General features: G+C 73.7%; 205 protein-coding genes, 7 tRNA genes, 1 pseudogene and 1 riboswitch (1 of these 214 only partly in view). Of the genes and pseudogenes, 62 read left to right on the top strand and 151 right to left on the bottom strand.

Going from position 1 to position 226,787, the window contains the following annotated elements; genetic code table 11:
- Positions 1-91 precede the first annotated feature (91 nt).
- On the top strand, positions 92-1,762 hold the full coding sequence (gene ptsP / locus E4U92_RS23205; RefSeq protein WP_137302357.1) for a phosphoenolpyruvate--protein phosphotransferase: 1,671 nt from the start codon (positions 92-94) through the stop codon (positions 1,760-1,762).
- A gap of 87 nt (positions 1,763-1,849) precedes the next feature.
- On the opposite strand, the gene E4U92_RS23200 is transcribed toward ptsP, so the two are convergent.
- On the bottom strand, positions 1,850-2,743 hold the full coding sequence (locus tag E4U92_RS23200) for a hypothetical protein (RefSeq protein WP_137302356.1): 894 nt from the start codon (positions 2,741-2,743) through the stop codon (positions 1,850-1,852).
- Positions 2,744-2,881: 138 nt separating this feature from the next.
- Positions 2,882-4,849, bottom strand: a complete 1,968-nt coding sequence (locus tag E4U92_RS23195) for an acetoacetate--CoA ligase (RefSeq protein WP_137302355.1) — start codon at positions 4,847-4,849, stop codon at positions 2,882-2,884.
- A gap of 213 nt (positions 4,850-5,062) precedes the next feature.
- On the opposite strand from E4U92_RS23195, the gene E4U92_RS23190 reads away from it, so the two are divergent.
- On the top strand, positions 5,063-7,459 hold the full coding sequence (locus tag E4U92_RS23190) for a glycoside hydrolase family 31 protein (RefSeq protein ID WP_137302354.1): 2,397 nt from the start codon (positions 5,063-5,065) through the stop codon (positions 7,457-7,459).
- Here the strand turns inward: E4U92_RS23190 and E4U92_RS23185 are convergent.
- Both E4U92_RS23185 and E4U92_RS23180 read right to left on the bottom strand, forming a co-directional pair.
- Positions 7,450-7,986 (bottom strand): NUDIX domain-containing protein, encoded by a 537-nt coding sequence (locus tag E4U92_RS23185; protein ID WP_137302353.1) that lies wholly within the window; start codon positions 7,984-7,986, stop codon positions 7,450-7,452. The genes E4U92_RS23190 and E4U92_RS23185 overlap by 10 nt on opposite strands.
- A 38-nt stretch (positions 7,987-8,024) precedes the next feature.
- Entirely contained in the window at positions 8,025-8,822 is a 798-nt protein-coding gene (locus tag E4U92_RS23180) for a M15 family metallopeptidase (protein ID WP_229862724.1), read from the bottom strand.
- A 204-nt stretch (positions 8,823-9,026) separates the two neighbouring features.
- On the opposite strand from E4U92_RS23180, the gene E4U92_RS23175 reads away from it, so the two are divergent.
- The gene (locus E4U92_RS23175; protein ID WP_137302351.1) at positions 9,027-10,694 is read left to right on the top strand and encodes a GGDEF domain-containing protein; all 1,668 of its coding nucleotides are present in this window, start codon (positions 9,027-9,029) and stop codon (positions 10,692-10,694) included.
- A 351-nt stretch (positions 10,695-11,045) separates the two neighbouring features.
- Positions 11,046-12,566 (top strand): annotated as a pseudogene (gene glpK / locus E4U92_RS23170) (glycerol kinase GlpK).
- 118 nt (positions 12,567-12,684) lie between these two features.
- Here the strand turns inward: glpK and E4U92_RS23165 are convergent.
- Genes E4U92_RS23165 through E4U92_RS23150 form a run of 4 tightly spaced genes read right to left on the bottom strand, consistent with a single transcriptional unit; the run spans position 12,685 to position 17,124 of the window.
- On the bottom strand, positions 12,685-13,290 hold the full coding sequence (locus E4U92_RS23165; RefSeq protein ID WP_137302350.1) for a GTP-binding protein: 606 nt from the start codon (positions 13,288-13,290) through the stop codon (positions 12,685-12,687).
- A 37-nt stretch (positions 13,291-13,327) separates the two neighbouring features.
- Entirely contained in the window at positions 13,328-13,723 is a 396-nt protein-coding gene (locus tag E4U92_RS23160) for a DUF742 domain-containing protein (protein WP_137302349.1), read from the bottom strand.
- Positions 13,724-13,732: 9 nt separating this feature from the next.
- Positions 13,733-14,167, bottom strand: coding sequence for a roadblock/LC7 domain-containing protein (locus E4U92_RS23155; RefSeq protein WP_137302348.1), 435 nt, complete (start codon positions 14,165-14,167; stop codon positions 13,733-13,735).
- Positions 14,164-17,124: a sensor histidine kinase gene (locus E4U92_RS23150; RefSeq protein WP_137302347.1), complete on the bottom strand. Its 2,961-nt coding sequence runs from the start codon at positions 17,122-17,124 to the stop codon at positions 14,164-14,166. The genes E4U92_RS23155 and E4U92_RS23150 overlap by 4 nt, the downstream gene beginning before the upstream one ends.
- A 398-nt stretch (positions 17,125-17,522) precedes the next feature.
- Between E4U92_RS23150 and E4U92_RS23145 the strand changes: the two genes are divergently transcribed.
- Positions 17,523-18,188 carry a hypothetical protein gene (locus tag E4U92_RS23145; RefSeq protein ID WP_373311536.1) on the top strand — a complete coding sequence of 222 codons (666 nt, stop codon included), beginning with the start codon at positions 17,523-17,525 and terminating at the stop codon, positions 18,186-18,188.
- A gap of 100 nt (positions 18,189-18,288) precedes the next feature.
- Here the strand turns inward: E4U92_RS23145 and E4U92_RS23140 are convergent, their stop codons facing one another.
- The 4 genes from E4U92_RS23140 to E4U92_RS23125 form a co-directional block, all read right to left on the bottom strand.
- On the bottom strand, positions 18,289-22,923 hold the full coding sequence (locus E4U92_RS23140; RefSeq protein ID WP_137302346.1) for a coiled-coil domain-containing protein: 4,635 nt from the start codon (positions 22,921-22,923) through the stop codon (positions 18,289-18,291).
- 89 nt (positions 22,924-23,012) lie between these two features.
- A complete protein-coding gene (locus tag E4U92_RS23135) occupies positions 23,013-23,903 on the bottom strand; it encodes a hypothetical protein (RefSeq protein WP_137302345.1) in 891 nt (296 codons plus the stop codon).
- Between the two features lie 127 nt (positions 23,904-24,030).
- The gene (locus tag E4U92_RS23130) at positions 24,031-25,557 is read right to left on the bottom strand and encodes a hypothetical protein (protein WP_137302344.1); all 1,527 of its coding nucleotides are present in this window, start codon (positions 25,555-25,557) and stop codon (positions 24,031-24,033) included.
- Positions 25,558-25,671: 114 nt separating this feature from the next.
- The gene (locus tag E4U92_RS23125; RefSeq protein WP_137302343.1) at positions 25,672-26,379 is read right to left on the bottom strand and encodes a GntR family transcriptional regulator; all 708 of its coding nucleotides are present in this window, start codon (positions 26,377-26,379) and stop codon (positions 25,672-25,674) included.
- Between the two features lie 194 nt (positions 26,380-26,573).
- Between E4U92_RS23125 and E4U92_RS23120 the strand changes: the two genes are divergently transcribed.
- From E4U92_RS23120 to E4U92_RS23100, 5 genes are read left to right on the top strand one after another with little or no spacing between them, the layout of a single operon-like run.
- Positions 26,574-27,869 (top strand): MFS transporter, encoded by a 1,296-nt coding sequence (locus E4U92_RS23120; protein WP_137302342.1) that lies wholly within the window; start codon positions 26,574-26,576, stop codon positions 27,867-27,869.
- On the top strand, positions 27,866-28,687 hold the full coding sequence (locus E4U92_RS23115; protein WP_137302341.1) for a putative hydro-lyase: 822 nt from the start codon (positions 27,866-27,868) through the stop codon (positions 28,685-28,687). The genes E4U92_RS23120 and E4U92_RS23115 overlap by 4 nt, the downstream gene beginning before the upstream one ends.
- Positions 28,688-28,707: 20 nt before the next feature.
- A complete protein-coding gene (locus E4U92_RS23110; protein WP_137302340.1) occupies positions 28,708-29,466 on the top strand; it encodes a LamB/YcsF family protein in 759 nt (252 codons plus the stop codon).
- A 2-nt stretch (positions 29,467-29,468) separates the two neighbouring features.
- Positions 29,469-30,113, top strand: a complete 645-nt coding sequence (locus E4U92_RS23105) for a 5-oxoprolinase subunit B family protein (protein WP_137302395.1) — start codon at positions 29,469-29,471, stop codon at positions 30,111-30,113.
- The gene (locus E4U92_RS23100) at positions 30,110-30,979 is read left to right on the top strand and encodes a 5-oxoprolinase subunit C family protein (RefSeq protein WP_137302339.1); all 870 of its coding nucleotides are present in this window, start codon (positions 30,110-30,112) and stop codon (positions 30,977-30,979) included. Before E4U92_RS23105 ends, E4U92_RS23100 begins: the two co-directional genes overlap by 4 nt.
- Positions 30,980-31,077: 98 nt before the next feature.
- On the opposite strand, the gene E4U92_RS23095 is transcribed toward E4U92_RS23100, so the two are convergent.
- The 4 genes from E4U92_RS23095 to E4U92_RS23080 form a co-directional block, all read right to left on the bottom strand.
- Positions 31,078-32,250, bottom strand: a complete 1,173-nt coding sequence (locus tag E4U92_RS23095; RefSeq protein WP_137302338.1) for a glycosyltransferase — start codon at positions 32,248-32,250, stop codon at positions 31,078-31,080.
- Positions 32,247-33,374, bottom strand: a complete 1,128-nt coding sequence (locus E4U92_RS23090) for a glycosyltransferase family 4 protein (RefSeq protein WP_137302337.1) — start codon at positions 33,372-33,374, stop codon at positions 32,247-32,249. Before E4U92_RS23090 ends, E4U92_RS23095 begins: the two co-directional genes overlap by 4 nt.
- 176 nt (positions 33,375-33,550) lie before the next feature.
- Positions 33,551-34,969, bottom strand: coding sequence for a HEAT repeat domain-containing protein (locus E4U92_RS23085; protein ID WP_137302336.1), 1,419 nt, complete (start codon positions 34,967-34,969; stop codon positions 33,551-33,553).
- Positions 34,970-35,272: 303 nt separating this feature from the next.
- A complete protein-coding gene (locus tag E4U92_RS23080; protein WP_137302335.1) occupies positions 35,273-35,665 on the bottom strand; it encodes an ankyrin repeat domain-containing protein in 393 nt (130 codons plus the stop codon).
- 265 nt (positions 35,666-35,930) lie between these two features.
- On the opposite strand from E4U92_RS23080, the gene E4U92_RS23075 reads away from it, so the two are divergent.
- On the top strand, positions 35,931-36,125 hold the full coding sequence (locus E4U92_RS23075; protein ID WP_007380617.1) for a hypothetical protein: 195 nt from the start codon (positions 35,931-35,933) through the stop codon (positions 36,123-36,125).
- Positions 36,126-36,189: 64 nt separating this feature from the next.
- Entirely contained in the window at positions 36,190-37,851 is a 1,662-nt protein-coding gene (locus tag E4U92_RS23070; RefSeq protein WP_137302334.1) for an FtsK/SpoIIIE domain-containing protein, read from the top strand.
- A 188-nt stretch (positions 37,852-38,039) separates the two neighbouring features.
- Here the strand turns inward: E4U92_RS23070 and E4U92_RS23065 are convergent, their stop codons facing one another.
- Positions 38,040-39,542 (bottom strand): SCO1417 family PLP biosynthesis transcription factor, encoded by a 1,503-nt coding sequence (locus E4U92_RS23065; protein WP_137302333.1) that lies wholly within the window; start codon positions 39,540-39,542, stop codon positions 38,040-38,042.
- Positions 39,543-39,641: 99 nt separating this feature from the next.
- Here E4U92_RS23065 and yczE point away from each other — a divergent pair, with 99 nt between their 5' ends.
- The 4 genes from yczE (at position 39,642) to E4U92_RS23045 (ending at position 43,161) form a co-directional block, all read left to right on the top strand.
- A complete protein-coding gene (yczE, locus tag E4U92_RS23060) occupies positions 39,642-40,307 on the top strand; it encodes a membrane protein YczE (protein WP_137302332.1) in 666 nt (221 codons plus the stop codon).
- Entirely contained in the window at positions 40,304-41,071 is a 768-nt protein-coding gene (locus E4U92_RS23055; RefSeq protein ID WP_137302331.1) for a glycerophosphodiester phosphodiesterase family protein, read from the top strand. Before yczE ends, E4U92_RS23055 begins: the two co-directional genes overlap by 4 nt.
- A 72-nt stretch (positions 41,072-41,143) precedes the next feature.
- Positions 41,144-42,508 (top strand): MFS transporter, encoded by a 1,365-nt coding sequence (locus tag E4U92_RS23050; protein WP_137302330.1) that lies wholly within the window; start codon positions 41,144-41,146, stop codon positions 42,506-42,508.
- 278 nt (positions 42,509-42,786) lie between these two features.
- Positions 42,787-43,161, top strand: a complete 375-nt coding sequence (locus tag E4U92_RS23045) for an RNA polymerase-binding protein RbpA (RefSeq protein WP_020128921.1) — start codon at positions 42,787-42,789, stop codon at positions 43,159-43,161.
- 129 nt (positions 43,162-43,290) lie between these two features.
- Here the strand turns inward: E4U92_RS23045 and fxsA are convergent, their stop codons facing one another.
- The 4 genes from fxsA to E4U92_RS23025 all read right to left on the bottom strand — a co-directional run bounded on the left by fxsA (position 43,291) and on the right by E4U92_RS23025 (position 47,455).
- Positions 43,291-43,863 carry an FxsA family membrane protein gene (fxsA, locus tag E4U92_RS23040; RefSeq protein ID WP_137302329.1) on the bottom strand — a complete coding sequence of 191 codons (573 nt, stop codon included), beginning with the start codon at positions 43,861-43,863 and terminating at the stop codon, positions 43,291-43,293.
- A 104-nt stretch (positions 43,864-43,967) separates the two neighbouring features.
- Positions 43,968-44,771 (bottom strand): polyprenol monophosphomannose synthase, encoded by an 804-nt coding sequence (locus E4U92_RS23035; protein WP_137302328.1) that lies wholly within the window; start codon positions 44,769-44,771, stop codon positions 43,968-43,970.
- A 592-nt stretch (positions 44,772-45,363) separates the two neighbouring features.
- Positions 45,364-46,965, bottom strand: coding sequence for an amidohydrolase (locus E4U92_RS23030; RefSeq protein WP_137302327.1), 1,602 nt, complete (start codon positions 46,963-46,965; stop codon positions 45,364-45,366).
- A gap of 49 nt (positions 46,966-47,014) precedes the next feature.
- On the bottom strand, positions 47,015-47,455 hold the full coding sequence (locus E4U92_RS23025) for an Lrp/AsnC family transcriptional regulator (protein WP_067235638.1): 441 nt from the start codon (positions 47,453-47,455) through the stop codon (positions 47,015-47,017).
- 264 nt (positions 47,456-47,719) lie between these two features.
- Here E4U92_RS23025 and E4U92_RS23020 point away from each other — a divergent pair, with 264 nt between their 5' ends.
- The 3 genes from E4U92_RS23020 to E4U92_RS23010 all read left to right on the top strand — a co-directional run bounded on the left by E4U92_RS23020 (position 47,720) and on the right by E4U92_RS23010 (position 50,057).
- A complete protein-coding gene (locus E4U92_RS23020; RefSeq protein ID WP_137302326.1) occupies positions 47,720-48,175 on the top strand; it encodes a uroporphyrinogen-III synthase in 456 nt (151 codons plus the stop codon).
- A gap of 219 nt (positions 48,176-48,394) precedes the next feature.
- Complete coding sequence (locus E4U92_RS23015) at positions 48,395-48,658, top strand: hypothetical protein (protein WP_168725177.1); 264 nt, start codon at positions 48,395-48,397, stop codon at positions 48,656-48,658.
- Positions 48,659-48,818: 160 nt separating this feature from the next.
- Complete coding sequence (locus E4U92_RS23010; protein WP_137302325.1) at positions 48,819-50,057, top strand: glycoside hydrolase family 18 protein; 1,239 nt, start codon at positions 48,819-48,821, stop codon at positions 50,055-50,057.
- Positions 50,058-50,172: 115 nt separating this feature from the next.
- On the opposite strand, the gene E4U92_RS23005 is transcribed toward E4U92_RS23010, so the two are convergent.
- The 3 genes from E4U92_RS23005 to E4U92_RS22995 form a co-directional block, all read right to left on the bottom strand.
- On the bottom strand, positions 50,173-50,832 hold the full coding sequence (locus tag E4U92_RS23005; protein WP_137302324.1) for a TetR/AcrR family transcriptional regulator: 660 nt from the start codon (positions 50,830-50,832) through the stop codon (positions 50,173-50,175).
- Between the two features lie 61 nt (positions 50,833-50,893).
- The gene (locus tag E4U92_RS23000; RefSeq protein WP_137302323.1) at positions 50,894-51,037 is read right to left on the bottom strand and encodes an SCO1431 family membrane protein; all 144 of its coding nucleotides are present in this window, start codon (positions 51,035-51,037) and stop codon (positions 50,894-50,896) included.
- Between the two features lie 157 nt (positions 51,038-51,194).
- The gene (locus E4U92_RS22995) at positions 51,195-52,598 is read right to left on the bottom strand and encodes a peptidase C39 family protein (RefSeq protein WP_137302322.1); all 1,404 of its coding nucleotides are present in this window, start codon (positions 52,596-52,598) and stop codon (positions 51,195-51,197) included.
- 250 nt (positions 52,599-52,848) lie between these two features.
- Between E4U92_RS22995 and E4U92_RS22990 the strand changes: the two genes are divergently transcribed.
- Positions 52,849-53,442 (top strand): uridine kinase family protein, encoded by a 594-nt coding sequence (locus tag E4U92_RS22990; RefSeq protein ID WP_137302321.1) that lies wholly within the window; start codon positions 52,849-52,851, stop codon positions 53,440-53,442.
- 446 nt (positions 53,443-53,888) lie between these two features.
- Positions 53,889-55,760: an AAA family ATPase gene (locus tag E4U92_RS22985; RefSeq protein ID WP_137302320.1), complete on the top strand. Its 1,872-nt coding sequence runs from the start codon at positions 53,889-53,891 to the stop codon at positions 55,758-55,760.
- Between the two features lie 94 nt (positions 55,761-55,854).
- Here the strand turns inward: E4U92_RS22985 and E4U92_RS22980 are convergent, their stop codons facing one another.
- The 9 genes from E4U92_RS22980 to E4U92_RS22940 all read right to left on the bottom strand — a co-directional run bounded on the left by E4U92_RS22980 (position 55,855) and on the right by E4U92_RS22940 (position 63,338).
- A complete protein-coding gene (locus E4U92_RS22980) occupies positions 55,855-56,946 on the bottom strand; it encodes a hemolysin family protein (RefSeq protein ID WP_137302319.1) in 1,092 nt (363 codons plus the stop codon).
- Complete coding sequence (locus tag E4U92_RS22975; protein WP_137302318.1) at positions 56,943-58,268, bottom strand: hemolysin family protein; 1,326 nt, start codon at positions 58,266-58,268, stop codon at positions 56,943-56,945. The genes E4U92_RS22980 and E4U92_RS22975 overlap by 4 nt, the downstream gene beginning before the upstream one ends.
- A gap of 220 nt (positions 58,269-58,488) precedes the next feature.
- A complete protein-coding gene (locus E4U92_RS22970) occupies positions 58,489-58,953 on the bottom strand; it encodes a PH domain-containing protein (protein ID WP_137302317.1) in 465 nt (154 codons plus the stop codon).
- Positions 58,954-59,029: 76 nt separating this feature from the next.
- Positions 59,030-59,878, bottom strand: coding sequence for an ATP phosphoribosyltransferase (gene hisG / locus E4U92_RS22965; RefSeq protein WP_137302316.1), 849 nt, complete (start codon positions 59,876-59,878; stop codon positions 59,030-59,032).
- A 60-nt stretch (positions 59,879-59,938) separates the two neighbouring features.
- Positions 59,939-60,211 (bottom strand): phosphoribosyl-ATP diphosphatase, encoded by a 273-nt coding sequence (locus tag E4U92_RS22960; protein WP_019983911.1) that lies wholly within the window; start codon positions 60,209-60,211, stop codon positions 59,939-59,941.
- A gap of 34 nt (positions 60,212-60,245) precedes the next feature.
- Positions 60,246-60,731, bottom strand: a complete 486-nt coding sequence (gene ribH / locus E4U92_RS22955; RefSeq protein WP_137302315.1) for a 6,7-dimethyl-8-ribityllumazine synthase — start codon at positions 60,729-60,731, stop codon at positions 60,246-60,248.
- A 59-nt stretch (positions 60,732-60,790) separates the two neighbouring features.
- Complete coding sequence (locus E4U92_RS22950; protein WP_137302314.1) at positions 60,791-62,080, bottom strand: bifunctional 3,4-dihydroxy-2-butanone-4-phosphate synthase/GTP cyclohydrolase II; 1,290 nt, start codon at positions 62,078-62,080, stop codon at positions 60,791-60,793.
- A complete protein-coding gene (pnuC, locus tag E4U92_RS22945; RefSeq protein WP_137302313.1) occupies positions 62,077-62,718 on the bottom strand; it encodes a nicotinamide riboside transporter PnuC in 642 nt (213 codons plus the stop codon). Before pnuC ends, E4U92_RS22950 begins: the two co-directional genes overlap by 4 nt.
- Entirely contained in the window at positions 62,715-63,338 is a 624-nt protein-coding gene (locus E4U92_RS22940; protein ID WP_137302312.1) for a riboflavin synthase, read from the bottom strand. Before E4U92_RS22940 ends, pnuC begins: the two co-directional genes overlap by 4 nt.
- Positions 63,339-63,483: 145 nt before the next feature.
- Positions 63,484-63,614: riboswitch (FMN riboswitch) on the bottom strand.
- A gap of 230 nt (positions 63,615-63,844) precedes the next feature.
- Between E4U92_RS22940 and E4U92_RS22935 the strand changes: the two genes are divergently transcribed.
- A complete protein-coding gene (locus tag E4U92_RS22935; protein ID WP_137302311.1) occupies positions 63,845-66,256 on the top strand; it encodes a chitinase C-terminal domain-containing protein in 2,412 nt (803 codons plus the stop codon).
- A gap of 109 nt (positions 66,257-66,365) precedes the next feature.
- On the opposite strand, the gene E4U92_RS22930 is transcribed toward E4U92_RS22935, so the two are convergent.
- Positions 66,366-67,610, bottom strand: a complete 1,245-nt coding sequence (locus E4U92_RS22930) for an ROK family transcriptional regulator (protein WP_137302310.1) — start codon at positions 67,608-67,610, stop codon at positions 66,366-66,368.
- Positions 67,611-67,748: 138 nt separating this feature from the next.
- On the opposite strand from E4U92_RS22930, the gene E4U92_RS22925 reads away from it, so the two are divergent.
- Positions 67,749-68,960: an MFS transporter gene (locus E4U92_RS22925; RefSeq protein WP_137302309.1), complete on the top strand. Its 1,212-nt coding sequence runs from the start codon at positions 67,749-67,751 to the stop codon at positions 68,958-68,960.
- Here the strand turns inward: E4U92_RS22925 and E4U92_RS22920 are convergent.
- The gene (locus E4U92_RS22920; RefSeq protein ID WP_137302308.1) at positions 68,920-69,378 is read right to left on the bottom strand and encodes an acyl-CoA thioesterase; all 459 of its coding nucleotides are present in this window, start codon (positions 69,376-69,378) and stop codon (positions 68,920-68,922) included. The two genes, E4U92_RS22925 and E4U92_RS22920, sit on opposite strands and share 41 nt — an antisense overlap.
- A gap of 125 nt (positions 69,379-69,503) precedes the next feature.
- On the opposite strand from E4U92_RS22920, the gene E4U92_RS22915 reads away from it, so the two are divergent.
- Both E4U92_RS22915 and E4U92_RS22910 read left to right on the top strand, forming a co-directional pair.
- The gene (locus E4U92_RS22915) at positions 69,504-70,916 is read left to right on the top strand and encodes a uracil-xanthine permease family protein (RefSeq protein ID WP_137302307.1); all 1,413 of its coding nucleotides are present in this window, start codon (positions 69,504-69,506) and stop codon (positions 70,914-70,916) included.
- A 92-nt stretch (positions 70,917-71,008) separates the two neighbouring features.
- Complete coding sequence (locus tag E4U92_RS22910) at positions 71,009-71,695, top strand: DUF5995 family protein (protein ID WP_137302306.1); 687 nt, start codon at positions 71,009-71,011, stop codon at positions 71,693-71,695.
- A gap of 38 nt (positions 71,696-71,733) precedes the next feature.
- Here E4U92_RS22910 and E4U92_RS22905 read toward each other — a convergent pair whose 3' ends face one another.
- From E4U92_RS22905 to fmt, 10 genes are all read right to left on the bottom strand, one after another.
- The gene (locus E4U92_RS22905; RefSeq protein ID WP_137302305.1) at positions 71,734-73,431 is read right to left on the bottom strand and encodes a flavin monoamine oxidase family protein; all 1,698 of its coding nucleotides are present in this window, start codon (positions 73,429-73,431) and stop codon (positions 71,734-71,736) included.
- A 53-nt stretch (positions 73,432-73,484) separates the two neighbouring features.
- The gene (locus E4U92_RS22900) at positions 73,485-74,273 is read right to left on the bottom strand and encodes a carbon-nitrogen hydrolase family protein (protein WP_137302304.1); all 789 of its coding nucleotides are present in this window, start codon (positions 74,271-74,273) and stop codon (positions 73,485-73,487) included.
- Positions 74,274-74,387: 114 nt separating this feature from the next.
- Complete coding sequence (locus tag E4U92_RS22895) at positions 74,388-75,569, bottom strand: MFS transporter (RefSeq protein ID WP_137302303.1); 1,182 nt, start codon at positions 75,567-75,569, stop codon at positions 74,388-74,390.
- 115 nt (positions 75,570-75,684) lie between these two features.
- Positions 75,685-76,137: an Lrp/AsnC family transcriptional regulator gene (locus E4U92_RS22890; protein WP_067235577.1), complete on the bottom strand. Its 453-nt coding sequence runs from the start codon at positions 76,135-76,137 to the stop codon at positions 75,685-75,687.
- Positions 76,138-76,147: 10 nt separating this feature from the next.
- Positions 76,148-77,617 carry an amino acid permease gene (locus E4U92_RS22885; RefSeq protein ID WP_137302302.1) on the bottom strand — a complete coding sequence of 490 codons (1,470 nt, stop codon included), beginning with the start codon at positions 77,615-77,617 and terminating at the stop codon, positions 76,148-76,150.
- Positions 77,618-77,869: 252 nt separating this feature from the next.
- The gene (locus E4U92_RS22880) at positions 77,870-79,321 is read right to left on the bottom strand and encodes a GuaB1 family IMP dehydrogenase-related protein (RefSeq protein WP_137302301.1); all 1,452 of its coding nucleotides are present in this window, start codon (positions 79,319-79,321) and stop codon (positions 77,870-77,872) included.
- Between the two features lie 224 nt (positions 79,322-79,545).
- Complete coding sequence (locus E4U92_RS22875) at positions 79,546-80,589, bottom strand: sugar-binding transcriptional regulator (RefSeq protein ID WP_137302300.1); 1,044 nt, start codon at positions 80,587-80,589, stop codon at positions 79,546-79,548.
- A gap of 92 nt (positions 80,590-80,681) precedes the next feature.
- Positions 80,682-81,368: a ribulose-phosphate 3-epimerase gene (gene rpe, locus E4U92_RS22870; protein WP_137302299.1), complete on the bottom strand. Its 687-nt coding sequence runs from the start codon at positions 81,366-81,368 to the stop codon at positions 80,682-80,684.
- A gap of 197 nt (positions 81,369-81,565) precedes the next feature.
- Complete coding sequence (locus tag E4U92_RS22865; protein ID WP_137302298.1) at positions 81,566-82,984, bottom strand: RsmB/NOP family class I SAM-dependent RNA methyltransferase; 1,419 nt, start codon at positions 82,982-82,984, stop codon at positions 81,566-81,568.
- Between the two features lie 56 nt (positions 82,985-83,040).
- Complete coding sequence (gene fmt, locus E4U92_RS22860) at positions 83,041-83,973, bottom strand: methionyl-tRNA formyltransferase (protein ID WP_137302297.1); 933 nt, start codon at positions 83,971-83,973, stop codon at positions 83,041-83,043.
- Positions 83,974-84,166: 193 nt separating this feature from the next.
- On the opposite strand from fmt, the gene E4U92_RS22855 reads away from it, so the two are divergent.
- Complete coding sequence (locus E4U92_RS22855) at positions 84,167-84,709, top strand: hypothetical protein (RefSeq protein ID WP_137302296.1); 543 nt, start codon at positions 84,167-84,169, stop codon at positions 84,707-84,709.
- 98 nt (positions 84,710-84,807) lie between these two features.
- On the opposite strand, the gene E4U92_RS22850 is transcribed toward E4U92_RS22855, so the two are convergent.
- From E4U92_RS22850 to pyrR, 14 genes are all read right to left on the bottom strand, one after another.
- Positions 84,808-86,973 carry a primosomal protein N' gene (locus E4U92_RS22850; protein ID WP_137302295.1) on the bottom strand — a complete coding sequence of 722 codons (2,166 nt, stop codon included), beginning with the start codon at positions 86,971-86,973 and terminating at the stop codon, positions 84,808-84,810.
- Positions 86,974-87,089: 116 nt separating this feature from the next.
- Complete coding sequence (gene metK / locus E4U92_RS22845) at positions 87,090-88,298, bottom strand: methionine adenosyltransferase (protein ID WP_137302294.1); 1,209 nt, start codon at positions 88,296-88,298, stop codon at positions 87,090-87,092.
- Positions 88,299-88,536: 238 nt separating this feature from the next.
- The gene (coaBC, locus tag E4U92_RS22840; protein WP_137302293.1) at positions 88,537-89,739 is read right to left on the bottom strand and encodes a bifunctional phosphopantothenoylcysteine decarboxylase/phosphopantothenate--cysteine ligase CoaBC; all 1,203 of its coding nucleotides are present in this window, start codon (positions 89,737-89,739) and stop codon (positions 88,537-88,539) included.
- Positions 89,740-89,881: 142 nt separating this feature from the next.
- Entirely contained in the window at positions 89,882-90,154 is a 273-nt protein-coding gene (gene rpoZ, locus E4U92_RS22835) for a DNA-directed RNA polymerase subunit omega (RefSeq protein ID WP_003977348.1), read from the bottom strand.
- 95 nt (positions 90,155-90,249) lie between these two features.
- Positions 90,250-90,843: a guanylate kinase gene (gene gmk / locus E4U92_RS22830; protein WP_137302292.1), complete on the bottom strand. Its 594-nt coding sequence runs from the start codon at positions 90,841-90,843 to the stop codon at positions 90,250-90,252.
- Positions 90,844-90,903: 60 nt separating this feature from the next.
- Positions 90,904-91,227: an integration host factor gene (locus E4U92_RS22825; RefSeq protein ID WP_003977346.1), complete on the bottom strand. Its 324-nt coding sequence runs from the start codon at positions 91,225-91,227 to the stop codon at positions 90,904-90,906.
- A 323-nt stretch (positions 91,228-91,550) separates the two neighbouring features.
- A complete protein-coding gene (pyrF, locus tag E4U92_RS22820) occupies positions 91,551-92,396 on the bottom strand; it encodes an orotidine-5'-phosphate decarboxylase (protein WP_168725176.1) in 846 nt (281 codons plus the stop codon).
- A complete protein-coding gene (locus E4U92_RS22815) occupies positions 92,393-93,553 on the bottom strand; it encodes a quinone-dependent dihydroorotate dehydrogenase (protein ID WP_137302291.1) in 1,161 nt (386 codons plus the stop codon). Before E4U92_RS22815 ends, pyrF begins: the two co-directional genes overlap by 4 nt.
- 65 nt (positions 93,554-93,618) lie before the next feature.
- Positions 93,619-96,927 (bottom strand): carbamoyl-phosphate synthase large subunit, encoded by a 3,309-nt coding sequence (carB, locus tag E4U92_RS22810; protein ID WP_137302290.1) that lies wholly within the window; start codon positions 96,925-96,927, stop codon positions 93,619-93,621.
- Positions 96,920-98,077, bottom strand: coding sequence for a glutamine-hydrolyzing carbamoyl-phosphate synthase small subunit (gene carA, locus E4U92_RS22805; RefSeq protein ID WP_137302289.1), 1,158 nt, complete (start codon positions 98,075-98,077; stop codon positions 96,920-96,922). The genes carB and carA overlap by 8 nt, the downstream gene beginning before the upstream one ends.
- Positions 98,074-98,640, bottom strand: a complete 567-nt coding sequence (locus tag E4U92_RS22800; RefSeq protein WP_137302288.1) for a PH-like domain-containing protein — start codon at positions 98,638-98,640, stop codon at positions 98,074-98,076. Before E4U92_RS22800 ends, carA begins: the two co-directional genes overlap by 4 nt.
- On the bottom strand, positions 98,637-99,923 hold the full coding sequence (locus E4U92_RS22795; RefSeq protein WP_137302287.1) for a dihydroorotase: 1,287 nt from the start codon (positions 99,921-99,923) through the stop codon (positions 98,637-98,639). The genes E4U92_RS22800 and E4U92_RS22795 overlap by 4 nt, the downstream gene beginning before the upstream one ends.
- A 5-nt stretch (positions 99,924-99,928) precedes the next feature.
- Entirely contained in the window at positions 99,929-100,909 is a 981-nt protein-coding gene (locus E4U92_RS22790) for an aspartate carbamoyltransferase catalytic subunit (RefSeq protein ID WP_137302286.1), read from the bottom strand.
- A 92-nt stretch (positions 100,910-101,001) separates the two neighbouring features.
- Positions 101,002-101,598, bottom strand: a complete 597-nt coding sequence (gene pyrR, locus E4U92_RS22785) for a bifunctional pyr operon transcriptional regulator/uracil phosphoribosyltransferase PyrR (protein WP_137302285.1) — start codon at positions 101,596-101,598, stop codon at positions 101,002-101,004.
- Between the two features lie 299 nt (positions 101,599-101,897).
- On the opposite strand from pyrR, the gene bldD reads away from it, so the two are divergent.
- On the top strand, positions 101,898-102,401 hold the full coding sequence (gene bldD, locus E4U92_RS22780) for a transcriptional regulator BldD (RefSeq protein WP_137302284.1): 504 nt from the start codon (positions 101,898-101,900) through the stop codon (positions 102,399-102,401).
- Between the two features lie 140 nt (positions 102,402-102,541).
- On the opposite strand, the gene nusB is transcribed toward bldD, so the two are convergent.
- From nusB to E4U92_RS22685, 19 genes are all read right to left on the bottom strand, one after another.
- The gene (nusB, locus tag E4U92_RS22775) at positions 102,542-102,970 is read right to left on the bottom strand and encodes a transcription antitermination factor NusB (RefSeq protein ID WP_067235528.1); all 429 of its coding nucleotides are present in this window, start codon (positions 102,968-102,970) and stop codon (positions 102,542-102,544) included.
- A 2-nt stretch (positions 102,971-102,972) separates the two neighbouring features.
- Complete coding sequence (gene efp, locus E4U92_RS22770; protein WP_137302283.1) at positions 102,973-103,539, bottom strand: elongation factor P; 567 nt, start codon at positions 103,537-103,539, stop codon at positions 102,973-102,975.
- Positions 103,540-103,599: 60 nt separating this feature from the next.
- Positions 103,600-104,706 (bottom strand): aminopeptidase P family protein, encoded by a 1,107-nt coding sequence (locus E4U92_RS22765; protein WP_137302282.1) that lies wholly within the window; start codon positions 104,704-104,706, stop codon positions 103,600-103,602.
- A gap of 117 nt (positions 104,707-104,823) precedes the next feature.
- Positions 104,824-105,801, bottom strand: coding sequence for a Pro-rich N-terminal domain-containing protein (locus E4U92_RS22760; RefSeq protein WP_137302281.1), 978 nt, complete (start codon positions 105,799-105,801; stop codon positions 104,824-104,826).
- Between the two features lie 162 nt (positions 105,802-105,963).
- Positions 105,964-107,055, bottom strand: a complete 1,092-nt coding sequence (aroB, locus tag E4U92_RS22755; protein WP_137302280.1) for a 3-dehydroquinate synthase — start codon at positions 107,053-107,055, stop codon at positions 105,964-105,966.
- On the bottom strand, positions 107,052-107,567 hold the full coding sequence (locus tag E4U92_RS22750; protein WP_137302279.1) for a shikimate kinase: 516 nt from the start codon (positions 107,565-107,567) through the stop codon (positions 107,052-107,054). Before E4U92_RS22750 ends, aroB begins: the two co-directional genes overlap by 4 nt.
- Positions 107,564-108,748 (bottom strand): chorismate synthase, encoded by a 1,185-nt coding sequence (aroC, locus tag E4U92_RS22745; RefSeq protein WP_137302278.1) that lies wholly within the window; start codon positions 108,746-108,748, stop codon positions 107,564-107,566. Before aroC ends, E4U92_RS22750 begins: the two co-directional genes overlap by 4 nt.
- Positions 108,749-108,993: 245 nt before the next feature.
- On the bottom strand, positions 108,994-109,422 hold the full coding sequence (locus tag E4U92_RS22740; RefSeq protein ID WP_229862697.1) for a hypothetical protein: 429 nt from the start codon (positions 109,420-109,422) through the stop codon (positions 108,994-108,996).
- Positions 109,423-109,484: 62 nt separating this feature from the next.
- Positions 109,485-110,324, bottom strand: coding sequence for a shikimate dehydrogenase (locus E4U92_RS22735; RefSeq protein WP_137302277.1), 840 nt, complete (start codon positions 110,322-110,324; stop codon positions 109,485-109,487).
- A complete protein-coding gene (gene mltG / locus E4U92_RS22730) occupies positions 110,305-112,035 on the bottom strand; it encodes an endolytic transglycosylase MltG (protein ID WP_373311533.1) in 1,731 nt (576 codons plus the stop codon). The genes E4U92_RS22735 and mltG overlap by 20 nt, the downstream gene beginning before the upstream one ends.
- A gap of 176 nt (positions 112,036-112,211) precedes the next feature.
- On the bottom strand, positions 112,212-112,700 hold the full coding sequence (ruvX, locus tag E4U92_RS22725) for a Holliday junction resolvase RuvX (protein WP_137302275.1): 489 nt from the start codon (positions 112,698-112,700) through the stop codon (positions 112,212-112,214).
- Between the two features lie 29 nt (positions 112,701-112,729).
- On the bottom strand, positions 112,730-115,402 hold the full coding sequence (gene alaS, locus E4U92_RS22720; protein WP_137302274.1) for an alanine--tRNA ligase: 2,673 nt from the start codon (positions 115,400-115,402) through the stop codon (positions 112,730-112,732).
- Positions 115,402-115,746 carry a hypothetical protein gene (locus E4U92_RS22715; RefSeq protein ID WP_137302273.1) on the bottom strand — a complete coding sequence of 115 codons (345 nt, stop codon included), beginning with the start codon at positions 115,744-115,746 and terminating at the stop codon, positions 115,402-115,404. The genes alaS and E4U92_RS22715 overlap by 1 nt, the downstream gene beginning before the upstream one ends.
- A gap of 12 nt (positions 115,747-115,758) precedes the next feature.
- A complete protein-coding gene (locus tag E4U92_RS22710; RefSeq protein WP_067235500.1) occupies positions 115,759-116,190 on the bottom strand; it encodes a DUF948 domain-containing protein in 432 nt (143 codons plus the stop codon).
- Between the two features lie 181 nt (positions 116,191-116,371).
- Positions 116,372-116,986 carry a 30S ribosomal protein S4 gene (gene rpsD, locus E4U92_RS22705; RefSeq protein ID WP_067235497.1) on the bottom strand — a complete coding sequence of 205 codons (615 nt, stop codon included), beginning with the start codon at positions 116,984-116,986 and terminating at the stop codon, positions 116,372-116,374.
- A 297-nt stretch (positions 116,987-117,283) separates the two neighbouring features.
- Positions 117,284-118,639 (bottom strand): replication-associated recombination protein A, encoded by a 1,356-nt coding sequence (locus E4U92_RS22700; RefSeq protein ID WP_137302272.1) that lies wholly within the window; start codon positions 118,637-118,639, stop codon positions 117,284-117,286.
- Between the two features lie 43 nt (positions 118,640-118,682).
- The gene (locus E4U92_RS22695; protein ID WP_137302271.1) at positions 118,683-119,342 is read right to left on the bottom strand and encodes a vitamin K epoxide reductase family protein; all 660 of its coding nucleotides are present in this window, start codon (positions 119,340-119,342) and stop codon (positions 118,683-118,685) included.
- Between the two features lie 227 nt (positions 119,343-119,569).
- Positions 119,570-120,832, bottom strand: a complete 1,263-nt coding sequence (gene hisS, locus E4U92_RS22690) for a histidine--tRNA ligase (protein ID WP_137302270.1) — start codon at positions 120,830-120,832, stop codon at positions 119,570-119,572.
- 13 nt (positions 120,833-120,845) lie between these two features.
- A complete protein-coding gene (locus E4U92_RS22685) occupies positions 120,846-121,568 on the bottom strand; it encodes an MBL fold metallo-hydrolase (RefSeq protein WP_137302269.1) in 723 nt (240 codons plus the stop codon).
- Positions 121,569-121,697: 129 nt separating this feature from the next.
- Between E4U92_RS22685 and E4U92_RS22680 the strand changes: the two genes are divergently transcribed.
- Positions 121,698-122,513, top strand: coding sequence for a peptidylprolyl isomerase (locus E4U92_RS22680; RefSeq protein WP_137302268.1), 816 nt, complete (start codon positions 121,698-121,700; stop codon positions 122,511-122,513).
- Between the two features lie 144 nt (positions 122,514-122,657).
- Positions 122,658-123,887, top strand: coding sequence for a DUF349 domain-containing protein (locus E4U92_RS22675; RefSeq protein ID WP_137302267.1), 1,230 nt, complete (start codon positions 122,658-122,660; stop codon positions 123,885-123,887).
- Between the two features lie 91 nt (positions 123,888-123,978).
- Here the strand turns inward: E4U92_RS22675 and E4U92_RS22670 are convergent, their stop codons facing one another.
- The 15 genes from E4U92_RS22670 to pgsA all read right to left on the bottom strand — a co-directional run bounded on the left by E4U92_RS22670 (position 123,979) and on the right by pgsA (position 139,379).
- Positions 123,979-126,597, bottom strand: coding sequence for a RelA/SpoT family protein (locus E4U92_RS22670; protein WP_137302266.1), 2,619 nt, complete (start codon positions 126,595-126,597; stop codon positions 123,979-123,981).
- 190 nt (positions 126,598-126,787) lie between these two features.
- On the bottom strand, positions 126,788-127,327 hold the full coding sequence (locus tag E4U92_RS22660) for an adenine phosphoribosyltransferase (RefSeq protein ID WP_137302264.1): 540 nt from the start codon (positions 127,325-127,327) through the stop codon (positions 126,788-126,790).
- A complete protein-coding gene (gene secF, locus E4U92_RS22655; RefSeq protein WP_137302263.1) occupies positions 127,324-128,430 on the bottom strand; it encodes a protein translocase subunit SecF in 1,107 nt (368 codons plus the stop codon). The genes E4U92_RS22660 and secF overlap by 4 nt, the downstream gene beginning before the upstream one ends.
- Before the next feature lie 3 nt (positions 128,431-128,433).
- Positions 128,434-130,203: a protein translocase subunit SecD gene (gene secD / locus E4U92_RS22650; RefSeq protein WP_174863984.1), complete on the bottom strand. Its 1,770-nt coding sequence runs from the start codon at positions 130,201-130,203 to the stop codon at positions 128,434-128,436.
- A gap of 134 nt (positions 130,204-130,337) precedes the next feature.
- The gene (gene yajC, locus E4U92_RS22645; protein WP_137302262.1) at positions 130,338-130,835 is read right to left on the bottom strand and encodes a preprotein translocase subunit YajC; all 498 of its coding nucleotides are present in this window, start codon (positions 130,833-130,835) and stop codon (positions 130,338-130,340) included.
- A 188-nt stretch (positions 130,836-131,023) separates the two neighbouring features.
- A complete protein-coding gene (gene ruvB, locus E4U92_RS22640) occupies positions 131,024-132,103 on the bottom strand; it encodes a Holliday junction branch migration DNA helicase RuvB (protein ID WP_137302261.1) in 1,080 nt (359 codons plus the stop codon).
- Between the two features lie 116 nt (positions 132,104-132,219).
- Positions 132,220-132,825, bottom strand: coding sequence for a Holliday junction branch migration protein RuvA (ruvA, locus tag E4U92_RS22635; protein ID WP_137302260.1), 606 nt, complete (start codon positions 132,823-132,825; stop codon positions 132,220-132,222).
- On the bottom strand, positions 132,822-133,361 hold the full coding sequence (gene ruvC, locus E4U92_RS22630; protein WP_137302259.1) for a crossover junction endodeoxyribonuclease RuvC: 540 nt from the start codon (positions 133,359-133,361) through the stop codon (positions 132,822-132,824). The genes ruvA and ruvC overlap by 4 nt, the downstream gene beginning before the upstream one ends.
- A 146-nt stretch (positions 133,362-133,507) precedes the next feature.
- Positions 133,508-134,260, bottom strand: coding sequence for a YebC/PmpR family DNA-binding transcriptional regulator (locus E4U92_RS22625; RefSeq protein WP_137302258.1), 753 nt, complete (start codon positions 134,258-134,260; stop codon positions 133,508-133,510).
- Positions 134,261-134,308: 48 nt separating this feature from the next.
- Positions 134,309-134,917 (bottom strand): pyridoxal 5'-phosphate synthase glutaminase subunit PdxT, encoded by a 609-nt coding sequence (pdxT, locus tag E4U92_RS22620; protein ID WP_137302257.1) that lies wholly within the window; start codon positions 134,915-134,917, stop codon positions 134,309-134,311.
- 6 nt (positions 134,918-134,923) lie between these two features.
- Positions 134,924-135,829: a pyridoxal 5'-phosphate synthase lyase subunit PdxS gene (gene pdxS, locus E4U92_RS22615; protein WP_067235801.1), complete on the bottom strand. Its 906-nt coding sequence runs from the start codon at positions 135,827-135,829 to the stop codon at positions 134,924-134,926.
- 162 nt (positions 135,830-135,991) lie between these two features.
- Positions 135,992-136,534, bottom strand: a complete 543-nt coding sequence (locus E4U92_RS22610; protein WP_137302256.1) for a LemA family protein — start codon at positions 136,532-136,534, stop codon at positions 135,992-135,994.
- A 30-nt stretch (positions 136,535-136,564) separates the two neighbouring features.
- Positions 136,565-137,734 carry a glycosyltransferase family 4 protein gene (locus E4U92_RS22605; protein WP_137302255.1) on the bottom strand — a complete coding sequence of 390 codons (1,170 nt, stop codon included), beginning with the start codon at positions 137,732-137,734 and terminating at the stop codon, positions 136,565-136,567.
- Positions 137,731-138,648, bottom strand: coding sequence for a phosphatidylinositol mannoside acyltransferase (locus E4U92_RS22600; RefSeq protein ID WP_137302254.1), 918 nt, complete (start codon positions 138,646-138,648; stop codon positions 137,731-137,733). The genes E4U92_RS22605 and E4U92_RS22600 overlap by 4 nt, the downstream gene beginning before the upstream one ends.
- Positions 138,645-139,379, bottom strand: coding sequence for a phosphatidylinositol phosphate synthase (pgsA, locus tag E4U92_RS22595; protein WP_137302253.1), 735 nt, complete (start codon positions 139,377-139,379; stop codon positions 138,645-138,647). The genes E4U92_RS22600 and pgsA overlap by 4 nt, the downstream gene beginning before the upstream one ends.
- Before the next feature lie 246 nt (positions 139,380-139,625).
- Between pgsA and E4U92_RS22590 the strand changes: the two genes are divergently transcribed.
- Positions 139,626-141,821, top strand: coding sequence for an elongation factor G-like protein EF-G2 (locus tag E4U92_RS22590; RefSeq protein WP_137302252.1), 2,196 nt, complete (start codon positions 139,626-139,628; stop codon positions 141,819-141,821).
- A 237-nt stretch (positions 141,822-142,058) separates the two neighbouring features.
- Complete coding sequence (locus tag E4U92_RS22585; RefSeq protein WP_229862694.1) at positions 142,059-143,714, top strand: hypothetical protein; 1,656 nt, start codon at positions 142,059-142,061, stop codon at positions 143,712-143,714.
- Positions 143,715-143,748: 34 nt separating this feature from the next.
- Here E4U92_RS22585 and E4U92_RS22580 read toward each other — a convergent pair whose 3' ends face one another.
- Entirely contained in the window at positions 143,749-144,297 is a 549-nt protein-coding gene (locus tag E4U92_RS22580; RefSeq protein WP_137302250.1) for an HIT family protein, read from the bottom strand.
- Positions 144,298-144,376: 79 nt separating this feature from the next.
- On the opposite strand from E4U92_RS22580, the gene E4U92_RS22575 reads away from it, so the two are divergent.
- Positions 144,377-145,033: a potassium channel family protein gene (locus E4U92_RS22575; protein ID WP_137302249.1), complete on the top strand. Its 657-nt coding sequence runs from the start codon at positions 144,377-144,379 to the stop codon at positions 145,031-145,033.
- 54 nt (positions 145,034-145,087) lie between these two features.
- Here E4U92_RS22575 and thrS read toward each other — a convergent pair whose 3' ends face one another.
- The 3 genes from thrS to E4U92_RS22560 form a co-directional block, all read right to left on the bottom strand.
- Positions 145,088-147,064 (bottom strand): threonine--tRNA ligase, encoded by a 1,977-nt coding sequence (gene thrS / locus E4U92_RS22570; protein ID WP_137302248.1) that lies wholly within the window; start codon positions 147,062-147,064, stop codon positions 145,088-145,090.
- A 127-nt stretch (positions 147,065-147,191) separates the two neighbouring features.
- On the bottom strand, positions 147,192-148,418 hold the full coding sequence (locus E4U92_RS22565; RefSeq protein WP_137302247.1) for a hypothetical protein: 1,227 nt from the start codon (positions 148,416-148,418) through the stop codon (positions 147,192-147,194).
- Positions 148,415-148,981, bottom strand: coding sequence for a DUF4365 domain-containing protein (locus E4U92_RS22560; RefSeq protein WP_137302246.1), 567 nt, complete (start codon positions 148,979-148,981; stop codon positions 148,415-148,417). Before E4U92_RS22560 ends, E4U92_RS22565 begins: the two co-directional genes overlap by 4 nt.
- A 168-nt stretch (positions 148,982-149,149) precedes the next feature.
- Between E4U92_RS22560 and E4U92_RS22555 the strand changes: the two genes are divergently transcribed.
- A complete protein-coding gene (locus tag E4U92_RS22555) occupies positions 149,150-149,875 on the top strand; it encodes a 3'-5' exonuclease (RefSeq protein ID WP_137302245.1) in 726 nt (241 codons plus the stop codon).
- Positions 149,876-149,955: 80 nt separating this feature from the next.
- On the opposite strand, the gene E4U92_RS22550 is transcribed toward E4U92_RS22555, so the two are convergent.
- A tRNA-Val gene (locus E4U92_RS22550) sits at positions 149,956-150,027 on the bottom strand.
- Between the two features lie 39 nt (positions 150,028-150,066).
- Positions 150,067-150,513 (bottom strand): SRPBCC family protein, encoded by a 447-nt coding sequence (locus tag E4U92_RS22545; protein ID WP_137302244.1) that lies wholly within the window; start codon positions 150,511-150,513, stop codon positions 150,067-150,069.
- 138 nt (positions 150,514-150,651) lie between these two features.
- On the opposite strand from E4U92_RS22545, the gene E4U92_RS22540 reads away from it, so the two are divergent.
- Entirely contained in the window at positions 150,652-153,180 is a 2,529-nt protein-coding gene (locus E4U92_RS22540; protein WP_229862691.1) for an SCO7613 C-terminal domain-containing membrane protein, read from the top strand.
- A 212-nt stretch (positions 153,181-153,392) separates the two neighbouring features.
- Here E4U92_RS22540 and E4U92_RS22535 read toward each other — a convergent pair.
- Positions 153,393-153,467, bottom strand: a tRNA-Val gene (locus E4U92_RS22535).
- Between the two features lie 75 nt (positions 153,468-153,542).
- Positions 153,543-154,007, bottom strand: coding sequence for a TIGR02611 family protein (locus tag E4U92_RS22530; RefSeq protein ID WP_137302242.1), 465 nt, complete (start codon positions 154,005-154,007; stop codon positions 153,543-153,545).
- 190 nt (positions 154,008-154,197) lie between these two features.
- Here E4U92_RS22530 and E4U92_RS22525 point away from each other — a divergent pair, with 190 nt between their 5' ends.
- Positions 154,198-154,611 (top strand): SsgA family sporulation/cell division regulator, encoded by a 414-nt coding sequence (locus E4U92_RS22525; RefSeq protein WP_004002642.1) that lies wholly within the window; start codon positions 154,198-154,200, stop codon positions 154,609-154,611.
- A 238-nt stretch (positions 154,612-154,849) separates the two neighbouring features.
- Positions 154,850-155,410, top strand: a complete 561-nt coding sequence (locus tag E4U92_RS22520) for a CGNR zinc finger domain-containing protein (protein ID WP_137302241.1) — start codon at positions 154,850-154,852, stop codon at positions 155,408-155,410.
- 92 nt (positions 155,411-155,502) lie between these two features.
- On the opposite strand, the gene E4U92_RS35970 is transcribed toward E4U92_RS22520, so the two are convergent.
- Entirely contained in the window at positions 155,503-155,667 is a 165-nt protein-coding gene (locus E4U92_RS35970) for a hypothetical protein (protein ID WP_168725175.1), read from the bottom strand.
- A gap of 177 nt (positions 155,668-155,844) precedes the next feature.
- Positions 155,845-156,303 (bottom strand): hypothetical protein, encoded by a 459-nt coding sequence (locus tag E4U92_RS22515; protein ID WP_137302240.1) that lies wholly within the window; start codon positions 156,301-156,303, stop codon positions 155,845-155,847.
- A gap of 195 nt (positions 156,304-156,498) precedes the next feature.
- Here E4U92_RS22515 and E4U92_RS22510 point away from each other — a divergent pair, with 195 nt between their 5' ends.
- Positions 156,499-157,074, top strand: a complete 576-nt coding sequence (locus tag E4U92_RS22510) for a DsbA family protein (RefSeq protein WP_174863980.1) — start codon at positions 156,499-156,501, stop codon at positions 157,072-157,074.
- A gap of 7 nt (positions 157,075-157,081) precedes the next feature.
- On the opposite strand, the gene E4U92_RS22505 is transcribed toward E4U92_RS22510, so the two are convergent.
- Genes E4U92_RS22505 through E4U92_RS22495 form a run of 3 tightly spaced genes read right to left on the bottom strand, consistent with a single transcriptional unit; the run spans position 157,082 to position 159,833 of the window.
- Positions 157,082-157,906, bottom strand: a complete 825-nt coding sequence (locus tag E4U92_RS22505) for a GNAT family N-acetyltransferase (protein WP_174863978.1) — start codon at positions 157,904-157,906, stop codon at positions 157,082-157,084.
- Positions 157,907-157,959: 53 nt separating this feature from the next.
- Complete coding sequence (locus tag E4U92_RS22500; protein WP_137302237.1) at positions 157,960-158,781, bottom strand: aminotransferase class IV; 822 nt, start codon at positions 158,779-158,781, stop codon at positions 157,960-157,962.
- Entirely contained in the window at positions 158,778-159,833 is a 1,056-nt protein-coding gene (locus tag E4U92_RS22495) for a chorismate-binding protein (protein WP_137302236.1), read from the bottom strand. The genes E4U92_RS22500 and E4U92_RS22495 overlap by 4 nt, the downstream gene beginning before the upstream one ends.
- A 197-nt stretch (positions 159,834-160,030) precedes the next feature.
- Between E4U92_RS22495 and E4U92_RS22490 the strand changes: the two genes are divergently transcribed.
- The 5 genes from E4U92_RS22490 to E4U92_RS22470 all read left to right on the top strand — a co-directional run bounded on the left by E4U92_RS22490 (position 160,031) and on the right by E4U92_RS22470 (position 160,488).
- Positions 160,031-160,103 (top strand) — tRNA-Gly (locus E4U92_RS22490).
- Positions 160,104-160,140: 37 nt separating this feature from the next.
- Positions 160,141-160,214, top strand: a tRNA-Cys gene (locus E4U92_RS22485).
- A gap of 1 nt (position 160,215) precedes the next feature.
- Positions 160,216-160,287 (top strand) — tRNA-Val (locus tag E4U92_RS22480).
- A 23-nt stretch (positions 160,288-160,310) separates the two neighbouring features.
- A tRNA-Val gene (locus tag E4U92_RS22475) sits at positions 160,311-160,382 on the top strand.
- A 34-nt stretch (positions 160,383-160,416) separates the two neighbouring features.
- Positions 160,417-160,488: transfer RNA gene (locus E4U92_RS22470), tRNA-Val, on the top strand.
- A gap of 50 nt (positions 160,489-160,538) precedes the next feature.
- Here the strand turns inward: E4U92_RS22470 and E4U92_RS22465 are convergent.
- The 4 genes from E4U92_RS22465 to E4U92_RS22450 all read right to left on the bottom strand — a co-directional run bounded on the left by E4U92_RS22465 (position 160,539) and on the right by E4U92_RS22450 (position 162,695).
- Entirely contained in the window at positions 160,539-160,832 is a 294-nt protein-coding gene (locus tag E4U92_RS22465; protein ID WP_137302235.1) for a TFIIB-type zinc ribbon-containing protein, read from the bottom strand.
- 80 nt (positions 160,833-160,912) lie between these two features.
- Positions 160,913-161,845 carry a phosphotransferase enzyme family protein gene (locus tag E4U92_RS22460; RefSeq protein ID WP_137302234.1) on the bottom strand — a complete coding sequence of 311 codons (933 nt, stop codon included), beginning with the start codon at positions 161,843-161,845 and terminating at the stop codon, positions 160,913-160,915.
- Positions 161,846-162,015: 170 nt separating this feature from the next.
- On the bottom strand, positions 162,016-162,222 hold the full coding sequence (locus tag E4U92_RS22455; protein ID WP_137302233.1) for a hypothetical protein: 207 nt from the start codon (positions 162,220-162,222) through the stop codon (positions 162,016-162,018).
- A 197-nt stretch (positions 162,223-162,419) separates the two neighbouring features.
- Positions 162,420-162,695 carry a hypothetical protein gene (locus E4U92_RS22450; RefSeq protein ID WP_137302232.1) on the bottom strand — a complete coding sequence of 92 codons (276 nt, stop codon included), beginning with the start codon at positions 162,693-162,695 and terminating at the stop codon, positions 162,420-162,422.
- Positions 162,696-162,891: 196 nt separating this feature from the next.
- Between E4U92_RS22450 and E4U92_RS22445 the strand changes: the two genes are divergently transcribed.
- A complete protein-coding gene (locus E4U92_RS22445) occupies positions 162,892-164,406 on the top strand; it encodes a serine/threonine-protein kinase (protein WP_229862717.1) in 1,515 nt (504 codons plus the stop codon).
- Here the strand turns inward: E4U92_RS22445 and E4U92_RS22440 are convergent.
- The 9 genes from E4U92_RS22440 to E4U92_RS22400 form a co-directional block, all read right to left on the bottom strand.
- Positions 164,373-165,191, bottom strand: a complete 819-nt coding sequence (locus tag E4U92_RS22440; protein ID WP_137302231.1) for a TrmH family RNA methyltransferase — start codon at positions 165,189-165,191, stop codon at positions 164,373-164,375. The genes E4U92_RS22445 and E4U92_RS22440 overlap by 34 nt on opposite strands.
- 64 nt (positions 165,192-165,255) lie before the next feature.
- Positions 165,256-166,497, bottom strand: coding sequence for a uroporphyrinogen-III C-methyltransferase (cobA, locus tag E4U92_RS22435; RefSeq protein WP_137302230.1), 1,242 nt, complete (start codon positions 166,495-166,497; stop codon positions 165,256-165,258).
- 237 nt (positions 166,498-166,734) lie between these two features.
- Complete coding sequence (cobT, locus tag E4U92_RS22430; protein WP_137302229.1) at positions 166,735-170,781, bottom strand: nicotinate-nucleotide--dimethylbenzimidazole phosphoribosyltransferase; 4,047 nt, start codon at positions 170,779-170,781, stop codon at positions 166,735-166,737.
- Positions 170,782-171,127: 346 nt separating this feature from the next.
- On the bottom strand, positions 171,128-172,339 hold the full coding sequence (gene cbiE / locus E4U92_RS22425; RefSeq protein WP_137302228.1) for a precorrin-6y C5,15-methyltransferase (decarboxylating) subunit CbiE: 1,212 nt from the start codon (positions 172,337-172,339) through the stop codon (positions 171,128-171,130).
- A gap of 142 nt (positions 172,340-172,481) precedes the next feature.
- Entirely contained in the window at positions 172,482-173,120 is a 639-nt protein-coding gene (locus E4U92_RS22420; RefSeq protein WP_137302227.1) for a GNAT family N-acetyltransferase, read from the bottom strand.
- 128 nt (positions 173,121-173,248) lie between these two features.
- A complete protein-coding gene (locus E4U92_RS22415; RefSeq protein ID WP_137302226.1) occupies positions 173,249-174,082 on the bottom strand; it encodes a MetQ/NlpA family ABC transporter substrate-binding protein in 834 nt (277 codons plus the stop codon).
- A gap of 67 nt (positions 174,083-174,149) precedes the next feature.
- Positions 174,150-174,875 (bottom strand): methionine ABC transporter permease, encoded by a 726-nt coding sequence (locus tag E4U92_RS22410; protein ID WP_137302225.1) that lies wholly within the window; start codon positions 174,873-174,875, stop codon positions 174,150-174,152.
- On the bottom strand, positions 174,872-175,915 hold the full coding sequence (locus E4U92_RS22405) for a methionine ABC transporter ATP-binding protein (RefSeq protein WP_137302224.1): 1,044 nt from the start codon (positions 175,913-175,915) through the stop codon (positions 174,872-174,874). Before E4U92_RS22405 ends, E4U92_RS22410 begins: the two co-directional genes overlap by 4 nt.
- A 411-nt stretch (positions 175,916-176,326) precedes the next feature.
- Positions 176,327-176,977, bottom strand: coding sequence for an HAD-IA family hydrolase (locus E4U92_RS22400; protein WP_137302223.1), 651 nt, complete (start codon positions 176,975-176,977; stop codon positions 176,327-176,329).
- A 91-nt stretch (positions 176,978-177,068) separates the two neighbouring features.
- Here E4U92_RS22400 and E4U92_RS22395 point away from each other — a divergent pair, with 91 nt between their 5' ends.
- Together E4U92_RS22395 and E4U92_RS22390 are read left to right on the top strand one after the other, a co-directional pair.
- Entirely contained in the window at positions 177,069-177,428 is a 360-nt protein-coding gene (locus E4U92_RS22395; protein WP_137302222.1) for a hypothetical protein, read from the top strand.
- Positions 177,409-177,867, top strand: coding sequence for a hypothetical protein (locus E4U92_RS22390; protein WP_137302221.1), 459 nt, complete (start codon positions 177,409-177,411; stop codon positions 177,865-177,867). The genes E4U92_RS22395 and E4U92_RS22390 overlap by 20 nt, the downstream gene beginning before the upstream one ends.
- 38 nt (positions 177,868-177,905) lie before the next feature.
- Here the strand turns inward: E4U92_RS22390 and E4U92_RS22385 are convergent, their stop codons facing one another.
- The 3 genes from E4U92_RS22385 to E4U92_RS22375 form a co-directional block, all read right to left on the bottom strand.
- The gene (locus tag E4U92_RS22385; RefSeq protein ID WP_137302390.1) at positions 177,906-178,403 is read right to left on the bottom strand and encodes a GNAT family N-acetyltransferase; all 498 of its coding nucleotides are present in this window, start codon (positions 178,401-178,403) and stop codon (positions 177,906-177,908) included.
- 45 nt (positions 178,404-178,448) lie between these two features.
- Positions 178,449-178,955: a sigma-70 family RNA polymerase sigma factor gene (locus E4U92_RS22380; RefSeq protein ID WP_137302389.1), complete on the bottom strand. Its 507-nt coding sequence runs from the start codon at positions 178,953-178,955 to the stop codon at positions 178,449-178,451.
- 97 nt (positions 178,956-179,052) lie between these two features.
- On the bottom strand, positions 179,053-180,219 hold the full coding sequence (locus E4U92_RS22375) for a glycerophosphodiester phosphodiesterase (protein ID WP_137302220.1): 1,167 nt from the start codon (positions 180,217-180,219) through the stop codon (positions 179,053-179,055).
- Between the two features lie 356 nt (positions 180,220-180,575).
- Here E4U92_RS22375 and E4U92_RS22370 point away from each other — a divergent pair, with 356 nt between their 5' ends.
- Positions 180,576-181,247, top strand: a complete 672-nt coding sequence (locus tag E4U92_RS22370; RefSeq protein ID WP_137302388.1) for a lysophospholipid acyltransferase family protein — start codon at positions 180,576-180,578, stop codon at positions 181,245-181,247.
- Between the two features lie 157 nt (positions 181,248-181,404).
- Here E4U92_RS22370 and E4U92_RS22365 read toward each other — a convergent pair whose 3' ends face one another.
- The 4 genes from E4U92_RS22365 to argH all read right to left on the bottom strand — a co-directional run bounded on the left by E4U92_RS22365 (position 181,405) and on the right by argH (position 186,011).
- A complete protein-coding gene (locus E4U92_RS22365) occupies positions 181,405-182,928 on the bottom strand; it encodes an MFS transporter (protein WP_137302219.1) in 1,524 nt (507 codons plus the stop codon).
- Positions 182,925-183,473 (bottom strand): TetR/AcrR family transcriptional regulator, encoded by a 549-nt coding sequence (locus tag E4U92_RS22360; RefSeq protein WP_137302218.1) that lies wholly within the window; start codon positions 183,471-183,473, stop codon positions 182,925-182,927. Before E4U92_RS22360 ends, E4U92_RS22365 begins: the two co-directional genes overlap by 4 nt.
- Positions 183,474-183,553: 80 nt before the next feature.
- Positions 183,554-184,525, bottom strand: coding sequence for an aldo/keto reductase (locus E4U92_RS22355; RefSeq protein WP_137302217.1), 972 nt, complete (start codon positions 184,523-184,525; stop codon positions 183,554-183,556).
- Between the two features lie 58 nt (positions 184,526-184,583).
- Complete coding sequence (gene argH, locus E4U92_RS22350) at positions 184,584-186,011, bottom strand: argininosuccinate lyase (RefSeq protein ID WP_137302216.1); 1,428 nt, start codon at positions 186,009-186,011, stop codon at positions 184,584-184,586.
- A gap of 231 nt (positions 186,012-186,242) precedes the next feature.
- Here argH and E4U92_RS22345 point away from each other — a divergent pair, with 231 nt between their 5' ends.
- The 3 genes from E4U92_RS22345 to E4U92_RS22335 all read left to right on the top strand — a co-directional run bounded on the left by E4U92_RS22345 (position 186,243) and on the right by E4U92_RS22335 (position 188,502).
- The gene (locus E4U92_RS22345; RefSeq protein ID WP_174863977.1) at positions 186,243-187,085 is read left to right on the top strand and encodes a hypothetical protein; all 843 of its coding nucleotides are present in this window, start codon (positions 186,243-186,245) and stop codon (positions 187,083-187,085) included.
- A gap of 118 nt (positions 187,086-187,203) precedes the next feature.
- Entirely contained in the window at positions 187,204-187,791 is a 588-nt protein-coding gene (locus E4U92_RS22340; RefSeq protein ID WP_137302215.1) for a pyridoxamine 5'-phosphate oxidase family protein, read from the top strand.
- Positions 187,792-187,794: 3 nt separating this feature from the next.
- The gene (locus E4U92_RS22335) at positions 187,795-188,502 is read left to right on the top strand and encodes a L,D-transpeptidase family protein (protein ID WP_137302214.1); all 708 of its coding nucleotides are present in this window, start codon (positions 187,795-187,797) and stop codon (positions 188,500-188,502) included.
- 29 nt (positions 188,503-188,531) lie between these two features.
- On the opposite strand, the gene E4U92_RS22330 is transcribed toward E4U92_RS22335, so the two are convergent.
- Entirely contained in the window at positions 188,532-190,019 is a 1,488-nt protein-coding gene (locus E4U92_RS22330) for a sensor histidine kinase (protein ID WP_137302213.1), read from the bottom strand.
- Between the two features lie 24 nt (positions 190,020-190,043).
- Positions 190,044-190,784, bottom strand: coding sequence for a response regulator transcription factor (locus E4U92_RS22325; protein ID WP_137302212.1), 741 nt, complete (start codon positions 190,782-190,784; stop codon positions 190,044-190,046).
- A gap of 150 nt (positions 190,785-190,934) precedes the next feature.
- On the opposite strand from E4U92_RS22325, the gene E4U92_RS22320 reads away from it, so the two are divergent.
- The 5 genes from E4U92_RS22320 (at position 190,935) to E4U92_RS22300 (ending at position 195,884) form a co-directional block, all read left to right on the top strand.
- Positions 190,935-192,290: a ferredoxin reductase family protein gene (locus E4U92_RS22320; RefSeq protein ID WP_137302211.1), complete on the top strand. Its 1,356-nt coding sequence runs from the start codon at positions 190,935-190,937 to the stop codon at positions 192,288-192,290.
- 6 nt (positions 192,291-192,296) lie between these two features.
- Positions 192,297-192,770: an FMN-binding protein gene (locus E4U92_RS22315; RefSeq protein WP_137302210.1), complete on the top strand. Its 474-nt coding sequence runs from the start codon at positions 192,297-192,299 to the stop codon at positions 192,768-192,770.
- 76 nt (positions 192,771-192,846) lie between these two features.
- Positions 192,847-194,229, top strand: coding sequence for a ferredoxin reductase family protein (locus E4U92_RS22310; RefSeq protein ID WP_168725174.1), 1,383 nt, complete (start codon positions 192,847-192,849; stop codon positions 194,227-194,229).
- Between the two features lie 79 nt (positions 194,230-194,308).
- Positions 194,309-195,088 carry an FMN-binding protein gene (locus E4U92_RS22305; protein ID WP_174863975.1) on the top strand — a complete coding sequence of 260 codons (780 nt, stop codon included), beginning with the start codon at positions 194,309-194,311 and terminating at the stop codon, positions 195,086-195,088.
- Positions 195,081-195,884: an FAD:protein FMN transferase gene (locus tag E4U92_RS22300; RefSeq protein ID WP_229862681.1), complete on the top strand. Its 804-nt coding sequence runs from the start codon at positions 195,081-195,083 to the stop codon at positions 195,882-195,884. The genes E4U92_RS22305 and E4U92_RS22300 overlap by 8 nt, the downstream gene beginning before the upstream one ends.
- A gap of 229 nt (positions 195,885-196,113) precedes the next feature.
- Here the strand turns inward: E4U92_RS22300 and E4U92_RS22295 are convergent, their stop codons facing one another.
- The 5 genes from E4U92_RS22295 to argC all read right to left on the bottom strand — a co-directional run bounded on the left by E4U92_RS22295 (position 196,114) and on the right by argC (position 201,036).
- On the bottom strand, positions 196,114-196,662 hold the full coding sequence (locus E4U92_RS22295; RefSeq protein ID WP_067235329.1) for an arginine repressor: 549 nt from the start codon (positions 196,660-196,662) through the stop codon (positions 196,114-196,116).
- Between the two features lie 7 nt (positions 196,663-196,669).
- Positions 196,670-197,869 (bottom strand): acetylornithine transaminase, encoded by a 1,200-nt coding sequence (locus E4U92_RS22290; RefSeq protein ID WP_137302209.1) that lies wholly within the window; start codon positions 197,867-197,869, stop codon positions 196,670-196,672.
- A complete protein-coding gene (argB, locus tag E4U92_RS22285; RefSeq protein ID WP_137302208.1) occupies positions 197,866-198,771 on the bottom strand; it encodes an acetylglutamate kinase in 906 nt (301 codons plus the stop codon). The genes E4U92_RS22290 and argB overlap by 4 nt, the downstream gene beginning before the upstream one ends.
- Positions 198,768-199,919: a bifunctional glutamate N-acetyltransferase/amino-acid acetyltransferase ArgJ gene (argJ, locus tag E4U92_RS22280; RefSeq protein WP_137302207.1), complete on the bottom strand. Its 1,152-nt coding sequence runs from the start codon at positions 199,917-199,919 to the stop codon at positions 198,768-198,770. The genes argB and argJ overlap by 4 nt, the downstream gene beginning before the upstream one ends.
- Before the next feature lie 88 nt (positions 199,920-200,007).
- Positions 200,008-201,036, bottom strand: a complete 1,029-nt coding sequence (argC, locus tag E4U92_RS22275) for an N-acetyl-gamma-glutamyl-phosphate reductase (protein WP_137302206.1) — start codon at positions 201,034-201,036, stop codon at positions 200,008-200,010.
- Between the two features lie 112 nt (positions 201,037-201,148).
- On the opposite strand from argC, the gene E4U92_RS22270 reads away from it, so the two are divergent.
- Positions 201,149-201,652 (top strand): hypothetical protein, encoded by a 504-nt coding sequence (locus E4U92_RS22270; RefSeq protein WP_137302205.1) that lies wholly within the window; start codon positions 201,149-201,151, stop codon positions 201,650-201,652.
- A gap of 2 nt (positions 201,653-201,654) precedes the next feature.
- Positions 201,655-202,119 carry a DUF6314 family protein gene (locus tag E4U92_RS22265; RefSeq protein WP_137302383.1) on the top strand — a complete coding sequence of 155 codons (465 nt, stop codon included), beginning with the start codon at positions 201,655-201,657 and terminating at the stop codon, positions 202,117-202,119.
- 4 nt (positions 202,120-202,123) lie between these two features.
- On the opposite strand, the gene E4U92_RS22260 is transcribed toward E4U92_RS22265, so the two are convergent.
- The 3 genes from E4U92_RS22260 to E4U92_RS22250 all read right to left on the bottom strand — a co-directional run bounded on the left by E4U92_RS22260 (position 202,124) and on the right by E4U92_RS22250 (position 204,750).
- Positions 202,124-202,717, bottom strand: a complete 594-nt coding sequence (locus E4U92_RS22260) for a histidine phosphatase family protein (RefSeq protein WP_137302204.1) — start codon at positions 202,715-202,717, stop codon at positions 202,124-202,126.
- 84 nt (positions 202,718-202,801) lie between these two features.
- Positions 202,802-203,272, bottom strand: coding sequence for a GNAT family N-acetyltransferase (locus E4U92_RS22255; protein ID WP_137302203.1), 471 nt, complete (start codon positions 203,270-203,272; stop codon positions 202,802-202,804).
- Complete coding sequence (locus tag E4U92_RS22250; protein ID WP_137302202.1) at positions 203,269-204,750, bottom strand: aminotransferase-like domain-containing protein; 1,482 nt, start codon at positions 204,748-204,750, stop codon at positions 203,269-203,271. The genes E4U92_RS22255 and E4U92_RS22250 overlap by 4 nt, the downstream gene beginning before the upstream one ends.
- Between E4U92_RS22250 and E4U92_RS22245 the strand changes: the two genes are divergently transcribed.
- Both E4U92_RS22245 and E4U92_RS22240 read left to right on the top strand, forming a co-directional pair.
- On the top strand, positions 204,749-205,666 hold the full coding sequence (locus E4U92_RS22245) for a DMT family transporter (protein ID WP_137302201.1): 918 nt from the start codon (positions 204,749-204,751) through the stop codon (positions 205,664-205,666). The genes E4U92_RS22250 and E4U92_RS22245 overlap by 2 nt on opposite strands.
- 68 nt (positions 205,667-205,734) lie before the next feature.
- A complete protein-coding gene (locus E4U92_RS22240) occupies positions 205,735-205,938 on the top strand; it encodes a DUF1918 domain-containing protein (protein ID WP_137302200.1) in 204 nt (67 codons plus the stop codon).
- Here E4U92_RS22240 and E4U92_RS22235 read toward each other — a convergent pair.
- Complete coding sequence (locus E4U92_RS22235) at positions 205,877-207,175, bottom strand: glycoside hydrolase family 10-like protein (RefSeq protein ID WP_137302199.1); 1,299 nt, start codon at positions 207,173-207,175, stop codon at positions 205,877-205,879. The two genes, E4U92_RS22240 and E4U92_RS22235, sit on opposite strands and share 62 nt — an antisense overlap.
- A 192-nt stretch (positions 207,176-207,367) precedes the next feature.
- Between E4U92_RS22235 and E4U92_RS22230 the strand changes: the two genes are divergently transcribed.
- Positions 207,368-208,225 carry a 3-hydroxybutyryl-CoA dehydrogenase gene (locus E4U92_RS22230; protein ID WP_137302198.1) on the top strand — a complete coding sequence of 286 codons (858 nt, stop codon included), beginning with the start codon at positions 207,368-207,370 and terminating at the stop codon, positions 208,223-208,225.
- A 76-nt stretch (positions 208,226-208,301) separates the two neighbouring features.
- On the opposite strand, the gene E4U92_RS22225 is transcribed toward E4U92_RS22230, so the two are convergent.
- From E4U92_RS22225 to infC, 9 genes are all read right to left on the bottom strand, one after another.
- Positions 208,302-208,832, bottom strand: a complete 531-nt coding sequence (locus tag E4U92_RS22225; protein WP_137302197.1) for an NUDIX hydrolase — start codon at positions 208,830-208,832, stop codon at positions 208,302-208,304.
- 111 nt (positions 208,833-208,943) lie between these two features.
- A complete protein-coding gene (locus E4U92_RS22220) occupies positions 208,944-210,284 on the bottom strand; it encodes an NsdA family TPR-like regulatory protein (protein ID WP_137302196.1) in 1,341 nt (446 codons plus the stop codon).
- 240 nt (positions 210,285-210,524) lie between these two features.
- A complete protein-coding gene (pheT, locus tag E4U92_RS22215; RefSeq protein ID WP_137302195.1) occupies positions 210,525-213,038 on the bottom strand; it encodes a phenylalanine--tRNA ligase subunit beta in 2,514 nt (837 codons plus the stop codon).
- Positions 213,038-214,159 carry a phenylalanine--tRNA ligase subunit alpha gene (gene pheS, locus E4U92_RS22210; RefSeq protein ID WP_137302194.1) on the bottom strand — a complete coding sequence of 374 codons (1,122 nt, stop codon included), beginning with the start codon at positions 214,157-214,159 and terminating at the stop codon, positions 213,038-213,040. Before pheS ends, pheT begins: the two co-directional genes overlap by 1 nt.
- Positions 214,160-214,307: 148 nt before the next feature.
- Complete coding sequence (locus E4U92_RS22205) at positions 214,308-215,450, bottom strand: sensor histidine kinase (RefSeq protein WP_137302193.1); 1,143 nt, start codon at positions 215,448-215,450, stop codon at positions 214,308-214,310.
- 47 nt (positions 215,451-215,497) lie between these two features.
- Positions 215,498-216,349, bottom strand: coding sequence for a TrmH family RNA methyltransferase (locus E4U92_RS22200; RefSeq protein ID WP_137302192.1), 852 nt, complete (start codon positions 216,347-216,349; stop codon positions 215,498-215,500).
- Positions 216,350-216,481: 132 nt separating this feature from the next.
- Positions 216,482-216,865, bottom strand: coding sequence for a 50S ribosomal protein L20 (gene rplT / locus E4U92_RS22195; RefSeq protein WP_004002577.1), 384 nt, complete (start codon positions 216,863-216,865; stop codon positions 216,482-216,484).
- Positions 216,866-216,979: 114 nt separating this feature from the next.
- A complete protein-coding gene (rpmI, locus tag E4U92_RS22190) occupies positions 216,980-217,174 on the bottom strand; it encodes a 50S ribosomal protein L35 (RefSeq protein ID WP_003977225.1) in 195 nt (64 codons plus the stop codon).
- Positions 217,175-217,285: 111 nt separating this feature from the next.
- Positions 217,286-217,951: a translation initiation factor IF-3 gene (gene infC / locus E4U92_RS22185; protein ID WP_137302382.1), complete on the bottom strand. Its 666-nt coding sequence runs from the start codon at positions 217,949-217,951 to the stop codon at positions 217,286-217,288.
- Between the two features lie 361 nt (positions 217,952-218,312).
- Here infC and E4U92_RS22175 point away from each other — a divergent pair, with 361 nt between their 5' ends.
- Positions 218,313-218,675 carry a DUF1844 domain-containing protein gene (locus E4U92_RS22175; protein WP_137302191.1) on the top strand — a complete coding sequence of 121 codons (363 nt, stop codon included), beginning with the start codon at positions 218,313-218,315 and terminating at the stop codon, positions 218,673-218,675.
- A 30-nt stretch (positions 218,676-218,705) separates the two neighbouring features.
- Here the strand turns inward: E4U92_RS22175 and E4U92_RS22170 are convergent, their stop codons facing one another.
- Complete coding sequence (locus E4U92_RS22170) at positions 218,706-219,449, bottom strand: SseB family protein (RefSeq protein ID WP_137302190.1); 744 nt, start codon at positions 219,447-219,449, stop codon at positions 218,706-218,708.
- 149 nt (positions 219,450-219,598) lie between these two features.
- Here E4U92_RS22170 and E4U92_RS22165 point away from each other — a divergent pair, with 149 nt between their 5' ends.
- Positions 219,599-220,603, top strand: a complete 1,005-nt coding sequence (locus tag E4U92_RS22165; RefSeq protein ID WP_137302189.1) for a serine hydrolase — start codon at positions 219,599-219,601, stop codon at positions 220,601-220,603.
- On the opposite strand, the gene mycP is transcribed toward E4U92_RS22165, so the two are convergent.
- Both mycP and E4U92_RS36710 read right to left on the bottom strand, forming a co-directional pair.
- Positions 220,600-221,799: a type VII secretion-associated serine protease mycosin gene (gene mycP / locus E4U92_RS22160; protein ID WP_137302188.1), complete on the bottom strand. Its 1,200-nt coding sequence runs from the start codon at positions 221,797-221,799 to the stop codon at positions 220,600-220,602. The genes E4U92_RS22165 and mycP overlap by 4 nt on opposite strands.
- A complete protein-coding gene (locus tag E4U92_RS36710) occupies positions 221,796-223,625 on the bottom strand; it encodes a hypothetical protein (RefSeq protein ID WP_229862678.1) in 1,830 nt (609 codons plus the stop codon). Before E4U92_RS36710 ends, mycP begins: the two co-directional genes overlap by 4 nt.
- 286 nt (positions 223,626-223,911) lie before the next feature.
- Between E4U92_RS36710 and E4U92_RS22150 the strand changes: the two genes are divergently transcribed.
- Positions 223,912-225,114 carry an amino acid deaminase/aldolase gene (locus E4U92_RS22150; RefSeq protein WP_137302187.1) on the top strand — a complete coding sequence of 401 codons (1,203 nt, stop codon included), beginning with the start codon at positions 223,912-223,914 and terminating at the stop codon, positions 225,112-225,114.
- Between the two features lie 56 nt (positions 225,115-225,170).
- Here E4U92_RS22150 and E4U92_RS22145 read toward each other — a convergent pair whose 3' ends face one another.
- Both E4U92_RS22145 and E4U92_RS22140 read right to left on the bottom strand, forming a co-directional pair.
- Entirely contained in the window at positions 225,171-225,953 is a 783-nt protein-coding gene (locus E4U92_RS22145) for a 3-oxoacyl-ACP reductase (RefSeq protein WP_067235268.1), read from the bottom strand.
- A 5-nt stretch (positions 225,954-225,958) separates the two neighbouring features.
- Positions 225,959-226,787, bottom strand: partial view of an aldehyde dehydrogenase family protein gene (locus E4U92_RS22140; RefSeq protein ID WP_137302186.1) — the 3' portion only. Its footprint extends 542 nt past the window's final position; the window shows 829 of its 1,371 coding nt (coding positions 543-1,371); the start codon falls outside the window, past its right edge; its stop codon occupies positions 225,959-225,961.

Genomic DNA, 226,787 nt, shown 5'->3' with positions numbered 1-226,787 from the left:
TTCCGGCAGTGATGCCGTCGCCGTCGCCATGACGGCAGGTAGGACCACCACAGCGGCGGCGGGACCCGCCGCACTATCGGAGACGGGTGAGATGGAGACAACGCTGCGAGGCGTCGGCGTGAGCCACGGTGTGGCCATCGGCGAGGTTCGGCACATGGGAACGGCGGTCCTCGAGCCGCCGGCGAAGCAGATACCGGCTCAGGACGCGGAGCGTGAGCAGGGCCGCGCCCGCCAGGCCGTGGACGCCGTGGCCGCCGATCTGACCGCGCGCGGCAACCTGGCGGGTGGCGAGGCGCAGGCGGTGCTCGAGGCGCAGGCCATGATGGCGCAGGACCCCGAGCTGATGGCGGACGTCGAGCGCCGGATCGCGGTCGGCAGCACGGCCGAGCGCGCGGTGTACGACGCGTTCGCCGCGTACCGGGAGCTGCTCGCCGGGGCCGGCGAGTACCTGGCCGGCCGGGTGGCCGACCTGGACGACGTGCGCAACCGCATCGTCGCCCGGCTGCTGGGCGTGCCGATGCCGGGCGTGCCGGACAGCGACGAGCCGTACGTGCTGGTGGCGCGCGACCTGGCGCCGGCCGACACGGCGCTGCTGGACCCGACCCTGGTACTGGGCTTCGTCACCGAGGAGGGCGGGCCGACCAGCCACAGCGCGATCCTGGCGCGGGCGCTCGGGGTGCCCGCCGTGGTCGCGCTGCCGGGTGCCGGTGAGCTGGCCGAGGGCACGCTGATCGCGGTCGACGGCAGCAGCGGTGAGATCTTCGTGAACCCGAGCGAGGAGAAGAAGGCCCAGCTGGAGACCGCGGCCGCAGAGCGCAGGGCCGCGCTGGCCGCCTCGACGGGGCCGGGTGTCACGGCGGACGGGCACAAGGTGCCGCTGCTGGCCAACGTCGGTGGTCCGGCCGACGTCCCCGCCGCCGTGGAGGCGGGCGCGGAGGGTGTCGGTCTGTTCCGTACGGAGTTCCTGTTCCTGGACGACAGCAAGAACGCGCCGTCGGAGGAGAAGCAGGTCCAGGCCTACCGGCAGGTGCTCGAGGCGTTCCCGGAGGGGCGCGTCGTCGTGCGGGTGCTGGACGCGGGCGCGGACAAGCCGCTGGACTTCCTCACCCCGGGCGACGAGCCCAACCCGGCGCTGGGCGTGCGGGGTCTGCGGACGCTCCTGGACCACCCGGAGGTCCTGCGCACCCAGCTCACCGCGCTGGCGAAGGCCGCGGAGGGGCTGCCCGTCCACCTCGAGGTGATGGCCCCGATGGTGGCGGACCGTGCCGACGCGAAGGCGTTCGCGGACGCGTGTCGGGACGCGGGGCTGCGGGCGAAGTTCGGCGCGATGGTGGAGATCCCGTCGGCGGCGCTGCGGGCGCGGTCGATCCTGCGGGAGGTGGAGTTCCTGTCGCTGGGCACGAACGACCTCGCGCAGTACACCTTCGCGGCGGACCGTCAGGTGGGTGCGGTCTCCCGTCTGCAGGATCCGTGGCAGCCGGCCCTGCTGGACCTGGTGGCGCTGTCCGCGGAGGCGGCCAGGGCCGAGGGCAAGAGCTGCGGTGTGTGCGGTGAGGCGGCGTCCGACCCGCTTCTCGCGTGTGTGCTGACCGGTCTGGGGGTCACCTCCCTGTCCATGGGTGCGGCGTCGATCCCGTACGTGCGGGCGACGCTGGCGAAGTACACGCTCGCCCAGTGCGAGCGGGCCGCCGTGGCCGCGCGGGCGACGGACAGCGCCGAGGAGGCGCGCGCCGCCGCGCAGGCGGTGCTGTCCGGCGAGTAGCGGGACCGTGCCAGCGGTGAAGGGTCCGGGGCGTCCCCCCTTTCGCGGGGTGGGGCGCCCCTTCCGTGTGTCCGGGGCGATGGTGGGTCAGTGCCGGTGGCCCGGTGCCGACCCCTCCTCTCCGAGGTCGGGCGGCACGCAGTAGTCGACGTCTGACTCGGGTGGGACGGGGTCGCCGGACTGGGCGTCGGTGCAGTAGGCGTCGAAGACCTCTGCTGCGGTGAGCGGTTCGAGGGCTCCGGCGCGGATGCGCCAGCCGCAGACGCGGTCGGGGGTGTCGGGGGCGCTGGTGCGCATGACGAGGCCGCCGGGGCTCCGGGTGGCGAGGCCGAGGGCGAGGACGGTGGTGAACTCCAGGGCTTCGGCCTCGTCGAGGCGGGTGGTGCCGTCGGCTGCCCGGTCGGCGCTGAGGACGGCCACCAGCGCCTCGGGGGTGCCGGTGACGCTGCACACGAGGTGGCGGTCTCCCGGTGGCGCGGCGTCGAGGATCCGCAGGAGGAGGGCGGAGGCCCGGGTGAAGGCGGCGTGGCCGATGTCCTCGCCGCACAGGGCGCAGGAGCCCAGGCGGGCGAGCAGGGTGGAGGCGTACTCCCAGGTGGCCTGGCGGACGGCTTCGTCGACGAGGGCGGGGACCAGGTCGGCCAGTGGCTGGCCCTCGTAGGGCAGGGCGGGGCCGGTGGTGGCGAGTTCGGCGGTGAAGCGGGAGCGGGTGGCGGGCAGGTCCGGGTCGAGGCCGCGTTCGGCGCAGAAGTCGGCGTACTCCACGGGGTCGAAGAGGGCGACGGTGGTGTGGTTGCCCTGGCGGGCCCGGGCCTTCAGCAGTGACTCGACCTGCCGCAGGTAGACGGCGTGGTCGTGGAAGGTGAAGCTGCGGTAGCGCCGCATGGCGCGGAAGTCGTGCTCGTCCGTGAGCAGGCCGATGGTGCCGGCGATCTCTCGACGCAGAGAGCGCCGCATGCTGTGGTCGTCGCTGTACGCCATGTCTCCCCCTGAGCGCAGTCGTCAATGCTCACTCACGGTAACCGGAGGCACTGACAACGCGGCGGTCCGCAGGGAACACTGCAGGTCACCATGGTCAGCGGCGGACCATGGTGACCGTGCGTGCCGTGCGGGGGGGCGTCAGGAGCGCTTGCGGGCGAGGTCCTCGTAGAAGTGCAGCAGTTCCAGGTTGTCGACGGAGCCGGGGTTGACGGCCTTGTCCAGCGGGGTGCCCTGCAGGAGGCGCTTGACCGGGACCTCGATGCGCTTTCCGGTGAGCGTGTGCGGGACGCCGGGGACCTCGATGACCTCGTCGGGGACGTGGCGCGGGGACAGTTGCTCGCGGATGGTCCGCTTGATGCGGTCGAGCAGCGCCTCGTCGAGGGCGGCGCCGGGGGCGAGGTGGACGAAGAGCGGCATCCAGTAGCCGCCGTCGGGCTGTTCGATGCCGATGACCAGGGATTCCTTGATCTCCGGCAGGCGTTCGACCACCTCGTAGATGTCGGCGGAGCCCATGCGTACGCCCTGGCGGTTGAGCGTGGAGTCGGAGCGGCCGTGGATCACGACGGAGCCGCGTGAGGTGATGGTGATCCAGTCGCCGTGGCGCCAGACGCCGGGGTAGGTGGCGAAGTAGCTGTCGTGGTAGCGGGCGCCGTCGGGGTCGTTCCAGAAGTGGACCGGCATCGACGGCATCGGGTTGGTGACGACGAGTTCGCCGACCTCGTCGACGACGGGGTTGCCGTCGGGGTCCCAGGACTGCAGGTCGGTGCCCAGGCCGGGCGCCTGGAGCTCACCGGTGTGGACGGGCAGGGTGGGCACGGCCCCGGCGAAGCAGGAGCACACGTCCGTGCCGCCGCTGACGGAGGCGATCCACAGGTCGTCGCGGACTTCGTCGTGCAGCCAGCGGAAGCCGTCGGGGGGCAGGGGGGAGCCGGTGGTGGCCACGCACTGCACGGCGGAGAGGTCGTGGTCGCGCGCGGGGTGCACGCCGGCCTTGCGGCAGGCCATGACGTAGGCGGCGGAGGTGCCGTACAGGGTGGCGCCGGTGCGTTCGGCGACGCGCCACTGGGCGCCGGTGTCGGGGTAGCCGGGGCTGCCGTCGTACAGGACGATCGTGGTGCCCGTGAGGAGGCCCGAGACGAGGAAGTTCCACATCATCCAGCCGGTGGAGGTGTACCAGAAGAAGCGGTCCTCGGGGCCGAGGTCGCAGTGCAGGCCGAGTTGCTTGAGGTGCTCGACGAGGATGCCGCCCTGGGACTGGACGATGGCCTTGGGCAGTCCTGTGGTGCCCGAGGAGTAGAGCACCCACAGGGGATGCGCGAAGGGGACCTGCTCGTAGACGGGTTCGGCGTCGCCCGCGGTCAGGGCCGACCAGTCCAGGGCGCCCTCGGGGGCGTCGGTGCCGAGCAGGGGGATGTGCACCACGGCGCGCAGGGTGGGCAGCTCGCGGCGCAGCTCGGCGACGACCTCGCGGCGGTCGTGCTCCTTGCCACCGTAGCGGTAGCCGTCGACGGTGAACAGCACGACGGGTTCGACCTGCTGGAAGCGGTCCAGGACGCTGCGTGCGCCGAAGTCGGGCGCGCAGGAGGTCCAGACGCCGCCCACGGCCGCGGTGGCCAGGAGCGCGACGACGGCCTGCGGGACGTTGGGCAGGTAGCCGCTGACGCGGTCTCCGGGGCGTACGCCGAGGGCGCGCAGCTCGGCGGCGAGGGAGCCGACCTGGCGGCGCAGCTCGGCCCAGCTCACCGGGCGGGGTTCGTGGGACTCGTCGACGTGCAGCAGGGCCGGTTCGTCCGCGCGGGTGTCGGCGGCGCGCAGGGCGTGCTCGGCGTAGTTGAGGCCGGCGCCGGGGAACCACTCGGCGCCGGGCATGGAGCGGTCGCCGAGCACGCGCGTGGGGGGCGACGAGAACCGGACGTCGAACCAGTCCGTGACGGCCGTCCAGAACGTCTCCAGTTCGTCGACGGACCAGCGGTGCAGGGCGGGGTAGCCGCCTTCCGCGGGGGCTCCGTACCGCTGCGCGGCCCAGGCCTGAAACCTGGTCACCTGCGCGCGGGCGATGCGCTGCGGATCGGGCTGCCAGAGCGGCTGGGGGTTCTCGGTCGACATGGGGCGGCTCCCGGGCTGTGCGCGTCGTGTGCGTCACCCGCGCACGTGCAGGGGTGTGCGCGTGACGCGGCTGACAGGGACGATGCCATGTGATCGACTTCTGCACCAGGGCGCGCCCCACATAGTCCGTGTCATCGAGATGTGGCCCTGGCACGGGTGAACGGAAGTTGAACGCCGCCCGCGCGTGGGGCGGCGAATGGCAGGGTGAGCAGCATGGACGGTCGTGGCCTGGTGCGTGCGGTGATGTCGGTCGGTTCCGCGGGCGCGGTCCAGGGGGTGCGGACCGTGCGGGCCGCGTGGCGCAGGCGGCGTGCGGACGCTTCGGGGCTGCCGCCGCGGGGCGCCGAGCGCGCGCGGGTGCCCGGGGCCGTGCGGGAGGCCGAGCCGGGCCCCGGCGGCGGTGTCGTGCACTTCGGCCGCTCGCGGCTGCGGGTGCTGGTCACGGTGAACGGCGCGGTGTTCCTGGGCTGGGACGGGGCCGCTCCGGAGCCGTCGTACGCGCTGGCCGGCCGCTGTCCCGAGCCCGATCCGCGGGCGGTGCTGGAGCCCGACACGGACGGCGGATGGCGGGTGGTGGCCGAGCGGGTGACGGTCACCGTCTCACGTCACGGCGCGGTCGACGTGTGTACGCCGGGCGGGGTGCGGTTGCGGCGTGACCTGCCGCCGCGCTGGTGGGAGCCGTCGGCCGGTGGTCCGGGGCGCTGGATGCAGCGGTCCGAGGTGGCGGCGGACGCGCGGTTCTTCGGGCTGGGCGGGCGGGCCTCGGGGCCGCGGCTGCGGGGTGGGACGTACCGGCTGTGGAACACCGATCCCGGGCGTCCGTTCGGGCCGGGTGACGATCCGCTGCACCTGACCATGCCGGTGCAGTTGGTGGTGGCCGACGCGGGCACGCACCTGGTGTTCCACGACAACTCCTGGGACGGGACGGTCGTGCTGCGCGAGGGCGAGGAGGGGGCCGGGTCCGGGCACGACCGGCCCGGGGGCAGCGAGCTGCGCATGGCGGGTGGTCCGTTGCGCTCCTGGGTCGTGGTGGGCACTCCCGCGCGCGTGCTGCTGGTGTGGGCTTCGCTGACGGGGGCGCCGGCGGTGCCGCCGGCGTGGGCGCTGGGACACCACCACGCACGCCGGGGGTTCGGCAGCGAGCAGGAGGTGCGGCGGACCGTCACCGGGTACCAGGAGCGCGGGCTGCCGCTGGACGCCGTCCACCTCGACGTCGACCACTTCGACGAGCACCAGGTGTTCACCGTCGACCGGGACCGCTTCCCGAAGCTGCCGGTGCTGGCGGACGAACTGCGGCGGGACGGGATCCACCTGGTGTCGGTGGTGGACCCGGCGGTCGGGGCGGCGCCCGGCAACGCGGTGTACGACAGCGGGCTCGCCGAGGACGCGTTCGTGCGGGACGCCACCGGGCGGCTGGTGGAGGGTGTGGTGGGGCCGGGCGAGTCGGTGTATCCCGACTTCACGCACGCGCGGGTGCGCGCGTGGTGGGGCGGGCTGTACGCCGAGCGCCTCGCGCAGGGCTTCGCGGGTTTCTGGCACGACCTGGACGAGCCGACGTCGTCCACGGCGTTCGGCGAGCCGACGCTGCCGCGCTCGGCCCGCCACGCGCTGGACGGGCGGGGCGGTGACCATCGTGAGGCGCACAACGTGTACGGGCTGTGCATGGCGCGGGCCGCGTACGAGGGGGTGCGCGAGCTGGTTCCGGAGCAGCGGCCCTTCGTGTTCTCGCGGTCCGGGTGGGCCGGCCTGCAGCGCTACGGCGGCACCTGGTCGGGGGGCGTGGCCTCCGGCTGGCCGGGGCTGCGGGCCTCCCTGGCCCTGGTGATGGGCCTGGGGCTGTGCGGGGTGCCCTACTCGGGTCCTGACGTCGGCGGGTCCGACGGGAGCCCGTCGCCGGAGCTGTTCCTGCGCTGGTTCCAGCTCGGTGCCTATCTGCCGCTGTTCCGTACGCACGCGGACCCGCGCGCGGGGCGCGGGGAGCCGTGGGAGTTCGGCGACGAGGTGCTCGCGCACGCGCGTGCGGCGCTGCTGGAGCGGCGGCGGCTGCTGCCGTACTTCGTGACGCTGGCGCACCTGGCGCGGCGCACCGGGGCGCCGTATGTGCGTCCGCTGTGGTGGGGGTCGCCCGAGGACCGGGGTCTACGTGACTGCGGGGACGCCTTCCTGCTGGGCGACGCCCTGCTGGTGGCGCCGGTGCTCGATCCCGGTACCGACCGGCGTGCGGTGCGCCTGCCGCGCGGGGTCTGGTACGACACCGTGACGCAGCGGGCGTACGAGGGGCCGGGGCAGGTGCTGGTGGACGCGCCGCTGTCCCGGATCCCGGTGCTGGCACGCGCGGGTGCCGTGCTGCCCGTCCGCGGGGAGGACGGCGGTCCGGAGCTGGAGGTGTGGGCGCCCGCCCGGGGACGGGCGGGCGGGGGCCTGGTGGTGCGGGACGCGGGCGACGGCTGGGGCGAGCCGGAGACGGAGCGGTACGTCGCCCGGTGGGAGGGCCGTGAGGTCGTCGTCGAGCGGGAGGGTGAGGACGGCGTGCGGGAGCCGTCCCACCCCGTGCGCATACGGGGGCTCGCCCAGGGGGTGTCGCTGCCCCCCGGCCGGGCTCAGATGTAACGGCCCTCGAAGAACGCCCGTACCGCGTGCGTGTGCAGGGGGAAGGCGAGGTCCTCCGGTCGGCGCAGCAGGTGCCAGCCCTCGGTCTCGTCGGTCGGGGCCGGGGCCGGCAGCCGGTCGGCGGGGCGCTCGGGCAGCAGCCCGAACAGCAGCAGGTGTCCGTCCGGGGAGCTCATCGCGTCGACGAGCCGTACGTCACGGCTCGCGGCGTCGATGCCGGTCTCCTCCTTCAGTTCGCGGACGACGGCCTGCCGCCAGTCCTCCCGGTCGTCGATGTACCCGCCGGGCAGGGCGGTGCCCCCGCGCGCGGGGTCGACGGTGCGGGTGATGACCACCAGGGCGGTGCCCTGGGTGTCGTACACGGGCTGGAGCGCCACCGCGACCGGCAGCGGGTTGCGGTAGGCGACGGTGCCGCAGGCGGAGCAGGTGCGGGGCCAGCCGGTGACGCCCTCCCCGTAGGGTGCTCCGCAGCTCGAACAATGCGAGTTCTGTGCGGAGTTCGAAGTGGTGTGCTGAGTTTCGGACACGCGGCGGACTGTATCCGATCCCGGGGAGGGCGTCTTCTTCACCCGGCTCGGTGTGCGCAGGTGAGGGACGCGGTGGAGACGGGGAAGTCGAAGTAGGTGTCCGGGTAGGGCTCCGGCTTGAAGGTGTAGTGCCACCATTCCTCGGCGAGGTTCACGAAGCCGAGGCTCTCCAGGGTGCTCTTGAGCAGCAGGCGGTGGGCGCGCTGCTCACCCTGGATGCGGGGGTCGAGGGTGTGGGAGCGGGTGTCGAAGCAGTCGAACCCGGTGCCCATGTCCACGGAGTTGTCCGGGAACCGCTCGTCCTGGGGCGCGTAGCACGGCACGAGCGGTTGGCCGGGGTGGTAGGGCCGGGTCGGCCTCGCGGGCAGCTCGACGACGGTGAGGTCCAGGGTGGAGCCGCGGCTGTGGCCGGACTTCTCGGCGATGTAGCCGTCGGTGAACAGCCGGGTCTTGTCGACGTCCGGGTAGAACTCCCGCTTCATCGCCTGGTCGTCGAGGTCCTCGGCCCAGCGCACGAAGTGGTCGACGGCGCGCTGCGGCCGGTAGCAGTCGTAGACCTTGAGGGTGTAGCCCTGGCGCAGCAGGCGCCGTTGGGCCTGGTGGAGCGCTTCGGCGGCGGGCCGGGTGAGGAGGCACAGGGGCCGGCGGTAGCCGTCGATGCGCTCGCCGACGAAGTTGTGGACGGTGAAGTAGCGCATGTCCTGGAGGATCGTCGGGTCGACGGCCCTGAGGGACACGAAGTCCGCGGGCGCCTTCGGTTCCTGGTGGGCCCGGGCGGTCGCGGGGGCGGCGACGACGCTCAGCAGGGCGGTCAGCGCGGTGAGCACGGCGCGGATCGGGCGGGTGGTCCTCCGCTGCCGGCTGGTGGGCCGTGGGGAGCCGGTGGGCCGCGTTCTGGGGGTTCCGGTCACTTTTCCTTCCATGGTTTCTGTCATGTCCCCCACGACGGACTGTCACACGCTGTGTGATCGGCCGGGAATGCTGCGTGAACGTCTCATGAACTGGCCCTGGGCGCCTCCCGGCGGCGCCATCATGCTCCCGTGCGCTCCTGGACGGACACTCTCCGCTTCGCTTTCCAACCGGTGGTCAACCTGACCACCGGCGCCGTGGCCGGTCTGGAGATACTCGCCCGCCCGGAGAGCGGGGACGTCCTCGCCGAGGCCCGCCGCAATCCCGAACTCGACGGCGCGCTCGCCGTGCTGGCGGTACGGGCGGCCGCCCGCAAGGAGACCCTGCTGCCGCTGCACGTCAACGTGTTCGCGGGCACGCTGGCCGACCTCGGCGGGCTCACCCCGCTGCACGACGCCGTGCGCGCCTCGGGGCGGCTGCCGTGGGAGGTGACGCTGGACGTCGTACCGCCGTTCACGCACGTCCCGCAGCAGGCGCTGCTGGAGGCGCTGGGCGGGCTCCGCGAGCAGGGGTTCCGGCTCAGCGCGGACGGCGCCGGGGACGGTGACGTGCCCCTGCGGCTGCTCGTGGACATGGCGCCGGACCTGGTCAAGCTCGACCGGTCGCTGCTGCGGCGGCCGGCGGCGGTGCGGGCGATGCGGACGCTGTGCGACGAACTGGGCGCGCTGCTGGCCGTGGAGGGCGTGGAGACCGAGCGCCAGTGCGCGGTCGCGGTGTCGGCGGGCGCGCAACTGGCCCAGGGCGAGCTGTTCGCCCCGCCGGCGCGGCTGCCGGCCGCGGACGTGTACGTGCCGCCGCGCTTCCCCGGTGCGACGGCGGCACCCCGCTCGGGGCCGTCGGTACGGGAGTTCGTCCGGCCCGCCGCGCTCCTGCCCGTGACCGCCTCCGCCGGACAGGTGCGGGCGCTGCTGACCGGCTCGCCGGACGTGTCCGGTGTGCTGCTCGTGGACCGGACGGGGGTGCCGGTGCGGTCGGTGCACCGGTCGCGGTTCCTGCTGTCCATGTCGGGCCGCTACGGGCACGCCCTGTACGCCGACCGGCCGGCGGTCAAGCTGGGCGATCCGCCGCGCACGGTCGGCGTCGACGCCACCGCCTGGGAGGTGCTCGACGTGGTGGCGGTCGGTGACCGCGACCGCACCTCCGACGACGTGGCCGTCGTCGACCGCCACGGCCGGTGCGTGGGCGTCGTACGGCTCGCGGACCTGGTGCGGGCGCTGGCGGAGACCCGGGTGGAGGAGGCGGCGCGGCTCAATCCGCTGACGCGGCTGCCCGGTTCGGACGCGGTCACCGGCGAGGTGGACCGGAGGATCGCGGACGGGCGGGCGTTCGCGCTGAGCTGGCTGGATGTCGACCACTTCAAACAGGTCAACGACACGGCCGGATTCGCGGCCGGTGACGAGCTGATCCGGTCGGTGGGGCGCACCCTCCACCTCGCGGCGGCGGCCGACCGGTTCGGCACCGCGCGCGTGGGGCACATCGGCGGGGACGACTTCCTGGTCCTCGCGGATCCCGAGGGGCTCGACCCGGTGGCCGCCGCGGTGCTGGACGCGCCGTGGTCGGCGGGCGGCCGCCCGGTGACCCTGTCGCTGGCCACCGTGGTCTGCCCGCCGGGCAGCGTGGCCGGCCACCAGGAGGCCGCGGCCCGTCTGGCGCCGCTGAAGAAGGCCGCCAAAACCCTCCGCGGGGCGAGTTGGGTGCTCGGCCGCGCGGGAGTGCCCGGGCACGAGATCCGGCGCGGTTCCCTGCCGGTGCGGGCGGCCGGGACGGCGCCGGTGGGGGCGGAGCCGGGGCCGGGCTGACGCACGGCTCCGCGCCGGCCGGGAGGGTCGGATCGTCAGGGCGACGACCGATCGGCCGGGAGCCGACGGGCCGACCGCGGCAGGCCGCTTTCGGCCTTCGAGTGCGGCCCGGCGGGACGCAACAACCGTTGCTGCCGGGCTCCTTGACGCCCCCTGGCCGCCGGTGAACACTTCCGGGTGTCGGCCGACATCGCCGTACATTCTCGGCGGATCCCGGCATGCGTCACGTGTGCCGTGCGGTCCACGGCCCCCTCCCCCACGGGCGATCCGGCCACGAGGCACGCTCGTCACGGAGGCCGGGCGGGGACCCCCTGCGCGGCACCCTTCTGCACCCGGCACAAGGGGGTAGCCATGACGGACCACGTCGACCAGTACGTCGCAGTGATCGACCAGGGCACCACCTCCAGCCGCTGCATCGTCTTCACCCGCGACGGCGCCATCGTCGCGGGCGACCGGCGCGAGCACCGCCAGATCCTCCCCAAGCCCGGCTGGGTGGAGCACGACGCCGCCGAGATCTGGGCCAAGGTGCAGGCCGTGGTCGCCGGGGCCATCGCCAGGGCCGGTCTGCGGGCCGAGCAGATCAGCGCGCTCGGCGTCACCAACCAGCGCGGCACGACCGTGCTGTGGGACCGGGTCACCGGGAAGCCCGTGCACAACGCGGTCGTCCGGCAGGACACCCGGACCGCCGCGCTGTGCGCCGAACTCGGCGGTCCGCAGGGGCCGGACCGCTTCCGCGCGCAGACGGGACTGCCCCTGGCGAGCTGCTTCTCCGGCCCCAAGGCCGCCTGGCTGCTCGACCGGGTCCCGGGGCCTGCGGGCGCGCGCCGAGCGGGGGGAGATCGCCTTCGGCACCCTCGACTCCTGGCTGGTGTGGAACCTCACCGGGGGCACGGACGGCGGCCGCCACGTCATCGACGTGACCAACGCCGGCCGCACCCTGCTGATGAACCTGGAGACCCTCCGGTGGGACCCCTCCCTGCTGTCCGCGATGAACGTGCCCGAGGCGGTCCTGCCGGAGATCCGGTCCTCCGCCGAGGTGTACGGGACGGCGGTGGGCGTGCTCGGCGGCGTCCCGGTCGCCTCGGCGCTGGGCGACCGGCACGCCGCCCTGTTCGGGCAGGTCTGCTACGGCGTGGGCACGGCCCAGAGCACGTACGGCGCGGGGAGTTCCGTGCTGTTCAACACCGGCGGCCGGCCGGTGCCGTCGAAGAGCGGTCTGCTGACGACGCCGGGCTACCGGATCGGCGGCGAGGCGCCCGTCTACTGCCTGGAGGGGTCGATCGCGACAACGGGCGCGCTGGTGCAGTGGTTCCGCGACCGGCTCGGCGTCATCCGGAGGCCGACGAGATCGAGACGCTGGCGGCGAGCGTCGACGACAACGGCGGCGCGTACGTCGTCCCCGCGTTCTCGGGACTGTCCGTGCCGTACGGGCGCTCCGACGCGCGCGGGGTCGTCACCGGTCTCACCCGCCATGTCACGAAGGCGCACCTCGCGCGCGCGGTGCTGGAGGCCACCAGCTGGCAGACGCGTGAGGTCGTGGACGCCATGTACCTGGACTCCGGGGTGCCGATCACCACGCTGAAGGTGGACGGCGGCATGACCCGCAACGCCCTGCTGATGCAGCACCAGGCGGACGTGCTCGGTGTGCCCGTGGTCCGGCCCAGGATCTCCGAGACGGCCTGTCTGGGCGCGGCGTACGCGGCCGGTCTGGCCACGGGCGTGTGGAGCGACCTCGACGAGCTGACGGCGCACTGGCAGCAGGACGCCCGGTGGACTCCGGCGATGGAGGCGTCGGTGCGGGACCGGGAGTACCGCCGCTGGTGCCGGGCCGTGGAGAGGAGCTTCGGCTGGAACGAGGACGGCGACACCTGAGGCGAGGTGCGCGACCTCGCGCACGCACGCGTGCGGGTCGCCCGGTGAGCCGCGGCCCGTACCCCTGTCGGCGGGGGTACGGGCCGTGCCAGCGGTCGGCCGAGCGCCGCCGGGCGGGTCAGGTCGTGACGGTCTGGCGGCGCTCGGCGCCGAACCGCATGGCGTGCTGGACCACACCGACCAGGACGTCCTTGACCGACTCGCGGTCACGGGCGTCGCACAGCAGGACGGGGACGTCGTCGTCCAGGTCGAGCGCCCGCCGGACGTCCTGGACCGGGTACCGGGGGGCTCCCTCGAAGCAGTTGACGCCCACGACGAACGGGATGGCGCGCCGTTCGAAGTAGTCGACGGCGGCGAAGCAGTCCTCCAGGCGGCGGGTGTCGGCGAGCACCACCGCGCCGAGCGCGCCCTCGGACAGCTCGTCCCACATGAACCAGAACCGCTCCTGCCCGGGGGTGCCGAACAGGTACAGCACCAGGTCCTCGCGCAGGGTGATGCGCCCGAAGTCCATCGCGACGGTGGTGGTGTGCTTGCCCTCCACGCCCGTGGTGTCGTCGACGGGCCGCCCGGCCTCGGTGAGGAACTCCTCGGTGCGCAGCGGTCGGATCTCGCTGACGGCGCCGACGAGGGTGGTCTTGCCGACGCCGAATCCGCCGGCCACCAGGATCTTGAGTGTGACGGGCTCGACCGGGGGCTTGCCGCGCTCAGAACGCCCGAAGATCATCGGTCACTTCTCCTGCTCAGTGGGGGGTCGGTGCTGCTCACAGCGCCCGCAGGCCGTTGATGACGTCGCGCAGGATGCTCTCGTCCGGCAGTTCGGCCGGCGGGACGGGCCGGTTCACGTGCACGAACGCGGCGTCCACGAGGTCGCCGACGAGGACCCGGACGACGCCGACCGGCAGGTCCAGTCCGGCGGCGAGCTCCGCGACCGACTGGGGGGCGTCGCGGCACAGTGCGACGATGTCCACGTGCTCCGGGGACAGCGCGGGGTCGGTCTCCGGGTGGTCCGCGTCGGGTTCGGCGACGACCACCGCGATCAGGTCGAGGCGGTGCTGGGCCGCGTGGCTGGTGCGGCCCCGCGTCATGGCGTACGGACGGACGACCGGTCCGGCCTCGTCGTCGAACCAGTGGCTCCGTCCCTGACCCTCTGTGCTCATGCCATCCCACTACCCACCGGCGGGCAGGTCGGTGCGCGGAGCGGTGCCCAGATGCACGCCGACCCGCTTCACGAGCAGCGTCATCTCGTACGCCACCTGGCCGACGTCGGAGTCGGCGTCCGACAGCACGGCGAGACAGCTGCCGTCGCCGGCGGCCGTGACGAACAGGAACGCGTCGTCGAGCTCGACCACGGTCTGCCGGACGCTGCCCGCGTCGAAGTGGCGGCCCACGCCCTTGGCGAGGCTGTGGAAGCCGGAGGCCACGGCGGCCAGGTGCTCGCTGTCCTCGCGCGTGAGGTCCTTCGACGCGCCCGTCGCCAGGCCGTCGCCGGAGAGCACGACGGCCTTGCGGATGCTGGCCACGCGGTCGACGAGTTCGTCGAGGAGCCAGTTCAGCTCGCGGCCCTCGATCGCGGTGTGGCCGGTCGCCTTCGGTGCGGTCATCGACCGTCCCCCTTCGTTCCTTGTGGTGCTGTGCCGTCGCGGGCGTCGTCGCCCTCGGCGTTCTCTGCGCGGCCGCGCTGCCAGCCGCGCTGGAGCGAGGCCATACGGCTGCGTACTTCGTCGGCGTCCCGGTCGGCGAGCTCGGGGCGGTCGGCGGTGCGCCGCGCGGGTCCCTCTCGTAGCTGGGGCGCCAGGTTGGCCTGCCGCACGCGTCGGGGCAGGCCGCCGCCCGGGGCGGGGCCGGTTCCCTCGGCCGGGGGTCCCGCCGTGGTGTCGTCGGGGCCGCCCGGCTGTCCCCCGGGCACGGCGCCCGCGGGCCGTGGGGCGGGGGGCCCGGTCCGCCGGGTGCGCTCGTCGCGGCGGTCGGGCGTGGCCGGCTCCTGCGCGGAGCGCGGGGACGGCGCGGACGGCCGGGCCGCGTCGTCGGGGGCACGCTCCGGGCGGGGTGTGGGGCGCGGGCGGCCGGTGGGCTGCTCGTCCGGGGCGCCGGAGCGGGACACGGGTGCCGTGGCTCCACGGGTGGGCTGCTCGTCCGGGGCGCCGGACCGCGGTATCTGGGCCGTGACCCCGCGTCGGCGCGTGGGCAGGGGGGCCAGGGAGCCGGTGTCCGCGCGGCGGGCGGGGTCCTCGTCGGGTCCGGTGCGCCGGGAGCGGCGGTCGCCGACGGGACGCCCGTGCGAGCTGACCAGCTTCGGGGTGGTCCGGCGCGGCAGGGCGAGCGGGCCGTCGGGGTCGCCGCCCGCGCCGTCGAGCGGGTCGAGCAGGCCGCGGGGCTGGTCGTCGGCGGGGGCCGGCCGGTCGTCGTGGGCGCGGGCGAGGGGGTGGCGCGGCAGGAAGAGCCCGCCGTGCTCGCCGTCGTCCTCGTCCAGGGCGTCCGGGAAGCCGGCCAGGGCGTCCAGGGCGTCCAGGTCGACGGGTGCCTCCAGCTCGACCGGGCCGTCCAGCACGGGGACGGGCAGCCCGGGGAGCTGGACCGCGGCGGCGGTGCGGCCGTCGGCGCCGTCCTTCTCCTTGGGCGGCCTCGGGCGGTCCAGGCGGAAGCCGATGCCGTTGGTGTCGGGCACGTCGTCGGTGAGCAGGGCGTCCGGGATGAACACCACGGCCGTGGTGCCGCCGTAGGGGGACGGCTGCAGGGAGACGCGGACGTTCTGCCGCTGGGCGAGCCGGCTGACCACGAACAGGCCGAGCCGGTCGGTGTCGGACAGTTCGAACTCGGGTGTCTCGGCGAGGCGCAGGTTGGCGTCGAGCAGGGCCTCGGGCGCCATGCCGAGGCCGCGGTCGTGGATCTCCAGGGTGAAGCCGTTGGCGACGCGTTCGCCGAGGACCTGCACGGCGGTGTGCGGCGGGGAGAACACGGTGGCGTTCTCCAGGAGTTCGGCCACGAGGTGGGTGAGGTCGGCGACCGCGGGGCCGGTGACCGCGACGCGGGGCAGGCGGCGGACCTCGATGCGCTCGTAGTCCTCGACCTCGGCGACGGCGGCGCGGACGATGTCCATGAGCTGGACGGGCTTGCGCCACTGCCGTGAGGCCGCGGCGCCGGAGAGGATCACCAGGCCCTCGGCGTGGCGCCGCATGCGCGTGGTGAGGTGGTCGAGGCGGAACAGGTCGGCGAGCTCGTCGGTGTCCTCGGTGCGGCGCTCCATGGTGTCGAGGAGGGTGAGCTGCTTGTGCAGCAGCACCTGGCTGCGGCGGGCGAGGTTGACGAAGACCTCGGAGACGCCGGCGCGCAGTTCGGCCTGTTTCACGGCGGCCTCGACGGCGGCCCGCTGCAGGGTGTTGAGGGCCTGGCCGACCTCGCCGATCTCGTTCTTCTCGTACTCCAGGCGCGGCACCTCGGTCTCCACGTCGACCTGTTCGCCGGCGGAGAGGCGGCGCATCACGCTGGGCAGCCGGACGCCGGACGCCTCGTGGGCGTCCAGCCGCAACTGGCGCAGGTCGCGGATGAGGCCGCGGCCGATGCGCACGGACAGGAAGAGGGACACCAGCACGGCGACCAGTCCGAGCACGCCGCCGAGGGCGACCTTGAGGATGACCTCCATCGCGACCGGGCGGACGCGGTCCTGGTAGCGGTCGTTGGCCTGCTCGTCGAGGGTGCCGAGTTCGTCGAGGACGCTGCCGGCGGCCGTGTCCCAGCCGCGGGCGGTCACCCCGCGGGGCATGTCACCGGGCTCGGTGGTGACGACGGCCCGTTCGGCGGCGCGCAGCGGCGCGGTGGTGGCGTTGGCCCAGAAGCGCTCGAAGCGTTCGCTCTCCCCGTCGGGCAGTTGCGGGAGGCTGATGTCGTACACCGCCTCGCGCTGCGCCTCGAGGTCGGACACCGCGCGGATCTCGGCGCGGGTGAGCCGGCCCGCCACGAGGGCGGAGCCGAGCAGGGCGTCCTCGCGGGAGACCAGTTCGCGGGCGCGGGCGGTGTTGACGAGCGCACGGTACTGCTTGTCCATCTCCACGCTGTCGACGGCGTCCAGCTTCGCGAGCAGTTCGTAGCCGGGGTCGACGAGGTGGTTGTAGAGGTCGAGGGCCTGGGCCCGGCTGACCGTGCGCTGGTCGACGCTCGTGCGCAGGGCCTCGACGCCGCCGAGGGCGTCCAGGACGGCGGTCAGTCCGTCGTTGTCGTCCTGGTCGAGGGAGTCGCGCAGGTCGGAGTCCCTGGCGTTGCGCCGGAGTTCGGAGGCGGCCTTGTCGGTCGCGGTGCGCGTGCGGCGCAGGGCGTCGAGGGCGCCGGCGGCGCGCGGGTCGGCGAGGTAGACGAGGCTCTGCCGGCGTTCCTGCTGGATGCCGCGGATGGCGTCCTCGACGGGGTAGCCGACCTTCTCCGTCGTCGTGGACACCGCGAAGAGCCTGCTCGCCTCGCGGCCCGTGAGCACCGTGGCGAAGACCCAGATGGCGGTCAGGGACACCAGCGGCACGAGGAGCAGCGCCACGATCTTCCGGCGGATGGACTTCCCGCGAAAGCGCATGGCCTCCCCCAGCTCGGACCCCCGGCGGAGGGGGGTACGCGTGTGCGTCAACAAACGCGGGCGAGCCTACTACCGCCGCACAGTTAACTCGAAGAGCCGTCCGGAACCAGAACTTCCGCACAGGGCCTCGGACATGGGGAGGTGTCCGGTCATTGCGGGAGATGCCGCCCCGCCTGGCGTACGGGCACGGGGATCGGGTGGGAGCGGCCGGTACGGCGATTTGGCCAGAATTTGTCGTCGCCGGGGAATCTTTGGGGCGTCTTGTTCGTCCTTCTCATCGGGACGTGGGGCGGAATCGGCCAGTTGAGCCGGATGCGGTCCCACGGCGGCGTAAATCAGCGCAAGCCGGGCAGCCACTGGGGAGCCGGGTCGTGATCCGGGCGAGCGGTCTGCCGGCGGTGGGGAGTGACACGGTGATGGGCACGGCGGAGCGGCGCGGAGCGCCCGAGGACGACGCGGTGGCGTACAAGGCGCCGCCGCGGGAACTCGAGGCACCGGATCGCGGTATTCCGGCAAGCGGACGCGACACGGCCGACCGACGCGACGCCCCGGTGGACGCGGGGGCGGGGACGGGGGACCGAGACATGACGGCAGTGGGGATCGAGGGGACGGCCCGGCACGGCGGCAGAGCCGCGCGGGCCGGGATACGGGACAGTGCGCGGGAGGAGCCCGAGTACCGGCCGTTGTGGGTGGAGGAGCCGGCCGAGCGGCGGCGCCTGCCCGACCCGGTGCGGACGGCGGCGGTGCGTGCGGTGCTCTTCGCCGCCGTGACGCTGCTGCAGGCGATGGTGGCCTTCCTGTGCGCCATGGCCGGATCGTGGCTGGCCTTCCCGATGGTGATCAGCAGTGTGGTGAGCACGATCGTCGCCACCTGGGGCGTGCTGGACGTCTGGGTGACGCGCCAGGTGTGGAACCAGCGCCATGGCGTCGTCTCCAGCCCGAGCAGCACCGCCCGCGCCCTGCGCCGGGAGCGGCGCCGGGCCCGCCGTCAGGAGCGCGCCGCCGAGCGCGCCCAGGGGCGCATACGCCGGCGCGGCGGCGCCGGGCAACTGTCGCACTCCTGAACCAGGTCGGGGTCCGGTGGGGACACACCCTCGGGTGTGTCCCCACCGGACCCCGCACCGCTTGAGGGCCTCGCCCCCGGCGTGAATCCGTCCGCCGGCTCTACGACCCCGTCGTCGCCGGGCGCTTGAACATCCGGGTCGCCGTGATCTCGCTGTGCACCGTCTCGCCGGTGGGGGCCTGCTGCGGCAGCCCCGGACGCAGGTGTTCCTCCACCCGGATGTACTTCAGGCCGGCCCGCAGGTCGGCGTCGTTGCGCAGCCGGATGACGAGCGGGAACTCCGCCAGAGCGGTCGTGTCGAACAGGCCCGTGGTGTAGAGGAGCTGCACGCCCAGGGCGTCGGACACCGCCCGCTGGAGCTCCAGCAGGTACGTGGCGTTGGCCCGGCCGATGGGGTTGTCCAGGAACAGCGTGCCCGCGTGCCGGTGCCGGTCGCGGCCCCGGTCGTTGGAGCGCAGGGCGGCCATCGTGCAGTACAGGGCGATGGCGGCCGTCAGGAGCTGGCCGCCGGAGAACACGTCCCCCATCTGCCCGACCGGCACCCGCTCGGCGCGCAGCACCGCGTCCGGCTTGAGGATCTCGACGGCCACGCCCCTGGGCTGCAGGGCCGCCGCCACGCCGCGCAGCAGCAGGGACATGCCGTCGCGCCGCAGGTCGGAGTTCTTCTTCACGGCCGCGCGGGTGGCCTCGTCGACGACCTCGCCCAGCCGCTCGGTGAGGGTGGCCTGGTCGGGCTCCTCGAAGCGGATGCGCAGGAACTCCTGTCCGGACCACTCGCCGAGTCCCTCGGGCAGCCGGGAGAGCCGCTGGGCGGAGCGCAGGGTGGCCAGGGCGGACTCCACCAGGCCGCGCAGCCGGTCCACGATCGAGTCGCGGTTGCGCTCCAGTTGTGCCAGCTCGTCGGTCAGCACCCGAAGCCGGGGGGCGAACGCGTCGGCCCACTTCTGCGCGTGCTCGGGCAGCGCGGACGCGGGCAGTTCACGGATCTGCTGGCGCGCGGGGGTGCGGACCTGCTCGTAGCGCGTGGAGTTGGCGTGCCGTACGAGCACGTCGCTCGCCTCGCGCACGGCGGCCTCGGCGGCGGACAGGTCGGCGGAGCAGCCGCGCAGCGAGCGGCGGGTCTCGGCGGCCGACTGCCGGGCGTCCTCCAGGCTGCCGGGATACGGCTCCGGCTCGTCCTGCTCCTCGTCGGCGGCGTGCTCGCGCAGCAGGTCGCGCAGCATGGCGGCGATCTCGTCGAAGCCGCCGGCCGCGTCCTCGGCGGCGCGGTGGGCGTCCAGCAGCTCGGCGTGCGCCTCGCGGGCCTGGCTCAGCGCCTCGGTGCGGGAGGCGAGTTCGCCGGTCGCGGTGCGCAGCAGGGCCTGGGCGTGCTCGGCGTCGCGCGGCTGGAGCTCCTCGGGCAGCTCGGTGTGCGCCCCGCCGTCCTCGGGTGCGTGCCGCTCGGCCTCGCCGCGCAGCCGCCCGAGCTGTTCGCTCGCGCTGGACATGCGGGTCTCCAGGAGCTGCACCAGCTCCTCCGCGCGGGCGGCGGCGGCCTGCCGGGACGGTCCGTCGGAACCGTCGGGCGACTGCAGGAGCTGCTCCGCGCGGGTGCGCACCTTGTTGCTCAGCCGGTCCAGTTCGGCCCGGGCCGCGCTTTCGTCGCTCTCCGCGCGGGCCTGTTCGGCGCGCAGGTCGGCGCCGACACCCACCTTCTCGTACAGCTGGGAGGCGGCCCGGTACGCCTCGCGCAGGGCGGGCAGGGACGCGTCGGGTGCCTCGTCGCCCTCCCCCCGGGGCACGTCGTCAGGGGCGCCGGCGACCTCGGCGCGTTCGGCGCGCAGGGCACGCGCGGTGCGGCGGGCGTCGTCGGCGGCGCGCTGGGCGGCGCGCCGGTCCTCGTCTGCGGCGCGGGCCCGCTCCAGGCAGGCCTGGGCGCGGGCCTCGGACTCGGCGGCCTCGTCGGCGAGTTCGCGGAGCCTGGCCTGCCAGCCGGCCCGCTCGCGGAGCCGGAAGGCGAGGCCGGCGAGGGCGTCGGCGGCGCGCCGGGCCTTCTGGGCGGCCTCCTGCTTCTCGTCGCGCACCCGGGCGGCCTCGGCGGCGGCCTCCTCGGTCTCCGCACGCACGGTGCGCGCCTCGGTGAGCTCGGCCTCGGCCTCCTCGGCGAAGACGCCGGCCTCCTCGGCGGCCCGGGCGAGTTCGGCCAGCCGGCCGGCGGGGCAGCCGGTGCGCCAGGAGGTGAGCCGCGCGGACAGTTCGCGGTCCTTGCCGAGCCGGGCCGCGAGCCGGCGGATCTCCTCGTCCCGCTCGGTGGCGCGGGCGCGCAGCGCCTGCCGTTCCTCGTCGGCGGCGTGCTCGTCGTGCATGGCGGGGTTCGGCGGGACGAGGAACACGTCACCGCCGAGGGAGTCCTCGGCCGGGGTCGGGGCGAGCAGGGCGGCGGCCGTGCCGACGGCGACGGCGGAGCGCGGCAGCAGGGCGGCCTCGCCCAGCGCCTCACGCGCGCGTGCGTGCGAGTCGGGGTCGGTGATGATCACGCCGTCGACCAGCTCGGGACGGGCCGCGAGCACCCGCGCGTGGTCCGCCGGGTCGACGGCCTGGGCGAGGTAACGCCAGCCGGGCAGGGCGGGGATGCCGTGCTCACCGAGGAACTCGACGGTGGCCAGGACGTCCGGGCCGGGCGGCAGCAGGCCGCCGTCGCCGAGGGCGCCGAGGATGCGGGCGTCGTCGGCGGCGGCCGTCCGCAGGTCGAAGAGCTGGCGCTCGGCGGAGGCGACGGCGTCGTCGAGCAACTGGCGCAGCTCGTCGGCGCAGCGGTCGAGGTCCTCGGGCGTGAGCGCGCCGTCGCCCGGGGTCCCGCCGTCCTCGGGGGCCGCGCTCTCGTGGCGGGGGCGGGGGATGCTCGTGCGGCCGTCGGTGAGCCCGAGCAGCTCCGCCAGCCGGTCCTCGCCGGCCAGCGCCTCGGCGAGGCGGCGCTCCGCCTCGTACGACCGCTGCGCCGCCGTCGCCGCGTCGGCCGCGCGGGCCGCGGTCAGTTCGGCGCGGGACTCGGCGGAGGCGGCCTCGCGCGCGTGCTCGCCCGCCCGGCGGGAGGCCTCGCGGGCGCTGTCCCAGGCGGCGACGGCGCTCTTCTCGGCGTCGCTCGCGGCGAGGGCCGCCCGGGCGGGGTCGGCGTCGGGTGCGCTGTCGTCGAGCCAGCCGGCCCGTACGGCCTCGGCGGTCTCCTGCTCGACCTCGGCGAGCCGCTGGCGCAGGTGCCCGGCCTCGCTGCGGGCGCGCTGCGCCTCGGTGGCGGCGGCGGTGGCGTCGCGGTGGGCCGCCTCGCCGACCTCCTGGAGGGAGGCCGAGCGCTCCTCCTCCTCGTTGGCGAGGTGCTCGGCCCGGTCGGCGGCCGCGTGCAGGGCCCGGACGAGGTCGACGGCGGCCTTGGCGCGGGCGGCGAGCGCGGGCGCCGCGTCCCGCTCGGCCTCCTGGATGGCGGCGGACACGCGCGCGGCGCGGTCGGCGGCGGCGCGGTGACGCAGCACGGCCTCGGCGGCCTGCCAGGCGGCGTGCAGGGTGCGCGCGTCGGCGAGTTCACGCTTCTGCGCGGCGGCGGACTTCTCGGCCGCGGCGAGCGCCAGCGAGGCGTGGCGGTAGGCCAGTTCGGCGGCGACGAGCGCGCTGCGCCCGCGGGCCGCCTCGGCGTGGGTGACGGCGTGGGCGGCGCCGGTGACCCGCTGGGCGAGGTCGGCGGCGCGGGTGCGCTCCTGCGCGGCGCGCGCGGACAGCCGTCGTGCCAGGGTGCGGGTGCGGCGCTCGGCGGCGGTGTGGATCTCGCGGGCCCGCGCGCGGGTGTCGGCGGCCTCGACGATCCGGCCGAGCAGGTCGACGGAGCCGGCCGTGAAGTCCCGTTCGGCGATCAGTTCGGCGCGCCGTCCGAGCTTGTTGCCGAAGCCGCCGACCAGGTCGGCGAGGCCGTCGGTGTCGCGGGTGTCGGTGACGGCGCGCAGCAGCAGGTCGGTGAAGTCGGAGTCCTTCTTCACCGCGAACAGGCCGGCGGCCTCGCCCTCGTCGGCGTTCATCTCGCGCTGGTAGCGGAAGAGTTCGGGGTCCAGGCCGAGGTCGCCGAGGTGCTCGGTCCAGCGTTCGTGGATCTCCTCCCAGTGCACCTCCAGGTGCGGGTACGCCTTGCCGGCCTCGGTGAGGGCGTCACGGAAGCCCTTCATGGTGCGCCGGCGTCCCTGCGCGCCGGACTGGCCCTCGACGGGCGGCCGGACGGCGGTGGCCTCGGCGACGGGCAGGTTGTCCAGGGTGAGCCCGGGGCCGGGGCGGAAGGAGTACCACGCCTCGGCGAACTTGCGCGGATCGTTGGACACCTGGCGGCCGCGCCACTCGCTGACCTTGCCGACGACGACGCACTCGCCGGTCTGCACGTGCTGCCACTCCAGGGCCACGTGGCCGCAGTCGTCGGCGAGCAGGAACTTGCGCAGCACGCCGGAGCTGGCGCCGCCGAGGGTGTTGCGGTGGCCCGGCAGCATCACCGAGAAGATCAGCTTCAGCAGGACGGACTTGCCGCCGCCGTTCTCCAGGAAGAGCACGCCGGCGGGCGCGGGACGGCGCGGCGGGCCGACCGGCTCCTCCTCGAAGAACTCCGCCTGCGCGGGGGCGGGGTCGGGCACGACGTCGCCCACCCCGCGCAGGTCGAGCACGGTGTCGGCGTAGCGCGCACCGGCCGGCCCGATGGAGTAGAGGCGGACCCGGGACAGCTCGTACATGGCGGACTCTCGTCAGTCTTCTGGCGGTTCGGGAGGGTCGGTGGGCGGGGCCGCGAAGACCCGGTCGGGAGGGGTCGGCAGGGGGCGGGTCAGGGGGACGGGGCGTGGAAGGGCAGTCCGGCGTCGGCCACCATGTGCAGGTCGTCGGACTCCTCGGGGGGCAGCAGGCTCGGTGTGCCGTCGGTGACCGGGACGACGCCCAGCTCCAGCAGCTCGCCCATGGCGGCGCTGCCGGCCAGGTCGCGCACCTGGAGCTGGTAGCGGGCCGTGGTGCGGTACGTGCCGCCGTTGTCGTCGCCGGTGCGCTGGAGGAAGCCGGAGTCGGTGAGGAACGCGACGGCCTTGCCGACGATGCCGGTGGTGGACCCGGCGAGGCGGCGGGCGTCCTTGGTGGCACCGGCGGCGCTGCGGCGGGCCCAGATCCGCCAGGCGGCCTCCAGGCCGGGCGCGTCGGTGGCCGGGTCGGTGTTCTCGCCCTGTTCCTCGGCGCGTTCCTCCAGGCGGCGGCAGGCCTGGCGCACGAACGCGTCGACGCCGTTGACGGTGACCCGCCCGATGTACCCGTCGTCGGCGAGGTCCTCGGGGCGGGGGAACGCCATGGCGGCGACCGCGAGGTGGGCGAGGCCGTGCAGGAAGCGGTCGCCGGAGTCGGTGGCGGTGCGGCGCGCGTAGTCGCCCATGCGCACGGCGAACACCGAGTCCTCGGCCGCGGTCACGGCCATCCCCGCGCGCGGGGAGACCTCCAGCACGATCAGGCCGAGCCCGGCGGCGACGGCGTCGGCGAGCCGCGCGAAGGGCGGGTCCTCGCGGTAGCGGCGCAGCAGGTCGGCGTACTCCTGGTCGCGGGCGGGCTGCAGCTTGGGCTGGAGCCCGAAGGCGACGAGCCGCGCCGCGTCGGCGGCGTCGGCGGGGGTGACGGGGGCGGCACCGGCCGCCGGGGCGGGGGCCTCCGCGTCGCTCCGGTCGACGTGCTCGGTCACGACGGCAACTCCTTGTTCCGGGGGCGAGGGGCAGGGGGGCGGGTCCGGGCCCGGCTGGGCGGGCGGAGGCCGCCGGCGGCCGTCCCGTACCGGGCGGTGGCCCGGGCGGCACGGTGGGCGTCGGGCATCACGCCGCCTCCGTCCGGTCCGCCGCCATGCCCGCCGCGTCCAGCAGGGCGGTCCCCACGATCAGGTCCGCGCCGCCGAACTCCTCGTCGTCCAGCTCGGTGCCGTCGTCCACGGCGAACAGCAGCTTCTGCTCGCCCTGCCGGTAGGCCGTGCCGACGGGCGGACTCGCGGCGTGCACGGCGAGCAGCGCGACGAGGTACGGCAGGTCGGGATCCTTGCGGCGGGCGTCGGCGAGCAGCCCGGAGAGCCTGCGCGGGGCGTCCGCCGGGAGGTCGAGGAGTTCCATGGCGGCGGCCAGTTGCTCCTCGCTGAAGCGGCTGTCGTCCGGCGTGGCGATGAGGTCGGGCTCCGGCATCTCCGCGCCGAGGTGCTCGCGCTCCACCGGCGGGGTCAGCAGGATGTCGACCAGGTCGGTCACCCGCACGGACACCGGGGTGCGCAGTCCCGTCCCGCGGGCGAAGAACGCGTCCGTGACCCGGATCGCCTGCTCCAGCGGCAACGGCAGCACGGGCGCGACGAGCTGGCCGTAGAGGTCTATCCCGGAGGTCGTCAGGGGGGCGGCGAACGCCTGCCGGTCCTGCTCGGCGCGGAAGAGGGGGCCGGCCTCCAGCAGGCGGGACTGGAGCTGGGTGTGGCGGCGGATGCAGTCCTTGACGATGTCGACGAGTTCCGCGGCGCGGCGCTTGTTCTCCGGGTCCTCGGACTCGTCGCGTGCCTTGCGGATGTTGGTGAGGATCGCGTTCTCGTGGCGGTAGCGGTCGGCGACGTGGTCGAGCGCCTCGGCGATCATGTCGGGCACGGCGTTGAGCCAGTCCACCGCGCGCACGTTGCGCCGGGTGGCCTCCAGCGCCCTGCGCAGGGTCTCCGAGTACTGCACGGTGCGGTAGCGGGCCTGCTCGGCGGCGAGCTGGGCGTCGGCGAGGCGGCCGCGCCGGATCAGCACCTCCAGCTTGACCTCGGCGGCGATCTGGGCGCTGGTGACGTCGGTGTCGAGGGCGCCCACCAGGACGTTGACGGCCTCGTCGGTGGTGCGGAGGTAGACGGCGCCGCCGTAGCCCGGGACCTCCTCGATCAGCTTGAAGTCGTAGTCCCGACGGACATAGGTGCCGTCGGGCGCGAAGGTGCCGTACACGGCGCGGAAGCCGCGGTCGACGCTGCCGACGTTGATCAGGTTCTCCAGGACCCAGCGGGCCACGCGCTCGTGCTCGGCGGCGGGCCGCTGCGGGGCCTGGGCGGCGATGCGCGGGACGAGGCGGGCCACGATCTCGTCGTGGTCGGCGCCGGTGTCGAAGTCCATGGTGAGTGTGACGAGGTCGATCGCGGCGAGGGCGATCTCCGCCATGCCGTACACCGAGTACTCACCGGCGAGGTTTGCCTTGCGCGCGTCGAGGTCGTGGATCGGCGCGGTGCAGGCGAGCGCGCGCAGCCGCCGCGCCAGGCCCTCGTCGGCGGCCGGCCCCGGCGCGGGACGCGGCCCCGCGCTGAGCTGGGGCGGAACACGGTCCGTCGATGCAGGCGAAGTCACGGTGCACAGACTAGGTCCTCGGTCTGACATCGACCCAAACGACGCAGATGCCACGGCCGTCACGGCGCCGCGAGACGCAGGCGGCGACCGGACCGGGCCGCACCCGCGTCCCGGTCAGCCGACCCCCGCCCCGTCCTCCCCCACCCGGCGCCGGTACACCTCGACCACCCGTTCCAGCGAGTCGCCCAGGTACACCCCGAGGAGGTCCTCGGCGCGGTCCCGCTCGCCGGCCCGGAGGGCCTGGAGGATCTGCTCGTTGCGGGCCAGGTACGGTTCGTGCAGCCGCCGCGGGTCGTCCACGACGTGGAAGGCCAGGCGCAGTTCGGCGAAGACGCTGCGCATCAGCTCGTCGGTGCGTTCACTGCCCGCCAGCGCGACCAGCTCCCGGTGGAAGTGGATGTTGGCGGTGCCCAGCGCTTTCCAGTCACCTTCGCGCACCGCCCGCTGCCCCTCGGCGACGGCGCCGGCGAGGCCGTCGAGCGCGTACGGCGGCTCGCCGAGCCCGCGGACCACCGCGCACTCGACCAGCGCGCGCGTGCGGTAGATGTCCTCGACGTCCTCCACGGTCAGGACGCGCACGAACACCCCCCGGTTCAGCTCGTGGACCAGCAGACGCTCATGGGTGAGCAGCCGGAACGCCTCGCGCAAGGTGTTGCGGGACACCCCGAGCGCGCCGCCGATGCTGTCCTCCGACAGACGCGTGCCCGGCGAGAAGTAGCCCTCGGCGATGCGGCTCCTGAGGATGTCGGCGACGCGCTCGGCCGTGCTGGTGCGCCCCAGGAGGGCTCGGTCGTCGGCCAGTCCCGCGAGCTGCTCTGCCATGCCCGGAATTCAACCGCAGACACAGGAACGAAACAACAGGGGTATTGAAGGATCGTTGAACGATCCTCTACGTTGCTGCACACGGCGCCCCGTCCCCACGGAAGGCCGGAAGGCCGGAAGGCCGGAAGACCACGGCGCCGCAGCACGGCACGGCTCACCCCCGCACCCTCCGTCATCCCTCTGCGAGGTGCCTCATGAGCACGACCCCTCCGCCCCGGACCGCCCCCACCCACCCACCGGCCGCCGGACCCGCCGACGCGGCAGGCGCGTTCGGCTGGCTGCGCGCCCTCGGCCCACGCGGCCGGCGCGCCTTCGCCGGCGCGTTCGGCGGCTACGCACTGGACTCGTACGACTACTTCACCCTGCCGTTGAGCATGGTCGCCCTGGCGGCCTACTTCGGCCTCGACAGCGGCCAGACCGGCCTGTTCACCACGGTGACCCTCGTCGTCTCGGCGGTCGGCGGCGCCCTCGCCGGCGTGGTGGCCGACCGGATCGGCCGGGTGCGGGCCCTGATGATCACGGTGGTGACCTACGCCGTCTTCACCGTCGCCTGCGGTTTCGCCCCCACCTACGAGACGCTGCTGGTCTTCCGCGCCCTGCAGGGCCTCGGCTTCGGCGGCGAGTGGGCGGTCGGCGCGATCCTGGTCGCCGAGTACGCGAGCGCGCGCCACCGCGGCCGTACCCTCGGCGCGATCCAGAGTTCCTGGGCCGTCGGCTGGGGGCTCGCGGCGATCGTGTACACGCTGGTCTTCTCGTTCTGCGGTGACGACCTGGCCTGGCGCGTGATGTTCTGGACGGGTGCGCTGCCCGCGCTGCTCGTCGTGTGGGTCCGGCGCCGTGTCGAGGACGCGCCGGTGGCCACCGCCGCCCGCGAACGCAGCGCCGGGAAGGGCTCGTTCACGGCGATCTTCCGTGGGCCGCTGTTGCGCACGACCGTGTTCGCGGGGCTGCTGTCGACCGGTGTCCAGGGCGGCTACTACACGCTCGCGACCTGGGTGCCGACGTACCTGAAGTCCGAGCGCGGCCTCTCCGTGCTGGGCACCGGCGGCTACCTCACGTTCCTGATCTCGGGGGCGTTCCTCGGCTACCTGACCGGCGGCTACCTCACCGACCGGCTGGGCCGGCGCCGCACCATCTGGCTGTTCGCGCTGCTGTCGGCGGTGTGCATCCTGGCGTACGCGAACATCCCGGGCGGCGCCGACTCACTGCTGCTCGTGCTCGGCTTCCCGCTCGGGTTCTGCATGTCGGCGATCTTCAGCGGGTTCGGGTCCTACCTGAGCGAGCTGTACCCGACCGCCGTGCGCGGCACGGGTCAGGGCTTCACCTACAACACCGGGCGCGCGGTCGGCGCCGTCTTCCCCACCACGGTCGGTTTCCTGGCCGACAGCTGGGGCGTGGGCGGCGCGCTGGTCTTCGGCGCCATCGGCTACGCGATCGCCGCACTGGCGCTGCTCGGGCTGCCCGAGACGCGCGGGAAGGAGCTGGTGTGAACCGCACGGACGACCGCCCGGTGACCCTCGTGGACGAGCACGCGCACGCGTGGAGCCCCCGGGCCGCCCGGGCCCGCTTCCGGGAGGGCCTGACCGGCCCCACGGCCGGGGTGGCGGCCGGCCACACCCAGGTCAACCTGATCTCGGTGCCGCAGGACTGGGCGTACGACATGCTGCTGTTCTGCCAGCGCAACCCCAAGCCCTGCCCCGTCCTGGACGTCACCGACGCCGGCTCCTGGACGACCGTGCTGGCCGACGACGCCGACCTGCGCACCGACCTGCCGCGCTACCGGGTGTGGCGGGACGGGCGCCTGGTGGACGAGCCGACGGACGTGCGCGGGTACTGGCGGGACGACCTGGTGACGTTCCTGCTCGGGTGCAGCTTCACCTTCGAGTGGGCGCTGAGCCGGGCGGGCGTGCCGATCCGGCACGTCGAGCAGGGCCGCAACGTGCCGATGTACGTGACGGACCGTCAGTGCCGGCCGGCGGGGCGGCTGCACGGCCCGATGGTGGTCTCGATGCGCCCGGTGCCGCCGGGGCACCTGGAGGCGGCGATCCGGGAGAGCAGCCTGCTCCCGGCGGTGCACGGCAGCCCCGTGCACTGCGGCGACCCGTCGGCGCTGGGCATCGAGGACCTCTCCCGGCCCGACTTCGGCGACCCGGTGGACGCCGAGCCGGACGACATCCCCGTGTTCTGGGCGTGCGGAATGACCCCGCAGGCGGCGGTCATGGCCTCCCGGCCGCCGTTCGCCCTGACGCACGCGCCGGGACAGATGTTCCTCACCGACGCCCGCGACGAGCAGTACCGCGTCGCCTGAGCAGGAGACACGATGACACCATGAGCGCGATCGATCTGAACGCCGACCTCGGTGAGGGCTTCGGCCGCTGGCGGCTCACCGACGACGAGGGGCTGCTGTCCGTCGTCACCAGTGCCAACGTGGCGTGCGGCTTCCACGCCGGGGACGCGGCCACCATGCGCCGGGTGTGCGCGCTGGCCGCCGAGCGGGGCGTGACGATCGGCGCGCAGGTCTCCTACCGGGACCTGGCCGGGTTCGGGCGGCGCGCCATGGACGTGCCGTCCGCCGAGCTGGCGGCCGAGGTGGCCTACCAGATCGGCGCCCTGGAGGTGTTCGCCCGGGCGGCCGGCGCGCGCGTGGCGTACGTCAAGCCGCACGGCGCGCTCTACAACCGGGTGGTGCGCGACGAGGAGCAGGCCGCCGCGGTGGTCGAGGGCGTGCTCCTCGCCGACGCGGCGCTGCCGGTGCTGGGCCTGCCCGGCTCGCGGCTGCTGGACCTGGCCGCGAAGGCGGGCCTGGGCGCCGTGCCGGAGGCGTTCGCGGACCGCGCGTACACCGACGCGGGCACGCTGGTGCCGCGGACTCAGGAGGGCGCCGTCATCGAGGACCCAGGTGACGTGGTGGAACGCTCGGTGGGCCTGGCGTGCGACGGCCGGGTCACCTCCCGCTCGGGCGCCCCGGTCGAGGTACGCGCGCGGTCCCTGTGCGTGCACGGCGACACGCCCGGCGCGGTGGACCTCGCGCGCCGGGTGCGGCGACGGCTGGAGGAATCGGGCGTGCGGGTCGAGGCGTTCGCATGAGCATGAGGGTGCTGCCCGTGGGCGACGACGCGCTCCTCGTGGAACTGGCCTCCGGCACCGAGGCGCAGGCCCTCCACGCGGAGCTGCTGCGACGCCGGGCGCAGGGCCTGCTGACGGCCGGGGAGATCGTCCCCGCCGCGCGCACGGTCCTGCTCGACGGCGTCGCCGACCCGGCACACCTGACCCGCGAGCTGCTCTCCTGGGAGGTGCCGCCCGCCCCCGCGCGCGAGGGCGACGTCGTGGAGATCCCCGTGCGCTACGACGGACCGGATCTGGCCGAGGTCGCCGCGCACTGGGGGGTCGCGGAGGGTGAGGTGGCGCGCATCCACGCCGGTCACGAGTTCCGGGTCGCGTTCTGCGGCTTCGCGCCCGGCTTCGGCTACCTCACCGGTCTGCCGCCGCGCTACGACGTGCCCCGCCGCTCCACCCCGCGCACCGCCGTGCCGGCCGGCGCGGTGGCGCTCGCCGGGCCGTACACGGGCGTCTACCCGCGGTCCTCCCCCGGCGGCTGGCAGCTCATCGGCACCACCGACGCGGTCCTGTGGGACACCGCGCGCGTACCGGCGGCGCTGCTGTCGCCCGGCACGCGCGTGCGGTTCGTCGACCGGTCGGCGGACACCGCCCCGGAGCAGGGGGCGGCCGGATGACCGACCGCGCGCTCGCCGTCGTCCGCGCGGGGGCCCTCACCACCGTCCAGGACCGGGGCCGGCCCGGCCACGCGCACCTGGGCGTGCCGCGCTCCGGAGCGCTGGACGCACCGGCGGCCGCGCTGGTCAACCGGCTGGTGGGCAACCGGCCCGGGGCGGCCGTCCTGGAGACGACGCTCACCGGCTGCGCCCTGCGCCCGCGGTGCGAGGTGACCGTCGCGGTGGGCGGCGCGCCCTGCCCGGTCACCGTGGACGGGCGCCCGGTGGCGTGGGGCGCGCCCGTGCGCGTGCCCGCCGGCTCGCTGCTGGACGTGGGCGCCGCGACGTCCGGGGTGCGCAGCTACGTCGCGGTCGGCGGGGGCCTGGCGGTCGAGCGCGTGCTCGGCAGCCGCTCCACCGACCTGCTGTCGGGGCTCGGGCCCCCGCCGCTGTCCGACGGCGCGGTGCTCCCGCTGGGGTGCCGGGTGCCGTCCCCCGCGCGCGTGGACGTCGCACCCCAGCCCGCTCCCCCGGCCGAACTCGTCCTGCGCGTCAGCCTCGGTCCCCGCGACGACTGGTTCACGCGGCGGGCGCTGCGCGACTTCACCACGCACGCGTACCGCGTGTCCTCCGCCAGCAACCGCATCGGGCTGCGCACCGAGGGACCCGCGCTGGAGCGGGCCCTGACGGGCGAGCTGGCCAGCGAGGGCATGGTCCTGGGCGCGGTCCAGGTCCCCCCGGACGGCCGCCCCGTGGTGTTCCTCGCCGACCACCCCACGACCGGCGGCTACCCGGTGATCGGCGTGGTCCGCGCCGCCGACCTGCCCGCGGCGGCCCAGGCGGCCCCGGGCACCCCGCTCCGCTTCGTGGCCGTACGGCACCGCTGAGCGGCCGTCGGGCACCGCCCAGTCGCGCCACCCGTCGCCGGTGGGGTCGCCCACTCCCTGCGTCAGCGAGTCCCCGAGCGCCACGAAGCGGACGGGGCTCATCCTCGGCTCCCGGACCCGACCTGGTGGGAGGGCCGGTCCGGTACGGCGGCGTCGTGCGCGGTGAGGAAGGCCGCGACCGCGGTGTCCCAGCCGAAGCACTCGGCACGCGCGCGTGCCGCCCCGCGCCGGGCCCGCTCCGGGGTGTCCAGCAGCGCCTCGACGGCGTCGGCGAACGCCTCGCCCCGGTCGGCGGCGGTGGCGCCCGCGGAGCCGATCACCTCGGGCAGCGCGGAGGAGGCGCTGACCACGACGGGCGTGCCGCACGCCATGGCCTCCAGTGCGGCGAGCCCGAACGTCTCCGCGGGCCCCGGGGCCAGGCAGACGTCGGCGTTCGCCTGGAGCGCGCCCAGGGCGTGCCGGTCGGAGAGGTGCCCGAGGAAGGTGACCGGCAGCCGCCGCTCCCGGGCCCGCTGCTCCAGGCGTGGGCGCAGCGGCCCGTCCCCGGCGACGACCAGCACGGCCCGCGTCCCCCGGGCCAGCAGCGCCTCCAGGGCGTCGAGGGCGGTGCCGGGCCGCTTCTCGACCGAGAGCCGGGTGCAGGTCACCAGCAGCACCTGGCCGGCACGCGCGTACCGCGCCCGCAGGCCGGGGTCGCGCAGCGAGGGGTGCCGCTCGACGAGGTCCACGCCGAGCGGGGCGCGCACCACGTTGCGGGCGCCGATGCGCACGAACTCCCGCTCGGCGAACTCGGTGGTGCACACCACGCGTGCGTACGTGTGCGCCGTACGGACGTTGAGCGCGTCGGCGGCGCGCCGGGCCGCGGCCTCCGGGACGCCCCAGGTGCGCAGGACGCCGTCGGCGGTCTCGTGGGAGACCATCACGGCGGGGACCCGGGCGCGCCGGGCCCACTTGCCCGTCCAGCGCAGGGTGGTGCGGTCGGAGACCTCCAGGCGGTCCGGGGCGAGGTCCGTGAGGAGCGCGGCGACGCGCCGTCGGTCGGTCAGCACGCGGTAGCCGCCGGTGCCGGGCAGCAGCGGTCCGGGCAGGGTGATGACCCTGCCCTGCTCGGTGTCGCGGTCGTCGTGGCGGGCGCCCGGCACGACGAGGACGGTTTCGTGGCCGGCGGCCCGGAAGCCCTTGCCGAGTTCGCGCAGGGCCGTGCGCAGGCCGCCGGAGGCGGGGGCGACGAAGTTGGCGAGGCGGACGATCCGCAGTCCCTCGGTCCTCATGCCGCCACCACCGGCCGGCGCGCGCCGAGGACGTCCGCGTAGTGCTCGATGAGCCGGTCGCCGATCGCGGCCCAGGTGCGGCCCTCGACGGTGTCCCGGGCGGCGGCCCCGAAGGCGGCGCGCCGGGCGGGGTCGGCGGCCAGGGTGCGGACCGCGTCGCGGACGGCGGACGCGTCGCGCGGCCGGACGAGCAGACCGGTGCGCCCGTGGGCGACCAGGTCCAGCGGACCGCCGGCGGCCGGCGCGACGACGGGCACACCGCTCGCCATGGCCTCCTGCACGGTCTGGCAGAACGTCTCGAAGGGGCCCGTGTGCACGAAGACGTCCAGCGAGGCGAAGATCCGGGCGAGGTCGTCGCCGGTGCGGCGCCCGAGGAAGGCGGCGCCCGGCAGGGCCTGGGTCAGGTGCGGTTCGCTGGGCCCGTCACCGACCACCACGACCTTCACGCCGGGCAGGCCGCAGACCTCGGCGAGCAGTTCGACGTGCTTCTCGGGGGCGAGCCGGCCCACGTAGCCGACGAGCAGTTCGCCGTTCGGCGCGAGGTCCCGGCGCAGGGCCTCGTCGCGGTGCCCGGGGCGGAAGCGGACTGTGTCCACCCCGCGCGGCCACAGCTTCACGCGCGGGACGCCGTGGGTCTCCAGGTCGCGCAGCGCGGCGCTGGACGGGGCGAGGGTGAGGTCGGCGGCGGCGTGGACGGAGCGGATCCGCCGCCAGGCCGCGGCCTCGCCGATGCCCATGTAGGTGCGGGCGTACCCGCCGAGGTCGGTCTGGTAGACGGCGACGGCGGGCAGGCCGAGCCGGGTCGCGGCGGCCATGCCGCGCACGCCGAGGATGAACGGGCTGGCCAGGTGCACCAGGTCGGCCCGGTGCTCGGCGACGGCCGTGGTGACGCGCCGGCTGGGCAGGGCGACGCGGACCTGGGGGTAGCCCGGCAGCGGCAGGGAGGGGACACGGACGACGGGGCAGGGCGCGAGGGCGTCCGGCCCGGGACCGGCCGGGGTGGCCGGCGCGACGACGAGCGGGGAGTGACCGCGGTCCACGAGGTGCCGGGCGGTCTGGAGCGCGCAGTGGGCCACGCCGTTCACATCGGGGGGAAAGGATTCGGTCACGATGACGACACGCATACGGATGTTGTCGCCGTACTGGACGTGCCCGCGTCAACGTGGATCTTTCCGGACGACAAACGTCCCATGAGCGTTGCGCTGCACACCCGGGCGGGCCGGACGGCGTCCATGCCGCCCCTGCCCGCGGGTCGCCCCGCGTTCACCCACCGGGCACGGGTGTACCCGGCGCCAGGGGGTCAGCGGGCGGTCGTGTCGGGTCCGATGCGGCTGCGGACGGCGCTCTGGACGTCGTCCTCCTCGGCGGGGTCGGCGGCGAGGCGGCGCAGCCGCTCCACGACCCGGGCGTCACCCGTCTCGGCGTGCCGGGCGGCGATCTCGCGGGTGGCCTCCTCGCAGTCCCACAGGCACTCGACGGCGAAGCCGGTGGGGAAGGTGGGGTCGGTCGCGGCGAGCGCCCGGGCGCAGCGGCCGCGCAGATGGGAGGAGGCGGTCTCCCGGTAGATGTGGCGCAGCACGGGTGCCGCGCAGACGATCCCGAGGCGTCCGGCGCCGTCGACGAGGGTCCACAGGGTCGGCGCGTCGCAGCCCTCGCCGCGGACGGCCTCGCGCAGGGCGCCGAGGACCAGGTCGCTGTCCTTGCGGGCGCCCCGGCAGGCGAGCATCCGCCCGGCGGCGGCGCCGAGGGCGTCGGGGCGCCGCGCCCAGCCGCGGGCGCGGTCGACGGCCGCGAAGGAGCGCATGCGTTCGAAGGCGTCGACGGCGGCCTCCACCACGGTGGTGGTGCCCGTGGCCACCGCCGTCTCGATCAGGTCGAGGGCGTCGGGGTCGTTGCTGTCGGCGAGGTAGCGCAGGGCGGTGCACCGGGCTCCCTCGGTGCCGTCCTGCGCGGCGCGGACGATCTCCGGCCGGTCCTCGGGGCCGGCCACGGCCACGAGGCAGCGGGCGGCGGGCACGTGCAGGGCGGAGCCGCGCTCCAGGCCCTGCTGGGCCCACTCGAACACGGCCCGCACGCTCCAGCCGGGACGGGGCCCGCCGGAGCGCATCTGCCGTTGCCACCGGTCGAAGCAGCCGGCCTCCTGGGCGGCCCGCACGCGTGCCGAGACGTACTCGCGCGGGTCCTCGGCCCACAGCCGCCAGGGCCGTGGTTCGAAGGCGTCGCGGACGGCGGCGGCCAGCTCGGCCTCGCCCTCGGCGTCGGTCGCGAAGCGGGCCAGCACCGGGGCGGCGAGGGCCCGCAGGCCCGCGTCGTCGTCGCGCAGCGCCAGCTCGTCGAGCGCCCACGCCCAGTTGGAGCCGGCGGAGGCGTAGCGGCGCAGCAGCTCCAGGGCGTCGCGCCGGCCGTAGGAGGCCAGGTGGCCGAGCACCGCGAGGGCGAGGCCGGTGCGGCTCTCCTCGGTGTCGAAGGCGTCCTCGACATCGAACAGGTGTGCCTCGATGTCCTCGAGTCCGCCGTCGAGGTCGAGGTAGAGACGGGCGTAGTAGAGGGAGCGGTTCTCGACCTGCCAGTCGCGGCGGGGGTCGCGCAGCACACAGTGGTTCAGGGCCGCGAGCGCCTCGGCCCGCGGGGCGGTCAGCGCGTGCAGTGTGCCGTCGCCACGGCCTCGCTGGAGCAGGCCGAGCAGCGTACCGCTGGGCGCTATGAACGGATCGAACATGGGAAACAGCCTCACATCAAGCGTCGACGCAACCGGGGACGTGCATTACCTGGCCGCGTGACAACACGTCGGGGCGCCCGCCGTTTCCTGCTTGCTGCAGACCATCTCTCCCTGCCTCTCGTCGGTGGCCCATGCGGGCCGCATCACGGCCCGCGCGGTGCGGCAACACCTGCCCAGCCATCGCGTCCGTGAATCACGACGTCATGATGACTCGGCGGTTCTCCCTGCCGCGACCGAAATTTCCGGCGGCCCCGTACCGCCCTCCCCCGTGGTCGTCGTTCTGTCGGTCGTGCACCGCGTCGCTCAGTGGACGCCGAACCGCTCCAGGAGGCCGGTCTTGGCGAACATCCGGGCGGTGTCGACGGCCGACGGCGTGCCGGCGGCGGGGTCCGCCCCGGCCTCCAGGAGCGCCTCGATGACGTCCGTCTCCCCCTTGAAGACGGCCCCGGCGAGCGGGGTCTGGCCCCGGTCGTTGATCCGGTCCGCCTCGGCGCCGCGCGCGAGGAGCGCACGCACCGCCTCGGCGTGCCCGTGGTAGGCGGCGAGCATCACGAGGGAGTCGCCGCGGTCGTTGGTGAGGTTCGCCGGCACGCCCGCGTCGACGTACGCCACCAGTTCCTCCGTCCGCCCCTGCCGGGCCAGATCGAAGATCTTGGTCGCCAGCTCCACGACCTCGGGGTCGGGGGCTTCAGTCATCGGCCGGACCACCTCTCCATGCAACCGTTCGGGTGAATCGTCAGGGTACTGGCTCGTCGGGCACATGCCGGACGGCGCTCGAGGCAAAGATCACCGACGAAGCCGTCCCACGCAACGCGTCGGAGCGACGGTGCCGCGCGACACTGCCCCACTGGGGTGAAATCTGGGGAATTTCACTCAGTTGCACCTTTTATCGTATGGATACATGCTGTGAGCCTGGAAGTACTCATGGTGACTGTCCCCACCGAACACCAGGAGATCCCCCATGATCCTGTCCATCTCAGGCGTCGTACTCCTCGGCATCGTCGTCTTCATCTTCTTCCGCAAGGACGGCCTGAAGGCCTCCCACGCGCTGATCTCAGCCCTGTTCGGCTTCTACCTCGCGAGCACGGCCATCGCCCCCAGCATCAAGGCCGGCGGCGAGAGCCTGGCGAGCCTCCTCGGCGGCATCAAGTTCTGACGCCGCCCACCCCGCCGTCCCACCCACCGACCGTCCCTTCCGTCCGCACCTCCAGGAGACAGCAGTGGCCCGGCGCCCCCTCCCCCGCATCCTGAGCACAGGCAGCGCGCAGATCGCCCGGAGCCGGGAGCTGGCCCGGACGGCGGCGGACAGCGCCACGGACGTCCTCCACCCGCTGATCACCATCAGCCGGGGGATGCGCCGGCTGGCCGCGGCCGGCCGGCGCCGGTGGGCGGAGACCGCCAAGGACCGGCGCGGGCCGCTGCTGTTCCTGCTGGCCTCGGCGGTCCTGGTGGTGGCCCTCATGCCGTACGGGCCGCTGCTCGCCGTCACCACCGTGATGGCGGCGGCGGCCTGGCACGGCCGCGACCGCACCCCGTCGGCGCCCGAGGGCCCCGACGCGTCGCAGCTCCAGCGGCTGCAGGCGCTCTACGAGGCCCTGGTGCCGCTCTTCTCCACGGCCGAGGACCCCGCTCCCCTCTACACCCACGGCGGGGAGTGGGAGAAGGCCATCCCGTCCTACGAGTTCGACGACTCCGGCCGCGTCGCGCGGCTGTCGATCCGCTACCCGGCGTACTTCCCGGACGGCGAGGCCGAGGCACGCGCACGCGTGCAGCACCTGCTCAGCGCCAAGGCGGGCCGGGGCCGCGAGTACCTCTTCCGCTGGGACGAGGAGGGCAACGAACTCGAGGTGAGCGTCCTCGCCCCGCTGCCCACCGACATCGCCGCCCAGCGCTTCGTCACCGCGCCCGGCGAGACCGTCCTCGGCTTCACCGACCCCAGCGGCGTCCCGCGCACGCTCCCGCTCACCCACGGCGAGGAGCGGCGCGACGTTCCCCCGGTCGTCTGGCGCACCGGCATCCGCTCCACCGAGCCGCACCTGCTGGTGGTCGGCCAGCCCGGCAGCGGCACCTCCACCCTGCTGCGCTCCCTCGCCCTCCAGGCCCTGCAGTACGGCGACGTCCTGATCGTCGAGGGCGGCAGCACCGGCGAGTACGCCTGTCTGACCGGCCGGGACGGCGTCCTGGGCGTCGAGGTGGGCCTGGCCGGGGCACTGGCCGCCCTGGAGTGGGCGTCCGGCGAGACGGAGCGGCGGCTCATCGCCGCCAACCGCGCCCGGCAGGCCGGACAGGCCCCGCCGGACGACACCAAGCGGCCCCTGTGGATCCTGCTGGACCGCCCGACCACGTTCACGCACATCGCGTCCGCCGACGGCCACCAGGACCCGCAGTCCCTGCTCCAGGCCCCGCTGCGGCACGGGCGCGCCGCGTTCGTCACGGTCGTCGTGGCCGAGCAGTTCGACGCGCTGGACGCGCTGAGCGATCCGGTACGTCAGCACACGCGCGCACGGGTCGTGCTGGGACCGGCGTCGGCGGAGCAGCTCGAGACGGTGCTCGGCGCTCCCCCGCACACCACGCCCGTCGACCACGTCCCGCCAGGGCGGGGGTACGCCCGGCTCGGGACGGGTCCGGTGCACCGGCTCCAGGTGCCCGCCACGCCCGACCCTTACGACGACGCGACGAGCGACGCGCACCGCCAGGCGGTCCTGGATCTGCTGCCGCCCAGGAGCACACCGGCCGACGAGGAGCCGCGACCCGATGCGGAGCCGGCGATGCCGGAACCGGCCGCGTCGGAGTCCGCGCATCCGGAGCTGATCAAGACGGAGTTGATCAAGGCCGAGCCCGCGGTGGCCGTCGAGGCGGTCCCGGCGGAGACGTCCTCCTGACTCGACTCCGTTCACGAGACCGACCCCAAGGGGCGCGGGGAACTGCGCGACCGGCCACCGCGCACCCGCACCCCGCAGACCGCACCGGCCGGCACCCACCGCCCCGGCCCACGCCACGAACGCGCGCCGCCCCTCCGCGCACCCCGGCCCGCGCCACGAACGTGTCCGGTCCCTCCGCGCACCCCGGCCTACGCCACGAAGGTGCGCGGTCCCTCCGCCGCCCCCACCGTGCCGCCCGTCTCCACGATCCGGGCCGCCGCCGACAGCCGGGCCGCCGCCTCGTCCGCCACCGCCCCTCCCACGGTGAACGGCAGCCGGACGTACCCCTCGAAAGCGCCATCGACCCCGAAGCGGGGACCCGACGGCACCCGCACGCCGACCCGCTCCCCCGCCTCGGCGAGCCGGGAGCCGGACAGGCCGCCGGCCCTCACCCAGAGGGTGAGGCCGCCGCGGGGCACGGAGAACTCCCAGTCGGGCAGCTCGCGGCGGAGCGCCCCCACCAGGGCGTCCCGGTTCTCCCGGGCCTGGGCACGGCGCAGGGCGACCGCCTGCTCCCAGCCGCCCGTGGTGAACAGCCAGTTCACGGCGAGCTGCTCCAGCACGGGCGTGCCGAGGTCGGCGTACGCGCGCGCGGCGACCAGGCTGCGGATGACGTCGGGGGCCGCCCGCACCCAGCCGATGCGCATCCCGGCCCAGAACGCCTTGCTGGCCGAGCCGACGGTGACGACGGTCGACCCGGCGGGGTCGAAGCCGCACACCGGCCGGGGCATCTCCACGTCGTCGTCGAGCCACAGCTCGCTCATCGTCTCGTCGGCCACCAGCACGGTGCCCGCCGAGCGGGCCGCCTCCACCAGCCGGCGCCGCTGGTCCTCGTCGGCGAGCGCGCCGGTCGGGTTGTGGAAGTCGGCGACGACGTAGGCGATGCGCGGTGCGGCCTCGCGCAGCACCTGGCGCCAGCGGTCGAGGTCCCAGCCCGCGAGCCCCTCGGCCATCGCGACGGGAACGAGCCGGGCGCCGGTCTCCCGCATGAGCTGGAGGATGTTGGCGTAGGACGGCGACTCGACGGCGATGCGCTCGCCGCGGCCGGCGAACAGGTGGCAGATCGCGTCGATGGCACCCATCGCGCCGGTCGTCACCATGATCTGCTCGGGCATGGTCGGTATCCCGCGCGCCGTGTACCGCTCGGCGATCATCGCGCGCAGCGCGGGCAGCCCCGCCGGGTAGTCCCCGTGCGTGTGGGCGTACGGCGGCAGCTCCTCCAGGGCGCCCTGCACCGCGCGCGTGAGCCACGGCTCGGGCGCGGGCAGCGAGGCGCAGCCCAGGTCGATCATCGAGCCGAGGGCGTCCGGCGGCAGGGGCTCCAGGCCGCGGGCCGGAAGCGGGTTGCCCGCCGGTACGGCCGTCCAGCTCCCGGCGCCGCGCCGGGACTCCAGGAACCCCTCGGTGCGCAGGGCCTCGTAGGCGGCGGCGACGGTCGTCCGGCTGACGGACAGGGCGAGGGCGAGTTCGCGTTCGGCGGGCAGGCGGGCCGCGACCGGGACGCGGCCCTCCAGGACGAGCAGGCGGATGCCGTCGGCCAGCGCGCGGTAGGCCGGTGGGCGCCGGGTGCCGGGCCCGGCCGGGCGATCCTGCTGGGAGGTGAGCAACCGGGCGAGCTGCGCGGCCCCCACCGCCGAGGTCCACTGCGCCATGATTACCAGTCCACCTTCCCCGAATTGGCCATGGATGGCGTGTACCGCCAAGCCACAGAGTGACATGAGCCAGTCCACGACGACCACCCAGGGGGTCCCTTGTCCACCACACACCGTCCCGCCCGCCGTCTCACGCGGCGGCTGGTGCAGCTGTACGCCGGGCTCGCGCTGTACGGGGCCAGCTCGGCGCTCCTCGTGGAGGCGGGCCTCGGTCTGGAGCCCTGGGGCGTCCTGCACCAGGGCCTGGCCGAGCGGACCGGGCTCTCGATCGGCGTGGTGTCGATCGTGGTCGGCGCGGTGGTGCTCCTGCTGTGGATCCCGCTGCGCCAGCGGCCTGGGCTGGGCACGGTCTCCAACGTGTTCGTGGTCGGCCTCGCCATGGACGCCACCCTCGCGCTGGTGCCCGGGGCGCACGCGCTGGCCGCCCGCATCCCGCTGATGGCGGCCGGCATCGTCCTCAACGGCGTGGCCACCGGCCTCTACATCGCCGCCTCCTTCGGGCCCGGCCCGCGCGACGGGCTGATGACGGGGCTGCACCGCCGTACCGGCCGGTCGATCCGGCTGATGCGCACGGCGGTCGAGGTGGCCGTCGTGGCGACGGGCTTCGCGCTGGGCGGCACCATCGGCGCGGGCACGCTGCTGTACGCGCTGTCGATCGGACCGCTCGCCCAGCTCTTCCTGCGGGTGTTCGCCGTCCGGCCGGCACCGGACGGCAGCCAGGCGGTTGCCACCGGGTCACCGCGCGGGGCGATACTGCGCGGGTGACCACCCTGATACGCCACCCGTACCTCGACCATCCGGGGCCGATCCCCTTCGCGCACCGCGGCGGTGCCGCCGACGGCCTGGAGAACACCGCGGCGCAGTTCCGGCGCGCGGTGGAGGCGGGCTACCGGTACCTGGAGACGGACGTGCACGCGACGAGGGACGGCAAGCTGGTGGCCTTCCACGACGCGACGCTGGACCGGGTGACGGACGGCGCCGGCCGCATCGCCGACCTGCTGTGGTCCGAGGTGCGGCACGCGCGCGTGGCGGGCCGGGAGCCGGTGCCGCTCTTCGAGGAGCTGCTGGAGGCCTTCCCCGAGGCGCGCTGGAACGTCGACGTCAAGGCCGAGCCGGCGCTGCATCCGCTGCTCAACCTGATCGGCCGGGCGAACGCCTGGGACCGGGTGTGCCTGGGGTCGTTCTCCGAGGACCGGGTGGTGCGCGCGCAGCGGCTGGCGGGCCCGCGCCTGGCGACCTCGTACGGCACCCGCGGCGTGCTCGGGCTGCGGCTGCGCTCCTGGGGCGTGCCCGCGGCGCTGCGCCGCTCGGCGGTGGCGGCGCAGGTGCCGGAGAGCCAGTCGGGCGTGCGGGTGGTCGACGCGCGCTTCGTGCGCGCCGCCCACGCGCGCGGACTGCAGGTCCACGTCTGGACGGTCAACGAGCCGGAGCGGATGCACCGGCTCCTGGACCTGGGCGTCGATGGCATCATGACCGATCACATCGACACGTTGCGCAAGGTCATGGAGGAGCGCGGCGCCTGGGCGTGAGCGCCCCGGCCGCCCCCGCCGGACCGGGCGCACGGCACTCTTCGGCACGGCAGCGGGGAAGCGAGGGCACGGGTGGGCACCGACACCGTGCGGACGGCGGCGTCCGAGGAGGCCGCCGGGCGGCGGCGCGAGCAGCGCGGCTGGTACTTCTACGACTGGGCGTGCTCGGTCTACTCGACGAGCGTGCTCACCGTGTTCCTGGGCCCCTACCTCACGTCGGTCGCCCGGCACGCGGCCGACGCCGACGGCTACGTCCACCCGCTGGGCGTGCCGGTGCGGGCCGGGTCGTTCTTCGCGTACTCGGTGTCGCTGTCGGTGGTCGTGGCCGTCCTGGTGATGCCGCTGGTGGGGGCCGCAGCCGACCGCAGCGGCCGCAAGAAGCCGCTGCTGGGCGCGGCCGCCTACCTGGGGGCCGCGGCCACCGCGGGCATGTTCTTCCTCCAGGGCGACCGCTACCTGCTGGGCGGGGCGCTGCTGGTCGTGGCGAACGCGGCCCAGTCCGTGGCGATGATGCTCTACAACTCCTACCTGCCGCAGATCGCGCCGCCCGAGGAGCGCGACGCGGTGTCCTCGCGGGGCTGGGCGTTCGGGTACGCGGCGGGCTCACTGGTGCTGGTCGTCAACCTGGCGCTCTACCTGGCCCACGACTCCTTCGGTGTCTCCGAGACGACGGCGGTGCGCATCTGCCTGGCCTCCGCGGGGCTGTGGTGGGGCGGCTTCACCCTGGTCCCGCTGCTGCGGCTGCGCGACCGGCCGGCGCCGGACCGCGTCCCGGGCGACGGCCGGGAGCCGACCGCACCGGGGTTCCGGCAGCTCGCGGCCACCGTCCGCGACATGCGCCGCCACCCGCTGACCCTCGGCTTCCTCCTCGCCTACCTCGTCTACAACGACGGCATCCAGACGGTGATCTCCCAGGCGTCGGTGTACGGCTCCGAGGAGCTGGGCCTCGGGCAGTCCACGCTGATCGCGGCCGTCCTGCTGGTGCAGGTGCTGGCGGTGGCGGGCGCCCTGGGGATGGGGCGGCTGGCCCGCCGCTACGGCGCCCAGCGCACCGTTCTCGGCTCCCTGCTGGCCTGGACGCTCGTCCTGGCCGTCGGCTACTTCCTGCCCGCCGGGGCGCCGGCCGGGTTCTTCGCGCTGGCCGCGGCGATCGGGCTGGTGCTGGGCGGCAGCCAGGCGCTGTCCCGCTCCCTGTTCTCCCACCTGGTCCCGCCGGGCAAGGAGGCCGAATACTTCTCCGCGTACGAGATGAGCGACCGCGGCATGAGCTGGCTGGGGCCGCTGCTGTTCGGGGTGACCTATCAGCTCACCGGCAGCTACCGGGACGCGATCGTCTCCCTGGTCGCGTTCTTCGTCATAGGGTTCGTCCTGCTGGCGCGGGTACCCGTACGGCGAGCGATCGGCGACGCGGGCAATCCCGTACCCGAGAGGATTTAGCGCTGGCGGCGAAAGGGCGGTAGTGTACGCGTTTGGCCTGCCAGGCGTACCGTTACTGCGCGTCAAAGATGCCGAAGCACTGGGTGACATCTCCTAACAGATGTGACAAACCGGGCGTCGGTGGGTACTGCACTGGTTGACAAGGCTGCGGCTACGACGGCGACGCATTGCCCGGAACGGGACTCGGAACGGGAATCTTTACCGCCGACCGGACGTTGACCGGATGACGACGACAGCGACACCTGTCCTGTGGGCGACAAGCCCGGGAGGCACGATTCATGAGTGAGCGAGCTCTTCGCGGCACGCGCCTCGTGGTGACCAGCTACGAGACGGACCGCGGCATCGACCTGGCCCCCCGCCAGGCCGTGGAGTACGCATGCGAGAAGGGGCACCGCTTCGAGATGCCCTTCTCGGTCGAGGCGGAGATCCCGCCGGAGTGGGAGTGCAAGGTCTGCGGTGCCCCAGCACTCCTCGTGGACGGCGACGGCCCTGAGGAGAAGAAGGCGAAGCCCGCGCGCACGCACTGGGACATGCTGATGGAGCGGCGCACCCGCGAGGAACTCGAAGAGGTCCTCGAGGAGCGGCTGGCCGTTCTGCGGTCCGGGGCGATGAACCTCGCGGTTCATCCCCGGGACAGCCGCAAGAGCGCGTAGCGGGCGTTCGGCAACCAGCGCACCGCGCGCAGCACGACGACCGCGGGCGCCGTACGTGAAGACGTACGGCGCCCGCGGTCGTTCTGCGTGTTCTTGTGGCGCTCCGCCCGGCCCCTCCGCCCGGCCCGCTCAGCGGGTGAGCGGCGGGCGGCGGTCCTGCGCGGACGGGTCCGTGCCGGTGTCGTGCCGGACGACCTCGCCCGGGACGACCTTGCCGTCCGGGTGGTGCATCCGGGCCTGCTGGAAGGCGTCGCCCAGGGAACCCGGGACCACCGCGCGCAGCTTGCGGTCGACCGTGCGCTCGGCGTAGCGGCCGACGGCCTTCTGCACCGGCGGGAGCAGCAGGAGCAGGCCGAGGACGTCCGAGACCAGGCCGGGGAGCATCAGCAGCAGGCCGCCGAGCATCATCCAGCCGTTGCCACCGCCCCGGCTCGGGGCCGTGCCGCGGTTCAGCGCCTCGTTCAGGTTCTGGAAGGCGCGGCGGCCCGCGCGCTTGATCACGACCGAGCCGAGGACGATCCCGGCGACGATCAGCAGCAGCACGACCAGCCCGCTCGACGCGCCCGCGACCACCGTCAGCAGCCAGATCTCCAGCACCAGCCAGGCCACGACCGCCGCCGGCAGTACGGTGCGCAGCCGCGACCGGCGGGGCCGGCCGGACGAGGAAGAGGAGGAGGAGGTGATCGGGGCGCCAGTCGTCATACGTCCAGTGTGCCTGCCCGGGGCTCAGCGCGGGATAAGCGCGATGGCCCAGGTCCGGGGCCGTCCGGCGCCGGCCGGGACGCGGCCGGCGCGGACGGCTGCCCTCACTCCTGCGGGCGGGTGCCGCCCTTGCCGGTGATCTTGCCGACCCGCTCGCCCACGCCCCAGGCGGTGACCCGCCACAGGGCCTCCACGACGATGTCCCGGCTCATCTTGGAGTCGCCGAGCGCGCGCTCGACGAAGGTGATGGGGACCTCGACCACGTGGTAGCCGGCCTTGACGGCGCGGCGGGCCAGGTCGACCTGGAAGCAGTAGCCCTGGGAGGCGACGTCGTCGAGGCCGAGCCCTTCGAGGGTCTCCCGGCGGAAGGCGCGGTAGCCGCCGGTGACGTCGCGCAGCGGCACGTCCAGCATGAGCCGCGAGTACGTGCTGCCGCCCCGGGAGAGGAATTCGCGGGACTTGGGCCAGTTCACCACGCGGCCGCCGGGCACCCAGCGGGAGCCGAGCACCAGGTCGGCGCCCTTCAGCGCGGTCAGCAGCCGGGGCAGCTCCTCCGGCTGGTGGGAGCCGTCGGCGTCCATCTCGATCAGCACGCCGTAGCCCTGGTCCAGGCCCCAGCGGAAGCCGGCGAGGTACGCGGCGCCCAGCCCCTCCTTGCCCTTGCGGTGCAGGACGTGGACGTGGTCGTCGTGGGCGGCCAGCTCGTCGGCGAGCTTGCCCGTGCCGTCGGGGCTGTTGTCGTCGGCCACGAGGACGTGGGCCTCGGGGACGGCCTTGCGCACCCGGCCGACGATGCCCTTGACGTTCTCCGCCTCGTTGTAGGTCGGAATGATCACCAAGGTCGTGCCGAGCGGGCCGAACTTCCTCCCTCGCTCCTGTGCCGCGGGGGTCCCGTCGCCGTCGTTCACTGCTGCCCCTTCATGTCCGTACGCAGGGGACCACCATAGTGGCCTTCGCCTGCGCCGACGTGACAGGAGGACCGCAAGGTGGTGCCGTTTCCCCCGGGGCGGTGCCGGAGATCACCTCTCGGGGCTCCGGCGCGGGGCGGCCCGCGGCCGCGCGCTGCTGCGGATGGGGGCCCGGCGCCCTTCGGGCCGACCTGGGACCCGCTGGCTGCGGATCGACCTGAAGCCGTTGTCTACTGAGCGCCCGGGCCCCACCCGGGTCACACCTCCCCGGCCGACGGAACGTTCCCTCGCCGTCGCGCTTGCGCTGAGCCTGGCTCCCAGTGGCGGTGCGCCGGTGCGGCACGCCGTCCCTGACCCAGTGGCGCGGTGGCCGAGTCGCGGAGGTTCCCCGGTGGGGCGTCCGGTGGTGGACTCCGCCGAACCTACCGGCCCGCGGCCGTCGGCTGTCAACCACCACGTGACCTGCGGATCTCCGGCCGAAGCGCAGGTCAGGCCCGATGCGGCGCGACCCGTCCCGGCACGGGCGGACGGGTGATCTTGCCGGCGCCGTGCGCGCGGATCACCCGCCCGGCCGTCGCCGTGCGGGCCCCGGTCACTCGCCCGGCCGTACGTACACGGTCCGGCCCGCGACGACCGTGCGCAGGCAGACGGGCAGGTCACGGCCGGGGGTGAGGTCGGGCAGGCCGGGCGTGCCGGAGCGGGGGTCGGTGGACCAGCGCGCGACCCGGTCGTCGGGGGCCTGGACGACCAGCTCGCCGGTGCGCCACACCGCGTAGTCGGCGGGTGCGCCGGGCACCAGCACGCCCGCGTCGTCCCGGCCGACCGCCCGCCAGCCGCCCCGGGTGTGGGCGGTGAAGGCGGCGCGCACGGAGACGCGGTGCTCGGGCGTGCGGTGGAAGGCGGCCGCCCGCACGGTGCCCCAGGGGTCGAGCGGGGTGACCGGGCTGTCCGAGCCGAAGGCGAGCGGGACGCCGGCCCGCAGCAGGGCGGCGAACGGGTTGAGCGTGCGGGCGCGCTCGGCACCCAGGCGCTGGGCGTACATGCCGTCCTCGCCGCCCCACAGCGCGTCGAAGGCGGGCTGCACGGAGGCGGTCAGGCCCAGCTCGGCGAAGGCCGCGACGGTCTCGGGCGTGAGCATCTCGGCGTGCTCGACGCGGTGCCGGGCCGCGCGGATCCGCGCGAGGCCGACCTTCTCGGCGGCCGCGCGGATGCCGTCGACGACGGCGGTGACGGCGGCGTCGCCGATGGCGTGGAAGCCCGCCTGGAGGCCGGCCTCGGTGCAGGCGACGACGTGCGCGGTGACCGCCTCGGCGTCCAGGTAGGCGGTCCCGGTGTGCTCCGCGTCGGTGTACGGGGTGTGCAGGCAGGCGGTGTGCGAGCCGAGGGCGCCGTCGACGAACAGGTCGCCCGCCGCGCCGGCCGCGCCCAGCGCGCGGGCCTTCTCCACGTCCTGCTCGGCCCAGTAGCCGACCACGCGCGGCCCCGGTTCCTCGGCGGCCAGCCGCAGCAGGCCGGTGAAGTCGTCCTCGGAGGAGATCTCCGGGCCCCCGCACTCGTGGACCGAGCCGATGCCGAGGGAGGCGGCGTGGACGAGGGCGGTGCGCTGGGCCTCGGCGCGCTGGGCGGGCGTCACGGCCGCGAACGCCGCCGCGCGCACGGCGTGGTGGGCGTCGGCGGTGAGCGGGCCGTCGCCCGCGCCGAGGCCGGGGGTCAGCTCGAGCATGGCCGTAGTGACGACCGCCGAGTGCACGTCGATGCGCGACAGGTACAGGGGACGGCCACCGGTCGCCTCGTCCAGCTCCGCGCGCGTGGGCGGGCGGCCCCCGGGCCAGCGAGCGGCGTCCCAGCCGTGGCCGAGCAGCACCCTGTCCTGCGGTCGGGCGGCGGCGAACTCCCGTACGCGCGCGAGGGCCGCCTCCAGGGACGGCGCGTCGGACAGGTCGAGGCCGGTCAGGGCGAGTCCGGTGGCGGTGGTGTGCACATGGGCGTCGGTGAACGCCGGGGTCACCAGGGCGCCGTCGAGGTCGACCACCTCGTCGACCCCGTCCGCGAAGGCGTCGGCCGCGCCTTCCGAGCCGACCCAGGCGACCTGTCCGCGCTCGACGACCATCGCGGTCGCGAACGGATCGGCGGGACTGTGGACCTCTCCGCGGCGGAGCAGGACGGTCTTCGGCTCGGGGGTGCGCTCACTCATGGGGACAGTCTCGCGCTTCTCCCCCGCCGCCCCCTACCGGGGCCCCTCGTCAGATGCGCGGCGGGCGCGCCTCGTAGGGGGTGGACAGGACGACCGTCGTCCGGGTGGAGACGCCGGCCAGGGCGCGGAGCCGGCTCAGCAGCTCCTCCAGCTCGTGCGGCGTGGCCACGCGGACCTTGAGGATGTAGTTCTCGTCGCCGGCCACGCTGTGGCAGGCCTCGATCTCGGGCACGCCCGCGAGCCGCTCGGCGATGTCGTCGGGGGCGCTCGGGTCGAACGGTTTCACCGAGATGAAGGCGGTCAGGGGCAGCCCGACGGCCTCGGGGTCGACGACGGCCGCGTAGCCGCGGATCACGCCCCGCTGTTCCAGCCGGCGCACCCGCTGGTGCACGGCGGACGTGGACAGGCCCGTGGCCTTGCCCAGGTCGGTGTAGCTCATCCGCCCGTCCTTGACGAGCAGCTGCACGATGTGGCGGTCCAGCTCCTCCATGGCGCTGAACCTACAGTGCCGCTGATCTCCGCGTATACCTGTGCAGCCCAGGTCATAGCAGGTTCGTGATGCGACCGGGGCGGGGTGCGCGGGTACGGGGCCGTGAAGACGGCCCGCAGCAGTCGTGCAGGGCGTGTGACGAACGCCACAAGCCGTGGCCGGGCTTCGTGATGGTCCCGTGATTACCACCGGGACACCGCGGGAAGTGCTTGCTGTGGTCGAGGCCGCAGTGCCTTCACGGCCCAGCCCGAGGGGGAGAATCCCATGCAGAGTGTCAAGCGCCCTGGTCGATCCGCGTCCAAGCGGCTCCAGTCGGTCGTCGTCGAGCCCGAGCCGGAGGGCGTCGAACCCGACGACTCCCTCGAACTCGACGGCTACGACGACGAGTTCGACGCCTACGACACGTTCGAGATGTACCGGGTGATCTGCCCGGACTGCGCCCAGCCCATCGCGCTGCTGGCGGACGAGGAGTCCCTGCCGGAGCACGCGCTGTGCGCCTCCCCGTGGAACCCGTTCGGGCTCACGGTGTGTGCCGGCACCGGCCGTGCGGCGTCCGACGCCCGCCCCGCCGACGAGAGCGTGGAGCCGCAGGAGCAGGACACCGCGCTGTTGTTGACGCTCCCTCAGGGACTCGACTGGCGCACGCAGCCCTTCTCCCACGTCGGCGGCCCGGGCTCGCGCCCGATGCGCGTGCCGACGATGCGCCGCCAGGCCGCCTGAGCCGGATCCGGCCCACCTCCCAGTCCCAGCCGCCCCGCGCCACGGCCCATCGGGGTCGTGGCGCGGGTTCGGCATGTCCTGATGCACCGTCAAGTGATGTGCTCCGGCGCTGCGATGACGGAACAACGGGTGAACCGGCCGCGCGCCGGGGCACTCCGCGAACGCACGCGCGACTCCGTGCGCCGGTGACCCGGGCGCGGCCGCGCGCGTTGGCCCGGTATGACCCCCACGTCCTCCGCTCCCGGGCGTCACCGCCAGTTGTTCGTCCCCGCCCCCCTCGGCGCGGAACCGGTCCTGCGCGCCGTTCCGCGTCCCGCGCCGCTCCAGGACCCGCCCATCTATCGCGATCTGATGCGCGCGTGGGCCGACCGCGGACGCACCCTGCCGGGCCGGCACGACCCCGAGTGGGTGCGGCTCTCGGCCCCGCCGGTGCGGCCGGGACAGTTCAGCGCCTCCCTGGACCCGCTGGGCGACGTGCGCTGACCGCCCCCCGGCCCCCGTGGGGGCGGAGCGGGGCGCCGTGAAGGCGACTTGGTACGCACCATTGACCGTAGTGGTCTAGTCCTCCTACGCTCACGGTCACCGCGTTACCGCGTTCATGCCAATCGGCGTGCGTTCCCCTCTCCCCCACGAGGAGCCACCGATGCAGCACACCCCCCGCCGCTCCCGACTCCGCGCGGTCGTCGCCGCCCTGTGTACCACCGCCCTGGGGGTCGGCCTGCTGGCCGGCGCCGGGGCGAGCACCGCGACCGCGAGCCCCGCCCCGCGCGCCGCGGCCGCCGGCTCCAAGGTCGTCGGCTACTTCACCGAATGGGGCACCTACGACCGCAAGTACCTGGTCAAGAACATCGAGACGTCCGGCTCCGCGGCGAAGCTGACGCACATCAACTACGCCTTCGGCAACGTCACCGGCGGCAAGTGCGCGATGGGCGACGCCTACGCGGCCACCGACCGCGCGTACACCGCCGCCGAGTCCGTCGACGGCGTCGCCGACACCTGGGACCAGGCGCTGCGCGGCAACTTCAACCAGCTCCGCAAGCTGAAGAAGAAGCACCCGGGCCTGAAGGTGCTGTGGTCCTTCGGCGGCTGGACCTGGTCGAGCGGCTTCGGCGAGGCCGCGAAGAACCCGGCCGCGTTCGCGCAGTCCTGCTACGACCTGGTCGAGAACTCCAAGTGGGCCGACGTCTTCGACGGCATCGACATCGACTGGGAGTACCCCAACGCCTGCGGCAACACCTGCGACACCAGCGGGCGGGCGGCCTTCAAGAACCTGCTGGCGGCGCTGCGCGCCAAGTTCGGCAGCGGCAACCTGGTCACGGCCGCCATCACGGCCGACGCCACCGCGGGCGGCAAGATCGACGCCGCGGACTACGCGGGCGCGGCCCCGTACGTGGACTGGTACAACCCGATGACCTACGACTACTTCGGCGCCTGGGACGCGACCGGGCCGACCGCCCCGCACTCGCCGCTCACCTCCTACGCGGGGATCCCCAAGGCGGACATGTACACCTCGGCGACCATCGCCAAGCTCCGGGGCCTCGGCATCCCGGCCGCCAAGCTGCTGCTCGGCATCGGCTTCTACGGCCGCGGCTGGACCGGCGTCACCCAGGCGGCACCCGGCGGCACCGCGACCGGCCCGGCGAAGGGCACCTACGAGAACGGCATCGAGGACTACAAGGTGCTGAAGGGCCGCTGCCCCGCGACCGGCACCGTCGGCGGCACGGCCTACGCCAAGTGCGGCAGCGAGTGGTGGAGTTACGACACCCCCGCGACCATCGCGAGCAAGACGGCGTACAAGAACCAGCAGGGGCTGGGCGGGACCTTCTTCTGGGAGCTCAGCGGCGACACCGCCAACGGTGAACTGATCAAGGCCATCGGCTAGTCCGGACGGCGGGGACCGGGAACCCCCACGGGGTGCGACGGGCGGAGTCCACGAGCCTCCGCCCTTCGCGCGTCCCCCGGGCCCCCACGGCGGCCGGGCCGTGCCGGTGCGCGGCTCAGGCGTCCCGGCGGGCCGGCCGCGGGGCCGGATGGGTCGGGTCCAGCTCCTCGATGGCGCGCAGGGCACCGCCGAGGGTCCTCACCAGGTACTCCCGCAGCGTGTCGCGAGACAGCTCGGGGCGGTCGATCCAGTCGAGCGTGGCGCCCTCCACGCCGCACACCCAGGCCAGCAGGCCCACGCGCGCGACCGGGGCGATCTCGCCGGAGCCGTACGCGCCCTCGGCGATGGTCGCGACGATCGCGTTCCGCACACCGTCGCGGACGGCGTGCACCTCGGCGTCGAACCCGACCCCGCCGCTGACGATCGTGCGGAAGGCGGCCTGGTGGCTCTCGGCGTAGCGCAGGTAACCGTCGATGGTGCGGTGGACGCGGTCCACCGGGGGCAGCCCGGCGCCGCCCGCCGCGAAGGAGACCAGGTCGGCGACGGAGTCCTGGATGATCGCCAGGTAGTAGCCGCGCTTGGACCGGAAGTAGTAGTAGATGAGCCCCTTGGCGACGTGCGCCTGTTTCGCGATGTCGTCCATGGAGAGCGCGTCGTAGGACCGGTCGGCGAACAACTTCCGCCCGATGGCGATGAGTTCGGCGCGACGCGCCACGGAGCGCTCGGTTCCGCGGACTCCGGGGAGGTCGGCGGCACGCTGCTGCGGGATGTTCAATTTCGACCCTGATTCCGACGGTCGGCGGTGACATCCGCAGTATGTCAGGTCAAGCAGACGCCTACAGCAGTCCCAGCTGCGTCACCAGCATCGCGACGACCAGGACGAGGGCCCAGCCCGCGACGTGTTCGAGGATGCGGGGGCCGTCGTCCTTCGGGCCCCCGGTGCGGGCGTGGGCGTGGGCGGTGGCGGAGTGTGCGGTCATGGCGTCTCACTGCGGTCGTGCGGTGGGGGCGGGACCGATCGGCCCGCCCCGGTCGAGCCCGACCGGGCGGGTACGCCCGGTCGGTCCGTCCACCTTGCCACCGTTCGCGCCGTTCGCGGCCGAGAGGTTGCTCACACGCGGACGCGGCCGCCCCCGCTCACCGCACGCCCACCGCGGCGAGCGCCTTGCGCTGGCGCGGGGTGGGGTGGGCCGGGAAGTACAGGTAGCAGACGCCGCCCGTGCCGCCGACGACCTTGCCGGAGGCGTTGTACCGCTTGGTCCGCAGCCAGATGTTCTCGAACTCCCGGCGCCGGTAGACCCTGCGCACCGCCTCGTCGCTCGGCGAGGCCGGGTCGTTGGCGATCACGTCGCCGTCGGCGGTGAAGCCGATCACCGTCATCAGGTGCCCGGAGGTGCCGTACCCCGCGCCGGTGAGCTCCTCCTTCAGGAACGACTGGGACGTTATGGCCGGGATGCCGGCCGCGACGAGCGTCTCCAGGTCGGTGAGGGAGACGAGGCGGGTCACGACGCCCTGGAGGCCCTCGAAGGTCGCCGCGTAGGCCGCGTTGAACGGCCAGTTGCCGCAGCCCTCGTACTGGTAGTCGTAGGTGGACCGGGCCGCGTGGCACACCTGCGGGTCGGCGTACGACGGGTCGACCCAGGCCAGTTGCTCCGGGGTGAGCCGGCCGCCCCAGTACTCGACGATCATCTGCGAGGAGGTGGGGCTGCACCAGGCCTCGCCGCCGTTGTCGTACTCGGGGTACTGGCCCTTGTGGATCTCCTGCGAGTAGCGCGGGACGGCCAGTTCCCGCGCGAGGCCCGGGGTGCTGGCCGGGACGGTGAAGCGGTCGGGGATGTCGGAGCCCATCGCCCCGAGCCGCCACACGGTCGGCGTGAGCTTCGTGCCGGGCCGGCGGTACAGGGTCAGGCGCAGCCGGTACGACGCCAGGCGCAGGCCCGTGGAGGCGTCGTCGATGGAGAAGGTGTCCGTCCAGATGGTGCTCCGGCCGTCGGTCTGGTCGTCGACGGAGGTGCGCCGGATGTCCTGGTCGCCGGCCGCCCAGCGGCCCATCACGTACCAGGGGGTCGCGGTGCCGTCGGAGTACGTCCCGGACAGCTCGACCTGGAGCCAGGTGCCCTCGGGGGTGTGCGCGTTCCAGGACGCGATGGCCTCCGTGGACGGCACCGGGAGGTGGTGCACCGGCGAGGTCCAGGTGGCGTACTCCCAGGCCGCGGTGGTGCCGGTGTGCGGGTCGGTGTAGTCGACGGTGCCGTGGGCGGCGGCGATCACCAGGCCCGGCCGGACGCCGGCCACCGGGCGGGTGCCCTGCGCGGTGCCCGAGCGCCAGTCGGCGTACGTGGTCCAGGAGCGGTAGTCGACGGGGCGGGCCGGGGCGTCCGGGCCGGCGGGACCGGCCGGGCCGTCGGGGACGGCGGCGGAGGCCGGGGCCAGGGCGCCGGCCGTCGCGGCGGACGTCACGGCGGCGACGACCGCGGCGGTCAGGACGGTCCTGCGGGAGGGCTGCGCGGCCCTGCGGGACGGCTGTTCGGCTCTGCTCATGGGCGGGAGACCCCCAGGTGTCGGAGTCGGGGCGGGTCCGGGTGCACGGTTGTGCGCCAACTATGGCCGTCCACGCCCGCTCCTGCCAGCACTTCGACCCACGCGCGTCACGAATCATTGGTCGAGTCCACTGGCATGACCTGCGGCGCCCGGCACCAGGGGGTGTCTCGCGAGCCCGGCCTGACCGACGAGACACCCCCTAGACTGCGGGCAGCACGCCCCCTCCCCCCGCACGCCCGAGGACCCCGTCATCCACGAGCTCGCCGCCCGGCTCCGCCGGCTCCCCCCGTCCTGCGGGCCGGTGCGCCTGGTCGGCGTGGACGGACACGCGGGCTCGGGGAAGTCGACGTTCGCCGGGCGGGTGGCCGCCGCGCTGGGCGGGGCGCCGGTGCTCCACCTCGACGACCTGGCCTCCCACCGCGACCCCTTCGGGTGGACCGGCCGCCTTCGGGCCCAGGTGATCGAGCCGCTCGGCCGGGGCGAGAGCGCGCACTACGCGCCGTACGACTGGCGGGCCCGCCGCTACGGCCCGCCCCGGCCGCTGCCCGCGGCACCCGTGGTGCTGGTGGAGGGCGTGGGGGTCGGGCGCCGTGCGGTGCGGCCGAGCCTGGCGTGCCTGCTGTGGATGGACCTGCCACCGGAGGAGTCGTGGGCGCGGGGCCGCGCACGGGACGGGGCGGAGCAGCGGGAGTTCTGGGACGGCTGGGTCGAGGCGGAGCGGGCGCACTTCGCGGCGGACCCCTCGCGACCCCACGCGCACGCGCTGGTACGGCAGTTGGAGCGGGGGTACGAGGTGCTGCCGGGGCCGTCCGCGCCCCCTGGTACGGGCCCTTCGTCACGCTGAGTGAAGGGTCGCACGCGATGTGGTGAACCTGTGAAGATCCGTGCGGGGGAACTTCTCCGAGTGCCTCAACTGCGCTTGACCGGCGGCCCGTACAGGACTTACGTTCTCAATGTGCGGCAGGGAAGCCGCCCGAAGACGCGAAGCCCCCGGTTGTTCCCCCGTGATCGGGGGCTTCGTTCTGCCCGCGAACGGCCCCCGCGGCCCCCGTTCCGGGCGCGTGACGGCGCCGGACGCTCACCCTCGGTCACCGCGCCCGACGCGCCCCCCGTGCTCCCACCTCGCCGAACGCCTCGTGCGGCACCCTACGGCGGGCCCCTCCCCCGCGGGTACGATGCCCTGGGTGCGACCTGCGGACGGCTGCTCCGCGCACTCAACTCCGTTCCGCGGCACAGCGGTTCGACCACGGCAGCCGACGGGCGACGGGGGCACGGTTTGTGGGGGACGTGATGGACTTCGGCACCCAGGGCCCGCAGGCCCCGGCCGACCTCGCCTGGCTGCGAGGCGTGGACGCCTACACCATGGGCGCCTATCCGCAGGCGGAGGAGGAGTTCCGCGCCGCGGTGCGGATCGATCCCGGGATGGCGGACGGCTGGCTCGGGCTGCACGCGCTGCGGGTGGACACCACGACCGCGCTGCTGCGGATGTTCCGGCACCGCGAACGCTTCGGCGAACAGCGCGCCCGGCACCGCCGCACGCTCAACTCCTGGTACTGGCTCGGCTGGTGGGTGCAGCCCGTGCTGGAGAGCCCGCGCGACCTGCTCCTCGCGCACGCCTCCCACTGGCTCGACGGCCGCCACGTGCCGGAGCTGGACCGGGCACTCGCCGGACTGCCCCCGGTCGACACCGACCACCAGGTGCGCTTCCTGCACGCCTGCCGCGCCTACCTGGTCAAGGACTGGGAGCAGCTCGTCCGGCACACCGACCCGCTGCTCGACGACCCCCTGCTCGGCATCGAGGCCGGGCTGTTCGGCGGCATGGCCCGGGTGCGGCTGGAGATGTACGGCCAGGCCGAGCCGCTGCTGTCGACGGCGCTGATGCGCTGCCGCAGCGAGCAGCCGCAGCGCAAGGAGCTGCGGTACTGGCTGGCGCGGGCCCACGAGGGGACGGGACGGTCGGCCGCCGCGCTCCCCCTGTACCGGGCCGTGCACCGGGTCGACCCCGCGTTCATGGACACCTCCGCGCGGCTCGCGGCGATCGCCGAGGGCGACGGGTTCGACGACGATCCGGCCGACCTCGCCGCGATCACGCTGAGCGGCTTCGGCCAGGACAGCGTGGACGGGCCGGACGTGCTGGACCCGCTGTTCGGCACGGAGGGCCGGGACCTCAGGCTGGGCGAGCCCGCCGACCTGCCCCCGGCGGGCGTTCCGCCGGTGGCGCCCGGCACGGCCGCGCGGCACAAGACCGCCGTCCCGACGCCGTCGCTGCCGGCCGGCCCCACCGACCCCGCCCTGCTCGAGGAGGCCCTGGCCGAGCTCGAGCGCATGGTGGGCCTGGAGCCCGTGAAGCGGCAGGTCAAGGCGTTGTCCGCGCAGCTCAACATGGCGCGGCTGCGCGCCGGGCAGGGCCTGCCGGTCCAGCCGCCCAAACGGCACTTCGTCTTCTCCGGGCCGTCCGGCACCGGCAAGACCACCGTGGCCCGCATCCTCGGCCGGGTCTTCTACGCCCTCGGACTGCTCGGCGGCGACCACCTCGTGGAGGCGCAGCGGGCCGACCTGGTGGGCGAGTACCTGGGCCAGACCGCAGTGAAGGCCAACGAGCTGATCGACTCCGCGCTCGGCGGTGTCCTGTTCGTGGACGAGGCGTACTCCCTGTCCAACTCCGGGTACGGCAAGGGCGACGCCTACGGCGACGAGGCCCTGCAGGTGCTGCTCAAGCGCGCCGAGGACAACCGGGACCACCTCGTGGTCATCCTGGCCGGCTATCCCGAGGGGATGGACCGGCTGCTCGCCGCCAACCCGGGTCTGTCCTCGCGGTTCACGACCCGGGTGGACTTCCCCTCCTACCGGCCGCTCGAACTCACCGAGATCGGCAAGGTCCTCGCCGCGGAGAACGGCGACCTCTGGGACGAGGAGGCCCTGGACGAGCTGCGCTCGATCGCCGGGCACGTGGTCGACCAGGGGTGGATCGACGAGCTGGGCAACGGGCGGTTCCTGCGGACGCTGTACGAGAAGAGCTGCGCCTACCGGGACCTCAGGCTGTCGACGTACCCCGGGGCGCTGACCCGCGCGGACCTGGCCACCCTGCGGCTGCCGGACCTGATGCAGGCGTACGGCGAGGTGCTGTCGGGGCGGGGACCACAGGACCCCTCGGCCCTGTAGCCCCCCGATCCGTCAGCGGTCTCCCCCGCACGTCCTGCTGGGTACGTCCCGGCGGGTCGGCACGTCCCTGCTGGGTACGTCCCGGTGGGCGCCGCTAGGCGAGCGCCTCCTCCGGCTCCCCGCTGACGCGGGGCGACGTCAGCCGGACGTTGCGCGTCTCGCGGTGCGCCGGGTCGCGCACCTCGCCGACCAGCAGTTCCAGGACGTCCTCCAGGGCGACGAGCCCCAGCACCCGTCCGCCGGCGTCGGCGACCTGCGCCAGGTGGGTCGCCGCCCGCCGCATCACGGTCAGGGCGTCGTCCAGCGGGAGTTCGGGGCGGAGCGTCGTCATGGGGCGCCACACCTGCTGCGGCACCGCGCGGTCGGACTCCTCCAGGTCGAGGACGTCCTTGACGTGCAGGTAGCCCATGAAGGTGCCCTTGGCGCTCTTCTCCGCGGCGATCGGGAAGCGCGAGTAGCCGGTGCGGGCGGTGAGCTCGACGATCTGCCCGGGGGTGACCGACGGCGGCACCGTGATCAGCGACTCCCGCTTCAGGAGCACGTCCGTCACCGGGCGGGAGCCCAGCTCCAGGGCGTCCTCCAGCCGCTCCTGCTCCTCGGGGTCGAGGAGGCCGGCCTGGCCGGAGTCCTCCAGGAGCCGGTTGAGCTGCTCGCTGGTGACGACGGCCTCCACCTCGTCCTTGGGCTCGACGCGGAAGAGCCGCAGGATGCCCTGGGCGCAGGCACCGAGGGCGACCGTGATCGGCCGGCACAGGCGGGCGAACCAGACCAGGCCGGGGCTGAGCCACAGCGCGGCCTTCTCGGGCGCGGCCATGGCGAGGTTCTTCGGGACCATCTCGCCGATGACGAGGTGGAAGAAGACCACCGCGGCCAGGGCGATGACGTAGCCCAGCGGGTGGATCACGCCGTGCGGCAGGTGGACCGCCTCGAACAGCGGCTCCAGCAGCCGGGCCACGGTCGGCTCGGCGACCGCGCCCAGGGTCAGCGAGCAGACCGTGATGCCGAACTGGGCCGCGGCCATCATCTGCGGCAGGTGCTCCAGGCCGTACAGGACCTGGCGGGCGCGGGCGGTGCCGAGCGGTTCGATCTGGCTGCGCCGCACGGAGACCAGCGCGAACTCGGCGCCGACGAAGAAGCCGTTGGCGAGGACGAGCAGCCCGGCGAACAGCAGTTGCAGCAGCGTCATCGGGCCGCCTCCACGACGGTCCCGGTGCGCACGAGGCGGATCCGCTCGGCGCGGTAGTGCCCGACCCGGCGCACGGACAGCCGCCAGCCGGGCAGCTCGGTCCGGTCGCCGACGGCCGGGATGCGCCCGAGCAGGTCGGCGACGAGACCGGCGACCGTCTCGTACGGACCCTCCGGCACCGCCAGGCCGATGCGCAGCAGGGCGTCGACGCGGCAACTGCCGTCGACGTCCCAGGCGGGCCGGCCGTCCTCCGGCGGGGCGGGGGCCAGCTCGGGCGTGTCCTGGCCGTCGTGCTCGTCGCGGACCTCGCCGACGATCTCCTCGACGATGTCCTCCAGGGTGACCACGCCCGCCGTGCCGCCGTACTCGTCGACGACGACGGCGATGGGCTGCTCGCTGCGCAGCCGGGCCAGCAGCGGCTGGACCGGGAGGGTCTCGGGGACCAGCAGGGCAGGGCGGGCGATGCGGCCCACGGGGGTGCGCAGCCGGTCGTGGACCGGGACGGCCAGGGCGTCCTTGAGGTGGACCATGCCGACGACCTCGTCGATCTTCTCTCGGTAGACGGGGAAACGGGACAGGCCGGTGGCGCGGGTCAGGTTGACCACGTCCTCGGCGGTGGCCGTCGACTGCAGGGCGCTGACCTTCACGCGCGGCGTCATCACGTGCTGCGCGGTCAGCTCGCCCAGGGACAGCGTGCGCACGAACAGGTCGGCCGTGTCCTGTTCGAGGGCACCCGCCTGGGCGGAGTGCCGGGCCAGCGACACCAGTTCGCCGGGGGTGCGGGCGGACGCCAGCTCGTCGGCGGGTTCCACGCCGAGGGCGCGCACCAGACGGTTGGCGACGGTGTTCAGGGCGGCGATGACCGGCCGGAACAGCCGCGCGAAGGCGTGCTGGGGGCCCGCGACGAAGCGGGCCACCTGCAGCGGCCGGGAGACGGCCCAGTTCTTGGGCACCAGCTCGCCGATCACCATCTGCACGGCGGAGGCCAGCAGCATGCCGACGACCACGGAGACGCCGGGGACGGCGCCGGCCGGGATGCCGAGCGCGGTGAACGGGCCGCGCAGCAGCTCCGCGAGCGCGGGCTCGGCGAGCATGCCGACGACGAGGGAGGTGATGGTGATGCCGAGCTGGGTGCCGGAGAGCTGGAAGGACAGCTGCCGCAGCGACTCGACGACCGTGCGGGCACGCGGGTCGCCCTCGGCGGCGGCCTTCTCGGCCTCCGGGCGCTCGACCGTGACGAGACCGAACTCGGCGGCGACGAAGAAGCCGTTGGCCAGGATGAGCAGGAAGGCCGCCGCGAGCAGGAGCAGGGGGATGGTCATGGGGCCGCCGCCTCGTGAGGTCGCACGGGGGCGGCGCAGGTACTACAGGACGATCCGTCCATCGCTGGAGGGAGTCACTCCTCGGGTAGTCGGGAACCTCTGGGTCCGGTCGGCACCTCAGTGGCAGAGGCATGACGACGCCTCCGTCACCAGGTTAATCGGGACGGGGCCGCTTCGGGCAGGGTGAACCATCCGGAGCCGTCCCGCATCCTGGGCGTGATCAGCCCTGGGGCCGCTCCGGGTGGTGGGCCGAGCGGACCTCGGCCAGCGCCCGCAGGGTGCGGGCGTGGGCGATGGCCTGCTGCTTGTCGACGCCGGGCTGGATGCCGAGCGCGGGCAGGCTGGTGCCGTCGCTCAGGTCGAGGAACACCCAGGGATCACCCGGACGCAGGTTCACCCGGAGGATCTGCGCCCACTCCAGGCGCCGCCGGCTCGCGATGTTCACCACGGTCACCCCGGCGTCCTCGGCGACGACCCGTACCCGGGCCAGCAGCGCGAGCACGCCGAAGAGCAGCGCGCCGGTGACGATGAAGCTGAGCCGCTCCCCCGGGCCGAGCTGCTCCAGGAGCAGCGCGATCGCCGTGATCACCACGAAGATCGCGAGGCCGGCGGTGAGCAGGATCACGCGGGTGCGGCCCGGCCGGAAGGTGACCGGCAGGTCGGGCAGCGGGGTCGGGTCGGACATCGTGGGGTGGTCCCTCACAGGCGACGGGTGGTGACGGCCTCGGTCGAGGACGGCCGGCGCGGCCGGCCGGCCGGGGTCAGAGGCGGCAGGCGTGGATGGCCGTGGTCAGGATGGCCCGGGCGCCGATGGCGTACAGGTCGTCCATGATCCGCTGGGCCTCCTTGGCGGGCACCATGGCGCGCACGGCGACCCAGCCTTCGTTGTGCAGCGGGGAGACGGTCGGCGACTCCAGGCCCGGGGTGAGCGCGACGGCCTTCTCGAGCTGCTCGACGCGGCAGTCGTAGTCCATCATCACGTAGGTCCGGGCGACCAGGACGCCCTGCAGGCGGCGCAGGAACTGCTGCACCTTGGGCTCCTCGGCGTCGGCGCCGGTGCGGCGGACGACGATGGCCTCGGACTTCATGATCGGCTCACCGAAGACCTCGAGGCCGGCGTTGCGCAGGCTGGTGCCGGTCTCGACGACGTCCGCGATGACCTCGGCCACGCCCAGCTCGATCGCCGTCTCCACGGCGCCGTCGAGGTGGACGACGGAGGCGTCGACCCCGCTGTCGGCGAGGTGCTTGGCGACGATGCCCTCGTAGGAGGTGGCGACCGTCTTGCCCGCCAGGTCGTCGATGCCCTCGGCCGTGCCCGGCTTGGCGGCGAAGCGGAAGGTGGAGCGGGCGAAGCCGAGCGGGAGGATCTCCTCGGCGTTGGCGCCGGAGTCGATCAGCAGGTCGCGGCCGGTGATGCCGATGTCGAGGCGGCCGGAGGAGACGTAGATCGCGATGTCGCGGGGGCGGAGGTAGAAGAACTCGACCTCGTTCTCCGGGTCGACGATGCGCAGTTCCTTGGACTCCCGGCGCTGCTGGTAGCCGGCCTCATGCAGCATGTCCGCCGCAGGGCCGGAGAGGGAACCCTTGTTGGGGACGGCGATGCGCAGCATGAGGTCGGCTTCCTTCGTTCGTTCGCTGGGGGTGCGCTGGAGTGGGGTTGGCGGTGCGGCTCAGAGGTGGGCGTAGACGTCGTCCAGGGAGATGCCGCGGGCGACCATCATCACCTGGACGTGGTACAGCAGCTGCGAGATCTCCTCGGCGGCCGCCTCCTTGCCCTCGTACTCGGCGGCCATCCAGACCTCGGCGGCCTCTTCGACGACCTTCTTGCCGATGGCATGGACCCCCTTGCCGACCAGCTCGGCGGTGCGGGAGGTGGCGGGGTCGCCCTGGGCGGCCTTGTGCTGGAGCTCGGTGAAGAGCTCCTCGAACGTCTTCTTGGACATGGTGGCGCCCACTTTACGCGCTGTGCCGCGGGACCTAGTGCCACGGTTCGGATACTGAGCGGAGCGTGGCCGCCGTGGCCACGGCGGCCGTCACCGCCTCGTGCCCCTTGTCCTCGTTCGAGCCCGGCAGGCCCGCGCGGTCCAGGGCCTGCTCCTCGGTGTCGCAGGTGAGCAGGCCGAAGCCGACGGGGACGCCGGTGTCCACGGAGACCTGGGTCAGGCCCTGGGTGACGCCCTGGCACACGTACTCGAAGTGCGGGGTGCCGCCGCGGATGACGACACCGAGGGCGACGATCGCGTCGTAGCCCCGGCCGGCCAGCACCTTCGCCACCACCGGCAGTTCCCAGCTCCCGGGCACGCGCAGCAGGGTCGGCTCGTCGATCCCCAGGTCGTGCAGGGCGCGCAGGGCGCCGTCCACCAGGCCGTCCATCACCTTCTCGTGCCACTGGGCCGCGATGACGGCGACCCGCAGGTCGCCCACATTGCGTACGGACAGCTCCGGTGCGCCCTTGCCGCTCACGTCTCTCCTTCAGTGCCTTGTACGGGTGTCGCCCGATGCGCTCGGGGTGGTGCCGGGTGTCACTGGGTGCCGCAGGGGGACACGGCGGCCGTGTCCAGCCAGGGCAGGTCGTGACCCATCCGGTCCCGCTTGGTGCGCAGGTAGCGGATGTTGTGCTCGTCGGCCTGCACGGGCATCGGCTCCCTCGCGGAGACGGTGATGCCGTGGTGGGCCAGCGCGTCGGACTTGTCGGGGTTGTTGGTCATCAGGCGCACGCTGTGCACGCCGAGGTCCTTCAGGATCTGCGCGCCGGCGCCGTAGTCGCGGGCGTCGGCGGGCAGGCCGAGTTCCAGGTTGGCGTCCAGGGTGTCGTGGCCGCGCTCCTGGAGTTCGTAGGCGCGCAGCTTGGACAGCAGGCCGATGCCGCGCCCCTCGTGTCCGCGCAGGTAGACGACGACCCCGCGGCCGGCGGCGCGGACCCGCTCCAGGGCCGCGTCGAGCTGGGGGCCGCAGTCGCAGCGCAGGGAGCCGAAGACGTCGCCGGTCAGGCACTCGGAGTGCATGCGGACCAGGACGTCCTCGCCGTCGCCGAGGTCGCCGTGGACCAGGGCGACGTGCTCGACGCCGTCGACGGTGGAGCGGTAGCCGTACGCCGTGAAGGTGCCGTGCGCGGTGGGCAGGTGGACCTCGGCCTCGCGGCGGACGGTGGGTTCGGCGCTGCGGCGGTAGGCGATCAGGTCCTCGATGGAGATGATCGTCAGACCGTGCTTGCGGGCGAAGGGGATCAGCTCGGGCAGGCGCAGCATGCGGCCGTCCTCGCCGGCGATCTCCACGATGGCGCCGGCCGGGCGCAGCCCCGCGAGGCGGGCGAGGTCCACGGCCGCCTCGGTGTGGCCGTTGCGCACCAGGACGCCGCCGGGGCGGGCGCGCAGCGGGAAGACGTGGCCGGGGCGGACGAAGTCGCCCGGTCCGGCCTCGCCGCCCGCGAGGAGCCGCAGGGTGGTGGCGCGGTCGGCGGCGGAGATGCCGGTGGTGACGCCGTGGGCGCCGGAGGCGTCGACGGAGACCGTGAAGGCGGTCTTCATCGACTCGGTGTTGTCCTGGACCATCTGCGGCAGTCGCAGCCGGTCCAGTTCGTCGCCCTCCATGGGGGCGCAGATCAGACCCCGGCACTCGCTCATCATGAAGGCTACGATCTCGGGCGTGGCCATCTCGGCGGCGATGACGAGGTCGCCCTCGTTCTCGCGGTCCTCGTCGTCGACGACCACGACCGGGCGGCCGGCCGCGATGTCGGCGACGGCCTGTTCGACCGGGTCGAGGGCGAAGTCCTCGATGCCGTCGGTGCTGTAGAGGATCGGTGCCGTGCTCATGCCGGTGCTCCCTCCAGAGTGGGCCGCGAGCCCCGGCGGGAGCGCAGCCACCAGTCGCGCATGCCCCACAGGACGAGCGCGCCGTAGATGACGTAGACGAAGCCGGAGAAGGCGTAGCCGTTGGCGAAGTTCAGCGGGACGCCGACGACGTCGACGAGCAGCCAGGCGATCCAGAACTCGACCATGCCCTTGGCCTGGGCGTACATGGCGACGACGGTGCCGACGAAGATGTAGGCGTCGGGCCAGGGGTCCCAGGAGAGGCTGGGGTACGCCTGGAACAGCAGGGCCACCGCGACGGTCCCGGCGGCGGCCGCGACCAGCATGGCGCCGCGCTCGCGCCAGCCGGCGAAGCGGACGGTGATCCGGCCGTCGTCGGCCTTGCCCCGGCCGCGCTGCCACTGCCACCAGCCGTAGAGCGCGACGACCATGACGACGACCTGCTTGCCGGCGCTGCCGGCGAGGTGGCCGTAGAAGGCGGTGAACAGCACCAGACCGGACAGGAACTGCACGGGCCAGGTCAGGAGGGACCGGCGCCAGCCGAGGCCGAGGGTGATCAGGCCCAGGATGTTGCCGATCATGTCGGACCAGATGATGTGCTGGTCGAAGAGGACGAACGCCTCGGAGTTCAGCCAGTTCACCGTGCCGCCCCCTGTCCCGCCTGTCCGGCCTGGCCCGCGGCGAGCAGGCGCTCGACGTACTTGGCGACGACGTCCACCTCGAGGTTGACCGGGTCGCCGGGCTGCTTGAGGCCGAGCGTGGTCAGGGCGAGCGTGGTGGGGATGAGGCTGACGGTGAAGCGGTCGGTGCCCGCCTCGACGACCGTGAGGCTGATGCCGTCGACGGTGATGGAGCCCTTCTCCACGACGTACCGGGACAGGTGCGCGGGCAGCGAGATCTCCACGATCTCCCAGTGCTCGGACGGCGTGCGGGCGACGATCTCGCCGGTGCCGTCGACGTGTCCCTGGACGATGTGCCCGCCGAGGCGCGCGCCCACGGCGGTGGGACGCTCGAGGTTGACGCGGGAGCCGACGGTGAGGGCGCCGAGGCTGGAGCGGTGGAGGGTCTCCGCCATGACGTCGGCGGTGAACTCGTCGCCCTCGTGCTCGACGACCGTGAGGCACACGCCGTTGACGGCGATGGAGTCTCCGTGCTTCGCGCCGCCGGTGACGACGGGGCCGCGCAGCCGGAAGCGACACGCGTCGTCGAGGGTCTCGACGGCCGTGACCTCGCCCAGCTCTTCGACGATTCCGGTGAACACTTCCCGGGTCCTCCTGCCTCTTCGGGCACGGACTCCGGGGCCTGTCGAGGACGACAGAAGGAACGCGCGAGAACGCCGGGAGCGACGCCGGACGGACTCGTCCCAGGGGACGAGCGGATCGGCGGCGCGCACGCATGCTCGCCCGCCGCGCACTGCCTCCCATCCGGACTTTAACCGTCGGTCCAGGAATTCCACCTGGTCAACCGGCCGCTGGAAGCGACCGGGTCGCGGACTGTAACCGCCGGTTCGGACTTTCACCGACCCCGGAGTGCGCTGCTGTTGGTACAGGGCCCAGTGTGCCACGGCCGCCCGGCGTCCACACGGGCCAGTCGTGTGGGCTGGCTCACAAGCGACGGGTGGGGACTTCTCCGGATCCTCCCGCGACGCCCCCTGCGTCCCACCCCCCAACTCCCGGTCCCCGCCGATCGGGATTGGTCCATACCTATTGACGCAGTGGTCTAGTCCTCTCTAGGGTCTGCGCAACTTCCGTGGAGAGGAACCGACCCGTGCCGTCCCCCTCACGTCATCCCCGCCGCCGCCCGGGACCCGCGCTGTACGCGGGCGTCGCGGCGATCGCCGGCCTGCTGCTCGCCGGGCTCCCGGCGAGCGTCTCGCAGGCCGCCGACCAGGAGGCCTGCCGTCCCGACGGGCTCTACGAGACCCCCGGCGTCCAGGTTCCGTACTGCTCGGTCTACGACACGGCCGGCCGGGAGAAGATGGGCCCCGACCACCAGCGCCGGGTGATCGGCTACTTCACCGGCTGGCGCACCGGCAAGGACGGCACGCCCGCCTACCTCGCCCCGGACATCCCGTGGGACAAGGTCACCCACGTCAACTACGCCTTCGCGCACGTCGACGGCGGCAACCGGATCTCCGTGGGCGCCGACGGCGCGGCCAACGCGGCGACCGGGACGACCTGGCCCGGCGTGGCCGGGGCCGAGATGGACCCGGCGCTGCCCTACCAGGGCCACTTCAACCTGCTGAACAAGTTCAAGAAGCAGCACCCGAACGTCAAGACGCTGATCTCGGTGGGCGGCTGGGCCGAGACCGGGGGCTACTTCGACGACAGCGGGGCCCGGGTGGACTCCGGCGGCTTCTACGCCCTGGCCACGAACGCGGACGGCTCGGTCAACCAGGCCGGCATCGACACGTTCGCGAACTCGGCGGTGGACTTCATCAGGAAGTACGGCTTCAACGGCGTCGACATCGACTACGAGTACCCGACGACCATGAAGGACTCGGGCAACCCGCTCGACTGGTCGCTGTCCAACGCCCGCCGGGCCGGCCTGGTCAAGGGCTACGCGGCCCTGATGAGGACGCTGCGCGAGAAGCTGGACCGCGCGGGCGCCTCGGACGGCCGGCACTACCTGCTGTCGGTCGCGGCCCCGTCCTCCGGCTACCTGCTGCGCGGCATGGAGACCTTCCAGGTCCAGAAGTACCTGGACTACGTCAACATCATGTCCTACGACCTGCACGGCGCCTGGAACGAGTACGTGGGGCCGAACGCCTCGCTCTTCGACGACGGCAAGGACGCCGAGCTCGCGGCGGCGGGCGTCTACTCCACCTCCCAGTACGGCGGCACCGGCTACCTGAACACCGACTGGGCCTACCACTACTTCCGCGGGTCGATGCCGGCCGGCCGGATCAACATCGGACTGCCCTACTACACCCGGGGCTTCAGGAACGTCACCGGCGGCACCGACGGCCTGTGGGGCAAGGCGGCCACCACCACCTGCCCGGCCGGGTCCGGCCTGACCAAGTGCGGCGACGGCGCCGTCGGCATCGACAACCTCTGGCACGACCTCGACACGGCCGGCCGCGAGGCACCCGCCGGGTCCAACCCGATGTGGCACGCCAAGAACCTCGAGAAGGGCGTCGTCGGCGACTACGTCACCCGCTACGGCTTCCCGGCCGGCACCAAGCTGACCGGGACCTACGCCCGCAAGTACGACGCCACGCTGGTGGCGCCCTGGCTGTGGAACGCCGAGAAGAAGGTGTTCCTGTCCACCGAGGACGAGCAGTCGGTGAACGCCAAGGCCGACTACGTGGTCTCCCACGGCATCGGCGGCACGATGGTGTGGGAGCTGGCCGGGGACTACGGCTGGAACGCGGCCAAGGGACAGTACGAGCCCGGCTCGACGCTGACCTCCGCGATGTACGAGAAGTTCAAGTCGGCCTCCCCGTACGGCGCGAAGCGGGCCACCACCGACCTGCCGACGCAGGCGCTGGACATCGGCGTGGACTTCGGGCAGTTCCCGCTCGGCGACTCCAACTACCCGATCAGCCCCAAGCTGAAGATCACCAACAACACCCAGGTGACGCTGCCGGGCGGCACGGAGTTCCAGTTCGACTACGGCACCTCCGCGCCCGGCAACGCCAAGGACCAGTCCGGCTGGGGCACCTCGGTGATCCGCAGCGACCACACCGGGAGCAACGTCGGCGGCCTCAAGGGCGACTACCACCGCGTGTCGCTGAAGCTGCCGGGCTGGCAGACGCTGGCGCCCGGGGCGTCGGTGGAACTGGACTTCGTGTACTACCTGCCGGTGTCGACGCCGTCCAACTGGACGGTGACGTTCGGCGGCCGGACGTACGCGCTCGCCGGCGACCTGGCGCGCGGGACCACGGTGGTGAACCCCGGCACGAGCACCAGCCCCTCCCCCTCGGCCAGCCCCTCCCCCTCCGCGACCCCCAGCCCGTCCGGCAGCCCTTCGCCGTCCGGCAGCCCCTCACCCTCCGGCAGCCCGTCCCCCTCCAACGGCGCCTGCACGGCGGCCGTGTGGAACGCCACGAGCGAGTACTCCGGGGGGACTGTCGTCTCCCACAAGGGGCACTCGTGGAAGGCCAAGTGGTGGACCAAGGGCGAGGAGCCCGGCACCACGGGTGAGTGGGGGGTCTGGCAGGACCTCGGAGCCTGCTGACCCGCGAAGCGGGCCCGGCGGCGGTGACGACGGCCCTTGCCCGCCGCCGGGCCTCCCAACGTGAAGCGACCGCGCCCCTGAGCCCGCGCAGGGCCCAGGGGCGCGGTGCTCAGCGGTCGGGGGGCGCGAACAGCTCCTCCTGGGCCGCCTCCCGGGCCGTCAGCAGCGCCCCGCGCAGCACCGCCGCGCCACCCAGGACGCCGGCGCGCACCTCGGTCGGCAGGGGCGCCATCCGCCGGATCCGCTCCTCCACCCGGCCGGCCAGCTCCGTCCCGCCGGCCCGGCCGACCTCGCCGCCGAGGACCACGCACCCCGGGTCCAGCACCGCGACCACGGAGGCCACCCCGAGGGCGACCCGGTCGGCGAGCGCGTCGAGGAAGGCCCCGGCACCGCCCGCGCCGCCGTCGCCCGCGCCGCCGCCCGCGCCCTGCGGACCCTCGGCACCGTCCGCCGACACGCTCCCCGCCGCCGCCCGCACCAGTCCCGCCCCCAGCGGCTCCTCCGCACTCGCCGGTGCCGTCAGACCGTGCCGTCCGGCCAGTTCGACGATCGCCGCCGAGCTGGCCAGGGAGTGAAAGCCGCCCGCGCAGTCCGTCGCCGAGGGCAGGCCCCGCGTCCACGGCACCGGCAGGAAGCCGATCTCGCCCGTGCCGCCGGAGGCGCCCCGGCGCAGATGGCCGTCGAGGACGACGGCGGCGCCGGTGCCGATGCCCAGCCACAGCAGCACGAAGGTGTCGCGGTCGCGGGCCGCGCCGTCGCGCTGCTCGGCCAGGGCGGCCAGGTTGGTCTCGTTCTCCACCGTGACGCGGGCCGCGGGCAGTCGCTCCTGGAGGGCGGCCACCAGCCGCCGGTGCCAGGCGGGGAGCCCACCGGAGTCGCGCAGTTCGCCGGTGGCCGGGTCGATGAGCCCGGGGGCACCGATCCCGACGGTGTGCAGGCGGTCGGCGCCCGCCTCCTTCGCCACCCGCTCCACGAGCGCCACCGCCTGTTCGACGGCGTGCCCGGTGCCCGTGTCGTGGCCGATCGGCACCGACGCCTCGCCCAGCACCCGTCCGACCAGGTCGGAGACCAGCACCGAGACGCCCTCGGTGCGCACGTCCAGGGCGGCCAGGTGGGCGCGGTCGGCGACGATGCCGTAGAGCTTGGCGTTGGGGCCGCGGCGCTGTGCGCCGGCCTCGCCGACGACCTCGATCAGCCCGGACGCGGCGAGCCGGTCTACGAGGTCGGCGACGGTCGGCCGGGACAGACCGGTGTGCTGCTTGAGCTGCGCCGCCGTGAGCGGGCCCTGCTGCTGGAGCAGGCGCAGCGCGAGCCGGTCGTTGATGGCCCGGGCGGTGCTCGGGGATGCGGGCATGCCGGGGATCCTCCCAGATCGGCGCGGCCGCCGGGGCCGCGGTCGGAGTAACCGCTCTCTGCCCGCTATCTATCAGGCAGGGTTCCTGATAGTTTACGTCGGCACGACACGGAGATGTACCTCGGGGAGGGTCCGGGCATGACGGAAGTGGTGGACGAGCAGCGCGCGCTACGGCACGCCCGGTACGCGGTGGCGGCCGTGTTCGCGGTGCACGGCGCCGTCACGGGCACCTTCGCGACCCGGGTGCCCTGGGTCCAGGACCACGCCTCGCTCAGCGCGGGCCAGCTGGGGTTCGCGCTGGCGTTCACGGCGTTCGGCGCCTCCTGCGCGATGCCGCTGGCCGGCGGGATCACCCACCGCTTCGGCAGCCGTACGTCCCTGCGCGCCCTGCTGGCGATGTGGACCGCGTCCCTGGTGCTGCCGGCCCTGGCGCCGAACCTGCTCACGCTGTGCCTGGCGATGTTCGTCTACGGCGCCAGCGCGGGCATGGCGGACGTGGCGATGAACGCGCTGGGCGTGGAGGTGGAGCACCGGCTCGGCAAGTCGATCATGTCCGGGCTGCACGGCATGTGGAGCGCGGGCGCGCTGGTCGGCTCGGCGGCGGGCACCCTCGCCGCCCACCTCGGCTCGGACGCGCGCGTGCACTTCGCGCTGGCGGCGGCCGTGCTGACCGTGCTCGGTGCGGTGGTCTGCCGGTGGGTGCCGGACCTGCGGGCGGCCGAGGAGGACGAGGCGCCGCCGCGGTTCGCGCTGCCGCCCCGGTCGGCGCTGCTCATCGGCGCGGTGGGGTTCTGCGCGGTGTTCGCGGAGGGCGCGAGCCTGGACTGGTCCGCGGTCTACCTGCGGGACCGGCTGGAGTCCTCGGCGGGCCTGGCCGCGGCGTGCACGACCGGCTTCATGCTCACCATGGCGGTGGCCCGCATCGCGGGGGACGCGGTGGTCAACCGGTTCGGCTCGGTGGGCACCGTGCGGGCCGGCGGGGTGCTCGCCGCGTTCGGCGGGCTGCTGATCGTGCTCGCCGGGCACCCGGCCGTGGCGATGACCGGCTTCGCCCTGATGGGCCTCGGGATCGCCGTGGTGGTCCCGCTGTGCTTCGCGGCGGCGGGCCACAGCGGCCCGAACCCGAGCCAGGCCATCGCGGGCGTCGCCACGATCACCTACACCTCGGGGCTGATCGCCCCGAGCCTGATCGGCGGGGTGGCGCAGGCGACGGACCTGACGGTGTCGTTCGTGGTCGTCACGGTGCTGGCGTGCGGGCTCGCCGCCTTCGCGGGCGTGCTGCGGTCCGGTGAGCGCAACCGGCCGAAGCTCAGCCGGCCGGCCGCAGCAGTTCCCGACCGGCACTCCTGAGGGTGTCGCTCCAGGGCGCCGGCCGCAGGGTGTGCGGGTCCAGCCGGACCAGGACGCGGGTGCCGCGGGCGTAGGTGGTGGCCCCGTCCGCCGAGCAGAAGCGGAAGCCGTACGTCAGCCCGGTGGTGCCCAGGCGGTCCAGCCACAGGTGCACGGCGTAGGTGCCGGGCCGGGTGACCGGGGCCTCGTAGGTGACGCGGAGTTCCTTCACCGCGTTGCAGGCGTCCCCGGCCGCCGCCCAGTCGCCCTCGAACCGCACCCCGTGCTGCTGCCACAGCTCCGTCCAGGCGCGCTCGACGAGCAGCGGGTAGCGCGCGTTGTGCAGCAGGCCGAGCGCGTCCAGGTCGTCGAAGTGGACGGTGACGGGGATCAGCCGGCCGTACGACAGGGCGGGGGCGGTCGGTGCTTCGGCGGTCACGGGGGACGCTCCTGGGTGAACTCGGTGCAAGGGACAGACATCCCATCCTAAGCGGACGCTCACCCTCTCGTTCCACGTGACAATGGTCCGGACAACCGCACGGTACGACGAAAGCGACCCGCACCATGGATCTTGGCGTCCGCTGGACACTGCACGGCGACGGACGCACCCCGGCGCCCGGGGCGGTGGTCCGCCCCGACGAGCGGCTCACCTGGCCCCGGACGGTCGGGCTGGGCGCGCAGCACGTGGTGGCCATGTTCGGGGCCTCCTTCGTGGCTCCCGTCCTGATGGGCCTGGACCCCAACCTCGCGATCATGATGTCGGGCGTCGCGACCGTGATCTTCCTGCTGGCGACCCGCGGCCGGGTGCCCAGCTACCTCGGCTGCTCGCTGTCCTTCGTCGGCGTCGCGGCGGTGATCCGCGCCCAGGGCGGCACCAGCGCCACGGTGACCGGCGCGGTGTTCGTGGTCGGTGTCGCGCTGTTCGCCGTCGGGCTCGCCGTGCAGCGTTTCGGGGCGCGGATCATCCACGCGGTGATGCCGCCGGTGGTGACGGGCGCGGTGGTCATGCTGATCGGCTTCAACCTGGCGCCGGTCACCGCCTCGACGTACTGGCCGCAGGACCAGTGGACCGCGCTGCTGGTGATGCTGTTCACCGGTCTGGCCGTGGTCTGCCTGCGCGGATTCTGGTCGCGCGTCGCGATCTTCCTGGGCCTGGTCTTCGGCTACGCCCTGTCCTGGGCCTGCGACCGGGTCTTCGGCCGCATCCACTCGGCCGACGCGAGCGGCAAGGTCACCGACCACTGGCGCCTGGACCTGTCGGGCGTGGCCCACGCCGACTGGATCGGCCTGCCGTCCTTCCACGGGCCCTCGTTCCAGTGGTCGGCGGTCCTGGTCGCGCTGCCCGTGGTGATCGCGCTGGTCGCGGAGAACGCCGGGCACGTCAAGGCGGTCGGCGAGATGACCGGCGACCCGCTGGACGACAAGCTGGGCACGGCCATCTCCGCCGACGGCCTCGGCTCGATGCTGTCCACCGCGCTGGGCGGCCCGCCCAACACCACCTACTCCGAGAACATCGGCGTGATGGCCGCGACCCGCGTCTACTCCACGGCCGCCTACTGGGCCGCCGCCGGCTTCGCGCTGCTGTTCGGCCTGTGCCCGAAGTTCGGCGCGGTGGTCGCCGCCGTCCCCGGCGGGGTGCTCGGCGGCATCACGGTGATCCTCTACGGCATGATCGGCCTGCTCGGCGCGCAGATCTGGCTCAACGCCGGGGTGGACCTGCGCAACCCGCTCAACCTGGTCCCGGCCGCCGCGGGCGTCGTCATCGGCGTCGGCAACGTCACCATGAAGATCAGCGACAACTTCTCGCTGAGCGGCATCGCGCTCGGCACGCTGGTCGTCATCACCGGTTACCACGCCCTGCGCGCCTTCGCCCCGGCCCACCTCAAGACCCAGCAGCCCCTGCTGGACGAGGGCACCAGCTCCTACGACGCGGCCACCGGCCGCGCCGACGGCGGGGCCGGGCACACCCGGCCGTAGTCGCGGGCCGCATCGGACGGGGTTCCCCCGTTCCGGCGAAGCCCCGGGCCGGTCGGCCACCGGCACGGCCCGGGGCTGCCACCCTTCGTCCCATGCCGCCTTCGGAACAGCTCACCACCGGGGTGGACGGCGTCCTCTCCCGCATGCACGCCCTGGCCGCGACGCTCCCCGCCCAGGACGGGGTCGCGGTGTTCAACCGCGTCTACCTGGCCGTGACCCAGGAGGTCGACCGGCAGCTCGACGCCGGCCGGTTCGCGGACCCCCGCGCGGCGAGCACGCTGGACGTGCGGTTCGCCGAGCGCTACCTGGCGGCGGTGGACGCGGTCCGCTCCGACCGCCGCCCGCCGGCCTGCTGGCGCCCGCTGTTCCAGTGGCGGCGCCATCCCGGCGTACGGCCGCTGCAGTTCGCCCTGGCGGGGATCAACGCCCACATCGGCCATGACCTGGCGCTCGCCGTGGTCGACGCCTGTCACGCGCTCGGCTGCGAACCGGGCGAGCTGGAGGACGAGTTCGACCGGGTGGGCGACCTCCTGACCGCCCTGGAGGAGCACATCCGCGAGGACCTGATGCCGGGCCCGGACCTGCTGCAGATCGCGGACCCGCTCACCCACCTGCTGGGCGCGTGGAGCCTGGAGCGGGCCCGCGAGGCCACCTGGGCGGCGGCCCGCGCCCTGTGGGCGCTGCGCGGACTGCCCGACGTGGCGCAGGGGTTCACCGACCGCCTGGACGCGGCGGTCGGCTTCGCGAGCCGGATGCTGCTCACCCCGCTGGCCGACTGACGCGGCCCCGCGGACCGCGTCCCGCGCGCCGCGACCGGTCAGTCCTCCGGCAGTTCGACCGGGGCGATGTCGTCGAAGACGTCGCCGGGGCCGGGGTTGGACGGGTCGGTGGCGCCGCCGAGGTGGCGCATCACGCCCCAGACCGCGTTCAGCGCGGTCTGCACCGCGCCCTCGGCCCAGCCGGCCGTCCAGGAGATGTCGTCGCCGGCGAGGAAGATGCCCCGCTTGTCCTCGGGCAGCCGGTCCTGCACGAAGTGGGTGAACAGGCGCCGCTGGTAGCGGTAGTGGCCGGGCAGGTTGGCCTTGAACGCGCCCATGAAGTAGGGCTCGTTCTCCCAGGAGACGGTCACCGGGCTGCCGATGATGTGCTTCCTGATGTCGACCTTGGGGTAGATCTTGCCGAGGGACTTCAGCATGACCTCCATCCGCTCGTTCGCGGACAGCGGCAGCCACTTCAGGCTGTCGTCGCACCAGGTGTAGGACAGGCAGATGACGGCGGGCCGGTCCGGGCCGTTGTCGAGCAGGTAGGTGCCGCGGGTCATGCGGTCGGTGAGCGTCATCGACATGACGTCCCGCCCGGTGTCCTCGTCCTTGTCGAGCCAGAACGGCCGGTCCACCGGCACGAACAGCTTGCTCGACTCCATGTAGTGCGTGCGCTCGATCGCCGTCCAGTGGTCGATCGGGAACAGCGAGTCGTCGCACTGGATCTTCGACAGCAGCATCCAGGACTGGGCGGTGAAGATCGCCGCCCGGTAGGTGCGGATGTCTCCGTGCGCGTCCGTCACGGTGATCCGGTTGCCCGCGGTGCGGTGCAGCCGGGTCACGGCCGGCCGGGGCTCGCCGGCCGCGTGCAGGGACTTCAGCGAGGTGCCGTACGGCCAGTGGACGATCTTCTCCGGCTCGCGCTCCCACAGACGCAGCGGCAACTGCTGGGAGCCGCCCACGATGCCGCGGTGGTGGTCGTCGGCCTCGGTGTAGACGACCCGCAGGATCTCCAGGATGGAGTTGGGGAAGTCGGTGTCCCAGCCGCCGGTGCCGAAGCCGACCTGGCCGAAGATCTCGCGGTGGCGGAAGGAGCGGAACGCCTCGGAGTCGCAGAGGAAGCCGTAGAAGGTCTGGTTGTCGAGCTTTTCGACGAGCCGGGACCAGATCTCGCGGATGCGCGGCACGTCGCGCTCGCGCATGGCCCGGTTCATGTCGGAGAAGTCGGCGCCCTCCTCCAGGCACTTGCCCCAGGCGGCGGCGACGTCCCGGTACACCTGCGGCAGGTCGTCGATCGTCTCGGCGTAGTGGGACTCGCCCTTGAGGTCGACGACCGTGGAGGGGGTCGCCTCGGCCAGCGGGTTGGGGAACGGCCGGGTCTCCAGGCCCACCAGGTCGATGTAGTGCTGCAGCGCCGTGGAGGACGGCGGGAAGCGCATCGCGCCCAGTTCGCAGTTGAGCGACTCGTCGCAGCCGTCGAAGCCCACCGTGCGCAGCCGGCCGCCGAGCTGGTCGGCCTCGTAGACGACCGGCTTCAGACCCATCTTCATCAGCTCGTACGCCGCCACGACACCGGACAGGCCGCCGCCGATGACGGCGACCTCGGTGCCGTGCTCGGTCGCCGGTATCTGCCCGAGACCCGCCGGGTGGGCGAGGAAGTCGTCATAGGCGTACGGGAAGTCCGGGCCGAACATGGTGATCGGCGGCTGCTGCTCGTCGGTGTGCTCGACGGCGTTGGGCACCGTGGACGTCATGGGGTACGGACTCCTTGCACAAGTGGGACTGCGTGGGGGGCGGACCGGTGGGGTCAGACCAGGGACCCGTACAGACCGGGGCGGCGGTCCTGCAGGTACGGGTTGGCCTCGCGGGAGGCGGCCAGGAAGACGGGGTCGGCGTCGGCGAACACCAGTTGCTCGGCGCGTCCGGCGCGGGCGCGGGCCACCCCGTCGGGGCCGGCCAGGGTGGACAGCCCGACGAACTCGAACGCGCCCTCGGGGCCGACCCGGTTGACGTAGGCGACGTACATCTGGCTCTCGAAGGCCCGCACCGGGATCATCGACTCGGCGACGAACTGGTACGGGTGCATCTGCGCGGTCGGCACGACCAGCAGGTCGGTGCCGGCGAGGGCGTGGGCCCGCACGTTCTCCGGGAACTCGACGTCGTAGCAGACCAGCAGGCCGACGGTGAGCCCGTTCAGCTCGGCCTGGACGACCTGCTGCTCGCCCGGCGTGAAGTGGTCGCGCTCGAAGCAGCCGAACAGGTGGGTCTTGCGGTAGCCGGCGAGCCGGACGCCGTCGGCGGAGATGAGCTGGACGGCGTTGTACACGCTCTCCCCCGCCCGCTCCGGGTAGCCGTAGGCGAGGGCCAGACCGTGCCGGCCGGCCACCTCGGCGACCGCGTCGGCCGAGTCTCCGTCGGCGGGCTCGGCGAGGCGGGCGATGTCGTCGCCGATCGCGTAGCCGGTCAGGAACATCTCCGGGGTGATCAGCAGCCCGGCTCCCGCGGCGGCGGCGCGGCCGGCGGCCTCGTCGAGGACCTTGAGGTTCTCGGCGACCGAGCCCGGGCGGCCGGAGCTCTGGAGCAGGGCTGTGCGCATGCGTGTTCCTCACCGGTGCGGAGGGGGTCGGGGGGCCACGTAGACCGTACGGTCGGCCGCGCGGACCGGACAAGGCGGAGCCGTTGCGCGCTGGTGGGCGGTTCGTTGCGCGCCTCAGCGGCCCGGCGGCGATTCGTTGCGCGGTCGCCGGACGATCTCGCGCGGCCCGCGGGCCAGAGCCAGGCACAGGGCCGTGACCAGGTACGGGACCGCGCAGAGCGCGAACACCGTGCCGTGCGCGGCCCTGGTGCCGAGGGCGGCGTACCCGGCGTACACGGCGAGGGTGACGGCCTCGGTGCCGAGGCCCGCGACGGACGTCAGGGTGGCCCGGCCGGTGCCCTCGATGCGCTCCTGGAGGCGGGCGTCGGCGACGACGGTGGCGAGCTGGAAACCGCCGAAGGCCACGGCGACCAGGGCGATGCCCGCCGGGACGCCGCTGAGCGCGCCGGCGGCCAGGGCGAGCGCCGAGAGCGCCAGCAGCGTAGCCAGGCCCCGGCGGCCGAGCCGTCCGCCCGGTCCGGCCAGCAGGCTGCCGGCCGTCACCCCGGACCAGACGAGCACCAGGCAGGGGGACACGGCGGCGTCCGGGACCCCGGTGCCGCGGACCAGCAGGGGCGTGTACTCGTCGAGCGCGCCCCACACCGCCGCCACCGCCGGGACCAGCAGCAGGGCTGCGCGCACGGACCGGTCGCGGCGGGCGTCGGCGAGCCCGGAGCGCAGGCTCGCGGCCCGGCGCTCGCCCGGGGCGGCGCCGGTGCGGTGCTCCGGGAGGCGGCCCGCCGCCAGCGCGGTCAGCAGACAGGCCGCGACGCTCGCCGCGCCGACGGCCGAGTAGCCGCCCCACGCCAGGACCGGCCCGGCCAGCGCCATGGCGGTCACCACGGCGACCTGTCCGGCGGCGTGCGCCCGGCCCATGGCGCGCGCGTAGCGGTCGGCGGCGCCGAGCCGGTCCAGCTCCTCGTAGACCAGCGCCTCCAGCGCGCCCGAGCCGAGCGCGCCGCGGGCGCCCCACAGCACGAAGCCGGCCGCGAAGGCCGCGTAGGAGGGCACGGCGACCCACAGGGCGAAGCCGACGGCGCCCAGCAGGGGGCCGAGCCGCAGCAGCGCCCGGCGGGAGAAGGCGTCGGCCCACGCGCCCGAGGGGACCTCCAGCGCCGCGCCCGTCAGCGACCAGAGCACGAACAGGGAGGAGATCTGCCACAGGGGCAGCCCGGTGTCGGCGAACAGCAGCGCGTACACCGGGTACAGCAGGACGAACTCGTCGAGGAAGGCGTACGCGTACAGGGTGCGCGTCAGCCGGGTCCCGGGTGATCTCGTGGAGGATCAATGTCGTCGGCTCATGCGCCGATCGTACGGCGGGGCCGAACCGGGGCACCAGCGGTGTGCGGGCCCCCGGCGGCCGCGTCCCGGCTCAGGTCGGCGAGCCCGCCGAGTGGCGCCGCAGCAGGGGGGAGAGCACCAGCACGGACTTGGTGCGCTCCACGAACGGCTCCCCGGCGATCCGCTCCAGCACGCGCTCGAAGTGGCGCATGTCGGCGGCGAAGACCTGCGCGACGGCGTCCGCGTCACCGGTGACGGTGGACGCGGACACCACCTCCTGGTAGCGCTCCAGGCCGCGCTGGATGGTCTCCGGGGAGGTGTGGCGCCGGCAGTAGATCTCGACGAACCCCTCGGTCTGCCAGCCGAGGGCCGCCGGGTCGACCCGTACGGTGAAGCCGGTGATGGCTCCGGTGGCCCGCAGCCGGTCCACGCGCCGCTTGACGGCGGGCGCGGACAGGCCGACCAGGGACCCGATGTCCGCGTAGGAGCGGCGGGCGTCCTCGGCGAGGGCGTGCACGATGCGTTCGTCGAGATCGTTCAGCACGGTCGGTCGATCACTTCTCGGATGGCGGGGCGAGGCGGGAGCGGCGGTGGCCGTACAGGAAGTAGACCACGAGCCCGACCGCCATCCAGACGCCGAAGACCACCCAGGTGACGGTGGACAGGCTGCCCATCATCCACACGCAGAAGGCGAAGCCCAGCGCGGGCAGCAGCGGCGAGAGCGGGACGCGGAACGTGCGGTTCATCTGCGGGCGGGTCCGGCGCAGCACCACGACGGCCACGTTGACCAGCGCGAAGGCGAACAGGGTGCCGATGCTGGTGGCGTCGGCGAGCTGGCCCAGCGGGACGGCCGCGGCGAGGACACCGCAGAACAGGGACACGATCACGGTGTTGGCGCGGGGGGCGCCGGTCTTCGGGTGCACCCGGGAGAACACCTTGGGCACCAGCCCGTCGCGGGACATCGCGAAGAGGATGCGGGTCTGGCCGTAGAGCACGGTCAGCACGACGCTGGCGATGGCGATGACCGCGCAGGCCGCGAGCAGCGTGGCCCAGAAGCCCTGGCCGGTGACGTCGCGCATGATCTGGGCGAGCGCGGCCTCGGAGTCGTTGAACTGCCGCCAGGGCTTGGCGCCCACGGCGACGGCGGCGACCAGGACGTACAGCGCGGTGACGATGACCAGCGACAGCATGATCGCGCGGGGCAGGTCGCGCTGGGCGTCCTTGGCCTCCTCACCGGCGGTGGAGGCGGCGTCGAAGCCGATGTACGAGAAGAACAGCGTGGCGCCGGCCGCGCTCACGCCGCTCATGCCGAGCGGCATGAAGTGCTCGTAGTTGCCGCTGCGCAGCCCCTGCACGCCGATCGCGCAGAACAGCACGAGCGCGGCGATCTTCACGGCCACCATGACGGTGTTGGCGCGGGCCGACTCGCGGGCCCCGCCGAGCAGGAACGCCATGGCGAGCAGGACGACGATCAGCGCGGGCAGGTTGAACACGCCGCCGTCGCCGGGCGGGGCGGACAGGGCGGCCGGCAGGGTCACCCCGATCGTGCCGTCGAGCAGCTCGTTGAGGTACTCGCCCCAGCCGACGGCCACGGCGGCGACCGAGACGCCGTACTCCAGCACCAGGCACCAGCCGCACACCCAGGCGATCAGCTCGCCCATCGTTGCGTATGCGTACGAGTACGACGAGCCGGCGACCGGGATGGTGCCCGCCAGCTCGGCGTAGGACAGGGCTGAGAACAGCGCGGTGAGACCGGCGATCACGAACGAGAGGGTGACCGCGGGACCGGCCTTGGGGACCGCCTCGCCGAGCACGACGAAGATGCCGGTGCCGAGGGTGGCACCGATGCTGATCATGGTGAGCTGCCACAGTCCCAGCGAGCGCCGCAGGGTCCCGCCCTCACCCTGGCCGCCCTCCGCGACCAGCACTTCCACGGGCTTGCGGCGCATGAGGCGCGCACCGAGCCCGGGGGCCTGGGGGACGGTCTGACCGCGCCCTTGCGGGGGTGCGCCTTGGTCGATCACGCATGACTCCTTCGTCGCTGCCGTCCGGGCGGCGGGAACCGGCAGCGGCCCTGCGTCAGCAGGGACCCACCGAGCGGGGTCCCCGCCGAGCTATGTACAGCCCAGAACCCTACGAGCCCGGGCGTTGCTGGTGAAATGCAGCAACCTTGCGCCTCGCCGCACGATCGTTGCGTTCCTCGACGCGGGGCGCGTGTTCGTTGCGCGGGGCCCCCGGCGGCGTTGCGCGCCACGGGCCCGCGCAGCGCGGCGGGATCAGCTCCAGCTGGCGTGCAGCGGCTTGCCCTCGGCGTAGCCGGCCGCGCTCTGGATGCCGACGACGGCCTTGTCGGCGAACTCCTCCAGGGAGGCGGCGCCGGCGTAGGTGCAGGAGGAGCGGACGCCCGCGATGATCGAGTCGATCAGGTCCTCGACGCCCGGGCGGGCCGGGTCGAGGAACATGCGCGAGGTGGAGATGCCCTCCTCGAACAGCGCCTTGCGGGCGCGGTCGTACGCCGACTCCTCCGAGGTCCGGTTGGCCACGGCGCGCGCGGAGGCCATGCCGAAGGACTCCTTGTAGGGGCGCCCGGAGGCGTCGTGCTGGAGGTCGCCCGGCGACTCGTAGGTGCCGGCGAACCAGGAGCCGATCATCACGTTGGACGCGCCCGCCGCGAGGGCCATGGCCACGTCGCGGGGGTGGCGCACGCCGCCGTCGGCCCACACGTGCTTGCCGTACTTGCGTGCCTCGGCGGCGCACTCCAGGACCGCCGAGAACTGCGGCCGGCCGACGCCGGTCATCATGCGGGTGGTGCACATGGCGCCGGGGCCCACACCGACCTTGATGATGTCGGCGCCCGCGTCGACCAGGTCCTTGACGCCCTCGGCGGAGACGATGTTGCCGGCGACGATCGGCACCTGCGGGTCGAGCGCGCGCACCAGCCGGACGGCGCTGATCATCGACTCCTGGTGGCCGTGCGCGGTGTCGATGACGAGGGTGTCCACGCCCGCGTCGAGGAGCTGCTTGGCCTTGCCGGCCACGTCGCCGTTGATGCCGACGGCCGCCGCGATGCGCAGCTTGCCGTGCGCGTCGACGGCCGGGGTGTACAGCGTGGCCCGCAGGGCGCCCTTGCGGGTGAGGATGCCGGCCAGCCGGCCGTCGGCGTCGACGGCCGGGGCGTAGCGCCGGTTGGCCGCGTCGAGCCGGTTGAACGCCTCGCGCGGGTCGATGTCCGCGTCGAGCAGCAGCAGGTCCTTGGACATGACCAGCTCGAGCTGGGTGAACCGGTCGACGCCGGTGAGGTCCCGGTCGGTGACGACACCGACGGGGCGGCCCTCGGCGTCGACGACGACGCCCGCGTTGTGCGCGCGCTTGGGCAGCAGGGACAGCGCGTCGGCGACCGTCTGGTGCGGGGCGAGCACGATGGGGGTGTCGAGGACCAGGTGACGGCTCTTGACCCAGCCGACGACCTCGGTGACGACGTCGATCGGGATGTCCTGCGGGATCACCACCAGGCCGCCGCGCCGGGCCACGGTCTCGGCCATGCGCCGGCCGGCGATGGCGGTCATGTTGGCGACGACCAGCGGGATCGTGGTGCCGGTGCCGTCCGGGGCGGAGAGGTCGACGCCCTGCCGCGATCCGACCGCGGAGCGGCTCGGCACCATGAAGACGTCGTCGTACGTCAGGTCGTACGCGGGCCGGATGTCGTTGAGGAAACGCACGTGCTGCACATCCCAGTCGATCAGAGGTGACCCCCGGACAGGTGTGCCAGGGGGAAAAGAGCACGTACTTCATTCTCCCATGACGTCCGCCCGGTCGTGCCCGGGCGAAACGTCCAGGCCGGTCAGCGGCGGTTGGGAGGATCCTCCAGGGCGGGCGCACACGCGGGAGCCGCGGCGGCGGGTCGTCCCGGCCACCGCGGCTCCTCGCCGGGTGTTCTGCTGTGCTGCGGTGGTCAGACCCCGTCGGGGTCGGCGCGGTTCAGCGCGGATCTGGGGGTCGGCCCGGCGGTCATCAGGTAGTCGGCCGCGGAGGTGTCCGTCACCAGGCTGGTGACGAGCCCCGACCGCAGCACCGCGTCGATCGCGGCCGCCTTGCGCTGCCCGCCCGCGATCGCCACCACCTCGGGGATACGGCGGAGCTGGTCGGCCTTGACCGTGATGCACCGCTCCCCCAGGTCCCGTCCGACGCGCCGCCCCTCGGTGTCGAACAGGTGCGCCGACATCTCCGCGGCGACGCCGAGCGAGGCGTAGTGCGCCCGCTCCTCGTCGCTGAGCATGTCGTGCACCGTGGAGATGCCCGGCTCCCAGGAGCCGATGGAGACACAGGCGACGGTGACCTTGTCGAAGTACTCGAAGGCCCGGGCGATCCCGGTCTGGTTGCGCAGCGCGGCCGCGGTGGCCGCGTCCGGCAGCAGCATCGGCGCGTAGATGGGGTGCGCGTCGCCGCCGGAGACCTGGGCGGCCCGGCGCACCGCCTCGACCGAGCCCCGCTCGGCGGTCCCGGCGTCGTACACACCCGTGAGCTGCACCACCGTGCACGGCGGCAGCCGGTCCAGCGCCGCCGCCATGTGGATGGTGGACCGGCCCCAGGCCAGTCCCAGTACGTCCCCCTCGTTCACCAGTTCGGCGAGCAGGTCGGCGGCCACTTCCCCCAGGTTCTCCGGGTCGGGCGTCTCCTCGGCATCGGCCGGGGACTCGACCACGACGGCGTGCCGCAGGCCGTAGCGGGCGCGGAGCGCGTCGGAGCGCTCGGCGTCCAGCTCGGCCGGCACACGGATCTCGATGCGCACGAGATCCCGTTCGAGGGCCGTCTCCAGAACGCGGGCCACCTTGAAGCGGCTGACGCCGAACTCCTCGGCGATCTGGATCTTGGACTTCCCCTCGAGGTAGAAGCGGCGGGCCATGGCCGCCGCCTGCACCAGCTCAGCGGGTCCCATCCGCATGGCTGACCGGCCCGCCGACATACCCGACACGGCGATCTCCTCACTGCTGTTCACACTCTGGTGTTCACACTCTGGACTCGCCGTTCATCCTTGCAGATCCGGCGCGGTCGATCAGCCCTGATGGGAGTCGTTCACGTACCTGTGGCTCAGTGGTCGCACGCCCAGGACGCTCCGGCGGTGGCGGTCTCGGCCCGGGCGCGCAGCGCCCGCACCGCCTCGGCCGGGTCGTCGGCGCCGTAGACCGCGGACCCGGCGACGAAGACGTCGGCGCCCGCCTCGGCGCAGCGCTCGATCGTCGAGGCCGACACCCCGCCGTCCACCTGGAGCCAGAGCTGCAGGCCGTGCTTGCTGATCAGCTCACGGGTGCGGCGGATCTTGGGGAGCATGATGTCGAGGAACGCCTGGCCGCCGAAGCCGGGTTCGACCGTCATGATCAGCAGCATGTCGAGCTCGGGCAGCAGGTCCTCGAACGGTTCGATGGGCGTCGCGGGCTTGAGCGCCATGGACGCGCGGGCGCCCTTGGCGCGGATCTCGCGGGCCAGGCGCACCGGGGCGGCGGCGGCCTCCACGTGGAAGGTGACCGAGGAGGCACCCGCCTCGACGTACTGGGGGGCCCACCGATCGGGGTCCTCGATCATCAGGTGGCAGTCCAGGGGGGTGTCCGTCGCCCGGGCCAGGGACTCTACGACCGGCACGCCGAGGGTGAGGTTGGGGACGAAGTGGTTGTCCATCACGTCGACGTGGAGCCAGTCGGCTCCGGCGACCGCCCTGGCCTCGTCCGCGAGGCGGGCGAAGTCGGCGGACAGGATGCTGGGGTTGATCTGCGCGGCCATGTCCCAAGCCTGCCATGTCGCTGCGCTCGGCCGGGGCGGTGGGGGTGCGTGGGGTGGGGGGTGTGTGGTCGGGTGCGGGTGGGCCGGGGTGGCGGTGGGTGCGCAGTTCCCCGCGCCCCTGGGGGGCGGGGGTGCGTGGTCGGGTGTCGGTGGGGCGGTGGCCGGGCGTGCGTTCCCCGCGCCCCTTCCTGCGTGGGTCAGCCGGTGCGGCGGATCAGGGCGAGGTACATCGCGTCCGTGCCGTGCAGGTGGGGCCAGAGCTGGATATCGGGGCCCTCGCCCAGGGCCGGGACGTCGGGGAGCAGGGGGCGGGCGTCGATCAGTTCCGTGTCGGGGAACTGCTTGAGGACGTCCGCCACGACGGCCCGGGTCTCGGCGAGGTGCGGGGAACACGTGGCGTAGCCGACGACGCCGCCGACCCGTACCGACTCCAGCGCCGTGCGCAGCAGGTCGCGCTGCAGCGGGGCGAAGCCGTCCAGGTCCTCCGGGCGGCGCCGCCACCGTGCCTCGGGGCGGCGGCGCAGCGCGCCCAGGCCGGTGCACGGGACGTCCATCAGGACGCGGTCGAAGGAGCCGGGCCGCCACGGCGGGCGGGTCCCGTCGGCGGCGATGACCTGGTAGGGCCCGGGGTTGCCGTCGAGCGCCCGCGCCACCAGACCGGCCCGGTGCGGCTGCTTCTCGGAGGCGAGCAGCACCGCGCCCCGCTCGGCGGCGAGCGCGCCGAGCAGCGCGGCCTTGCCGCCGGGGCCGGCGCACCCGTCGAGCCACAGCGCGTCACGGCCCTCCACGGGCGCGTGCGCGAGGGCGAGCGCGACCAGCTGGCTGCCCTCGTCCTGGACGCCGGCCCGCCCCTCGCGGACGGCCTCGACGGCCCCGGGCTCGCCGCCCTCGGTGAGCCGCACGGCGTAGGGCGACCAGCGCCCCTCCACCGCGGCCTCCTCGCGCAGCAGTTCCTCGGTCGTGGACCGGCCGGGACGGGCGACCAGGGTGACCTCGGGCCGCTCGTTGTCGGCCTCCAGCAGGTCCTCGATGCCGGCGCGCGGGCCGCCCAGGGAGTCCCACAGCGCGGAGACGACCCAGCGGGGATGCGAGTGGACGACGGCGAGGTGGTCCTCGGGGCCGTCGTCGTAGGGCGGCGCGACCTTCTCGAGCCAGCCGTCGAGGTCGTGCCGGGCCACCTTGCGCAGCACGGCGTTGACGAACTTGGCCCGTCCGTCGCCGAGCACGACCCGGGCCAGCTCGACGGTCGCGGACACCGCCGCGTGCGGCGGGATCCGGGTGCCGAGCAACTGGTGCACGCCGAGCCCGAGGACGTCCAGCACCGGCGGGTCGACCTCGCGCAACGGCCGGTCGACACAGGCGGCGACGATCGCGTCGTACGTCCCCTGCCGCCGCAGCGTGCCGTACACCAGCTCGGTGGCCAGCGCGGCGTCCCGCCCGTCGAAGCCGCCCTTCTCGCGGGCCTTGCGCAGCAGCGGCGGCAGCACGAGGTTGGCGTACGCGTCCCGCTCGTCCACCGCGCGCAGCGCCTCGAAGGCGAGGATGCGGACGGGGTCCTTCTGGGGGCGGCGGTGGGGCTTGCCGGGCTTGTGCGGACGGCGGGACTGATCGCTCACGAAAAAGGTGCTCCGGATCGCAGAACGGGCTGTCCGCCCAGCCTACGCGCTGGCCGTCAGGCCCCCAGCCGCTCGTCCTCGGTGATCCGCACGCCCCGCGCCCAGTCGGCGGCCCGCATCGGCTTCTTGCCCTGGGCCTGCACCCACAGCAGCTCCACCGCGTACGACCCGGTGCCCACGAACACGTCGTTCTTGCCGACGGCGAGCTGCCCGGGGGTGAGGTCGGTGCGCTCCGGCACGGGCCTGGCCTGGATGAGCTTGAGGCGCTCGCCGCGGAACGTGGTCCAGGCGCCGGGGGCGGGGGTGCAGCCGCGCACCACCCGGTCGACCCGCAGCGCGGGCGCGGCCCAGTCGACCCTCGCGTCCTCGACGGTGATCTTCGGGGCGAGGGTGACGCCGTCGGCCGGCTGCGGCACGGCCTTCAGGGTGCCGTCCTCGATGCCGTCCATGGTGGCGACGAGCAGCCCGGCGCCCGCGAAGGCGAGCCGGGTCAGCAGGTCGCCGCTCGTGTCCGTGGGGCGGACCTCCTCGGTGAGGGTGCCGTAGACGGGCCCGGAGTCCAGCCCCTCCTCGATGAGGAAGGTGGACGCGCCGGTGATCTCGTCGCCCGCCATCAGCGCGTGCTGCACGGGCGCGGCCCCGCGCCAGGCGGGCAGCAGCGAGAAGTGCAGGTTGACCCAGCCGTGCGCGGGGATGTCCAGCGCGACCTTGGGCAGCAGCGCGCCGTAGGCGACGACGGGGCAGCAGTCCGGGGCGATCTGCCGCAGCCGCTCCAGGAACTCCGGCTCGCGCGGCCGCGCCGGCCGCAGCACCTCGATCCCGGCCTCCTCGGCCCGCTGCGCCACGGGCGAGGCGACCAGCCGGCGGCCCCGCCCGGCCGGGGCGTCGGGCCGCGTGACCACGGCGGCCACCTCGTGCCGCCCGGAGGAGATCAGGGCGTCCAGCGCGGGGACGGCGACCTCGGGGGTACCGGCGAAGACGAGCTTCATGAAGGACACGGACCTCTCGGACGGGACGAACGCGGGCAGCGCACAAGTCTAAGGCGGGAGCCGGCCGCCGACGCGCCGCGCGAGGGGGCGTACGCATATGCCCATACGCCCCCAAGGCGTGACCAGCGGAGCTTGACCGCGTTGGTCACGTAGGAGTTGACCTTCTCTTCACGCCGGTTCGAGAGGCTTGTTCATGGCCGACCACGCAACCCACGACGCCCAGGCCCGGGCGAGCCTGCACTTGCTGGTGCGGGACATCGAGCGGGTCCGCCGGCAGGTGGACGCACTGCGCACCCTCACCGCCCAGTTGGGCAACGTCTACCGACCCCGCCGCTCCGGCCCCTCCACGGGCTTCGTCGTCTACGGACGCGCCCCCGCCCCGACGGTCCGCCTGGCCCAGGAGCTGCGGGACAGCGTCGAGACCCTGGTCACCGCGGCCGTCGACTTCGACCGTTCGCTCGGCTTCTCGTGGGACGCGGTGGGCTCGGCCCTCGGCGTGACCAAGCAGGCGGTGCACCGGCGCTACGGCGCCCGCCGCGCTGCGGACCGGGCGGCGGCGGACGCGGACCGGGCCGCCGAGCCCGCGGCGACCCGCACGGTCAACGTCGGCACCGGCATCGCCCCGGTCCCCACCGTCCCCGCGGCCCGTTCGATGCCGACGCAGCCGACGGCCGGCAGCGCCGCCCTGCGCGACGAGGTGAGACCGACGGCGTTCCCCGGCCCCCGCAACGGCTGACACCCGCCCCGCCTCTCCTCCCCTGCCCTCTCGGTCACCCCGGGAGGGCAGTCGCATGCCGGGCCCCCGTCGGAGCCGGCGGCCGGACGGCGCCCCCGTCACCCGATGTCCGGCGGGTCGATCCGTACCCGTACGGCTTCCGCGGTCCCCGCGCCGCCGCTCCCGCCCCGCGCCATCCGCGCGGCCTGCGCCGCCTTCAGGGCCGACGCGAGCGCGGCTCCCCGCCCCGGTGGCACCCGCACCAGGGCCCGGTCCCAGTGCTCCCCGGGCGGCGGCGCCCCGGTGCGCCGGGGGCTTCCGGCCGGGGTCACGGACAGCGGCACCGGTCCGAGCACCTCGGCCTCCGCCGGCAGCTCCACGGCGTCCAGGAACGTGATGACCGCGTCCCGGGGTCCCGAGACGGCCGCCATCCGCGACACGGGCGGGAAGCCCAGCTCGGCCCGCTCCGCCAGCTCCCGCACCGCGTGCCCGACCGGGTCCCAGCGCACCAGCGCCTGCACCGGCCGCAGCGTCGGCTCGGCCAGCGCCACCACGGTCCCGCCGGCCTCCTGCGGGCGCACCAGCGCGGCGGCGGCGATCCAGCGGCGCAGCGCGTCCTCCCCGGCCCGCAGGTCGGGCCGGGCGAGCATGGCCCAGCCGTCCAGCAGCAGGGCGGCCGCGTACCCGCCCTCGGCCACCGGCTCGGCCCCGGGGGTGCTGACGACCAGGGCGGGCGCCGCGGGCACCGTGTCCAGCACGTGCTCGCGCCCGGAGGTGCGCACCGGCACGGCCGGGAACGCCCGGCCCAGCTCCTCGGCGGTGCGGCGGGCGCCCACCACCTGGGCGCGCAGCCGGACGGAGCCGCACTCCGGGCAGCTCCAGCCGGTCTCCGCGCGTCCGCACCAGCCGCAGGCCAGCGCGCCCCCGTCGCGCGCCTCGAGCGGCCCGGAGCAGTGCCGGCAGCGCGCGGCGGCCCGGCACCGGGCGCAGGCGGTGCGCGGCACGTAGCCACGGCGGGGCACCTGCACCAGCACCGGTCCCTGGCGCAGCGCGTCCCGGACGACCTGCCAGGCGAGGGTGGGCAGCCGGGCGGCGCGGGCGGCCTCGTCGCGCGCGAGGTCGAGGTCCCCCACGGTCCGCACGAGCGGGGCCGCGCGCCGCACCTGCTCGCGGCCCGCGACCAGCGGCCGGGCCCAGCCGCTCTCCACGAGCTGGGCCGCCTCGACCGTGCAGCTCCACCCGCCGAGCAGGAATCCGCACCCGTCCTGGGCGGCCCGCAGCAGCAGGACGTCGCGGGCGTGCGGCTGGGGGGCGTGCGGCTCGCTGTGGCTGTCGTCGCCGTCGTCCCACAGCGCGACCAGCCCCAGGTCCTGGACCGGCGCGAACATGGCGGCGCGGGTCCCGACCACGGCCCGTACGGAGCCCCGGCGCACGGCGAGCCATTCGCGGTAGCGCTTCTCGGGCCCGGCGTCGGCGGTCAGCAGCGCGTGCCGTCCCTCGCCGAGCAGGGCGGTGAGGGCGGCGTCCACGCGCGCGGCGGACCGTCCGTCCGGCACGACGACGAGGGCGCCGCGCCCGGAGGCGAGGGTTGCGGCGACGGCCCGGGCCAGCTCGTCGCTCCACCCGGGTCCCGGCAGGGCGTTCCACACGGCCCGCGGCGACGCCCCGGAGGACAGGGCGTCCAGGAAGGCCCCACCGTGCTCGTAGCGGCTCCAGGAGCCGGGCTGGGGGCGCTCCGGCGGGGGCAGGGGCGCGGGCGAGGGGCGCTGCTCGGCGCGGGCGTTGCGCGGGGGCACGGCGAGCTGGAGGACGTCGGCGAGGCTCCCGGCGTAGCGGTCGGCGACGGCCCGGGCGAGGCCCAGCAGCTCCGGGCTCAGCACCCGCTCGGGCGACACGACCTGGGCCAGCGCGGCGAGCGGCCCGGAGTAGTCGGACTCGGGCAGCCGCTCGATCAGGAAGCCGTCGATCAGGCCGCCGCCCTCGCGCCGCCCCTCGCGCACCCGGCCGCGCCCGGCACCGAACCGCACCCGCACCCGCACCCCGGGCTGGGCGTCGGCGTCGAGGTCGGCGGGCACGGCGTAGTCGAAGTAGCGGTCGAGGTGGAGCACGCCCTTGTCGACGAGGACCCGGGCGACGGGCAGCCGCTCGGCGAGCGCCGCCCCGCGCCAGGTGCGCGGCTTGGCCCGGGGCTCCTTGGCCTTGCGGACGCTCTCCCGGATCAGCGCGAGCTGCTCGGGCGGCGCCCCCTCGGCACCGCCCTCACCGACCCCGTTCTCGCTGCTCACGCTTGCATTCTTACCAAACGCCACTGACACGACGACCGGCGTTCGCGCCGGGGAGGCCGAAGGCCCGGCCCTCCGAGGGAACGCCGGGCCTTCGCCGTCGTACGGGCGGGGCGGACCTACAGGCCCGCCGCCTTGCGCAGGGCGTCCACGCGGTCCGTCTTCTCCCAGGTGAAGTCGGGCAGCTCACGGCCGAAGTGGCCGTACGCGGCGGTCTGGGCGTAGATCGGGCGCAGCAGGTCCAGGTCGCGGATGATCGCGGCCGGGCGCAGGTCGAAGACCTGGTCGATGGCCTGCTCGATCCGGTCGATGTCGACCTTCTCGGTGCCGAAGGTCTCCACGAACAGGCCCACCGGCTCGGCCTTGCCGATCGCGTAGGCCACCTGGACCTCGCAGCGGGAGGCCAGGCCCGCGGCGACCACGTTCTTCGCCACCCAGCGCATCGCGTACGCGGCCGAGCGGTCCACCTTGGACGGGTCCTTGCCGGAGAAGGCGCCGCCGCCGTGGCGGGCCATGCCGCCGTAGGTGTCGATGATGATCTTCCGGCCGGTCAGGCCCGCGTCGCCCATCGGACCGCCGATCTCGAAGCGGCCGGTGGGGTTCACCAGCAGGCGGTAGCCCTCGGTGTCCAGCTTGATGCCGTCGTCCAGGAGAGCCTTCAGCTCCGGCTCCACGACGAACTCGCGGATGTCGGGGGCCAGCAGCGACTCCAGGTCGATGTCGGAGGCGTGCTGCGAGGAGACCACGACGGTGTCCAGGCGGACCGCCTTGTCGCCGTCGTACTCGATGGTGACCTGCGTCTTGCCGTCCGGGCGCAGGTAGGGGATGGTGCCGTTCTTGCGCACGTCCGACAGGCGCTTGGACAGCCGGTGGGCCAGGAAGATCGGCAGCGGCATCAGCGTCGGCGTCTCGTCGGAGGCGTAGCCGAACATCAGGCCCTGGTCGCCGGCGCCCTGGCGGTCCAGCTCGTCGTCGTCGCCCTCCACCCGGGCCTCGTACGCCGCGTCGACGCCCTGCGCGATGTCCGGGGACTGTGAGCCGATCGACACCGACACACCGCAGGAGGCGCCGTCGAAGCCCTTCTTCGAGGAGTCGTAGCCGATCTCGAGGATCCGCTCGCGCACGAGCTGCGGGATCGGCGCGTAGGCCTTCGTGGTGACCTCTCCGGCCACGTGCACCAGGCCGGTCGTGATCAGGGTCTCGACCGCCACCCGGGAGGTGGGGTCCTCGCGCAGCAACGCGTCGAGAATGGTGTCGCTGATCTGGTCAGCGATCTTGTCGGGGTGACCCTCGGTCACGGACTCCGAGGTGAACAGGCGACGGGACACAACGCTCCCTGGGGTTGCAGCGGCTGCTGGCTGATCATTGGTGGACGCGACGGAGGCTGCGCCCGGCGTCGTCCGGGGACAGTTTATCGGTCGAGCCCGGCCGCGGACCCACTGTCTCGCCTCTCGGGAGCGCTGTGACCTGCGGCACGGGGCATTCTGCCCAATGCCGTGCGGCCTGGCCAGGGGCGCCACGCCCGGATCGAGCCGGTCCCCGGCGTTGGTCCGGTCCGGTGAACCGTCATGCCAGGCGCTCGCGCACCAGGTCCCACACGGTGTCGGCGAGGGCCTCCTTGGGGCCGTGCGGCACGGGCGTCTCGCTGCCGTCGGCGCCCAGCACGACCGCCTCGTTCTCCTCGGCGCCGAAGGTCTTGCGCTCCCCCACCTCGTTGACCACGAGCAGGTCGCAGCCCTTGCGGCTGAGCTTGGCGCGGCCGTTGGCGAGGACCTCGTCGGTCTCGGCGGCGAAGCCGACGATCACCTGTCCGGTCCGGGCCCGTTCGGCGGAGATCTCGGCGAGCACGTCGGGGTTGCGCACCAGGACGACCGGCTCGGGCTCCTGGCCGTCCTTCTTCTTGATCTTCCCGGTCGCGTAGGAGGCAGGCCGGAAATCGGCGACGGCGGCGGCCATGACGACCGCGTCGGCGTCCGCGGCCGCCTTGAGGACCGCCTCACGGAGCTGGACGGCCGTGCCGACCGGCACGACGTCGACGCCCGCCGGGTCGGGCAGGCTCGTGTTGGCCGCGATCAGGGTGACCCGGGCGCCCCGGGCGGCGGCGGTGCGGGCGAGGGCGTAGCCCTGCTTGCCGGAGGAGCGGTTGCCGAGGAAGCGAACGGGGTCGAGCGGCTCGCGGGTGCCGCCGGCGCTCACGACGACGTGCCGTCCGGCGAGGTCGGGTCCGGTGGTGCCGCGGGCCAGCACGCGGCGGCAGACCTCGAAGATCTCGGCCGGGTCGGGCAGCCGGCCCTTTCCGGTGTCGACGCCGGTGAGGCGGCCGACGGCCGGTTCGATGACGACGCTGCCGCGGCGGCGCAGCGTCGCCACGTTCTCCCGGGTGGCCGGGTGCTCCCACATCTCGGTGTGCATGGCGGGGGCGAAGACCACCGGACAGCGGGCGGTGAGCAGGGTGTTGGTCAGCAGGTCGTTCGCCAGGCCGTGGGCCGCCCGGGCGAGGGTGTCGGCGGTGGCGGGGGCGACCACGACCAGGTCGGCGTGCTGGCCGATCCGCACGTGCGGGACCTCGTGGACGTCCTCCCAGACGTCGGTGGCCACGGGGTTGCCGGACAGGGCCGACCAGGTGGCGGCGCCGACGAAGTGCAGGGCGGAGGCGGTGGGGACGACCCGGACGTCGTGGCCGGACTCGGTGAACCTCCTCAGCAGCTCGCAGGCCTTGTAGGCGGCGATGCCACCGCTGACCCCCAGCACGACCTTGGGCTTGTCCACCGTCTCTCCCCTGACTCGGCATGACTCGGAATGGCTCGGAATGGCTCAGAAACGCTCGGAGACCGTACGTCCCCATGACACACCACAGGCCCGGCAGGAGTGCTGCCGGGCCTGTGGAGAAGGCGTTCGCACGATGCTGTCGCTACTGCGCCGGGCCCTCGATGGCCTCGGACGTCAGCAGACCCGCGTTGATCTCGCGCAGGGCGATCGAGAGCGGCTTCTCGTGCACGTGGGTGTCCACGAGCGGACCGACGTACTCGAGGAGGCCCTCGCCGAGCTGCGAGTAGTACGCGTTGATCTGGCGTGCCCGCTTGGCCGCGTAGATCACGAGGCTGTACTTCGAGTCGGTGGCCTCGAGGAGCTCGTCGATCGGCGGGTTGATGATGCCCTCGGGCGCGGAGATGGAAGAGGACACGCTCTACCTTCCGATGGATGGGAAAGAAACGAAAAACCGGAACACGGTGGTGATCGCCGGGCCGCTGTCACGGGTGCGTGATCACAGCACTCCGGTCACACCACATCCATCAAGGCTAGCAGCTCACGCGCCACGTCCTCGACGGAGGTGTTGACCAGCGTCTCGTCGAACTCCGGTTCGGCGGCCAGTTCCACCTTGGCCGCGTCCAGCCGGCGCTCGATCACCTCGGGCTGTTCGGTGCCGCGGCCGGTGAGCCTGCGCACCAGCTCGTCCCAGGAGGGCGGGGCCAGGAACACGAGCTGCGCCTCGGGCATGGAGGCGCGGACCTGCCGGGCGCCCTGGAGGTCGATCTCCAGCAGGACCGGCTCCCCGGCCTCCAGCCGCTCCAGCACGGCAGCGCGGGGCGTGCCGTAGCGGTTGCCGGCGAACTCGGCCCACTCCAGCAGCTCGCCGTTGGCGATGAGCTTGTCCATCTCGTCGTCGGAGACGAAGAAGTAGTGCACTCCGTGCTGCTCACCGGGGCGGGGCTTGCGGGTCGTCGCCGACACCGAGAGCCACACCTCGGGGTGTTCCTTGCGCATATGGGCGACGACCGTGCTCTTGCCGACCCCGGAGGGGCCGGAGAGCACGGTCAGCCGCGGACGTACGTCCGGGGGCTCGGGGGTCGTCCCCCGGGATGTTGCAGCCATGCAGCGATTATTCCAGCAATCCCGGTGTGCCCGGGACTCCCTTCCCGGCGACGGCCGGCGTCAGGAGCCGGTGCTGCCGAACTCACGCTCCAGGGACGCGATCTGGTTGGAACCGAGGCCGCGCACACGACGGCTCTCGGAGATGCCGAGTCGCTCCATGATCTGCTTGGCGCGGACCTTGCCCACGCCGGGCAGGGACTCCAGCAGGGCGGAGACCTTCATCTTGCCGATGACGTCGTTCTCCTGACCCTGCTTGATGACCTCGTGCAGGGAGGCGCCGGAGTGCTTGAGTCGATTCTTGACCTCGGCCCGCTCCCGGCGAGCCGCGGCGGCCTTTTCGAGCGCGGCTGCGCGCTGTTCGGGGGTAAGGGGCGGAAGAGCCACGCCTACGTCACCTCGGATGTCGAACTGTCGGATACGGACCGGTGAGGAACCTAGTACGCCCCACACCTGGGGAGCCACGAGCAACACGCCTGCCCGCCCTCACCCACTTGTACGGAGGGCTCCACCAGCCGGGGGAGGCGCCCTCACACGTCGGAGACTAGCGGTCAAGTCCGCCGGAGTCAGCGAGAACAGCGGAAAAGTCCTGGTCAGCCTCAGCCGGGGCGGACAATTGCGGACATACTGCCCCCGATTCGGAGGTCTGTCCGCACTGCGGCCGTGACGGAACCCCTCGTCAGAGCGTCCGAACGCACGCGCGAGCGGATTCAGGCATCCGCCACCACGTCCCGGATCTCGTCGGCGAACCTCCGGGCGGCGTCACGCAGCGCGACCGGGTCGGGACCCTGGCGCAACACCCCGCGGCTCACGTTCGGCACGACGTTGCGCAGCGCCGGCCCGAACACCCGCGGGAGGTCGGCCGCGGTGGCCCCCTGCGCGCCGACACCCGGGGCGAGGAGCGGACCGTTGACGTCCAGGTCGTACGAGGCGAGGTCACCCACGGTCGCGCCGACCACCGCGCCGAAGGAGCCCAGCGGCTGCTCCCCCGCGTTCTCGGCGGCCAGGTGGGCCAGCATGGTCGCGCCGACGGTGCGGCCGTCCGCGCGCACCGCGTGCTGCACCTCGCCGCCCTCCGGGTTGGAGGTCAGCGCGAGGACGAACAGGCCGGCGCCGTTCTCGCGCGCGAGGCCGACGGCCGGGCCGAGCGAGCCGTAGCCGAGGTAGGGCGACACCGTGAGGGCGTCGGAGAACAGCGGGGCGTCCTTGTGCAGGTAGGCCTCGGCGTACCCGGCCATGGTGGAGCCGATGTCGCCGCGCTTGGCGTCCATCACGACCAGGGTGCCGGCCGCGCGGGCCTCGCGGACCACCGTCTCCAGCACGGCGACGCCGCGGGAGCCGAAGCGCTCGAAGAACGCGCTCTGCGGCTTCATCACGGCGACCCGGTCGGCCACCGCCTCGACGACGGTGCGGCTGAACCGCTCCAGGCCGGCGACGTCGTCGTTCAGGCCCCACTCCACGAGCAGGGACGCGTGCGGGTCGATGCCCACGCACAGCGGGCCGCGCTCGTCCATCGCGCGGCGCAGCCGGGCGCCGAAGGGCTCCAGGGCGCTCATCCGGCCGCTCCCGTCCGGCCCACGATGGTGTTCCCGGTGTCCGTGGTGCTGTTCACGGTGTTCCTCACGTCGGCGCCGACCGCGTCGGCGAGGGTGGCGTACGGGCTCGTGCGCAGGCGGGCGACGAGGCCCTTGTGGATCGCGCGGCCCCAGAAGGGCCCCTGGTAGATGAAGGCGCTGTAGCCCTGGACCAGGGTGGCGCCGGCCAGGATGCGCTGCCAGGCGTCCTCGGCGTTCTCGACGCCGCCGACCCCGATCAGGGTCACCCGGTCGCCCACGCGTGCGTAGAGGCGTCGCAGCACCTCCAGGGAGCGGGTCTTCAGTGGCGCGCCGGACAGGCCGCCGGTCTCCGCGAGCAGCTCCGGGGCGGACCGCAGCCCGAGTCCCTCGCGCGCGACGGTGGTGTTGGTGGCGATGATCCCGTCCAGGCCCAGCTCCACGGCGAGGTCGGCGACCGCGTCGACGTCGTCGTCGGCCAGGTCGGGCGCGATCTTCACCAGGAGCGGCACGCGGCGCGCGGGGGCGACCCGGTCGGCGGCCTCGCGCACGGCGGTCAGCAGCGGGCGCAGCGCCTCGGTCGCCTGGAGGTTGCGCAGCCCGGGCGTGTTGGGCGAGGAGACGTTGACGACCAGGTAGTCGGCGTGGGGCGCGAGCCGCTCGGCCGACGTCACATAGTCGGCGACGGCGTCCGCCTCCGGGACGACCTTGGTCTTGCCGATGTTGACGCCCACGACCGTGCGGAAGACGGGCTCGCGGGAGGCCAGGCGGGCGGCGACGGCCAGCGAGCCGTCGTTGTTGAAGCCCATGCGGTTGATCAGCGCCCGGTCGGCGACCAGGCGGAACAGCCGCTTCTTCGGGTTGCCGGGCTGGGCCTGGCCGGTGACGGTGCCGATCTCGACGTGGTCGAAGCCGAGCATCGCCATCCCGTCGATCGCGACGGCGTTCTTGTCGAAGCCGGCGGCGAGCCCGAAGGGGCTGTGCAGCCGCAGGCCGAACGCCTCGGTGCGCAGCTCCTTCGCGCGGGGCGCGAGGAGGGCCGCGACGAACGTGCGCAGCACGGGGACGCGGGCGATGAGGCGGATCCAGCGGACGGCCAGGTGGTGTGCCCGCTCCGGGTCCATCCGCCGGAAGACCAGGCGGAAGAAGAGGTCGTACATCTCGGGTGGGTCCTCGGGGTCCTCAGACGGAGGGGGACACCGTTTCCGGTGTCCCCCGTGGGCTGTCAGTCGCGGGCCGCGGTCAGGTGTTCCGCGTGTTCCTGCAGGGAGCGGACGCCCACGTCGCCGTGGTTGAGGGCGTCGATGCCCTGGACCGCCGCCGCGAGCGCCTGGACCGTGGTCAGGCAGGGCACCGAGCGGGCCACCGCCGCCGTACGGATGTCGTAGCCGTCCAGGCGGCCGCCGGTGCCGTACGGGGTGTTGACGATGAGGTCGACCTCGCCGTCGTGGATGAGCTGGACGATGGTCTTCTCGCCGTTCGGGCCGGTGCCCTCGGACTGCTTGCGCACGACCGTGGCGTTGATGCCGTTGCGCTTGAGGACCTCGGCGGTGCCGGAGGTGGCCAGCAGCTCGAAGCCGTGGGCGACCAGCTCGCGCGCCGGGAAGATCATCGAGCGCTTGTCCCGGTTGGCGACCGAGATGAACGCGCGGCCCTTGGTGGGCAGCGGGCCGTAGGCGCCGGCCTGCGACTTGGCGTAGGCCGTGCCGAACACCGAGTCGATGCCCATGACCTCGCCGGTGGAGCGCATCTCCGGGCCGAGGATGGTGTCGACGCCGCGGCCGGAGGTGTCGCGGAAGCGGCTCCAGGGCAGCACGGCCTCCTTGACGGAGATCGGCGCGTCCAGCGGCAGCTCGCCGCCGTCGCCGCGGGCGGGCAGCAGGCCCTCGGCGCGCAGCTCGGCGATGGTCGCGCCCAGCGAGATGCGGGCGGCGGCCTTGGCGAGCGGCACCGCGGTCGCCTTCGAGGTGAAGGGGACCGTGCGGGAGGCGCGCGGGTTGGCCTCCAGGACGTAGAGGATGTCGCCGGCCATCGCGAACTGGATGTTGATCAGCCCGCGCACGCCGACACCGTGGGCGATGGCCTCGGTGGAGGCGCGCAGCCGCTTGATGTCGAAGCCGCCGAGGGTGATCGGGGGCAGCGCGCACGCCGAGTCGCCGGAGTGGATGCCGGCCTCCTCGATGTGCTCCATGACACCGCCGAGGTACAGCTCCTCGCCGTCGTAGAGGGCGTCGACGTCGATCTCGATGGCGTCGTCGAGGAAGCGGTCGACGAGCACCGGCCGGGTGGGGCTGATCTCGGTCGACTCCTCGATGTACGCGGCCAGGCGGGTCTCGTCGTAGACGATCTCCATGCCGCGGCCGCCGAGGACGTAGGACGGGCGGACCAGGACCGGGTAGCCGATCTCGTCGGCGATGGCCTTGGCCTCGGTGAAGGTGGTGGCGGTGCCGTGCTTGGGGGCCGGCAGGCCGGCCTCCTTCAGCACCCGGCCGAAGGCGCCCCGGTCCTCGGCCGCGTGGATGGCCTCCGGCGGGGTGCCGACGATCGGCACGCCGTTGTCCTTCAGCGCCTGGGCGAGGCCCAGCGGGGTCTGGCCGCCGAGCTGCACGACGACGCCGGCGACCGGGCCGGCCTGCCGCTCGGCGTGGACGATCTCCAGCACGTCCTCGAGCGTGAGCGGCTCGAAGTACAGGCGGTCGGAGGTGTCGTAGTCGGTGGAGACGGTCTCCGGGTTGCAGTTGACCATCACCGTCTCGTAGCCCGCGTCGCTCAGGGCGAAGGAGGCGTGGACACAGGAGTAGTCGAACTCGATGCCCTGGCCGATGCGGTTGGGGCCGGAGCCGAGGATGATGACGGCCGGCTTCTCGCGCGGCGCAACCTCGCTCTCCTCGTCGTAGGCCGAGTAGAAGTACGGGGTCTTCGCGGCGAACTCGGCGGCGCAGGTGTCGACCGTCTTGTAGACCGGGCGCACGCCCAGCGCGTGCCGCACCTCGCGCACCACGTCCTCGCGCAGCCCGCGGATCTCGGCGATCTGCTGGTCGGAGAAGCCGTGCCGCTTGGCCTCGACGAGCAGCTCCGGGGTGAGCTCGGCGGCCTCGGCCAGCTCGTCGGCGATCTCCTTGATCAGGAAGAGCTGGTCGACGAACCACGGGTCGATCTTCGTGTGGTCGAAGACCTCCTCGGGGGTGGCGCCGGCGCGGATGGCCTGCATCACGGTGTTGATCCGGCCGTCGGTGGGCCGCACGGCCTCCCGCAGCAGCTCGTCCTTGTCGCCGGGCTCGCCGACGAAGGTGAACTGGCTGCCCTTCTTCTCCAGCGAGCGCAGCGCCTTCTGGAACGCCTCGGGGAAGTTGCGGCCGATGGCCATGGCCTCGCCGACGGACTTCATGGTGGTGGTGAGGCCGGAGTCGGCGGAGGGGAACTTCTCGAAGGCGAAGCGCGGGGCCTTGACGACCACGTAGTCGAGCGTCGGCTCGAAGGAGGCCGGGGTCTCCTGCGTGATGTCGTTGGGGATCTCGTCGAGGGTGTAGCCGACGGCGAGCTTGGCCGCGATCTTTGCGATGGGGAAGCCGGTCGCCTTGGAGGCGAGGGCGGAGGACCGCGACACGCGCGGGTTCATCTCGATGACGATGACCCGGCCGTCCTCGGGGTTCACCGCGAACTGGATGTTGCAGCCGCCGGTGTCGACGCCGACCTCGCGGATCACGGCGATGCCGACGTCGCGCAGGATCTGGTACTCGCGGTCGGTCAGCGTCATCGCGGGCGCGACGGTGATCGAGTCGCCGGTGTGCACGCCCATGGGGTCGAAGTTCTCGATGGAGCAGACGACCACGACGTTGTCGTGCTTGTCGCGCATCAGCTCCAGCTCGTACTCCTTCCAGCCGAGGATGGACTCCTCCAGGAGCACCTCGGTGGTCGGGGAGAGCGTGAGGCCCTGGCCGGCGATGCGGCGCAGCTCCTCCTCGTCGTGGGCGAAGCCGGAGCCGGCGCCGCCCATGGTGAAGGAGGGCCGGACGACGACGGGGTAGCCGCCGAGGGTCTCGACGCCCTGGAGGACGTCGTCCATGGTGTGGCAGATGACCGAGCGGGCGGACTCGCCGTGCCCGATCTTGCGGCGGACCTCCTCCACGACCACCTTGAACTGGTCGCGGTCCTCGCCCTTGTGGATGGCCTCGGGCTTGGCGCCGATCAGCTCGACGCCGTACTTCTCCAGGACGCCGTTCTCGTGCAGCGAGATGGCGGTGTTCAGGGCCGTCTGGCCGCCCAGGGTGGGCAGCAGGGCGTCGGGGCGCTCCTTGGCGATGATCTTCTCGACGAACTCCGGGGTGATCGGCTCGACGTAGGTGGCGTCGGCGATCTCCGGGTCGGTCATGATCGTCGCCGGGTTGGAGTTGACGAGGACGACGCGCAGGCCCTCGGCCTTGAGCACGCGGCACGCCTGGGTGCCGGAGTAGTCGAACTCGGCGGCCTGGCCGATGACGATCGGGCCGGAGCCGATGACCAGGACGGACTGGATATCGGTGCGCTTAGGCACGCTGGCCCTCCATCAGGGAGACGAAGCGGTCGAACAGGTAGGCGGCGTCGTGCGGGCCGGCGGCCGCTTCGGGGTGGTACTGGACGGAGAAGGCCGGCTGGTCGAGCAGCTGCAGGCCCTCCACGACGTCGTCGTTGAGGCAGACGTGGGAGACCTCGGCGCGGCCGAACTCGGTCTCGCTGACCTTGTCGAGCGGCGCGTCCACGGCGAAGCCGTGGTTGTGCGCGGTGACCTCGACCTTGCCGGTGGTGCGGTCCTGGACCGGCTGGTTGATGCCGCGGTGGCCGTACTTCAGCTTGTAGGTGCCGAAGCCGAGGGCGCGGCCGAGGATCTGGTTGCCGAAGCAGATGCCGAACAGCGGGGTCCTGCGCTCCAGGACGGCCTGCATCAGGGCGACGGGGCCGTCGGCGGTCGCGGGGTCGCCGGGGCCGTTGGAGAAGAACACGCCGTCCGGGGCGACGGCGTAGACGTCGTCGGGGGTGGCGGTGGCGGGCAGCACGTGCACCTCGATGCCGCGCTCGGCCATGCGGTGCGGGGTCATGCCCTTGATGCCGAGGTCGATGGCGGCCACGGTGAACCGCTTCTCGCCGACCGCGGGGACGACGTACGCCTCCTGGGTGGCGACCTCCTCGTAGAGGCTCGCGCCCTTCATGTGCGGCTGGGCCTGCACGCGGGCGAGGAGCTCTGCGTCGGGGGCGATGGCCTCGCCGGAGAAGACGCCGGCGCGCATGGAGCCGCGCTCGCGCAGGTGGCGGGTGAGGGCGCGGGTGTCGATGCCGGAGATGCCGACCACGCCCTGGGCGACCAGCTCGTCGTCCAGGGAGCGGGTGGCGCGCCAGCTCGACGGCACGCGCGCGGGGTCGCGCACGACGTAGCCGGAGACCCAGATGCGCCGGGACTCGTCGTCCTCGTCGTTCCAGCCGGTGTTGCCGATCTGCGGGGCGGTCGCCACGACGATCTGCCGGTCGTACGACGGGTCGGTGAGGGTCTCCTGGTAGCCGGTCATGCCGGTGGAGAACACCGCCTCGCCGAACGTCTCCCCCACGGCCCCGTAGGCGCGGCCGCGGAAGACGCGGCCGTCCTCCAGGACGAGTACCGCGGGAGACACCCCTTTCCGCTGCGAGGCGTTCCCCTTCGTGGAGGTCGTCATCGTGCGCCTTCCGTTTCACTCTTGTTGATCATGGAGTTGATGGCGTCGACCCAGGCGCCGTGCTCGGCCGCGTGGTCCGAGCGGAAGCCGGAGTCGATCAGCCGGCCGCCGTGCTCCCAGGTCACCACCAGAAGGCCGCCCTCGGTGAGGACCTTGCCGGCGATGCCCTTGCCGAGCACGGCCTCCCGCAGCGCGCCGACCGGGATGAAGAAGTCGCTCGCGCCGGGGCGCACGACGTCCAGTCCCGCGTCGGTCAGGGTGAGCTCGACCCGGCTGCGGGTGCCCAGGCCGTGCGCCACGATGCGGTCGAGCCACTGCCCGGCGGTGGTGGAGCCGTGGTAGCGGCCGGTCATGGTCAGTCTCGCCGCACCCGGCGCCGATGGCGCGGTGGGCAGCTCCGGCAGGTCGCTCTGGAGCGTCCCGCGCCACTTCCAGCCCTCGCGCATCAGCCAGTAGACGAGCGCGACGAACAGCAGCAGGCCGACGACCCAGCCGACGCGGGCGGCCCAGTCGGTCACTTCCGCCGACTTCTGGTCGGCGGCCAGCAGGATCACAGGTGTCACGTGAGCTTCCCGTCGACGAGCGTGGCCTTGCCCCGCAGCCAGGTGTGCGTCACACGGCCCGGCAGCTCACACCCCTCGTAGGGGGTGTTGCGGCTGCGCGAGGCGAAGCCCGCGGGGTCCACCGCTCCACGGTATGCGGTGTCGACCAGCGTGAGGTTGGCGGGTTCACCAGCCGAGACGGGGCGTCCGTGGCCGGTGGCCCGGCCGATCTCGGCGGGCTTGGTGCTCATCCGCTCGGCGACCTGCGCCCAGTCCAGCAGGCCCGTCTCGACCATGGTCTCCTGGACCACCGACAGCGCGGTCTCCAGGCCGACCATGCCCATGGCGGCCGCGGCCCACTCGCAGTCCTTGTCCTCGTGCGGGTGCGGGGCGTGGTCGGTGGCGACGATGTCGATCGTGCCGTCGGCGAGCGCCTCGCGCAGCGCCAGCACGTCGCGCTCGGTGCGCAGCGGCGGGTTGACCTTGTACACCGGGTTGTAGCTGCGCACCAGCTCGTCGGTGAGCAGCAGGTGGTGCGGGGTGACCTCGGCGGTGACCTGGATGCCGCGGGACTTGGCCCAGCGGACGATCTCCACGGAGCCGGCGGTCGACAGGTGGCAGATGTGCACGCGGGAGCCGACGTGCTCGGCGAGCAGCACGTCCCGCGCGATGATCGACTCCTCGGCGACGGCCGGCCAGCCGCCCAGGCCCAGCTCGGCGGAGACGACGCCCTCGTTCATCTGGGCGCCCTCGGTGAGCCGGGGCTCCTGCGCGTGCTGGGCGACGACCCCGCCGAACGCCTTCACGTACTCGAGCGCGCGGCGCATGATCACCGCGTCGTCGACGCACTTGCCGTCGTCGGAGAAGACGGTGACGCCGGCCGCCGACTCGTGCATGGCGCCCAGCTCGGCGAGCTTGCGGCCCTCCAGCCCGATGGTCACCGCGCCGATGGGCTGCACGTCGCAGTAGCCGTGCTGCTGCCCGAGCCGGTAGACCTGCTCGACCACGCCGGCCGTGTCGGCGACGGGGAACGTGTTGGCCATGGCGAACACCGCGGTGTAGCCGCCGGAGGCCGCCGCGCGGGTGCCGGTGAGGACCGTCTCGGAGTCCTCGCGGCCGGGTTCGCGCAGGTGGGTGTGCAGGTCGACCAGGCCCGGCAGCAGCACCTTGCCGTCGGCCTCGACGACCTCGGCGCCCTCGGCGCTCAGCCCGGTGCCGACCCCGGCGATGGTCTGGCCGTCGATCAGGACGTCCTGGGGGGCGCCGCCGAGCACCTTCGCGCCGCGGATCAGGGTCTTGCTCATGTCGGTCACTTCTCCTCGGCAGTGCGGGCGTGGCTGACGGCGGGCTCGTTGCCGCCGAGCAGGAGGTAGAGGACGGCCATCCGGATGGAGACGCCGTTGGCGACCTGCTCGACGACCGTGCAGCGGTCGGAGTCGGCGACCTCGGCGGTGATCTCCATGCCGCGGACCATCGGGCCGGGGTGCATCACGATGGCGTGCTCGGGCATCCGCGCCATGCGCTCGCCGTCGAGGCCGTAGCGCCGCGAGTACTCGCGCTCGGTGGGGAAGAACGCGGCGTTCATCCGCTCGCGCTGCACGCGCAGCATCATCACCGCGTCGGACTTGGGCAGCGTGCTGTCGAGGTCGTACGACACCTCGCAGGGCCAGTTCCCGACGCCGACCGGCACCAGGGTGGGCGGGGCGACCAGGGTGACCTCGGCGCCGAGGGTGTGCAGCAGGTCCACGTTGGAGCGGGCGACCCGGCTGTGCAGGACGTCACCGACCAGGGTGATGCGCTTGCCGGCCAGGTCCTGGCCGAGCCCGGCGTCCCGGCCGATCAGCCGGCGGCGCATGGTGAAGGCGTCCAGCAGGGCCTGGGTGGGGTGCTGGTGGGTGCCGTCGCCGGCGTTGACGACGGCGGCGTCGATCCAGCCGGAGGTGGCGAGGCGGTAGGGCGCGCCGGAGGCGCCGTGCCGGATGACGACCGCGTCGACGCCCATGGCCTCCAGGGTCTGCGCGGTGTCCTTCAGGGACTCGCCCTTGGAGACGCTGGAGCCCTTGGCGGAGAAGTTGATGACGTCGGCGGACAGCCGCTTCTCGGCGGCCTCGAAGGAGATCCGGGTCCGGGTGGAGTCCTCGAAGAAGAGGTTGACGATGGTGCGGCCGCGCAGGGTCGGCAGCTTCTTGATGGGGCGGTCGGCCACCCGGGCCATCTCCTCGGCGGTGTCGAGGATCAGGACGGCGTCGTCGCGGGTGAGGTCGGCGGCCGAGATGAGATGACGCTGCATCTGTCAGGCTCCGTAAGGCAGTTCATTCGGGAGAAACTGGGCAGACAGGCGCGTGCCGGGGCGCAGCGGGGCGCGCGGACACGCCTGAACCGCTACTGGGCGGCCGGCTTCGCGCCGAGCAGCACGGTGTCGCGACCGTCCTCCTCGGCGAGCTGGACCTTGACCGTCTCCCGCAGCGACGTGGGGAGGTTCTTGCCGACGTAGTCGGCGCGGATGGGCAGTTCGCGGTGGCCGCGGTCGACCAGCACGGCGAGCTGCACGGCACGCGGGCGCCCGATGTCGTTCAGGGCGTCCAGGGCGGCGCGGATGGTGCGGCCGGAGAAGAGCACGTCGTCGACGAGGACGACCAGCCGGCCGTCGATGCCGTCACCGGGGATCTCGGTGCGGGCGAGCGCGCGGGGCGGGTGCATGCGCAGGTCGTCGCGGTACATGGTGATGTCGAGCGATCCCACGGGGACCGTGCGGTCGGTGATCTGCTCGAGCTTGGCGGCGAGCCGCTGGGCGAGGAAGACGCCCCGGGTCGGGATGCCGAGGAGCACCACGTCGTCGGCGCCCTTGGCGCGCTCGACGATCTCGTGGGCGATACGGGTGAGCACCCGCGCGATGTCGGGGGCCTCGAGAACGGCCCGGGCGTCGGACGCCTGCGCGTCGGGGGCTTCGGACGCTTGCGCGTCGGCGTGCGTGTCCATACGAAACGGACCTCCTTCTCCGCCTCACGGGACGGACCTTAAAGGACGTCGGGATTGCGCCATCCACGGTAGCAGGCCCCCGCACGGGACCCGGACCGGGTCCCCGACACGCGCTCCGTCACCCCGTCGGCCGTACGGGATCACCCGGTCGGCGCAACGGGTGGCGGTTACCACGGAAGCGTCGGTGTGGACCATTCGGCTTGACGCAGAAGAATCACGCTGCGTAACCTCACAATGAGTTACCAGCCGCGCGGTGCGGAACCAAGCCGGGCCGCGTCGACACAGTGCCGGGGAGCTATATGTCCAGCGAATACGCCAAACAGCTCGGGGCCAAGCTCCGGGCGATCCGCACCCAGCAGGGCCTTTCCCTCCACGGTGTCGAGGAGAAGTCCCAGGGACGCTGGAAGGCGGTCGTGGTCGGGTCGTACGAGCGCGGCGACCGCGCCGTGACCGTGCAGCGCCTCGCCGAGCTGGCGGACTTCTACGGCGTTCCGGTGCAGGAGCTGCTGCCGGGCACCACCCCGGGCGGCGCCGCCGAGCCCCCGCCGAAGCTGGTCCTGGACCTGGAGCGGCTGGCCCACGTGCCCGTCGAGAAGGCCGGTCCCCTCCAGCGCTACGCGGCGACGATCCAGTCCCAGCGCGGCGACTACAACGGCAAGGTGCTCTCGATCCGCCAGGACGACCTGCGCACGCTCGCCGTCATCTACGACCAGTCGCCCTCGGTCCTGACCGAGCAGCTCATCAGCTGGGGCGTGCTGGACGCGGACGCCCGTCGCGCGGTGGCGACCCACGACGAGGGCTGAGCGCCCCGCCACCGAGCAGAAACGTTGCCGCCGGGTGGCCGGGAACCCTGAGAGGGGTTTCCGGCCACCCGGCGGCTTCGTTGTCGGCGCCCGGCGCCCGGCTGGAGCGGTGCTGCATGCTCCGGTCCGGCCGGCGCGGGCTAGGCGCGTCGCAGGGACGGCTTGAGCTCCTTGAGGCGGCCGAGCAGCCCGTTGACGAAGGCGGGCGACTCGTCCGTGGAGAACTCCTTCGCGAGCTGCACCATCTCGTCCAGGACCACCGCGTCCGGCGTCTCGTCGACCCAGATCAGCTCGTAGGCCCCGAGGCGCAGGATGTTGCGGTCCACCACGGGCATCCGGTCCAGCGTCCAGCCGACCGAGTACTGCGCGATCAGCTCGTCGATGCGCCGCGCCTGCTCGGCGTAGCCCTCGACGAGCTGCATCGTGTACTCGCTCACCGGCGGCTGCCGGGTGTCGTCCCGCGACAGCCGGATCCAGTCCGCGAGGACCGTCAGGACGTCGGCGCCGCGCTGGTCGCCCTCGAAGAGGATCTGGAAGGCACGCTTGCGGGCCGTGTTGCGGGCAGCCACGGTTAGCTGTTCACCCGGCCGAGGTAGTCGCTGGTGCGGGTGTCGACCTTGATCTTCTCACCGGTGGTGATGAAGAGCGGGACCTGGATCTGGTGGCCCGTCTCCAGCGTGGCGGGCTTGGTGCCGCCGGTGGAGCGGTCGCCCTGGACGCCCGGCTCGGTCTCCTGGATGGTCAGCTCGACGGCGGCCGGCAGCTCCACGAAGAGCACCTCGCCCTCGTGCTGGGCGACGGTGGCGGTGAAGCCCTCGATCAGGAAGTTGGCGGCGTCGCCCACGGCCTTGCGGTCGACGAGCAGCTGGTCGTAGGTCTCCATGTCCATGAAGACGAAGTAGTCGCCGTCCATGTACGAGAACTGCATGTCGCGCTTGTCGACAGTGGCCGTCTCGACCTTGACGCCGGCGTTGAAGGTCTTGTCGACGACCTTGCCGGAGAGCACGTTCTTGAGCTTGGTGCGCACGAAGGCCGGGCCCTTGCCGGGCTTGACGTGCTGGAACTCGACGACGGACCAGAGCTGGCCGCCTTCGAGCTTGAGCACCATGCCGTTCTTGAGGTCGTTCGTGGAAGCCACGGTTGCGGAATCTCCTGGACTGACGTACGACCCCGGTGCAGGCGCCGCGGTGGCATGCCGCTACAGCGCGAGCAGCTCCTTGGTCGTGATGGTGAGTAGCTCGGGTCCGCCGTCCGCCTCGGGGCGGACGACGAGCGTGTCATCGATCCGGACACCACCCCGGCCCGGGAGGTGGACCCCCGGTTCGACGGTGACCGGCACGCAAGCGTCCAGTTTACCCATGGCCGCGGGGGCCAACTGCGGGTCCTCGTCGATTTCGAGTCCCACGCCGTGTCCGACGGCCCGCGGCAGCCCCTCGGTGTGCCCCGCGGAGGCCAGCACCTGGCGGGCGGCGCGGTCCACGTCACGGCAGGCGGTGCCGGGGGTCAGGGCCTCGCGCCCGGCGCGCTGGGCGGCGAAGACCAGGTCGTACAGCTCGATCTGCCAGTCGGCGGGCGCGGTCCCGATGACGAAGGTACGGCCGATCTCGCAGCGGTAGCCGCGGTACGTCGCCCCCAGGCACACGGAGAGGAAGTCGCCCTCCTCGACGCGGCGGTCGGTGGGCCGGTGTCCCCCGCGCCCGGAGTGCGGGCCGGTGCCGACGGAGGTGGGGAACGCCGGTCCGTCGGCGCCGTGGTCGACGAGCCTGCGCTCCAGTTCGAGGGCGAGGTGACGCTCGGTGCGGCCGACGAGGATGGACTCCAGCAGCTCGCCGAGGGCCTGGTCGGCGATCTCGGCGGCGATGCGGATGCAGGAGATCTCCTCCTCGTCCTTCACCACGCGCAGTTGCTCGACCCCGCCGCCGAGGTCGCCGAGCCGGACCCGGGGCGCGACGGAGCGGATCGCCCGGTGGCGGGAGACCGTGAGGTGGTGTTCCTCGACGGCGAGGGAGGTGACCTGCCGGTCGGTGAGGAGACCGACGGCTGCGACGGCGGGGTCACCGGCCGAGCCGGGGAGCGTGTGCAGCCGGACGGCCTCGTCGAGGCGGCCGCCCGGCGCGCGGTCGTCCAGCGGGCCCGGACAGACGAGGGTGTCCTCGTCCGGGCCGAGGAGCAGCACGGCGTCGCGCGGGGCGGCGCCGGCGAGGTAGCGGACGTTGGCCGGGCGCGAGATCAGCGCAGCCGCGCTGCCGGCCGCGCTGCAGCGTTCCCTGAGCCGGGTGCGGCGGATTGCGTGCATCTCTGACATGAGATGAGCGTAGGAGCGGCGGGCGATTCGTGCCGTTCGGGAGGGGCCGGTGGTGTTCCGGCGCGGGGTCGGAGGTGTTCGGTCAGGGGCGCGTCCGGCGGCCGGCGCGCCGGGCGGTCACCACTTCGGCGGGCTCGCTATCGCGCGGGCCAGGATGTCGTCGAGGACCTGGGCCGTGGCCGGGACGTCCAGCTGCGAGTTGTCGATGATCGGCAGCCCCGAGCCGTACCAGCCGGCCATGCGGCCGTGGATGCGGGCCACTTCCTCGTCGGTGAGGCGGCGGTTGCCCGAGCGTTCGGCGTTGCGCTCCAGCACGACCTCCAGGCCGGGCAGCAGCACGACCGGCAGCAGGCCGGGGCCCACGTGGCGCTTCCAGCCGCCGAGGCCCACCGCGGGGCGGTCCGGGAAGATCGCGTCGTCGAGGATGCAGGAGATGCCGTTGGCCAGGAAGTTGCGCGCGGCGAAGCCGCAGGTGCGGCGGGCCAGGCGGTACTGCGCCTCCGAGTGGTCGTTCCACCCGCGCTGCGGGTCGGCGAAGCCCGAGCGGACCCACTCGCGCACGTCGTCGAGGCTGATGTGGGCCGTGGGCACCCGGCGGTGGTCGGCCCAGTACTTGGCCACGCTGGTCTTGCCCGCGCCCGCGGGGCCGATGAGCAGGACCGCGAGCGTGGTCGTGGTCGGGTCGGGGGCGACCGGGGCGGGCGGCACGCTGGGCATGCCGACCGGGCCGCCGGGCGGCAGCGGGAGGTGCCCGGTGGTCTCCGGCGGCCGCGACCCCTGCGGCACCGGGGCGTGGTGCTGCGGCGCGGGGGCCGGGGGCTGTGCGGGGGCCGGGGGCTGAGCCGGGGCACCGTGCTGCGGGGCCGGGGCCGGGGCCGGGGGCGGGGGCTGCGGCGGGCCGCCGTGCTGCGGCGCCGGGGCGTGCGGGGGTGCCGGCGGTACCGGGCCCGAGGGGGCGCCGGTGAAGCCCGGGGGCGGCGCGGGGGCGGGCTGCTGCTGCGGGCCCGGGTGGTGTGCGGCCGGTGACCATCCGGCGATCGGCCCGTGCCCCGACTGGTGGGGCGGCGGCAGCGGAGAACCCACTGCGTGCTGCATCCGGTGCCACTCCGTCTCGTTCTACTGGGCTCGGTCCAGGGCGGGGTCCGGCCCCGCTCCGTACGGAACGGTACCGCCCCCGGCTGTCGTTCGGTGAACGGCCGGGGGCGCCGCGAAGTGCCCGACGGGACAAGCGGATCGGGCACGAGGGGCGCGGGGGACCTACTCGCCCACCTCGCCGTACGCGGCGAGCAGGATCGCCGGGTCCGGTCCCTCCAGGACGGTCGGCTTGGCCAGCCCGTCCAGGACGATGAAGCGCAGCAGGTCGCCGCGGGACTTCTTGTCCACCTTCATCGCCTCCAGCAGCTTGGGCCACTGGTCGTAGCGGTAGTGCAGGGGCAGCCCGACCGACTCCAGGACCGTGCGGTGGCGGTCGGCGGTGGCGTCGTCCAGGCGGCCCGCGAGCCGGCCGAGTTCGGCGGCGAAGTGCATGCCGACCGCCACGGCGGCCCCGTGCCGCCAGCTGTAGCGCTCGTTCTTCTCGATGGCGTGGGCGAGGGTGTGACCGTAGTTCAGGATCTCCCTCAGGCCCGACTCCTTCAGGTCCGACGACACCACGTCCGCCTTGACCTTGATGGAGCGTTCGATCAGCTCGGCCGTGTGCGGGCCGGCCGGGGTGCGCGCGGCCTGCGGGTCGGACTCGATGAGGTCCAGGATGACCGGGTCGGCGATGAAGCCCGCCTTGATGACCTCCGCCAGCCCGGAGACGTAGTCGTGGACCGGCAGCGACTCCAGCGCGGCCAGGTCGCACAGCACGCCCGCGGGCGGGTGGAAGGCGCCCACGAGGTTCTTGCCCTCGGCGGTGTTGATGCCGGTCTTGCCGCCGACCGCCGCGTCCACCATGGCCAGCACGGTGGTCGGGACGGCCACCCAGCGCACCCCGCGCAGCCAGGTGGCGGCCACGAACCCGGCGAGGTCCGTGGTGGCGCCGCCGCCAACGCCGACGATGACGTCGGTACGGGTGAAGCCGGACTGGCCGAGCGCCTTCCAGCAGTAGGCGGCGACCTCGGCGGTCTTGGCCTCCTCGGCGTTGGGCACCTGGATGGCGACCGCCTCGTAGCCCTGCCCGGCCAGGTCGGCGCGCAGCGCGTCACCGGTCTCGGCGAGCGCCTCGGGGTGGATCACGGCGACCCGCTTGGCCCGCTCCCCGATCAACCCGGCGAGTTCACCGAGCAGTTGGCGGCCCACCAGGACCTCGTAGGGCTCACTGCCCGCGCTGCCCCCGACGAGGATCCGCGTCACCGACTCGCTCATGCTTCCTTCAGCTCCAGTGCGTCCAGGACGGCTCGGGCGACGTCCTCGGGCGTCCGGCCGTCGGTGGCCACCACGACGGTGGCGACCTCCTCGTACAGGTGACGGCGGGCGTCCATCAGCTCGCGCCACTGCTTGCGCGGGTTGACCGCGAGCAGCGGACGGGCGGCGTTCAGGCCCGTGCGCTTGACCGCCTCCTCGACGTCCATCGAGAGGTAGACCACCCGGCGGTCCCGCAGCAGGGCGCGGGTGTCCGGGTCGAGGACGGCCCCGCCGCCGAGCGCGAGGACGCCGGTGTGCCCGGCGAGCGCGTCGCGCACCGCGTCCTTCTCCAGCGCGCGGAAGACCGGTTCGCCCTCGTCGACGAAGATCTCGGCGATGGTCCGGCCCCGCGCGGCGACGATGTCGTCGTCCGTGTCGCGGTACCCGGTGCCGAGCCGCTCGGCCAGGAGCTGCCCGACCGTCGACTTGCCCACGCCCATCGGGCCGACCAGGACGACCAGCGGACCGCTCATCGGATGTGGAGGGCGTCGAGGTACGACCGGGCGTTGCGGCGGGTCTCGGTCACGCTGTCGCCGCCGAACTTCTCGGCGACCGCGTCCGCGAGAACCAGCGCCACCATGGCCTCGGCGACGATGCCGGCGGCCGGGACCGCGGAGACGTCGGAGCGCTGGTGGTGGGCCTGGGTGGCTTCGCCGGTGGTGACGTCGACGGTCTTGAGGGCCCGCGGCACGGTGGCGATGGGCTTCATCGCGGCCCGCACCCGCAGCAGCTCCCCGGTGCTCAGACCGCCCTCGGTCCCGCCGGCCCGGCCGGAGACGCGCCGGATGCCCTCGGGGGTGTTCACGATCTCGTCGTGCGCCTTGGAGCCGGGCACCCGGGCCAGTTCGAAGCCGTCGCCGACCTCGACGCCCTTGATGGCCTGGATGCCCATCAGGGCACCGGCGAGCCGGGCGTCCAGCTTGCGGTCCCAGTGCACGTGCGAGCCCAGACCGACGGGGACGCCGTAGGCCAGCACCTCGACGACGCCGCCGAGCGTGTCACCGTCCTTGTGGGCCTGGTCGACCTCCGCGACCATCGCCTTGGAGGCGTCGGCGTCCAGGCAGCGCAGCGGGTCGGCGTCCAGCCGCTCGACGTCGGCCGGTGTCGGGTACACGCCCCGCGGCGCCTTCACCGAGCACAGCTCCACGACGTGCGAGACGATCTCGACGCCGACCGTTTCCTTCAGGTACGAGCGTGCGACCGCGCCCAGGGCCACCCGGGCCGCCGTCTCGCGGGCCGAGGCCCGCTCCAGGATCGGCCGTGCCTCGTCGAAGCCGTACTTCTGCATGCCCGCGAGGTCGGCGTGGCCCGGGCGGGGCCGGGTCAGCGGCGCGTTGCGGGCGAGGCCGGCCAGGATCTCCGGGTCGACCGGGTCGGCCGCCATGACCTGCTCCCACTTGGGCCACTCGGTGTTGCCCACCATGATCGCGACCGGGGAACCGAGGGTCAGACCGTGCCGGACGCCGCCGAGGAAGGTGACCTCGTCACGCTCGAACTTCATCCGCGCCCCGCGGCCATAGCCGAGCCGCCGCCTGGCCAGGTGGTCCGCCACCATCTCCGTGGTGATCGGGACGCCGGCCGGAAGGCCTTCCAGCGTCGCCACGAGTGCGGGGCCGTGGGACTCCCCCGCGGTCAGCCAGCGCAACCTGCTCAACGGTGCTCCTCCATGCTCGCGCCTGGTACTGCCCTGCGTACGCGGGTCCTCGCGCACGGCAGCGGCGTGAACCGGGTGCGCGACCCGGGTCCGCCACCTCCGATCCTCCCACGTCCCGGCCCGCGCCCCGGCCGCCGGTCCACCTGGCGGACGGCAGTGCGGACACCGGGGCGGACAGCAGGGCGGACACCTGGGAGGCGCGAGGGCAGGGCACCGGGGCGGACGGGGCGACGCCGGAGCCGGCGTCACCGCGTGGCGTCGCCCGGGGTCCGCGGCGGCGCGTACGAGCCGAGGAAGTCGGCGCCGCTCGGCTGGGGCGGGGCGGTCTGCGGCGCGGGCTGCTGCGCGGCCGGGCGGTGCTGCGGGGCGTAGGGCCCCAGGAAGTCGGCACCGCTCGGCTGCCGGGGTGCCTGCTGCTGCGGGGCGTACGCGCCCAGGTGGTCCGCGCCGCTGCCCTGGTGCGGTGTCGTCGGCGCGACGGCGGGCCCGCCCGCGCGCACCGCGCGCCGGTGGGCGAGCTTGCGCTTCAGCTTGAGGATCCACGAGGCGACGACGGCCAGCAGGATCAGCACCAGCACCACGTGCTGGATCCAGTCCGGCAGGAACCGCAGGACGATCTCGAAGATCTCGGACTTGCCGGACGCCAGTGAGACGTCCGCGGGCACGCTGGACATGGGTACTGCTCCCCCCGTGACGGTCGTCCGCGGGGTTCGCTCACCCGCGGGACACGGGGATCCTAGCGGGCTGCGAGCGCGTGTTCGCCCGCTTTCCGCATGGCGTCCAGCGGGGCCGGGACACGGCCGGTCATCTGCTCCACCTGGAGGACCGCCTGGTGCACGAGCAGGTCGAGGCCGCCGACGACGGCACCGCCGGTCATCGACCAGCGTGCGGCGAGTGCGGTCGGCCAGGGCTCGTAGAGCACGTCGAAGAGGGTGGCGGGCCGCTCCGGTACGGCGTGGGCGAGCGCGTCGGTCGCCCCGGCCGGGGTGGTGGCGATCACCAGCGGCGCCCGCAGCGCCTCGGCGGCGTCCTCCCAGCGGGCGGTGCGCAGCTCGACGTCCAGCCGCTCGGCCCACTCGCGCATCTCGGCGGCGCGGGCCTCGCTGCGGACGTAGGCGACGACCTCGCCCGTGCACACGCGCGCCAGGGCCGCGAGCGCGGAGGAGGCGGTGGCGCCGGCACCCAGGACGGCGGCCGACTCGACCTCCTCGATGCCGCGTTCGCGCAGGGCGGCGACCATACCGGGGATGTCGGTGTTGTCGCCGGCGCGGCGGCCGTCCTCGGTGAACACCAGGGTGTTGACCGCCTCCACCGAGGCGGCCGTGTCGCTGATCTCGTCGAGCAGGGGGATGACGGCCCGCTTGAGCGGCATGGTCAGCGACAGTCCCGCCCACTCGGCGCCGAGGCCGTCGACGAAGCCGGCCAGCCCCGCCTCGTCCACCTCGAAGCGGTCGTAGGTCCACCCGGTCAGGCCCAGCGCGTCGTACGCGGCGCGGTGCAGCACCGGGGAGAGGGAGTGCGCGATGGGGCTGCCGAGCACGGCGGCCCGGCGGGCCTCAGCCGTCCGAGCGTGCATTGAACTTGTCCCTGAGCTTCTCGAAGTCCGCGTGGGTGCGGGCGAACTCGGTCTTGCTGACGCCGTCGGTCGCGACGAAGTAGTACCAGCCGTCGTGGGTCGGGTCGAGCGTCGCCTTCAGGGCGGTCTCGCCCGGGTTGCCGATCGGCCCGGGCGGCAGCCCCTTGTGGCTGTAGGTGTTGTACGGGTCCTTGTTCTGCTTGATCTCCGACAGCGAGATGTCGATGTTGCTCTGGTTCTTGACGTAGTTGTACGTCGAGTCGAACTGGAGGAACCCGTAGGTCTCGGGGTTGGAGTAGTCGAGGCGGTTGTAGACGACCTCGGCCATCTTGCGGTAGTCGTCGATGGTCTTGCCCTCGGCCTGGACCAGGCTCGCGACCGTGACGACCTGCAGCGGGCTGTCCAGCTTGAACTGCTTGGCCTTGGCGGTCAGGTCGTACTTGGCGTAGGCGGCGTCCGCCTGCCGGACCATCTCCTTGAGGATCGCCTCGGGTTTCATGCCCTTGGCCGCGGCGTAGGTGCCGGGGTAGAGGAAGCCCTCCAGCGGGTCCTTGACGAGTGCGCCGCCCTTGGCCCAGGCCGGCAGCCCCAGGTCCGCGTACTCCTTGCGCGCGACGCCCCTCGTGGTGCCGGCGGACAGGCCGAGCTTGTCGTCGATGGCCTGGTAGACCTGCACGTTGCGCTGACCCGGCTTGACCATCACGTTGGCCTGGCTCTTCGGGTCGAGCATCATCTCGACGGCGCTCGCGGCGGACATCTGCTTCTCCAGGATGTACGCGCCGGCCTGGATCTTGTCGCCCTCGGGGTTGTGGGTGAACGCCGACACGAACGCGTCGACGCTCTTGACGACGCCGGCCTCCTTAAGCCGGCGGCCGATCTCCGCGCCACCCGCCCCCTTGGGCACCTCGATGCTGACGGTCTGACCGGTGCCGTCGCCCGCGTAGTCGGGGGCCGTGCCGTAGCGGTTCTGGTAGAAGGTGTAGCCGACGTACGAGACACCCGCGAGGCCGCCGCCGAACACCAGCAGCACCACGAGACAGGCACAGCCGTTGCGGCGCTTCTTGCTCTTGTCGCCCTTGCCGCCCCGCCCGCGGCGGCCGGTGCCGCCCGGCTCGTCGTCGGCGTCGTCGTCCGTGTCGGCGACGGTGTCCCCGCCGCCCGCGAAGAAGGCGTGCTCGCCCCGGTCGGGCCCGGGGTCCCAGTCGGTCGCGGCCGGCTGCTCGGCCTCGGGCTCCGGTTCGGCCCCGCGGCGGCCGGGCGGCTCCGGCGGCGGGTAGGCGTCCTGGGTGCCGTAGAGGTCGGGCTGCTCGGCACCGTAGGCGGCGGGCTGCTGTCCGTAGGGGTCACCCGGGTCGGCGGCGTACGGCACGTGCGCGTGCGTACCGGTGCCGTCCCAGCCGCCCTGCTGGTACACCTGCTGCCCCTGGTGGGCGTACTGCTGCTGGCCCGCCGGGGGGTACTGCTGCTCGCCATGCTGCTGCTGGTGCTGCTCGGGGTACTGCTGGTGGCCGCCCTGGTACTGCCCGCCGGCGTACTGCTGGCCGTACTGCTGCTGGTCGTACTGCGCCTGGGCGGGGTCGTAGCCCTGCTGCCCGTGCCAGTCGCCGTACTGCGACTGCTGGTGCGGCTGCTGCGGGTCCTGCTGGCCGCCGTGGGCAGGCTGGTGGCCCGCCTGGGGCTGCTGCCCTCCCCATCCTCCGTCCCCGTACAACGGGTCCTCGGGAGGCCACGGTTCGGAGCCTTGGCCCCGGCCATACTCAGTCATCGATCCCCTAGAGCCGCGAGGCGGCGGTCGCGCGGCCGGCGGGCCCGGCGTCCGTTCCGTCTCTTGCTGTGCGGCGGCTGTTCGAACGCCGCCGCATCGCGCGGAACGTTACCGTATCGCGATCAGATGACCACTTCGACGCCCTCGCCGGGTGGTCTGCCTGACACCCGTTCGGATTCCAGCGCCTGCTGCAGGATGATCACTGCGGCCGCCTGATCGATGACGGAGCGGCCCTTCTTGGACTTCACGCCGGAGGCGCGCAGCCCCTGACTGGCCGTCACGGTCGTCATGCGCTCGTCCACCAGTCTGACCCCGATCGGCGCGATCATGCGGGCCAGTTCCCGGGCGAAGACGCGGACCTTGGCCGCCGCCGGTCCCTCGCCCCCCTTGAGGGAGCGCGGGAGGCCGACGACCACCTCGATGGGCTCGTACTCCTCGACGAGCTGGCGCAGTCTGCGGTGCGCCGCGGGGACGTCCCGGCCGGGGACGGTCTCCACCGGCGTCGCGAGGATCCCGTCGGGATCGCACGAGGCGACCCCGATCCGGGCGTCCCCGACGTCGACGGCGAGGCGGCGGCCGCGACGCATGACCGGGCCGCCGTCCTCGCTCATGCCGTCCCCGTGCACCTGGCCGCCCGCGCTCACTTGGCCGTGTCGGCCACGAGCCGCTCGACGGCGTCGACGGCCTCGCCGACAGCGGCCGGGTTCTGGCCGCCGCCCTGGGCGACGTCGGGCTTGCCGCCACCGCCGCCGCCGAGGGTCTTGGCGGCCGTGCGGACCAGGTCGCCGGCCTTGAGGCCGCGCTCACGGGCGGCCTCGTTGGTGGCGATGACCGTGAGCGGCTTGCCGTTGTTGACGGTGAACAGGGCCACGACCGCGGCCCGTCCGCCCTGGATGCGGCCGCGCACGTCGAGGACGAGCTTGCGCAGGTCGTCCGGCGTCGTGCCGTCGGGCACCTGACCGGTGACGACGGCCACGCCCCGCACGTCCTTGGCGGACTCGGCGAGACCGGCGGCGGCCTGCAGCACCTTCTCGGCGCGGAACTTCTCGATCTCCTTCTCGGCGTCCTTCAGCTTGCCGAGCATCGCGGAGACCTTCTCCGGCAGCTCCTCCGGGCGTCCCTTGATCAGCTCCTGGAGCTGGGCGACGACCGTGTGCTCGCGGGCGAGGAAGTTGTAGGCGTCCACGCCGACCAGGGCCTCGATACGGCGCACCCCGGAGCCGATGGAGGACTCGCCGAGCAGCTTCACCAGGCCGAGCTGGGCGGTGTTGTGCACGTGCGTGCCGCCGCACAGCTCCTTGGAGAAGTCGCCGATGGTCACCACGCGGACCCGCTCGCCGTACTTCTCGCCGAACTCGGCGATGGCGCCCTGCTTCTTGGCCTCGTCGATGCCCATGACGTCGGCGCGCACGTCGAGGTCGCGGGCCAGCACCTCGTTGATCTTCTGCTCGACGTCCGTCATCACGGCCGTCGGCACGGCGGACGGGGAGCCGAAGTCGAAGCGGAAGCGGCCCGGCTGGTTCTCCGAGCCGGCCTGGGCGGCCCTCGGGCCGAGGGCGTCGCGCAGGGCCTGGTGGGTCAGGTGGGTGGCCGAGTGGGCACGGGCGATGGCCTTGCGGCGGCGGGCGTCGATCGAGGCGTGGGCCTTGGCGCCGACGGTGACCTCGCCGACCTGGACGACACCCTTGTGGACGTAGACGCCCGGCACCGGCTTCTGGCAGTCGCGGACCTCGATGACGGCGCCGCTGTCGACCTTGATGCGGCCGGTGTCGCCGATCTGGCCGCCGCCCTCGGCGTAGAACGGGGTGCGGTCGAGGACGATCTCGACCTCGTCGCCCTCGGTGGCGGCCGGGGAGGACGTGCCGTCGACCAGGATGCCGACGACCGTGGACTCGGCGTCGGTGTCGGTGTAGCCGATGAAGTCGGTGGCGCCGGCCCGGTCCGCGATCTCGCGGTAGGCGCCGAGGTCGGCGTGGCCGGTCTTCTTGGCCTGGGCGTCGGCCTTGGCGCGCTCCCGCTGCTCCTTCATCAGGCGGCGGAAGCCGTCCTCGTCCACGGACAGCCCCTGCTCGGCGGCCATCTCCAGGGTGAGGTCGATCGGGAAGCCCCAGGTGTCGTGGAGCAGGAAGGCCTTGTCGCCGGCCAGGACGGTGCCGCCGGCCTGCTTGGTCTCGGTGACGGCGGTGTCGAGGATGTTGGTGCCGGCCTTCAGCGTCTTGAGGAAGGCGTTCTCCTCGGCGAGGGCCACCTTCTCGATCCGCTCGCGGTCGGTGACGAGCTCCGGGTACTGCTGGCCCATCATGCCGATCACGGTGTCGATCAGGTCCTGCACGACCGGTCCGGTGGCGCCGAGCAGGCGCATGTTGCGGATGGCCCGGCGCATGATGCGGCGCAGCACGTAGCCGCGGCCCTCGTTGCCGGGGGTGACGCCGTCGCCGATCAGCATGGTGGCGGTGCGCATGTGGTCGGTGACCACGCGCAGGGACACGTCCGAGGCGTGGGCGTCGCCGTAGCGGACGCCGGTCAGCTCGGTGGCCTTGTCGATGACGGCCATCGAGGTGTCGATCTCGTACATGTTCTGCACGCCCTGCAGGATCATGGCGAGGCGTTCGAGGCCGAGACCGGTGTCGATGTTCTTGCTCGGCAGGTCCCCGAGGATCTCGAAGTCGTCCTTGCCGGTGCCCTCGCCGCGCTCGTACTGCATGAACACGAGGTTCCAGATCTCCACGTACCGCTCGTCGTTGACGGCGGGGCCGCCCTCGGCGCCGAACTCGGGGCCGCGGTCGTAGTTGATCTCGGAGCAGGGGCCGCACGGGCCGGGCACGCCCATGGACCAGAAGTTGTCCTTCTTGCCCAGGCGCTGGATGCGCTCCATGGGCACGCCGACGACCTCGTGCCAGATGCGCTCGGCCTCGTCGTCGTCCTGGTAGACGGTGATCCAGAGCTTGTCCGGCTCCAGGCCGTAACCGCCCTGGTCCTGGGCGCTGGTGAGCAGCTCCCAGGCGAGCTTGATGGCGCCTTCCTTGAAGTAGTCGCCGAAGGAGAAGTTGCCGCACATCTGGAAGAACGTGCCGTGCCGGGTGGTCTTGCCGACCTCTTCGATGTCGGGCGTGCGCACGCACTTCTGCACGCTGGTGGCGCGGTCGAAGGGCGGCTTGACCTCACCGAGGAAGTAGGGCTTGAAGGGCACCATGCCGGCGGGGACGAGGAGCAGAGTCGGGTCGTCCGCGATGAGCGACGCCGAAGGGACGACGGTGTGCCCGCGCTCCTCGAAGAAGCTCAGCCAACGGCGGCGAATCTCGGCCGACTCCATCAGTGGTCCTCATTCCGGTTGTACGAGTGCGTCGGCGGGGCGACGTACTGCGAGGGGTTGCTGTTCTCCAGGGCGGTGAACCGCCGGGGTGCGGGGAGTTCGGGGGCGGCGTTGATGCCCAGCGCCTCCCCCAGCTCGTCCTCCCGCTGGGCCATGTTGTCGCGCACGTCGTGCGCGAAGCCGACGGCCCGGTCCTTGAGCCGCTGGCCGGTCTCCAGCGCCTTGTGGGCGGCGGCGACGGCGAGGCTCTCGGGGGTCAGCTGCTTGATCTTGCGGTTCACCTTGGTGGTGGCCCAGACACCGGCGGCCACACCGGAGGTGAACCAGAAGGTACGGCGGAACATCTGAGCTGGCTCCTACTTTCGCCGGTTCTTCCGCCGTGCGGCCGGGACGGTGCGGCCCACGATCACCGTGCGCCGGGGCTCCCGGGCGGGCGCGTTCTCCTTGCGGCCGCCGAGGGCGCGGCGGACGCCGTAGCCGAAGGCGGCGACCTTGACCAGCGGGCCCCCGAAGGTGGAGGCGACGGTGGTCGAGAGCGCGGAGGCGTTGGACGTGACCTCCTGGACGTCCGAGGCGATCGCGTCGACCCGGTCGATCTGGGTCTGCGCGGACCGCACCGCCGCGGAGGCGTCGGCCAGCAGCGGGACGGCCTGGTCGGTCACGTCCGCCACGAGCTTGGTGGTCGCCCTGAGCGTCTGGGCCAGCCTCGCCAGCGCGACGGCGAGGAAGGAGACCAGGATCGCCCAGAAGACGGCCACCAGGATGCCGGCCACCTCTCCACCGGACACTGCGCACCCGCTTCCGCTCTTCGGTCACTGTTGACAGGGGTCGAGCCTATCGCGCCGGGGGCGGCGCTCCGTACTCGATCAGGGCGGGGCCGGGGACGGAAGAACCCGCCGCCCCGGCCGCCCGGGAGGGCGGCGGGACGACGGGTTCCGGTGCTGCGGGTCTACGACCGTCGATCAGGGATCAGCGGGCGTAGTACTCGACGACGAGCTGCTCGTCGCAGATCACCGGGATCTCCTTGCGGTTCGGCTCGCGGTCCAGGCGGAACGCCAGGGCCTTGAGGTTCACCTGCAGGTAGCGCGGGGTCTCACCGTCGGGGGCGAAGCCACCCTCGCGGGCGATCTGGAAGAGGGTCTTCTCGCGGCTGCGCTCGCGGACCATCACGACGTCGTCGGGACGGACGCGGAACGACGGCTTGTCGACCTTCTGGCCGTTGACCTCGATGTGGCCGTGGACGACCATCTGACGGGCCTGGTAGATGGTGCGGGCGATACCCGAACGCAGGACCAGGGCGTCGAGACGGCGCTCGAGCTCCACGATCAGGGCCTCACCGGTCTTGCCCTGGACCTTGGACGCGCGCTCGTAGGCGCGGACGAGCTGACGCTCGGAGAGGTCGTACTGCGCGCGCAGACGCTGCTTCTCCAGCAGACGGACCTTGTAGTCCGAGTTCTGCTTGCGGCCGCGGCCGTGCTCACCCGGCGGGTAGGGGCGGGCCTCGAAGTACTTGACGGCCTTCGGGGTCAGCGCGATGCCGAGGGCACGCGACTTCTTGACCTTGGGGCGGGACTGGTTCGCCACTGTCTCAATCTCTTTTCGCTGTTTCCGGCTCGTCAGGGTTCAGGGAGGTCGCATACGCAGCCGGGGAAACCCGCCGGGTCCGCTCGGGACCTGCCGGGCAGCCGCTCCCCTGGTCTGGGCAACTACGTGCAGCACGCGAGTGGCCCACCGACCTGTCCCGGAACCGGGTGGTGGTGGGCGGCCCGCGACACCGTTCGACGGTGCGCGACGCTCCTGGAGTCCCCCGAGGGGGTCTCCGGCCGGTTGTCCCGCTCTGACAGCGCGGGACTCGGCACTTCGGGTCAGTCTACAGGCCGCTCAGGACCGCTTGCGACCGAGGTGCTGGCGGGTCCACTCCACCGCGTCCGCGTACCGTGCCTCCGCGCCGTGCCGGGTGGGGGTGTAGTACGTGCGGTCCTTCAGGGCGTCCGGCGCGTACTGCTGCTCGGCGATGCCCTCGGGCAGGTCGTGCGGGTACACGTAGCCCTGGGCGTGGCCCAGCTTGGCGGCGCCTTTGTAGTGGCCGTCGCGCAGATGGGCCGGGACCGGGCCGGCCAGGCCCTTGCGCACGTCGTCCAGGGCGGCGCCGATCGCGGTGGTCGCGGCGTTGGACTTGGGGGCCAGGGCGAGCGCGATGGTGGCGTGGCTCAGGGTGAGCGCGGCCTCGGGGAAGCCGATCATGGCGACGGCCTGGGCGGCGGCGACCGCGATCGGCAGGGCGTGGGGGTCGGCCAGGCCGATGTCCTCGCTGGCGGAGATCATCAGGCGGCGGGCGATGAACCGGGGGTCCTCGCCGGCCTCGATCATCCGGGCCAGGTAGTGCAGGGCGGCGTCCACGTCGGAGCCGCGGATGGACTTGATGAGGGCGCTGGCCACGTCGTAGTGCTGGTCGCCGTCGCGGTCGTACGTCACGGCGGCCCGGTCGACGGTCTGCTCCAGCGTGGCGAGGTCGATCTCCGTGCCGCCCTGGTCGAGGGCGGCCCCGGCGGCGGCCTCCAGGGCGGTCAGGGCGCGGCGGGCGTCGCCGCCGGCGATGCGCAGCAGGTGGGCCTCGGTGTCCTCGGGGAGGGTGACGGCGCCCTTGAGGCCGCGCTCGTCGGCGACGGCGCGGCGCAGCAGGCCGCGCAGGTCGTCGTCGGTGAGGGGTTCGAGGGTGAGCAGCAGCGAGCGGGACAGCAGCGGGGAGATGACCGAGAAGTACGGGTTCTCGGTGGTCGCCGCGATCAGGGTCACCCAGCGGTTCTCGACGGCGGGCAGCAGCGAGTCCTGCTGGGCCTTGCTGAAGCGGTGGATCTCGTCGAGGAAGAGGACGGTCTCCTGGCCGAAGCCGCCCGAGGCCCGGCGGGCGCCGTCGATGACCGCGCGGACCTCCTTGACGCCCGCGGTGATCGCGGACAGCTCCACGAAGCGCTTGTTGGTGGCCTTGGAGACGACGTAGGCCAGGGTGGTCTTGCCGGTGCCGGGCGGACCCCACAGGATCACCGAGGAGGGGCCGGCCGGGCCCTTGGCGCCCTCGCCGACCAGGCGGCGCAGGGGCGCACCCGGTTTCAGCAGGTGCTGCTGCCCCACGACCTCGTCGAGGGTGCGGGGGCGCATGCGGACCGCCAGGGGGCTGGCCGACGGGTCCTTCTCCTGGCGTTCTTCGGCTGCGGCGGTGAACAGATCGGGCTCCACCCTGAAACCCTAGAACACCGCACTGACAATCCCCTCGGGGCTGTCAGCTCGTCCAGAAGTCCCACCAGCGGGTCAGGATCAGCATCCCGATGATGCCGAGGTGCAGCACGGGCACGACCCAGGTGAACTCGCTGAAGAAGCCCTTCAGCCAGCGCGGGCCGGGCAGCAGGCCGTTGCGCACGGTGAACGAGGTGACGTACCAGAACATCAGGATGGTGGCGACCCAGGCCAGGCAGCACCACAGGCACAGGGCGTTGATGCGGTACAGCGACTGGAACTGCAGCCAGGTGACGAAGCCCACGCCGAAGAGCGTGCCGGCGTTGAAGGTCAGCCAGTACCAGCGCGGGAAGCGCGCACCGGCCAGCAGGCTCATGCCGACGCAGATGACGATGCCGTAGGCGACCAGGCCGAGCATCGGGTTGGGGAAGCCGAAGGCGGCGGCCTGCTTGGACTCCATGACGCTGCCGCAGGAGACCACGGGGTTCAGGCTGCACCCCGGGGTGAAGTTCGTGCCCGCGACCTTGGCCTCGAGGAGCTTGAACTTGTCGATCGTGATGACCCACGCGGCGAGCAGCCCGGCCGCGCCGGTGACCAGCAGCAGGATGGCGAACGCGCGGCTGCCGCCCACGGCGCGCGGCACGGCGGCCCCGGCGTGCTGCGGCTCGGGGTCGGTGGAGACGTCCTTCACTGTCGTCTTGCTCATTCCGCCGGTTCCGTCACGTGAGAGGTGGACCTGCTTCGGGCAGGGCCATTGTGCCGCACACGGCCCGCTGGTCACCGTTCGTTGCGCATAAGGAGATACGCGCGGACGGGCCGGACCGTTCGGTTCCGGCCGCGGTGCGGGGGTGCCCGTGCACCAGGCGCCCCCGCGTCGAAAACCCGCCGCGGGGAGGAAGCCGGGCCCGCCGGGTTGACGGGCCCCGGGGCCGGTCAGCCCAGCCGGGACTCCAGCTCCGCCACGATCTCGCCCACGCCCACGGCCACCTGCTCGCCGGACTCCATGTCCTTGAGCTGGACGACCCCCTCGGCGAGGTCCCGCTCCCCGGCCACGATCGTGAAGCGCGCACCGCTGCGGTTGGCGTTCTTCATCGCGCCCTTGAGCCCCTTGCTCCCGTAGGAGAAGTCGGCGGCGACGCCCAGCTTGCGCAACTCGGTGACCTTGGCGAACAGCACCCGGCGGGCCTCCTCGCCGAGCGGGACGGCGTAGACCGAGGTCGGGGACGGCAGGTCCAGCCGCACGCCCTCCGCCTCCAGCGCGAGGACCGTGCGGTCGACGCCGAGGGCCCAGCCCACGGACGGCAGCGCGGGGCCGCCGATCATCTCGGACAGGCCGTCGTAGCGGCCGCCGCCGCCCACCGCGGACTGCGCGCCGAGGCCGTCGTGGACGAACTCGAACGTGGTGCGCGTGTAGTAGTCCAGGCCGCGCACCAGCTTCGGGTCGTCCTCGAAGGCGACGCCCGCGGCGGTGATCAGCTCGCGGACCTCCTCGTGGTACGCCTTGCAGGCGTCGCACAGGTAGTCGCGCAGCAGCGGGGCGCCGGTGAGCTGCTTCTGCACGTCGGCCCGCTTGTCGTCGAGCACGCGCAGCGGGTTGATGTCCGCCCGGCGCAGGGTGTCCTCGTCCAGGTCCAGTCCGCGCAGGAACGTCTGCAGCGCCTCGCGGTAGACCGGGCGGCACTCTTTGTCGCCGAGCGAGTTCAGCAGGATGCGGAAGGAGCGCAGGCCCAGCGAGCGGTAGGCCTGGTCGGCCAGGATGATCAGCTCGGCGTCCAGGGCCGGGTCCTCGGCCCCGATGGCCTCGGCGCCGACCTGCGAGAAGTGGCGGTAGCGGCCCTTCTGCGGCTTCTCGTAGCGGTAGTACGAGCCGGAGTACCAGAGCTTGACCGGGAGGTTGCCCTGCTTGTGCAGGTTGGCCTCCAGGGCGGCGCGCAGCACGGAGGCCGTGCCCTCGGGGCGCAGGGCGAGCCGGTCGCCGCCCTTGGTCTCGAAGGCGTACATCTCCTTGGTCACGATGTCGGTGGACTCGCCGACACCGCGGGCGAACAGCTCGACGTTCTCGAAGCCGGGTGTCTCGACGTAGCCGTAGCCGGAGGTGCGCAGCGGGGCGGCGATGGCCTCGCGGACCGCGAGGTAGGTCGCGGAGTCCGGCGGGATCAGGTCGTAGGTGCCCTTGGGGGCCTGGAAGGTGCTCACGGGAGTCTCTCGTTCACATTCCTCGTCGGGGAGCGGTGCCGGTGTCCGCGCCGGGCTCCTGGTGGCCCGTGGCCACCTGCCGCAGGTACGGGTTGGCGGTGCGCTCCCGGCCGATGGTCGTCTGGGGGCCGTGGCCGGACAGCACCACGGTGGAGTCGTCGAGCGGCAGGCACACGCGGGCCAGCGACTCGAGCATGTCCGCCATGGATCCGCCCGGCAGGTCGGTGCGTCCGATGGAGCCGGCGAAGAGCAGGTCGCCCGAGAAGAACACCGGAGGGACGTCCGTGTTCTCGGGGAGCCGGAAGGTCACCGACCCCTTGGTATGGCCCGGTGCGTGCGCGACGGTCAGCTCCAGGCCGGCCAGGTCCAGTCGCGCGCCGTCGGTCAGCTCGCGGACGTCGTCCGGCTCGCCCACCGTCAGGTCGCCGAGCAGCGGCAGGCCGATCGACCGGCCGAGCGCCTTCTCCGGGTCGCTCATCATGTACCGGTCCTCGGGGTGGATCCAGGCCGGCACGTCGTGCGCGCCGCACACGGGGACGACCGAGGCCACGTGGTCGAGGTGGCCGTGGGTGAGGACGACGGCGACGGGCTTGAGCCGATGCTTCTGGAGCGCTTCCTCGACTCCGGGGGCCGCTTCGTGGCCCGGGTCGATGATCACGCACTCCTCACCGGCGGCGGGGGCGACGAGGTAGCAGTTCGTCCCCCAGGCACCGGCGGGGAACCCGGCAATGAGCACGTTCGTCCTTCGTTTGTGTCGATACGGGTGGCTACGGCTTGCGCCCGAGCCTACCGGCGCTGCCGAATCCTCAGCGAACCCATATACGGTACGGGGCACACACAGACGGACGCATGAGGAGACAACCCCGTGGTCACCCAGGAACAGCGGCGGCGTCAGCTCGCCCGGGAGAAGTTCTTGCGGCAGCAGCAGCGGCGGACCGAGGCGCGGCGGAAGGCGAAGGTCCGCACCTCGGTGATCGCGTCGGTGCTCGGCGTGGTCCTGGTGGGCAGCCTGGCGCTGTACACGACCGGTGTCATGAAGGACGACTCGGACGACAAGGCCAGTGCGAGCGCGTCGACCGCGCCGACGCCCAGCGCGGTGAAGGACCCGTGCGAGAAGCCGGCCGCCGGCAAGGTCGCGACGCAGACCTGGAAGAAGGAGCCGGCGATGTCCATCGACAAGTCGGCGAAGTACACGATGAAGCTGGACACCACCTGCGGCGCGATCGACATCGCGCTGAAGACGTCGGCGGCCCCGCACACCGTGAACTCCTTCGCCTTCCTCGCGGGCAAGGGCTACTTCGACCACACGAAGTGCCACCGCCTGACGACCAACGGCATCTACGTGCTCCAGTGCGGCGACCCCACGGGCAGCGGTTCGGGCGGTCCGGGCTACACCCTCCCGGACGAGAACCTCAAGGACGCGAGCCTGAAGAACAACACCTACCCGGCGGGCACGATCGCGATGGCCAACACCGGTCAGCCGCACACCGGCGGCAGCCAGTTCTTCCTGGTCTACCAGGCGAGCAAGCTCCCGCCGAGCTACACGCCGTTCGGTACGGTGTCCGCCGACGGCATGAAGGTCCTCAAGAAGATCGCCGCGGCGGGCGAGAACTCCGGCCAGGGCGACGGCGCGCCGAACGCGACCGTGGTGATCGACAAGGCGACGGTCGCAAAATCCTGATGACCAGGGCGGCCAACAGCGCAATTTCGGTCGTGCGGGATGCGGACAGGCGCCCCGCCGGTCGCCTAGATTGGCCGTGACGAAACTGTGGACGATGCCCGGGGGCCCTGAAACCCTCCGCAGGCATCATGTGGAGGAGGCGCTGTGAGCAGCGACCCGTGGGGCCGCGTCGACGAGACGGGGACCGTGTACGTGCGTACGGCCGACGGCGAGCAGGTGGTCGGCTCCTGGCAGGCGGGCTCCCCCGAGGAGGCGCTGGCCTATTTCGAGCGCAAGTACGAGGGCCTGGTGGTCGAGATCGGCCTCCTCGAGAAGCGGGTGCGGACGACGGACCTGTCCGCCAAGGACGCCCAGGCCGCCATCGGTCACTTGCGCGACCAGGTCGACGCGCACCACGCGGTCGGTGACCTGGACGCGCTGCGCTCGCGCCTGGACAAGCTGGTCGAGACGGTCGAGGCGCGCCGCGAGGAGCGCAAGGCGCAGCGCGCCAAGCAGTCCGACGAGGCCCGCCGGGCCAAGGAGGACCTGGTCGTGGAGGCGGAGCAGCTCGCCCAGTCCGACCAGTGGCGGGCGGCCGGTGAGCGGCTGCGGGCGCTGGTGGACACCTGGAAGGGCCTGCCGCGGCTGGACCGCAAGTCCGACGACGAGCTGTGGCACCGCTTCTCGCACGCGCGCTCGGCGTTCTCCAAGCGCCGCAAGGCGCACTTCGCGCAGCTCGACGCGCAGCGCGAGGACGCCCGCCGGGTCAAGGAGCGGCTGGTCGCCGAGGCCGAGGCGCTGTCCGGTTCCACGGACTGGGGTCCCACGGCGGCCCGCTACCGGGAGCTGATGGCCGAGTGGAAGGCCGCCGGCCGCGCCCAGCGCGAGCACGAGGACGACCTGTGGAACCGCTTCCGCGGCGCCCAGGACGTCTTCTTCGCCGCCCGCAGCTCGGTGTTCGCCGAGCGCGACGCCGAGCAGGCGGAGAACCTGAAGCTGAAGGAGGAGCTGGCCGAGGAGGCCGAGAAGCTGCTCCCCATCGAGGACCTCAAGGCGGCCCGGGCCGCGTTCCGCTCGATCAACGAGCGGTGGGAGGCCATCGGTCACGTCCCGCGGGACGCCCGGCCGCGGGTCGAGGGCCGGATGCACGCCGTGGAGCGCGCGCTGCAGGAGGCCGAGGAGGCCGAGTGGCGCCGGACCAACCCGGAGGCACGCGCGCGTGCCGCGGGTCTGACGGGTCAGCTCCAGGCCGCGGTGGACAAGCTCAGGGGCCAGATCGAGCAGGCGCGCGCCCAGGGCAACACGTCGCGGGCCGAGAAGCTGGAGCGTGAGCTGGAGGGCCGCCAGGCCCTGCTGGACCAGGCGCTCAAGGGCCTGCAGGAGTTCGGCGGCTGATCCATCCCCGTCCGAGCGAGCCACGCGAGAGGCCCCCGTACGCGGTGTACGGGGGCCTTTCGCGTGTCCGGTTCGCGCCGGTCGGCGCGGGTCAGTCGGAGGGGCGGCGGGCCGAGGTGACCCGGTAGACGTCGTACACGCCCTCCACGCCGCGGACGGCCTTCAGGACGTGGCCGAGGTGCTTGGGGTCGCCCATCTCGAAGGTGAAGCGGGACGTGGCCACCCGGTCCCGGGAGGTCTGCACCGCCGCCGAGAGGATGTTGACGTGCTGGTCGGACAGCACGCGCGTGACGTCCGACAGGAGCCGGGAGCGGTCCAGCGCCTCGACCTGGATGGCGACCAGGAACACCGAGGACTGGGTCGGCGCCCACTCGACCTCGAGGATGCGCTCCGGCTCCCGGGAGAGCGACTCGACGTTGACGCAGTCGCTGCGGTGGACCGAGACGCCGCTCCCCCGCGTGACGAACCCGATGATCGGGTCGCCGGGCACGGGCGTGCAGCAGCGGGCCAGCTTGACCCACACGTCGTCGACGCCCTTGACGACCACGCCGGGGTCGTTGCTGCTGCGCCGCTTGCGGCTGCGGGTGCGCGACGGCGGGACCGCCTCGTCCATCTCCTCGGTGGCCGCCTCCTCGCCGCCGAGGGCCTGCACCAGCTTTTGCACGACGTTCTGCGCGGCCACGTGGCCCTCGCCGATCGCCGCGTACAGCGAGGAGATGTCCGGGTAGCGCATCTCGTGCGCCAGGGTGACCAGGGAGTCGCCGGTGAGGATGCGCTGGATCGGCAGGTTCTGCTTGCGCATGGCCCGTGCGATGGCGTCCTTGCCGTGCTCGATCGCCTCGTCGCGCCGCTCCTTGGAGAACCAGGCGCGGATCTTGTTGCGGGCGCGCGGCGACTTGACGAAGCCCAGCCAGTCGCGGGAGGGGCCGGCGCCGGCCGCCTTGGAGGTGAAGACCTCCACCAGGTCGCCGTTGTCCAGGGTGGACTCCAGCGGGACCAGCCGGCCGTTGACGCGTGCCCCTATGGTCCGGTGGCCGACCTCGGTGTGGACCGCGTAGGCGAAGTCGACGGGGGTCGCCCCGGCCGGGAGCGCGATGACGTCGCCCTTGGGGGTGAAGACGAAGACCTCGTTGCGGGACAGGTCGAAGCGCAGGGACTCCAGGAACTCGCTGGGGTCCTCCGTCTCCTTCTGCCAGTCGAGGAGCTGGCGCAGCCACGCCATGTCGTTGAGGTGGTCGTCCTTCTTGCCGGCCTTGGGCACGTCGGTGCGCACCTTGGAGGCGCCGGCGACGGCCTCCTGCTTGTACTTCCAGTGCGCGGCGATGCCGTACTCGGCGCGGCGGTGCATGTCGAAGGTGCGGATCTGCAGCTCGACGGGCTTGCCGTTGGGGCCGATGACCGTCGTGTGCAGCGACTGGTACATGTTGAACTTGGGCATCGCGATGTAGTCCTTGAACCGGCCGGGAACCGGGTTCCATCGCGCGTGCACGGTGCCGAGGGCGGCGTAGCAGTCCCGGACGGTGTCGACCAGGACGCGGATGCCCACCAGGTCGTAGATCTCCGCGAAGTCACGGCCGCGGACGATCATCTTCTGGTAGACGCTGTAGTAGTGCTTGGGGCGTCCGGTGACGGTCGCCTTGATACGGGCGGCGCGCAGGTCGGCCTGGACCTCGTCGGTCACTATGGCCAGGTACTCGTCACGCTTGGGTGCCCGCTCGGCCACCAGCCGGACGATCTCGTCGTACATCTTGGGGTAGAGGATCGCGAAGGCGAGGTCCTCCAGCTCCCACTTGATGGTGTTCATGCCCAGGCGGTGGGCGAGCGGCGCGTAGATCTCCAGGGTCTCGCGCGCCTTCTTCTCCTGCTTCTCGCGCTTGAGGTAGCGCATGGTGCGCATGTTGTGCAGGCGGTCGGCGAGCTTGATGACCAGGACGCGCGGGTCCTTGGCCATGGCGACGACCATCTTGCGCACGGTCTCGGCCTGCGCCGCCTCGCCGAACTTGACCTTGTCCAGCTTGGTGACGCCGTCGACGAGCAGCGCGACGACGTCGCCGAAGTCGCGGCGCAGGTCCTCAAGCCCGTACTCGGTGTCCTCGACGGTGTCGTGCAGCAGGCCCGCCATCAGGGTCGCCGGGTCCATGCCCAGCTCGGCGAGGATGGTGGTCACCGCGAGGGGGTGGGTGATGTAGGGGTCGCCGCTCTTGCGCTTCTGGCCGCGGTGCCAGCGCTCGGCGACCTGGTAGGCGCGCTCGATCTGGCGGAGCGTGGACGTCTCGATCTTGGGGTCGTTGCTGCGCACTATCCGCAGCAGCGGCTCCAGGACCGGGTTGTACGGGTTGGCGCGCTGGACGCCGAGGCGGGCGAGGCGGGCCCGGACGCGGTTGGAGGAGCCGGAGCGGGCGTTCTGGCCGGCGGGCGGCCGGGCCGCGGGCGCGGACGACGGCTCGGGCGCCGGCTTCTGCGCGGGGGCCGGCTCGGGCGCCGCGGCCGGGCGTCCGGACGCGGAGGAGCCGGGGGTCGCGGGTCCGGCGGCGTCGGGGGCGGGGGACGGCTTGGGGCGCGCGGCCTCCGCCGGGCGGTCGGCCGGCGCGGTGCGGTCGTGCTCGACCGCCCCGCGGGTGTCGTTCTGCGCGTGCGCCGCGGGCTTCGCCGTGGGCGCCGAGGCGGACTCGGGCTTGGCGGCGGTCAGGTGCTGGGCCTCGTCTGGCAAGAGGACTCCTCGTGCGCGATCCGGGTCCCCCGGTCAGGCTCCGGAGCACCCATCGTAGCGATCCCGGGCTGCGGGATCGCCTTCAGGCCGATCTGAGGGCCGTGTACCCGGGAAACACGAAGGGCGGGCACCGGATTCCTCCGGGCCCGCCCCAGTGCGGTACAGCGGCTTTCGGCCTGCGGCCACCTTGTCACACGGTGAGCAGGGATTCCAGGGGTGCCCCGCCCAGCGCGGCCTCCAGGCGGGGGCGGCCGTCCAGGAAGCCGAGCTCCATCAGCACGGCGACGCCCGCGACCCGGGCGCCCGCGCGCCGGATCAACTGGATCGAGGCCTCGGCGGTGCCGCCGGTGGCCAGCACGTCGTCGACGATCAGCACCCGGTCCCCGGTGGCCAGGTCCTCGGCGTGCACCTCGATCTCGGCCGAGCCGTACTCCAGGTCGTACGCCTGGCTGAGGGTGGCGCCGGGGAGCTTGCCCGCCTTGCGGACCGGGATGAAGCCCAGGCCGGCGCGCAGGGCGACCGGCGCGCCGAGGATGAAGCCCCGGGCCTCCAGGCCGACGACCTTGGTGGCGCCGGTGCGGGCGGCGATCTCCGCGAACGCGTCGGTGAGCGCGGTGAACGCCGCCGGGTCCGCGAGCAGCGGGGTGATGTCCTTGAACAGCACGCCCGGCTCGGGGTAGTCCGCCACGTCCCGGATCCGGCTGAGCAGCAGCTCCTGGATGTCGGTCATCGGCGCTTCCCGGACGGCCGGCCGCGGCCCCGGCCGCGGGCCGCGGGCTGGTGGCGCGGTCCGACGACGGCCGGCGTGGCGTCTTCGGCCTCACCGGCGCCGCCGGTACGGGCCTCCACCAGCTCCTCCTCGGAGGCGGCCTGGGCCCGCTTGGCCAGCACCCGCTTGCGCAGTGCCTTGATCTGCGGCTCGCGCTCCTTGAGGTCGGCGACGAGCGGCGTGGCGATGAAGATCGACGAGTAGGCACCGGCGGCGAGGCCGACGAACAGCGACAGCGAGATGTCGTTGAGCGTGCCCGCGCCGAGGAAGCCGCCGCCGATGAACAGCAGGCCCGCGACCGGCAGCAGCGCGACCACGGTGGTGTTGATGGAGCGGACCAGGGTGCCGTTGATCGAGCGGTTGGCGACCTCGCTGTAGGTGACCTTGGTCTGCTTGGTGATGTCCTTCGTCTGCTCCTTGAGGGAGTCGAACACCACGACCGTGTCGTACAGCGAGTAACCGAGGATCGTGAGCAGACCGATCACCGTGCCCGGCGTGACCTCGAAGCCGACGAGGGCGTAGATGCCGGTGGTGATGGTGATGTCGTGGATCAGGGCGACGAGCGCGGCGACGGCCATGCGCCACTCGAAGGCGATCGCCAGGTAGATCACGACGAGGATCATGAAGATCGCCAGGCCCTGCCAGGCCTTGTTGGCGATCTGGTCGCCCCAGCTCGGGCCGACCAGGTCGGCGGCGATCGACTCCTTGTCGACCTTGAAGTCCTGGGCCAGCTCGGCCTTGATCTTGTCGGACTGCTGGGTGTCCATGCCGGCGATCTGGATGCGCAGCTTGTTGTCGCCGAGCTTCTGCACGACCGCGTCGTGGCCGGAGGCGTCCTTGGCGTACTCCTCGGCCTGGCTGACCGAGACCGACGTCGCCGGGGTGGTGAAGACGGCGCCGCCCTGGAAGTCGATGCCCATGTTCAGGCCGCGCACCGCGAGGCCGAGGATGGCCGTGATGGTGATCAGGATCGAGATGCCGTACCAGATCTTGCGGTGGCCGATGAAGTCGTAGCTGATCTCGCCACGGTGCAGTCGGGCGCCGAGGTTGCCGAGTTTCGACATCGCTCACGCTTCCTTGGGGTCGACAGGGCCGGAGACGGGACCGGCGGGACGGCGGGTGCGGCGCAGCGGCGGCTTGGCCCCCAGGCTCTTCGGGTCGAGGCCGGACCACTTGTGGCCGTTCGCGAAGAACGGGCGGCGGGCGGCGAGCGTCATCAGCGGCTTGGTGAAGAAGAACACCACGACCACGTCGAGGACGGTCGTCAGACCCAGCGTGAACGCGAAGCCCTGGACCTTGCCGACGGTGACGATGAACAGGACCGCGGCGGCGAGGAACGACACGAAGTCGGAGACCAGGATGGTGCGCCGGGCGCGCGGCCAGGCCCGCTCGACCGCGGGGCGCAGGGAGCGGCCCTCGCGGATCTCGTCCCGGATGCGTTCGAAGAACACGATGAACGAGTCCGCCGTGATGCCGATGGCGACGATGGCGCCGCAGACGGCCGGCAGGTTCAGCGCGAAGCCGATGGTCGGGCCGAGCAGCGACATGATCACGTAGGTGAGCGCGGCGGAGACCAGCAGCGAGGCGATCGCGATGAGCGACAGACCGCGGTAGTAGGCCACCAGGTAGATGATCACCAGCGCGAGGCCGATGGCACCGGCCAGCAGACCCGCGTGGAGCTGCTCACCACCCAGGGCGGCGGTCACGGTGGTCACGCTCTGCTCCTCGAAGGAGAGCGGGAGCGCGCCGTAGGACAGCATGTTGGCGAGGCTCTGGGCCTCCTCCTGGCTGAAGCTGCCGGAGATCTGCGCCTGGCCGCCGGTGATGGCCTGGCTGACGTACGGGCTGGAGACGACCTCGCCGTCCAGGACGATGCCGAACTCGTTCTGCGGCGACTGGTTCTGGGCGAGCTTGCCGGTGATGTCCGCGAACTTCTTGGCGCCCTTGCCGTTGAAGTCCATGGTGACCTGCCAGCCCGCGGCGTTCTGGGTGTCGTAGACCGCACGGGCCTTCTTCACCTCGGTGCCGTCGACGGCGGCCGGGCCGAGCAGGTACTTGTACCAGACGCCCTTGTTCTCGCCGCAGCCGACGGTGGGGTCGCTGGGCTTGGCGCCGTCGCCTGCCGTGGTGCGGGCGGACTTCTTGGAGCAGTCCAGGGCGGCGTACTGCGCCTGGAGCTTGGCCTGGGACGTCGCGGCGCCGGCGCTGCTGCTCGCCGAGGGGCTGGCGGACGGCGAGGCGTCGGCCTTCAGCGCGTCGGTGACGGCGCGGCCCTGGGAGGTCGCGGAGGCGGACGGGGTCGAGGACGCCGACGGGGAGCCCGAGGAGCCCGAGGAGGGGGACGAGGCCTTGTCGCCGGAGGTGGCGGAGGCGCTCGGCGACGGGCTGCCGGAGCCGCTGGGGGACGCGCTCGGGGACGGGTTCGCGGCCGCGCCCGTGGGCTCGGTGGCCAGCACCGGGCGGAAGTACAGCTTGGCGGTGGTGCCGACCTGGGCGCGCGCTTCCTCGGAGTTCGTCCCCTTGGGGATGTTCACGATGATGTTGCGACTACCCTGGGTCTGCACCTCCGCCTCGGAGACGCCCAGGCCGTTGACGCGGCGGTTCATGATGTCGACCGCGGTGTCCATGTTGGCCTTGTTGATCGCGGATCCCTGGTCGGCCTTGGCCTCGAGCGTGATGCTCGTGCCGCCGGCCAGGTCGATGCCGAGACGCGGAGTGGTGTGCCCGGAGGCGAACATGCCCCCGGTGAGCCCCACGATGGCGATCAGGATCAGGGCCAGCGAGCGCCCCGGCTTGCTCTGGGCGCTCGCGCTCCGGCCCTTTTTAGGTGCTGCCACCTTCTCGTACTCCCTCTCGGGCCGCTCCGCGCCGGGTCAGCGCGGCGACGGCCATGACATGGTGTCGTCGATCCGCCGCGAGGTGCGGGCACCCCGGGGCGCGCGGGAGCGGCCCGCGCGGCCCGGGGGCGCGGTCACTTCGCGCCGGACTCGCCGTCGGTCTTCTTCGGCTCCACGGCCGGGTCGGCCCCGGCGGCCGGCTCCTCGGTCTCGTCCTTCTTGCCGAGGTCGACGGACTTGTCGGCGGGGGCGGCGGCAGCTTCGTCGGCCGACCCGTCGGCGTCGGGGGCCTCGGTGAGGGAGGAGGCGTCGTCCGGGACGACGTCGGCGTCGGACTTCAGGTCGTGCTCGATGCCGTGGACGATGCGGTTGTACTCGTCGTCGGTCAGGACGGCACCGATGGCGTTCTTCGCGAAGAGCAGTTCCACGCCCGGGCCCGCGTCGACGAGCACCGTGTCGTCGTTGACCTCCTTGACCGTGGCGTACATACCCCCGATGGTGCGGATACCGCTGCCGGGCTGCATGTCGTTCCGCATGGCAGCGGCCTGCTGCTGCTTCTTCTTGGCCGACCGCGTCATCAGGAACATGGCCCCGATGAGCACGATGAACGGGAGGAGGGTCACGAGACTCACGGGTCGGAACTTCCTTCACACGACCGCGATGGTGAGCGGCCTGATGGTTGGGGGTTTGCGTGCCGCCCGCTAGGGCGGCATCGGCGGAGTCTAAGCGAGTCCGCGTGCAAGGAACAACGCTCAGCATGGCACCTGGGTTCCTCACCTCGCGAATGCCCCGGCCGTGGTGTGCGCGGGGTCCGCGCTCCTCACGCCCCGAAGAGGTCCTGTTGTCCGTTTCCGCCGCCCTGGGAGCGGGGCGGGGTCAGGCCCAGGTGGCTCCAGGCGGCCGGGGTGGCGACCCGGCCGCGCGGGGTGCGGGCGAGCAGTCCCTCCCGTACCAGGAAGGGCTCGGCGACCTCCTCGACGGTCTCGCGCTCCTCCCCTACCGCCACGGCCAGCGTGGACAGGCCGACCGGACCGCCGCCGAACAGCTTCAGCAGGGCCTCCAGCACGGCGCGGTCCAGCCGGTCCAGGCCGCGCCCGTCGACCTCGTACACGGCGAGGGCCGCCGAGGCGATGTCCCGGGTGATGACGCCGTCCGCCTTGACCTGGGCGTAGTCGCGGACGCGGCGCAGCAGGCGGTTGGCGATGCGGGGCGTGCCGCGTGAGCGTCCGGCGATCTCCGCGGCGCCGGCCGGGTCGATCTCGACGTCGAGCAGATGCGCCGAACGGTGGATGACGCGCTGCAGCTCGGCGGGCTCGTAGAACTCCATGTGCGCGGTGAAGCCGAAGCGGTCGCGCAGCGGGGGCGGCAGCAGGCCCGCGCGGGTGGTGGCGCCGACCAGGGTGAACGGCGGCAGTTCGAGGGGGATGGCGGTGGCGCCGGGGCCCTTGCCGACGATGACGTCGACGCGGAAGTCCTCCATCGCCATGTAGAGCATCTCCTCGGCGGGCCGGGACATGCGGTGGATCTCGTCGAGGAAGAGGACCTCGCCCTCCTGGAGGGAGGACAGGATCGCCGCGAGGTCGCCGGCGTGCTGGATGGCGGGCCCCGAGGTGATGCGGATGGGGGCGCCCATCTCGGCCGCGATGATCATCGACAGGGTGGTCTTGCCGAGGCCGGGGGCGCCCGAGAGCAGCACGTGGTCGGCGGTGGCACCCCGCGCGCGGGCGGCGCGCAGCACCAGGTCGAGCTGTTCGCGGACCTTCTCCTGGCCGATGAACTCGTCCAGGTCCTTGGGGCGCAGGGCGGCCTCGACGGCCTGGTCCTCCCCGTCGGCGACCGAGTCCACCAGGCGCTCCGCGGCGGGGGCTGCGGGGGTGTCGGTCGGGTCGTCCCAGTTCATGTGTGTGCCTTACGGAGGTCGGGTCGGCGGGCGGTGCCCGGCCAGGTCTGCGCGGCGGGCTCGGATCGGTGGACGGTGCCCGGCGGCTGTGCCGGGCGGTCCTCATCGTGCTGGGGTCAACGGGCTCTGTTCAGAGTCTGGAGGGCGGCCTTGAGGAGCCGGCCGACCTGCGGCGTGCCCCCGGCGGCCTCGGCCTGGGGGGTCACGGCGGCGACGGCCTCGTCGGCCTCGCGGGTCGCGTAGCCCAGGCCGATGAGCGCCGCGTGGAGCTGGTCGCGCCAGCCGCTGCTGACGGGCGCGCCCACGGCGGGGGCGCCGAGCGGCTCGCCGAGGCGGTCCTTGAGCTCGAGGAGCAGCTTCTGGGCGCCCTTCTTGCCGATGCCGGGCACGGCGGTGAGCGCCTTCTCGTCACCGGTGGCGACCGCGCGGCGCAGCGCGTCCGGGCTGTGCACGGCGAGCATGGCCTGGGCGAGCCGGGGGCCGACGCCGCTCGCGGTCTGCAGCAGCTCGAAGACCTGCCGTTCGTCGTCGTCGGCGAAGCCGTACAGGGTGAGCGAGTCCTCGCGGACCACCAGGGAGGTGTGCAGCTTGGCGGGCCGGCCGAGCCGCAGCGCGGACAGCGTGTTCGGCGTGCACTGGACGGCCATGCCGACGCCGCCGACCTCGACGACCGCGGCGTCGGGGGCGAGGGCGGCGACCGTGCCGCTGACGAAGGCGATCATGCGAGGCGGCCTTTCGGTGTTCTGGCGGTCTGCAGGGCGACGGCCTGCTGGAGCCTGTTCTGCGCGGGGGCGCGCCAGATGTGGCAGATGGCGAGGGCGAGGGCGTCCGCGGCGTCGGCGGGCTTCGGGGGTGCGGCGAGCCGCAGCAGCCGGGTGACCATCGCCCCGACCTGGGCCTTGTCCGCGCGGCCGCTGCCGGTGACGGCGGCCTTGACCTCGCTCGGGGTGTGCAGGGCGACGGGGATGCCGCGCCGGGCGGCGCACAGCATGGCGACGGCGCTGGCCTGGGCGGTGCCCATCACGGTGCGGACGTTGTGCTGGCTGAAGACGCGCTCGACGGCCACGAACTGCGGCCGGTGCTCGTCCAGCCACTGCTCGATGCCCCGCTCGACGGCGAGCAGGCGGTGGCTGAGCTCGGCGTCCGCGGGGGTGCGCACGACCCCCACGCCGATCATGGTGAGCGGCCGTCCCGCGACCCCCTCGACGACGCCGACACCGCAGCGGGTCAGCCCGGGGTCCACCCCCAGTACGCGCACGCGCCCCTCCCTCCGACGGCCCGACCGGCGACTCGTTCGCCTGTTTGTGCAGGCTATCGGGTGGCACCGACAACGCCGCGCAAAGGGACGGGCCGACGGGTGTGTCCCGTCGGCCCGTTGAACCCCTGCGCCCCGCGCGGCGGCGCCTACGCGTCGACCTTCTCCATGACGTCGTCGCTGACGTCGAAGTTGGCGAAGACGTTCTGCACGTCGTCGCTGTCCTCCAGCGCGTCGATCAGCTTGAAGATCTTGCGGGCGCCGTCCTCGTCCAGTTCGACCTGCATGGTCGGGACGAAGTTGGCGTCGGCGGAGTCGTAGTCGATGCCGGCGTCCTGCAGGGCGGTGCGGACCGCGACCAGGTCGGTGGCCTCGCTGATGACCTCGAAGGTCTCGCCGAGGTCGTTGACCTCCTCGGCGCCGGCGTCCAGGACGGCGCCGAGCACGTCGTCCTCGGTCAGCTCGCCCTTGGGGACGATGACGACGCCCTTGCGGTTGAACAGGTACGACACCGAGCCCGGGTCGGCCATGGAGCCGCCGTTGCGGGTCATGGCGACGCGGACCTCGGAGGCGGCGCGGTTGCGGTTGTCGGTGAGGCACTCGATGAGCACCGCGACACCGTTCGGGCCGTAGCCCTCGTACATGATCGTCTCGTAGTCGGCGCCGCCGGCCTCCAGGCCCGCGCCGCGCTTGACCGCGGAGTCGATGTTCTTGTTCGGGACCGACGACTTCTTCGCCTTCTGGATGGCGTCGTACAGCGTCGGGTTGCCCTCGGGGTCGGAGCCGCCCATGCGCGCGGCGACCTCGATGTTCTTGATCAGCTTCGCGAAGAGCTTGCCGCGCTTGGCATCGATCACGGCCTTCTTGTGCTTCGTCGTAGCCCATTTAGAGTGGCCGGACATCTGCCTGTCTCCTTCGCGTAACCCATCCCATCAACGAACGCAGGAATCCTACAAGGACTCGGCTGCCCGGTTCGCGCGCACCATGTCGACGAACAGGGCGTGGACGCGGTGGTCGCCGGTCAGTTCCGGGTGGAACGACGTGGCGAGCGCGTTGCCCTGGCGGACGGCGACGATGTGGCCCTCGTGCTCGGCGAGGACCTCGGCCGCCGCGCCGACGGACTCCACCCAGGGGGCGCGGATGAAGACGCCCTCCACGGGGTCGCCCGCGACGCCCCGGACGGCGACCGCGGCCTCGAACGACTCGTTCTGCCGGCCGAAGGCGTTGCGGCGCACGATCATGTCGATGCCGCCGACGGTCTCCTGGCCCGAGCGCGGGTCGAGGATCTTGTCGGCGAGCAGGATCAGGCCGGCGCAGGTGCCGTAGACCGGCATGCCGTCCCGCACGCGGGCGCGCAGCGGCTCCATCACCCCGAAGAGGAGGGCCAGCTTGGAGATGGTGGTGGACTCTCCGCCGGGCAGGACGAGGCCGTCGACCTCGGCGAGTTCCTCGGGGCGCCGCACCGGCCTGGCCACGGCGTCGGCCGCGGCCAGGGCGATGAGGTGCTCCCGTACGTCGCCCTGGAGCGCCAGGACGCCGATGACAGGTGCGTCGGTCATGGGTGGTTACCAGCCGCGGTTGGCGTAGCGCTCGGACTCGGGCAGCACGTCGCAGTTGATGCCGACCATGGCCTCGCCGAGGTTGCGGGACGCGTCCGCGATGATCTTCGGGTCGTCGTAGAAGGTGGTGGCCTTCACGATGGCGGCGGCGCGCTTGGCCGGGTCGCCGGACTTGAAGATGCCGGAGCCGACGAACACGCCCTCGGCGCCGAGCTGGCGCATCAGGGCCGCGTCGGCCGGGGTGGCGACGCCGCCGGCGGAGAAGAGCACCACCGGGAGCTTGCCCAGCTCGGCGACCTCCTTGACCAGCTCGTACGGGGCGCGCAGCTCCTTGGCGGCGGCGTACAGCTCGTGGTTGTCCAGGCCGCGCAGCCGGGCGATGTCGCCCTTGATCTGGCGCAGGTGGCGGACCGCCTCGACGACGTTGCCGGTGCCGGCCTCGCCCTTGGAGCGGATCATCGCGGCACCCTCGGAGATGCGGCGCAGGGCCTCGCCGAGGTTGGTGGCACCGCAGACGAACGGGGTGGTGAAGGACCACTTGTCGGAGTGGTTGACCTCGTCGGCCGGGGTGAGGACCTCGGACTCGTCGATGTAGTCGACGCCGAGGGACTGCAGGACCTGGGCCTCGACGAAGTGGCCGATGCGGGACTTGGCCATGACCGGGATCGAGACGGCCTCGATGATGCCCTCGATCATGTCCGGGTCGGACATGCGGGCCACGCCGCCGTCCTTGCGGATGTCGGCCGGGACCCGCTCGAGGGCCATGACGGCGACGGCGCCCGCGTCCTCGGCGATCTTCGCCTGCTCCGGCGTGACGACGTCCATGATGACGCCGCCCTTGAGCTGCTCGGCCATGCCGCGCTTGACGCGGGCGGTGCCGGTCTCGGGAGCCTGGTTCTCGGTGCTGGACACGGGGCTGGACACGAGGTGACCTCACTGGGGTGAAGAGGGTTTCTGCAAGCACCGAGGAAACGCGAGTGGACCAGTCCACAGCAAGGGCCAATGCCGAGCCGGTGGATCCTTTTGCGCCGTGGACGCGCGGCGGACGCGGTGCGGGGCCCTGCCCGGTGCGGTTCAGGCGGCCCGGTCGGCCAGGGCGGCGGGCGGTTCGTCGTCCATCTCGAACGCCATCGGGAACGGCGCGTGGCCGGCGAGCCGGAACCAGCGGACCTTGCGGTGCTCGCGCAGGCGGCGGGCCGCGCCGACGGCGTCGTTGTGGAAGCGGCGGGCCATCGGGACGCGGCGCACGGCCTCGGTGAGCTCCCGTGCCGCCTCGTCGCCGCCCGGCGCCTCCCGGACCACCTCGACCTGCCGGGGGTCGGCGAACACCGCGCGCAGCGCCTGGCTCAGCTCGCTCTCGGCGACCTCCCGCTGCTCCTCCTCGGCCTGCCGGGCGGCGTGCGCGGCCTCGTACAGCACGATGGAGGCGGCCGGGTCGAGGATGCCCGAGGTCGCCACCTCCTGGGCGACCGACGCGCGGCGCAGCAACTGCGCGTCCAGCGCGGCCCGCGCCGCGTCGATCCGGGCGTGCAGCCGGTCCAGCCGTCCCGCCGTCCAGCTCAGGTAGAGGCCGATCGCCAGCAGGGCGACGAGGATCCAGATGAGGGTTGCGGTCACGGGCGGAAAGAGTACGCGGCCGCCGGCCGCTCAGTCGCGGGCCAGGCCCAGACGCGAGCGCAGGCCCGGGGGGCGGGGGTCGTCCGTGGTGGCGACGGCGGCCGCGCCCGCGGTGACCGTCTCGTACACCGAGAGGATGTCGGCGCCCACCGTGGACCAGTCGAAGCGGCGCACGTGCGCGCTGCCGTGGGCGCTCAGCGCGGCGCGACGATCCGGGTCCGCCAGGAGGCGTACGGCCGCGTCGGCGAGGGCGTCGGCGTCCTCGTTGGCGAACAGCTCGCCCGCCGCGCCCTGGTCGAGGACCTGCGCGAAGGCGTCGAGGTCGGCCGCCAGCACGGGGGCGCCCGCGGACATCGCCTCCACCAGGATGATGCCGAAGCTCTCGCCGCCGGTGTTGGGGGCCACGTACAGGTCGACGCTGCGCAGCAGGCGCGCCTTGTCCTCGTCGCTGACCATGCCGAGGAACTCCACCCGCGGGCGCAGTTCGGCCGGCAGCGAGGCGACCGCCTCCTCCTCGTCACCGCGCCCGGCGATCAGCAGCCGGGTCTGCGGGCGGGCGGCGAGGATCTTCGGCAGGGCCCGCATCAGCACCGGCAGACCCTTGCGGGGTTCGTCGATGCGGCCGATGAAGCCGATGGTGTCGCCCTGCCAGGCGGGGTTCGGGTCGGCCTTCGCGAAGAAGTCGACGTCGACGCCGTTGGGGATGACGACGGCGTCCCCGCCGAGGTGTTCCACCAGGGTGCGCCGGGCGTACTCGCTGACCGCGATCCGGGCGCTGATCTTCTCCAGGGCCGCCTGGAGGATGGCATAGGCGGCGATCATCGCCTTGGAGCGCGGGTTGGACGTGTGGAACGTGGCCACCATCGGGCCCTGCGCGGCCCAGCAGGTCAGCAGGCCGAGGGACGGCGAGGTCGGCTCGTGGATGTGGACCACGTCGAACGCGCCGTCGTGCAGCCAGCGCCGCACGCGCGCGGCGGACAGGAAGCCGAAGTTCAGCCGCGCCACCGAGCCGTTGTACGGCACCGGGACCGCGCGGCCCGCGGAGACGACGTACGGCGGCAGCGGGGTGTCGTCGTCGGCGGGGGCGAGCACGGACACCTCGTGGCCGAGCCGCAGGAAGTACTCGGCGAGGTCGCGGATGTGGAACTGGACGCCGCCCGGTACGTCCCAGGAGTACGGGCAGACGATGCCGATCCTCACGCGCGCTCCCCCTCGGCCGGACGCGGTTCGAGGTCCGCGGCCCACAGGCGCTGCAGCATGTGCCAGTCCTCCGGATGCTCGGCGATCCCCGTGGCGAAGGCGTCGGCCAGCGCCTGTGTCATGAGGGACGCCTTCTCGGCCCGGTCGCCTGACCCGGGGACCTCGATCGGGGGGTGGACCCGGCCCTGCATCACGGGCGAGTCGTCGTACCAGAGGGTCACGGGCAGCAGCAGTGCGCCCGTCTGCTGCGCGAGCAGGGCGGGTCCGGCGGGCATCCGGGCGGTCTCGCCGAAGAAGGTCACCTCGACGCCGGAGGCCGACAGGTCGCGGTCGGCGACCAGGCAGACCAGGCCGCCGTCGCGCAGCCGCCGGGCGAGGGTGCCGAAGGCGGCGCCGCCGCTGTGCGGGAGGACCTCCATGCCGAGGCCCTCGCGGTAGGCGACGAAACGGTCGTAGAGCGTCTCCGGCTTCAGCCGCTCGGCGACCGTGGTGAACGGCGTGCCGAGCGCGGTGGTGACCCACGCGCCGGCCAGGTCCCAGTTGGCCAGGTGCGGCAGGGCGAGGACGACGCCCCGGCCGGCGGCGAGGCCGTCGGTCAGGTGGTGCAGGTCCTTGGGCTCGAAGCCGTCGCGGACGCGTTCGGCGCTCCACGCGGGCAGCCGGAAGGACTCCATCCAGTACCGCAGGTAGGACCGCATGCCCGCGCGGGACAGCTCCGCCAGGCGCTCGGGTGAGGCGTCCGGCACCACGCGCGCGTAGTTGCGCTCCAGCCGCTGGACGCCCTTGCCGCGCCGTTTCCAGGCGAGGTCGGCGACCGACCGGCCCAGGCGCACCGCGACGGGTTCGGGGAGCTTCTTGACGGTGCCCCAGCCGAGGCCGTACAGCGCGTCGGTCAGCCGCTCCTGGGCGCTCACTGGGCGGTCTCCCTCCCCTGGGCCCCGGGCTGTGCGGCGGCCGCGGCCTCCGCCTCGGCGGACTCGCGGCGCACCGTGACGACCCGCTGGACCAGCGTGACCAGGCTGCCGACGGCGACGATCCACAGGGCGACGGGCAGCAGGTACTGGATGCCGGGCACGCCGAACTTGTGCAGGCCCGCGAAGCCGGCCGCGACCAGGGAGATCACCAGACGCTCGGCGCGCTCGACGAGCCCGTTGACGGCGACCGGCAGGCCGATCGACTCGCCGCGGGCCTTGGTGTACGACACCACCTGGCCGCTGGCCAGGCAGAAGATCGAGACCGCGCACAGCACGTTGTCGTCGCCGTTGCCGGCGTACCAGAGCGCGAAGCCGCCGAAGATCGCGCCGTCGGCGACCCGGTCGAGCGTGGAGTCCAGGAAGGCGCCCCAGCGGCTGGAACGGCCGAGCTGGCGGGCCATGTTGCCGTCGACGAGGTCGGAGAAGACGAAGAGCGTGATGACGACCGTGCCCCAGAAGAACTCGCCCCGGGGGTAGAAGACCAGCGCGCCCGCCATCACGCCGGCGGTGCCGATCAGCGTGACGGTGTCGGGGCTGACGCCCCGGCGGATGAGAAACGCGGCGAACGGTGTGAGGACACGCGTGAAGAATGCACGCGCGTACTTGTTCAGCATGGCCTTCCCGACGGTCGGTGTGGCGCCGCGACCCCTGCTGGTCACCGGCTGGCCCATCGTAGCCACGCGCGCGGGGCCGCGACGGCCGGGCACCCGCGGCCGGGGTCACGTCCTGACGGCATCCGGGTCACGGCCCGATCGCGGACGGCGGGCCGGTGGGTGGCGGGTTCGGGTCCCTCGTATGGACGCACCGTGACGGGAGTGGAAAGCTCGAAGGACCGCGGGCGTCGCCGGAGCCGCCCCCACGCGGATCCGCCGCTTCGCCGCGCCCCAGTGACCTCACCGTGCACGGGAGGCAGGATCATGGGCGACAAGACACAGACACACCCCGGAGCCGCCGGCAGGGCAGTGGCGGCCGACCACCCCGCGTCCCTGCGGAACGTGGTGCTGGTCGGCCACTCCGGGTCGGGCAAGACGACCCTGGTGGAGGCCCTCGCGCTGACCGCCGGGGCGGTGAACCGGGCGGGCCGCGTGGAGGACGGCGGCACCGTCTCCGACTACGACGAGATCGAGCACCGGCAGCAGCGCTCGGTGCAGCTCTCCCTGGTGCCGCTGGAGTGGGACGGCATCAAGGTCAACGTCCTCGACACCCCCGGGTACGCCGACTTCGTCGGGGAGCTGAGGGCCGGTCTGCGCGCGGCGGACGCGGCCCTCTTCGTCGTCTCGGCGTCGGACGGTGTGGACGGCTCCACCCGCATGGTGTGGGAGGAGTGCGCCGCCGTCGGCATGCCGCGGGCGATCGTCGTCACGCACCTGGAGGCGGCGCGGGCCGACTTCGAGGAGATGACCCGGGTGTGCGCCGAGACGTTCGGCGGGGACGACCCGGACGCCGTGCTGCCGCTGTACCTGCCGCTGCACGGCCCGCAGGGGCCCGACGGGCACGCGCCCGTGACGGGGCTGGTCGGGCTGCTGTCGCAGAAGCTGTTCGACTACTCCTCCGGCGAGCGCCAGGAGTCCGAGCCGGGTCCGGAGCGGCTGCCGGACATGACGCAGGCCCGCAACCGGCTGATCGAGGGGATCATCGCCGAGAGCGAGGACGAGACCCTCATGGACCGCTACCTCGGCGGTGAGCAGGTCGAGGTCAAGACCCTGATCGAGGACCTGGAGCGGGCCGTCGCGCGCGGCGTGTTCTTCCCCGTCCTGGCCGCCGCCCCCGCGGCCGAGGGCGCCCGGCAGGGCATCGGCACGGTGGAGCTGCTGGAGCTGATCACGCGGGGCTTCCCGACGCCGTTCGAGCACCCCACGCCGGGGGTGACCACGATCGACGGCGCACCGCGCGAGATCAAGCCGTGCGACGTCGACGGCCCGCTGGTCGCGGAGGTCGTCAAGACGTCGTCCGACCCGTACGTGGGCCGGATCTCGCTGGTGCGCGTCTTCTCCGGGGTGCTGCGGCCCGACATGACGGTGCACGTGTCCGGGCACGGCATGACCGACCGGGGCCACGAGGACCACGATCTGGACGAGCGGATCGGCGCGCTGTCGATGCCGTTCGGCAAGCAGCAGCGCCCGGTGCCGCAGGCCGTCGCGGGCGACCTGGTGTGCGTGGCGAAGCTGACCCGCGCGGAGACCGGCGACACGCTGTCCGCGAAGGACGACCCGCTGGTGATGGAGCCGTGGCGGATGCCGGACCCGCTGCTGCCGCTGGCCATCCAGGCGCACAGCAAGGCCGACGAGGACAAGCTGTCCCAGGGCCTGGCCCGGCTGGTCGCCGAGGACCCCACGATGCGCCTGGAGCAGAACCAGGACACCCACCAGGTCGTCCTGTGGTGCCTGGGCGAGGCGCATGCGGACGTGGCCCTGGAGCGGCTGCGCACCCGCTACGGCGTCCAGGTCGACGTGGTCCCGCACCGGGTGTCGCTGCGCGAGACGTTCGCGCACCGGTCGGCCGGGCGCGGGCGGCACGTGAAGCAGTCCGGCGGGCACGGCCAGTACGCGATCTGCGAGATCGAGGTGGAACCGCTGCCGGGCGGCTCGGGCATCGAGTTCGTGGACAAGGTCGTCGGCGGGGCGGTGCCGCGCCAGTTCATCCCGTCGGTGGAGAAGGGCGTACGGGCGCAGGCGGCGAAGGGGGTGGCGGCCGGCCATCCGCTGATCGACGTGCGCGTCACGCTGCTCGACGGCAAGGCGCACTCGGTGGACTCCTCCGACGCCGCGTTCCAGACGGCGGGCGCGCTGGCGCTGCGGGAGGCGGCGGCCGACGCCAGGATCCACCTGCTGGAGCCGGTGGCCGAGGTGAGCGTGCTGGTCGGCGACGACTACGTGGGCGCCGTGATGAGCGACCTGTCCGGCCGGCGCGGCCGGGTGCTGGGCACGGAGCAGACCGCGGGCGGGCGGACGGTGATCCGCGCCGAGGTGCCGGAGATCGAGATCGGCCGGTACGCGGTGGACCTGCGCTCGCTGTCGCACGGCACGGCGCGGTTCGACCGCCGGTACGTGCGGCACGAGCCGATGCCGGTCCAGATCGCCGAGAAGGTCCGCGAACAGGCCCGGGACACCTGAGGGTTGGTGCGCGCCGGGCCCAAGTGGCCCGTGGGGCAGCCGCCCCGGTGGCCGGGACGTCCCGCGCCCGGGCCCCGGGCGGAGGGGTTTCCTCCGCGTCGGCGGGCGGCTTCGGCCGTCCGCCGACGCGGGTCCGCGCCGGCGGATACCCTGATGACCTGATCAACAGGTGTGCGGAGCACGGAAGTCGGGAAGGCCGCAGGAGCGAGCGTTGCGGCGTTGGGGGCGGGAGAGAGCGTGGACGGCAGTTACGCGGACTTCTTCGGACCACAGGTGCCGCGGGCGGGCGACGAGGGGCAGACGGCGACCTTCGCGCTGGCGTCGGCGGCCTACCGGGACAACCCGGTCGAGGACATCAGGAAGGCCGACAACGAGTGGCACCAGTCCACGGTCTCCGTGGGCCGCTCGTGGGCCAAGATCTTCCGGCCGAACCTGGGCGAGGCGTTCTCGCAGGCGGTGGTCGACCGCATGCTGGGCGTCGGCCGCAAGCCCCTCATCCAGTCCTTCGGCACCGAGCCGCAGGTCGTCGTGGAGCACTGCCTGGCCGCCAACCGCATCCGCCGCGAGCGCGACAAGAAGCTCACCGGCATCATGCTGCTGTTCGGGGTGCTGTTCCTGCCCGGCCTGCTGGTGTGGCTGCTGGTCTTCCAGCTCCGGGCGACCGTGGGCAGGCTGGACAACCGGCGGGTGTCCGGCATGGCCACCGTGCTGCTGCTGGCGGTGGGCGCGCTGGCGCTGCTGTTCCTGCTCAAGATGCCCTTCGGGGGCCTGGTGGGGTGGTACGCGCGCGGTGCGGTCGTCGCCCCGGTGGCCGGGTGGTTCGTGGCCAAGCGGGTCTGCGAGGGCACCGCGCAGGACCTGCGCGGCCGCTGGGACAGCCTGCTGGCGGGCAGCAGCATCGGCGCGAAGGTCCCCGAGGCCGTGCCCACCAGCCCCAACCAGACCGCCGCCGAGCAGCTGCGCCAGTCGCTGGCCCGGCTCAGCGCGGAGCAGCAGTCCAACTCGGTCTTCTACGCCGGCCCCAAGGGCATCCTCGGCATGGGCACGCGCTGGGGCGCCTGGCATCTCGCCGAGGAGCTGACGCCCCTCGACCCCAACAAGGGCGTGCACGAGTTCCGGAGCTGGACCGTGATCCGCGCGATCCACGACCAGCTCACCCTGCTGAACCGGCAGAGCCTGAAGACCGGCGGCTTCCCGCCGCCCACGGTGCGGCACTGGATCGTCACCCCGGTCGGGGAGAACGCCAAGGCGGTCGCCCGGCCGGAGGGCACGGACGTCGAGGCGTACCAGGTCAAGCCGTCGGCGATAGAGAACATCTGCAACAACCAGCAGTTCGGCGGCGGCGACCGGCACTACCTGGGCGTGCAGTGGCCGCTGTGGGACGGGCAGTTGATCATCACCATGATGATCACCGTGACGGTGCTGCACGAGACGCTGCGCATCGAGGTCACGGGCCACGCGCTCGGCCCGGTGAACGGGCTGTTCACCACCAAGCCGGAGGCCCCGACCAAGGAGGTCGCCAAGACCGTCCGGTTCTGGGAGACCCGCAAGGTGACGCTGCCGCTGGTCACCCCGGACGAGGTGGTCCGCCTCGCCGCGCGGGCGACGCTGAGCTGGTACCCGCCGCTGCTGAACTGGCTCGGCGGCTCGATAGGACTGCCCGAGCCCTTCGGTCTGCGGCACGCCTGGGCCGACCAGCCCTGGCGCCACCGCTTCATGGCCGACGACGCGCTGCGCGCGGCCACCCCGGTGCTGCGGGTGGTGCACGCCGCCGCGATCAAGGTGCTCAAGGAGCACGACGTGGACACGGAGAAGTTCGGCACGCGGTCGGCCTTCCTGAGCACGGCGGTCCAGGACCCCACCCCCAGGAAGGTCGACGTCTACGACGCGTAGGCCGCCGCGCGGCCCCTCCGGCCGTGGCCCGCGCTCAGGCCGTGGGCCACGCCTCCGCCAGCATCTTGCGGGTGTCCGCGAGGAGCTGGGGCAGGATCTTGGTGTGGCCGACGACCGGCATGAAGTTGGTGTCGCCGCCCCAGCGCGGGACGATGTGCTGGTGCAGGTGGGCGGCGATGCCCGCGCCGGCGACCGCGCCCTGGTTCATGCCGATGTTGAAGCCGTGGGCGCCGGAGGCGCTGCGCAGGGCCGTCATCGCCTGCTTGGTCAGCTCGGCCAGCTCGACGGTCTCCGGCCCGGTGAGGTCCGTGTAGTCGGCGACGTGCCGGTAGGGCACGGTCATCAGGTGGCCGCCGTTGTACGGGTAGAGGTTCAGCACCGCGTACACGTGCTCCCCGCGGGCGACGATCAGGGCGTCCTCGTCGGATTTCCCCGGCAGCGAGCAGAAGGGACAGCCGTCGTCGGCCCCCGGGCCACTGGGCTTGCCCTCGCCCTGGATGTAGGCCATCCGGTGGGGCGTCCACAGGCGCTGGAACGCGTCCGGCGTCCCCGCTCCGATCTGCTGCTCCGGCTCACTCGTCATACCCGGCAGCATATGGCGTCGCCCGTTCGCGGCGTGTCGGCGGGGTTGCGGCGCGGCCCCCGCGGGCGAAGCTGGGCCGGTGGACCGAGACAGCCGCCAGACCCGCTGGGAGCAGCGCACCGAGGTGCCGCTCTCGGTCGCCTCGCTGATCTTCCTCGGCGCCTACGCCGTCCACGTGCTGGCCCCCGGCCTGCCCGGGGTGTGGCACGACGTGTGCCTGACGCTGACGATGGCCACGTGGGGGCTGTTCGTCCTGGACTACGGGGTGCGCTGGCGGCTGAGCGGACGGCGGCTGGGGTTCGTGCGCTCGCACTGGCTGGACACCCTGGTGGTGGCACTGCCGCTGCTGCGCCCGCTGCGGATCGTCCGGCTGTACGAGGTCGTCCAGCGCCGGCACGGTGAACCGCGGCTGTCGCTGCACGCGCGGGTGATCACGTACGCCGGGCTGTCGACGGTGCTCCTCGGCTTCGCCGGTGCGCTCGCCGTGTACCAGCACGAGCGCGGTGCGCCCGGGGCGACCATCAGGACCTTCGGGGACTCCGTGTGGTGGGCGTGCTCGACCCTCGCGACCGTCGGCTACGGCGACGTCACGCCGGTGACCCCGGTGGGGCGGCTGATCGCGGTCGGGCTGATGGCCTGCGGACTGGCGCTGCTGGGCGCGGTCACCGGCTCGTTCTCGTCGTGGCTGATCCAGGTGTTCTCCCGGGAGGAGGACGAACGGCCCCCGGGGAGGTGAGCACCTCCCCGGGGGCCGTGACCGCCTGACGGCCTCAGCGGCCGGCCGGCGGGATCAGACCTGCGTCCGCTCCTCGACGACCTGGGCGATCTTGGCGATCGCCTCGTCGAAGGGGATGCCGTTCTCCTGCGAGCCGTCGCGGTAGCGGAAGGACACCGAGCCGTTCGACATGTCCTCGTCGCCCGCGATGACCATGAAGGGCACCTTCTGCTTCTGGGCGTTGCGGATCTTCTTCTGCATGCGGTCCGAGGAGGAGTCCACCTCGACCCGCAGGCCCCGCTTCTTGGCGGCGGCGGCGAACTTCTCCAGGTACTCCACGTGCGCGTCGCCGATCGGGATGCCGAGGGCCTGCACGGGCGCGAGCCACGCCGGGAAGGCGCCCGCGTAGTGCTCGAGCAGGACGGCGAAGAACCGCTCGATGGAGCCGAACAGCGCGCGGTGGATCATGACCGGGCGCTGCTTGGAGCCGTCGGCCGCGGTGTACTCCAGGTCGAAGCGCTCCGGCAGGTTGAAGTCGAGCTGGATGGTCGACATCTGCCAGGTGCGGCCGATGGCGTCCTTGGCCTGCACCGAGATCTTCGGGCCGTAGAAGGCGGCGCCGCCCGGGTCGGGCACCAGGGGCAGGCCCTGCTTCTCGGCGACCTGGCGCAGCGTCTCGGTGGCCTCCTCCCACGCCTCGTCGGAGCCGACGAACTTCTCCGGGTCCTTGGTGGACAGCTCCAGGTAGAAGTCGGTGAGGCCGTAGTCGCGCAGCAGGTTCAGCACGAAGGTGAGCGTCTGGTCCAGTTCCTCGGACATCTGCTCACGGGTGCAGTAGATGTGCGCGTCGTCCTGGGTGAAGCCGCGGGCGCGGGTCAGGCCGTGCACGACGCCCGACTTCTCGTACCGGTACACGGTCCCGAACTCGAAGAGGCGCAGCGGCAGTTCGCGGTAGGAGCGGCCGCGCGCGTCGAAGATCAGGTTGTGCATCGGGCAGTTCATGGGCTTGAGGTAGTAGTCCACGCCCTCGTCGAGCTGCATGGGCGGGTACATGCCGTCGGCGTACCAGTCCAGGTGGCCCGAGGTCTCGAAGAGCTTCCCCTTCGTCGCGTGCGGGGTGTAGACGAACTCGTAGCCCTCCTCCTCGTGGCGGCGGCGCGAGTAGTCCTCCATGACCCGGCGGACGATGCCGCCGCGGGGGTGGAAGACCGCGAGGCCCGAGCCGATCTGCTCGGGGACGGAGAAGAGGTCGAGCTCGCTGCCCAGCTTGCGGTGGTCGCGCTTCTCCGCCTCGGCGAGGAAGTCCAGGTACTGCTTCAGCTCGTCCTTGGACGGCCAGGCGGTGCCGTAGATGCGCTGCAGCATGGGGTTCTTCTCGCTGCCGCGCCAGTAGGCGGCCGCGTTGCGCATCAGCTTGAACGCCGGGATGAGACGGGTGGAGGGCAGGTGGGGACCGCGGCAGAGGTCCTTCCAGCACAGCTCGCCGGTCTTGGCGTCCAGGTTGTCGTAGATCGTCAGCTCGCCGGCGCCGACCTCGACGTCCGCGCCGTCGTCCGACGACGCCGAGCCCTTGAGGCCGATCAGCTCCAGCTTGTACGGCTCGCCGGCCAGCTCCTCGCGGGCGGCCTCGTCCGTCACGACCCGGCGGGAGAACCGCTGGCCCCGCTTCTGGATCTCCTGCATCTTCTTCTCGACGGCCTTGAGGTCCTCGGGCGTGAACGGCCGCTCGACGTCGAAGTCGTAGTAGAAGCCGTCCTTGACGGGCGGGCCGATGCCGAGCTTCGCCTCGGGGAAGAGCTCCTGCACCGCCTGCGCCATGACGTGCGCGGTGGAGTGGCGCAGGATGTTCAGGCCGTCCTCGGAGGAGAGCTCGACGCCCTCGACCTCGTCGCCGTCGGCGAGCGCGTACGACAGGTCCTTGAGCTCGCCGCCCACGCGCGCGGCGATGACCGAGCGCTCGCCGGCGAAGAGCTCGGCGGCCGTGGTGCCCGTCGTCACCGTGCGCTCTTCCCGCTCGGAATCGCGTTGGATGATCACACGGACGTCTGCCACCGGTCTCTCCTGACTGAAGGGGGGTGCGGCGCCATACCGGAGCGCACGCATGAGGGGGATCGTACCGACCCGCACCCGCCCACCGCGAAATCAGTTCCGCGGCCCCCGCACCCGCGCCGGGCGCGCGTCAGTCCCCTTCGCACGTCTCCGCCAGGAACGCCGTGGCCCCGGCGGTCTCCTGGAGGGACTTCATCAGGCGGTCCCGTTCCGCCTCGTCCACCTGCACCGCTTCGACGTCCGAGGCCGCCGTGACCCGGCGGAAGCCGCCCCGGCTCTCCAGCCGGCCCCGCACGCGCACGGGCAGGCCGGCGAGGTGGGCCCGCCCGACGGTGCGGTAGTCGTCCTCGTCGAGGGTGAGGCGGACGTGCGGCACCTCGGCGCCGGCCAGCACCCGCAGCCGTACGCTGCCCTCGCCGCGCGGGCCGGACCTGCGCAGCCGCACCACGGTGCCGGTGATCCGCACCGGCACGGCGGGCTCCTCGCGCAGGTAGCGGGCGCCGGCCTCGCGCAGCGCGGGCAGGTCGCCGGGCGAGAACTCGACGGGCTCGCCGCTCGCCGCGCAGTCCTCGGGGACGCCCGCGGCGGGCGACCACTCGACGGCGACGCGGGCGCCCTCGGTGCCCTGGACGAGGGCGATCAGCGCCTCGGTGAGCTCCCGGCTGACGCCCGCCCCGACGGCGCTGTCGAAAGCGTCCATCCCGCCGGTGGCCCGCCGGTAGTCGATGGCCTCGCGGGCCGCGCACAGGGACTGGTGCAGGCGCACCGCCACCGCCCGGGCGGGGGCGACCGGCACGAACGCGGTCAGCGCCCGCCCCCCGGCGGCCGGGCCCACCAGCACGTCCCCCAGCAGCGCGGCGGCGGTGCGGCGGTGGCGGGCGCCGTGGTAGCCGGCGCGGGCCCGGGTGGCGAGGGCGGCCGCCAGCAGGGTCCGGCGGGCCGCGGCGCGCAGCCGCTCCTCGGCCGTCCAGGGCGCGGCCCCGGCGGGCCCGCCGGGCACGTCCCGCCACCAGCGGACCTCGTCGCTGGGCACGGCCAGGGACACCAGCACCTCCCGCGCGGACGGGGAGGCGCTGCGGGCCAGGGCGTCCAGCGCCTCGGCGAGCAGGTCGTCGCTGTCGGGGAAGGCGCGGCTGACGGGCACGAGCAGGCTGGTGCCGGCCGCGCCGGGGCCGGGCGGCGTCCAGCGGCCGTAGCGCCCGGCGGCGCCGCCGCGCCGCCGCCAGCCGTGGCGCAGCAGCAGCGCGCCGAGGACGGCCGGGTCGACGTCGCCGGGCTCGGGGGCACGGTCCCGGGGCACACCGTCCGGGTGCGGCCGGACCGGCCGCAGGTGGTCCTGCAGGGGGCGGTGGGTCACGGTCGTCCTCCCGTCCCGACCCGCGTCATGATCTCGCACAGGGCCCGGTCGTCGAAGATGCGTGCGGTCGGGATCCGCACGGTGGTGCGGGTGCGGCCGGTGACCGGGTGGCCGGCCAGGTTGACCCAGTAGCAGCAGTGCCGCAGGTCCAGCCGGTCGTGTCCGGCCCGCAGCCACTGGTCCCGGGACCGGGGCACGATCATCACGACGAGGATCTTGTGCACCGAGACCGGTGTGCGGGCGAGCTTCCTCAGGTGGTCGTTGTCGAGGGTGAACGAGAAGGAGCGGCCCGGGGGGCCGGGCGCGATCTGGTACGTCGCCTTCAACTGCACCTTGATGGTCACCTCGTCGTCGACGGTGTGCCCGGGGGCGCTGTGGCTGACGTGCCAGTCGATGCCGTTGTCCGGGAACGGCTGGGACAGCGAGCACCCCGCGGCCGCCGCGACGGCGTGCAGGTAACCGACCTGCAAGGTCTCCATGCAGGCGGTGGTGGCGAGCGAGCCGCGATGAGGGCCCGTGCGGTCGGGCAGCAGCCCGCCCCGCTCGGGCTGCGCTATCGCCATGGGCAACAGCCTTCCGAACCAGGTGAATCCCCGCGTCGGGTCGCTGAACTGCAAAGACCCGTACTCCTGTTGTCTCCTCGCGGCGTACGGCGCAAACAGCCCGGGTATCACCAAACGGGCAGAAGACGGGGCGTCAGCTGCCGCGGCTGATCGAGGGGTTGGGTTGGTATGAGTTGCTGGTACGAAGGCCCGCTGGCCGCGTTCGACACGGAGACGACAGGCGTGGACGTCGAGAGCGACCGGATCGTGTCGGCCGCGCTCGTCGTCCAGGACACCGCGGGCGCCCGGCCCCGGGTCAGCCGGTGGCTGGTCAACCCGGGCGTGCCGGTGCCCGAGGCGGCGACGGCGGTGCACGGACTGACGGACGACCACCTGCAGCGCACCGGCCGCTGGCCGGCGCCGGTGATGTACGAGATAGCCGAGCTGCTGGCCGAACAGACGGCGGCCGGACGGCCGTTGGTGGTGATGAACGCGCCGTTCGACCTGACGCTGCTCGACCGCGAGCTGCGCCGGCACCGCGCGTCGTCGCTGGCCCGCTGGGTGGACCCGGGCGCGCTGGTGGTGCTGGACCCGAGGGTGCTGGACAAGCACCTGGACCGCTACCGCAAGGGCCGGCGCACCCTGACCGACCTGTGCGCGCACTACGACGTGAGCCTGGCGGAGGCGCACGACGCGGCGGCGGACGCGCTGGCCGCGCTGGAGGTGGTCCGCGCGCTGGGCCGGCGCTTCGCGGCCCGTCTGGAGCGCCTGTCCCCCGGCGAGCTGCACACCCTGCAGACGGGCTGGCACGCGGCGCAGGCGCGGGGCCTGCAGGCCTGGTTCGCGCGCAGCGGCCAGGAGGAGACGGTCGATCCGGCCTGGCCCCTGCGCCCGGAGCTGCCGGCGGCGGCGTGAAGGTACTCGGCGGGAAGCACCGCGAGGACGGCGGGGCACGAAGAAGGCCGGCCCGCTGCGGCGGACCGGCCTTTTCCCGGTGGGCGATACTGGGTTCGAACCAGTGACCTCTTCGGTGTGAACGAAGCGCTCTCCCACTGAGCTAATCGCCCGGGAACGCACTGAACCATACAGGTCCCCGCGGCGATCCTTCAAACCGCTTCGAGCGCGCCGAGCAGTCCGCGCCGCCCGGCGCGCATCATCAGCCGGTGGTTGGCGCGGAGCAGCGGCCGTCCCGGCACGGCGAACCGCCGGAGCAGCGGCTTGGTCACGTCGACCTCCTGGTCGTAGCGGGCCAGGCAGCCGCCCGCGGCCGGGGTGACCGTCCAGCGGGCCCAGCCCTCCATGTCGCCGGCCAGCGCGGTCTCCAGCACCCCGGCCGCCGGGTCGCGGCGCGTCTCGTGCGCGGTGAACGTCAGGTCGTACGGCAGCAGGGAGCGGACGCGGAGCACGCCGCTGGTGCCGTCGAGCCGGGTCACCTCGCGCACCTGCGGCCACCAGCGCGGGTAGTCCTCGGGCCGCTCCAGCACCGCGTACACGACCGGAACGGGTGCGGGCAGGGGCCAGCGGCTGACGAAGCGGTAGTGGGTCCAGTCCATGGCCTGCGTCTTCCCCGTGCACGGCGGGATCTCCCCCGCGACCGGCGGCTTCCGGCTCCTCGTCCGAGTAGCTTCCCCGGCCGGTTCTGAGTACCGGTACTCATGGCGCCCGGCGTGACCCCGGCCACACTCCGAAGCATGACGTACCTTCCGCCCCCGGCCGAGGAACTGCGGTTCCTCGACGCCGAGCTGCGCCGGCTGGACGCGCGCCGCGCCCGGTTGCTGGCCCGCCGCGCCTGGCTGGTCTCGGTCCTCCAGTCGGCGCCGCCCGGCCCCGCCGCCCCGCCCTCCACCGGGCCGACGCCCACCGCCGGCCCGCGCCCCGAGGCGTCCGCGCCGCGCGTGCAGAACGTGCTGCTGGTGCTCGGCGGTGTCCTGCTGACCATCGCGGCGATGGCGTTCACGCTGGTCAGCTGGGGTCACCTGGGGATCGCCGGGCGGGCTGCGGTGCTGGGCACGGTGACGGCGGCGGCGCTCGCCGCCCCGGTGCCGCTGCTGCGCCGCGGCCTGCGCTCGACCGCGGAGTCGGTGGCCGGACTGGGCCTCGCCCTGACGGTCCTGGACGCGTACGCCCTGCACGCCGCGGCCCTCGCGGGCACGGACGGCACCGCGTACGCGGCCGTCGCGACGACCGTGCTGGCCGCTCTGTGGGCGGCCTACGGCACCGCCCTGGACGCACTGCGCCTGCCCCGGCCCGCCGCGCTGGCCGCCGCCCAACTCCCGCTGCCGCTCGCCGCGGTGGCCGCCGGTGCGGGCCCCTACGGCATCTCGGCCGCGCTCCTGCTGACGGCCACGGCCGACGCGGCGGCGGCCCTCCTCGTCACGTCCCCCGCGCTGCGCACCGTACGGATCGCCGCCGCGACCGGCGCCTACGGCATGGGCGGCTGGGGCCTCCTCGGAGCGCTCTGGCTCTCCTGGACGGCACCCGGCCCGGGCGCCGCGGCCCGCGCGGCGGCGCTCCTGCTCCCGGCGTCGGCGGTGGCCCTGACGGCGGCCTGGCGGACGGCGGGCACGGCCGCCTCGGACCCTGCGGGCGTCCCGAGCACTACGGGTGCTCCGCACGCTCCGAGCGGTACCGATGCGGTGGGCACGACGAACACCACGGGTCCCACGGATGCACCGACGGCCTTCGGCGCAGCCTCCCTGGCCCGCCCCGGCCGGCCGCTCACCACCACCCTCCCCACGGCGACCGCCCTCCTCGGGGCCCTGCTGCTGCTCGCCGCGCTCGGCGGTCTCCTGCGCGTGGTGCTGCCCGGGGGCTGGGCCGTACCGGCGGAACTCCTGGCCGGTCTGGCCCTGTTGGCGGCCCTGCGGGTGCCGCGGCTGCCCGAGCCGGTGCGGCACGGCGTGGCCTGGGCCTCCGCCGCCGTGCAGGGGCTCGCGCTGCTGGTGGCGCTGCCGCTCGTCGCCGTGGCCCTGTTCGGCCCGCTCGGCCAGGTGGACCGCCCCTGGTCGGGCGCCCCGGCCGACGCGCGGGACGCGGTGACCGTGCACGCGCCCTGGCTGTCGCACTCCGGCCCGGCGCTCGCGGTGCTCGGCATCCTCGCCGCCGCCCTCGCCCTGCTGATGCGGAACGCGGCCTGGCGCCCGCAGGCGCTCGCCGGTGCCGCGGCGCTGGCCTGGGCGGCGGTGCTGTCCCTGCCGGCCGCGCTGGAACTGCCGTACGTGGTCGGGCTCCTGCTGCTCGGCCTGCTGACGGTGGCCGTCCTCGCGCTGCCCGTCCTCCCGCCGGCCGGTACGGCCCTGGCGCTGGTCACCTCGGTCGACCTGGCCTTCCTGGCGCTGGCCGACCGCACCGTGACGCTGACCGCGCTGTCCGCCCTGACCGTGCTGTACGCGGCGGCCTCGGCGCGCTCCCGGTGCGCTCCGGTGACGGCGCCCGCGGCCCTGGTGTACGCCACCGCGCTGGCCTGCGCGACCGGGGCGGCGGCGGGCTGGCAGGCGTCGCACACGGCCCTGCTGGTCCTCGTCGTCCCGGCGGCCGCGGTGGCCGTCGCACCCCGGCTCGCCGCCACGGCGCGGGTCGCCTGCGAGGTGACGGGCGCGGCCGCCGCCCTGGTGGCGGTCGGCCTGGCGGTGACGGACGCGCCGGTGCTGGCCCTGGTCCTGTCGTCGCTCGGCGTGCTCGCGGCGGCGACCGCGGTACGGCCGGACCGCCGCTCGGCCGGTTACGCGGCGGCCGCCCTGTTCGCGCTGGCCGCCTGGGTGCGGCTGGCCGCGTGGGAGGTCACGGCCCCGGAGGCGTACACCTTGCCGGTGACCCTCCCGGCCCTGCTGGTCGGTGCCTGGCGCAGGCGCCGGGACCCGCTGACCGGGTCGTGGCCGGCGTACGGTCCGGGGCTGGCCGTGACGCTGCTGCCGAGCCTCGCCGCCCTGTGGCGGGACGAGGGCTGGCCGCGTCCGCTGCTGCTCGGCTCGGCGGCGCTGCTCATCACGCTGCTGGGTGCCCGGTACCGGCTGCGGGCGCCGCTGGTCCTCGGCGGCGCGGTGCTGGTGCTGACCGCGCTGCACGAACTGGCGCCGTACCTGGTGCAGTTCGCCGACGCGCTGCCCCGCTGGGTGCCGCCCGCGCTGGCCGGGCTGCTGCTGCTCGCGCTGGGCGCGACGTACGAGCGGCGCCTCAGGGACGTCCGTCGGGTGCGGGACGTGCTGGGCCGGATGAATTGAGGCGTGTGTCCCGGACGGGTCCGGCCGGACTCCGTCCGGGCGCTTCGAATTCCCCGCGTCCAAGGGGGACTTGAAGTCGACGGCATTTCGAGAAACGTCCGGGGAATTCCCGCCCGGGGCCTTGGTCCGGATTTCTTCCCGATACGCCTCGTGGTCGGTGAATTCCGGAACGCAACCGGCCCGCCTGCTTCTCGCAGGCGGGCCGGTGTGGGTGGTGGGCGATACTGGGTTCGAACCAGTGACCTCTTCGGTGTGAACGAAGCGCTCTCCCACTGAGCTAATCGCCCGGGCGCAGGAAGAACATTACCCCATGTCAGGGGGTGCCTGTGACCAGCGGCGGGCGGTCCGTGCGGCCCTGCGGCTCACTGGTTCTCGATCTTCCAGGGCATGACGAACCCGAACGTCCACACGTAGACGCCGATGAGCACGCCCACGACCACCAGGCCGATCGACGTCAGGACGATGTTGCGGCGCCGGACGCGGGGGTCCAGGGCCCGCTGGGCCGCCTCGGTGACTTTGCGTTTCGTCCAGCGCAGCACGAGCTGGGCCCAGACGAACTCGGTCGCCCAGATCGCCATGCCACCGAAGATCACCACCCAGCCGGGTCCGGGCAGCGGCAGCATGATCACGCCGGCCACGACGACCGCCAGCCCGACCACGAAGACGCCGACCTGCCAGCTCACGTGCAGCAGGCGGCGCTCCTTGACGAATTCCGGCGCACGGGAGCCGAGCCCCTCGTGCTCGTGCTGACCGGACCTGGCCTCGCCCACTTCCGCTCCGTCCGACGCCACGGCGACCTCACCCGGCACGTCACTCCCCGTATTCATACGGCGAGACCCTACCGGAGCCGGCGCGTCACTGGAATGGTCGTACCCACCGAAGGCACCCTCGGCCGGAAGAGTTACGTAAAGACACGCAAAACACTCAGAGGGGTTTACAACGGCACCGTAGGTGGCATGTCGATTTCGCCGACGTGCGAATCCCCGAGCGCACACTGAGCGAAAGGCCCTGGCGCTTATGAACACCACGGTCAGCTGCGAGCTGCACCTGCGCCTCGTTGTGTCGAGCGAGTCCTCCCTGCCTGTCCCCGCAGGCCTGCGGTACGACACGGCCGACCCCTACGCCGTGCACGCCACCTTCCACACCGGAGCCGAGGAGACCGTCGAGTGGGTGTTCGCCCGCGACCTCCTCGCCGAGGGCCTCCACCGGCCCACCGGTACCGGCGACGTCCGTGTCTGGCCGTCGCGCAGCCATGGTCAGGGCGTCGTGTGCATCGCCCTGAGCTCGCCCGAGGGCGAGGCGCTGCTCGAGGCCCCGGCGCGGGCGCTGGAGTCCTTCCTGAAGCGGACGGACGCCGCCGTGCCCCCCGGCACGGAGCACCGCCACTTCGACCTCGACCAGGAGCTCTCGCACATTCTGGCGGAGAGCTAGAGCGGGGCCCCTACGAGCCGCCCGGCGCCGTCCACTCGGGGAGACGGCTCGGGCTCGAACAACCGCATAGGGCACGCGCCGACGCCGCCCCCCGGAGATTCACAGGGATCCGGGGTGCGGCGCCTGGGCGTGCGCGGGGGAAGCCGGCGGCGACGGACCCTCCGCCGGGCGGCCAGGTGCGGCTACCATCGGCCAGCATCGGCGGGCGCCCGCCCGTCCCCAGGCCAGGGAGCGAAACGTGCTGATCACCCACGACACCCGGTGTGCGCTCGATGCCGTGGTGGATCTGGTGAACACCGCCCCGGAGGACGACACCACCCCGGACGGGCTGCCGGACGTCGCCTCCCTAGAGGAGTTCGTGCGCGGCCACGACATCAGTGACGTCGGAGTGCTGTCCGAGTTCGACCTGTCGGCGGTGCGCAAGGTCCGCGGGCGGTTCGCCGGGATCTTCGCGGCCACCGACCCCCGGACCGCGGCCGGTCTGATCAACGAACTGGTGGCCGCCGCCGGCACCACGCCGAGGCTCACCGACCACGACGGCTACGACTGGCACATCCACTACTTCGCGCCGGGCGCCTCCATCGCCGACCACCTGGCCGCCGACTGCGGGATGGCGCTGGCGTTCTTCGTGGTCGCCGGGGAGCAGGAGCGGCTGCGGCGCTGCGAGGCCCCGGACTGCCGGCGGGCCTTCGTGGACCTCTCCCGCAACCGGTCGCGCCGGTACTGCGACAGCCGGACCTGCGGCAACCGCCTGCACGTCGCCGCGTACCGCGCGCGCCGCAAGGAAGCCGCCGGCTGAGCCCTGCCGCCGGGTGCGCGGTGCGCCGCGGACGCCGTGGGGCCGGTGCCGACGCGGCCCCGGCGGGTGGCGCCGGGGACCGCGGGAACGGCTCACAGCAGCAGCAGGTCGTGCAGCGCAGCCATGAGCAGGAGACACCCGATCACCGCCAGGAAGATCATCAGCGGTGGCTGGGAAAGGGCGAAGAGGCATCCACGCGGCTCGTTCTCCGGCGGCGTGGGGTCGGTCTGTGCCTCGCTCTGTGTCGTGTCCAGCATCTCGCGGCGATGATGGCGCAGCGGACACCCTCTTCGCGATCACCACGCCCGGAATGAGCGGGTGGGCGCACCTTTCCTCGATCTCCCGTCCGCGGAGTGATCAGTTCCGTCCACCTGCGGTTCCGACTGTGTCGTTTCAGCGGACCCGGCGGCCGGGGACGCGGACCCGCGCGGCGGTCATATGCCGTGCTTCTTGAGGATGGCCTCGATGTCGCTGAAGTCGTCGGAGGAGTCCGGGCGCGGCGCGGCCGCGGGCCGGGCTGCCGGGCGGGCGGCCGGACGCGGGGCGGCGCTGCCGAGGGAGGGCGCCGAGGCGTCGGGGGCCACCGCGTCCTGCCGGGCGGACCTGGCCGCGGCCCTGCGCTCCTTGCGGGTGCCGCCCCGGCGGCGCTCCACGGCGCGGGTGAGCGTGAAGAGGCCCCAGGCCACACCGAGCAGCGCGAAGCCCGCCCAGGCCGTCGGGCTGAAGGCGGTGTCCGCGAGCCACTCGACGACGCCGGTCATCACCAGGCCGAGCGGGACGAGCGCGTAGGCCGCGATGCGGGTCGCGGCGAGGAAACGCCGGCGGTAGGCGGTGACCGCGGCGATGCCCAGGCCGGCCGCGGCGACGGCGGAACACACGGTCTCGGCAATCATCCGGTCCTCCAGGGGCACGGTCGCTCCGGGGGCGCGAGGCGGCCCCTGCCCTCCATCGTGCACCTGCGGACGGCCCCGGGGCCACGCTGCGGGCGGACATCAGGGACATCTCCGGGTCGCCTCCTCCCCGGGTGCCGCCCCGGGCCGGGCCGCCGCGGATTGGGGAGCGGCGCCCCGGGCTGGAAGACTGGTCGCATGAGCGACACCTCCTCCGACGCCACCGCCCCCGCCGACACCACCGCCCCGGCTGCCTCCCCCGGCTCCGGCGCCGCCCGCCCCGCCGTCGTGCTCGACGTCTGGTGCGAGCTGCAGTGCCCCGACTGCCGCGGCGCCCTCGCCGACCTGCGGGCCCTGCGGGAGCGCTACGGCGACCGGCTGGAGCTGCGGCTGCGGCACTTCCCGCTGGACAAGCACCGGCACGCCTTCGCCGCCGCGCAGGCCGCCGAGGAGGCCGCGGAGCAGGGCAGGGGCTGGGAGTACGTCGAGGCCGTGCTGGAGCGGGTGGAGGAGCTGGACCGTACGGGAGAACCCTTCCTGGTCCAGGTCGCCGGGGAACTCGGGCTGGACGCCGAGGAGTTCGACACCGCCCTGATCGACGGGCGGCACATCCTGATCGTGGACGCCGACCAGGCCGAGGGCAAGGCGATCGGCGTGACCGGCACCCCGACGTACGTCATCGGCGGCGAACGCCTCGACGGCGGCAAGAGCCAGGAAGGGCTGCGCGAGCGCGTCGAGGAGATCGCCGACCGGCTGCTGGCGGAGGCGTCCTGAGCGGGGCTCAGAGCAGGGACTTGGCCATCGAGTGGTCCACCGGCTCGTAGCCGAGCGACTCGTACAGCCGCTCGGCCGGCGTGTTGCCCGCGAACACGTTGAGCCCGATGACCCGCGCGCCGGCGGCGATCGCCTGGGCCTCGGCCAGCAGCATCAGGCTGCGGCCGTGGCCCCGGCCGCGGTGCGCGGGGTCGGCTTCCACGTCGTACACGAAGGCCCGCTCCCCCTCGACGTGCAGCCAGAGGGTGCCGACCCGGGTGCCCTCGTGTTCCAGGACGCTGATCAGCGTGTTCTCGGTGGCGGTCCCGTGCGGCAGCAGCCGCCGGTCGTCCGCCTCCGCCTTGGCCAGCGCCTCGCGCTCGGGCACCCCGCGGCTGATCCAGGTCTGCGCGTACTCGCGCAGGCTGTGCTCGCGCCAGGGTCCGTACTCGGCGTCGGTGAGCGGTCTGCCGCGGCTGCCGGCGGGCAGCCCGGGCGCCACCGCGCCGAGGGTCTTCCGCATGCCGCGGTTGCGGTGGACGTAGCCGAGCGTCGTCGCCAGCCGCAGGGCGACCGGTGCCGTCGCGGGGACCCGCACCTCCAGCACCCGGCAGCCCCAGCCGCGCGCCACCTCCTCGGCGGCCAGGGCGGCGACCGTGCCCCGGCCGCGCCGACGGTCGGGCTCGTCGATGCGCAGCTCGTCGATGCGGCCGACGCCCGGGCCGAAGTCGGGGTGGGTGGACAGGCGTATCTCGCCGACGGGACGGCTGTTCACGCACACCTGGTAGTGGCGCGACAATGCTCCGTCGGCGGCTCGCTGGAGCGGCTCGGTGGGCCGCAGGGTCGTGGTCATCAGGTGATTTCTACCCTCTGCCCGCCCCGCGGGTCAGCTCCATATCCACGCACTCAGGGGTCGAGGTCGTCGCCCGCGCGCTCCTCGAAGACGCGCATCGCCTTGGCCGTCACCGGGCCGGGCGCGCCGGGCAGTTCGCGGTCGTCGACGCGGTGCACGGCCTGCACGTCGCGCAGGGTGGAGGTCAGGAACACCTCGTCGGCGCTGCGCAGGACGTCCAGCGGCAGGTCGGTCTCCTGCGCGCCGGTCCACTCGATGGTCAGCGCGCGCGTGATGCCCGCCAGGCAGCCGGAGTGCAGCGGAGGGGTGTGGATCTCGCCGTCGAGGACCACGAAGACGTTGGAGCCGGTGCCCTCGCAGAGCTGTCCGACGGTGTTGCCGAACAGCGCCTCGGTGGCGCCGTGCTCGTGCGCGCGGGCGAGCGCGACCACGTTCTCGGCGTACGAGGTGGTCTTCAGGCCCGTCACCGCGCCCCGTTCGTTGCGCGTCCAGGGGACCGTGACCACGGCGGTGGTGTCGGCCCGGCGGGAGGTCTCGCCGAGTGCGACCACCAGCGTCGGGCCGTGCTCGCCCCGGTCGGAGCCGAGGGGGCCGAATCCGCCGGTGTAGGTGATGCGCAGCCGGCCCAGCGGCACCGGGTCGGCCTCCAGGACGGCGGCGCAGGCGCGGCGGACCTCGTCGAGGTCCGGGTCGGGCAGGCCCAGGCCCCGCGCGGAGCGGGTGAGCCGGTCCAGGTGCCGGGTGAGGGCGAACGGCCTGCCCTCCTGCGCCTTGACCGTCTCGAAGACGCCGTCGCCCACGGTCAGGCCGTGGTCGAAGACGGAGACACGGGCGGAGTCGGTGTCCCGGAGCCCGCCGTCCAGCCAGATCTTCACGTGTGCAGTCCCTCTCCACTCACCTCGTACGCCCCCGACGCTACCGCGAGGAGCCTGGACGCCTTCAGCTCGGTCTCCCGCCACTCCCCCTCGGGGTCGGAGCCCCAGGTGATGCCGGCGCCCGTGCCGAAGCGCAGTACCGCGGTACCCGGTGCGGGCCGGTCGATCCAGAAGGTGCGGATGCCGACGGCCAGCTCGCCGGTCCCCCGGTCGGCGTCGACCCAGCCGATGCCGCCGCAGTACGGCCCGCGCGGTGCCGTCTCCAGGGCGCCGATGATCCGCAGGGCACTGGACTTGGGCGCTCCGGTGACCGAGCCGGGCGGGAAGGCCGCGGCCAGCAGCTCGGGCCAGCCGGCGTCGTCGCGCAGCTCGCCGCGGACCGTGGAGACGAGGTGGACGAGCCCCGGGTGCTTCTCCACGGCGCACAGGTCGGGCACGGTGACGCTGCCGGTGGCGCAGACCCGGCCGATGTCGTTGCGGACCAGGTCGACGATCATCACGTTCTCGGCGTAGTCCTTGTCGAGCAGGTCCGCCTCGGTGCGCCCGGTGCCCTTGATCGGGCCGGACAGCACGGCGCGGCCGTCCCGGCGCAGGAACAGCTCCGGGGAGGCGGTGGCGATCTCGACGCCGTGGCCGGGCAGCCGGATCGTTCCCGCGTACGGCGCCGGGTTGCCGCGGGCCAGCAGCGCGGTGAGCGCATCGACGTCGGTGTCCGGGGCGACGGGCGCGGACAGCACCCGGCAGAGGTTGGCCTGGTAGACCTCGCCGGCCGCTATGTGCGCGCGGACGCGCCGCACGCCCTCCTGGTACGCGGCGCTGTCCAGGGAGGACGTCCAGTCGCCGACCGCCGGGCCCCGCCAGCGGCCCGGCACCGGTGCGGGCACGGGCGCGTGGCGCACGTCGGCGAAGCGCGCGCAGACCAGCCGGCCCTCGAAGTCGGCGCTGACGGCCCAGAAGCCGGCGGAGTCCAGCGCGGCGGGGTCGTCGGTGACGTCGAGGAGGCCGGTGGCGAGGCGGTCGCCGAAACGGGCGAGGGCGGGCAGGTCGAGCACGGTGTCGAGTCTATGAGGGGTGCGCGGCGGTCCGGTCGCGTGTCCGCGCGGTGACCTCGACGTGACCCTCAGGGGCCCTGAGCTGGTCGGCGGCGGAACGCAGGGCAGCACGCTGCGCAAACGCGTTTTTGTACTGGCCCGGGAATCCGCTAGAGTTCAACACGTCGCCGGGACGCGGGAGCGGACCGAACCGACAGGCGGACGTAGCTCAGTTGGTAGAGCGCAACCTTGCCAAGGTTGAGGTCGCGAGTTCGAGCCTCGTCGTCCGCTCGAAGGAAGAGGGGTCTTCCCGGGCCCCTGCACTCCTGGTGGAGTGGCCGAGAGGCGAGGCAACGGCCTGCAAAGCCGTCTACACGGGTTCAAATCCCGTCTCCACCTCCAAGGACGATTAGCTCAGCGGGAGAGCGCTTCCCTGACACGGAAGAGGTCACTGGTTCAATCCCAGTATCGTCCACTGAAGCCCCTCGGCTTCGACCCGCGCGATTAGCTCAGCGGGAGAGCGCTTCCCTGACACGGAAGAGGTCACTGGTTCAATCCCAGTATCGCGCACGCAGTGCCTCCGGCCCCTGGGCCGGGGTCCCGAGGACGATTAGCTCAGCGGGAGAGCGCTTCCCTGACACGGAAGAGGTCACTGGTTCAATCCCAGTATCGTCCACAGAGCGAACAGCCCCCGGTCCCGCGACCGGGGGCTTCGTCGTGTCCGGCTCAGCTGGAGAACAGCATGTGGCCGAAGCTCTTGTGGCGGTGGTGGCCGCCGTAGTGCCCTCCGTGGTGACCGCCGTGCTGCGGGGCGCCCCACGCCGGGGCGGGCGGGGCCGGGTACGCCTGCGGGGCGGGCGGGGCCGGCGGCGCGGCGGGCGCCCACTGGGACTCCAGGCGGGTCAGCGCCTCCAGCTCGCCGTAGTCCAGGAAGATTCCCCGGCAGTTGCTGCACTGCTCGATCTGGACGCCGTTGCGGTTGTACGTGTGCATCGCCGCATGGCACTTCGGACACTGCATGGTCTGCTCAACTCCTCGCGGGTCGGTCCTGCTTCGCGTTCCGCCAGGACAGACTCTGCCCCGCCCCGGTCGGTTGCACCCTATGCCGACGGATCCGGCGCCGGGTGCGCGGGGACCGGGCCCATCCGCGCGCAGGCGTCCACCAGGGCCTGTTCGACCTCGTCCAGCGGGCGGTCCTCGCCCACGGCCTTGGTGACGGAGCGGGCGGCGGTCTGCACGGTCAGGGCACGGGCCGGGACGTCCAGGGCGGGCCAGGGGTCGCCGTCCGGGGGGACGGCCGGGCCGCCCGCCGAGCGGTACGCGCCGAGGAACCGCGCCCACTCGTCGGGCGGGAGCAGGCCGCACGCGTACCAGGCGGCCGGGCGCGCGAGGTCCCAGGCGGGCACGCCGGTGCCGAGGTCGTCGACGTCGATGAGGTGCCACGGGCCGTCGGGAGCGGGGTGGCGGACGAGCTGGCCGAGGTGGAGGTCGCCGTGGCACAGGGCGGAGGCGGGCATGGGGGTCTCGGCGCGGGCCCAGGGCGCGAGCGTGGACCAGGCGGCGAGCACCGGGCCGGTGGCCGGGTGCCCGGGGCCCGCGGTCCGGCGCAGCCGGCGCACGGCGTCGGCGGCCTTGGCCGGGCCGCGCATCGGGGGCAGGCCGGGCGGGGCGGGGGTGCGGTGCAGCCGGGCCAGCAGGGTGCCGGCCGCCTCCCAGGGGGCGGCGTCGGGGTCGTCGGGGTCCACGGGGGTGCCGTAGGGCCAGAGGGTGTGGGGGCGGGACTGCCGGTCCGGTGTCGTGCCGACCGGGGGCAGGAGGACACCGGGCAGCCGCGCCGCGACGCGGAGCCGGGCGGCCAGGGCCTCGGGGTCGGTGCCGGGGGCGTGCGCCTTGCCGACGAGGGGGCCGTGCCGGACGACGGTGGCGTCCGGGCGGTCGGCGAGCACGGCCGTCTCGCAGGCGCAGCCGGGCAGGTCCGGTCCGGGGTGGGCGGCCTGCCGTACGCGTGCGGCGAGGCTCGGGTGCGGCGACATGGAGGCGAGCGTACGACCGCCGGGGAGGTGTGCGGTCGCCGGGGAAGAGCAATGCCGGCGCAGCTCCCCAGCTGCGCCGGCATTTTGCCGTCCGCCGCACCCCCGTCCCCACGGGGTTTCATGGGTGGATGTCCCCGCCCGGACCGCTCTTCCGGGCCTGGGGTCGCCGCTCAGCGCCCCAGCATCACGCCCACGGACGACGCCTGTGTGGCCACCGTCTCCCAGCCGTCGAAGACGAGGAGGAGCAGGGCCGCCAGGGGAAGGGCCATCAAGGTCGCCACCAGTGGGTGGCGACTGCCCTGACGGCGGGGGCGGAAACCGGCGTGCGCCGTACGTCCTGCGTCGCGGAACAGCGTCCGCGGTGCCGTCTGGGCCATGGTCCCTCTCCTGACCGTGTCGGTTGTCGTCGGCAGCGGCGGGTGTCTGACCTCGGGGGACGAGTGCTGCACCCGCCGCTTGACCTCAAATCTAGGGGTGCGCCGCCCGGCGGACGTCATGCCCTCGTACCGATTGCCGGGCCTCCCGGAGGATGAGCCACCTCCCGCCGTGTACTCCCCTGGGTGGAGACCGGGTCCTACGTCTCGGGGTCTTCCCTGAGGGGGTGCCCGGTCCGGCCCGGTTTCTCCGAGCCGTCCTCGCGCGGGACCGGCTGTTCGACCAGGGCGAGGACCCGGTTCGCCATGAACCTGGCCGTCCGCACGACCGCACCGGTACGGGTGACTTCGCTCACTTCGACCACCCCCCGGCGCACCGCCGTCTCCACCCGGCGGCCCGCCCTGCTGGCCACCACCTCGTACGTGCGCGTCGTGTCCCCGGCGTCCACGACGATTTCCACTCGGTCACCCTTCACGGGTCCAATCCCCCTTCTGTGACAGGTGGTTGAGGTCACCGGCCGACCGAACGCGCCCCGTTCGCCCGTCTTCTGACCACCCCTCAAGTGTCCCACCGGGGACTGACAATCCGTCGGGACGAGAGGGCGCGGCCTCTGCGCGCGAGCGGCCGTGGAAACGTAAGCTGTGCCACGTCACACGGACCGGGCAGCGGGGATGAACATGGCGATGATGCGCCTGAGGCGCGAGGACCCGCGCGTCGTCGGCTCGTTCAGGCTTCACCGACGGCTCGGCGCGGGCGGGATGGGCGTTGTCTACCTGGGCTCCGACAAGAAGGGCCAGCGGGTCGCCCTGAAGGTGATCCGGCCCGATCTCGCGGAGGACCAGGAGTTCCGGTCACGGTTCGCGCGCGAGGTGTCGGCCGCACGGCGGATCCGCGGCGGCTGCACCGCCCGGCTGGTCGCGGCCGACCTCGACGCCGACCGCCCCTGGTTCGCCACCCAGTACGTCCCCGGCCCCTCCCTGCACGACAAGGTCGCCGACGAGGGGGCGCTCGGGGCCGCCGAGGTCGCCGCCATCGGCGCCGCCCTGTCGGAGGGGCTGGTCGCGGTGCACGAGGCCGGCGTCGTCCACCGGGACCTCAAGCCGTCCAACATCCTGCTGTCCCCGAAGGGGCCGCGGATCATCGACTTCGGCATCGCCTGGGCCACGGGTGCCTCGACCCTCACGCACGTGGGGACCGCCGTGGGCTCCCCCGGCTTCCTCGCCCCGGAGCAGGTGCGCGGGGCCGCGGTCACCCCGGCCACGGACGTGTTCTCCCTCGGCGCCACCCTCGCCTACGCCGCGATGGCCGACTCGCCCTTCGGGCACGGCAGTTCCGAGGTGATGCTGTACCGGGTCGTGCACGAGGAGCCGCAGCTGCACGGCGTGCCGGACGCGCTCGCCCCGCTGGTGCGGGCGTGTCTGGCGAAGGACCCCGAGGAGCGGCCGAGCACCCTGGACCTCTCGCTGCGGCTGAAGGAGATCGCCGCGCGCGAGGCGCAGGGGGCCGGCGACGTGCGTCCGCCGGTGCCGCGCGCGCTGGAGGCCGAGCGGCCGACCGGGCGGCTGTCGGAGCCGACGTACCCGCAGCGGGCGCAGCGCCCGCCGGGCGGCCCGGGCACGCCGTCGCGGGGCGGGGCGCCCGCGTCGCGGGGCGGGGCGCCCGCGTCGCGGGGCGGGGCGCCCGCGTCGCGGGGCGGGACCGTCCCGCGGGGCGGCACCGGGGCGCGCGGCACGACCGGCTCGCGGGGTGCCGTCCCGGGGTCGCGCACCGGTACGCCGCGGCCCTCGTCCGCCGCCCGCTCGACCCCGTCGGGCCGTGGCACGCCGACCGGCGGGCGCAGCGGTCCGACCGGCGGGCGCGGCACACCGACCGGGCGCGGCGCCCGGCCCGGTACCGGCGGGCGGCCCGCCCAGCGCAACGGCTCCGGCCGTCCGGGGCCCCGGCCCACCGGGACCGGGCGGCGGCCCGCCAACCCGCGGCTGCTGCGGCAGCGGCTGTTCGTCTTCGTGGTCGTGACGCTGCTGGTCGCCCTCGGCATCGGCATCGTCCAGGGCTGCCAGGGACCGGCCCGCGGCCTGGGCGTCGACCACCACGGCGTCGTACGGCAGGACGTCGTACGGCGGGTTCCCGGAGTGCAGGCCGCCTCCGGGGATCAGGCCGTCGGGCGGCCCGTCGCCACGGCGTAGAAGGCGACCGCGGCCGCCGCGCCGACGTTGAGGGAGTCGACGCCGTGCGCCATGGGGATGCGGACCCGTGCGTCCGCGGCGGCCAGGGCCCGCGCGGACAGGCCGTCGCCCTCCGCCCCCAGCATCAGGGCGACGCGGTCCATCCGGTGCGGGGCCGCCTCGTCCAGGGAGACGGCCCTCTCGTCCGGGGTGAGGGCGAGCAGCGTGAAGCCCGCCCCGCGGAGCGCGTCGAGGCCCCGGGGCCAGGTGTCGAGCCGGGCGTACGGCACGGAGAAGACGGCACCCATCGACACCTTCACGCTGCGCCGGTAGAGCGGGTCGGCGCAGTCCGGGGAGAGCAGCACGGCGTCCATGCCGAGGGCGGCCGCCGAGCGGAAGATCGCGCCGATGTTGGTGTGGTCGTTGACGGACTCCATGACGACGACCCGGCGGGCGGGGCCCAGGAGCCCGGCCGCCGTGGGCAAGGGCTTGCGCTGCACCGAGGCGAGGGCGCCGCGGTGCACGTGGTAGCCGGTGACCTGCTCGGCCAGCTCGGGGGTGACCACGTAGACGGGCGCCGGGAGTTCGTCGATGACGTCCCGCATGACGTCGACCCACTTGGCGGACAGGAGCATCGAGCGCATCGCGTAGCCCGCGTCCCTGGCCCGCCTGATGACCTTCTCGCCCTCGGCGATGAACAGGCCCTCGGCCGGCTCGCGCCGGCGGCGCAGCTCGACGTCGGTCAGTCCGGTGTAGTCGCGCAGGCGCGGGTCGTCGGGGTCCTCGACGGTGATGAGTTCGGCCACGGGGTGATACTGCCTCGTCCTCGGTGGGCTGCCAAACGGCTGGTGACGGCCGTGCCGCGCGCGGTCACGCGCCTGACGCGGGGGTCCGCGCGCCGACGGCGACGACCTCGCCGACGACGATGACGGCCGGCGGCTTCACGTCCTCGGCGACGACCGTCTCGGCGACCGTCGCGAGGGTCGCGTCCACGCGCCGCTGGGCGGCCGTGGTGCCCTCCTGGACCAGGGCGACCGGGGTGTCCGGGGACTTGCCGTGGGCGACGAGCGTCTCGGCGATCCGGCCGATCTTGTCGACGCCCATGAGGATTACCAGGGTGCCGTTGAGCCGCGCCAGTGCGGGCCAGTCGACCAGCGAACGCTCGTCGTCGGGGGCCACGTGCCCGCTGACCACGGTGAACTCGTGGGCGACCCCGCGGTGGGTGACGGGGATGCCGGCCGCGCCCGGGACCGAGATGGAGCTGGAGATGCCGGGGACCACCGTGCACGGGATGCCCGCCTCGGCGAGCGCCTGCAGCTCCTCCATGCCCCGGCCGAACACGTACGGGTCGCCGCCCTTGAGCCGGACCACGGACCTGCCCTGCCGGGCGTGCTCGATCAGGGCGTTGTTGATGGCCTCCTGGGCCATGTACCGGCCGTAGGGGATCTTCGCCGCGTCGATCACCTCGACGTGCGGCGGCAGCTCGGCGAGCAGGTCGCGCGGGCCCAGCCGGTCGGCGATGACGACGTCCGCCTCGGCGAGCAGCCGGCGGCCGCGCACGGTGATCAGGTCCGGGTCGCCGGGGCCGCCGCCGACCAGGGCGACGCCGGGGGTGCGGGTGCGGTGGTGCGGGGCGACGAGCGTGCCGTCGCGCAGTCCCTCCACGACCGCGTCGCGGACGGCGGCGGTGTGCCGCGGGTCGCGGCCGCGCGCGTCCGTGGTCAGGACGGCGACCGTGACGCCCTCGCTGTGGCCCGTCGCCGGGGTCCAGGCGGTGGCCGCGTCGGCGTCGTCGGAGCGCACGCACCAGACGCGGTGCCGCTCGGCCTCGGCGGAGGCGGCGGCGTTGGCGTCGGGGTCGCTGGTGGCGATCAGGGCGTACCAGGCGTCGGCGAGGTCGCCGGAGGTGTAGACGCGCCGCTCCCAGGTGACCTCGCCCGCGTCCGCCATGGCCTCGACGGACGGGGTCGCCTCGGGTGACACCAGCAGGACGTCGGCGCCCGCCGCGATCAGGGCCGGCAGCCGGCGCTGGGCGACCTGCCCGCCGCCGAGGACGACCACGCGACGGCCGGTGAGGCGGAGACCTACGGGGTAGGCGGGGTGTTCGGCCATGGCGGTACGGCTCCTCGTCCGGGCGGCGGCAGGGGTCCTGGGCGGCTGCCCGGGCCCCGGGCGACCGCGAAGGTCCTGGGCGACGGTACGGGGACGCCGGGGTCCCCGCGAGGTCGGGAAGGGCGCTGCGGCGGTGGAGCGGCCCTGACGTGCGGATTTTAGCCGTCCGCTCGGCGTACGGCGGGGCCGGGGGGCACGCGTGAGCGCGTGCCCCGCCGACCCCGGCGCGGTGCGGTGCTACTTCTCGGTGACGCCCGCCGAGTCGAACGTCGCCACCTCGTGCATCGCCCGGGCCGTGCTCTGCACCAGCGGCAGGGCGAGCAGGGCGCCGGTGCCCTCGCCGAGGCGGAGGTCCAGGTCGACCAGGGGGCGCAGGCCCAGCTTGTTGAGCGCGGCCACGTGGCCGGGCTCGGCGCTGCGGTGGCCCGCGATGCAGGCCGCCAGCACCTCGGGGGCGATCGCGCGGGCCACCAGGGCGGCGGCACCGGCGCTGACGCCGTCCAGGATGACCGGCGTCCGCAGGGACGCACCGCCGAGTAGCAGGCCCACCATCGCGGCGTGCTCGAAGCCGCCGACGGCCGCGAGGACGCCGATCGGGTCGGCCGGGTCGGGCTGGTGGAACTCCAGGGCCCGGCGCACGACCTCGGTCTTGCGGGCCAGGGTCTCGTCGTTGATCCCGGTGCCCCGGCCCGTCACCTCGGCCGGGTCGGCGCCGGTGAATACGGAGATCAGCGCGGCCGACGCGGTGGTGTTCGCGATGCCCATCTCCCCGGTGAGCAGCGCCTTGTTGCCGGCCGCCACCAGGTCGCGGGCGGTCTCGATGCCCACCTCGATGGCCTGCTGGGCCTCCTCGCGGGTCATCGCGGGGCCGGTGGTCATGTCGGACGTGCCGGCCCGGACCTTGCGGGGCAGCAGGCCGGGGGTGGCCGGCAGGTCGGACGCGACGCCCACGTCGACCACGCAGACCTCGGCGCCCACCTGGCTCGCGAACGCGTTGCAGACCGCTCCCCCGCCGAGGAAGTTGGCCACCATCTGGGCGGTGACCTCCTGCGGCCAGGGGGTGACGCCCTGGGCGTGCACCCCGTGGTCGCCGGCGAAGATCGCGACGGCCGCGGGCTCCGGGATGGGCGGCGGGCACTGCCGGGACAGGCCCGACAGCTGCGCGGAGATGATCTCCAGCATGCCCAGCGCGCCGGCCGGCTTGGTCATGCGCTTCTGCCGCTCCCACGCCTCGCCGAGCGCCTTGGCATCGAGCGGGCGGATGCCGGCGACCGTCTCGGCGAGCAGGTCGTGCGGGTCCTCGCCGGGCAGCGCGCGCCGCCCGTACGTCTCCTCGTGCACGACCCAGGACAGCGGGCGACGCTTGGCCCAGCCGGCCTGCATCAGCTCGGGCTCGTCCGGGAACTCGTCGACGTACCCGACGCACAGGTAGGCCACGACCTCCAGGTGCTCGGGCAGGCCCAGCGCGCGGACCATCTCTCGCTCGTCGAAGAAGCTGACCCAGCCGACGCCCAGGCCCTCGGCGCGGGCGGCGAGCCAGAGGTTCTCGACGGCGAGGGCCGAGGAGTACGGCGCCATCTGCGGCTGGGTGTGCCGGCCCAGGGTGTGGCGGCCGCCGCGGGTCGGGTCGGCGGTGACGACGATGTTCACCGGCGTCTCGAGGATGGCCTCGATCTTGAGTTCCTTGAACTGCTTCGCCCGGCCCTTGGGCAGCGACCTGGCGTAGGCATCGCGCTGGCGCATGGCCAGTTCGTGCATCGCGCGGCGGGTCTCGGCGGACCGGATGACGACGAAGTCCCAGGGCTGGGAGTGGCCGACGGACGGCGCGGTGTGGGCGGCCTCCAGGACGCGCAGCAGCACCTCGTGCGGGATGGGGTCGCTGCGGAAGCCGTTGCGGATGTCCCGGCGCTCGCGCATGACCTTCAGGACGGCCTCGCGCTCGGCGTCGTCGTAGCCGGGGGCGGCGGGGCCGGTGGGCCGGGCCGCCTCCTGCGTGGCGGGCCCGCTCTCCTCGTCCTGCTCGGCGGCCCTGGTGTCCAGGTCCTCCGCGCTCTGGGCGACCTCGGGGTCGGGCTCGGGGGCGGCCTCGGGGTCGGCGGCGCGGGGGGCGGGGACGGCGACGGGGGCCACGGGGGCGACCGGGGTGCCTGCCGCGACCGCCGTGTGCTGGTCGGCGGGCGGGGGCGTGAGGTCCGGGGCGGTGGGCGGCTGCGGTGCTTCCGGGGTCTGCGGCACCTGCGGCGCCTGGGGCAGGTCCGACAGCTCCGGCAGTGCCTGCGGGTGCACGGCGGGGCCGGGCGCGGCGGCGTGCGGCGCTTCCTCGGCCGGGGTTGCGTCGGGGGCCGGTGCGGCTTCGGCGGCCGGCGTGGGGTCGGCGGCCGGTGCGGCTTCGGCGGCCGGCGCGGCTTCCGCCGGGAGGGCGAGGGACTGCGGCGGGGTCGGCGTGGCGAGGTGCGGGGCGCCGGCCACCGTGCCGTCGGACGGCGCCAAGTGGTCCGGCGCCTGCTCGCCCTGCACCTGCGGGCCCGCCACGGGAGCACCCGGCGCGCTCTGCGCCTGGGCTGCGGGGTCGAGGTGCACGGGGCCTCCCAGCGGGGCGGGGACGGCCGGTGCGTCCGGGGTGGAGGGCGCGACGTCCGGGGTGGGGGAGGCGGCGTCCTGGGTGTGGTCCGTGGCCTCGTCCTGCGCCTGGACCTGGGCCTGCGGTTCGGGGTGGGGCCGGGCCTGGGCCTCGGGTGCCGTGGTCGCCGGCTGCGCGAGCTGGTCGGGGTCGGGAGTCGTACCGCCCTCCGGAGCCGACGGCTGGGCCTCGGTGACGGCGGCCTCGGCCTGCGGGGTGACGGGGGCGGCCGCAGGGGTCGGAGTCTCCTCGGCGACCGTCGGCTCGGTGACGGCGGCGACCGGGGGCGGGGCCTCCGCGAGGGCGTGGGCTTCCTCGGTGACGTCCAGGACGACCGCAGGCGCGAGCGTCTGGACAGCCGCCGGTTCGACAGGCGCGGGGGCCTGGGCCTCCTGGGGCTCGGGAACGGCCTGCGGCTCCGGAGCCCGGGCGGCGAGGGTGTCGGCGGGCGCGACCACGGCGTCCTGAGCCGGGGCCGGGGGGACCGCGGCGGCCGTGTCGGCGCCGGGCAGCGGCTCGGACGGCGCACGTGTGTCATCGGCCGCCGCGGCCAAGGCCTCAGGGGCGGCGACCGCCTGATGGACGGCGACGGGCTCCGGAGCCTCCTCGACGGGCTCGGCCGGCTCGACAGGCTCGGTCGACTCGACGGGTTCGACGGGCTCGGTGCTGCCGGCCTCTGCCGGTGCCGCCTCGACGGGCTCCGGCGCGGGCGTCTGCACGGGCTCGGGCGCGCCGGTCACCGGCGCCGCCGGCTGCTCGGGGCTCGCGGGGGCGGCGACCTGCTGCTCCGCGGGCAGACCGACGCCGGCGTCCTCGGCGGTGCCCTGGTCCGCGTCCCCGGGCACCTCGGCAGCGCCGCCCGCGACCGCCTCGGTCACCGTCACGGGCACGTCCGCGGGCGCGCCCGCGTCAGCCGTGCCGGGGGTCTGCGGAGCGGGGTCGACCGCCTCGGCCGCGGGGTGCGCCGCGGGGGTGTCCTCCTCGGCCGGCTGCGGGGCCGTGGCGGCGATGGCCTCCGTGGCCAGGCGGGTGACGACGGCCTGGGCCGCGCCCACCGGCTCCGGGTGCGGGGCGGCGGCGACCGGGCCAACCGTTTCGGCGGGGAGGCCCCCGGGAGCCGCTGCGGCCGGGGCGCCCCACGGCGCGGCGCCCTGCGGGGGCAGGTCACCGGTGGGCTGGGCGTCGAGGTACTCGGGGCCGGTCGCGGGCGGTCCGGGGCGGCGCACCGGGGCGCCCGCGGGGCCGCGGTCGGCGAGCGAGCGGACCGGGCTGGCGGAGGCGTCGGGGATCGGCGGGCCCAGGTGCAGCGGACGGCGCGGGGTGATCGGCGGGATCGGGGTGGTCGGCGCGGTGGGCACCGGGCGGCGCACGGCGGTCAGGTCGACGGCGCCGCTGTCCCGGCCGGACAGCTCGTGCGGGCCGGGCTCGTGGACACCGGGCTCGGCGGGGCCGGGCTCGTGCAGGGCCTCCAGGACCGGTTCCGGCGCGGGCGGCGGCACCTCGTTGCCCCAGGCCCCGCCGGAGCCGGGCAGCAGCAGGTCCTCGTCGGCGGCGGTGGTCTCGGAGAGGTAGGGGTACGCACCGGGCTCGGGAACGCCCGGCTGCTCCACCGTGCCTGCGCTCTCCGGCAGCCCCTCGCCCGGGATCTGGCCGGTGTCGGTCATGCGTACCCCTCGCCCATCGGTTAGTGCTCCTACGACCAGCTCACCCGGAACGGCGCACCGACCGCCCCGTTGTGAAGAACGAGCGTCCGTGCCCAGCGGCACGAACGACCCGCCCGAAAAAGACGACAAAGCCATTCAGTGGCATTGTCGCGGTCGTCCGGCCGTCGCGACAGCATGATCCGCGACGCTCCGCTGTGGACTGCGCCACGTTGCGCGTCCTCCGGTCACGCCGTACCACACGCACCCCAAAACGGATGGGTTTTCCGGACATTGACCGACGAGGTGCCGGGTGCCCGAAAGCGGTACGACGATCGGCCACCCTACCGCGCGCGGTACGACAAGAGGATCACGGGGCGCGATCCGGCAGAACCCCGCTGAGCAGGAACGCGACGCTCCGCTCCGTCTCCGTCCAGGCGCGCGTGTCGAGTTCGACGGACTGGATGAGGGCGCACTCGACGCGGTAGCCGTGTTCGCTCAGGTCGCGGCCGACGAGTTCGGCGGCGTCGCGGGTCATGGCGTGGGTGACGATGCACTGGGGGCGGCGGTCGGCGACCGCGGAGACGACGGCCGCGCCGCCGCCGGCGATGCGGACGACGTCCGGTTCGGGCAGGTTCTCCAGGACGTGCGGGGCGGTGCCGTGGACCACGTGGAGCTGGACGCCGTGGCGGCGGGCGGCGGCCTCGGTGCGGGCGCACGCCTCGGCGTCCCGGTCGACGGCGAGCACGGCGGCGCCGGCCCGTGCGGCCTCGGTGGCGAACGCGCCGCTCGCGCAGCCGATGTCCCAGACGAGGTCGCCCGTCCGGGGCCCGAGGCGGGCGAGTTGGGCGGCGCGCAGCAACTCCGCCTCGCCCTCGCCCAGTCCGCCGCCGTAGGCGTCGGCGGGCAGGGTCCAGCCGCGCGGTCCCGCCGCCGGGTCGCGCCCGGCGATCCAGTCGCCGTCGTCCCCGGTGGTGACCGGGCCGCCGATGACGATGACGACGTTGGGGTCGCGCCAGATGTGGTCGGCGGCCTTGTCGGAGGTGACGACGCTGACCTGCTCTCGGTCGGTGCCGAGTTCCTCGCACACCACGAAGGTGCGGTGGACGCCCTCCAGCAGCAGTCCGAGTTCGGCGGGGCCCGCGCCGGGCGAGGTGAGGACGGCGACCTTGGCGTGGGCGCGGCACACGTTGACCGCGCGGCGCAGGGTGCGGCGGTGGGCGACGACCACCTGGGCGTCGTCCCAGGGCATCCCGGCGCGGGCGAAGGCGGCGGCGACGGCGGACACGGCGGGCACGACCTCGACCTCGAGGCCGAACTCCGGTGCGCGCAGGGTGCGTACGACACCGAAGAAGCCGGGGTCGCCGTCGGCGAGCACCACCGCGGTGCCGCGGTGGGCGGCGATGCGGCGGGCGGCGAGGGTGACGCTGCCGAGGCGGATGCGTTCGGCGGCGGGCGGTACCTCGGGCAGCGCCAGGTGGTGGGCGGCGCCGGCCACGAGCGTGGCGGCGCCCAGTGCGGAGCGTGCCGCGGCGGTCAGCGGCGAGCCGTCCCAGCCGATCACCGTGACGCGGTCGGCCATGGTCGTCAGTCTCCCGGGGATGTGCGCGGGCTGCGGGCTCCGTGAGGGTACCTGGTCGCGCGGGCCGCGGCGCGGCGGCGGTCCCGGTCGGAGGGTCCGCGGGGTCGTGGGGGCGGTCGGTGCGGTCGGCCGGTCCGGCCGGTCAGTTCCAGTCGTCGTACGACGGGTAGCCGTCGCCGTCGGTGAGCCGGTCGGCGACGCCCTCCAGGTCCTCGGGGAGCAGGCTCCAGACGATGAGGTCGGTGCGGACGTCCGTCCAGGCCCCGCCGTCGTCCTTGGTGCGCGCTATCCAGGCGCCGCGCAGGACGCCCTCGCTGATACAGCCGATCTTCTGGGCGACCTGCTGGGAGGCGGTGTTGTCGGCGGCGGTGCGCAGTTCCAGGCGCTCGAACTTCTGGTCGTGGAACAGCCACTGGGCGGTGGCGAGGACGGCTTCGCTGGCGTAGCCCTCGCCGCGGGCCCAGGGGGCGACGACGTAGCCCATCTCCGCGGAGCGCACGCGCCAGTCGGCGTTGCGCAGGTGGACGGTGCCGACCAGGCGCTGGGTGAGGAACTCGGTGACGGCGAAGACGATGCCGCGGCCCGCGGTGCGTTCGGCGGGGGCGGTCCCGGTGACCCAGGCGCGGGCGTCGGCCTCGGTGTAGGGGTGGGGCACGGAGGTCCAGGCGACGACGAGTTCGTCGTTCATCATCTCGGCGAGGGCGTCGACGTCGGAGTCCTCGAAGGGGCGCAGGACCAACCGCTCCGTGCTGATGGAGACGTTGGGAAAGGTGCCAGTCATGCGCCGCTCCGTAACCTTCGGAAGAACCGTCAGGGCCTGCTGAACTGCCCAGCATGCAGCATGAAAGCACCTGACCGCACCACGGGGTCCACTGCCTTTCCGGCAGCGGACCCCGTGGGTGTGAGGGGTCAGAACGCCGGGACGACGGCGCCCTGGTACTTGTCCTCGATGAACTTCTTGACCTCGGGCGAGGTGAGGAGCTTGGCGAGCTTCTGCACGCGCGGGTCGTCCTCCTCGCCCTTCTTGACGGCGAGGAAGTTGCCGTAGGGGTTGTCCTTGGGGGACTCGGCGGCGATGGCGTCCTTGGCCGGGCTGAGGTCGGCCTCCAGGGCGTAGTTGCCGTTGATCACCGCGGCGTCGACGTCACCGAGGGAGCGCGGGAGCTGGGCGGCCTCCAGCTCCTTGAACTTCAGGCCCTTGGGGTTGGAGGTGACGTCCTTCGGGGTCGCGTCGTAGCCCACGCCGGACTTCAGCCCGATGACGCCGTTGGCCGCGAGCAGCTTCAGCGCGCGGGCCTCGTTGGTGGTGTCGTTCGGCAGGGCGACGGTGGCGCCCTTCTTGAGGTCGTCGAGCTTCTTGACGCCCTTGGAGTAGACGCCGAGCGGCTCCAGGTGCACGGTCGCGCCGGGCACGGCCACGATGTCGGTGCCGTTCTTCTTGTTGAAGTCGGTGAGGTAGGGCTGGTGCTGGAAGTAGTTGGCGTCCACCTCGCCCTGCTGGACGGCCGTGTTGGGCGTCACGTAGTCGGTGAACTCCTTGACCTCCAGCTTGAGGCCGGCCTTCTTCGCCAGGTGGTCCTTGACGTAGGTGAGGATCTCGCCCTGGGGGGTCGGGGTGGCGGCGACGGTGAGGGTGTCGCCGCCGTCGGCCTTGGAGTCGGAGCCCGAGCCGCAGGCGGAGAGCCCGAAGGTGAGGGCTCCGGCGGCGAGGACGGCGGTGGTGATCTTGGCGGTGTTACGCACGAAAAGTGCCTTTCCTGAAGGGTGGTGCGGCCCCGTCGTTGGGTGGACGGGGAGTTCGGAGAGGGGGTCAGGCGGTCTCGCTCGAGGCCGCGTCGGCCTTGAGCAGACGGAGCCTGGGGGCGGGGCCCGACCGGCCGTCGCGGCGGTGCAGCGAGCGGGCGGCGTAGTCGCCGGCGAACTGGATGAGGGAGATGACGACCGCGAGGATCGCCACCGTGATCCACATCAGCTCGGTCTCGAAGCGCTGGTAGCCGTAGCGGATGGCGATGTCGCCGAGCCCGCCGGCGCCGACCGTGCCGGCCATCGCGGAGTAGCCGATGAGGGCGACGACCGTGGTGGTGGTGCTGGCGATCAGGGAGGGCAGGGACTCGGGGACGAGGACCTTGCGCACGATGGTCCAGGTGTTGCCGCCCATGGCCTGCACGGCCTCGACCAGTCCGCCGTCCACTTCGCGCACGGCGGTCTCGACGAGCCGCGCGAAGAAGGGGACGGCGCCGATCGCGAGGGGCACGATGGCGGCCTCGCGGCCGATGGTCGTGCCGGTGATCCAGCGGGTGAAGCCCATGAGCGCGACCATGAGGATGATGAAGGGCATCGAGCGGGCGATGTTCACGACCTGCCCGAGGACCTTCTGCGCGACGACGTTCTGGAGCAGCCCGCCCCGGTCGGTCAGCACCAGCAGGATGCCCAGCGGCAGTCCGCCGGCGACGGCGATGAGGGTGGACCAGCCCACCATGTAGAGGGTGTCCCAACACGCCTGGGACAGCAGGGGCTGCATCTCGGACCAGGTCACTTGGCGCTCTCCTTCACCAGGGCGGTCTGCCGGGCGGCGGAGTCGACCACGTCGATCTGCAGGCCCTTCTCGCGCAGGAAGCCGATCGGCACGACGTTGTCCTCGTAGCGGCCGGGCAGTTCGATGCGCATCCGGCCGATCTGGAGGCCGCCGACGGTGTCGATGGCGGCGCCGAGGATCGAGATGTCGATGTTGTAGGTGCGGGCGAGCTGGGAGACGACCGGCTGGGTGGTCCGCTCGCCGTGGAAGGTGACGTCGAGGACGGTGCGGTCGTCGCCGGTGGCCTCGCCGCCGACCGGGAAGAGCGCGGCGGCCAGTTGGGAGCCGGGGGTGGCGAGCAGCTCGCTGACGGTGCCGGACTCGACGATGCGGCCCTTCTCCATGAGGGCGGCGGAGTCGCAGATCGACTTCACGACGTCCATCTCGTGGGTGATGAGCAGGACGGTCAGGCCGAGCTGGCGGTTGAGGTCGCGCAGCAGCGCGAGGATCGAGCGCGTGGTCTCGGGGTCGAGCGCGCTGGTGGCCTCGTCGGAGAGCAGCACCTTGGGGTCGCCGGCCAGGGCGCGGGCGATGCCGACGCGCTGCTTCTGGCCGCCGGAGAGCTGGGCGGGGTAGGCGCCGGCCTTGTCGGCGAGGCCGACCAGGTCGAGCAGTTCCAGCGCCTTGGCGGAGCGGGCCCGGCCGGAGGTGCCGAGGATCTCCAGCGGCAGTTCGACGTTGTCCTGCACGGTCCGCGAGGAGAGCAGGTTGAAGTGCTGGAAGACCATGCCGATGCGGCTGCGCGCCCGCCGCAGCTCCTTGCCCGCCCGTGGTCCGCGCCCGGCGAGGGCGGTGAGGTCCTGCCCGGCCACGGTGACCGTGCCGGCGGTGGGGCGTTCGAGCAGGTTGACGCAGCGGATCAGGGAGGACTTGCCGGCGCCGGACTGGCCGATGACGCCGTAGACCTCTCCTTCGCGGACGTGCAGGTCGACGCCGTCGAGGGCGGTGACCTCGCGACCGCGCGAGCGGTAGACCTTGGTGAGGCCCGAGGTGGTGATCACGTGGGTTTCCGTCACTGTCGAGTGCGCGGCGCGTCGTGGGCGCCGGCACGGGGCATGCAGGGTCGAAGGCAGCCCGGCGCGGCACGTCCGCGCGCGAGGGCGCGGTGGGACACGGGGAGCACGTGCGCGGGGGGCGGGCTCAGTCGCGTACGCGCGGCGTACGGCGGGACGTGAGCGGGCACTCGCTTCGGGGCGCGAGGCTCAGGTGGTGCGGGGGCCCTCTAGCAGGCACACATTCGGCGCGTGCGACACATACAACGAGCACCGGGCGTCATGGTCGCCTCGGTCGCAAGGGTGCGGCAGCTCGTCGTGGTCATGCGATCAGTAAAGCAGACGGACGGTCCTGACACGGCACGGCTGTCCGCATTGCGGACAGCCGTGGACAGGTGCCGGGACGGCGGCGGACGGCCCTCAGGCGCGGACGGAGATCTCGATCCCGGCCGCGGTGACCTGCACCGACAGGGCCGACAGGTCGGCCACCACCAGGTCGGCGTCGAGCTCCTCGGCGCGGTGGGTTGTGGCCAAGGCCACGGTGGTCATGCCGGCGGCGCGGCCGGCCGCGAGTCCGGCCGGGGCGTCCTCGAAGACGACACAGCGGGCCGGGTCGACGCCCAGGTGCCGGGCGGCGAGCAGGTAGGGCTCGGGGTGGGGCTTGCCCCGGGTGACCTCGTCCGCGGTGACCAGGGTCTTGGGGCGGATGCCCACGGCGTCGAGGCGGGCGGCGGCCAGGCGGTGGGTGGCGGAGGTGACCACGGCCCAGCGGTCGGCGGGCAGGGCGTCGAGCAGGTCCCGGGTGCCGGGCAGCAGCTCCACTCCCCCGTCGGCCACGTCGTCCACCTCCAGCCGCTCGACGCGGGCGACGGCCTCGGCGACCCGGTCGGCGGGCAGCAGGTCGCCGACGATCTCCACGGCGGTGCGGCCGTGCAGGGCGATCCCGGCGAAGTCCTCGGCGCTGACGCCGTACTCGCGTGCCCACCTGCTCCAGCAGCGCTCCACCGAGGCGAGGCTGGAGACGAGGGTGCCGTCGTTGTCGAACAGGAGGGCGTGCGCGTGGATCGTCATGACCTCGACCCTACGCCCAGTGGTCTAGACCCTGTGGCGGCGGACCGGGGGCGGCGGCGGTGCGGCCCCCGCACCGTAATAAGGTCACCCCATGGTCGATGCCCTGACGCTGGTGACCGGTGTCGCCGCGCTGCTGCTCGCCGCGTGGTGCGGCTGGGCGGCCTACCGTGACGAGCCGACGAAGGACTGGCACTTCATCGGGATGGCCGTGGTCTCGGCGCTGGCGCTGCTGCAGCTCGTGATCGGGATCGTGCAGCTGGCACGGGGCGAGAAGCCGGACCAGGGCACGACGATCTTCGTGGCGTACCTGCTCGGCGCGTTCGCGTGCGTGCCCGCGGCGGGCTTCATGTCGCTGGGTGAGCGCACCCGCTGGGGTTCGGTGACCGTGGCCGCCGGCGGTGTGGTGCTGGCGGTGCTGGAGGTGCGGCTCTATGACATCTGGGGAGGCTGAGGTGGCGACGGGGGACGGGCCGGCCGGGAGGTCCAGGCGGTTGACCAGCGGACCGGGGACCCTGCTGGTCTGGCTGTACGGCGTGATGGTGGTCGGCGCGGTGTCGCGCTCCGCGTACCAGATCGCCACCGAGTTCGACCGGGCGCCGCTGGCGTACTCCCTGTCGGCGGTGGCGGGCGTGGTCTACGGCTTCATCACCTACACGCTGGTGCGCGGGAGCGAGGGCGCCCGCCGGGCGGCGCAGGTGTGCTGCGCCGCCGAGCTGGCCGGCGTGCTGATCGTGGGGACCTGGACCCTGATCGAGCCGTCGGCGTTCCCCGACGCCACGGTGTGGTCGAAGTACGGGATGGGGTACGTCTTCATCCCGGTGCTGCTGCCGGTGTCCGCCCTGTACTGGCTGCGCAGGTCGCGCGACCGGGAGCCCGCCCCCCGGGACTGACGGGACCCGCCCCCCGGGACCGGGGGGCGGCCGGTCCGCTAGGCGGTGGCCGCGTAGGTGCCCGCCTGCTTCTCCAGGACGATCATCGGGACGCCGTCGGTGCCCTGGGCCGTGCCCACCGTCTCGTAGCCGACGCGGCGGTACAGGCGCAGGTTGCCCTCGCTGCGGTGGCCGGTGTGGAGGCGGAACCGGGTCGCACCGCGCTCCCCTTCCAGGGCCGCCTCGGCCGCGCGCAGCAGCCGCGCGCCGATGCCGTGGCCCTGCAGGCGGGGGTGGACGCAGAGCTTGCCGATGGCGGCGGCGCCGTCCTCGGTGATCCGGCCGCGGACCGAGCCGACCACCTCGTCGCCGAGGCGGGCGACGTACACGCAGTCGGCGGCGAGTTCCTCGCGCACGGAGTCCAGGCTCTGGACGAGCGGGTCGATGCGGTAGTTGCCGTACAGCGCCGCCTCGCTCTGGAAGCACAGGTACTGGAGCCTGAAGATCTGCTCCGCGTCCTGCTCGGTCGCCACCGAGATGGTCACGCTCATGCCCATGTGCGCACGCCTCCCGCTCACCTGATCACCTGTTGTCCCCCACTCCTATCCCCGCCCCGTTCGCGCCGCAACCTCCGGTGCCAGCAATCGCCGCAGACATCCCAGACATCTGGAGCGTTCCGGTCCGAGGGAGCCCTGTGAGATACCCAACTCCCCCGCGATCTCCCGGTAGGTCGGGTCCCGCGGGGACAGCAGCGCCTCGATCAGCCGCGGGCAGCGGCCCGGGAGCCGGCGCACCGCCGCGCGCAGCGCGCGCCCCCGCGCGGCGGCCAGCGCGAGCTGCGCGGGGTCGCGGTCCCCGTCGTCGGCCGGGTCGCCGGCGTACGGGCGTTCCCGGCGGTGGGTACGGCGGGTGCGGCGGGCCTCGGCGCGCACGGCCCGGCGCAGCCAGCCGTGGGGGTCGGCCGGGGGCCCGTCGGCCCGCAGGTGTTCCAGGAGCCGCAGCCAGACGGCCTGTTCCAGGTCCGCGGGTTCGGTGCCGGTGGCGTGCGCCTCGGCCGACGCCTCCGCGGCGAGGAGGGGGCCGAGCCGGACGAGCAGGTCGTGGGTCACGTGGGGCACGACGCGGCCGCCCGGGCGGTGGGTTGCCCGGACGGCCGGCTGTCACTCGATGGGGGTCCGCGCGGGGCTGTCCGCGCGGGACGCGGGGTCAGCCCCGCAGGAACTCCTGGCGCGCGAGCAGGCCCGTGTCCGGGTTGTCGGTGAAGACCCCGTCGATGCCGGTGGCGAAGTAGGCCCGGAAGGCGCCGAAGGCGTCGCCGTACCCGTCGGCGTCCGTGCCCTTGCGGAACTCCGCGGGCAGGAACGGGTTCTCGTTGCGCATGGTGTACGGGTGCAGGATCAGGCCGACCGCGTGGGCGTCCTTCACCAGGCCGGTCGGCGTGGTGAGCCTGCCGTTCGCGTCCCTCGGGACGACCAGGTCGAGGGTGGGGCCGATGCCCTGCGCGTAGGAGGCGATCTCCCGCAGGCCCTGCTTGGTGACGAGGTCCGCGACCGTGCGCGGGTCGCCCGTCTCGACGAAGTCCCACGGGCGGCTGCTCGCGCCGGACAGCAGCACGACCAGGGGGTTGTCGACCAGCTTGTTCAGGCGCTGGATGCTGGTCGGCTCGAAGGACTGCAGGATGACCGGCGAGGTGCGCCTGTCCTTGCCGTGCTTGCGCAGCAGCGCGGCGACGCGCTCCTCCAGGCCGAGGCCGAGCTTGCGGAAGTAGGTGGGGTGCTTGGTCTCCGGGTAGATCCAGACCTGCTTGCCGCGCCTGCGGGTCTGCTCGTCCTGCCACCTGAGGACCTCCTCGAAGGTGGGGATCCCCCAGTGTCCGTTGTAGAGGGTGTTGTGCGGCCGGTTGGCGGGGATGCGCTCGACGGCGCGCAGGGTCTTCAGCTCGGCGAGCGTGAAGTCCTCGGTGAACCAGCCGGTGGTGGGCACGCCGTCCAGGACCTTGGTGGTGCGGCGGCCGGCGAACTCGGGGTGGTCGGCGACGTCGGTGGTGCCGCCGATCTCCGGCTCGTGCCGGCAGACCAGGTGGCCGTCCTTGGTGGGGACCAGGTCGCCGGCCTCGACGATGTCCGCGCCCAGGTCCAGGGCGAGCTGGTAGGAGCCGAAGGTGTGCTCGGGGCGGTAGCCGCTGGCGCCCCGGTGACCGATGACCGTCGGCACCGGCAGGCTCTTCAGGCCGCCGCCGGTGTGCCGGGCCCCGGTGGCCCGTGCCGTGCCCGGCGCGCCGAGGACGGCTCCGGTCGCGCCCACGACGGCGGCGCCCAACAGGGCCCGTCGTCCGGTGCCGCGCGTCTGTTCGTTCGACTCCTGCGTTCCCATGGCGCCTCCTGCCGTCGGCTCGTGCGGTGCGCGCCGATCGTAGGGGCGTGAACATGACCGACGGGAGGCGTCGGGCCGAACGGGCCGCTGCCGGGGCATGGCGCGTGGTGGTACGAACGGCTGACGGTCCGTCGGAATCGGGTACGGCCGGACGGGTACCCGAGGAGCGAGGAGAACGCGACGTCCGTCACACGTTCCGGCCGGGTGACGGCGGGGTTGCGGAGCGCCGCCGCAGGTAAAGGTGCGTCAATACCTCGTAAGACGCGGGTGAACCCGATGTGCGTCACCCCCCGGCCCGCGAGTATCGTCCTCACCTGCACAGACTCATACTGAACCCCTTGACATCGGAGGGCCCGTTGTCCCGCTTCGTGCTCATCAAGGCAGTGCTCGGACCGATCATGCGCCTGATGTTCCGCCCCCGGGTCGAGGGCGTGGAGCACATCCCGGGCGACGGACCGGTCATCCTGGCCGGCAACCACCTCACGTTCATCGACTCGATGATCCTGCCGCTGGTGTGCGACCGCCAGGTCTGCTTCATCGGCAAGGACGAGTACGTCACCGGCAAGGGCCTCAAGGGCCGGCTGATGGCCTGGTTCTTCACCGGCGTCGGCATGATCCCGGTGGACCGCGACGGCGGCAAGGGCGGGGTGGCCGCGCTGATGACCGGGCGCCGCATCCTGGAGGAGGGCCGGGTCTTCGGGATCTACCCCGAGGGCACGCGGTCGCCCGACGGGCGGCTGTACCGGGGGCGCACCGGTATCGCGCGGCTGACGCTGATGACCGGTGCGCCGGTCGTGCCGTTCGCCATGATCGGCACGGACAAGATCCAGCCGGGCGGGTCCGGGATGCCGCGGCCGTGCCGGGTGACGGTGCGCTTCGGCGAGGCGATGGAGTTCTCCCGCTACGACGGGATGGACCGCGACCGGTACGTGCTGCGGGCCGTGACGGACTCCGTGATGACCGAGGTCATGCGGCTGTCGGGGCAGGAGTACGTGGACATGTACGCCACGAAGGCCAAGGCGGCGTAACCCTCCGGGGGTTGGGCCGGGGGGCTACGGGGAGTGCCGGTTGTCTTTCGGGTGCGGGTGCGTTGTGGCCGGTCGCGCAGTTCCCCGCGCCCCTGGGTGGGGGCGGTGACGGCCGGTCGCAGCATTGCCCCGGGTCAGGTCCCCTGGGTGGGACCACTCACGCTCCGGTTTCGAGGCGCTGGTTCCTCAGGAGGAACCAGGCCGCTGCCGCTGTGATCAGGAGGACCGCCGCTCCCGCGCCCGAGGCCAGGTGGAGGCCGTGGACGAAGGCTTCGCGGGCCGAGGTCAGCAGGGTGTCGGCGGTGGGCGCCGGCAGGTGCGACGCCGCTTCGACCGCTCCGCCCAGTGACTCGTGCGCCCCGGCCGGCGTGCCCGCCGGTGCGGTGAAGTCGCGGTAGGCGCCCGTCACGATGGAGCCCAGGACGGCGATGCCCAGGGCGGCGCCCAGTTCGTACGCCGTCTCGGAGACCGCCGAGGCCGCGCCCGCCTGGTCCTTGGGGACCGAGGAGAGGATGACGTCGGCCGTCACGGTGAAGGAGAAGCCCGCTCCGACGCCGACGACCAGCAGGGCCGCTCCCAGCAGCGGGTAGCCGGTGGACGCGTCGATCACCGTGATCACGGCCAGGGCCAGCCCGATCGCCGCGAGGCCGCCGGAGACCACCGCGCGCACCGAGAAGCGGCGCGCGGCACGGCCGGCCACCAGGCCGGCGGCCACCGCGCCGATCGCGGCGGGCAGTTCGGCCAGCCCCGCCTCGAACGGGGGCCGGTCCTGGACCAGTTGCAGGAACTGCGACAGGAAGAACACCAGCCCGGACAGGCCCAGGACGGTCAGCAGGTCGGCCAGGACCGCCCCGGAGAAGCCGCGGTTGCGGAACAGCCGCATGTCCAGCAGCGGCGACGGCAGGGTGAGCTGGCGTCGTACGAAGCCGTACAGCGCGGCGGCGCCCAGGACGCCGGCGCCCAGGGTGGGCCAGGCGAAGCCGTGGGCCGCGGCCTCCTTCACCGCGTACACCACGGCGATCATGCCGACCAGGGACAGCAGCACGCTGGGCAGGTCCCAGGGGCCCGGGTGGGGGTTGCGGGACTCGGGCAGGGTGCGGATGCCGACCAGGACCAGCACCGCCATCACGGGCAGGTTGATCAGGAAGACCGAGCCCCACCAGAAGTGCTCCAGCAGGAAGCCGCCGACGATCGGGCCGACCGCCGTGCCGGCCGAGGCCGCCGCACCCCAGATGCCCACGGCCAGGCTGCGCTCGCGCGGGTCGTGGAAGAGGTGGCGGATCAGGGCCAGGGTGGCCGGCATCAGGGTCGCGCCGGCGACGCCGAGCAGGGCGCGGGCCGCGATCATCGTCTCGGGCGTGCCGGCGTAGGCGTTGAGGACCGAGATCGCGCCGAACGCCGTGGCGCCGCAGAGCAGGATCCGCTTGCGGCCGATGCGGTCGCCGAGGCTGCCCATCGAGACCAGCAGACCCGCGATGACGAACGAGTACACGTCGCCGATCCACAGGAGCTGGGTGCCGGAGGGCTCGAGGTCCTCGCTGATGTAGGGGGTCGCGAGACCGAGGACGGTCGCGTCGACGGCCACCAGCAGCACGGCGAGCACCAGGACGGACAGCGCGAGCCAGCGGCCCGGGCGCTTCACCGCCTCGGTCGGGTGCGCCGGCTGCAGGGTGCTGGTCATGGTTCCTCTCTCCGTAGTGCGCCGCCGAGCAGCAGCTCGACAACCATGTGGGTGAAGTCCTTGGGGGCGACGCGTCCGGCCTGGGTGGCCCAGGCGCAGGAGGCGACGAGGCCGTAGAGCGCCTCGGTGAGCCAGGCCGGGCTGAGGTCGATGCGGAACTCCCCGCTCTGCTGGCCGCGTACGAACACGGTGGCGATGCGGGTGTCGAGCCGCGCCCAGGGTTCGTCGCCGCCGTCCTCCCAGAGCTGGTTCTCCCCGTAGAGGAAGGCGAGCAGCCCGGCGGCGGGTTCGATCTCCCGCACGAGCCTGCGCAGCGCGTCGCCGGCCGGCCCGTCGTCCAGCCGGGCCCGGTCGAGCGCCGCTTCACACTCGGCGACACCGAGCGACTCCAGCGCGCGCACCAGCGCGTCGCGGCCGGCGAAGTGCCGGTGCAGGGTGGCGCGGCTGATGCCCGCGGCCCTGGCGACCTCGTCCATGGTCGCGGTGGGGGTGCGGGTCAGCAGGGCGGCGGCGCTGCGGAGCACCTGGTCACGGTCGACAGCCATGAGACGAGTGTAGCTCACGTGAGACACGATTGTCTCACCGTGGGCATGGGTGTATCAGCAGGGGTGGTGCGGAGGGGTTCTCAGTGCCAGGGGAGCTGCGCGCGCCGCTCCCAGTACGCGCCCGGTTCCTCGGCGAGCGTGGCCAGGCGGGCGAGCTGGTCCTCGTCCAGGTCGACGGCCGCCGCGTGCAGGTTGGAGGCGAGCTGCGCGGCCGTGGCGGCGCCGGACAGGACGACGCCGGCCCAGGGCTGCCGCAGGACCAGGGCGAGGGCCACGGCGTCGCAGCCGAGGCCGGTCTCCTCGGCCACGGCCCGCAGGGCGGCCGGGGCGTACGGCTCCGCGAGACGGCCGTTGGCCATGCCCTCCTTGACGATGACGGTCAGCCCCGCGTCGTGGGCCTGCGCGAGGGCGGGGCCCGCGGAGGTCTCCAGGGCGTTGTACGTCGACTGCACGGTCCGGAAGAGGGGGGTGCCGTCGACGGTCACCTCCAGGGCGGCGCGGATCGCGTCGGCCTGGGCGGGACCGCTGGTGGAGAAGCCGACGGTGAGACCCGCCGCGGCGGCCTCGGCGAGGCGCGCGTGGAGCTCCTTGTCGGTGAGGGCGGGGCTGTCCGGGGTCACCGAGTGGATCTGGTACAGGTCGAGGCGGTCGCCGAGCAGGGCGTCGGTCTCGGCGCGCTGACGCTCGTACGTCGCGAGGCTGTGGTCCTTGACCTCGTGCGTCTCGGCGTCCGCGGACCAGCCGGCGGTGTAGGTGTAGCCCCACTTGCTGCCGACGACGACGTCGGTGACGTCGGGGCGGGCGGCCAGCCAGTCGGCGAGGAACTCCTCGGAGCGGCCGTAGGACCGGGCGGCGTCGAGGTAGCGGACGCCCTGGGCGTAGGCGGCGTCGAGGAGTTCATGGGTGCGGGCCCGCAGGGCGTCGACGCTGCGGTCGGCGGGCAGGTCGCGGTCCCGGCCGAGGGTGATGTAGCCGGGCCGTCCGACGGCGGCGAGGCCCAGCCCGAGGTGGCAGGTGGGCGTCGTGGCGGTCGCGAGACGTGCGAAGGGCATCGCGGGCTCCGTTCGGTCGGGCGGGTGCCGGACCAACGTAACCCGCGACGCCCCGGGTTCACTTCTTGGCGTTCGCCCACTCCTGCTGGGCCGCCACGTCCGCCTTGACCTCGGCCAGTTGCACGGCGACGGCGCTCGGGGCCGTGCCGCCGCGGCCGTTGCGGGAGGCCAGGGCGCCGGGCACGTTCAGGACGGTGCGGACCTCGGGGGTCAGATGGGCGCTGATCTTGGCGAACTGCTCGTCCGTCAGCTCGTCCAGCTCCTTGCCCTCGGCCTCCGCGGCCTTGACGCACTCGCCGGCCACCTCGTGCGCCACCCGGAACGGCACGCCCTGCTTGACCAGCCACTCGGCGATGTCGGTGGCCAGGGAGAATCCGGCCGGGGCCAGTTCCTCCAGCCGCTCGCGGTGCACGGTGAGGGTGGCGAGCATGCCGGTGAAGGCGGGCAGCAGCACCTCGAGCTGGTCGCAGGAGTCGAAGACCGGCTCCTTGTCCTCCTGCAGGTCGCGGTTGTACGCCAGGGGCAGGGCCTTCAGCGTCGCCAGCAGGCCGGTCAGGTTGCCGATCAGGCGGCCGCTCTTGCCGCGGGCCAGCTCGGCGATGTCCGGGTTCTTCTTCTGCGGCATGATCGACGAGCCGGTGGAGAAGGCGTCGTGCAGGGTCACGAAGGAGAACTCCTTCGTGTTCCAGATGATGATCTCCTCGGCGATCCGGGAGAGGTTCACGCCGATCATCGCGGTGATGAAGGCGAACTCGGCGACGAAGTCGCGGGACGCCGTGCCGTCGATGGAGTTGCCGACGCTGCCGTGCTCGAAACCGAGGTCCTGGGCGACGGCCTCCGGGTCCAGGCCCAGCGAGGAACCCGCCAGGGCGCCGGAGCCGTACGGCGAGACGGCCGTGCGCGCGTCCCACTGGCGCAGCCGCTCGGCGTCCCGGGACAGCGCCTGCACGTGCGCGAGGACGTGGTGGGCGAACAGCACCGGCTGGGCGTGCTGGAGGTGGGTGCGGCCGGGCATCGCCACGTCCGGGTGGGCCTCGGCCAGGCCGATCAGCGCCTCTTGGAGGTCGGCGACCAGACCGCCGATGACGCGGGCGTGGTCGCGCAGGTACATCCGGAAGAGGGTGGCGACCTGGTCGTTGCGGGAGCGGCCCGCGCGCAGCTTGCCGCCCAGGTCGGGGCCCAGGTGCTCCAGCAGGCCCCGCTCCAGGGCGGTGTGGACGTCCTCGTCGGCGATGGTGCCGACGAACGCGCCCGAGGCCACGTCGGCCTCGAGCCGGTCCAGCCCGGCGAGCATGCGCTCCAGCTCGTCCTCGGTGAGCAGGCCGGCCTTGTGCAGCACGCGTGCGTGGGCGCGCGAACCGGCGATGTCGTAGGGCGCCAGCCGCCAGTCGAAGTGGACGGACGCGGACAGCTTGGCCAGGGCCTCGGCGGGGCCGTCGGCGAAACGGCCGCCCCAGAGCCGTACGTCACCGCTGTTGCTGCTCACTTGCGCTGCTCCTCACCGCTGCCGGTCACCACGTTGTGTGCATGAGTATGCAGAGCTATGCATGATTCGTCAATTCACGCCGGGGGTGCCGCGCCGGCTCCGCCGGAGGAGATCCGGGTTTTCGCAACAACGTTGAACAACCTTGAACAACTGCAAGCGCTTGCCCGTACTCACCGCTGGACGCAGGCGCCGCGTCCGTCCACCCGCTCCTGACCCAAGTGAGGCTTCCGCATGTCCAGGGCTCTCCCCCAGTACAACAAGCGCCGCGTGGCGATCGTCGGCGGCGCCGCCGCTCTGGCCCTGACCGGCGCGGTGGTGGTGAACTCAGCGCTGGCCGGGGAACCGGGCCGGGGTGGCGCCGCCGACGCCCGGACGCTCGCCGCCGGCCCCGGCACGATCACCTGCCCGGACGTCGCCTCCCGCCTCCCCGCCGTGCCCGCCTCCGCGAAGGCCGAGGTGGACCGCAACCTCGCCCTGCTCAAGACCCAGATCGACGAGGCCAACACCCGCCTGGTGAAGACCGTCGGCCAGGGCGGACCCGACTTCGTCCAGAACGCCATCCTCGGCCCCCTCAAGGACAAGCGCGTCTCCACCATCGACCGCATCGCCCTCGCCATCGGCCGCAAGGGCACCAAGCCGCAGGGCCTCGACGCCCTGGCCGGGTGCGCCCTCGGCACCGGGGGCACCGGCGCGGGCGGCGCGGCGACCCGGACCCCGGGCGGCCAGGGCAACGCGGGCAACGCGGGCGGCAACGGCAGTGGCACCGCGGGCAACACCGGCCCCGGCACGATCACCTGCCCGGACGTCGCCTCCCGCCTCCCCGCCGTGCCCCCCTCCGCGAAGGCCGAGGTGGACCGCAACCTCGCCCTGCTCAAGACCCAGATCGACGAGGCCAACACCCGCCTCGCCAAGACCGTCGGCCAGGGCGGACCCCACTTCGTCCAGAACGCCATCCTCGGCCCCCTCAAGGACAAGCGCGTCTCCACCATCGACCGCATCGCCCTCGCCATCGGCCGCAAGGGCACCAGGCCCCAGGGCCTCGACGCCCTGGCCGCCTGCACGTCGAACCGGTGACGTGACAGGCCGGTGGCCGCCCCGCAGGAAGCGCCGGCCGGGGCGGCCACTGGGGTGCGGGGAAGCGATCGGCCAATTCCTTAGACAGGCGAATCATCTGCCCCGATAATCGTTAGACATGGGAAAGACTTACGAGCGCATCGACGGCAGACTCCGCACGTTCATCGAGTCCCAGCCGGTCTTCTTCACCGCCACCGCACCCCTCTCGGGCGACGGCACCGTCAACCTCTCCCCCAAGGGCCTCAAGGGATCCTTCGCCGTGCTCGACGAGCACACCGTCGGCTACCTCGACTTCGCGGGCTCCAACGCCGAGACCATCGCCCACCTGCGGGAGAACGGGCGGATCACGCTGATGTGGTGCGCCTTCCAGGGGCCGCCCAACATCGTGCGGGTGCACGGGCGCGGGGAGCCCGTCTTCCGCGACGACCCCCGCTTCGGCGAGCTCCTCGCCCACTTCCCCGGCATCGACCCCACGCCGCACGGCCTGCGCGCCGTCATCCTCGTGCACGCCGAACTGGTGCGCGACACCTGCGGCTACGCGGTGCCGTTCATGAGCTACGACGCCGAACGCGACCTGCACGCCAAGCGGTTCGCGCGCGAGGACGACGCCTCGCTCGACGCGTACTTCACCAAGAAGGACCACATCGCGACCAGCCTGGACGGACTACCCGGGCTGCCGTTGCCGCTGCCGCCCTCTACGGTCTGAGGCATGCGCCCCGGTGCCGTCGCCCTCGCGTCCCTGTCCCTCCTGCTGCTCGGCGCCGCGCCCGCCGGTGCCGCCGGGGCCCCGCCGCCGCTGCCCGCGCGGATGCGCGACACCGGCGGCGGCACCCAGCTCGTCACCGCCGTGGCCGCGCGCACCGGTTCGACGTCCGGCACCGTGACCTGGTGGGACCGGGTGGGCGGGCGCTGGGTGAAGGCCGGGTCGGCGTCCGCGCGGTTCGGTGCGAAGGGGCTCGTCGAGGGGACGAAGCGCCGGCAGGGCACCAGCACGACGCCGACCGGGCTGTACGACCTGCCGTTCGCCTTCGGCACCGGGGCGGCACCCCCCGGGACGCGGTACCCGTACCGGGCCGTGCGGCAGAGCTCGTGGTGGTGCGAGGACAACGACTCGCGGTCGTACAACCGCTGGACCGACCCGCGTCCGGCGGACTGCCGGGCGGCGGAGTCGGAGCACCTCGTCTCCTACCCGGCGCAGTACGCCCACGCACTGGTCATCGGCTTCAACTACCGCACGCCGGTGCGCGGCCGGGGCGCCGGGATCTTCCTGCACGTCAACGGGCGCGGCGCGACGGCCGGTTGCGTGTCGGTGCCGGCGGCGGACATGCGGCGGATCCTGCGCTGGGCCGATCCCGCGCGCGGGCCGCACATCGCCGTGGGGACGACGGGCGGGGCGACCGCCGTCACCCGGTACTGACCCGACCACGCGCCTGCCCGGTCAGGGGCTCACGCGGTCTGCGACACGGCGAGCCGCACGGTGAACGTCGTCGCGCCCGGACTGCTTCCCACGGACACGCTCCCGCCGTGCGCCTCGACCACCGCGGCGACGATCGACAGGCCGAGTCCCGCACCGCCGCCCGAGCCGTCCGGGCGGCGGCGGTCGGCCCGGGTGAAGCGCTCGAAGACCGAGGGGCGGACGTCGTCTGGGATGCCGGGGCCGTCGTCGTGGACGGTGAGGACCGCGGTGCCCTCCTCGGTGCGCAGGGTCACCGTCACCGCCGTGCCCACGGGTGTGTGCAGCCGCGCGTTGGCCAGCAGGTTGGCCAGCACCTGGTGGAGGCGGTGGGTGTCGCCGGGGACGGTGACCGGTTCCTCCGGCAGGTCCAGGGTCCAGCGGTGGCCGGGTCCCGCGGCCCGCGCGTCGGTGACGGCGTCCAGGACCAGCCGGGTGAGGTCCACCGCGCCGCGCTCCAGCGGGCGGCCCGCGTCCAGCCGCGCCAGGAGCAGCATCTCGTCGACCATCTCCCCCATCCGGCAGGACTCCGCCGCGATGCGCTCCAGGGCCCGGGCCACCTCCGGCGGCACCGGGCCCGGGTGCAGCAGGGCCAGTTCCGCGTGGCCGCGCACCGAGGCGACCGGGGTGCGCAGTTCGTGGCTGGCGTCGGCGGCGAAGCGGCGCAGCCGTTCCTCGCTCGCGTGGCGCTTGGTCAACGCGTCCTCGACGTGGCCCAGCATCCGGTTGAAGGCGCTCGCCACCCGCCCCACCTCGCTGCGCGGGTCCGACTCGGGCGCCCGGGGCGGCAGGGCCACCTCCCCGCTGGCGAGGGGGAGTTCGCTGACCCGGGTGGCCGTGGCCGCGACCCGGCTGAGCGGGCGCAGCGACCAGCGCACCCACAGGGCACCGGCCACGCCGGTGACCGCGAGCGCGACGCCGAAGACGCTGCCGGCGACCAGTTCCAGCCGGTGCACGGCGGCCTCCACCGGCTCCAGCGGCAGCCCGGTGATCAGCACGTCGCCGTCCAGGCCCCGGCCGGCCGAGACCCGGTAGTCGTCCAGGGCGGACAGCTGCACGCTGTGACCCCGGCCGTCGACGGGCACGGCGGCCAGGTGCCGCGCGTCCCGGGCGGTCAGAACGACGTTCAGGTCCGCCGTCACGTCGCCGGAGCGGACCACCGCCGCGTTGGTGACCCGCCCGTCGACCAGCCGGGCGCCGAAGGTGCCGGTGGCCTGGCGGCGGGTGTCGCCGCGTTCGTCGCCGTCGTGGTCGTCGCGGTCGCCCGGGAGCCGGCCGGTGTGCTCCAGGCTCGCAGGGAACCGGGTGCCGACGTCGCTGAGCTGCTGGTCGACGCGGCTGGTGAGGAAGCGTTCCAGCTCGACCACGGCGGCCACGCCCACCGCCGCGCAGCTCACGGCGAGCAGCACCACGAGCCCGACGGTCAGCCGGGCCCGCAGGGTGCGCGGCCAGCCGGGCCGGGCGAGCCGGACGGGCCTCATCGGGCGGACCTCATCGCACGGCCCTCACGGGGTGACCGGCTTGAGCACGTAGCCCGCCCCGCGCACGGTGTGGATCATCGGGTCGCGGCCGGCGTCGACCTTCTTGCGGAGGTAGGAGATGTACAGCTCCACGACATGCGCGCGGCCGCCGAAGTCGTAGGACCAGACGCGGTCGAGGATCTGGGCCTTGCTCAGGACGCGGCGGGGGTTGCGCATCAGGAAGCGCAGGAGCTCGAACTCGGTCGGGGACAGTTCGACCAGCTCGCCGCCCCGGGTGACCTCGCGGGCCTCCTCGTCCATGACCAGGTCGCCGACGACCAGCCGGGGGCCCTCGTCCGGCTGGCGGGCCATGCCGGCCCGGCGCAGCAGGCCGCGCAGCCGGGCGACGACCTCCTCCAGGCTGAAGGGCTTGGTCACGTAGTCGTCGCCGCCCGCCGTGATCCCGGCGATGCGGTCCTCGACGGCGTCCCGCGCGGTCAGGAACAGCACGCAGACGTCCGGCTTGACGGCGTGCAGGTCGCGCAGCACGGCGAAGCCGTCGGTGTCGGGCAGCATCACGTCGAGGACCACCGCGTCGGGCAGCAGCTCGCGGGCGGCGGCCAGCGCCGAGGCGCCGTCGCCGGCGGTGCGGATCCGCCAGCCCTCGTAGCGCAGGGCGCCGGAGAGCACCTCGGCGAGGTCCGGGTCGTCGTCGACGACGAGCACCCGCAGCGGGGTGCCGTCGGGGCGGGTGAGGGCGGGGCGCCCGGAGCGGGTCGTGTTCATGGCTGCTACCAGCATCGCGCCTGCGCGGTGCCCGCAGCCTCTGGGGTGGCTCTGAGTTTCCTCTGAGTCCGTGCCCAGGACCGGCCGCTCAAAGGCCCCTCAGAGGTTCGGTCCGCACAGTGGCGGGCGACGAGGCGAAAGGACCGGCCCATGACCACCGTGTACGAGCGACGAGGAACGGCCCCCTGCCGGGCCGCCCGGCGGCCGCGCTCCCCCGCCGGTCCGCTGCTGGCCGCGCTGTGGGCGGGGGCGGCGGCCGTGGTGGCGCTGTGGTGGTCGGACACCGGGTCGGTGGCCGGCGCGGCCGGCTGGCTGACCGGGGCCGGGCGGATCGCGGGGCTGCTGTGCGGGTACGCGTGCGCGGTGCTCGTCGGCCTGATGGCGCGGGTGCCGCTGCTGGAGCGGCGGGTCGGCTCGGACCGGGTGGCCCGCTGGCACGCGATGAGCGGCCGCTACACGGTCTGCCTGCTGGTGGCGCACGTCGTGCTGGTCCTCGCCGGGTACGCGGCCCAGGACCACCGCTCACTGGTCGCCGAGACGCTGACCGTCGTCCTGGACTACCCCGAGATGCTCAAGGCCACCGCCGGCACCATGGTCCTCCTCGCGGTCGGCGTCACCTCGGTGCGCGCGGTGCGCCGCCGTACCGGCTACGAGTTCTGGTACTACGTCCACCTCCTCACCTACGCCGCCGTGTTCCTCGCGTTCGGCCACCAACTCGCCCTCGGCGACGACCTGGCCGGCGAGCCGGTGGCCACGGCCGCCTGGTACGCGCTGTACGTCGGCACGGCCGCGCTGGTCCTGTGGTTCCGGGTGCTGGTGCCGGTCCGGCTGAACCTGCGGCACCGGCTGCGGGTGGAGTCGGTGCAGCCGGAGGCGCCGGGCGTGTACTCGGTCGTCGTGCGCGGGCGGCGCCTGGACCGGCTGGACGTGCGGGCCGGGCAGTTCTTCCGCTGGCGCTTCCTCGGCGCCCGGCTGGGCTGGACGTCGACGCCGTACTCGCTGTCGGCGCCGCCGCGCGGGGACCTGCTGCGGATCACCGTGAAGGCGCTCGGCGGGCACAGCGCGGCCGTGGCGCTGCTGCGGCCCGGCACGCGCGTGTGGGCGGAGGGCCCGTACGGCTCGCTGACCGCCGACCGGCAGAGCGCGCCGAAGGCGCTGCTGGTCGCGGCGGGCGTCGGCATCACCCCGCTGCGGGCGCTGTTCGAGACGCTGCCCGGCGAGGTCACGCTGCTCTACCGGGCGCACGGCGCCGAGGACCTGGCGCTGGGCGGCGAGTTGGAGGCGATCGGCCGGTGGCGCGGCGCGCGGGTGCTGTACGCGCTCAACGACGAGCACGGCCGGCGCCCCCCGCTCACCGCCGCGTCGCTGCGCGCGGCCGTCCCGGACCTGCCCGGCCACGACGTCTACGTCTGCGGGCCGCACGGCTTCGCCCGGGACGTGTACGAGGCGTTGCGCGCCGCCGGTGTACCGGACCGGCGGATCCACCACGAGTCGTTCGAACTGTGAGGCGTCGTGCACCCGTTGAGGAAGACCCGTCCCCTGCGCCGGACGGTGCTGGCGTGCGCCGGCACCGTGTCGGCCTTCGTCCTGCTGCTGTCGCTCAAGCCCCACAGCCCGCCGGAGGTGACGGCGGCACCGGCGCCGTCGAGCAGCGCGAGCGCGCCGGGCGGATCAGGCGGGTCCGGGTCCGGTGGAGGGAGCGCGTCCGGCACGCGGACCGTCACCGGCGAGCCGGTGCAGACCCGTTGGGGCCCGGTCCAGGTCCGTGTCACCGTGACGGACGGGAGGATCACGGACGTCACGGCGGTGACGTACCCGCGGGACAACCCGCGCGACCAGCAGATCAACTCCTACGCCCTGCCGGAACTGCGCAGCGAGGCCCTGCGCGCGCAGAGCGCGGACATCGACACCGTGTCGGGCGCGACGTACACGAGCGACGGTTACCGCGAGTCACTCCAGTCCGCGCTGGATGCGGCGGGCCTGTGACCCCGGCGGCTCGCTGAACACTCCCGCGTCGCGGCACGTATTCGTGGTCCAAGGGTCAAGTCCCCCCGGAGGAACCGTGACCACCACGATCGCAGGCGGACGTGCCGCCCGCCGCCAGACGATGCGCCGCATCCGCCCGCGCCGCTCCCCCGCCGTCCCGCTGCTGATCGCCGTGTGGGCGGGCGCGGCGGGCGTGCTGTGGCTGTGGTGGGCCCACACCCCGTCCATCGCGGACGACGACAGCCGGATCCTCAACGCGGGCCGGATCACCGGACTGCTCGCCGGCTACCTGATGGCCCTGGTGGTGCTGCAGATGGCGCGGGTGCCCGCGCTGGAGCGGCGGGTCGGCTCCGACCGGGTGGCGCGCTGGCACGCGATGAGCGGCCGCTACACGCTGTGCCTGGTGGTGGCGCACGTGTTCCTCATCATGTGGGGGTACGCGCTGCAGGCCGGCAAGTCGCTCGGCGACATCGTCCAGCAGACGGTCGACTCCGTCGACCAGTTGCCGGACATGGGCAAGGCGGCCGTCGGCACCGGACTGCTGCTCCTCATCGGGCTGGTCTCCGCGGGCGGGGTGCGCCGCCGGATGCCGTACGACACCTGGTACCACGTGCACCTGATGACGTACGCGGCGGTGTTCCTGACGTTCTGGCACCAGATCACCACCGGCAACGACTTCGCCGTCGAGCCCGCCGCCAGGACCGCCTGGTACGCGCTGTACGGCACGGTCACCGCGCTGGTCCTGTGGTACCGGATCCTCACCCCGATCCGGCTGAACCTGCGCCACCGCATGCGGGTCGAGGCGGTCATCGAGGAGACGCCCGGGATCGTGTCGGTGCTGATCGGCGGGCGCAAGCTGCACCGGATGGGCGCGGAGGCGGGGCAGTTCTTCCGGTGGCGGTTCCTCGCGCCGGGGATGCGGTTCAGCTCCCACCCGTACTCGCTGTCGGCGGCGCCCCGCCCGGACCTGCTGCGCATCACGGTCAAGGCGATCGGCGACCACAGTGCCGCCCTGCGCGAGCTGCGGCCGGGCACGCGCGTGTGGGCGGAGGGCCCGTACGGCGCCCTGACCGCCTCCCGGCGCAGCCGCGGCAAGGTGCTGCTGGTGGCCGGCGGGGTGGGCATCACCCCGATGCGGGCGCTGTTCGAGACGCTGCCGGGTGCGGCCGGGGACATCACGCTGCTGTACCGGGCCAACAGCACACAGGACCTGGCCCTGTGGGACGAGCTGGCGAAGATCGCCGACGAGCGCGGGGCGCGGCTGATGTACGCGGTGAACAGCCCGGACGGGGAGCGGCCCGACATCTCGGCGGAGTCCCTGCAGCGCAAGATCCCCGACATCGACCACCACGACGTCTTCATGTGCGGCCCGGCGGGCTTCGCCCGGTCGGTGTACGACGCGCTGCGCGGCGCCGGGGTGCCGGCCCGCCGCATCCACCACGAGTCGTTCGAGATGTGAGCGCCGGTACGTCCTTCGCACGCGGACTGCGGACCCCGCAGGACCCGCCGAACCCGCGGAACCAGGAGCTTGGGAACTGATGAGGAAGAGCCACCCGATCCGGCGCGTCGTGCTGACGACCGCCGCCACCGTGTCCGGGATCGTGCTGTTGCTGTCGCTGAAGCCCGGGTCGGACCCGGCGTCCGCGGCGGCGGGCGCGGCGCCGGGTGCTCCCGGGGCGGCCCGGGAGTCGGTCCAGGGCGGGGCCGGGGCCGCCACGGGCGCCACGGTCACCGGGGACGCGGCGCAGACCCAGTACGGCGTCGTGCAGGTACGGCTGACCGTGGCCGGCGGGAAGATCACCAAGGCGGAGGCCGTCCAGGCGCCCAAGGGCGGCCGGAGCGACTCCGTCACCGCCGACGCGGTGCCCAAGCTGAACCAGGAGGCGGTCGCCGCGCAGAGCGCGGACATCGACGCGGTGTCCGGGGCGACCTACACCAGCGCGGGCTACCGCCAGTCCCTGCAGTCGGCGATCGACAAGGCGAAGGCGGCGCCGGCGCCCGCACCTTCGGCCTCGGCCTCGCAGGGTGCGGGCGGGGCGGGGGCGGCGCGGACCGTCACCGGTGCGGTCGCGCAGACGCAGTACGGTCCCGTCCAGGTCCGCGTCACCGTCAGCGGCGGGAGGATCACCGGGGCCGAGGCCGTGCAGGCGCCCCAGGGCGGGGAGAGCGACCAGAAGACGGCGCTGGCCGTCCCGAGGCTCAACCGGGAGGCGGTCGCCGCGGGCAGCGCGGACATCGACTCGGTCTCCGGTGCCACGTACACCAGCGAGGGCTACAAGAAGTCGCTCCAGTCGGCGCTGGACCGGGCCGGTGGCTGACACCGTGGCCGAGCCTGCTGAGGCGCCCCCCGCGGTGCGGCACGCGGAGGAGGTCATGGGGACGGTCTTCTCCTTCGACGTGCGCGGCGGGGAGCCCGGGGCGGTGCGCGGGGCGCTGGACGCGGCGGTCGCGGGGCTGCACCGGGTCGACGAGGTGTTCAGCACCTACCGCGAGGACAGCGAGGTGTCCCGGCTGGCGCGCGGGGAGCTGACCGTCGCCGACTGCGCCCCCGAGGTGGGCGAGGTGCTCCGGCTCGGGGCGCGGGCCGAGCGGACCAGCGACGGGTGGTTCAGCCTGCGCCACCAGGGGCGGCTGGACCCGACCGGGATCGTGAAGGGCTGGGCGGCGGAGCGCGCCGCGCGGCTGCTCGCGGAGGTCCCCGGGGTGTGCGGGGTCAGCGTCAACGGGGGCGGCGACGTCCAGTTGCTGGGCGTGCCCGCGCCCGGCCGGCCCTGGCGGGTCGGGGTCGCGGACCCGCTGCGGCCGGGCGGCCTGGCGGCCGTGATCTCGACGGCCGGGGTGTCCGAGCTGGCGGTGGCGACATCCGGCACGGCGGAGCGGGGCGCGCACATCGTGGACCCCCGCACGGGCCGCTCGGCGGTCACCGACCTCGTCGCCGTCACCGTGGTCGCCCCCCGCCTGACCTGGGCGGACTGCTGGGCCACGGCGGCGTTCGCGATGGGCTCGCGAGCGGGCCTGGCCTGGCTGGACCCCCTCCCCGACACGGAGGCCCTGCTCATCACGGCGGGCGACGAGGTGCGGTGCACCGGGGGGTTGGCGGCGAGGCTCGGCTGAAAGGGCGCGGGGAACGCGCGACCGGCCCCGACGCGCCCGCGGCCGGCCGACCACCGCCACCACTCCCGGCCCCCAGGGGCGCGGGGAACTGCGCGACCGCCCCCCACGCGCCTGCAGCCGACCGATCACCGCCACCGCCCCGGACCCAGGGGCGCGGGGAACTGCGCGACCAGCCCCCACACACCCGCGGCCAACCGACCACCGCGACCGCTCGGCCAGGGCACCCGCGTCAGTGGCCGTTCTGCGCCAACCGCAGCAAGTGGTCCGCCAGGGCCTGCCCCCCGGTCGGGTTGCGGCTGATGAGCAGCAGGGTGTCGTCGCCGGCGATCGTGCCCAGGATGTCGTGCAGTTCGGCCTGGTCGATCGCCGAGGCGAGGAACTGCGCGGCACCCGGCGGGGTGCGCAGGACGACGAGGTTGGCCGAGGCCTCCGCGGAGATCAGCAGCTCCTGGGAGAGGCGGCGCATCCGCTCCTCCTTCGCCGACTCCCCGAGCGGGGCCCGCGGGGTGCGGAAGCCGCCCTCGCTGGGCACCGCGTAGATGAGCTCGCCGTCGGTGTTGCGGATCTTCACCGCGTTCAGCTCGTCCAGGTCCCGCGACAGCGTCGCCTGCGTGACGCTCAGCCCGTCGTCGGCCAGCAGCTTCGCCAACTGGCTCTGTGAGCGCACCGGTTGCCGGTTGAGGATGTCCACGATCCGGCGGTGGCGTGCGGTGCGGGTCTGCGGCACGGCGGGGCCGGCCGCGTCCGGCTGCCCGTGGTCGTCCTGCGCCTGGCTCATCGTCGTCTCATTCTCCGGCTCGTCCGTCCCCGTGCGCGCTTGCGTCGAGGATGCCGGGCAGCGCCCGCAGAAGCGCCTCCACCTCGTCGTCGCCGAGGTTCAGCGGCGGCATCAGCCGTACGACGTCGGCGGCGGGCGCGTTCACCAGGAACCCGGCCTCCTGAGCCGCCAGCTGCACCTGGGGCGCGAGCGGCTCGGTGAGCACGATACCCAGGAGCAGGCCCGCGCCCCGGACATGGTCGATCAACCGGTGGTTCAGTGCCTCGATCCCCTCGCGCAACCTCTCGCCCTGCCGCTTGACGTTCTCCAGCAGCCCCTCGGAGGCGATGGTGTCCAGGACGGCGAGGCCGGCCGCGCAGGCGACGGGGTTGCCGCCGAACGTCGTGCCGTGCTGGCCCGGTTGCAGCAGGTCGGCGGCCCGGCCGAAGGCGACGGTCGCGCCCAGCGGCAGGCCGCCGCCGAGCTGCTTGGCCAGGGTGACCACGTCGGGCAGCACGCCCTCGTGGGCCTGGTAGGCGAACCAGGACCCGGTGCGCCCGACGCCGGTCTGCACCTCGTCGAGGACGAGCAGCGCGCCGGTGGCCGCCGTGATCGCCCGGGCCGCCTTGAGGTAGCCGGCGGGGGGCACGACGACGCCGTTCTCGCCCTGGACGGGCTCGATGACGACGAGGGCGGTCTCCTCGGTGACCGCGGCCGCGAGCGCCTGGGCGTCGCCGTACGGCACGTGGGTGACGTCGGCGGGCAGGGGCAGGAACGGGGTCTGCTTGGCGGGCTGTCCGGTCAGCGCGAGGGCGCCCATGGTGCGGCCGTGGAAGCCGCCCTCGGTGGCGACCATGTGGGTGCGCCCGGTCAGCCGGCCGATCTTGAAGGCGGCCTCGTTGGCCTCGGCGCCGGAGTTGCAGAAGAACACCCGGCCGTCGCGGCCGAAGAGGTGCAGGAGCCGTTCGGCGAGGGCGACGGTCGGCTCGGCCATGAAGAAGTTGGAGATGTGCCCGAGGGACGCGATCTGCGTGCTGACCGCCTCGACGATCGCCGGGTGGGCGTGGCCGAGGGCGTTGGTGGCGATGCCGCCGACGAAGTCGAGGTACGCCCGGTCCTCGGCGTCCCACACCCGGGTGCCCGCCCCGCGGACCAACGGCAGCCTGGGCGTGCCGTAGTTGTTCATGAGCGCGCCCTGCCACCGGGTGGTCAGTTCCTCGTTGCTCACGACTCCCCCTCGTGCTCGTCGGGCACGACCATCGTGCCGATGCCCTCGTCGGTGAAGATCTCCAGCAGGATCGAGTGCGGGACCCGGCCGTCGATGACGCGGGCGGTGTGCACCCCGTTGCGGACGGCGTGCAGGCAGCCCTCCATCTTCGGGACCATGCCGGAGCTCAGGTCCGGCAGCAGCTTCTCCAGCTGGGACGCGGTGAGGCGGCTGATCACCTCGTCGGAGTGCGGCCAGTCCTCGTAGAGTCCCTCGACGTCCGTGAGGACCATGAGGGTCTCGGCGTCCAGAGCAGCAGCGAGTGCCGCAGCCGCCGTATCAGCATTGACGTTGTAGACATGCCCGTCGTCCTGACTGCGGGCGATCGAGGAGACGACCGGGATGCGGCCGTCGGCGAGCAGGGCCTCGATGGCGCCCGTGTCGATGTCGGTGATCTCGCCGACCCGCCCGATGTCGATCGACTCGCCGTCGATCCGGGGCCGGTGCTTGGTGGCGGTGATGGTGTGCGCGTCCTCGCCGGTGAGTCCGACGGCGAGCGGGCCGTGCTGGTTGAGCAGGTTGACCAGCTCGCGCTGGACCTGCCCGGCCAGCACCATCCGTACGACGTCCATGGCGTCCTCGGTGGTGACGCGCAGGCCCGCCTTGAACTCGCTGACGATGCCGTGCTTGTCGAGGGCGGCGCTGATCTGCGGGCCGCCGCCGTGCACGACGACCGGCTTCAGGCCGGCGTGGTGCAGGAAGACGACGTCCTGCGCGAACGCGGCCTTCAGCTCCTCGTCGACCATGGCGTTGCCGCCGAACTTGATGACGACGGTCCTGCCGTTGTGCCGGGTCAGCCAGGGCAGCGCCTCGATGAGGATCTGCGCCTTGGGCAGCGCGGTGTGCTTTCGCGTGGGTGTCATGAGGAGTAGGCGCTGTTCTCGTGGACGTAGTCGGCGGTCAGGTCGTTGGTCCAGATGGTCGCGGTCTCGGAGCCGGCGGCGAGGTCGGCGACGATGTGCACCTCGCGGTAGCGCATGTCGACCTTCTCGCGGTCCTCGCCGACGCCGCCGTCCTTGCAGACCCAGACGCCGTTGATGGCGACGTTCAGCCGGTCGGGTTCGAAGGCGGCGCGGGTGGTGCCGATCGCGGAGAGCACGCGGCCCCAGTTGGGGTCCTCGCCGTGGATGGCGCACTTGAGGAGGTTGTTGCGGGCGATGGAGCGGCCCACCTCCACGGCGTCGTCCTCGCTGGCGGCGTTGATCACCTCGACCTTGATGTCCTTGCTGGCGCCCTCGGCGTCGCGGATGAGCTGCTGGCCGAGGTCGTCGCAGACGGCCCGTACGGCGTCGGCGAACTCCGCGTACTCCGGGGTGATCCCGGAGGCTCCGGAGGCGAGCAGCAGCACGGTGTCGTTGGTGGACATGCAGCCGTCGGAGTCGACGCGGTCGAAGGTGACCCGGGTGGCGGCGCGCAGCGCCTCGTCCAGGGTGGCGGCGTCGAGGTCGGCGTCGGTGGTGAGGACGACCAGCATCGTGGCGAGACCGGGCGCGAGCATGCCCGCGCCCTTCGCCATGCCGCCGACGGTCCAGCCGTCCTTGGTCACCACGGACGTCTTGTGGACGGTGTCGGTGGTCTTGATGGCGATGGCGGCCTTCTCGCCGCCGTGCTCGGAGAGCTGGGCCGCGGCGGTCTCCACGCCCGCGAGCAGCTTGTCCATGGGCAGCAGCACGCCGATCAGGCCGGTGGAGCAGACGGCGACCTCGACGGCGCCGCGGCCGAGCACCTCGGCGGCCTTCTCGGCGGTGGCGTGGGTGTCCTGGAAGCCCTTGGGGCCGGTGCAGGCGTTGGCGCCGCCGGAGTTGAGGACGACGGCGGAGACCTGGCCGCTCTTGAGGACCTGCTCGGACCACAGGACGGGGGCGGCCTTGACGCGGTTGGAGGTGAAGACGCCGGCGGCGGCGCGGCGCGGCCCGACGTTGACCACGAGGGCCAGGTCGGGGTTGCCGTTCTCCTTGATCCCGGCGGCGATGCCCGCCGCCGTGAATCCCTTGGCTGCCGTGACGCTCACTGCATCTCCTCGTTCGCTTCTCCGCCCGTGCAGCGCGCCGCTGCCGGTTTCTTCTTCGTCTGCGGCCCGGTGGCTGCACGTGCGTCGCTCACGGAGCGACTCCGATCGTGGAAAGCCCCGTGGTCTCGTCGAGACCCAGGGCGATGTTCATGCTCTGGACGGCGCCGCCCGCCGTGCCCTTGGTGAGGTTGTCGAGGGCGCTGATCGCGATGATGCGGTGCACCGCGGCGTCGTAGGCGACCTGCACCTGAACGGCGTTGGAACCGTGGACGGACGCCGTGGCGGGCCACTGCCCCTCGGGCAGCAGGTGGACGAACGGCTCGTCGGCGTAGGCCTTCTCGTAGGCGGCGCGCAGGGTGTCCGCGGTGACGCCCGGGGCGGCCTTGGCGCTGCAGGTGGCGAGGATGCCGCGGGACATCGGGGCGAGGGTCGGCGTGAACGACACGGCGATCCGCTCCCCCGCGACGCCGCTGAGGTTCTGGATCATCTCGGGGGTGTGCCGGTGGCCGCCACCGACGCCGTACGGCGACATGGAGCCCATGACCTCGCTGCCCAGCAGGTGCGGCTTGGGCGCCTTGCCGGCGCCGGAGGTGCCGGACGCGGCGACGATCACGGCCTCGGCCTCGGCGAGCCCGGCCGCGTAGGCGGGGAAGAGGGCGAGGGTGGCGGCGGTGGGGTAGCAACCGGGGACCGCGATGCGCTTGGACCCCTCCAGCGCGGCGCGGCCGCCCGGCAGTTCGGGCAGGCCGTAGGGCCAGGTGCCGGCGTGCGCGGAGCCGTAGAACCGCTCCCAGTCGGCCGGGTCCCTCAGCCGGAAGTCGGCGCCCATGTCGATGACCAGCACGTCGGGGCCGAGCTGCTCGGCGACGGCGGCGGACTGGCCGTGCGGCAGGGCGAGGAAGACGACGTCGTGCCCGGCGAGCACCTCGGCACTGGTCTCCTCCAGCACCCGCCCGGCCAGCGGCAGCAGGTGCGGCTGGAGCGCGCCGAGCGTCTGGCCCGCGTTGGAATTGCCGGTGAGGGCGCCGATCTCGACCCCGGGATGCGAGAGCAGCAGCCGCAGCACCTCACCCCCGGCATACCCACTCGCCCCGGCCACTGCCGCACGTACCGCCATTGCTCCTCCTCCTGGATGGCATGACTATACGTTGCAATGTACGTTTATGCAATGCGGGTGGATGGGTATGCGGGGACTCCGTCCGTCATGCCGCCGTCTAGCCTGGACCCTTATGGGCAACACCTTCGGCGCCGGGGACGGCCGGCTGTACCTCTCCAACGGCGGGACGGACGTCTTCGTCGAGGTGTTGTTGCCGGCCGTGTCCGGGCTCGCCCGGTGTCCGTGGGAGTACCGGTTCGGCGGGCTGGTCGCGCTGCAGGACCAGGAGCTCATGGGGCGGGGAGCGGTCGGATTCGACCTCGCGGAGATCCACTGGGGGCGGACGGCTCCGCGGCGGGACGCCGCCAAGGGGTTCGTGCTGCGGGCCATCGGGCTGGCGGAGCGGCGGTACCGGTGGGAGCTGCTCGGCCAGGAGCCGCCGCATGCCCTGGCGTATCTCCAGAGGTTCCGGAAGATCGTGGCGGGCTTCGAGCCCCCGGAGGTCGAGCCCGACCGTGACGTCCTGCCCCAGCTGTCGGAGCTGGGGTGTTGCGTGCGGCACCGGGTGCTGAGTCCCGTGGCGTATCTCGACGGCTGTCTGTTCTGTCGGGGCGGAATCGGATCGGGGAGCGAGTGACGGTGGGCGGCTGCTGGCCCGTGGGCGATGCGCTGGGTTATCTGGCCGGTGGCTGGCGCGTGCGGCGGGTCGCCCGGGATCTGGCGAGCGGGGACGAGGGCTCGTTCGACGGGACCACCGTGTTCCGGCCGCTGGCGGAGGACGACGGCGGGCTGTTGCACGAGGAGCGCGGCACCTTCACCTGGCGGTCGGTCGCGCGCCCCGCCGAGCGCACCCTGCGCTTCCTGCCCGGCCCGGTGCCCGGCACCGCCGACGTGCGCTTCGCCGACGGCCGCTTCTTCCACGACCTGGACCTGACGCGCGGGCACCACGTCGCCGACCACCCGTGCTCGGCCGACCTGTACCGCGGCGAGTTCACCGTCCTGGACGCCGACCGCTGGCGCACGGTGTGGCGGGTGCGCGGCCCGGCCAAGGATCTGATCCTCACGACGGATTACACCCGCCTGGAGGACCCGTCGGCCCGCTGAGGCACTACGCCCGCAGCGCCTCCCCCGCCACCCCGTCGAAGCGCAGGTTCCAGCGGCCGCCCCGCCCCGTGACCGTGGTCGTCGACAGGGGGCGCACGTCGAGGTTCCAGTACGTCGCCGGGGGTGCCATCAGCGCGTAGACCAGGGCGGCCCGGATCACCGAGGGTTCGGCGACGGCGACGATCCGGCCGCCGTCCTCGACGGGCCGGGTGTCGAGCCAGCCTCCGACCCGCGCGATGAACGCGAGCAGCGGCTCGCCGCCGTGCGGGGCGGAACGCGGGTCGGCCAGCCAGGCGTCCACCGCCTCCGGCTCACGGGCCATCGCCTCGCCGAGGGTGAGGCCCTGCCAGCGGCCCATGTCGCAGTCGCGCAGGGCGAGCTGCACCAGCGGGGCGTACCCGAGGGCGTCCCCCGTCGCGCGGCTGCGCGGGGTCGGCGAGCAGTAGCGCAGCTCGGCCGCGGCGAGCGGGATCAGCTCGCCGGCGGCACGCTGCACCTCCTCCCAGCCCGCCTGGTCCAGCGGCCGGTCGTCCTGGAAGCGCTCCGCCAGCGCGGGAGTGCTGCGCGCGGCGGCGACGAACGTCACCCGAAGAGCCATGCGTGGATGGTCTGCCCGCGAACTGGGCAGGTCAAGGCTTGTTCGCGCGCATTCACGGAAGGTGCCCGAAAACTTACCCGCCAGTCAGGACGAGCCCGGCATCCCGCCGGAAACGGGCGGCTCGAAGACCAGCGCCATCCACCGCTCCGGCACCTCCAGCGGCGCGAAGCCCACCTTCCGGTACACCCCGTGCGCGTCGTGCGTGGCGAGCAGCATCCGGCGCAGCCCGAGCGGTTCCATCTCGTCGCGTATCGCGGCGACGAGGGCCGTGCCGAGGCCCTTGCCGCGCACGGACCGGTCCACGTAGACGTCGCACAGCCAGGCGAAGGTGGCCCGGTCGGTCACCACGCGCGCGTACGCCACCTGCTCGCCGGAGGCCGTGTCGTACACGCCGTAGTTCAGCGACCCGGCGATGGCCCGGTCCTGCTTGTCCCGGTCGCGCCCGATCGCCCAGTACGCGTCGGTGGACAGCCAGTGGTGCACGCGCGCGGCGTCGATGCGGGCGGGGTCGGTGGAGAGCTCGTAGCCGTCGGCGAGCGGCGGGGTGTCGGTCATGGCAGGAACCTCTCAGGGGCGGGTCCGTCGTGTCGAACGGTTTGCGGCAGCGCCTCGTCGCAGGCCGCCCGCAGGCGCCGTACGCCCTCGGTGATCTCGCCCTCCCCGGCGACGGCCGCGAAGCTCAGCCGCAGGTGCGGGGCCGGGGGTTCGGCGCTGAAGTAGGGGCGGCCCGGGGTGAGGGCGACACCGGCGCGCAGGGCCGCGGCGGTGACGGCGGACTCGTCGGTGCCGTCCGGGAGCCGCAGCCACAGGTGGTAGCCGCCGGACGGGACGTGCGGCAGGGCGAGTTCGGGCAGGTGCAGGGCCAGGGCCGCGGTCATCGTGTCGCGGCGGGTCTTCAGCGCGGTGGCGATGGCGCGCAGGTGGCGGGGCCAGGCGGGCGAACCGACCAGTTCCAGCGCGGCCTCCTGCAGCGGCCGCGGCACGAAGAACGTGTCCACGACCTGGATGGCCCGCAGCCGTTGCAGCACGGGGCCGCGCGCCACCAGGGCGCTGACCCGGAAGCTCGGCGAGGTGGCCTTGGTCAGGGAACCGACGTGCACGACGACCCCGTCGGGGTCGTCCGCGACGAGCGGGCGCGGCAGCGGCCCGGCGTCCTCGTGGGCGAGCCGGCGCACGAAGTCGTCCTCGACGACGAAGGCGCCCGCCTCGCGCGCGATGCGCAGCACCTCGGCGCGGCGGGCCGGGGCGAGGACGGCGCCGGTGGGGTTCTGGAACAGCGGCTGGCAGACGAGGACGCGGGCCCCGGTGGCGTGCAGGGCGTCGGCGAGCAGCGCGGGCCGCACCCCGTCCGCGTCGACCGGCACCGGGACCGGGCGCAGTCCCGCCGAGCGGGCGATGGCGAGCATGCCGGGGTAGGTCGGCGACTCGACCAGGACCGGGGCGCCGGGCGGGGCGAGCGCCCGCAGGGCGGTGGTGAGCGCCGACTGCCCGCCCGCCGCGATGAGCACCTCGGCGGCGGTCACCGAGCCGCCGATGGTCCGCGCGAACCACTCGCGCAGCTCGGGCAGCCCCTCCATGGGCGGCCTCCCCCACGCCCCGGGCCGCCGGCCGGCCCGGGCCAGCGCCGCCGCCATGGCGCGCTCCGGCTGGAGGGAGGGGTGCAGGTAGCCGCCGTTGAACTCGATCACCCCGGGCGGCGGGGCGGCCAGCGAGACGGTGACGCCGTCGGCGTCGACCGAGCGCGGTACGAGGTCGGCGGCGCCGTCGGCGCTCAGCGCGACCTCCTGCCAGGAGGTGTCCCCGGCCGGCGCCGCGGCCGGGCGGGGCCGCGCGCGGAAGGCGCCCGCGCCGGGACGGGTGACCACCAGCCCCTCGGCGGCGAGCTGGGCCAGCGCCCGGGACACGGTCACGGGGCTGACCCGGAAGCGGTCGACGAGGGCCCGGCTCGACGGGAGCTTTCCACCCGGCGAGTAGCGGTCCAGTTCTCGACGCAACTGGTTCGCCAGGTCGGCCACACTGCTACGCTCGTACATGAAGACACAGAGTAGCGCTATCGCTCCGGCGCCGATAGCAGTCAGCACCCCGGCGGCGTCCCGCTCCGCCGGCACCCTCCAGGCGGCGCTCGGTGTCGTCGCCTTCTCCCTGACGTTCCCCGCGACCGCGTGGGGTCTGGAGGGGTTCGGGCCGTGGAGCCTGGTCGCGGTCCGCAGTGTGCTGGCCGCGCTGATCGCCGGCGGCTGCCTGCTAGCGGTGGGGGCCCCGGTGCCCGCCCGGCGCCACTGGGCCGGGCTCGCGGTGGTGGCCGCCGGGGTCGTCGTCGGTTTCCCGATGCTGACCACGCTGGCCCTGCAGACGTCCACCACCGCGCACGCGGCCGTGGTGGTCGGGCTGCTGCCGCTGACCACGGCGCTGCTGTCCGCGCTGCGGACGGGCACCCGCCCCTCGCGCACCTTCTGGCTGGCGGCGCTGGCGGGCGCGGGCGCGGTGGTGGCGTTCACCGTGCAGCAGAGCGGCGGGGCGTTGAGCACCGCCGACCTGTACCTGTTCGGCGCGCTGCTGGTGTGCGCGGCCGGCTACACCGAGGGCGGCCGGCTGGCCCGGGTGATGCCCGGCTGGCAGGTCATCGGCTGGGCGCTGGTGCTGTGCCTGCCGCTGTCCGTGCCCGCCGCCGCGGTGGCCCTGACGTACGAGCCGGTGGCGCTGACCGGGCACAGCGTGGCCGGGCTGCTGTGGGTCGCGGCGGGCTCGCAGTTCCTCGGACTGGTCGTCTGGTACCGGGGCATGGCGGCCATCGGCATCCCGAAGGCCAGTCAGTTGCAGCTCGCCCAGCCGCTGCTCACACTGGTGTGGTCGGTGCTGCTGCTCGGCGAGCACCTGACGCCCGCCGCCCCGCTGACGGCCGCGGCGGTGCTCGTCTGCATCGCCGTCACCCAGCGGGCCCGCGGCTGAGCGGCCGGGGGCGCGTTCACCGGGTTCCGGGCGGCACACGGCGCCGTAGACGTGAGGAGGGCCGGCAGATGCGCGCATCGGTGGGCGACCAGCTCGTCCAGCACGGCAGGGTGGTCGGTCAGCACGACCAGGTCTCGCAGGTCGTCGAGGTGTTGGGCACGGCGGGCACCCCGCCCTACCGCGTCCGCTTCCCGGACGGCCACGAGGCCGTCATGTCACCGGGCCCCGACTGCGAGGTCCGGCACCCGGAGCAGGCACACCAGCACCAGTAGCCCGGCGCGGGGCCGCGGCCGGCAGGGCGTAGTGGTCGGCCACCACCCGCGCCATCGCCCCCACGCGGTCCGCCGCCACGTCCCCGGCCGCGAAGTAGACGTGCCCGCGCACCTGCGGAAAGTCAGCGGCCAGGGTCAGGTGGGCCGACAGCTCCGCCGGATCCTGCCAGGCCGCGGGCTGCGCGGGGTCGCCCGCCTTGTACAGGGCCTCGCCGAGGTAGAGCCGGGTCCGGCTGCCCCGGGCCACGTCCGCCCACCAGGGCACGAGCGTGGCGTAGTCGGCCGCGGCCAGCCCGATGTTCCAGTAGAGCTGGGGCACGAGGTAGTCGATCCAGCCCTCGCGGACCCACTTGCGGGTGTCGGCGTACACGTCGTCGTACGACTGCAGGGCGCGGGTGTCGGAGCCGAGCGGGTCGGTGGAGGCGTTGCGCCACACGCCGAAGGGGCTGATCCCGAACTGGGTCGTGGGGCGGATCGCCTTGATCCGTTCGGCCGTCTCCAGCACCAGCAGGTCGATGTTGGCGCGCCGCCAGGCCGCCCGGCTGGGGTGGCCGCCGCCGTGGGCGTCGTAGGCGGCGTCGTCGTCGAAGGTCTGGCCGGCCACCGGGTACGGGTAGAAGTAGTCGTCGAAGTGGACGGCGTCGAGGGGGTAGCGGCGGACCGCGTCGAGCATCGCGTCCTGCACGAAGGCGCGGACCTCGGGCAGCCCCGGGTTGTAGTAGAGCTTCCCGCCGTACGGCACCACCCACTCGGGGTGCCGGCGCGCGGGGTGCTCGGGAACCAGCCTGCCGAGGTCGGAGTGGGTCGCGACGCGGTACGGGTTGAACCAGGCGTGCAGCTCCAGGCCGCGGGCGTGGGCCTCGGTGACGGCCGTGCCCAGCGGGTCCCAGCCGGGCGACTCGCCCTGGGTGCCGGTGAGCACCTGCGACCAGGGCTCGTACGGCGACGGCCACAGGGCGTCGGCGGTGGGCCGCACCTGGAACATCACGGTGTTGAGGCGGTTGCGGACGGCGAGGTCGAGCAGGCCGAGCAGCTCGTCGCGCTGGCGGGCGGCGCTCAGGCCGGGGCGGGAGGGCCAGTCGCGGTTGGCGACGGTGGCCAGCCACATGCCGCGCATCTCGGCCGGTCCCGCCCGGTGCCGGCCCGCGGCGGCGGCGGTGCCGGTGCCGGCCGACGCGGTCGTGGTGACGGCGGCCAGCGCGGCCAGTGTGAACGCCCGCCGGGTCGGATTCCCCATGGGCACACGCCCCCGAGACTCGGTGGATCCGTGCGGTCACGGATCGCGTCGGCGCCCAGCATGCCCCCACCCCGGCGATCGATCATCGATACTTGCTAGTAACGTGCACGATCGGAGCAGGGCGCCGTACCGGGAGACCCGCGGACGGCCGGAGACGCAGCGAATGCGGCAAACCGCAGCAAAGGGGACGACGTGACCGACATCGAACGCGTGGGAGTGGTGGGCTGCGGCCAGATGGGAGCGGGCATCGCCGAGGTCTGCGCCCGTGCCGGTCTGGACGTCAAGGTCGCCGAGACCACCGGCGAGGCCCTGGAGATCGGCCGTACCCGGCTGTTCAACTCCCTGGCGAAGGCCGCCGAGCGCGGCAAGATCACGGCGGAGGAGCGGGACGCCACGCAGGCGCGCCTGAGCTTCACCACCGACCTCGGCGAGTTCGCCGACCGCGACCTGGTCATCGAGGCGGTCGTCGAGAACGAGCAGGTCAAGACGGAGATCTTCCAGGTCCTCGACCAGGTGGTGACCCGCCCGGACGCGATCCTCGCCTCCAACACCTCCTCCATCCCGCTGGTCAAGCTGGCGGTCGCCACCTCGCGCCCCGACCACGTCGTCGGCATCCACTTCTTCAACCCGGCCCCGGTGCAGCAGCTCGTCGAGCTGATCCCGGCGCTCACCACCTCCGAGGGCACGCTCAGCCGGGCGCAGGTCTTCGCCGAGAAGGTGCTCGGCAAGCACGCGATCCGCGCCCAGGACCGCTCGGGCTTCGTGGTGAACGCGCTGCTGGTGCCGTACCTGCTGTCCGCGATCCGGATGTTCGAGTCGGGCATCGCCAGCCGCGAGGACATCGACAACGGCATGGAGATGGGCTGCGCCCACCCGATGGGCCCGCTGAAGCTGTCCGACCTGATCGGTCTGGACACCATCGTCTCCATCGCCAACTCCATGTACGCCGAGTACAAGGAGCCGCTGTACTCCGCTCCCCCGCTGCTCCAGCGGATGGTCGACGCGGGCCGGCTGGGCCGCAAGACCGGCTCGGGCTTCTACACGTACTGACCGCGCTGACGCGGGTGACGGGCCCGGCACCTGGGGTGCCGGGCCCGTTCCGTGCCCCGCGTCGCGCCGCCGCCGGTCAGCCGAGCCGGAGGTGGTGCAGGAGCAGTAACGCCGCCGCCATGTTGGCGGCCGGTACCTCCCCCCGCGCGATCAGGTCCGGGACCAGCTTGAGCGGGACCCAGGCGCGGCGGTCCGACTCGAAGTCGTCCACCGGGTGCCCGAGGTACTCGCCCCGGTCCGACCAGTAGATGTGGTGCCGGGCGTCACTGAGGCCGTTGGACGGCTCCACGGTCATCAGGTGGTGCAGGGCCCCCGGCCGCCAGCCGGTCTCCTCCTCCAGTTCCCGGGCCGCCGCACCGGCGACGTCCTCGCCGTCCTCGACGACGCCGGCGGCCAGTTCCCAGCCCCAGCTGTCGGTGATGAAGCGGTGGCGCCACAGGAGCAGGACCTCGTTGGCGTCGTTCACGACCGTGGCCACCGCGACCGGCCGCAGGCGGATCAGGAAGTGGTCGAGGTGCCGGCCGTCCGGGAGCGTCACATCGGCCAGGTTGACCCGGAACCAGCGGTTCTCATACACGGTTTGTTCGTTTTGTTTCGTCCACTGCACGGTTCTGCCACCTTCCGTCGAGTCAGGGGCAATATCGCAGCAGGGACGCGGACGACCCACAGAGCGCTTCCGGTCCATGGGTCCCCGCCGAGCGGTCTCCGCCGAGGCACACTAGATCGGCACGCGCAGCGCTCCGTCGATGAGTTCGGCGGCCTCGGCCGTTCCGGCGCAGCCGCTGCGCACCAGGTGCTCGCGTACCGTGCGCAGCCGGTCGCGCAGCCGCTGCGACTCCATCCCGCGGGCCGCCTCGGCCATCCGCACCGCCGTCGCCACCGCCCGGTCGGCGTGGCCCTGGCGCAGCTCGATCGTGCTGAGCATGGCCAGCCGGTGCACCCGGCCCCGGTCGTGCGCCGGAGTGTCCACCGCGGCCGCCGCGTGCTCGGCGGCCGCGGCCAGCTCGCCGAGGCTCAACAGGGCCTCCGCCACCTGGACGTTGACCAGGCCCGGCTGGACGTAGCCGGTCTCGTCGGGTTCGTACCCGCGCCGGATGTGCTCGGCCGCCGTCTCCGCCCGCCGGATGCAGGAGAGCGCGCTCGTGCCGTCACCGAGGTGCGCGTACGCCTTGGCCTGCATCGCGTACAGATCGGAGGCGAGCGCGGGGGTGATGTGCTTGCCCGCGGCCCGCAGCGCGGCCTCCGCGAACGCGACGGCCTGGCGGAACTCCCGCAGGAACAGCGCCTGGTTGACCAGCAGCGCGATCACGTACGCCCCGAGTCCCCGGTCGCCGCTGGCCTTGGCCAGCCGCAGCGCCTGGTGGAAGTAGCGCTGGGCGAGCCCGTGCGCGTCGGAGTCGTACGCGCAGATCCCGGCGATCGCCACCAGCCCGCCCGTGGCGCGGTGCAGTTGGCGACCGGTGGCGTCGGTGTAGCTGCCGCGCAGCAGCGGCGCGGCCTCGGCGTTGAGGAAGCCGACTATGCGGGACCGGGTCGCGATGCCGCCCGCCTTGCGGTACATCAGCTCGTAGTGGCTGCGGGCCGCGCGCAGGGTGTCCAGGTCGGCCGGGGTGACCCGGTGCCGGCCCCCGCGGGAGACGTCGACGTCCTCGGGCGGGTTCTCCCACTCCCACACCGGCATCACGGCCGGCGTCCCGGTGACCGCGGGGGCGCCGAGGAGGTGGGGGCGCTGCTGCTCGTCGGAGCGCCACAGCGCGGTGGCCCGCTCGACGAAGCCGGACAGGGAGGTGCCGTGCGGGCCGGCCGGCTCCCCCGGCACACCGAGGCCGATGTCGTCGAGGGTGACCGTGCGGTGCAGCCGGGCGGCGAGCACCTCGCAGATCAGGTCGGGGACCTGGCCGCGCGGCCGCTGGCCCTTCAGCCAGCGGGCCACGGCGGTGTGTTCGTAGCGGAGCTGGAGCCCTCGGGCGCGTCCGGCCTGGTTGACGTGGGCGGCGAGGCCGGCGTGGGAGATCCCCGCCTCGTCCAGGATCGCGTCGAGGAGAGTGTTGGGCTGCATGGGTGCCCCCCGGGTGGTTCAGTGCGGACAGGGTAGTGCGTCCGCCTTCACACGGGGTGTGAACGGAGTGCGCGCATCCGGCGCGTGTGCGCGCTGTCGCGCTGTGTGGCCGGGCCGGTTGACTGAGGTGCCGGGCCGCCGGCTCCCCCTCGTACAACTGGCGGCCCGGCGTCCGCACGCGGGCGGCCGGCCACGAACGCGTCGTGACCGGCCGCCTGCGGGACCCCTGCGGGGGACGGATCAGCCCCGCAGCACCGCTCCGGTGCGCTCCCCGGCGAGGGCGACGGCGGCGTCGCGGGCCGCCGAGGCCTCGTCCACGGTGAGCGTCCGGTCCGCCGCGCGGAACCGCAGCGCGTAGGCCAGGGACTTCTTGCCGTCGCCGAGCTGCTCCTCGTTCTCGTACACGTCGAACAGCCGGATGGCCTCCAGGAGTGCACCGGCGCCCTCGCGCAGCGCGGCCTCCACCTCGGCGGCCGGGACCGGCTTGTCGACCACCAGGGCGACGTCCTGCGTGGCGACGGGGAACGTGGAGATGCCGGGCGCCTGCGGCGTGTCGTCGCCGACCCGCTCCAGGACGTCCAGGTCGATCTCCATCGCGCAGGTGCGCGCGGGCAGCCCCAGCGCCTTCAGCACGCGCGGGTGCAGCTCGCCGGCGTGGCCGACGACCCGCTCCGCGCCGTCCAGGACGACCACGAACTCGGCGCACCGGCCCGGGTGCCACGGACCGTACTGGCCCTTGCGGACGCCGAGTGCGGCACCGGCCTCGCGCGCGGCCAGGCGGCCCGCCTCGACCGCGTCGGCCCAGCCGGCCGGGCGGCCCTCGCCCCACCAGCCGGCCTGCTCGCGGGCGCCCGCGAGGACCACGGCGACGTGGCGCGGCTGCTCGGGGAGCACGGCGTCGAGCGCGGCGAGCTCCTCGTCGGTGGGCCGCCGGTCGACGGGCAGGTGCCCGGCGGCCCGCTGCTCCTCGCGCGGCTGGAAGACCAGGCCGGTCTCGAAGAGGGCCAGGTCGTGCGAGCCACGGCCGTCGTTGCGCCGCAGCGCGCCGAGCAGGCCCGGCAGCAGCGAGGTGCGCAGCGCCGGCTCCTCGTCGTTGAGCGGGTTGACCAGCTTCACGACCCGGCGGGCCGGGTCGTCGGCCTCGAGGCCGAGCTGGTCGAACACCTGCTCGCTGACGAAGGGGTAGTTCGGCGCCTCGACGTAGCCGGCGCCGGCCAGGGCGCGGCCGACGCGGCGGTGCAGCCGCTGGCGGTGGGTCAGGCCGCGGCCGGAGGGCGGCTTGGGCAGCGTGGAGGGCAGGTTCTCGTAGCCCTCCAGGCGGATGACCTCCTCCGCCAGGTCGTTGGCCTCCAGGAGGTCGGGCCGCCAGGACGGGGCGGTGACGATCAGCTCGTCCTGCCCGTACACGTCGCAGCCGATCTCCTGCAGCCGGCGCACCACGGTCTCGCGGCCGTAGTCGACGCCCGCGACGCGGTCGGGGTGGTTCGCCGGGACGGTGATCGTGTGCGGCGCCGACGGCGCGACGATCTCGGTGACGCCGGCGTCGGCCGTGCCGCCCGCGAGCAGGACCAGCAGGTCGACGGTGCGCTGCGCGGCGGCCGCCGCGGCCTGCGGGTCGACGCCCCGCTCGAAGCGGCGGGACGCCTCCGAGGACAGCTTGTGGCGGCGGGCCGTCCGGGCGATGGAGACCGCGTTGAAGTGCGCCGCCTCGATCACGACGTCGCTGGTGGCGTTCTCGAGGTCGTCGTGGTCGGCGATCTCGGTGTTGGCGCCGCCCATCACGCCCGCGAGGCCGATGGGGCCGCGGTCGTCGGTGATGACCAGGTCCTCGGCGTGCAGGGTGCGCTCGACGCCGTCGAGGGTGACGAGCTTCTCGCCCTCCTGGGCGCGGCGCACGCCGATGGTGCCCTGGACCAGCGTGCGGTCGTAGGCGTGCAGGGGCTGGCCCAGCTCCATCATCACGTAGTTGGTGACGTCGACGGCGAGCGAGATCGGGCGCATGCCGACCTTCTGCAGCCGGCGCTGGAGCCAGATCGGCGAGCGGGCCTCGGGGCTGAGGCCGCTGACCGTGCGGGCGGTGAAGCGGTCGCAGCCGGCCGGGTCGGTGACCTGGACCGGGTAGCCGTACGCGTTGGGCGCGGGCACGTCGAGCAGCGCGGGGTCGCGCAGCGGCAGGCCGTAGGCGATGGCGGTCTCGCGGGCGACGCCGCGGATGGACAGGCAGTCGCCGCGGTTGGCGGTGACGGCGATGTCCAGGACCTCGTCGACCAGTTCGAGCAGTTCGACGGCGTCCCGGCCGACCTCGGTCTCGGGCGGCAGCACGATGATGCCCTTGCTGCCGTCGTCGCCCATGCCCAGCTCGTCGCTGGAGCAGATCATGCCGTGGGAGGTCTTGCCGTAGGTCTTGCGCGCGGCGATGGCGAAGCCGCCGGGCAGCACCGCGCCGGGGAGCACGACCACGACCTTGTCGCCGACGGCGAAGTTGCGGGCGCCGCAGACGATCTCCTGGGGCTCACCCGTGCCGTTGGCCGCGCCGACGTCGACGGTGCAGAAGCGGATCGGCTTCTTGAAGCCCTCCAGCTCCTCGATGGTGAGCACCTGGCCCACCACCAGGGGGCCCTTGAGGTCGTGGCCGAGCTGCTCGACCGTCTCGACCTCCAGACCCGCCGAGATCAGCTTGGCCTGGACGTCGCGGCCGGTCTCGGTGGCCGGCAGGTCGACGTACTCCCGCAGCCAGGAAAGCGGGACCCGCATCAGATCTCCATCCCGAACGGCCGGGTGAACCGGACGTCACCCTCGACCATGTCTCGCATGTCCTCGACGTTGTGGCGGAACATCAGCATCCGCTCGATGCCGAACCCGAAGGCGAAGCCGCTGTACTTCTCCGGGTCGACGCCGCAGGCGGTGAGCACCCGCGGGTTGACCATGCCGCAGCCGCCCAGCTCGATCCAGCCCTCGGAGGAGCAGGTGCGGCAGGGGCGGTCCGGGTTGCCGACGGACTCGCCGCGGCAGACGTAGCACACCATGTCCATCTCGGCGGACGGCTCGGTGAACGGGAAGAAGTTCGGCCGCAGCCGGGTCTTCATGCCCTCGCCGAACAGCGACTGGACCATGTGGTCCAGGGTGCCCTTGAGGTCGGCCATGGTCAGGCCCTCGTCGACGGCGAGCAGCTCGACCTGGTGGAAGACCGGGGTGTGCGTGGCGTCCAGCTCGTCGGTGCGGTACACGCGGCCGGGGCAGATCACGTAGACCGGCAGCTCGCGCTCCAGCAGGGAGCGGATCTGCACGGGCGAGGTGTGGGTGCGCAGCACCACGCCCGAGTCGGCGCCGCCGTCCGGGCCCTGCACGAAGAAGGTGTCCGCCTCGCCGCGGGCCGGGTGGTCCGGGCCGATGTTCAGGGCGTCGAAGTTGAACCACTCGGCTTCGACCTGGGGGCCCTCGGCGACCTCGTAGCCCATGGCCACGAAGATGTCCTCGATGCGCTCCGAGAGCGTGGTGAGCGGGTGGCGGGCGCCGGCCGGGACGCGGTCGTACGGCAGGGTGACGTCCACCGACTCCTCGACCAGCACGCGGGCGTCGCGCTCGGCCTCCAGCTCGGCCTGGCGGGCGGCGAGGGCCTTGTTCACGGCGCCGCGGGCCTGGCCCACGCGCTTGCCGGCGTCGGCCTTGGCGTGCGGGGGCAGGGCGCCGATCTCGCGGTTGGCGAGCGCCAGCGGGGAGGTGCCCCCGGTGTGGGCGACCTTGGCCTCCTGGAGCGCGTCGAGGGAGTCCGCGGCGGCGAAGGCGGCGAGCGCCTCGTCCCGCATGCGCTCGATCTCTTCCGGTTTCAACGCCTCGACCTCGACTGGGTCGTACGACTTATTGGGTGCCGACATCTCTTCCCGTGCTTCCGTTGGCTGGCGGATGGTCCCCGTGACCGGCTCTGCGTCGCTCCAAGGGCCGTGTGCAGGACACAAAGGTGCCAAACGCCGAGTCTAACGGGGTTGAGGTGAGCGAATGCGCCCGTGGGGCCGGGGCCGGGTCTCAGGTGAGGTACGCCGGTGCCGCCACGGGCAACGTAAATCGGAACTCGGCGCCGCCGCCGGGGGCGCGGCCGACCGTGATGACACCGCCGTGGGCCTCCACGATGCCCTTGACGATGTACAGCCCGAGGCCCGTGCCGCCGCGCTTGCTGCCCCGCCAGAAGCGGGTGAAGACGCGGTTCATGGACTCCTCCGGGATGCCGGCGCCCTCGTCGCTCACGGTGACCGACGTGCCGGTGTCCTCCCCCTCACGGGGGGACGCGGCGGGCGTGATGTCGATGGTGACGGTTCCCTCGCCGTGCCGCACCGCATTTTCGATGAGGTTGCTGAGCACCTGGTCGATCTTGTCGGGGTCGGCCCACAGCGCGGGCAGGGGCTGCTCGATACGCAGCAGGAAGCGGTCGGCGGGCTGGCCGGCGGCGACGTAGGCCTGGATGTGGCGGCCGACGGCGGCGCCCATGTCGACGGGCTGGCGGCGCACCTCCAGGCGTCCGCTGTCGATGCGGGAGATGTCGAGCAGTTCGGCGATGAGCCGGGTGACGCGGTCGGCGTCGGCGTCGACGGTCTCCAGCATCAGGCGCTTCTGGTCGTCGGTGAAACGGTGCCACTTGGCGAGCAGGGTGGCGGTGAAGCCCTTCACGGAGGTCAGGGGCGAGCGCAGTTCGTGGGCGACGGTGGCGATCAGCTCGGCGTGGGAGCGCTCGGTGCGGCGGCGGGCCTCGGTGTCGCGCAGGCTGACGACGACGCGCCGCACGGGGCCGGTGGGGCGGGCGCGGACGTAGCGGGCGGTGACGAGGACCTCCCGGCCGCCGGGGAGCAGGAGGTTGCGCTCGGGCTGGCGCACCCGGATGGCGAGTCCGCCGTAGGGGTCGGTGAGCTGCCACCAGCGCCGGCCCTCCAGGTCCTCCAGCGGCAGCGCCTTCTCCAGCGGCTGTCCGAGGGCGTCGGCGGCCCGGGTGGCGGTGATGCGCTCGGCGGCGGCGTTGAAGCGGACGACGCGGCCGTGCTCGTCCGCGACGACGAGCCCGTCGGGGAGGTCGTCGGGGTCGGTGTCCGGGGCGGACGCGGCGGCGCCGGGCGGGGCGGCCCCCGGCGGGTGCCGCGCGTCCCGGCCACCCGGTGTGCTGCTCGTCCCCACGCTCATCCCCGCACCCCACCTCCCAGACGAGGATCCCCGAGCAGGTCACCCTACTAGCCGCCGGTGACGGAACGGCACCCTCCGGAGGCGCGCTGTGCACGGGCCGACGCGTACAGACATACGGCCGCGGCGGTCGCCAGGTTCAGGCTCTCGGCCTTCCCGTGGATCGGGACGCGGACGACGGCGTCGGCGAGCGCCCGGGTCTCCTCGGGCAGCCCCCAGGCCTCGTTGCCGAACACCCAGGCGGTGGGGCCGCCCATGGTGCCCCGGTCGAGTTCGTCGTCGAGGTCGTGGTCGCCCGCGCCGTCGGCGGCGAGGACGCGGACCCCGGCGTCCTTCAGTCCGGCGACGGCCCGCTCGACGGGGACGCCGACGGCGACCGGCAGGTGGAACAGTGAGCCGACGGAGGCGCGCACGGCCTTGGGGTTGTAGAGGTCGACGGAGGCGTCGGTGAGGACGACGGCGTCGGCTCCGGCGGCGTCGGCGCAGCGCAGCACGGTGCCCGCGTTGCCGGGGTCGCGCACGTGGGCGAGCACGGCGACGAGGCGGGGCCGGGCGGCGAGGACGTCGTCGAAGGGGGTGTCGACGAACCGGCACACCCCGACGAGCCCCTGCGGGGTGACGGTGGTGGAGATGTCGGCGATCACCTGCTCGTCCGCGAGGTGGACGCGGGCGCCGGCCGCGCGGGCCCCGCCGACGATGTCCGCGTGGCGCTCGGCGGCCTCCACGGTGGTGAACAGCTCGACGAGGGTGTCCGCGCCGTAGGCGGCGGCCTCCCGTACGGCCTGCGGTCCCTCCGCGAGGAACAGCCGCTCCTTGCCCCGGAAGTTCCGCCTGGCCAGACGCCGTGCGGCGGCGACCCGGGGGGATCGGGGGGAGATCAGCTCGGGGCTGGCGGGGGGCATTCCTGGTTCACCTTCATCGTCGTGCGGCCGGCCCGGCGCGGGGGCGGCGATCCGTGGGGCGGCAGCAAAGGACCCGCAGGCCTGGGGGCCTGCGGGTCCTTCGGGGTCACGTCGGCTGGTGCCGGCGCAGCGTCACGCGGCCTTCGGGGCGTTGACGTCGCTCGGCAGGGCCTTCTGGGCGACCTCGACCAGCGCGGCGAACGCACCGGCGTCGTTGACGGCCAGCTCGGCGAGGATCTTGCGGTCCACCTCGACGTTGGCGGCCTTCAGGCCCTGGATGAAGCGGTTGTACGTGATGCCGTTCGCGCGGGCAGCGGCGTTGATGCGCTGGATCCACAGCTGGCGGAAGTCGCCCTTGCGCTTCTTGCGGTCGTTGTAGTTGTAGACCAGCGAGTGGGTGACCTGCTCCTTGGCCTTGCGGTACAGGCGCGAACGCTGACCGCGGTAGCCGGAGGCCTGCTCGAGGATCGCCCGGCGCTTCTTGTGGGCGTTGACTGCCCGCTTGACGCGTGCCACTTGTTTAGCTCCTTGTAGCGGGGCCGTGGGTGGACTCACACGGCCCGGAATCGATTGGGTCCCGGTCCTGCTGACGTACGGCGCTCACCGGTCCGGGGACCGGGCGCCGAGGCGTCACTTGCCGAGAAGCTTCTTGATCTTCGCGGCGTCGCCCGGGGCCATCTCGGCGTTGCCGGTGAGGCGACGCGTCACGCGGGACGACTTGTGCTCGAGCAGGTGGCGCTTGCCGGCGCGCTCGCGGAGCACCTTGCCGGAGCCGGTGATCTTGAAGCGCTTGCTGGCACCGCTGTGCGACTTGTTCTTCGGCATAGCGCCGTTCTCTCCTCGTCGGTGGCGCTCCGGTGCCCGGTTCCTGGAACCGGGCACAGGTGGAGCGTCGCTCTAGTTTCGATTACGTCCTGGGGACGGTGTCCCCCGGGGTCACGCCTCGGCGGAAGCCTCGGCAGGAGCCTCGTCGTGGACCTCGGCGTTCACGGCGTCCGGGTCGGCCGCGTTCTGCGACTTGCCCGGGTTCGCCTTCGCCTCGGCCTTGCGAGCCTCCTGGGCCTGCCGGGCCTCGGCCATGGCCTCGGTCTTCTTCTTGTGCGGACCGAGAACCATGATCATGTTCCGGCCGTCCTGCTTCGGGTTCGACTCGACGAACCCGAGGTCCTGGACGTCCTCCGCGAGCCGCTGGAGCAGTCGGTAGCCCAGCTCGGGCCGGGACTGCTCGCGACCACGGAACATGATCGTGATCTTGACCTTGTCGCCCTGCTTGAGGAACCGGACGACGTGACCCTTCTTGGTGTCATAGTCGTGCGGGTCGATCTTCGGCCGGAGCTTCATCTCCTTGATGACCGTGTGCGCCTGGTTCTTGCGCGCCTCACGGGCCTTCATGGCCGACTCGTACTTGAACTTCCCGTAGTCCATGAGCTTGCAGACCGGCGGGCGGGCGTTCGCCGCGACCTCGACCAGGTCCAGGTCGTACTCCTGCGCAAGCTCCAGTGCCTTCGCGAGCGGCACGATGCCGACCTGCTCGCCACTGGGACCGACAAGTCGCACCTCGGGAACGCGAATCCGGTCGTTGATGCGGGGCTCGGCGCTGATGGATCCTCCTCGGTAGCACCACGCGACCCTCTGGCTTGAGCGCCGCGTAACGTCTGTTTTCGTAAGACCTAACCGCGCCGAAGCAGAAAAAATGCCCCGGACGATCACAGGCGGGGCTCCTCGCACTACCGGAGCACCGCCGCGAGATCGCGGGGCGCACTTTCGGACGGCGCTCCATCGTCCGTACGGAACGATGGCGGCCGTCTGACCGGGTGACCCGCCGCCCGGGGGGCGGTAGGTGGGAGTGCGGAGCCTCCACTTGTGGGCCGAGCACGCGAGTGTCCGGCCGGTCGTCACACAAGGTTAGCAGCTGCCCGGGGGTGGTGCGAACCGGCGTGGTCCGGGGCCTATCGTGTGGGACATGAGTGACACCCCTCCCCAGTCCCCCGCCCCCGACTTCGACGAGATGACCCGGGACATCGCCGAGGTCCCCGCCGTCGAGGTGATCGTGACGGTCGCCGTGAACCTCATGAGCGCCGCCGCGGTGAAGCTCGGGCTGACCGAGGAGGGCGACGCGTACAAGGACCTGGACGAGGCCCGCAAGCTGGTGCACGCCCTCGCCGGTCTGCTGGACGCGTCCGCGACGGAGATCAGCTCGTTCCACGCGGCCCCGCTGCGCGACGGCCTGAAGTCGCTGCAGCTGGCCTTCCGCGAGGCGTCGGTCGTCCCGGACGAGCCGGGCCAGGGACCGGGCGAGAAGTACACGGGGCCGATCTACGGCTAGCGGCTCGCCCGCGCACGCCGCGTACGTCGCCTACGTGGCGTCCGCGTCACGCACGTACAGGGGCTCGCCCGGAGGCGTGGCCGAGGCCGGCAGCAGTGCCAGGTCGAGGCCGCGCACGAGGCGGGCCCTCAGTGTCTCGTCGGCGGCCAGGCGTCCGGCGACCGCGCGGGCGGCCTCGGCGGGCGCCGCGGCCGGGTCCAGCACCAGGGCGAGCGTGCCGTCGGCCTGTCCGGGGCCGAGGTGGGCGCGCAGGACGGCTGGCTCCGCGGCGACGGCCGAGCGGACGGCGTCGACCACCGCCGGGTCGGTGAGCGGGTCGGTGCTGGTGCGGCCCTCGGCGAGCGCGAGCAGGGCCGGCCCGGTCAGCTCGAAGGGCACGGGCCCGGCCAGGTCCAGCACGACCGTGTCGGCCTTCTCGTGGGCGGCGGCCCGGAGCGCCTGGTGCAGTGGTACGGCGACGGGGCGGGCCGCCGGGTCCCAGCGGGCGAGCGACCCGGTGGAGGTGAAGGCGGGCAGGGCGGTGCGGCCGCCGGCCTTCAGGGTGGGCACGGCCATGTCGGAGGTCTTCTCGCGGCGCAGGCCGTTCTCGTCCTCCTCGACCTCGCCGAGCACGGCGACGACGGGCACCAGGAGCCGGGCGCCGCGCAGCGCGGCCAGGACGGGCCCGACGGCCGTGCGGTCCTCGGCCCAGGCGGCCAGCGCGGCGCTCAGCCGGGGGTCGGCGGAGCCGTCGTCGTCGGAGAAGCCGGGGTCGGGGATGTTCTTGTTCGCCACGGTCCCGACCCTATCGGGGGGACGCGGCACGGCTCGTGCGGGGCGGGACGCCCCGGGATCACCGCGTTCACGCTTTTCTCAGCGCCCCCTGACGCGGTTCTCACCCCCGTCCCACGGCGGGCACAGCGCCCGGCTCCAGCATCGCCGGCATGGAGTCCCCCACTGCCCCCACTGCCCCGAGGCGCCGCCGTGCCAGGCCCTCGCGGAGCCGCCGCCTGCTGCTGTGCACGGCCCTCGCCGTGGTCGCCGTCGCCGGTGCGACCGCCGGCGGCACGGTGTGGATGCGGGCCGGGGCGCACCCGGGCACGACCGCGGTACCGTCGCCCGCGGGGTCGGCGAGCGGGGAGGCGGCGGTGGAGCCCGTGGCGGAGTCCGCGACCGACCACGACGCCGTCCTGAGGGCGGCGATGGGGTCCGTGGACGTACCGGACGGCGCGAAGGTGTCCGTGGCCGTCCTGGACGTGGTCTCCGGCGCCGGCGCGGTGTACGGCGACGCGGCCTTCGACACCGCCAGCATCGTCAAGGTCGACATCCTGGCGGCCCTGCTGCTCCGGGCCCAGGACGCGGGGCGGCCGCTGACGGCGCAGGAGAGGACGTACGCCACCGCGATGATCGAGCACAGCGACAACGCCTCCGCGTCGGCGCTGTGGGACGCCATCGGGCGGGCCGAGGGGCTGGACGCGGCGAACGCGCGGTTCGGCCTGACCGCGACCTCCGGCGGCGAGGGTGCGCTGTGGGGACTGACGCAGACCACGGCCGCGGACCAACTGACGCTGCTGCGCCAGGTGTTCGGGGGCTCCGGGGGCGAGGGGTCCGAACTCACCGCCGCCTCCCGTGCGTACCTGCAGGGGCTGATGGGGCGGATAGCCGAGGGGCAGCGGTGGGGGGTCTCGGCGGCGGCCGACGGGTCGGCGTGGGCGCTGAAGAACGGCTGGCTGCCGCGGAGCACGACCGGGTTGTGGGACGTCAACAGCATCGGGCGGATCACGGCCGGGGGCCGTTCGTACCTGGTCGCCGTGCTGTCGAACGGCACGGCCGCCCAGGAGGACGGGATCGCCTTGGTCGAGGCGGCAGCACGGGCGGCGGTGACGGCGCTCGCGGGGGTCGCGGAGGGTCAGGGCCTGTCCTCCGGCGACGGCGGTCCCGGTGGCTAGTAGTCGTGTCCCGGCGGGGTCCGGTCGGCGCCGCGGCGGCGGCCCCGCCACAGGACCACGCCGGCGACCAGCAGGACGGCGCCCGTGCCGCCCGCCAGGGGGCCCGCCCAGTCCGCGGTGCCGTCGGCGCGGCCGGGCTCGTCGGGGCCCGGACCGAAGTACTTCTCGCCGTAGGACTGGGTCGTCAGGCCCTCGGGCTTCAGCTTCGCCGCGGCCCTGAGGGCGGCCGCCGGGTCGATGAAGCCGTAGCCGCGGGAGTCGTCGCGGCCGCCGCTCGGGGGGTTGCGGGCGGTGGCTTCCAGCAGCTTCTTGACCTGGGCCGGGGTCAGGTCCGGGTGGGCCGCCCTGATCAGGGCGGCCGCGCCGGAGACGAACGCGGAGGCGGCCGAGGTGCCCCAGCCCTCGTAGTACTTGTGGTCCGGGTCGGCGATCACCACGTTGACGCCGGGGGCGGCGACCGTGGCGTACCAGCGGCGGGTGGAGAAGGAGGCGCGGGTGCCGAAGCGGTCCACGGCCGTGGCGGCGATGACGCCCGGGTAGGCGGCCGGGTAGGAGATGTGGTCGCCCTTCTCGCCGCCGTTGCCCGCGGAGGCGACGACCACGGAGCCCTTGCGCAGGGCGTACTGGACGGCCTCGTCCTCGGCCGGTTCGGGGTGTGCGGAGGCGGAGTCGTCGCCGAGGGAGAGGTTGATGACGTCGGCGCCGTGGTCGGCGGCCCAGCGGATGCCCTCCGCGAGGGCGTTGCCGCGGGTGGTGCGGGCACGGGCGCGGGCCGGGTCGCCGTCCTCCAATATGACCCGCACCGGCAGGATCTTCGCCTCGGGGGCGATGCCCAGGACGCCGTCGCCGTTCCCGGGGCCGTGCCCGTGGCCGGCGATGATCCCGGCCATCGCGGTGCCGTGGCGGGCCCAGGCGCGGTCGCCCTCGGTCGCGCCGAAGCCGACCAGGTCCTCGCCGGGCAGGACGTTGCCGGCCAGGTCGGGGTGATCGGCCTCGACGCCGGTGTCCAGGACGGCGACGGTGACGCCCTTGCCGCGGGTGGTCTGCCACGCCTCCTGGGTGTGCAGGGCGTCCAGGGCCCACTGCTGGCCGCGGATGCCGTCCGCGTGGGCGGCGGTGGGCGGGACGAGGGCGACGGCGGCGGCCAGCAGGCAGCCGACGACGCCGGCCCTGAGGGTCGTGCGGCCGGCGGTCATGAGGGCCGCTCCGAGGGGGAGGCGGCGGTGGTGCGCAGGCCGCGCTCGACACGGTCGGCCAGGCCCTTGGCCTCGTTGCCGAGCCCTGCCTGGGCGGGGGCGGTGGTGGCGCCGGTCGCGGCGGCCTCGGCGGCGGGCTGCGGTACGGCGACGGTGCGGCCGTCGGCCCAGCCCGAGACGGCGTAGACCACGACCGGGGCGTCGGTGAGGACGGAGACCGTCCAGGAGGCCCGCTGGCGGTCGCCGAACCCGGCGGCGGCCGTGCCCGCGGCGGCGTAGGGGCGGGGCAGCAGGTCGGTGCGGCGGCCCAGGCCCTCCTTCTCGAACCGGGTGTCCAGGGCGCGCATCGCCGCGGGATCGGCCGTCGTGAACAGCAGGCCGACGGTGGTGACGTAGCTCTGCGTGGCGTCGGTGTAGGTGGCGCGCAGCAGGCGGGAGCAGCCCACGGGCGCCAGGACCTGGCGCAGCAACGGGTCGAACGCGTCGGCGCAGCCGCCGTCGGGCGCGACGGCGATCCGGGTCCAGGTGCGGTCGGCACCGCCGGGGCCGGCGCCCCGCCCGGTCACGCTCGGCGGGAAGAGCCGGTCGACGGGCACGCTGTGCCACAGGCCGGCGGCGGCCGTGTAGGCGCTGCGCTCGCCCGCGCCGGAGGCGTCCCCGGCGAGCCAGCTACCGGTGGCGGCACCGACGACGAGTCCGAGCCCCAGCACCATGCTGACGGCCGCGGCGACGACCCGGCCCCGGGCGCCGTCCCCGCGTCCCGCGTCGCCGACACCCTCGGGTCGCGCGAACGTGACGTGCGGCCGCGTGGAACCGCCGGGTGCCGGCGGCGCGCTCCAGGAGAGGGCGGGGTCCGGGCCCGGGGGGTGCGGGTCGGCGGCGGTGCGCGCGCCGGGGGCCGCGAAGTCGGGGTGGCGTACGGGGACGGCAGGGGTCCAGGCGGGCGGGGTACCGGTGGCGGCCGCGAGGCGGCCAGGGGCGGCGTCGTAGGGGCGCGGCGCGTCCTCGTCGTGTCCCGGCGCGGCCCCGGGCGTCCGGGCCCGGGAGAACGGGGACCACGCGCTGCCGGAGGAGGGCGCGCGGCCCGCGTCGGTCGTGCCGGGCCGTCCGGGAGCGGCGGCGGGAGCCGTGTCGGCGGCGGCCGGGGAGACGCCGTGCGCGGGGGTGGTGCGGCGCTCGGCCGGGGCGTCGCCGCGCGGGAAGCCCGCGCCGGGGCGTCCGGCGGTCGGAGGGGCGTCGGGGAAGCGGGCGGACGCGACGGGCGGCGGCGCGTCGCGGAGGTCCGCGGCACGGCCCGCCGACGCGGGGGTGAGGCGCTCCGGCGACCCGGGTGATCCGGCCGGGCGGCTGCCGCGCCCATCGGGCGCCCGGTCCGGGCGGGGTGCGCTCGGCGCGTCCGCCGGAGCGGGGGGCTCGGCCGGGGTCCGGGGCCGGCGTATGCCGGTCGGGGCGGCGGGAGGTATCTCCCTCGGGGCCGACGGGCGGGACGGGTCCGGGGTGCGGGCGGTCGTGGGCGTCCCGGACACGGGAGCCGTGGCGGTCCCGGCCGGCACCCTGCCCTTGGGTGTCCCTGCGGTCGCGGGCGTCGCCGGTCCGGTCGGGGCGGCGGCGGGCCGGGGCGGGGTGGACGGGGCGCCGGGGGTCGGGAAGGCCCCCGCCGAGCGGGGTCCGGCGGCCGACGACGGCCGGGGCAGGTCCGACGTGCCCTCGGTGTGCGGGGGCGCGGGCTCCGCGGCGACCGCGGCTTCAGGGGCCGGCGGGTGGGCGGGGCGGGGCGGGGTGTCGGGGCGCGGGGGGATCGTGGCGCGGCGTGCTTCCGTGCTCATGCACCCCCCGTTTCCTCGTGCCCGGGCCGTGTCCGTCCTGCGCGGGCCCCGTGTGACGCGTGCCCTGCGTCCCGCGCGGGCGCGACCGTCCGCCCCTGGGCACGCATACCTGCCCGCACGGGCGGACCGGCATCCCGGCGCGGGCGTCCGGCCGGGGTCGTTCCGTCGTGCGTGCGCGTCACTCTACGGCTTGTCGCTGGTCCGGCGGGAACCAGTCGGCGACCCCGGGGCATCTGCCCGGATCGTCCCCCTACCCCGCGGTAATCGCGTCTGGCAGGCTGCGTCCATGACTGCGCGCGCCGCCGACCGGGCCCGTTACGACCGGGCCACCGCCCACCTCGACGCCCCTCTCGCGATCGTGGACCTGGACGCCTTCGACGCCAACGCGGAGGACTTGCTCCGCCGCGCCGGGGGCAAGCCGATCCGGGTCGCGAGCAAGTCCGTGCGGTGCCGCGCGCTGCTCGAACGGGTCCTGGCGAAGGAGGGGTTCGCGGGGATCATGTCGTTCACCCTGGCCGAGTCGCTGTGGCTCGCGCGGTCCGGGTTCGACGACGTGCTGCTCGCCTACCCGTCCGCCGACCGCGCCGGGTTCGCCGAGCTCACCGCCGACCCCAAGCTGGCCTCGGCCGTCTCGGTCATGGTCGACGACGTCGCCCAGCTCGACCTGATCGACGCGGCGCGCGGCGACGGCCGTGAAGTGGTGCGGGTCTGCCTGGAGTTGGACACCGCCCTGCGGCTGCTCGGCGGCCGGGTGCGGGTCGGCGCCCGGCGCTCGCCGCTGCACTCCCCCGCCGAGGTCGCCGAGCTGGCCCGCGCGGTGTCCCGGCGGCCCGGCTTCGAGGTCGTGGGGATCATGGCGTACGAGGGGCACATCGCGGGGGTCGGGGACGCGCTCGCGGGGCGGCCGCTGCGCTCCCGGGCGATCCGGCTGATGCAGGCGGCCGCGCGCCGTGAACTCGTGGAGCGGCGGGCCGCGGTGGTGCGCGCGGTGCGGGCCGTCGTACCGGACCTGGAGTTCGTCAACGGCGGCGGCACCGGCAGTGTGCAGAGCACCGCGGCCGAGGACGCGGTGACGGAGATCGCGGCCGGGTCCGGGCTGTACGTGCCGCGGCTGTTCGACAACTACACGTCGTTCAGCGGGCGTCCGGCCGCGCTGTTCGCCCAGCCCGTCGTACGGCGGCCCGGGGTGGGCGTGGTGACGGTGCTGGGCGGCGGCTACCCGGCCTCCGGCGCGGCGGGGGCGGACCGGCTGCCGGTGCCGTACCTGCCGGAGGGGCTGCGCTACGACCCGCAGGAGGGTCCCGGCGAGGTGCAGACCCCGCTGCTCGGCTCCCCCGCGGACGACCTGCTGATCGGCGACAAGGTGTGGTTCCGGCACGCGAAGGCCGGTGAGCTGTGCGAGCGGTTCGACAGCCTGCACCTGGTCGAGGGCGACCGGGTCACGGCGACCGTGCCGACGTACCGGGGCGAGGGGCACACCTTCCTGTAGGCCCCGGCGCCCCGGCTCCCGGCGTCCGGCTCCCGGCGCCCCGGCTCCCGGCGCCCTTACAGCGGGGTGACGTACGCCCCGGAGATGCCGCCGTCCACCAGGAAGTCGGTGGCGTTGACGAACGAGGAGTCGTCGCTGGCCAGGAAGGCGACGGCGGCGGCGATCTCCTCGGCCTCGGCGAACCGGCCGACCGGGATGTGCACCAGCCGGCGCGCGGCCCGCTCCGGGTCCTTGGCGAACAGCTCCCGCAGCAAAGGGGTGTTGACCGGCCCCGGGCACAGGGCGTTGACGCGGATGCCCTCCCGGGCGAACTGCACGCCCAGTTCGCGGGACATGGCGAGCACGCCGCCCTTGGACGCGGTGTAGGAGATCTGGCTGGTGGCCGCGCCCATCCGGGCCACGAACGACGCGGTGTTGATGATCGAGCCCCGGCCCTGGCGCCGCATGTACGGCAGGGCCGCCTTGCAGCACAGGTAGACGGAGGTGAGGTTGACCTCCTGGACGCGCTTCCACGCCTCCAGGCCGGTCTCCAGGATGGAGTCGTCGTCGGGCGGGGAGATGCCGGCGTTGTTGAAGGCGACGTCGACGCTGCCGTAGGTCTCGTACGCCGTCCGGAACAGCGCCTCCACCTGCTCGGGGTCGGTGACGTCGACCTTGACGAAGGTGCCGCCGACCTCCTCGGCGGCGGCCTTGCCGCTGGTCTCGTCGATGTCGCCGCAGACCACGTGGGCGCCCTCGGCGGCGAGCCGGCGAGCGGCGGCGAGGCCGATGCCGCTGCCGGCCCCGGTGACGACGGCGGTGCGGCCGACCAGGCGGCGGCAGATCTGTGCTTCGGTCATGCGGCTCAGGCCTCCGTGCTGAGGAAAACGTTCTTGGTCTCGGTGAACGCGGTCAGGGCGTCCGGGCCCAGCTCCCGGCCGAGGCCGGACTGCTTGAAGCCGCCGAACGGCGTCGAGTAGCGCACGCTGGAGTGGGAGTTGACGGAGAGGTTCCCGGCCCGCACGGCACGCGAGACGCGCAGGGCGCGCCCGAGGTCACGGGTCCAGACGGAGCCCGACAGGCCGTACGGGGTGTCGTTGGCGAGGCGGACGGCGTCCTGCTCGTCGGTGAAGGGGAGCAGCACGGCGACGGGGCCGAAGATCTCCTCGCGGGCGGCGGCGGAGTCGGGCCGTTCGCCGGTCAGGACGGTCGGCGGGAACCAGAAGCCCGGGCCGTCGGGTGCGCTGCCGCGCAGGGCGGGGGCGTCCTCGGGGACGTACCCGCGGACCCGGTCGAGCTGGCGGCGTGAGATGAGCGGGCCCATCTGGGTCTTCTCGTCGGCCGGGTCGCCGACCACGACGGCGGCCAGCGCGTCGGCGAGGAGGGCCGCGACCTCGTCGTACACGGGCTGCTGGACCAGGATGCGGGTGCGGGCGCAGCAGTCCTGGCCGGCGTTGTCGAGAAAGGAGAAGGGGTCCGCGGCGGCCCGGAGGTCGGCGTCGGCGAAGACGATGTTGGGGCTCTTGCCGCCGAGTTCGAGGGTGACCCGCTTCAGCCGGGCCGAGCCCTTCGCCAGCACCTGCCGGCCCACGGCCGTCGACCCGGTGAACACGATCTTGGCGACGCCCGGGTGCTCGACCAGCGCGTCGCCGGTGACGGGCCCGTGTCCGGGGAGGACCTGGAACAGCCCCTCG

It is taken from the genome of Streptomyces galbus, from assembly GCF_005280195.1.
In the GTDB taxonomy this organism is placed as follows: Bacteria; Actinomycetota; Actinomycetes; order Streptomycetales; family Streptomycetaceae; genus Streptomyces; species Streptomyces galbus.
Note: the sequence above shows the minus strand (reverse complement) of the source record. Positions and strands in the feature narration are given on the sequence as shown.

Excerpts from the sequence above, each read along its gene's own strand:
- E4U92_RS22400 (WP_137302223.1), bottom strand. The coding sequence starts at position 176,977 with ATGACGATCCACGCGCACGCCCTCCTGTTCGACAACGACGGCACCCTC.
- E4U92_RS22385 (WP_137302390.1), bottom strand. The coding sequence starts at position 178,403 with ATGGGCATGAGCGTGACCATCTCGGTGGCGACCGAGCAGGACGCGGAG.
- mycP (WP_137302188.1), bottom strand. The coding sequence starts at position 221,799 with ATGACCGCCGGCCGCACGACCCTCAGGGCCGGCGTCGTCGGCTGCCTG.
- E4U92_RS22905 (WP_137302305.1), bottom strand. The coding sequence starts at position 73,431 with ATGACGTCCACGGTGCCCAACGCCGTCGAGCACACCGACGAGCAGCAG.
- E4U92_RS22515 (WP_137302240.1), bottom strand. The coding sequence starts at position 156,303 with ATGATTGCCGAGACCGTGTGTTCCGCCGTCGCCGCGGCCGGCCTGGGC.
- E4U92_RS22240 (WP_137302200.1), top strand. The coding sequence starts at position 205,735 with ATGCGCGCATCGGTGGGCGACCAGCTCGTCCAGCACGGCAGGGTGGTC.
- carA (WP_137302289.1), bottom strand. The coding sequence starts at position 98,077 with ATGACGACCTCCACGAAGGGGAACGCCTCGCAGCGGAAAGGGGTGTCT.
- E4U92_RS23085 (WP_137302336.1), bottom strand. The coding sequence starts at position 34,969 with ATGTTCGATCCGTTCATAGCGCCCAGCGGTACGCTGCTCGGCCTGCTC.
- E4U92_RS23105 (WP_137302395.1), top strand. The coding sequence starts at position 29,469 with ATGAGGGTGCTGCCCGTGGGCGACGACGCGCTCCTCGTGGAACTGGCC.
- E4U92_RS22355 (WP_137302217.1), bottom strand. The coding sequence starts at position 184,525 with ATGCCCTTCGCACGTCTCGCGACCGCCACGACGCCCACCTGCCACCTC.
- E4U92_RS23045 (WP_020128921.1), top strand. The coding sequence starts at position 42,787 with ATGAGTGAGCGAGCTCTTCGCGGCACGCGCCTCGTGGTGACCAGCTAC.
- E4U92_RS22175 (WP_137302191.1), top strand. The coding sequence starts at position 218,313 with ATGAGTGACACCCCTCCCCAGTCCCCCGCCCCCGACTTCGACGAGATG.
- E4U92_RS23165 (WP_137302350.1), bottom strand. The coding sequence starts at position 13,290 with ATGATCTTCGGGCGTTCTGAGCGCGGCAAGCCCCCGGTCGAGCCCGTC.
- E4U92_RS22995 (WP_137302322.1), bottom strand. The coding sequence starts at position 52,598 with ATGAGCAGAGCCGAACAGCCGTCCCGCAGGGCCGCGCAGCCCTCCCGC.
- E4U92_RS22625 (WP_137302258.1), bottom strand. The coding sequence starts at position 134,260 with ATGTCCGGCCACTCTAAATGGGCTACGACGAAGCACAAGAAGGCCGTG.
- E4U92_RS22740 (WP_229862697.1), bottom strand. The coding sequence starts at position 109,422 with ATGTCCAGCGTGCCCGCGGACGTCTCACTGGCGTCCGGCAAGTCCGAG.
- alaS (WP_137302274.1), bottom strand. The coding sequence starts at position 115,402 with ATGGAGTCGGCCGAGATTCGCCGCCGTTGGCTGAGCTTCTTCGAGGAG.
- E4U92_RS23000 (WP_137302323.1), bottom strand. The coding sequence starts at position 51,037 with ATGACCGCACACTCCGCCACCGCCCACGCCCACGCCCGCACCGGGGGC.
- E4U92_RS22580 (WP_137302250.1), bottom strand. The coding sequence starts at position 144,297 with ATGACGAGTGAGCCGGAGCAGCAGATCGGAGCGGGGACGCCGGACGCG.
- E4U92_RS22320 (WP_137302211.1), top strand. The coding sequence starts at position 190,935 with ATGACCACCGTGTACGAGCGACGAGGAACGGCCCCCTGCCGGGCCGCC.
- E4U92_RS22345 (WP_174863977.1), top strand. The coding sequence starts at position 186,243 with ATGTCCAGGGCTCTCCCCCAGTACAACAAGCGCCGCGTGGCGATCGTC.
- E4U92_RS22960 (WP_019983911.1), bottom strand. The coding sequence starts at position 60,211 with ATGTCCAAGAAGACGTTCGAGGAGCTCTTCACCGAGCTCCAGCACAAG.
- E4U92_RS22295 (WP_067235329.1), bottom strand. The coding sequence starts at position 196,662 with ATGAGCCAGGCGCAGGACGACCACGGGCAGCCGGACGCGGCCGGCCCC.
- E4U92_RS23195 (WP_137302355.1), bottom strand. The coding sequence starts at position 4,849 with ATGTCGACCGAGAACCCCCAGCCGCTCTGGCAGCCCGATCCGCAGCGC.
- E4U92_RS23075 (WP_007380617.1), top strand. The coding sequence starts at position 35,931 with ATGATCCTGTCCATCTCAGGCGTCGTACTCCTCGGCATCGTCGTCTTC.
- E4U92_RS22165 (WP_137302189.1), top strand. The coding sequence starts at position 219,599 with ATGGAGTCCCCCACTGCCCCCACTGCCCCGAGGCGCCGCCGTGCCAGG.
- ptsP (WP_137302357.1), top strand. The coding sequence starts at position 92 with ATGGAGACAACGCTGCGAGGCGTCGGCGTGAGCCACGGTGTGGCCATC.
- E4U92_RS22395 (WP_137302222.1), top strand. The coding sequence starts at position 177,069 with ATGGTCGATGCCCTGACGCTGGTGACCGGTGTCGCCGCGCTGCTGCTC.
- cbiE (WP_137302228.1), bottom strand. The coding sequence starts at position 172,339 with ATGGCCGACCGCGTCACGGTGATCGGCTGGGACGGCTCGCCGCTGACC.
- argB (WP_137302208.1), bottom strand. The coding sequence starts at position 198,771 with ATGACACCCACGCGAAAGCACACCGCGCTGCCCAAGGCGCAGATCCTC.
- gmk (WP_137302292.1), bottom strand. The coding sequence starts at position 90,843 with ATGGCTGCAACATCCCGGGGGACGACCCCCGAGCCCCCGGACGTACGT.
- E4U92_RS22915 (WP_137302307.1), top strand. The coding sequence starts at position 69,504 with ATGGATCTTGGCGTCCGCTGGACACTGCACGGCGACGGACGCACCCCG.
- E4U92_RS22910 (WP_137302306.1), top strand. The coding sequence starts at position 71,009 with ATGCCGCCTTCGGAACAGCTCACCACCGGGGTGGACGGCGTCCTCTCC.
- E4U92_RS23140 (WP_137302346.1), bottom strand. The coding sequence starts at position 22,923 with ATGTACGAGCTGTCCCGGGTCCGCCTCTACTCCATCGGGCCGGCCGGT.
- E4U92_RS22760 (WP_137302281.1), bottom strand. The coding sequence starts at position 105,801 with ATGCAGCACGCAGTGGGTTCTCCGCTGCCGCCGCCCCACCAGTCGGGG.
- E4U92_RS23155 (WP_137302348.1), bottom strand. The coding sequence starts at position 14,167 with ATGACCGCACCGAAGGCGACCGGCCACACCGCGATCGAGGGCCGCGAG.
- E4U92_RS35970 (WP_168725175.1), bottom strand. The coding sequence starts at position 155,667 with ATGCTGGACACGACACAGAGCGAGGCACAGACCGACCCCACGCCGCCG.
- pyrF (WP_168725176.1), bottom strand. The coding sequence starts at position 92,396 with ATGAGCGCCCTGGAGCCCTTCGGCGCCCGGCTGCGCCGCGCGATGGAC.
- E4U92_RS23100 (WP_137302339.1), top strand. The coding sequence starts at position 30,110 with ATGACCGACCGCGCGCTCGCCGTCGTCCGCGCGGGGGCCCTCACCACC.
- E4U92_RS22245 (WP_137302201.1), top strand. The coding sequence starts at position 204,749 with ATGAAGACACAGAGTAGCGCTATCGCTCCGGCGCCGATAGCAGTCAGC.
- secF (WP_137302263.1), bottom strand. The coding sequence starts at position 128,430 with ATGTCGAAACTCGGCAACCTCGGCGCCCGACTGCACCGTGGCGAGATC.
- E4U92_RS22220 (WP_137302196.1), bottom strand. The coding sequence starts at position 210,284 with ATGCAGCCCAACACTCTCCTCGACGCGATCCTGGACGAGGCGGGGATC.
- argC (WP_137302206.1), bottom strand. The coding sequence starts at position 201,036 with ATGGCGGTACGTGCGGCAGTGGCCGGGGCGAGTGGGTATGCCGGGGGT.
- E4U92_RS22510 (WP_174863980.1), top strand. The coding sequence starts at position 156,499 with ATGAGCGACACCTCCTCCGACGCCACCGCCCCCGCCGACACCACCGCC.
- rpmI (WP_003977225.1), bottom strand. The coding sequence starts at position 217,174 with ATGCCGAAGAACAAGTCGCACAGCGGTGCCAGCAAGCGCTTCAAGATC.
- E4U92_RS22150 (WP_137302187.1), top strand. The coding sequence starts at position 223,912 with ATGACTGCGCGCGCCGCCGACCGGGCCCGTTACGACCGGGCCACCGCC.
- rpe (WP_137302299.1), bottom strand. The coding sequence starts at position 81,368 with ATGGCCGCGCAGATCAACCCCAGCATCCTGTCCGCCGACTTCGCCCGC.
- E4U92_RS23200 (WP_137302356.1), bottom strand. The coding sequence starts at position 2,743 with ATGGCGTACAGCGACGACCACAGCATGCGGCGCTCTCTGCGTCGAGAG.
- E4U92_RS23065 (WP_137302333.1), bottom strand. The coding sequence starts at position 39,542 with ATGGCGCAGTGGACCTCGGCGGTGGGGGCCGCGCAGCTCGCCCGGTTG.
- E4U92_RS22765 (WP_137302282.1), bottom strand. The coding sequence starts at position 104,706 with ATGTCAGAGATGCACGCAATCCGCCGCACCCGGCTCAGGGAACGCTGC.
- pheS (WP_137302194.1), bottom strand. The coding sequence starts at position 214,159 with ATGTCGGCACCCAATAAGTCGTACGACCCAGTCGAGGTCGAGGCGTTG.
- E4U92_RS23015 (WP_168725177.1), top strand. The coding sequence starts at position 48,395 with ATGACCCCCACGTCCTCCGCTCCCGGGCGTCACCGCCAGTTGTTCGTC.
- pheT (WP_137302195.1), bottom strand. The coding sequence starts at position 213,038 with ATGCGGGTCCCGCTTTCCTGGCTGCGGGAGTACGTCGACCTGCCGGCC.
- E4U92_RS22420 (WP_137302227.1), bottom strand. The coding sequence starts at position 173,120 with ATGACTGGCACCTTTCCCAACGTCTCCATCAGCACGGAGCGGTTGGTC.
- E4U92_RS23030 (WP_137302327.1), bottom strand. The coding sequence starts at position 46,965 with ATGAGTGAGCGCACCCCCGAGCCGAAGACCGTCCTGCTCCGCCGCGGA.
- E4U92_RS22330 (WP_137302213.1), bottom strand. The coding sequence starts at position 190,019 with ATGAGGCCCGTCCGGCTCGCCCGGCCCGGCTGGCCGCGCACCCTGCGG.
- E4U92_RS22790 (WP_137302286.1), bottom strand. The coding sequence starts at position 100,909 with ATGCAGCGTCATCTCATCTCGGCCGCCGACCTCACCCGCGACGACGCC.
- E4U92_RS22815 (WP_137302291.1), bottom strand. The coding sequence starts at position 93,553 with ATGTACGACCTCTTCTTCCGCCTGGTCTTCCGGCGGATGGACCCGGAG.
- E4U92_RS23125 (WP_137302343.1), bottom strand. The coding sequence starts at position 26,379 with ATGGCAGAGCAGCTCGCGGGACTGGCCGACGACCGAGCCCTCCTGGGG.
- E4U92_RS22545 (WP_137302244.1), bottom strand. The coding sequence starts at position 150,513 with ATGGACTGGACCCACTACCGCTTCGTCAGCCGCTGGCCCCTGCCCGCA.
- E4U92_RS22390 (WP_137302221.1), top strand. The coding sequence starts at position 177,409 with ATGACATCTGGGGAGGCTGAGGTGGCGACGGGGGACGGGCCGGCCGGG.
- E4U92_RS22980 (WP_137302319.1), bottom strand. The coding sequence starts at position 56,946 with ATGACGCTGCTGCAACTGCTGTTCGCCGGGCTGCTCGTCCTCGCCAAC.
- E4U92_RS22950 (WP_137302314.1), bottom strand. The coding sequence starts at position 62,080 with ATGAGCACGGCACCGATCCTCTACAGCACCGACGGCATCGAGGACTTC.
- E4U92_RS23090 (WP_137302337.1), bottom strand. The coding sequence starts at position 33,374 with ATGCGTGTCGTCATCGTGACCGAATCCTTTCCCCCCGATGTGAACGGC.
- E4U92_RS22255 (WP_137302203.1), bottom strand. The coding sequence starts at position 203,272 with ATGACCGACACCCCGCCGCTCGCCGACGGCTACGAGCTCTCCACCGAC.
- E4U92_RS22900 (WP_137302304.1), bottom strand. The coding sequence starts at position 74,273 with ATGCGCACAGCCCTGCTCCAGAGCTCCGGCCGCCCGGGCTCGGTCGCC.
- E4U92_RS22445 (WP_229862717.1), top strand. The coding sequence starts at position 162,892 with ATGAACATGGCGATGATGCGCCTGAGGCGCGAGGACCCGCGCGTCGTC.
- E4U92_RS22145 (WP_067235268.1), bottom strand. The coding sequence starts at position 225,953 with ATGACCGAAGCACAGATCTGCCGCCGCCTGGTCGGCCGCACCGCCGTC.
- E4U92_RS23025 (WP_067235638.1), bottom strand. The coding sequence starts at position 47,455 with ATGGAGGAGCTGGACCGCCACATCGTGCAGCTGCTCGTCAAGGACGGG.
- E4U92_RS22695 (WP_137302271.1), bottom strand. The coding sequence starts at position 119,342 with ATGAGCAAGACGACAGTGAAGGACGTCTCCACCGACCCCGAGCCGCAG.
- E4U92_RS23190 (WP_137302354.1), top strand. The coding sequence starts at position 5,063 with ATGGACGGTCGTGGCCTGGTGCGTGCGGTGATGTCGGTCGGTTCCGCG.
- E4U92_RS22525 (WP_004002642.1), top strand. The coding sequence starts at position 154,198 with ATGAACACCACGGTCAGCTGCGAGCTGCACCTGCGCCTCGTTGTGTCG.
- pdxT (WP_137302257.1), bottom strand. The coding sequence starts at position 134,917 with ATGACCGACGCACCTGTCATCGGCGTCCTGGCGCTCCAGGGCGACGTA.
- E4U92_RS22360 (WP_137302218.1), bottom strand. The coding sequence starts at position 183,473 with ATGGCTGTCGACCGTGACCAGGTGCTCCGCAGCGCCGCCGCCCTGCTG.
- E4U92_RS23010 (WP_137302325.1), top strand. The coding sequence starts at position 48,819 with ATGCAGCACACCCCCCGCCGCTCCCGACTCCGCGCGGTCGTCGCCGCC.
- pyrR (WP_137302285.1), bottom strand. The coding sequence starts at position 101,598 with ATGGACACGCACGCCGACGCGCAAGCGTCCGAAGCCCCCGACGCGCAG.
- E4U92_RS23080 (WP_137302335.1), bottom strand. The coding sequence starts at position 35,665 with ATGACTGAAGCCCCCGACCCCGAGGTCGTGGAGCTGGCGACCAAGATC.
- E4U92_RS22305 (WP_174863975.1), top strand. The coding sequence starts at position 194,309 with ATGAGGAAGAGCCACCCGATCCGGCGCGTCGTGCTGACGACCGCCGCC.
- E4U92_RS22530 (WP_137302242.1), bottom strand. The coding sequence starts at position 154,007 with ATGAATACGGGGAGTGACGTGCCGGGTGAGGTCGCCGTGGCGTCGGAC.
- E4U92_RS36710 (WP_229862678.1), bottom strand. The coding sequence starts at position 223,625 with ATGAGCACGGAAGCACGCCGCGCCACGATCCCCCCGCGCCCCGACACC.
- E4U92_RS22325 (WP_137302212.1), bottom strand. The coding sequence starts at position 190,784 with ATGAACACGACCCGCTCCGGGCGCCCCGCCCTCACCCGCCCCGACGGC.
- E4U92_RS22460 (WP_137302234.1), bottom strand. The coding sequence starts at position 161,845 with ATGTCGCCGCACCCGAGCCTCGCCGCACGCGTACGGCAGGCCGCCCAC.
- E4U92_RS23095 (WP_137302338.1), bottom strand. The coding sequence starts at position 32,250 with ATGAGGACCGAGGGACTGCGGATCGTCCGCCTCGCCAACTTCGTCGCC.
- E4U92_RS22930 (WP_137302310.1), bottom strand. The coding sequence starts at position 67,610 with ATGCCCGCATCCCCGAGCACCGCCCGGGCCATCAACGACCGGCTCGCG.
- E4U92_RS22560 (WP_137302246.1), bottom strand. The coding sequence starts at position 148,981 with ATGGCGATAGCGCAGCCCGAGCGGGGCGGGCTGCTGCCCGACCGCACG.
- E4U92_RS22250 (WP_137302202.1), bottom strand. The coding sequence starts at position 204,750 with ATGTACGAGCGTAGCAGTGTGGCCGACCTGGCGAACCAGTTGCGTCGA.
- ruvA (WP_137302260.1), bottom strand. The coding sequence starts at position 132,825 with ATGATCGCCTTCGTCAGCGGCACGGTCGCCGCCCTCGCCCCCGACGCC.
- E4U92_RS22235 (WP_137302199.1), bottom strand. The coding sequence starts at position 207,175 with ATGGGGAATCCGACCCGGCGGGCGTTCACACTGGCCGCGCTGGCCGCC.
- E4U92_RS22985 (WP_137302320.1), top strand. The coding sequence starts at position 53,889 with ATGGACTTCGGCACCCAGGGCCCGCAGGCCCCGGCCGACCTCGCCTGG.
- E4U92_RS22205 (WP_137302193.1), bottom strand. The coding sequence starts at position 215,450 with ATGAGCGTGGGGACGAGCAGCACACCGGGTGGCCGGGACGCGCGGCAC.
- E4U92_RS22335 (WP_137302214.1), top strand. The coding sequence starts at position 187,795 with ATGCGCCCCGGTGCCGTCGCCCTCGCGTCCCTGTCCCTCCTGCTGCTC.
- E4U92_RS22975 (WP_137302318.1), bottom strand. The coding sequence starts at position 58,268 with ATGACCATCCCCCTGCTCCTGCTCGCGGCGGCCTTCCTGCTCATCCTG.
- E4U92_RS22735 (WP_137302277.1), bottom strand. The coding sequence starts at position 110,324 with ATGCACGCTCGGACGGCTGAGGCCCGCCGGGCCGCCGTGCTCGGCAGC.
- cobA (WP_137302230.1), bottom strand. The coding sequence starts at position 166,497 with ATGGCCGAACACCCCGCCTACCCCGTAGGTCTCCGCCTCACCGGCCGT.
- E4U92_RS22925 (WP_137302309.1), top strand. The coding sequence starts at position 67,749 with ATGACGGAAGTGGTGGACGAGCAGCGCGCGCTACGGCACGCCCGGTAC.
- E4U92_RS22455 (WP_137302233.1), bottom strand. The coding sequence starts at position 162,222 with ATGGCCCAGACGGCACCGCGGACGCTGTTCCGCGACGCAGGACGTACG.
- bldD (WP_137302284.1), top strand. The coding sequence starts at position 101,898 with ATGTCCAGCGAATACGCCAAACAGCTCGGGGCCAAGCTCCGGGCGATC.
- E4U92_RS22715 (WP_137302273.1), bottom strand. The coding sequence starts at position 115,746 with ATGTTCCGCCGTACCTTCTGGTTCACCTCCGGTGTGGCCGCCGGTGTC.
- E4U92_RS22200 (WP_137302192.1), bottom strand. The coding sequence starts at position 216,349 with ATGCCCCCCGCCAGCCCCGAGCTGATCTCCCCCCGATCCCCCCGGGTC.
- E4U92_RS22270 (WP_137302205.1), top strand. The coding sequence starts at position 201,149 with ATGGGCAACACCTTCGGCGCCGGGGACGGCCGGCTGTACCTCTCCAAC.
- fxsA (WP_137302329.1), bottom strand. The coding sequence starts at position 43,863 with ATGACGACTGGCGCCCCGATCACCTCCTCCTCCTCTTCCTCGTCCGGC.
- ruvX (WP_137302275.1), bottom strand. The coding sequence starts at position 112,700 with ATGAGCGAGGACGGCGGCCCGGTCATGCGTCGCGGCCGCCGCCTCGCC.
- E4U92_RS23150 (WP_137302347.1), bottom strand. The coding sequence starts at position 17,124 with ATGCGCTTTCGCGGGAAGTCCATCCGCCGGAAGATCGTGGCGCTGCTC.
- pgsA (WP_137302253.1), bottom strand. The coding sequence starts at position 139,379 with ATGGGCCAGCCGGTGACCAGCAGGGGTCGCGGCGCCACACCGACCGTC.
- hisG (WP_137302316.1), bottom strand. The coding sequence starts at position 59,878 with ATGCTGCGCATCGCCGTCCCCAACAAGGGTTCCCTCTCCGGCCCTGCG.
- E4U92_RS22795 (WP_137302287.1), bottom strand. The coding sequence starts at position 99,923 with ATGAGCAAGACCCTGATCCGCGGCGCGAAGGTGCTCGGCGGCGCCCCC.
- E4U92_RS22855 (WP_137302296.1), top strand. The coding sequence starts at position 84,167 with ATGGCCGACCACGCAACCCACGACGCCCAGGCCCGGGCGAGCCTGCAC.
- E4U92_RS22505 (WP_174863978.1), bottom strand. The coding sequence starts at position 157,906 with ATGACCACGACCCTGCGGCCCACCGAGCCGCTCCAGCGAGCCGCCGAC.
- E4U92_RS22375 (WP_137302220.1), bottom strand. The coding sequence starts at position 180,219 with ATGGGAACGCAGGAGTCGAACGAACAGACGCGCGGCACCGGACGACGG.
- E4U92_RS22750 (WP_137302279.1), bottom strand. The coding sequence starts at position 107,567 with ATGAGCGGTCCGCTGGTCGTCCTGGTCGGCCCGATGGGCGTGGGCAAG.
- E4U92_RS22555 (WP_137302245.1), top strand. The coding sequence starts at position 149,150 with ATGAGTTGCTGGTACGAAGGCCCGCTGGCCGCGTTCGACACGGAGACG.
- E4U92_RS23120 (WP_137302342.1), top strand. The coding sequence starts at position 26,574 with ATGAGCACGACCCCTCCGCCCCGGACCGCCCCCACCCACCCACCGGCC.
- E4U92_RS22340 (WP_137302215.1), top strand. The coding sequence starts at position 187,204 with ATGGGAAAGACTTACGAGCGCATCGACGGCAGACTCCGCACGTTCATC.
- E4U92_RS23020 (WP_137302326.1), top strand. The coding sequence starts at position 47,720 with ATGCAGAGTGTCAAGCGCCCTGGTCGATCCGCGTCCAAGCGGCTCCAG.
- E4U92_RS22365 (WP_137302219.1), bottom strand. The coding sequence starts at position 182,928 with ATGACCAGCACCCTGCAGCCGGCGCACCCGACCGAGGCGGTGAAGCGC.
- E4U92_RS22970 (WP_137302317.1), bottom strand. The coding sequence starts at position 58,953 with ATGTCCGACCCGACCCCGCTGCCCGACCTGCCGGTCACCTTCCGGCCG.
- ruvB (WP_137302261.1), bottom strand. The coding sequence starts at position 132,103 with ATGAACTGGGACGACCCGACCGACACCCCCGCAGCCCCCGCCGCGGAG.
- E4U92_RS22540 (WP_229862691.1), top strand. The coding sequence starts at position 150,652 with ATGACGTACCTTCCGCCCCCGGCCGAGGAACTGCGGTTCCTCGACGCC.
- E4U92_RS23160 (WP_137302349.1), bottom strand. The coding sequence starts at position 13,723 with ATGAGCACAGAGGGTCAGGGACGGAGCCACTGGTTCGACGACGAGGCC.
- E4U92_RS22260 (WP_137302204.1), bottom strand. The coding sequence starts at position 202,717 with ATGGCTCTTCGGGTGACGTTCGTCGCCGCCGCGCGCAGCACTCCCGCG.
- aroB (WP_137302280.1), bottom strand. The coding sequence starts at position 107,055 with ATGAGCGAGTCGGTGACGCGGATCCTCGTCGGGGGCAGCGCGGGCAGT.
- cobT (WP_137302229.1), bottom strand. The coding sequence starts at position 170,781 with ATGACCGACACCGGCCAGATCCCGGGCGAGGGGCTGCCGGAGAGCGCA.
- E4U92_RS22465 (WP_137302235.1), bottom strand. The coding sequence starts at position 160,832 with ATGCAGTGTCCGAAGTGCCATGCGGCGATGCACACGTACAACCGCAAC.
- E4U92_RS22590 (WP_137302252.1), top strand. The coding sequence starts at position 139,626 with ATGGGCGACAAGACACAGACACACCCCGGAGCCGCCGGCAGGGCAGTG.
- E4U92_RS23110 (WP_137302340.1), top strand. The coding sequence starts at position 28,708 with ATGAGCGCGATCGATCTGAACGCCGACCTCGGTGAGGGCTTCGGCCGC.
- fmt (WP_137302297.1), bottom strand. The coding sequence starts at position 83,973 with ATGAAGCTCGTCTTCGCCGGTACCCCCGAGGTCGCCGTCCCCGCGCTG.
- E4U92_RS22660 (WP_137302264.1), bottom strand. The coding sequence starts at position 127,327 with ATGACCGACATCCAGGAGCTGCTGCTCAGCCGGATCCGGGACGTGGCG.